Raw genomic sequence first — 172,826 nt, 5'->3', positions numbered from 1 at the left:
GCGTGCCGGCGCGGCCGACGCGCTGGCGCCTTGGGGGTGTGTGCCTCCGGCGGGGCGGCGAGACACAGGGGGCCGCGAACACGCCGCGGCGGAGCCGCGGCCATCTAACACAGCTATGTGTCAGCGGTATGAACACAACTTCGCAGGCCTGCTAGGACTGGTTGTGAAGATTCCTGCGAAAGTGACTTCCCTGTCAGTCCACGATTCCGGGACGGGTACCTTAGTTCAATGTTCTCGAAAGTCTTGGTTGCCAACCGTGGCGAGATCGCCATCCGCGCCTTCCGAGCGGCCTACGAACTCGGCATCGGGACGGTTGCGGTCTTCCCGTACGAGGATCGCAACTCGGTCCACCGGTTGAAGGCCGCGGAGTCCTACCAGATTGGCGAACAGGGGCATCCCGTCCGGGCGTACCTGTCGATCGAGGCGATCATCGAGGCGGCCAAGTCCGCGGGTGCCGACGCCATTTACCCCGGTTATGGCTTCCTATCGGAGAACCCGGACCTCGCCGCGGCCTGCGCCCGCGCGGGCATCACTTTCATCGGTCCATCGGCCGAAGTGCTCGAACTGGCTGGTAACAAGGCCCGCGCGATCGAGGCGGCACGAGCGGCGGGGCTGCCGGTGCTGAAATCCAGCGCCCCTTCCGCCGATGTGGACGAACTGCTGGCCGCATCCGAGGACCTGGAATATCCGATCTTCGTGAAGGCTGTCGCGGGCGGCGGTGGGCGCGGTATGCGCCGGGTCGCCGATCCGGCACAGCTGCGCGAATCGATCGAGGCCGCGTCCCGCGAGGCGGAGTCGGCCTTCGGTGACCCGACCGTCTTTCTGGAACAGGCCGTGGTCAACCCCCGCCACATCGAGGTGCAGATCCTGGCCGATCAGCACGGCAATGTCATGCACCTGTTCGAGCGTGACTGTTCGGTGCAGCGCCGCCATCAGAAGGTAATCGAGCTCGCGCCCGCCCCGAATCTGGATCCCGCACTGCGCGAGCGCATTTGCAACGATGCGGTGGCCTTCGCTCGCCAGATCGGCTACAGCTGTGCCGGCACCGTCGAATTCCTGCTCGACGAGCGCGGCAACCACGTCTTCATCGAGATGAACCCGCGTATCCAGGTCGAGCACACGGTGACCGAGGAGATCACCGATGTCGATCTGGTGCAGTCCCAGCTGCGCATCGCTGCGGGGGAGAGCCTCGAGCAGCTCGGCCTGAGCCAGGACAAGGTCGCCATTCGCGGTGCGGCCCTGCAGTGCCGGATCACCACCGAGGATCCGGCCAATGGGTTCCGTCCCGATACCGGCCGCATCACCGCTTACCGCACCCCCGGCGGCGCGGGTATTCGTCTCGATGGCGGCGCGAACCTGGGCGCGGAAATCGGCGCCTACTTCGACTCGATGCTCGTCAAGCTCACCTGCCGCGGCCGCGATCTACCCGCCGCGGTGGCGCGCGCCAGCCGTGCACTCGCGGAATTCCGCATCCGCGGCGTTACCACCAATATCGGGTTCCTGCTCGCGGTGCTGGATGATCCGGACTTCAGGGCGGGCCGGGTCACTACCTCGTTCATCGATGAACGCCCGCAGTTGCTGACCCTGCGCGGTTCGGCCGACCGCGGCACCAAGATCCTCAACTACCTCGCCGATATCACCGTCAACAAGCCGCACGGTGAGCGTCCGACGACGGTGTATCCGCACGACAAGCTGCCCGCCATCGATCTGAGCGTGCCGCCGCCGGACGGTTCCCGTCAGCGGCTGCTGCGCCTGGGCCCAGAAGGCTTCGCGCAGGCGCTGCGTGAGCAAAAGGCCGTCGGGGTCACCGATACCACCTTCCGTGATGCGCATCAGTCGCTGCTGGCCACTCGGGTGCGCACCAATGGTCTGCTCGGTGTCGCCGGACATGTCGCGCGTCTGACACCGGAGCTGCTGTCCATCGAGGCTTGGGGTGGCGCGACTTACGATGTGGCGCTGCGCTTCCTGTTCGAGGACCCGTGGGAGCGGCTGGCGGCGCTGCGCGAGGCGGTACCGAATATCTGTCTGCAGATGCTGCTGCGCGGACGGAATACGGTCGGTTACACGCCGTATCCGGAGCAGGTGACGCGCGCGTTCGTGCAGGAGGCGACCGACACCGGTATCGACATCTTCCGTATCTTCGACGCGCTCAACAATGTCGATCAGATGCGCCCGGCCATCGATGCGGTGCGCGAAACCGGTACGGCCATCGCGGAAGTCGCGATGAGCTACACCGGCGATCTGTCCAACCCGGACGAAAACCTCTACACCCTCGACTACTACCTCAAGCTCGCCGAGCAGATCGTCGATGCGGGTGCGCACGTGCTGGCCATCAAGGATATGGCGGGTCTGTTGCGCGCCCCGGCTGCCGCGACCCTGGTTTCCGCGCTGCGCAGCAACTTCGACCTGCCGGTGCACGTGCACACCCACGACACTCCAGGCGGTCAGCTGGCCACCTACCTCGCCGCCTGGCAGGCCGGTGCCGACGCGGTCGACGGCGCGAGTGCCGCCATGGCCGGAACTACTTCTCAGCCAGCGCTTTCCGCGATCGTGGCGGCCGCGGCGCACAGCGAATACGACACCGGTCTCAACCTGCAGAACGTCTGTGATCTGGAGCCGTACTGGGAGGCGCTGCGAAAGGTGTACGCGCCCTTCGAATCCGGGCTGCCGGCCCCGACCGGCCGGGTCTACACCCACGAGATTCCGGGCGGTCAGCTGTCGAATCTGCGTCAGCAAGCCATCGCGCTCGGTCTCGGTGACCGCTTCGAAGAGGTCGAGGCGAAATACGCTGCGGCAGACCGACTGCTGGGCCGTCTGGTCAAGGTCACTCCGTCCTCGAAGGTGGTCGGCGACCTCGCGCTCGCACTGGTCGGCACCGGTGTCGACATCGAAAGTTTCGCCGCCGATCCGGGCCGCTACGACATTCCGGATTCGGTAATCGGTTTCCTGCGTGGCGAACTCGGTAATCCGGCGGGCGGCTGGCCCGAGCCGTTCCGCAGTCGGGCGCTGGCCGGGCGCGGCGCGGCCAAGCCGGAGACCGCGCTGACCCCGGCGGACGAAGCCGGACTCGCCGGTTCCTCCGAAGAGCGCCGCGCCACGCTCAACCGGCTGCTGTTCCCCGGCCCGACCGCCGAATTCCTCGCGCACCGGGAAAAGTACGGCGACACCATGGGCCTGTCGGCAAACCAGTTCTTCTACGGATTGCGCCGCGGTGAGGAACACCGTGTGCAATTGGAGAAGGGCGTCACCCTGCTCATCGGACTGGAGGCCATCTCCGAACCCGATGAGCGCGGTATGCGCACGGTCATGTGCATCATGAACGGCCAACTGCGCCCGGTGGCCGTGCGCGACCGATCCATCGCCAGCGATATCCCGGCCGCCGAGAAGGCTGATAAGAACAACCAGGGCCATATCGCTGCCCCGTTCGCCGGTGTGGTGACACTCGCCGTGTCCGAAGGCGATTCGATCGCGGCGGGCGATACCGTCGGCACCATCGAGGCGATGAAGATGGAGGCGGCGATCACCGCACCGCGCGCTGGCGTCGTGGGCCGCGTCGCGATCGGCAAGGTGCAGCAGGTCGAGGGCGGTGACCTGCTGGTCGAACTCACGGTGCGCGAGTCCGCGGCCGAATGACCCGTATTGTCGCGGGTACCGCGGGCGGGCGGCGGCTACGCGTCCCGCCCGCGGGCACCCGCCCCACGTCCGATCGGGTGCGCGAGGCCCTTTTCAGCGCCCTCGACGCCCGCATCGATTTCGACGGCCTCCGTGTACTCGACCTCTACGCCGGATCCGGTGCGCTGGGCCTGGAGGCCCTCTCCCGCGGCGCCACCCACGCCCTACTCATCGAATCCGACCGCAAGGCGGCGGCCATCGTGCGTGGCAATATCGCCGATCTCGCCCTCCCCGGCGCCGAACTCCGCATCGCCTCCGTCGCCACCGTCCTCGCGGGCGGCGGCGCGGGTAAATACGATGTCGTCTTCTCCGACCCGCCCTACGACATCGAGACCACAACAGTCACCGCCGACCTACGCGCCCTGGCCGAACACAACTGGCTGGCACCGGACGCCGTCGTCGTGGTCGAGCGTTCCATTCGCTCGCCCGAGATCGCCTGGCCCGCAGGATATATCCCAGCCAAGCCGCGCAAGTACGGCGAAACCCGCCTCGAACTAGCCGAATTCGCCCCGGAGTAACTTCGCCATCGCGGCGTTCGGGGTGGCGATCCGGCCTCCTGATACCGTCTGTCCATGGCAGGAGCGTTGTGCCCGGGCTCGTTCGACCCGGTGACCAATGGACATATCGACGTCTTCGCGCGGGCCGCGGCCCAGTTCGACGAGGTTGTGGTGACCGTCATGGTCAATCCCAAGAAGCAGGGCATGTTCAGCGTGCAGGAGCGCATGGAGATGCTGCGCGAGGCGACCGCGCACCTGCCCAATGTGCGGGTGGCCTCCTGGCAGGGGCTGCTGGTGGATTTCGCGAAGCAGGAGGGGATCGGCGCGATCGTCAAGGGGCTGCGCGATGCCACCGATTTCGGCTACGAACTGCAGATGGCGCAGATGAACAAGAAGCTCAGCGGCGTCGACACCTTCTTCATCGCCACCAACCCGACCTTCAGCTTCCTGTCCAGCTCACTGGTCAAGGAAGTGGCGACCTACGGCGGCGATGTCACCGATATGCTTCCGGCCGCCGTCCACAAGCGCCTGCTCGATCGCCTCGCGGAACGCAAAGGCTGAACGCCCCAACGAAATCCGCCCCGGTTCGGAAGAACCGGGGCGGACTCGTGATAAAAGCTCAGAAGACCAACCCGCGCAGGGCGAGGAAGCGCATACCGCCCACCGCAGCGGTGATGGCCAGAATGGCCGCGGCCTGGAACGTACCGCCCATACCTGGCATCCACACCTCGAGCGCGGCAAGTGCGGCGGTGGTGATCCCGAGTCCGACCAGCGCGAGCCCACCGCCCTCCCACTGTGCGGTGAACCAGCCGACCCGCCCCGCTGCGTGGAAGGTGAGTTGACGGTGCATTTCGTTGGCGATCACGGTGCTCACGACCGAGCCCGCGATATTGGCGACCAGGGGGCCGACGCCGTGCATCGCGAAGAACAGCAGGACATAGGCGACATTGCTGGAACCGCCGACCAAGGCGAAGCGGATCAGCTGAGCGAGCGCGCGGTCGCCACGCAGATACTGCATCAACTGGGCGAACCGAGCTGCAGTCGCCGACTGCAGCACCGGGTACGGTCCCACCCACGGCGTGTACAGGCTGCTTGTCGGCAGAACCGCCGTCCGCGGTAGTTCCAGTACGGTCATTGTCTTTCCGATCCCACACGAGCCTTCGGTACGGACAATCGCGATGGTTACCGCAATCCGCCCGGTCGGCCTCCTCTATCTCCACAGTCCCGGTCAGGGCCTGCGATCCGCTTAAGAAGATCTTGTTTTTGACCTTCCTGGATAAATGTAGCACCAAGTGGAGGCATATCCTCCACTTGTTTTTGTGGCGTACGAGACACCTACACGACACACCGGTGGGTGACTCGGCAGGAGCCGTGACGAGGGGCACACTGGGCTGACGGCGGAGAGTTTCGCCGTAGGTCTGCAGGAGAGTGGGGTAGGAGCATGTATCGCGTATTCGAAGCCCTCGACGAGTTGGTCGCCATCGTCGAAGAAGCGCGCGGCATCCCGCCGACCCGCAGCTGCATCGTGCCGCGCGGTGACGTGCTCGAACTGCTCGACGACGTGCGCGATGCGTTGCCCGGCGAACTCGACGATGCCCAGGATGTGCTCGATCATCGCGACAAGATCGTCTCCGACGCTCGCGCCGCCGCCGAGAAGACCGTGACCACCGCCAATGACCAGGCGGACCAGACCATCGGATCGGCCCGCGAGGAAGCCGACCGCATTCTCGCCGACGCCAAGGCCCACGCCGATCGCATGGTCGCCGAGGCCAGCGCACATGCCGAGCACCTGATGAATACCGCGCAGGCCGAGGCCGACCGCATCGTCGCCGACGGCAATGCCGAATTCGAGGCCGTCACCGGTCGCGCCCGTATCGAATCCGAGCGGATGATCGAGGCGGGTAAGGACTCCTATGACCGTTCGGTCGCCGAGGGCGTGGTCGAGCGCGACCGCTTGGTCGCGCAGACCGAAGTGGTGCGTGCCGCACATGCCGAATCGGCCAGATTGATCGACCGCGCGAACGAAGAGGCCGACCGGATGCGCGACGAATGCGACCACTATGTCGATAGCAGGCTCGCCGACTTCGAGGAGACTCTCAATTCCACCCTCCGGACCGTGCGCGGCGGACGTCACCAACTGCGCTCCGGTGCGGGCGCTCCCGACTACACGGCCGACTACCGCCGCTGACGGTTTGGGCGCTGGCCTTGCCCTCGCGTATTGTGGAGTGGTTGCCCATTTCCCCTCGAATGTGAAGTGAGTTCGTGATGTCCGCCCGTTCCGGTCCCGATTCGCGCCATCGTTCGGCCTCGCGCCGCGCGCCGGACGCGGGATTCGTGCTGGATGTCATCAGCCTGGGCCGTCGCCCCGGCACGATGAAGGAACTGCATCGCGTCGTCACCGCCGACGAGCGGATCGGGCTCGACCTGATCGCCATTCCGGTGGGCGCCGAAGTGAACCTCGATCTGCGACTGCAGGCGGTGTCCGAGGGTGTGCTCGTCACCGGAACGGTCTCCGCGCCGACGGCGGGGGAGTGCGCGCGCTGCCTCGAACCGTTCACCGACACGGTGGAAATTCAGCTCACCGAACTGTTCGCCTACCCGGACAGTGCGACCGAGCAGACCACCGAGGACGACGAGATCTACCGCATCGTCGACGACAAGATCGACCTGGAACTGGTGATCACCGACGCGATCGGACTCGAACTCCCGCTGCAGCCGCTGTGCACTCCGGACTGCGCGGGCCTGTGCCCGGAATGCGGTGTCCGGATGGCGATTGCGGGTTCCGGCCATGGGCATGAGATACTTGACCCTCGCTGGGCCGGATTGGCGAAGTTCGCCGCCGAGTCGCCCGGCAATGGCAGCCCCGATTCGGGTGCAACCAACACAGACCATTAAGACCGAGACAGTGCTGCCGTACCGGCAAGCAATAGGACAAGAGGAGAAGTAGTCGTGGCCGTTCCCAAGCGCCGGATGTCCCGTTCCAACACCAGGTCGCGGCGCAGCCAGTGGAAGGCCACCGCGCCGACCCTGATCACGTGCCCGAACCGCGCCTGCGGCGAGAAGACGCTGCCGCATATCGCGTGCCCCTCCTGCGGCACCTACAAGGGCCGCCAGGTCACCGCTGCTGTCTGATCGTTCGACCTGTCGTATAGACGTGACCGCCAGCAAGGACGAACCCGGCGCGTCCGGAGAACATGCGAGCCTGCTCGCGGCGCTCGGCGTCGACGTGCGGGCCGATCTGCTGCGACTGGCGCTGACGCACCGGTCTTATGCGTATGAGAACGGCGGGCTGCCGACCAACGAGCGTCTGGAATTCCTCGGCGACTCGGTCCTCGGCCTGAGTATCACCGAGCGGCTCTACCATGAGCACCCGGACAAGTCCGAGGGCGAACTGGCCAAGCTGCGGGCGAGCGTGGTGAATATGCACGCGCTCGCCGAGGTGGCGCGCGGGCTCGGCGAGGGCGGCCTCGGCGTGCACCTGCTGCTCGGTAAGGGCGAAGAGCTCACCGGCGGCCGGGATAAGCCGAGCATTCTCGCCGATGGCATGGAGTCGCTGCTCGGCGCGGTCCATCTCGAGCACGGTATCGACACCGCGCGCGAGGTGGTGCTGCGCCTGTTCGCCGACCTGCTCGAGCGCGGCCCCCGGATGGGCGCCGGACTCGACTGGAAGACCAGCCTGCAGGAGCTCACTGCCGAACGTGGCCTCGGGGTGCCCAGCTATGAGATCACCTCGACGGGCCCCGACCACGATAAGGAATTCACCGCGACCACCGTGATCGGCGGTCGTCCGTACGGTCAGGGCGTCGGCCGCTCCAAGAAGGAAGCCGAGCAGAAGGCCGCGGGCGCCGCCTATCAGGCGCTGACCGACAGCATCTGATTTGTGCGGTGCCTGCGGCGCTGCATGTGCACGGCCCCCTGGTGTCTCGCGTGCGAACGGCCGAGACTCGCGACTTCGTCGCATGCGCTTCGGGCACTCGGACGCGAGACGGGCCGCGAACGGTGCTGGTAAGGCTCGCGGCGCAGTGGTTGGCAGTGCGGTCCACCTCCTCATGTCGATTAGGAGCCCTCATGCCAGAGCTACCCGAGGTCGAGGTGGTCCGGCGCGGACTGGCCGCACATGTTGTCGGGCGGGTCGTCGAATCCGTGGCAGTGACCCATCCCAGGTCGGTGCGCCGTCATCTCGAAGGTGCGGACGATCTGACGGCCCGGCTGAAGGGACTGCGGGTTGTCGCGGCCGAGCGACGTGGCAAATATCTGTGGCTCACCTTCGACGATCCGGATACCTCGCTGGTCGTCCATCTCGGCATGAGCGGGCAGATGCTGATTCGGCCCGCCGATGCTCCGGTGGAGAAGCACGCGCATATTCTCGCGACCCTCGACGACGGCACGCAATTGCGCTTCGTCGATCAACGCACCTTCGGCGGCTGGGCACTCGCGCCGCTGGTCGAGGTCGACGGCACGTTGGTGCCAGAGCCCGTCGCGCATATCGCCCGGGATCCGCTCGATCCGCGCTACGACCCCGAGGCCGTGGTGGCCGTGGTGCGCGCCAAACAAACCGAGATCAAGCGGGTGCTGTTGGATCAGACCGTGATCTCCGGCATCGGCAATATTTATGCCGACGAATCTCTGTGGCGGGCCGAGATCCACGGCAACCGGCTCGCGTCCAGTCTGACCAGACCCGCCGTGCGCACGCTGCTCACCGCGGTCGGTGTGGTGATGGAAGAGGCGCTCGCGGCCGGTGGCACCTCGTTCGACGCGCTATATGTCAATGTCAACGGCGAATCCGGCTACTTCGAACGTTCGCTCGCGGTCTACGGTCGTGAGGACGAACCCTGCCGTCGCTGCGGTGCACCCATCCTGCGGGAAAAGTTCATGAATCGTTCTTCCTACTCCTGCCCGCGCTGCCAACCGAAGCCCCGTCGCCGTTAGAGTTGGCGAGCTACCGTTCTTTTAGGCGGTTCCGCCGAAGCCGACCGGCCGTGGAGGAAGGACTTATGCGCAAGCTCACCTACTACGTCGCTTCGACTATCGACGGGTTCATCGCCACCGAGGAGGGGTCGGTCGACTTCTTCCCGGTAGGTGGCGATCACGGCCCCGCGATCACCGCGCAGTACCCCGAGACCCTGCCGACGAAGGTGCGCGAGGCCCTCGGCATCGATCAGCGCAACCGTTACTTCGACACCGTGCTGATGGGTCGCAAGACCCACGATTTCGGCGTGCGGACCGGAACCTCCAGCCCGTATTCGCATCTGCGTCAATTCGTCGTATCGACGACGCTGCCCGAGAGCCCGGATCCGTCGGTTGAGCTCATCTCGGGCGATCCGCTCGCCACCGTGCGACAGTTGAAGCGGGACAACGGACTCGGGATCTGGCTGTGCGGCGGCGGGGAATTGGCGCAGGTGTTGCTGCCGGAGATCGACCAGATCTTCCTGAAGCTGTATCCCGTAGTGCTCGGTCGTGGCCGTTCGCTGTTCGGTTCCGGTCCGCGCCTGCCTGAGGCGGCCCGCTTCCGGGTGATCACCAGCCGGGTGTTCGAGGACGGCGTCGCCTTCGTGAAGTACAGCCGGATTCGATAACCGCTGTGGCGGAAGGTGATTCGCGTGTCGCTACGGATCCGGGGAATGCGCCGGGTCCGGTGGAGGCGCTGCGCGAGATCGGCTTCTGGCTGGAACGCGCACGGGCGCAAACGCATCGGGTGAAGGCGTATCGTCGGGCTGCCGATATCGTTGCGCAGCTGTCCGAGGACGAGCGGGCGACCCATCGCGCGGCGCATACTTGGCAAGAACTCGCGGGGATCGGGCCGAAGACCGCCGCCGTGATCGAGCAGGCGTATTCCGGTGCGGTACCGGACTATTTGAGCGAACTGCGCAACGCCGCGCAGCCGATCGGGGCGCCGGGCCGGCCAATGCGGTCCCAGTTGCGCGGTGATCTGCACACCCACTCCGACTGGTCCGACGGCGGCAGTCCGATCGCGGAGATGATGGGCGTCGCGGCCGCGCTCGGGCACGAATACTGTGCGCTGACCGATCATTCGCCGCGGTTGACCGTCGCCAATGGACTTTCGGCCGACCGGTTGCGGCGGCAGTTGGATGTGGTCGCGGAGCTGAACGAACGAGTCGCGCCATTCCGAATTCTTACCGGCATCGAGGTGGACATCCTCGATGACGGGACCTTGGATCAGCAGAGCGATCTGCTCGCCGAACTCGATATAGTGGTCGCCAGCGTACATTCGCATCTGCGTGCCGACAGCGAGACCATGACCAAGCGCATGGTGTACGCGGTCGCGAATCCGAATGTGGATGTGCTCGGCCACTGCACCGGCAGACTGATCGCGGGGCAGCGCGGTTTGCGGCCGGAGTCGAGTTTCGATGCCGAACTCGTCTTCGAAGCGTGCCGGAGTTACGGGACGGCGGTGGAGATCAACAGCCGTCCCGAACGGCTCGACCCGCCGTCGCGACTGTTGCGGATGGCGGTCGAGATGGGGTGCTATTTTTCGATCGATACCGATGCGCATGCCCCTGGTCAGTTGGACTGGCTGGGTTATGGCTGCGAGCGCGCCGTCGCGAACGATGTTGCGGCGGAACGGGTTATCAATACTTGGCCAGCGGAGAAGCTGCTCGCCTGGACGCGATCGGCAGCAGGGGACGTGGTTTGAGCGTCGCTTCGGCGCGAGCGGGCCGAACTGTCCAGAGGTGATTTCGACGGCCGCGTCTGAGCATCGGGTTAACTGTTGCCGAACACTCGTGCCGGGATCTGGGAGGATGCCCGATGACGTTCGAGAATTGGTTTGATACAGAGATCTTTTGGGGGGTGGCGGTGGGTGGCTTTCCGATCGAAATCGTGCTCGGACTCATCGGTATCGCGGTGCCGATCATCGCGTTTCTGTGGGAGTTCGTCTTCGTCGGACGTAAGGAACTCGGCTATCGGGTCCAGATGGATACGCCGGTCACCGGTGAGATCGAATCGGTTTTTCCCGGTGTGCTGCCGCAGTTGCGCCCGGCGCAAGACGGTGTGAGTCCGCCGCTGAAGGATCTGTCGGTGGTGCTGGTCCGCATCGAAAACAGCGGCGCGACACCGATCGACACGCATGACTACCAAGCGCCGGAGGCGGGCCGAATCGGCCTGCACCTGAACTTTCCACAGCGGCGGGTCATCGGTATGGCGGTGACCGAGTTGAGCGAACAGGGCCTGGCTGATTCGCTGGGCCGTGATTCGGGCATCGCGGTTCGCGAGGATACGGTCGGACATATCGGTGCCATCGACCTGCCGAGAGTGCCGCTCAATCGCGGCGATCACTACAAGATCCTGGCCATCCTGCAACGTTCGGAGGGTACGGGGGAGTATCCGGATCCGGTGCTGAGCGGCGGTATCAAGGGTGGACGGATCATCGAAACCCAGAGTCGCACCGGCATTTCGCGAGTGATGGTGGCGCTCACGGCCTTCCTGGTCGCGGTGATCATCGTCCAGCTCCTGGTCTCCGTGCTCGCTCCCGATCCGACGCCATTGGATTGTGCCGCAGGAAAACTCACCGTAGTTGGCTCCTCGGCTTTCGAACCGGTCATTCGCGATGCGGCCGCTCAGTATGGGAAGCGTTGCACCGGCGCGGAATTCATCTTCGGTTTCGAGGGCACCGAACGTGGTCTCGACCGGCTCGCCGAGGAGGGTAAGGACGAATCCGATCTGATCACGATCAGCGACGGGCCGAAAGGTGATGGCTACCAACCGCTGCTGCACCGCCCGTTGGCGCTGTCGCTGTTCACCATGATCGTGCACAGAGATGTCGGTGTCACCAACCTGTCGGTCGGCCAGATCCAGGATCTGTATCAGGGCCGGATCACCAACTGGCGCGATGTCGGCGGCGCCGATCTGCCGGTCGTGCTTGTCAATCGGATCCCGGGATCGGGCACTCGAAATACGCTGGAGCGCAGGGTACTCGGCGGTCCGCAGCCAGATCGGCCGCATGTCAGCTGCGTCGCGATCAAGGATGGCGCACCCGCGACGGCCAGATATTGTGATGTGCAGGTCACCAAAGACATGCACAGGGCAGTCAGCGATATCCCGGGTGCGATCGGCTACAGCGAGTTCTCCGAGGCGGTGAAGGCGGGAGCCACGTCCCTGACCATCGATGGCGTAACGCCGGGTCGTGACGCTGCCGTGAACCGCAGCTATCCCTTCTGGGGCGTCGAATACGCCTACAGTTACGGCGAACTCCCCGGCGACTCGCTCGGCGCGAGCTTCCTGCACTTCTTGACCGATCTGACCGGCAAGGATGTGCTGCGCGAGCACGGCAACGAGCCGTGCGGTGAGCTTCCCGATCGGGCCCGCTGCCTGCCGTCTTCGTGACGTTGTCACAAATGTCGCGGCTATCTCGTCCCACTCGGGTAAGCGATTTCGAGAGAGGACGACCCATGTCACGTATGAAGCTCGCCGAGGCGGCGCCGGAGATCTACCAGGCCTGGTACGCCGCCGAGCAGGCAATCCGGCGCGGACCACTGGATTCGACGGTGCGGGAACTGGTGAAGATCCGCGTTTCCCAGATGAACGGCTGCCTGTTCTGCATCGATATGCACACCACCGACGCGCGGATGGCGGGCGAGACCGAACAGCGGATCTACTACCTCAATGCCTGGCGTGAGTCGGTGAAGTTCACCGAGGCCGAACGAGCCGCCCTCGCCTACGCGGAGGCGGTCACCAGACTCGGTGAAAACGGTGTCAGCGATGAGATCTGGGCCGAGGTGGAGAAGAACTTCGACGAGGGCGCGCGGGCCGGTCTGGTCGCGGTCACCGCGATGATCAACCTATGGAACCGGATCGGGGTGCCGCTGCGCATGCAGCCCGCCTCGGCGGCCGAGTCGTGAGTCATTCGGACGAGGGCATGATCGGTCTGCTGAAGTAGTCCTCGACCGGGACCGGACCGGTGTAGCGTCGGCAACCGCACTGCACCCATACGGGCCCGCCGTACGTCTTGCGGACCAGCTCGGCATGGCAGGTGCCCGCCTCCGGATCGTGCAGCGCCAGGTCGTGGCCACAGCCGCACCGGGCTACCGCGGGTCCAGCGGGCGAGCGCCTGCCGAACCGACCGACAGCCCAGCCGACACCGGCGATTGCGGCCCCGACAGCAAGTGTGATGGGATCGAACATGCGCATATTATATGTATGCGTATAACTAGTCGGAAGGGTAATCTAGTACCGGATTCTTTCGCTAGCCGGTATCAATAGTCTGGTAAGCCCGCTTGGCAAGGCCGGATAATGGCCTATTTCATCCCAAAGACTGAGATTTCAGACCGACTGCGTGGTTTGAGCAACCAGAAATAAGGTACGTCTATTGGCGGCCCCCCTGTTTACGCCAAACGGCGTGACCAGGCCAACCAAGCCTTCATGGACGGCGGTGCAGGCTCCAGTCTCCACCTCCGCCGCGGCGGCCAACACGTTCGGCGCCCAGTGCACCGAAGTGCTGGGTGGATGTGCACAAGGTTGTCCCTGGAAGGATGGTCATGAGCGCAGGTCTAATCGCGCCGAATTCGGCGCCCATTGCCGCTTCGGATTTGCTGTCTACCGATCACGTCGGTGAACGATTCCGCATTGCGATGGTTGTTCCGCCATACTTCGACGTACCGCCGAAGGCCTATGGCGGAGTCGAGGCCGTAGTCGCCGATTTGGTCGACGCATTGGTCGCACGCGGGCACGACGTGACATTGTTCGGCGCCGGTGAACCCGGTACCACGGCGAAATTCGTTCCGGTGTGGGATCGCGCATTACCCGAACGGCTCGGTGAGCCGTTTCCCGAGGTCGTGCACGCTCTGAAGGTGCGAAGGGCGATCGAACAGGTCGCCGCCACCTCCGGCGTGGATCTGGTGCACGACCACACCTTTGCCGGACCACTGAATGCCCCGGCGTATATGGGACTGGGCTTGCCCACCGTGGTGACCGTGCACGGCCCGGTCGACGAGGGCGACTGCTACCACTACTACCGTGAATTGGGCCAGGAAGTATCGCTGGTCGCCATCAGTGACCGGCAGCGCGAATTGGCGCCCGATCTGAATTGGGTCGGTCGCGTGCACAATGCACTGCAGGTCGACCAGTGGCCGTATCAAACCGAAAAAGGCGACTACGCACTGTTTCTCGGCCGATTCACCGCAACCAAGGGCACGCATCTGGCATTGGAGGCCGCGCACGCGGCCGGTATTCCGCTGGTGCTCGCGGGCAAATGCAGTGAGGCCGCCGAGCGGGCGTATTTCGAGAAAAAAGTGCGCCCGCTGATCACCGAGCGCGATCACCTTTTCGGACTCGCGGATGCGCAGGCCAAGCGCAAACTGCTCGCGAATGCGCGCTGCCTGCTGTTCCCGATCGACTGGGAAGAGCCGTTCGGCATGGTGATGATCGAGGCGATGGTCTGCGGCACACCGGTTGTCGCGCTCCGCGGCGGCGCCGTTGCCGAGGTCGTCGTCGATGGCGTGACCGGCCGGATCTGTGATGATCCGTCCGAACTGCCCGCGGCGATTGCCGAAGCGAGCCAGCTGGATCCGGCCGCGTGCCGTGCGCACGTCGAGGCCAACTTCGGCGCTGGCACGCTTGGGCGCGGCTACGAGCAGGTCTATCACCAGCTCCTGCGTTCGCGGCGTCATGCGCGCGCGGCACTGCTACTCGATGAGACGGTGCCGGTTCGTATTCCCGCCAGCGAACGCGTATGACCGAAGACGCAGGCGTCGCGTCGAATCCCGCACCGCTGAATTCCGGTGAGCCGACCGGTCTCGGCGGTTGCGGCAGTTCGGTGACCTTGGTCGAGGGCGGAACCTTCTGCCTGTCGAATCGGCTCGGTGATGTCGAACCGGGGCACCCGCACGGATTGTTCTTCCGCGACGCCCGCGTCATCTCCCGCTGGGAACTGCTGGTGGACGGCAAACCCGCCGAATCACTGTCGGTACTCAGCCCGGAGGCGTTCGCCGCCAGATTCGTGCTGCGCCGGCCACCGCAGGCCGGACAGGCCGACAGCACCCTGCTCGTGGTGCGCGAACGTCTCATCGCCGATGGCATGCACGAGATTCTGACCCTGGAGAATATGGGCCGCGAGGCCACCGCGGCCACCTTGGAACTGCATGTCGACGCGGATTTCGTTGATCTGTTCGCGGTCAAGGAGGGCCGCGTGGCGCACGGTCGCGCCGAAGTGACTGTGGCCGAAGGCGAGTTACTACTGCACGACCGCACCGATCGGATGCGCGGGCTCACGGTCTCGGCGACCGTCGAGCCCGCTGTGCTGCCCGGCACCCTGCTCTGGCGGGTGGTCGTGCTACCCGGCGAACGCTGGCAGACCGAGATCGTGGCCCAGCCGACCGTCGGCAATCAGCGTGTCCAGGCGCCATTGGCGCCGGGCGAACACCACGGGCTCAGCGCACCGAGCCGCAAGATGGCGGCATGGCGACACACCGCGACGAAAATTACTTCCGCGGATCCGGTGCTCACCCAGGTGCTCCGCCGCTCGGAAAGCGACCTGGGCGCCTTGCAGATTCACGACGAATCCGGCGAGGGTCGTCCGTTCGTTGCCGCGGGTGCGCCCTGGTTCATGACCCTGTTCGGCCGCGACAGTTTGCTCACCGCGTGGATGGCGCTGCCTTTGGAAGTGGATCTCGCGTTGGGCACACTGCAGCAGTTGGCCGAGGCGCAAGGTCAGTGCGTCGATCCGCTCACCGAGGAGGAGCCCGGACGGATCATGCACGAGATGCGGCGTGGCCCGGCCAGCGGGCATGTGCTCGGTGGCTATACCTATTACGGAACCGCGGACGCCACACCGCTTTTCATCATGTTGCTCGCGGAATGTCATCGGTGGGGCGCGGATCCGGAGGTGATCGAGGACCTGCTGCCCGCCGCCGACGCCGCGGTACGGTGGATCACCGATTACGGCGATCGCGACGGCGACGGTTTCATCGAATATCGCCGCGCCACCGATCGCGGCCTGGTCAACCAGGGTTGGAAGGACAGTTTCGACGGAATCAACGATGCCGCAGGGCATCTCGCGGAGGCGCCGATCGCGCTATGCGAAGTGCAGGGTTATGCGTATGCCGCACTGCTGTCCCGCGCGGAGTTGGCTGAGGCCTTCGACGATCAGCGCGCCGCGACCCGGCTGCGCGAGCGTGCCGCCGAACTACGCGGCAAATTCGCCGAACAGTTCTGGCTGCCGCAACAGGGGTGGTACGCCGTCGCACTCGACGGCCGCAAACGGCAGGTCGATGCGTTGACAAGCAATGTGACGCATTGTCTTTGGACCGGCATCGCCAATGACGAGCACGCCGCCGAATTGGTTCAGCGTCTGTCCGGACCCGAAATGGATACCGGCTTCGGGCTGCGCACACTCGCCTCATCGATGGGCGCCTACAACCCGATGAGCTATCACTGTGGATCGGTCTGGCCGCACGATACCGCGATCGCCGTCGCGGGCTTGCTGCGCTACCGGCAGGTGCCTGGCGCGGTCGAGCTCGCTACCCGGCTGGCGGGCGGATTATTGGATGCCGCAACATCTTTCGGTGGTCGGCTGCCCGAGCTGTTCTGCGGATTCCCGCGCGATCAGTTCGCGGCACCGGTCCCGTATCCCACCTCCTGCTCACCGCAGGCGTGGGCCAGCGCGGCACCGCTATTGCTGGTGCGCTCCTTCCTCGGACTCGAGCCAGTCGCGCCGTCGCGCAGCCTCACTGTCCGACCGCAGCTGCCGCCGCAGTGGGGCACGGTCACACTGAGTGAGCTGCGATTGGGTTCGGCGACGGTGGATCTCGAGGCCGAGGGAGATCGGGTCACCACGGCGCGGCTGCCCGATGATTGGCAGATCACGCGATGAACGGCGCTGAATCGGGTAATCCACCACCGCAAGGACATTGGTTTGCTTCTCCACTGAATACCAACAGGCTGGAGGTGCACAATGCAGACATCACTGGATCGCCGGGATCTGTGGAGCACTCAGCACCGTGATTGCAGTGCCGAGCCCATGGATCTCGATCTCGACCTTGCGCGTTTCATCTGCAGTACGCATGCGGGCCATGGTCCGGACTGCCATCAGTATCTCGCCGCATCGGCGTATTGCTTCGCCCGCGTCGAGGACAACTGAACGAGAAACGACCGAGCGCCCATTCCTGTGGCATTCCGCGGACGCCGGTCGGGAATGAGCGCTCGGGTCAGTAGCCTCGGAAGGGGTACTGCCTGTCGAGATCGAGGTTCAGCTCGACCACATTGACGCGCGGTTCACCGAGGAAGCCGAGGGTGCGGCCGTCGGTGTGCGCATCGACACGACCGCGTACCTGCTTTTCGGAGATATTGCGGGCCTTCGCGATTCGCGCCACCTGGATGGCCGCGTACTCCGGCGATATGTGCGGGTCCAGACCACTGCCGCTGGCGGTGACCGCATCGGTCGGCACCGGAGTGTCTTTTGAGGCATCGCCCATGATCGGGACGATCCGGCCGATCGAATAGTCCTCACCTGGCTTGGCGCATTCAACCGTTACGCCCTTGTAGGTGGACTGGAACGGTTCGGCCGGGCACGCCTGGTTGACGCTTACCACCTGCACCGGATGCGAGACCTCACCGTCGGCGTCACGCGGCCCGATCACCGAAAGCACCGCGCCGACGCCATCCTTCGTGCAGAACGGACGGCTGCCGTCGACCCCCTCACGGTCGCCGACCGCCTTGCTGCGCGCGCATACGGTGGACAGCAGACTCAACGTCACATTCGCCGGATCCGTGTCGAGCATGTCGACGATGCTCTCCGGGCCCAGATTGGAAGCAGCGGTGGCCAGCGGGTCATAGCCGTCGCCCGCTGCCGACGGACGGCTCTGGAAGTACTGCACCAGCGCATTGCCGTCCTTATCGGTGAATGATTGCCCGATGATGCCGCTGCCGACGACCTTGCCGTCGGACTCGATCAGCGAACCTTCCGCCTTATCGTGCAGACCGGGCAGTTGCGCAACCGCGAACACCGCCAGCGGATAGACGATTCCGGTGATCGCGGTAAGCACAAGCAGCGCACGCAGCGCGGCCAGATGCTGCCGGGACCAAGTTGACATACGCATATCAGGACATCCCGGGGAGGAGTTGGACGAGCAGGTCGATGAGCTTGATGCCGATGAACGGCGCGACAATGCCGCCGAGACCGTAGATCGTCAGGTTGCGGCTCAACAGTTTCGACGCATTGGTAGGCGTGTAGTTCACGCCCCGCAGTGCCAACGGGATCAACGCGATGATCACCAGTGCGTTGAAGATGACCGCCGATAGGATCGCTGACTGCGGGCTGGCCAGCCGCATGATGTTGAGGGCGTCGAGGCCGGGGAACAGTGCGATGAACAACGCGGGCAGGATCGCGAAGTATTTGGCGATGTCGTTGGCGATCGAGAAGGTGGTCAGGGCGCCGCGGGTGATGAGCAGTTGCTTGCCGATTTCGACGATCTCGATGAGCTTGGTCGGATCCGAGTCCAGATCGACCATATTCCCGGCTTCCTTGGCCGCTGAGGTGCCGGTGTTCATCGCGACCCCCACGTCGGCCTGGGCGAGTGCGGGAGCGTCGTTTGTGCCGTCACCGGTCATCGCGACCAGTCGACCGCCGTCCTGCTCCTTCTTGATCAGGGCGAGCTTGTCCTCCGGCGTCGCCTCTGCGAGGAAGTCGTCCACACCGGCCTCATCGGCGATCGCCTTGGCGGTCAACGGGTTGTCGCCGGTGATCATGACGGTCCGGATGCCCATGCGGCGCATCTCGTCGAAGCGTTCCCGCATGCCTTGCTTCACAACGTCTTTCAGGTGGATGACGCCGAGTAGCCGGGCCTCGCCGTCGTTGACCTCACCGACGACCAGTGGCGTGCCACCGGATGCGGAGACGCCGTCCACGATCACGCCGATCTCGTTCGGTACATCGCCACCTTGTGCGCGGACCCATTCGACGACGGCGCTGGCGGCGCCTTTGCGCAGCTGATGACCCCTGGCCAAGTCCACGCCCGACATCCGGGTCTGCGCGGTGAACTCCACCCAGGTCGCGCCGGTCAGCTCGCCCGGTGTGCGCTCGCGCTTGTTGAACGCCTGCTTGGCGTACACGACGATGGAGCGGCCCTCGGGGGTCTCGTCGGCCAAGCTGGACAGCTGTGCGACATCGGCCAATTCGTCGGCCGCAACGTCGGGCACCGGAACGAATTCCGCGGCTTGGCGGTTACCGAGGGTGATGGTGCCGGTCTTGTCCAGCAGCAGGGTGTTGACATCGCCTGCGGCCTCGACGGCGCGGCCGGACATGGCAAGCACATTGCGCTGCACCAGGCGGTCCATACCCGCGATACCGATTGCCGAGAGCAAGGCGCCGATGGTGGTCGGGATCAGGCAGACCAGCAGCGAAACCATCACGATTCCGGTCACCCCGTGCAGGTCGAGTGCCGAAGTATCGGCCACGCCGGGGTTATTGGATTTGGCGAAGATCGCCAGCGGCTGCAGGGTGACCACCGCGAACACGAAGATGATCGTGAGCGAGGCGAGCAGGATGTTCAGCGCGATCTCGTTCGGCGTCTTCTGCCGACTCGCGCCTTCGACGAGGGCGATCATCTTGTCTATGAAGCTCGCGCCCGGTTCCTGGGTGATCTTGACGACGATCCGGTCCGAGAGCACGGTGGTGCCACCGGTCACGGCCGATCGGTCACCGCCGGATTCCCTGATGACCGGGGCGGATTCACCGGTGATGGCCGACTCGTCCACCGATGCGATGCCTTCCACGACATCACCGTCGCCGGGAATGATCTGCCCTGCCTCTACGACGACATAGTCGCCGCGCTGGAGCGCGGGCGCGCCGACACTCTCCTCGACGACCCGCGCGCCGGGTGACCATTCGACCAGTCGACGAGCCATTGTGTCGGTCTTGGCTTTGCGCAGCGTATCGGCCTGAGCCTTACCGCGGCCCTCGGCGACCGCCTCGGCGAGGTTGGCGAAGATCACGGTGAGCCACAGCCACACCACGATCGCCCACGCGAAGAACGAGGGATCGGCGATCGCGAGGATCGAAGACCAGACGGCCCCGATCTCGACGATGAACATCACCGGGTTGCGCCACATGGTGCGCGGGTCGAGCTTGCGTGCGGCATCGGGTAGGGAGGTCAAGAGCATCTTCGGGTCGAGTGCGCCACGCGGGACGCGGCCACCTATGTGCTCGGCCTGTTTCCTCGCCGCGTCGGAGATGTCGGCAGTGGTCACTTCGGTAGTGGGACTGGTCATTTCAGTGGATTCCTTCAGCGAGCGGCCCGAGTGCGAGTGCGGGCAGGAAGGTCAACGCGACCAGGATCACGGTGACGCCGACGACCATGCCGACGAACTGCGGCCGGTGTGTCGGCAACGTGCCGATCGACTCGGGGGTCTGCCCCTGCTGGGCGAGCGAACCGGCCAGCGCGAGCACGAAGATCATCGGCAGGAAGCGGCCGAACACCATAGCCAGGCCGAGGGCGGTGTTGTACCACTCGGTATTGCCGCTCAGACCCGCGAATGCGGAGCCGTTGTTGTTGGCGGCGGAGGTGAAGGCATACAACACTTCCGAGAGCCCGTGTGGCCCGGAGTTGAGCATGCCCGCGCGTTGTCCGGGCATCGCCATCGCGGCCGCTGTACCTACGAGCACGATGAGCGGGCTGATCAGGAAGTACGAAGCGGCGAGCTTGATTTCGCGCGGCGTGATCTTCTTGCCGAGGTATTCCGGTGTGCGGCCGACCATGAGACCCGCGACGAAGACGGTGATCACCGCGAGAATGAGCATGCCGTAAAGACCCGACCCGGTACCGCCTGGAGCCACCTCACCGAGTTGCATGTTGAACATCGTCATCATGCCGCCGAGGCTGGTATAGGAGTCGTGGAACGAGTCCACCGCGCCCGTCGAGGTCAGCGTGGTCGCGGTCGCGAAGGTCGCGGAATCCGCAACGCCGAAACGGGTTTCGACTCCCTCGAGCGATGCGCCGATGCCGGTCGGGACGGTGCCGTGGTGCTGCAATTGGAAGTAGTTCTGCAGGGTGACGCTGATCAGTGCGATCGTGCCCATCACCGCCACGATCGCGTAACCCTGCTTCTTACTGCCGACCATGCGACCGAAAGTGCGCGGCAGTGCGAAGCTGATCACCAGCAGCAGGAAGATCTCGAGCCAGTTCGTCCAGGTGGTCGGGTTCTCGAAGGGGTGTGCGGAGTTCGCGTTGTAGAAACCGCCGCCGTTGGTGCCGAGTTCCTTGATGACTTCCTGGCTGGCCACCGGTCCGCCGGTGATGGTCTGCTCGGAGCCGTTCAGCGTGTGCGCGAGTTGATCGTGCAGGTGGAAGTTCTGGATCACGCCGCCGGCAATGAGGATGATCGCGAACACGAATGCGAACGGCAGCAGAATGCGAATGGTGCCGCGGACCAGATCCACCCAGAAGTTGCCGAGATCGCCGGTATGCCTGCGCGCGAAGCCGCGCACAAGTGCGACTGCCACCGCGATACCGACGGCTGCCGAGACGAAGTTCTGCACCGCGAGCCCGGCCATCTGCACCAGGTGGCCCTGGGTGGATTCGCCGGAGTAGTTCTGCCAGTTCGTGTTCGTCACGAAACTGACCGCGGTATTCCAGGCCAGTGCGGGGGTCATCTCGGTCGCCGGATTATGCAAATGCAGCGGCAACCGGCCCTGGATCAGCTGAAGGAAGAACAGGAACAGAATGCTGACCGCGGAAAACGCCAGCACGCTGCGGGCGTAGACGGCCCAGGTCTGTTCGACCTCGGGCTGCACGCCGATGGCTTTGTAGACGACCCGCTCCGCACGGGAGTGCTTCTCGGCGTTGTACACCCGGAACATGTAGTCGCCGAGCGGCACATGCACCAGGGCCAACGCGATGATCAGCGATGCGAGGAATGCGACCCCCGCTGTTGTCGTGTTCACCTAGAACCTCTCGGGGAAGAGCAGCGCCACCACCATGTAGACGGCGACCAGTACGGCGAGAATCAAACCGATCAGGTTCGCGATCACAGCTTTTCCACCCCTCGCTGGATCAGGCCCAGCAGCGCGAAGATCGCCACGGTGAGTACCGTGAACACCACGACAGACATCTACCCAACCTCCATTGGCGCTTCCTGCATGGAGCGCGACAGGGTGAGTCAAGCGGTCATTCGAACTGGTGCGGAGCTCGTTTACGGCTCCTTATCGCCCCATTGACGAGCATTGACGCTTCGTTTACGGGGGTGGTGCGTACGCACGGTGAAAGGATGCCGTCAAGGTAGGCGGCCAACCCGTCAATACACCGTAAAGATCCAGATGGGCCGCCGATACGGGGGTAGAAATTCATCGACCGGGTGCGGGGGATTCCAGCGCGACCGGGTGCCTATTGGTTTCGGTGAAAGGATCGTCATGTCGGCTGTCACCGTCGCGGTGATCATCGGATTCATTTGTTGCGCGCTGATCATCCGCGCACTGGCGACGATGGGGCGGGATTCGGATATCGCGACAGAACAGATACGGATCTTCGGCGACACGCCGTATCGAGCGATGATGGACGAGTGAAACGCGGTCAACTGCGCATCTACCTCGGTGCGGCACCGGGGGTCGGGAAGACCTACGCCATGTTGGGCGAGGCCCATCGCCGACTCGAACGCGGCCGCGACGTGGTAGCGGCGGTAGTGGAGACACACGGCCGAGCCAAGACCGCGCAACTACTGGCGGGCATCGAGCGGATTCCACCGCGCATGGTGGCCTATCGCGGCACGACGCTGCCCGAACTCGATGTCGAAGCGGTGCTGCGCCGCGCACCGGCGGTGGTGCTGGTCGACGAACTCGCCCACACCAACGCGCCCGGTAGCGCACACGCCAAGCGCTGGCAGGACGTCGAGGATTTGCTGGCCGCGGGCATCGACGTGATCTCGACGGTCAATGTGCAGCATCTGGAGAGCCTCAATGATGTCGTCGAGCAGATCACCGGCATCCAGCAGAAGGAAACCGTGCCCGACGCCGTGGTGCGCAGCGCCGACCAGATCGAACTGGTCGATATCACGCCGGAGGCCTTGCGGCGCAGGCTTTCTCACGGCAACGTGTACGCCGCCGACAAGGTCGACGCGGCGCTGCGCAACTACTTCCGCCCCGGCAACCTCACCGCCCTGCGCGAATTGGCGCTGCTGTGGCTGGCCGACCAGGTCGACGCCGCATTGGCGAAATACCGGGCCGACCACAAGATCACGGAGCTGTGGGAGGCGCGCGAACGTGTCGTTGTCGCGGTGACCGGCGGCCCCGAATCGGAGACCGTGGTGCGCCGGGCCAGTCGCATCGCCAGCAAATCCAGTGCCGACCTGGTCCTGTTGCATGTGGTGCGAGGCGACGGACTTGCCGGGGTGTCGACGGAACGGCTGACGCGGCTGCGGGAATTCGCGGCGAGTCTGGATGCCTCGCTGCATACGGTCACCGGTGACGATGTGCCGAATACGCTGCTGGAATTCGCCCGCGAGGTGAACGCGACCCAGCTGGTGCTCGGCACGTCCCGGCGCTCGCGCTGGGCGCGCGTGCTCGACGAGGGAATCGGCTCCGCCGTCGTGCAGGCATCCGGCAAGATCGATGTGCACATGGTCACCCACGAGGAGGCCAACCGTGGGCTGCGCCGCCATTCGCTGGTGCCGCGCCAGCCGATCCGCGCATGGCTCGCGGCGGTGCTCGTGCCGGTGGCGGTCTCGGCCGTCTGTTCCGCCTTTCTGGACGGGTATCTGCAGCTCGGCGGGCTGAGCGCGGTGTTCTTCATCGGCGTCGTCGCGGTCGCGCTGCTGGGTGGCGTTGTGCCGGCGGCACTTTCGGCGCTGCTGTCGGGGATGTTGTTGAACTGGTTCTTCGTCGATCCGCGCCACAGCCTGACCATCGCCGAACCGGACAGCTTCGTCACGGTGGTGGTATTGCTGATCGTCGCGGTGGCGGTCGCCGCGCTGGTGGACATGGCCGCCAAACAGACCAGGCAGGCGCGTCGGGCCTCACAGCAGGCCGAATTGCTGACCCTGTTCGCCGGTGCCGTGCTCCACGGTGCGGATCTGCCCAAGCTGCTGGAACAGGTACGCGAGACCTACGGGCTGCGCGCGGTCAGCATGCAGTGCGGTGACGAGGTGATCGCGGCGGTCGGCACAAGTCCGCCGCAGCGGGCATCGGAGGCCGAAACCGCGATTCAGGCGGGCGATGCGACGAGTTGGCTGCTGTTGGCCGGACGACCGCTGGCCGCGACCGACCGCCCGGTTCTCAACGCGGTCGCCAACCAGGCGGCCGGGCTGGTTCGCCAGTCCCGATTGGCCGAGGAGGCCAGCGCCGCCGCGGCACTGCTCGAGGCCGACCGGTTGCGCCGGGCGCTGCTGTCCGCGGTGAGTCACGATCTGCGCACACCGTTGGCCGGAGCCAAGGCCGCGGTTTCCAGCCTGCGCAGTGACGACATCGAGTTCTCGCCCGAGGACACCGTCGAATTGCTGGAAACCATCGAGGAATCGGTGGATCAGCTGACCGCGCTGGTCGGCAATCTGCTCGACTCGTCGCGGCTGGCAGTCGGTGTGGTGCAGCCGCAGTTCCGACGGGTGTACATGGACGAGGTGGTGCACCAGGCGCTGGTGAGCGTCGGGATGGGTGCGCGCGGACTCCGGCGTGCGGCAATGGATCGGGTGAAGGTGGAGGTCGGCGAGGTTTCGGTGCGCGCGGACAGTGGCCTGCTCGAGCGAGTGCTGGCCAATCTGATCGACAATGCGCTGCGGCATTCGACGCGTGATACACCCGTTCGGGTCACCGCGGAACGCGGTGGCGACTGGGTGTCGATTGCCGTGGTCGATGTCGGTCCCGGGGTCCCACCGGGCACCGAGGAGCAACTATTCGAGCCGTTCCAGCGGCTCGGCGATCGCGACAACACTACGGGCGTTGGGCTCGGCCTGTCAGTGGTGCGCGGCTTCGTCGAGGCGATGGGCGGCTCCGTGCACGCCGAACCGACACCGGGCGGAGGATTGACGATGATCGTTGACCTGCCCGCGGATGAAACCGGGGTGAGCAGCTGATGATGAGCACAACGACACCGCGGACCGCACAGGAAGTCGTGATGACCGACAAGAAGCAGGAAGCACCGTCGACCAAGGTCCTTGTGGTCGATGACGAACCGCAGATCGTGCGCGCACTGCGCATCAATTTGTCGGTGCGCGGCTATGAGGTGATCACCGCGGGCACTGGTGCGGCGGCCTTGCGCGCGGCGGCCGATAAGCATCCCGACGTGGTCATCCTGGATCTTGGCCTGCCTGATATGGACGGCATCGAGGTATTGGCCGGACTGCGCGGCTGGTCCGTGGCCCCGGTGATCGTGCTCTCGGCGCGTACCGATTCGACCGACAAGGTAGAGGCGCTGGATGCGGGCGCGGACGACTATGTCACCAAGCCGTTCGGCATGGATGAGCTGCTCGCTCGGCTGCGGGCCGCGGTACGGCGCGGCGCGACCGATACCGATACCGTCGATCCGGTGGTGGTGACGTCCTCGTTCACCGTGGACCTGAGCGCGAAGCAGGTCACCAGGAACGGTGATCCGGTGCACCTGACCCCGACGGAGTGGGGCATGCTCGAGATGTTGGTGCGCAATCGCGGCAAACTCGTCGGGCGGCGCGAGCTGCTGCGTGAGGTGTGGGGGCCGTCGTACGCCACCGAAACGCATTATCTGCGGGTGTATCTCGCACAATTGCGGCGCAAACTCGAGGTCGACCCGTCGAATCCGAAGCATCTGCTGACCGAGGCCGGAATGGGGTACCGCTTCCAGGAGTGATGTCTCGCAGATCACCGGCTCGAGTGGCCATTCGCGGAAGGGCTCGCGCTCGCGTGGCGTTGGCGGGGGTGAGTGTTCCGTTTCGAGAATGGCAGGATCAGACCATGGCTGACCAGACCCCCGCATCCGTGACGACGACCGAGCCGACCACCCTGTGGGTCGAGCGCACAGGGACGAGGGCGTACACCGGTCGCAGCTCGCGCGGTGCCGAGGTACTGATCGCATCGCAGGGCGTGCCCGGGGCGTTCACCCCGGGTGAACTGCTGAAAATCGCGCTGGCGGGCTGCTCCGGATTGAGCGCGGACTTCCCGCTCTCGCGCAAGCTCGGCGATACCTTCGACGCGACAATTCGAGTCTCCGGCGACGCCGACCGTGAGAACGAGGTGTACCCGCAGCTCGACGAGGTGTTCGAGCTGGACCTCAGCGAATTGGACGAGCAGGCACGCGAGCGACTGCTGGTCACCGTGCAGCGCGCCATCGACAAGGTCTGCACCGTCGGCCGGACGCTCAAGGCCGGTGCGAAGGTCACCCTGACATTCGATATCGACGCCACCGACGCGTGATGCCGGAATCGGTTCGGCTCAGCGCATGGGTGCACGGCTACGTGCAGGGCGTCGGCTTCCGCTGGTGGACGCGCTCGCGGGCATTGGCCCTCGGCCTGGTCGGACACGCCACCAACGCCCGCGACGGTCGGGTGCATGTGGTGGCAGAAGGGCCGCGACCCGCATGCGAAATGTTGCTGGATCTTCTGCGTTCCGGAGATACTCCTGGTCGGGTCGACGTCGTTGTGGAAAGCTGGGAGCCCGCGCGGGGAGATTTGTCCGGATTCGAGGAGCGGTAGTGGTTTCGACGACCGAGCGATGTGATCGTTGAGTACGGCAGGTCCGGGAGCGGGAGACGACGCGGAGCGGACTCAGCCCGATCCGGAGCCGGGGTCGTCGACGCCCGACGTGCCCGAGTCCGGCGGGTATGCGGGGTTTGAAAGCACGCCATCGCAACCGTTTTCACCGGGGAGTGGGGCCCGCTCGGAAGGTGCCGAGTCTGGTTCTGCAAGTCCTGGGTCCGACGCGGCGGGCGGCGGCTCTGGTTCGCAGGGCGGTGGGGCTGGTTCGCCGGGCGACGGGCCGGTTCAGCCTGGCGCCGAGCCGCGGCGGTTCAGTAGCCCGCCGCAAAGGGGCAGTATCCAGCGGCAAGAGCCCGGTATCACCCAGCCGCGTCCGCCGACGGTGGCGGAGGCGCGGGCGCGTGACAAGGCACGTAAGCACGCCGAGGAGGCACAGCGGGCCGCGACGGCCGCCGCCGAGCAAAAGAAGCGCACTCGCAAGCGCGTGCTCATCGGCGGTGTCGCCATTGTCGGTGTCGCGGGTTTGGTCGGGGGCGGTTATCTCGCATATCGCGCGCTCACCAAACCCGATCAGGTGACCGCCTATTGCACCGTGATCGATCAAAACGGTCAGGAGGTCACCGCGCCCGACGACGACTGCGAGGTCGCCTCGACCGCCGTCGGCTCCGGGACGACCGGCGCGTACACCGGCAGCAACGGGATCTTCATCTACAACGGGCACCAGTACCGCTACTACTACGGCGGCAACAACACCGTCGGCAAACCGCCGTCCGGTGGAACCACCGTGCAGCCCAAGGGTGCTCAGATCTCGACCAAGAGCGGCAGCACCGTCACCCGCGGCGGTCTCGGGACCAGCAGCAAGAGCGGCGGAGGTTCGTAATGCGACGCGTGCGCGCTACACCGCGGGCCGGCTGGCAGCAGATCATCGAAGGCCAAGGGCTGGTCTACGGCTCGCCTGGCCGGGATGCGAGCGGTATGCCCCGGCCGTACTGGGATGAATCGGTGCACTACGAGTTCGAGATGTCGGAAATCCTCGCGTTGGAGGCCGACGTCGAACTGCTGCATTCGATGTGTCTGAAAGCCGTCGAGCATGTCGTGCTCACCGAGCGGTACAAGGATTTTGGTCTGCCCGAATGGAGTTGGGGACCGATCGCGGAATCCTGGAAGCGCAACGACCCGTATGTCTATGGACGCTTCGATCTGCGCTATGACGCGCGCCGTCCGGCGAAGCTGTTGGAGTACAACGCCGATACACCGACCTCGCTGTTGGAGGCGGCAATTGTGCAGTGGCACTGGCTCACCGCGCTCTATCCCGACGGCGATCAGTGGAATTCCCTGCACGAGAAGCTGGTCGAGCGCTGGACCGAGCTGCGCGACATCCTGCCCTCTGCACAACTGCATTTCACCTGGTCCGGTGCGGACGCCACCGGTGAGGACAATGTCACCACCGCGTATATGCAGGAGACTGCGGCCGAGGCCGGATTCGACACCATCGCTTTACCGATCGAGGAGGTCGGATTCGATAGCGAGCTGGAGCGTTTCGTTGATCTGGCCGAGGGGTCGATCGATGCGATTTTCAAGCTCTATCCGTGGGAATGGGTGCTCGACGACGATTTCGGTAAGCGCGTGGTCGCGAGTCTGCCGCAGACCATGTGGGTCGAGCCGCTGTGGAAGACCCTGCTGAGCAATAAGGCGATACTCGCGATCCTGTGGGAGATGTATCCAGGGCACCCGAATCTATTGCCGGCCTATCTCGATCAGCCAAATGAGCTCACCGAGTACATTCGCAAGCCGAAGCTCGGGCGCGAGGGCGCGAATATGACCATTGTCGGCGCGGGCTTGGAGACGGCCACCGGCGGCGTATACGGCGAAGAGGGCTTCGTCTATCAATTGCTCGACCCGCTACCGGAATTCGACGATATGCGCCCGGTCCTGGGCGCCTGGATCGTCGGCGACAACGCGGCCGGACTCGGGATCCGCGAAACCGCCGGATTGATCACCGACGACGGCTCGGCCTTTGTCCCGCACCGCATTACGCAGTAACTACGCGACCTCACCTCGGAAGGATCACGATGATCGCAGTTGCCCTCGAATCGGGTTACTGGAACTCGCTCGGCACCGGCGTTGGAGCCATCGTCTGCTACGCCATTGTCGGCTTGGCCCTCATGCTCGTCGGCTTCTACGCCATCGATCTGACCACCCCCGGCAAGCTGCGCGCGCTGGTCGCCGCTGGTAAGCCCAATGCCATCATCGTCACGGCCGCGGGCATGGTCAGCATGGCCTTGATCGTGGTCCTGGCGACCTACGCTTCGGCGGGCAAGCTTTCCGAGGGGCTCATCGCGGCCAGTGTCTATGGGCTGGTTGGCATTATCGCGCAGGTGGTTTCGGTGCGGGTCATCGAGCGCGCACTCGGCATCGATATCGGCGCGGCGTTGGCATCCGATGTCTACACCACCGAGGTTCTCGTGGTGGCCGCCGCGCATTTCGCGCTCGGCCTGGTTGTCGCCTTCGCCATTCTGTAGATCCTCGGGGGCGGTCCCGGAGGTCAGTTGTCGTAGGAGGCGACTCCTACCGGCCCGACCCCGAGACAGAGGTCGAGTCCTGTGGTGCGAGGACTGATTCGGAGCATGGAACCGCTCCCGATCACTCGAACGTAGACCGTGTTCAACCCTTCGCGAACCGGCACGCCCACGGGCTCGCCGTGTTCGAAAGAGACGGTAATCCGTCCATCTTCATTTGCCAGATAGTTGAGCTGCACAGTCCATTCATGTTCGAGCATCGGCCCGTCCAGCGGAATATCGCTCGGCTGCGGGCCCCGAATCCGATACCCACAGCCACCCTCGGGTCCAGGCAGAGCACTGCGATTCCACCAAACCGCCGCCGCCACGATCTCCCCACTATCGGTAATCATCCGCAGCCGCGGTGTCGAATCAGCAAACGTATTCGGCTCAGCGATCGGCGCGAGCACCCGACTGACCAGATTCTGCGGATAGGCCGTCGGATTCAACACATCCCACGGCACCTCCTGCTCCAGCAGCGGCACCCCATCCGCCCCCGCCAACGCCGCCTTCACATTCGTCACATACGTCTTGGTCGGATTAATCCGCCAAGACTTCACAAACGCCGTAGTAGACCAGAGACTGCTCACCAGAAACACCGCCCCCAATACCGCAGTGACCCGCGGACCAGGCACGAATACCGGTATGCGACTACCCATTCCGGGAATCCACCTGGTCATCCGGCCGCCGACCGCGAACAGCGCACGAGCACGGCCGTGTATCGCGGGGAGCTGTCGACGCGAATCTGCGAGCCGCCCAGGAGTGTGGTCCTTCGGGGTGGTCGCATCGCATTGTGAGTCGGGAAGCGCCGCGGCAGCGTGGCCGCGTGTACCCGCAAACAGCGCACGAACGCGGCCTTGTCCAACGGGGGCGCGGCGACGCGAATCAGCATCACGATCTCTGGGGCGCTGCCCGCGCGCGAGATCGCGAAGGCCGGGAAGCATTTCAGCGGCGTGCGTACCAGGAAGCGAATCCGGAGCATGGTCGCGCGGTTGAGCACGCAATATCAGGGCACCCGCTGCGGTCGAAATCACTGCGATATCGGCGAAATAGCGCAGGGACTGCATCAATTCGCCTGCGGTATTCGGTCCGCTGCGGGCCAAGGCGACCGGCAGTTGTGCGACGAGTACATATACCGCCGCTGTCAGCCATACCGGCCCCACACGAAGCCGGGCACGCATCGAAAGCAATACGAGCGCACACAACGCGACCCACGCCGACACCACCGCCCAACCCGGCGGATCCGCCCATGGCGTCGACGGGAGCCAGCGCTCCCAACTCCACGGTCCGCCGAACAGCGTTGGCACAATCCCCAATGACGTTGCGTCGGGCAATAAGTCACGCAACTCCGCCGGGCTGGTCTGCACCGCCGAAACGTCCACCACCGTCAGATATCCGGCAAGCCAACAGGCGATCACCACACCGGAGCCAGCCCACAGCGCCACCCCACGCCGCGCCACCACGCGCAGCGCGGATCCGAGACCGTCGACGTGCCGAACGAGCACGACTACGGCGAATGCCGCAAACGGAACGATCACCGACTTCTCGAAAAATAGCAGCGCCACCCCAAGCACCACGACCGCCGATACCGCATATCGCCGCCGCCCTGTCTCGAGCAGCCGCACCGCATCACCGATCACCCAAGCGAGCGCGAATTGCAGCGGCAGCGCATTGAGCGCGGCGGCCCACCATGCGTACGCGGGCAGCGTCAGCGGACAGAACAGATAGAACCCCAACGGCACGAGAATCGCCCAGCGGACCCCGGCGAGCACGACCAGCATCCGTACCACCGCCACCGACGCCACCAACTGCAGCACCACCAGCGATACCACCGGCCCGGCCCACGTCAACGGGGCAACCCTGGTAACCACCCAAGCTGTGGCAAACGCCAACGGCATGAAATGCCCGTCATGGTTGTACAACAGCAAATCCGCGGACCACAGCGAATAACTCCCCGCCCGCCCCACCAGAATCAGATCATCCCAATAGAAAAACCCGCTCCCCGCCACCCACCCGCGAACCACCAACTGCACCACCACGAGACACGCGGCTACCCCGAGCACAACCCGCCCTGCCTCAACCCTGCGCGCAGGCGCTACGTCGACCAAGTCCGGCACGGCGACGGTATCCATGTCACCCCACCGTAGTGTCACGCCCTGGCCGCGCGACAACTTCGCGCCGTGGACAGCGTGCCCTCTCGCGCCCGCGGTCGCGTTCTCCCGCGCCACGTACCGATTCACCGGGCGAAATGTGCGCGAGAGGTGAATCCGTGCGCGGAGCAATTCTCGAGATTGCGGGCGGGAACAGCAGCCGCCGAGCATGCGCGCGTCGGCGGCTTCGGACTATCGGCGCGACGGGTCCGGCACGGTCATGCGCCGAGGGCTCGGGCCAGGTGTGGCCAGGAATCGTGGAGGTCGGTTTCGAACTGGCCCCAGGTGTGTGAGCCCTCGGGGCGGTTGACATGGATGGCGGGGAGTCCGAGCTCGCTGAGCCGGTCCGCGAACGCATCCGTGCAGGAGCTGGCGATGGCCTCGATGGGCGGGAATCCGAGTCCGCCTTCATCGATCGCGCCTGGGGTGCCGGTGGCGGCCGAAAGGTAGATCGTCTTGCCCGCCAACGCACTCGCATTGGCGAACGCGTCGTGCGTTCGCCAAACCCCTTGGCCCAGCTCACCCCACATATTCACCGGATTAGCGCCGCCGCGGATCACCTGCGCGCTGACCATCGCCACCCCGAGCGCATCCGACGTCCACGGACATCCGCTGTAGGCCGCCACCGCGCTGTACACATCGCGCGCCTGGATCGCCAGATCCACTGCTGACCCCGCACTCATCGACACACCTGCGATCGCATTGCGTCCGGTGCTGCCGAGCCGGGTATCCATAACGGCAGGGAGTTCTCGCGAGAGATAGCTCTGCCAGCGGTTTCGGCCGACTGCCGGATCGTCGCTGATCCAGTCGGTGTACATGCTGTAGGCGCCGCCGATCGGCAGCACCACGTTGACATGTTTATCAGCGAAGAACTGCCGGACATCGGTATCGTCCCACCACGAGATGCCATCGGTGCCGCCACCGATCCCGGTGAGTAGATACAGCGTCGGCGCGGGACCACCCGCGGCTCGAATCACCCTGTTGCTCACCACCCGGTCCATCGCGGGGGAGTACACGTCGACTTGCGAGACCGAACTGTCCAGCGGTGTCTCGCCAACCACGTGCGGCGCCGCCACCGCAGGGGGAACGGATATGACAGAAATTGCGAAACCGGCCACCAGCACACTCACGAGCGAGGCCAAATACCTTGAAGCCCTCACGATTCCGTAGTACCACCAAAGATCACTACGCAAACCCAATGCGTGCCAACACCTTCGAGATGCTCGCCGCGACCCGACCGTGGTTGTCAGTGGGTGTGGCGTCCGAAGCGGCCCGATTCGAAACCGGTCAGCATGCGGAAGGCGAGGACGGCGCCCCACGGGCCGATGACCCACATCGGCCATGGGTAGGTGAATTCGCCGACACTGATCGAGATCGCGGCCCAGATGGTGAGCACCAGGACACTCACTCCGAGCCATGAAGTACCCTCGATCTGCTGCCAGATCGGGAAGCGGCTCATCGAATTCTTTTGCGCGGCAGACTCTTTCGGCAATTTCGGCAGATCCGAGAGCACGAGCTGCAGATCGTCGCGAACGCCGGTCTCATAGACGCGGGCGACGCGCTGATCGTATTCGGCGAGGTCGATTCGTCCGTCGGCCATATGTCGTCCGAGCAGCCGCACAACCTTCTCGCGCTCCGCATCGGAGGCCCGAGTACCAGGCGAGATTTCCATGTCCAGTTCCTAACGACTAGATCCATATTCCACATTGGAATGTGAAATCAGAATGCACCCTCCAATGTGGAATGTCAACCCTTGTGTGGAGGAAGCGGTCGTGCTCGGCGGAGTTCGTACGGTGCCACCTCAGTGCGCTCGGCTACGCGGTGTCAGGCCTATGACTTGCGGTGACGCCGACCGGATTGCTCGTTTCGCCGCTGCGCCTGTTGTTCTCCCCGGTTCGGCTGATGTGGTTCGCCGGGGTGCGTGCCGGATAGCAGGTGGCGGTGTGCACCGGAACTTTCCTCCCGGAGCATGCCGGTCGGTTGGCGGTAGTTCTGTTGTTCGCCGTACCGAGTGGCGGGTGGTTCTTCCCAGCGATCGCTAGACGGCTCCGACCGGCGCGGGTCCGCCGAGTTGCCGCGGCGGCCCTGTGTTGGTTCGTCCCGGTGCGACTCGCTGCGGCGTCGGTTGGGTATGCCCCGACTTGGGGACGGTTCGTCCCAGCCCTCACTCGAAGGCTCGGACTGACGGGAATCCACACCGGCTCCATGGTGGGAGTGCGTGGGTATGTGTGGTTCGTAAGGTGGCTGACCGTGGTGTTGGGTCGGTGCTGCGCTACGGCGGGCGGATGATGGCTCCACCCTGTCATCGGCCGATGATTCGTATCGGGATGCACGCGATCGCCTGATACGGCGTGCCGGTGGATCGTCCCACTGGTCACTTGGCGGTGTGTTCCACTGATCGCTCGATGCGTCGCCCCGATGGTCGTTCAGTGATGTGTTCCAGTGATTACTCGGTGTTGTGCCGTGTTGGGGGCTTTGGTGGTTGTCCCACTGGCTGCTCGGTGGTGTGTCCCAACGATCGCCCGCTGGTGCGTCCCAGCCGTCACTCGGTCTTATGCCCGCATGAGCCTGCGACTGTGCCTCCCACCGATCGTTCGTTCTTCGGCGGGTATTCGACGGCTGGTCGCGGCGTCGGGTTGATGGTTCGTCGGAGCGTTCGGCTGAGTTCCGAGGATCTTGGGAGCGTTGGGATGCGGCGGCCCTGCGGCGGGTGGGCGGTGGAGGGTCTAGGTCGGGTGATGGGTCGCGGCGGCTTGATCGGCTCGGCCGAGGCGGGTCCACGGGGTCGGGTGTATTGCGACGCTTACTCGATAGCTGGTGTGCCCCAGTGGATTCGCGGGACGACGCGGTCGGATGATCGCGTTGGAGGGTCTCGGGATCGACCACCGGCAGCTCCCGGGTAATGCGGTCGGAGGTCTCGCCGCGTTCCCGGAAGGCGGCGACGATGCCTTGGTTGTGCAGCCAGGCGCCCGGGTCGTACCGGTCTCGGGGATCCAGCTCTGGAACCGCGTGTTCCAGGAGGTTGAGCAGGTCACCGCGGCCACCGCCGAGGGCGGCGCGAATGGCGGGGAAGGTGGTGGCGCGGAAGGCCCAGTCCCATTCGTAGGCCGGGTGGGTACCGCTGGAGTCGTGGCCGTGGAAGACCAGATCACCGGAGCGGGTGATCCGGGCTCGCACCGATATGGCGTCGGATTCGATGAGGAAACCGCGGATGTCGGTGCGGGCGCGGGTGGCGGCGTGATCGGCGGCCTTTATCTCGAACCAGGCCGTCGTGAGACCGGTAAGCGCGAGTACGGCGGCGAAGGCGACTTGCCCCCAGACATCGGACAGATCGTTTTTCCGACTGACCTCACACGCGTACAGAAACACCAGGCTCCCCGCGACCAACGTCGCGATGCGCGTCAGCCGCAGCGTCGTCGGATGACGGATCAGACCGAGCGCGGTGCTGGTCTTGGCCGATGACATGCTGTGCACTCCAACTAACGGTCCGCTGGCGAATCAGACAGGATCGTATGCGCCCCGGCACGCCGGCGATACCGCAAGGACAAACCGGTCAGTCCGGGGAGTCGGGGTGCGCGCCGAGTCGAGGAAGACGAGTGATATCGCGCGGCTCGCATCGGCTGCTCCGCCACCATCCCCAGCCGCGTGGCCAGGAAGAACACCGGGCTCAGCACCAAGGGCTCATCGATGTGAATCATCTTGGAAGCCAAGCGGTTGCTGATGCTCGTACCGGACTCGCTCGCCGAGATCGCTGCACGCCCGCCGCCCGCGCCACACGCGGAACGCCCGAGGTGCGAAGGCCGACAAGAGGTGCGAAACTGACACGCGGCCAGCAAATGTGGAGCACACCGAAATGCGGGACATCGGATGCGGAGTCGATAACCTACGCAGGGTGTCCGCCCGCTTACGCGGTAACCGATGCCAGACGGATACCATGGCTGGTCGCCCCGACGGGACGACCAATTGTCCGACAACCGCGCAGGGAAGGGTCGTCGAACTTGCACCTGAAGAGTCTGACGTTGAAGGGGTTCAAGTCCTTCGCGTCCGCGACGACCTTGCGTTTCGAGCCGGGCATCACCTGTGTGGTCGGCCCGAACGGTTCCGGTAAATCCAATGTCGTCGACGCACTCACCTGGGTGATGGGCGAGCAGGGTGCGAAGGCGCTGCGCGGCGGCAAGATGCAGGATGTCATTTTCGCCGGTACCTCCGGACGCGCGCCGCTCGGCCGCGCTGAGGTCACGCTGACCATCGACAACTCCGACGGTGCGCTGCCGATCGACTACGCCGAGGTTTCCATCACCCGGCGCATGTTCCGTGACGGCGCGGGCGAATACGAGATAAACGGCAGCTCCTGCCGCTTGATGGATGTGCAGGAACTGCTCAGCGACTCCGGCATCGGTCGGGAAATGCACGTCATCGTTGGACAGGGGCAACTCTCGGCGATTCTGGAATCGCGTCCCGAGGACCGCCGCGCCTTCGTCGAAGAGGCCGCCGGTGTGCTCAAGCACCGCAAGCGCAAGGAGAAGGCGGTCCGCAAGCTGGAGGCGATGCAGGCCAATCTGGCCCGCCTCACCGACCTCACCACCGAGCTGCGCCGCCAGCTCAAACCGCTCGGCAGACAGGCCGAGGTTGCCCGGCGCGCCCAGACGGTACAGGCCGATCTGCGCGACGCGCGACTGCGGCTGGCCGCCGACGACCTGGTCACCCGGCGCAACGAGCTGGAAAGTCAGCAGAGCAAAGAAGCGTACGCACGCGAACAGCAGATCACGGTGCAGACCGAACTCGATGCCGCCAATGCCGCACTCGCACAGCAGGAATTCCAGCTGTCCCGGCTGACCCCGAGCGCCGAGGCCGCCGCGCAGATCTGGTTCCAGCTGTCCGCGCTGGCCGAGCGGGTCAACGCCACCATCCGCATCGCGGGCGACCGAGCCCGCAACCTGCACACCGAAATACCCGTCGGCAGCGGTCGCGATCCGGAGCAGCTCGAGGCCGAGGCCGAACGCGTGGAGGCCGAGGAGGCCGAACTGCGCGAGGCCGTCGAAATCGCCGCCGAAACCCTGGAGGCCGCGCGCGAGGCACTCGCCGAACGCGAGCAGGCCGCCAAGGCTGCCGAGCAGGCCCATCTGGCCGCGGTGCGCGCTATCGCGGACCGTCGTGAGGGTCTGGCGCGGTTGTCCGGCCAGGTCGAAAATCTGCGCACCCGATCGCAGTCGGTGGATGCCGAGATCACCCGGCTCACTGCCGCGATCGGCGAGGCCCGCCAGCGCGGTGCGGCGGCCCAGGCCGAATTCGAAACGGTCCAGGGCGAACTCGGGGAACTCGAGGCCGGTGAAGCCGGTCTGGACGCACAGCACGAGCACGCGGTGCAGGCCCTCGAACTCGCCGATCAGCGCGTCACTGAACTGCGCGAACAGGATCGCGACGCCAGCAAGCGGGTGGCCTCGCTGAGCGCCCGCATCGAAGCGTTGGGCATGGGTTTGGCGCGCAGGGACGGCGCGGCCTGGCTGGTCGAGAATCGGGCACAGGGCCTGCTCGGGCCGCTCTCCGGGCTGATTCGGGTGCACGGCGGTTTCGAGGCCGCGGTCGCCGCGACCCTCGGCCCGCTCGCCGACGCCGTGGCCGCCGATACCGGAGATTCCGCACACGCCGCGGTCCGGGCGCTGAAGCAGGCCGATGGCGGCCGCGCCGCGCTCGTCTTCGATGCCGCGGCTGCGCCGATCACGTCCGATGGCGTACCGCCCGGCGGGGCGCGCTGGCTGGCCGACGTGGTCGACGCACCCGACAACGTGCGCGGTGCCATTACCGCGCTGACCGCCGGTGTCGCCGTGGTCGACGATCTCGCCGCCGCCACCGAATTGGTCCGCGCTCGGCCGGAACTGCGCGTGGTCACCCGCGACGGTGATCTCACCGGAACCGGGTGGGTGCTCGGCGGATCCGATCGCGCACCGAGTCAGCTGGAAATCCAGGCCGATATCGATACCGCCAAGGCCGATCTGGTCGCAGCCCAACGCCGGGCCGAGGAGCTGGAGGCGGCCCTGTCCGGTGCATTGGCGGAACAAACCGACCGCAAGGATGCCGTCGACCAGGCACTGCTCGCACTGCATGAATCCGATCAGGCCCTGGTCGTGATCTACGACCGTCTGGGGAGGCTCGGCGAGGTGGCGCGCACCGCCCAAGCCGATATCGACCGGCTCACCGGCCAGCGCGCGGAAACCGAGTCGGGTAGGGAAGAAGCGTTGTCGGCGCTGGCCGATCTCGAAGAACGGCTGCGTCGTACCGAACTCGAATCCGAGGTCGACGACGACGGCATGGGCGCGGCGGGCACCGAATCCGCCGGACGCGACCGGGAGGAAGCCGCCGCCGCATTGGCCGAGGCACGATCCATGGAAGTGGAGGCTCGCCTGACCGTGCGCACCGCCGAGGAACGCGCGGAATCGGTTCGCGGCAAAGCGGATTCGTTGCGCCGGGCGGCACGTGCCGAACGTGAGACCAGAGCGCGCGCCGAACGTGCACAGGCCGCGCGCAAGCAAGCCGCCGAAGTCGCCGCCGCGGTTGCCGAATCCGGTGCCAAGGTCGCCGCCGAACTGGAATCCGTTGTGGCGCAGGCCGGTGCGCGCCGCGACGAACTGGTGCGCCGTCGCACCGAATGTGCCACCCAGGTCGAACAGATCAAGGAGCGGGTCCGCGCGCTGACCACCCAACTGGCCCAACTCACCGACGCCGTGCACCGCGACGAGGTCGCCAAAGCCCAAGCGGCGCTGCGCATCGAGCAGATCGAGGCGACCATCGCCGAACAGTTCGGCATCGCACTGGCCGACTTGATCGCCGAATACGGTCCGGATGTGCCGATGCCGCCATCGGATCTGGAATGGCAGGAGTACGAACAGGCCAAGGAGCGCGGCGAACAGGTGACCGCGCCCGCACCGATGCCGTTCGACCGCAAGTCCCAGGAGCGCCGCGCCAAGCGTGCCGAGAAGGACCTTGCCACCCTCGGCAAGGTGAATCCTCTTGCGCTGGAAGAATTCGCGGCGCTCGAGGAGCGCTACAACTTCCTCGCCACCCAGCTGGAGGATGTCAAGAGTGCGCGCAAGGATCTGCTGGATGTGGTCGCGGAAGTCGATGCGCGCATCCTGCAGGTGTTCACCGAGGCGTACGAGGATGTCGAGCGCGAATTCGTCGGCGTCTTCGCGAAACTGTTTCCGGGCGGCGAGGGCAGGCTGGTACTCACCGATCCATCGGACATGCTGACCACCGGTATCGAGGTGGAGGCGCGTCCGCCCGGCAAGAAGGTCAAACGACTGTCGCTGCTGTCCGGTGGCGAAAAGTCGCTTACCGCGGTTGCCCTGCTGGTGGCCATCTTCCGCGCCCGCCCCTCACCGTTCTACGTGATGGACGAGGTCGAGGCCGCGCTGGACGACACCAATCTGCGCCGCCTCATCGGTCTGTTCGAGCAGCTGCGCGAGAAGAGTCAGCTGATCGTCATCACCCACCAGAAGCCGACGATGGAGATCGCCGACGCCCTCTACGGCGTCAGCATGCGCGGTGACGGCATCACGCAGGTGATCAGTCAGCGACTGCGCGGGGAGAACCTGACTCCGGTCGGCGCGGCCGGCTGACCAAACCCTTGTGATCTCCTTTTCGACCTAACTGCCATAGCGCACACTTCCTCGGGATCCGCATCTGCGCGCCCAGTGCGGATCCCGATGACGTGGGTCAGTGTGCGGCGGGGAGCCGGTCGCGGTCCTGTTGCGCCTTGATCTGGGCGGCACCGGTGGTGTCGAGCCAGGATTCGAGGGTATTGAGGGCGGGGTAGATCTCCCGGAGCGCGGGGATGTCCGCGCGCCAGCCGCCGCCGGATTCGTGCAGCAGCCGCCAGGTGTTGCCGATCTGTTCGCCGAGGGCATCGGCTTCGGCCTCGGTGACCTCGTGGTAGCGCACCGGATATCCAGTGGCCCGGGTGATCGCGGCCAGGGCTGCGACGGGAGTGAGTGCGTCACCGGCCAATTCGAGGGTTCGGCCCTGGAAACGATCCGGGTCGGCGAAGGCGAGTGCGGCGAAGGCCGCGATATCGTCGATCGCGATCATCTGCACCGGCTTGTCCGCCGGGAACAGATGCTTTTGCACGCCGTCGACAATGCCGTCCACCGGACTGCCACGCAGGACATAGTTCTCCATGAAGCGCACCGGACGCAACAAGGTATAGCGCAGACCGCTGGCCGCGGTGGCCTGCTCGATGCTGCCCTTTCCGGCCTGGCCCCACGCGGCGTCATCGGTCATCGAAGCGACACCGGTGAATACGATCTGGTCGACGCTCGCACGTTTGGCCGCGTCGATCACCGCGAGGCCCCGGGTAGCTTCCAACTCCGCATTCCAACCATTCGGACCGAAAGCGGCAGGGGGCACCAGGAATACGCCCCGCGCTCCGGCAACGGCCGCGTCGAGTGTGGCGGGAGTGTCGAAGTCACCGGTCACCACTTCGGCGCCGGCATCGGCCAATGCGCGGGCCGCGGGGGCCTGTGGATCCCGGACCAGCGCACGCACCGCGATACCGTCGGCCAGCAGTCGGCGCGCGGTCGCGCCGCCCTGCTTGCCGGTCGCGCCGGTGACCAGGATTGGGTTCTGCTGAAGGGACATGCTCGCCTTCTCTGCTCGATACAATCGGGTCGGATAACCCGTATTCGGACGATATGGGTGCGATCGCCCGCTTGGCCAGGTCCAGGAAACGGAAGGCCGTAACGAAATGTCTGCTTCGCTGTCCGCTCCGGCGCCCGCCGCGGGCGCCGCACGGGCCGATGCCCGCCGCAATCGCGCGCTGGTGCTGGCCGCCGCGCAGCGTGCCTTCGCCGAACAGGGCATCTCGGTCTCACTGGCCGAGGTCGCCCGCAGGGCGGGGGTGGGCGCGGGCACCGTCTATCGGCATTTCCCCACGAAAACCGATCTGCTGGAAGCGGTTATGCAACAGCGCGTCGACCGGCTCGCGACACTGGCCGCCGAATATCTCGACGCGCCGGATCCCGGTGCCGCATTCTTCGCGATCTGCACCGAGGTAGTCATCTCGTCCCCACGCAGCCAGGCGCTCTGCGATATGGTCCAGTCCGATGACGGCTGGCCGAAGGCGCTGCTACGCAGCGCGGGCGACCGCTTCCATCATGCGCTCGGCGCGCTGCTGACCGCCGCGCAGCGCCAGGGTGCGGTCCGTGCCGATATCGAAATCGGCGATGTACTGGACCTTTTCACGGGATGCGTCGCGATCCAACGACGTCAGCGCCCCGGCGGCCCGATGATCAAAGCTGTCGCGATCATGCTCGAAGCGATGCGCGCGAACCCCGTAACGAAACCTGATTCCGAGCCCAAGCCTCGTAACGAAACGGATCTTCGTAACGAAACTCCGCACTGTCCGATATGCGGTACCGAAATCCGTCCCACCGGCACCGGCCGCCCGGCCCGATACTGCTCGGCGGCCTGCCGTCAGAAGGCGCACCGTCAACGAACTACCCGCGCGGCGCTCACCGAGACAGCCTCGCGGCGATAACACCACCGAATCGGCCCAGCGACCGACTGCCCGGGGCAGGACGTGGCTATTGGCATCGTTCGGCGACGGGGCTAGAGCAGATCGCTCACATCATCCGGTACGTCGACGGCGTATTTGCGCAAGATGTCCATCGAGATCACTTCCAGGGCGTTTTCATGGGTGGCTGCCAGCACCACGGGCGCGGCAACACCGTCCTCGTGGGCGTGCAACCAGCGCACGGCCACCACACACCACCGGTCTCCCGGCTGCAGGCCCGGGAAGTTGTTCTCCGGGCGCGGCGTACTCAGATCGTTGCCTATGGACGCCTGGTGTTCGAGAAATTCAGCCGTGACGACGGTGCACACGGTATGGCTGCCCAGATCCTCCGGCCCGGTACTGCAGCAGCCATCCCGGTAGAAGCCGGTGAGAGGATCGGTGCCGCACTCTTCCAGCGGCCCCCCAAGCACGTTTCGATCGGTCACGTCGCCGATACTATTGTCCCTTCGCGAGAAGTTCCGCAGGACAAGAAATCTCGGGGGTTGTGTGTCGGGTCCAGGACGCTGTGGTAAGGCGAAGGATCCGGTTCTGCAAGGATGGTCGGCGTGAGTTCCGAAGCCTGGATCCTGATCGCCGTTGTCGCCGCCCTGCTGGTGGTGGCGTTTGTCGCTGGATTCGTCCTGTACAAGCGCCGTCGCGTCACTCTGACGCCACCCGTCGCCGACAAAGAAGTGACCGACCGGTCGGGTGGATACGCGGCCTCCGGTGGCTTCAACTTCAGTCAGGGTGGCACGGCCACCGCGACACGCCCGGAGCCCGCACCGATCGAACGAACCGATACCGAGGGGCAACCCCATATCGGCGACGACGCGGCGATTCCGCGTGACGCGCCGAAGCGTGGCATTACCAATGTGCCGCTGCCCGAGGGCGATGTCGAAACCGCGGAGTCCGCACCGGTCGAAACCGATAGCGCGGGCACGCCGGCCGAATCCGCAACGGCCACGGTCGATTCGGACACTGCGGTCGATTCGGACGAGGTAACCGCCGAACCCGGAACCGCCCCGCCCACCAGCACCGATGGCGCCGCGCCCGCAGACACCGCCACCTCGGTGGACCCAGGAACCGCCGCGCCGACCGACACCGCTGCGCCGACGGAGACTGCCGCGCCGACGGAGACTGCCGCGCCGAGCGACGCCGCCGCGTCGAGCGACGCCGCTGCGCCGTCGGAGACTGCCGCGCCGAGCGACACCGCCGCGCCGAGCGACACCGCCGCGCCGACGGAGACCGCCGCGCCAACGGAGACCGCCGCGCCAACGGACACAAAACCGGCCCCTCCTGCGGACACCACCCCGCCCACTCCCGATAAAACCTCCGTAGAAACGGCCCGCGAACCTCGCGCCGCCGACGCGGCGACCACGCCCGCCCTCGAGGAAATCGAGCCGACGGCGGGCCGCCTGGTTCGCCTGCGCGGCCGCCTGTCCCGCTCGCAGAACGCCGTCGGCAAAAGCCTGCTCGGTCTGCTCGGCGGCGGCGACCTCGACGACGATTCCTGGGAAGAGGTAGAGGACACCCTGGTCCTCGCCGATCTGGGCACCGCGAGCACCACGGCGGTGGTGGAGCGGTTGCGCGAGGAGATGGCCGCACGCAGCGTCCGCAATACCGAACAGGCCCGCGCCGTACTGCGCGAGGTATTGATCGAGGCGCTACGTCCCGAACTCAACCGCTCGGTACGTGCGCTCCCGCACGACGATCACCCGTCGATCCTGCTGGTCGTCGGCGTCAACGGCACCGGCAAGACCACCACGACCGGCAAACTCGCCCGCGTACTGGTCGCCGACGGCCGCCGGGTCCTGCTCGGCGCCGCCGACACCTTCCGGGCCGCCGCCGCCGACCAGTTACAGACCTGGGGTGAGCGGGTCGGTGCGGATACGGTTCGCGGCAAGGAGGGCGCGGATCCGGCTGCGGTCGCGTTCGATGCGGTCAGTGCGGGTATCGAGCGCGGCGTCGATGTCGTCATGATCGATACAGCCGGCCGGCTGCACACCAAGACCGGGCTGATGGACGAGCTCGGCAAGGTCAAGCGCGTTGTAGAGAAGAAGGCCGCCGTCGACGAGGTCCTGCTCGTCCTGGATGCCACCGTCGGGCAGAACGGCCTCATGCAGGCGCGGGTCTTCGCGGACGTCGTCGATATCACCGGCGTCGTGCTCACCAAGCTGGACGGAACTGCCAAGGGCGGCATCGTCTTCCAGGTGCAGCACGAACTCGGTGTTCCGGTGAAACTGGTCGGCCTCGGCGAGGGTGCCGACGACCTGGCGCCCTTCGAACCCGGCGCCTTCGTGGACGCGTTGCTCGGCTAGTTTCGCGCCTCGATCCTGCCTTTCGGAAACAGCTGTCGGTTTGCTCCGACATAGATCGCGCACCGGCGATGAAACGTCTGTGTACGCCAGGAAACGTCATAGCAACACAACTGCCCCACGCGTTCACTTAGGCGAAACACCGCATCATCACGGATGAAACACCGAATGAGGACCCTTCTGTGCAGGTCCAATTGCCGGAGTCGGCTGGGCCCGAGATGAGGAGGACATTAAGGTGGCTTTTCCCCTTACCGGTGCACCGGACACCGGTGACACCGCCTGGATGCTGGCCAGTTCAGCGCTCGTGTTGTTGATGACGCCCGGCCTGGCGTTTTTCTATGGCGGCATGGTCCGTTCCAAGAACGTGCTCAACATGATCATGATGAGCATCAGTGCCATGGGCCTGGTCGGCGTGCTGTGGTCGCTATACGGATACTCGACCGCGTTCGGTGACAACAAGTTCGGCGTGATCGGCGATCCGGCGCAGTTCTTCGGACTCAAGGGTCTGATCGGCGGCAATTCGGTTGCCGAGGTCAAGGACGCGAGCGGCGCTGTCACCACTGCGGCAGTGAACATCCCGCTCGCGGGCACGATCCCCGCGACCGTGTTCGTCGCGTTCCAGCTGATGTTCGCGATCATCACGGTTGCCCTCATCTCGGGTGCGGTCGCCGACCGCCTGAAGTTCGGCTCCTGGCTGCTGTTCGCCGGTATCTGGGCGACTGTCGTGTACTTCCCGGTCGCGCACTGGGTCTTCGACTTCGACGTCAAGGACACCGACGGCAACGTCGTGCACGAAGGCGGCTGGATCGCGAACAAACTGCTCGCGGTCGACTTCGCCGGTGGTACCGCGGTCCATATCAACGCCGGTGCGGCGGGCCTGGCCCTGGTGCTGGTGCTCGGCAAGCGCAAGGGCTGGCCGAAGACCCCGTTCCGTCCGCACAATCTGCCGTTCGTGATGCTGGGCGCGGGTCTGCTGTGGTTCGGCTGGTTCGGCTTCAACGCCGGTTCCGCGGTTTCCTCCGGTGGTCTGGCCGGTTCGACCTTCATCACCACCACCCTCGCGACCTGCGCGGCGATGCTGGCCTGGCTGCTGGTGGAGAAGATCCGCGATGGCAAGCCCACCTCGCTGGGTGCGGCCTCGGGTGTGGTGGCCGGTCTGGTCGCGATCACCCCGTCGTGTTCCTCGGTCAACGTTGTCGGCGCCCTGGTGATCGGCTTCGTGGCAGGTGCGCTCTGTGCGCTGGCGGTCGGCCTGAAGTTCAAGTTCGGCTTCGACGACTCACTCGATGTGGTGGGCGTGCACCTCGTCGGCGGCGTCATCGGCACCCTGATGGTGGGTCTGGTCGCCGCTCCGGAGGCGGGCGCTGGCAAGACCGGCCTGTTCTACGGCGGCGGGTTCGACCAACTGTGGCGTCAGGCCATCGGTGCCGGTGCGGTACTTGCGTTCTCCTTCATCGCGAGCCTGATCATTGCCTATATCGTGAAGTTCACCATTGGGCTGCGCGCCAGCGAGGAAGCCGAGTCGGTGGGCATGGACGAGTCCGAGCACGCTGAAACGGCATACGATTTCGCTGCTGTGGGTGGCACGGCACGTACCGCCGTCAAGGAGGCATGACGACATGAAACTGATCACCGCAATCGTCAAACCGTTCACTCTCGAGGACGTCAAATCCGGGCTCGAGCAGGCTGGTGTGCTGGGCATGACCGTCAGCGAGGTACAGGGCTACGGCCGCCAGAAGGGGCACACCGAGGTCTACCGCGGCGCGGAGTACTCGGTGGATTTCGTGCCGAAGGTTCGGGTCGAGGTTGTCGTGGACGATGCCTCCGTCGACAAGGTCGTCGAGGTGATCGTCGAGGCTTCCCGCACCGGCAAGATCGGTGACGGCAAGGTCTGGGTGACCCCGGTGGAGTCGATCATCCGAGTACGGACGGGCGAACGCGGTACCGACGCTCTCTGATCGGAAAATCGAAATCGAGCGGCGGCCCCGCTCCCACCGGATAGCCCGGTCGGGGCGGGGCCGTACGCATTTGGATGGACGGGTGAGTTTGTGGGTAGTCACGAGCAAGACGGCAGACAGGTATCCGGGGATGCCGGCACGAACGTCTCCAATGGCGCGACCGACCTGGTCCGGGCACGCAATCAATTGCTCGAGGGCGGACTGCCCCGTAATCCGCGGCTGGACGCGGAATCCCTGCGTTCGGCGCTGGTCGATCTGTTCGAACTCTGGCTGAGCACCAAGGGCGCCGAGCTCGGCATCGGCCACGACAGCGGTCTGGCCGTGGTCGCCGTCGGCGGACTCGGTCGCAAGGAGATGCTGCCGTACTCCGATCTGGATCTGGTGCTGCTGCACGATGACGTCGATCCCACGCGGGTGGCCGAGGTGGCCGATCAGCTCTGGTATCCCCTGTGGGATGCGCATATCAAGCTGGACCACAGCGTGCGCACCGTGCCGCAGGCATTGCGGGTGGCCTCCGACGATCTCATCGCGGCCCTCGGCATGCTCGAGGCCAGGCACATCGTCGGCGATATGGAGTTGAGCAATCTGCTGATCGGCGGGGTCCGGCGGGAGTGGCGGACCGGAATCCGATCGCGCTTCGACGAATTGATCGAACAGGCCGAGACCAGATGGCAGCGCAGCGGTGCGATCGCCCATCGCGCTGAACCCGATCTGAAGAACGGGCGCGGCGGGTTGCGCGATATCCAACTGCTCGACGCACTGGCCATCGCCCAGCTGACCGATGCCATGCCGGGGCTGGGACCGGATGTGCCCGGCGGTGGTCTGAAGCAGGCGCGGCGCCGTTTGCTGGATGTTCGCACAGAGCTGCATCGGGTGGCGGGCCGGGCCCGCGATCAACTGCGAGCCCAGGATGCCGACGAGATCGGCGCGGCCCTGCGCATCGGTGACCGTTTCGATCTGGCTCGCACACTGAGCGATTCGGCGCGGACGGTGAGTTATTCCGTCGATGTCGGTCTTCGTACCGCCGCCAATGCGCTACCGCGTCGTGGCCTCGCGCGACTGCGGCGCATGCCGGTTCGTCGACCACTCGATGAGGGGGTGGTCGAACACGCGGGGGAGGTCGTTTTGGCGCGGGATGCGCGGCCGCAGCGCGATCCCGGGCTGATCCTGCGGGTGGCCGCGGCGTCGGCGCAGACCGGGCTGCCGATGTCCGCGACCACGCTGAATCGACTCTCCGAGGATGCGCCGGAACTGCGCGAACCCTGGCCCAAGGATGCGGTCAACGACCTGTTGATCCTGCTCGGAGCGGGTCGCGGCGTCATTGATGCGGTCGAGGCGCTGGACCGAACGGGCTTGTGGGGCAGGCTGCTTCCCGAATGGGGGGCCGTGCGCGACCTGCCGCCACGCGATGCCCTGCACACCTGGACCGTGGACCGGCACCTGATGGAGGCGGTCGCATATGCGAGCGCGTTGAGCACTCGCGTCGCCCGTCCCGACCTGCTGATGCTGGGTGCGCTGCTGCACGATATCGGCAAGGGCCGCGCCGGTGACCACAGCATTGTCGGCGCCGAACTGGCCACCCATATCGGACGGCGGCTCGGCCTGTGGCCATCGGACGTGCGGACGCTCAGCGCCATCGTGCGTCACCATCTGTTATTGCCCGACACCGCGACTCGGCGAGATCTGGCCGATCCCGATACCGTGCAATTCGTCGTCGATGCACTCGGCGGCGATGTGCAACTACTCGAATTGCTGCATACCTTGGCCGAGGCCGATTCGCTGGCCACCGGCCCCGGCGTGTGGGGCGATTGGAAGGCATCGCTGATCGGGGAACTCGTGCGCCGCTGCCGCCTGGTCATGGCGGGAGATCAGTTGCCCGAGCCGGCACCGATCGCACCGGAACTGCTGGCGAAGGCCGCCGCGGGCGGCGTGCACGTCGATCTGCGGCCCGGCGAGGGCAAGTACACCTACACGGTCACTGTGATCGCACCGGATACGCCGGGACTGCTGTCGGATGCCGCCGGGGTGTTGGCGCTGCATTCGCTGCGGGTGCTCTCGGCGATCGTTGGCGGCGAAGGTTCCTCGGCCATCAATACTTTCGTGGTCTCCCCGAAGTTCGGCGATCCGCCGGACGGCGGATTGCTGCGACAGGAACTGATCCGCGCGACCGCGGGCGATCTGGATCTGTCCGCGTTGCTGGCGAAGCGGGAGCGCGAGGCGACCGGGGCTGGCCCGAGTCAGTATGCGCAGGCGCAGCCCCGGGTGATCTGGTCGGCGACATCGACCCCGGGCCAGGTTGTCCTCGAATTGCGTGCCGAGGACCGGATCGGCCTGCTCAGCCGGTTGGCCGCGGCGTTTGCCGAATGCGGTGCCGATGTGCGCTGGGCCAAGGTGGTGACCATGGGTTCCGCGGTGGTCGACGCCTTCGGCCTCGACCTCGGCGTCGACATTCCGGAGCGGCGCGAAACCATCGAAAAGGCGGTTCTGGGCGTGGTTCCGCGACCCGCCCCCAAACCCCCGGAGGGAGTTGGCCCACCGGGTGACAATTCGGTCTCCTGACCAGGATGATTGACATTTGCGCATGATTTGCTGAAAGCGTATGCAGCGGGCCTGCCGCACCCTACGATCAGAGCGTCCGGCTATCGCGAGCATGAGGGGAGCAGGTCGGTGGCAATTGAAGTCGTTTCCGCGTCGATGATGACGAGTGACGAAACCACGCATATGGCGCGCTGCGTCGGCGGTGATCGGTGGGTGGTCTCATGGCTGCCCGGCCGGACACTGTCCGGACGGCAGGCTGTGACCGCTATGACGATTGCCACCACCGTTGCCGCCCGCGATGTGCCGACGGGTCCGGACTGGGTCATGCTCGACGACCTGGCCCTCGAGCTCGGTCTCACCGGTCGAGAGGCGGTTTTCATGGTTGCTCAGGAGAACCACGACTACCGCAAGACCGCCAAACCGCGCCGCCGCGCGTTGGATTAACCGAGCACCGCTTGCGCACACATGTGGGCAGTCCCATTACCCTGGGGTATCAAGTGACGTCCCACGAGATCAGGAGCGCGATCGGTGTTCGAATCCCTGTCCGACCGGCTTACCGGTGCCCTCAAGGATCTTCGCGGTAAGGGGCGTCTGTCACCGGCCGACATCGACGCTACCTGCCGTGAGATCCGCCTCGCCCTGCTCGAAGCCGACGTCGCGCTGCCTGTGGTGCGCGGTTTCATCGCGAAGATCAAAGAGCGGGCCAAGGGTGCGGAGGTTTCCGCCGCTCTCAATCCGGCCCAGCAGGTAGTCAAGATCGTCAACGAGGAGCTCGTCGGCATCCTCGGCGGCGAAACCCGCAGGCTGACCCTCGCCAAGAATCCGCCGACGGTGATCATGCTCGCCGGTCTGCAGGGTTCCGGTAAGACCACCCTGGCGGGCAAGCTCGCGAAATGGCTGAAGGGGCAGGGTCATCAGCCGCTGCTGGTGGCCTGTGACCTGCAGCGCCCCGGCGCGGTCACCCAGCTCCAGGTGGTCGGTGAGCGCGCGGGTGCGCCCGTTTTCGCCCCGCATCCCGGCACCTCCATCGGCGGCGGCCAGAATCCGCTCGGCATTTCGGCGGCTGACCCGGTCGCGGTGGCCGAGGCCGGTGTCGAGGAGGCGCGCAGCAAGCAATACGACGTCGTTATCGTCGACACCGCCGGTCGCCTCGGTATCGACGCCGAGCTGATGGCGCAAGCCGCTGGCATTCGCGATGCGGTCAAGCCGGACGAGACGCTGTTCGTGCTCGACGCGATGATCGGGCAGGACGCGGTCAATACCGCGGAGGCCTTCCGCGACGGCGTCGGCTTCACCGGTGTCGTTCTCACCAAGCTCGACGGTGACGCTCGCGGTGGTGCGGCGCTGTCGGTCCGGAATGTGACCGGCTCACCGATCATGTTCGCCTCCACCGGTGAGAAGCTCGAGGACTTCGACGTCTTCCATCCCGACCGGATGGCCTCGCGCATCCTCGGCATGGGTGACGTACTGAGCCTCATCGAGCAGGCCGAACAGGTCTACGACCAGCAACAGGCCGAGGAAGCCGCCCGCAAGATCGGCAGCGGCGAGATGACGCTCGAGGACTTCCTCGACCAGATGCTCGCCATCCGCAAGATGGGACCCATCGGCAACCTGCTCGGCATGCTGCCCGGTGCGGGCCAGATGAAGGATGTGCTGGCCCAGGTCGACGATAAACAGCTCGACCGGGTGCAGGCGATCATCCGCGGTATGACCCCGGCCGAACGCGCGAACCCGAAGATCATCAACGCATCTCGGCGGCTGCGCATCGCCAACGGCTCCGGCGTACAGGTCTCCGAGGTCAACCAACTCGTCGACCGCTTCTTCGAGGCGAAGAAGATGATGGCGATGATGGGCCGCCAGATGGGCCTGCCAGGTTCGCGCCGCGGCAATACGAAGAAGGGCAAGAAGGGCAAGAAGGGTGGGCGCGGACCGACGCCGCCCAAGATGCGCGGAGGGTTCCCCGGTATGCCCGGTATGCCCGCGGGAATGCCGGATCTGTCCGGTATGCCCGCCGGACTGGACCAGTTGCCCCCCGGCCTCGAGGGTTTCGACCTGTCCAAGCTGAACTTCCCCAAGAAGTAGGCATCGCCAACTTTCGCGGTGCCGTTGCAGCGCAAGGCAACCAACCGTCCGCCGTGCCGTGCTGATTCGTGCACCCCATGCTTTGAACCGGGCGCTCTCCGCGCGTGGGGTACCCGGCTGACTAACGCCAGTCGGGAGCGGTTGCTGGTGTGCGTGGGGCTATGTGCGCTCGAACTGGCACCCGGTCTTGGAATCGGGCACCGTCTACAACGGGTGCCGGGTTCGAACGCGGCAGGCCCGGATTGACATCGGCTGGGAGCCGTTGCCGGAGTGTGCGGGCCCGGTGACCGTCAAGGGGCGTGGGCAGTAGGTTGGACGGTGCCGATGAGGGTCGAGGAGGTTGCTGTGCATCTGCGGGGTGTGGTTCTCCCTGATGACGAGGTGCGTGACCTGTGGGTGCACGATGGGCTGGTGTCCTTCGAGCCCGTCGTGGGGGCCGAAACACTATGCGGCACAGGGTGGATCGTGCCCGGCCTCGTCGATGCGCACTGTCACGTCGGGATCCGGTACGGCGGGGGACACGAGGAGCGCGCGGGGGCTATTGCCCAGGCCGAGACGGAGCGGGACGCGGGGGCGTTGCTGCTGCGCGATGCGGGCTCACCCATCGATACGCGCTTCATCGACGAGCATGAGGAGCTGCCCCGGATCATCCGTGCGGGCCGCCATATCGCCCGGCCACGGCGGTATATCCGGGAACTCGGTATCGAACTCGACGATGAGCGTGATCTGCCGGAGATCGTCGCCGAACAGGCGCGATTCGGCGACGGCTGGGTGAAGATCGTCGGGGACTGGATCGACCGATCGGTGGGCGATCTGCGACCGCTGTGGAGCGATGCGATCCTGAAGGAGGCGATCGACGCCGCGCACGCCAATGGCGCACGGGTGACGGCGCACGTTTTCGGCGAGGACGCGCTGCCCGGCCTGATCAACGCGGGCATCGATTGCCTCGAACACGGCACCGGTCTCGCCGACGACACCATCGAATTGATGGTCGAACACGGCACCGCGCTGGTCCCGACGCTGATCAATATCGACACCTTCCCCGAAATCGCCGACAGCGCAGGCAAATTTCCCATCTATGCCGCACATATGCGCGATCTGCACGCACGCGTCCGGCGCACGGTCGCCAATGCGCACGATGCGGGCGTTCCGATTTTCGCGGGCACCGATGCGGGCGGCTCCATCCGGCACGGTCGCATTGCCGACGAAATCGCCGCGCTGTCCGGAGCGGGGTTGTCGAAACACGACGCACTCGGCGCGGCATCCTGGAATGCCCGCACCTGGCTCGGCCGACCCGGCATCGAGGCCGGTGCGCCGGCGGATTTCGTTGTCTACCAGGAAGATCCGCGCATCAATCCGGCCGCGCTCGCCGAGCCGCAGTACGTCATCCTGCGCGGGCGCCTCGTCAAAACCCACAATCCCGTGACCGGCCACCGCTGACCAATCGCAGTGCGCGCAGGCTCGCGCTCGTGCGAGGTCGGTGTGCGACCGACTCCCAGGTCAGGGCATTGATGTGGCCAAGATCGGGAGGGCGGGGCGGGGCGCGCGTAGGGTCGAGTTATGACCATTCGCCTCGGCTACCAGATGCCCAACTTCAGTTACGGCCAGCCCGTCAGCGAACTCTTTCCGACCGTGGTCGCGCAGGCCAGGGAGGCCGAATCCGCCGGTTTCGACACGGTCTTCGTGATGGATCACTTCTATCAGCTGCCCGGTCTCGGTGAGCCGAGTGAGCCGATGCTGGAGGCGTACACCACGCTGTCCGGAATCGCCGCGTCTACCGAACGAATTCAGTTGTCGGCGTTGGTAACCGGCAACACCTATCGCAATCCCGCACTGCTCGCCAAGACCGTCACCACCATGGATCTGGTGAGCGGCGGACGGGCCGTGCTCGGCATCGGCGCCGGTTGGTTCGAGCTCGAACATCAGTCCTACGGGTTCGAATTCGGCACCTTCACCGAACGCTTCCAGCGGCTCGACGAGGCGCTGCGGATCATTACGCCCATGCTGCGTGGTGAGCACTCGACCTTCGACGGCAAGTGGTACCACACCGAAAACGCCATGAACGAGCCGCGGCTGCGCAATGACTTGCCGATCCTGCTCGGTGGTGGCGGCGAGAAGAAGACCTTCGCACTGGCCGCCCGCTTCGCCGACCACATAAACATCATCTGCAACGCCTCCGAGCTGCCCCGCAAGATCGAGGCACTGCACCAGCGCTGTGCCGAAAACGACCGTGATCCGAGCACTTTGGAGATCAGCTACCTCTGTTTCCTGATGATCGACGAAGACGGCGACCGTGCACGCAAACAACAGCAGGATCTGCTGCGCGGCATCGGCGTCGACCTGTCCACGCTCTCGGAGGACGAGCGCAAGCAGACCATCGCCGACCGCCAGTTCGTCGGCAGCCCGGCCGACGTCGCCGAGCAACTGCAGACCAGGGTCCTCGACCAAGGTGTGCAGGGCCTCATCGTCAACATGGTGACAAACGGCCACGAGCCGGGTGCGGTGGATCTCGCCGGTCGCACCCTCGCCCCGTTGGTCCGCTGAGCGGTTGACCTGAACGCCCATTTCCTGGCCGAATCCCGGGCATCCCACGAATCGTGCTCGGGAATGGGCGCTCACGCTAAAGCGATGCTCAGGTTAAAGTTGACTGATAACGGTCGCGGGCGACGGAGATCGGACGGATATGACGATGAGCGCCGAGGTTGCGATGATTCATCCCCTGGGGCCAATGACTGTGGAAGACTGGCTGGCCGAAGAGCAGCCGTCCGATAGATCTCGACTCGAACTCATTCTGGGGTACCTCCACATGACGCCAGCGCCCGGCGGTCCGCATCAGTATGCGTCGTTGGAATTGGCGATTGTGTTGCGCGACGCGCTACGGGCTGCGGGACGTACGGATTTGAATGTACTGCCAGCGGTGGCTGTGCGGATCAGCACGGCTTTCCGTACGGGGATCATTCCCGATATCGCTGTGGTGAATGTCGATTTCAACCACTCCAGCTTCGCGCCCGAGGACCTAGTGCTTGCCGTCGAGGTGTGGTCTCCGGGTAATACCCGTGAGGAGCGGGATACAAAGATCGCCGGATACGCGGCCGCACGTGTTCCGTATCTTTGGGTTGTGGAGTTGCCCGAGGACAAGCCAGCACGCTTCTGGGGCTATCGGCTCGGTGAGAGCGGATACCGTCAGGAGGTATACGCCGCGGCGGGCGAGACGGTCGTGGCTCCCGGACCCGTTTCGATCACCGTCGAAACGGCAGATCTGCGCTAGGGTGCGCCGGGTCGAAGCCGTACATTCCGGGCCGGGGTCGTGCTGCTGCGCTACGAACCACGTGATCGTCAGCTCAGCAGGTTCGCGATCACCCCGATCACGCCGCGGATACCGCCGACAGTGGCGCGCGCGAGACCAGGCGCCAGCAATTCCATGGCCGCGTCACCGCCGACTTCGGTGGCTGACTCGGCAACCACGCCGCGCTTGCGCCGACGGCGACTCCTGAAGATCCCCATGTTGTGATTATCCGAGGCAGGCCGTCGATCGTTTCCCGACGACGCGATTTCAGGAGCGGGGGATCGGTCTGGCAGAATGGACCATCGTCCTTCCTGGACAAGTGTCAGCCCGTCTCCGGTTACGCACCGCGCGGCGGTCACACACTCCAAGCGCAAAACCGGGCTCGCAGACCGTGCGGGTCGCTGAATTGCGTCGTGACCAACCACTGAAAGGCAGATCAGCACATGGCTGTTCGCATCAAGCTCACCCGTCTCGGCAAGATCCGCAACCCGCAGTACCGCGTGGTCATCGCCGATGCTCGCACCCGTCGTGACGGCCGTGCCATCGAGAACGTCGGCAAGTACCACCCGAAGGAAGAGCCGTCGCTGATCGAGATCAACTCCGAGCGCGTGCAGTACTGGCTGGGTGTCGGCGCGCAGCCGACCGAGGCCGTGCAGCGGCTGCTGGAGATCACCGGCGACTGGCAGAAGTTCAAGGGCCTGCCGGGCGCCGAGGGCACCCTGAAGGTGAAGCCGGCGAAGACGTCCAAGCTGGACCTGTTCAACGCCGCGCTGGCCGCCGCCGATAACGAGCCGGTCGCCGAGGCCGTCACCCCCAAGAAGAAGGCCGCCAAGAAGGATGAGGCCGCCGAGACCGAGGCTGCCGAATAATGTCGGCAGTCGTCGCCGATGCCGTGGAACATCTGGTTCGCGGCATTGTCGCCAATCCGGATGACGTCCGGGTCGAGCTGATCACCGGCCGCCGCGGACGCACCGTCGAGGTGCACGTCAACCCCGATGATCTGGGCAAGGTGATCGGTCGCGGCGGTCGTACCGCGACCGCGCTGCGCACCCTGGTCGCCGGCATCGGCGGCCGGGGCATCCGGGTCGACGTGGTCGATACCGACGCTTAATGGAACTCGTCGTGGGCCGGGTCGCCAAATCGCACGGTGTGCACGGCGAACTGGTCGTCGAGGTACGCACCGACGATCCCGACGCGCGTTTCGCACCCGGTGTGCGGCTGCGCGGGCGAGCGCGATCCAACGAAGTCCGTGAGTTCACCGTGGAGTCGGCCCGAGAACATTCGGGCCGACTCCTCGTGCAACTCGTCGGGATCTCCGACCGCACCGCCGCCGATGCGCTGCGCGGCACGCTGTTCATCGTGGACAGCGCGGAGCTGCCGCCCTCGCAGGATCCGGACGAGTTCTACGACCACGAGTTGGAAGGCCTGACCGTCCAGCTCACCGATGGCACCGTTGTCGGCAGGGTTACCGAAGTGCTGCATTCGGCTGCGGGAGAACTGCTTTCAGTGCGGGCCGCCGATGACGGCAGGGAAATCCTCATCCCGTTCGTCACCGCGATCGTGCCGACGGTGTCGCTTGCGGATCAGCTGGTCGTCATCGATCCGCCCGAGGGTCTGCTCGATCCGGAGTAGCGAATCGCCGGACAAGAGGACAGCATGAAACTCGATGTCGTCACGATATTTCCGGAGTATCTGGAGCCGCTGCGAACGGCATTGCTGGGCAAGGCCATCGACAAGGGCCTGATCTCGGTGGCCGTGCACGATCTGCGGCGCTGGACCCACGACGTGCACAAGTCCGTCGACGATTCGCCCTACGGCGGCGGCCCTGGAATGGTCATGAAGCCGACGGTCTGGGGCGATGCCCTCGACGAGGTATGTCCCGACGATGCCCTGCTCGTGGTGCCGACGCCCGCTGGCGTGCCCTTCACCCAGGCCACCGCGCAACGCTGGGCAACCGAAAAACACCTCGTATTCGCTTGCGGTCGTTATGAAGGCATCGATCAACGCGTCTTCGACGATGCCGCCCGCCGGGTACGCGTCGAAGAGGTCAGCATCGGCGATTACGTCCTCATAGGCGGTGAAGCCGCAGTCCTTGTCATGGCTGAAGCCGTAGTCCGCCTACTTCCTGGCGTACTCGGCAATCAGCAATCCCACCAAGAGGATTCGTTCTCCGACGGACTGCTCGAGGGGCCGAGCTATACGCGTCCCGTCTCCTGGCGCGGCCTCGAAGTGCCGCCCATCTTGTTGTCCGGTGATCATGCCAAGGTCGCCGCGTGGCGGCGTGAACAGTCGCTTGCACGGACCCGCGAACGGCGCCCAGATCTGCTCGAGGAATAAAACTACAGACTCGACGCCCTATCGAATGTATCGTTAATTAACGGCACATTAATTAACGGCGAACGGTAGGTGGCTATGGTGACAGCGGCTCGCTTCGGGACGGTGCGTCGAGCGGTGGTCTCGACTCTGATCGGTGGCGCGATGATCGGCCTATCGGACCTAGCCGCGCCCGAAATCGTCGAAGTCAGAGTCGCCGCAGATCGGGACACACATGAGCCCGATGCTGGCCGTAGCCGCAACAGTGCAGGTCAGCGCGGCCGCAGCAGCAACCACGGGCAATACAAAGGCCGCAACGAGCGCCCATGCCAGTACACCCCAGAAGGCGTCTGCACCGGCGGGCGCTGACGGGGCTCGGTCATCATGTCGCGCACAGATTCGCACGCCGCGCATCGAATCGCCCGAGATTCCGCGCGCGGCGTGCGAATTCGTGCGCGGGAGGTCGCTGGTCAGGGCAGCAGGCCGAGGCGGCGGGCGGTGACGACAGCCTCGTGGCGGGAGTGCGCGTCGAGTTTGGTCATCGCGTTGCGCAGATAGCTCTTGACTGTTTCCGGAGAGAGCGAAAGGCGCTGGGCGGCTTCGTGATTGGTGCAACCGAGCGCGATCTGGGACAGCACGTCTAGTTCCCGACGGGACAGGCGCGGGGCATCCTCGGGCGGGTCGCCGACCAGGAGTCGGGTGAGGCGTTCGCACACCGAGTGCAGGCGCTCCCGTAGGCGCGCGTCCTCGGCCGAGCGGGCCGCACCGCGCAGTTCGGCATTGATCTCACGCAGCTCCTCGGCGACGGCGGGTGCGGTCTCGGGCGCGGGAGTGGTCATTTCCAGCAGGCGCAGGCGACGGTCCACCTCGTCACGGATGGTGATCTCGGTGGCCAGGCGTCGGCTGGCCGCGACGACCAGGTCGGCGGTGCGATCGCCGAGCGGGGTACCGCCGCGGTTTGCGGCATACAGCACCGCGCGGGAGCGATCGTCGACTACCACGGGCACCGCAAGCACCGAGCGGATGCGTTCGCCGGAGACCGGGCCGTCGTAGTGGTGGGTGATATCGGAGGCGCTGCGGTAGTCGGCGACCGAGGCGGGACGGCGCATATCCATGACCCGTCCGCCCAGCCCGGAGGTGCGCAGCACGGTCAGTCCGCGCAGGCCATTGGTGACGGTGCCGACAAATTCGGTGAGCAGCAGCGCGTCGTCGTGCACTTCGCCGCCGAAAACCACCGGCACGCCCGCCTTATTCGCCACCCAGCGGATCTCGGCGCGCAGCGCATCGCCGTCGCGCGGGCGCAGCAGCGCGGTGGTGTGGGTCAAAAGACTCACCCCTTTTCGGGGGTAGTGCCGAACGTGATGTGACCCACATCCTATTGGAGATCGAGGTGGCGTGGATCACCGATGAGGAGAGGCGAGATGACCGTGGACCTGAACGCGCGCGTGCGCGAGCTACTGCAGACCTACGATGGACCCGATATCAGCGCGGCGGATCTGCTGTGCGACCGGCACCCGGCCGATCGGGTCGCGTTCACCATTGTCGACCCCGACCTGACCGCGACGGACCTGACCTACGGTGAGCTTCGCGAACGCTCCCAGCGCTGCGCCGTCGCCCTGGCCGACCTCGGCGTCCAACCCGGCGACCGTGTCGCCACGCTCATGTCGAAATCCGCCGACCTGGTGGTCGCGCTGCTCGGTATCTGGCGGCGCGGCGCGGTCCATGTCCCGCTGTTCACCGCCTTCGCCGCACCCGCCATCGCCTTCCGACTGGCCGCGAGCGGCGCGACGATCGTCATCGCCGACGTCGATCAGGCGACAAAGCTGGTACCGAGTGACGACATCCCGGCTGATCCGCCGTGGCGCGTCGTCATTGCCGGGGACGGTCCGGAACCCGCTCACGTGCAGGTGCCCGATGCGAGTTCCACTCAGGCGACCCCTGCGCGGATGCCCCCACTACGTTTCGCGGATCTGCTTGCCACGCACTCCGCGGACGACCCGCGAGCGGCTGCCGTGGCGGTCGGCGGGGACGGGCTGTTGGTGCAGTTGTTCACCAGTGGCACGACGGGTACGCCGAAGGGGGTGCCGATTCCGGTGCGAGCGCTCGCGGCATTTCATGCCTATCAAGAGTTTTCACTGGACGTGCGCCCGGACGACGTCTATTGGAATGCGGCGGATCCGGGTTGGGCGTACGGACTGTACTGGGCGATTCTGAGTCCGCTGGCCTCCGGTATCCGCAGCCTGCTGCTGCATGCCGCCTTCTCCGCGCCACTGACCTGGCAAGTTCTCGAGCGATTCGGCGTCACCAACTTCACCGCCGCACCGACGGTCTACCGTGCGCTGCGGGCCGACAGCGCCTGCGCCCCTACCGATCTTCAGTTGCGGCGGGCCTCGTCCGCGGGCGAACCGCTGACTCCGGATGTGGTGACTTGGTCGATCGAAACCCTCGGCGTGGCGGTGCGCGACCACTACGGGCAGACCGAGCACGGCATGCTCATCTGCAATTCCTGGCACGACGCGCTGCGAGTAGAGGCTCCCGCGGGCTCGATGGGGCGGACAATGCCGGGTTGGCATTGCGCGGTGCTCGCCGACGATGCAGACGTCGAAGCGCCAATCGGGGAACTGGGCCGAGTCGCGATCGATACCGAACACAGCCCGCTGCTGTGGTTCCTCGGCTACCTCGACGCTCCGGAGCGCACCGCGCAGCGCTACACCGCCGACGGGCGCTGGTATCTGACCGGGGATGCCGGATCCCAGGATGCGGACGGTTTCTTCCACTTCTCCGCCCGCGACGACGATGTCATCATCATGGCCGGGTACCGCATCGGTCCGTTCGAGGTAGAAAGCGTGCTGGTGCTGGATGAGCGGGTGGTCGAGGCCGCGGTGGTCGGCATGCCCGACGAATTACGTGGTGAGGTGCTCGAAGCATTTGTGGTGTTGCGCAACGGTTTCGAAGGTAGCGCCGAACTCGAGACGGAATTGCAGACTCTGGTGAAACGCAAATTCGCCGCACACGCGTATCCACGAAAGGTGCATTTCGTGGACGCTCTACCCAAGACGCCCAGCGGCAAGGTGCAGCGTTTCATTCTGCGACAGCAGGGGGTTCGGTGATGTCCGCACTCGCAAGTTACGCATCCGGCAGCGCGGAAACCCCGCTGCTCGGCGACACCATCGGCGATGACTTCGACCGCATGGCCGCCGCCTATGCGGACCGGGAAGCGTTGGTGGACTGCTCATCCGGCCGCCGCTGGACCTATCGCGAACTCGCGGCCGCGGTCGACCAACTTGCCACCGGATTGGCCGAGCGCGGTATCGTCAAGGGGGATCGGGTCGGTATTTGGGCTCCGAACTGCGCCGAATGGTTCCTGACCCAGTATGCGACCGCGAAACTCGGTGCGATTCTGGTCAACATCAATCCGGCCTACCGCACCAGCGAACTGGAATACGTGCTGCGCCAAGCCGGTGTGCGCACGCTGATCGCCGCGCCGGAATTCAAGACATCGAACTACGTCGCCATGATCGAGCAGGTCCGCCCGAATTGCCCTGGCCTGGAGCAAGTTCTGGTACTCGGCTCCCCTGAATGGGATGCGGTGGCGCAGACCGCTATCGATGCCGAGCGACTGACGGCGATCGCCGCGACACTGTCGATGGACGACCCGATCAATATCCAATACACCTCCGGCACAACGGGTTTTCCCAAGGGCGCGACGTTGAGCCACCACAACATCCTGAACAACGGCTACTTTGTCGGCGAACTCTGCGGCTATACCGAACAGGACCGGATCTGCGTACCCGTCCCGTTCTACCATTGCTTCGGCATGGTTATGGGCAACCTGGCGAGCACCAGTCACGGTGCGGCCGTGGTGATTCCGGCTCCCGCATTCGATCCGATCGCAACCCTGGATGCGGTCGCGGCGGAGCAGTGTACCTCACTCTACGGCGTACCGACGATGTTCATCGCCGTACTCGCGGAACTGGATTCGGGTAAGAACGTCGACCTGTCCAGCCTGCGCACCGGCATCATGGCCGGATCACCCTGCCCGGTCGAGGTGATGAAGCGGGTGATCGATCGCATGGGCATGCGCGAGGTGTGCATCTGCTATGGCATGACCGAAACCTCCCCGGTATCGACCCAGACCCGCCGCGATGACGGCATCGACCGCCGCACCGCGACGGTCGGCCGGGTCGGCCCCCACCTCGAGGTCAAAATCGTCGACCCCGCAACTGGTTTGACCGTGCCGCGCGGTGAACCCGGGGAACTGTGCACCCGCGGCTACTCGGTCATGCTCGGCTACTGGTCCGACCCCGAGAAGACCGCCGAGGCCATAGATGCCGCCCGCTGGATGCACACCGGCGATATCGGCGTCATGGACGACGACGGATACCTCGCCCTCACCGGCCGGATCAAGGACATGGTGATCCGCGGCGGTGAGAACATCTACCCGCGCGAGATCGAAGAATTCCTCTACACCCATCCGGACATCCTCGACGCCCAGGTGATCGGCGTCCCCGACCCGAAGTACGGCGAGGAGCTGATGGCCTGGATTCGAATGAAGGACGGCACAACACCATTGAACGCCGACGCGGTCCGCGCCTTCTGCGCCGGCAAGCTCGCACACTTCAAGATCCCGCGCTATGTGCATATCGTCGACGAGTTTCCGATGACCGTGACCGGGAAGATCCGCAAAGCCGAAATGCGCGACCTGGCTGCGGAACTGCTCGCATCTTCGGACCGCGACGACATCTTGTGAGCACGTGTCGGGGACGTCCGGAACCAGTTCGACTGCCGGTTCGCACGGAGTCTTCGGGCACCGCACGACCGGCAGCAGTTCCCGGGGGCGGGAAGAATGAGTCCGGGTCTCACCCGATGCTCCGGACCAGTGCTGACACCGCGCAATTCGGTCATCCGCAACCCGGTTTACCTGGGCGTGGGCCGCTTGTCAGGCGACAACGGTAGTGTCTCGGGCGTGACGACAGCGCCCGAGATCGCCAGTTCAGCGACGAACACCGACACGACCGCCGCCACACCGGCCGCGACCACAGCTCTGGCCAGCGTGGGCCGGCGCATCGCCGATGAGCTCGGCGTGCGCGAGACCCAGGTCCGGGCCGCCGTCGAGCTGCTGGATGCGGGTTCCACGGTGCCCTTCATCGCGCGGTACCGAAAAGAGGTCACCGGTGGCCTCGATGACGCCCAGCTCCGCCAGCTCGACGAGCGCCTGACCTACCTGCGCGAACTCGACGAGCGCCGCGGCGCGATCATCGAATCCATCAAGGGCCAGGGCAAACTCGATGACGCGCTGCTCGGGCAGCTGATGACCGCCGAGACCAAGGCCCGCCTCGAAGACATCTACCTGCCGTACAAGCCGAAGCGGCGCACCAAGGCGCAGATCGCCCGCGAGGCCGGTCACGAACCCGTCGCCGATGCGCTGATCGGCGATCCGACCACCGATCCCGCCCAGTACACCGCCGAACAGCTCGACGGTGCCCGCGCCATTCTGGTCGAGCGTTTCGCCGAGGACGCCGATCTGGTCGGCGAACTGCGTGAGCTGATGTGGAACCGCGGCCAGGTCAGCTCGAGCGTGCGGCCGGGCAAGGAGGAGGCGGGCGCTAAGTTCGCCGACTACTTCGAGTTCAGCGAGCCGTTCACCAAGCTGCCCTCGCACCGGATCCTCGCGCTGCTGCGCGGAGAGAAGGAAGAGATCCTGCAGCTGCAGCTCGAGCCCGACACCGAGGAGTTGCAGCCCGGCGAGCGCTCAGTCTACGAGGGCCGCATCGCGGTGAAGTTCGATATCGCCGATCGGGGCCGGGCCGCCGATACCTGGTTGCTGGATACGGTGCGCTGGGCGTGGCGCACGAAACTGCAAGTGAGCCTTGGTATCGACACCCGCATGCGGTTGCGTCAGGCCGCCGAGAAGGACGCCGTCGACGTTTTCGCCGCGAACCTGCGCGACCTGCTGCTGGCCGCTCCCGCGGGTACCCGCACCACCATGGGGCTGGACCCGGGCTACCGTACCGGCGTGAAGGTCGCCGTCGTCGACGCCACCGGCAAGGTGGTCGCGACCGAGGTCATCTACCCGCACAAGCCGCAGGGCCAGACCGAGAAATCCCTCGCAGTACTCGGCGCGCTGGTCGCCCGCTTCGGCGTCGAACTCATCGCCATCGGCAACGGCACCGCCTCGCGCGAGACCGATGCCCTTGCCGCCGAACTTATTTCCCGGATTCCGGAGCACAAGCCGACCAAGATCGTGGTCTCCGAGGCAGGCGCATCGGTGTACTCCGCATCGGCGTATGCCTCGCAGGAACTACCGGATATGGACGTCTCGCTGCGCGGCGCGGTTTCCATCGCCCGTCGTCTGCAGGACCCGCTGGCCGAGCTGGTGAAGATCGACCCGAAGTCCATCGGCGTCGGTCAGTACCAGCACGATGTCTCCGAAACCCTGCTGGCCCGCTCGCTGGGCGCGGTGGTCGAGGATGCGGTGAACGCGGTCGGTGTCGATGTGAACACCGCATCGGTGCCGCTGCTGTCGCGGGTTTCCGGTATCGCCAATTCGATCGCCGAAAGCATTGTGTCGCACCGTGATCAGCACGGCCCGTTCCGCAGCCGCACCGCACTGCTCGACGTGCCGCGCCTGGGTCCCAAGGCCTTCGAACAGTGCGCGGGCTTCCTGCGCATCCGCGGCGGCGACGATCCGCTCGATACCTCCGCCGTGCACCCCGAGGCCTATCCGGTGGTGCGGCGCATCCTGGAATCGACCGGGCGCGGCATGTCGGAACTGATCGGCAACACCACCACCTTGCGCGCGCTGCGGCCCGCCGATTTCACCGATGAGAAGTTCGGTATCCCCACCGTTACCGACATCATCTCCGAACTCGAGAAGCCGGGTCGCGACCCGCGTCCGGAATTCAAGACGGCCGAATTCGCGGCGGGTGTGGAGAAGGTCGCGGATCTGCGGCCGGGCATGGTGCTCGAGGGGGTAGTCACCAATGTGGCCGCATTCGGTGCCTTTGTCGATGTCGGTGTGCACCAGGACGGCCTCGTGCACGTCTCGGCCATGTCGCACAACTTCGTCAAGGATCCGCGCGAGGTCGTGAAGTCCGGTGATGTCGTCAAGGTGAAGGTGCTCGAGGTCGATGTCGCACGTCAGCGCATCGGGCTGTCGCTGCGGTTGGACGATGAGCCGGGCGTAGCGGCCAAGGGCGACGGTGGTCGCGGTCGTGGCCAAGGCGGTCGGGGAGGGCAGGATCGCGGCGGACAGCGGCAGAATGGTCAGGGTAGGCAGCAGGCCCAGGGCAGGCAGCAGAACCAGGGCCGCAACCAGGGCAACCAGCGGCGCAACGCCCCCGCACCGAGCGGTTCGATGGCGGATGCGCTGCGGCGGGCCGGTTTCGGGCAGTAAGGGCGATACGGGCGGAGGTTTGTAGGAGGCCATGCGACGGTGGCTCGAAGACGATGTGATCGGGCACGGCCGCCTTCCGCTGCTGTGTTTCCTCCTCGGGTTCATCGTCGGCTTCCTGCTGATCCGGCTCAGCGTGCGGTTGATCCGCAAGCAGGTCCGCTGGTGGCCCGGTAATCTGCGCTCCGGTGGTGTGCACATCCACCACATGGTGTTCGGGGTCATCCTCGTACTGCTGTCCGGCATCGGGATGGTCACCACGTACGCGAATGCCACCACGCTCACCGCGAGCCTGCTCGCCGCCGTCTTCGGTGTCGGCGCGGCCCTGACCCTCGACGAATTCGCGCTGATCTTCTATCTGCGCGATGTGTACTGGGAGGAGCAGGGCCGCACCTCGGTGGACGCGGTCTTCGTCGCGCTCGCGGTGACCGGACTACTGCTGCTCGGATTCCATCCGCTGTGGCTACTGGATATCAACGACTTCCGTCGCGATGCCAGCACCGGAGTCCGTATCTTCATCGTTCTGTTCGCCGTGGTGAATCTCGGGCTGGCGGCAATCGTCATCGCGAAGGGCAAGATCTGGACCGGGCTGTTCGGCATGTTCTTCCTGCCCCTACTCGTAGTCGGCGCATTCCGCCTGAGCCGACCGGGAGCACCGTGGGCTCGTTGGCGTTATCCAGGCAGGCGGCGGCTCATGTATCGGGCGATCGTCCGCGAACGTCGGTACCGACGCCCAATGATCCGCGCGAAGATCTTCGTACAAGACCTCGTTGCCGGAAAACCCGACGTCGTCCACGTCCGCGAGGCCGCCGAAGCCGAATTGGCCCGTACCGTCGTCCCCGCACCCCCGGCCCCCGCCCATTGGCACCTGCCCGCCGTGTCCGACCACTCCCATCGCGACTGATCGTTGCGCCTTCCCAGCGCAACTGCACCGTGTCTCGCGTTCACGAGAATGCGCTGGTGCATGGACCGAATCCGCCAGCACCGCTTGCTGTTCCGGCTGCGCTGCCGCCTCCCATATCGTTCGTCGGCGACGAGCCGAAGGCCTGGTTCGCGCCGCTGGGTTTCGCGGGTCCTCCTCCCATCAAGGGCCCTGCGCCCGACCAGACCACTTGTGGTCTGATGGGAGAGGAATCGATCACGGAAATCCGCCATGCCGTCTCGCGGCCGCGGTGCACCGCGCGGCCATCGGGTGAACGGGGCCCGATTTTTCCCGCGACCCGCCGATCTGGCACAATGCACAGGTTGCCCTGGGTGCATTCGACCCACGGAGCACCCCTTATTCGGAGTATGAACCGGTCGAGCACGCCAGTGCCGCCAGGGTCCTCTGCTCGCGCAAACATCAGAAGGATGAAATGAACACCCTTGACTTCGTCGACGAAAAGTCGCTGCGCAGCGACGTCCCCGACTTCCGTCCGGGCGACACGCTCAACGTGCACGTGAAGGTCATCGAAGGCTCGAAGGAGCGCATCCAGGTCTTCAAGGGCGTCGTGATCCGGCGTCAGGGTGGCGGCATCCGCGAGACCTTCACCGTCCGCAAGGTGTCGTTCGGTGTCGGCGTGGAGCGCACCTTCCCGGTGCACAGCCCCAACATCGACCACATCGATGTCGTGACCCGCGGTGACGTCCGCCGTGCCAAGCTGTACTACCTGCGCGATCTGCGCGGCAAGGCCGCCAAGATCAAGGAAAAGCGCTGACCTACTAGCGGCACCGCTCGGCACGAAAGTTCTTCAGCTAGCCCGGCATCGGACGTCCGTTCCGGTGCCGGGCTAATCTGTTCGGCGTGGCAGACGAAAGTGGGTCGATGACGGTGTCCGATTCGGACGACGAGGGCGTGAGCCGCCGCTCACGACGCTCCAAGCGCAAGCAGCGCCCCTTCTGGCAAGAACTGCCGGTCCTCATTGTCATCGCCGCGGTAATCGCGGCACTCATGGTCAGTTTCGTTGGGCGCCCGTACGTCATTCCGTCCCAGTCGATGGAAGAGACGTTGCTCATCGGCGACCGCATCTACGTGGAGAAGCCGAGCTACTACTGGGGCGAGCCGCAGCCCGGTGATGTCGTGGTGTTCGTCGGGCCGCCCTCCTGGAACACCCGCTACCAGTCGATCCGGTCCAGCAATGTCGTCGTGCGCGGCGTGCAGAACTTCTTCTCTTTCTTCGGACTCGTGCCGCCGGATGAGAACGATCTGGTGAAGCGGGTGATCGCCGTCGGTGGCCAGACCGTGCAGTGCTGTGACGCGCAGGGGCGGGTCATGGTGGACGGCAAGCCGTTGGACGAGCCGTACGTCCTGAACGACTACCCGTGGTACCCGGGTCAGCAGAACGCGACCTACCCTGCAGGGCGGGTATTCGGCCCGGTCAAGGTGCCCGAGGGCAACCTGTGGGTGATGGGCGACAACCGCAACCAGTCCGCCGATTCACGCGCCCACGTCAGCGATAACCTGCAGGGCACCGTCCCGATCGACAATGTGCGTGGCAAGACGGTCTTCAAGATCTGGCCGCCCACCCGGATCGGTCCGGTGAAAGCACAGGATCCCCAGACGAACTGATCAGTGCGAGCCGCAGGATAATTGGATGGTGGGGCACGATCGAGTGGCTAGGGCTAATGGCGCGACTCCGGGCAACGGGTGGCCGCCGCGTGTCGTGATGCGTCGAGCCGGTGGATTGCGCACGCTGGAGGCCGCGCTGATCCGCAGCGGGCTCGGCCCGGTCGCCGGTGTCGATGAGGCCGGGCGCGGCCCCTGTGCGGGACCACTGGTCGTTGCCGCCTGTCTGCTTGCTCCCAAGGCCTACGACCGGCTGGCCGGACTCGACGATTCCAAGAAGCTCACCGAATCCGTGCGCGAGGAGCTGTACCCGGTTATCACCCGGTTGGCGCTGGCCTGGAAGGTCGTCGTCATCCCGGCCTGGGAGATCGATTCGATCGGCATCCATGTCGCCAATATCGAGGGCATGCGCCGCGCGGTCGCCGGACTCGGGCAGGCACCGGGGTATGTGCTGACCGACGGATTCCGGGTGCCCGGAATTCCGGTGCCGTCGCTGCCGGTCATCGGCGGAGACGCGACCGCGGCTTGTATCGCGGCGGCTAGCATCCTGGCCAAGGTGACCAGGGATCGAATGATGGTCGAGCTGGACGAACGGTTCCCGGGCTATGGGTTCGCCGCGCACAAGGGCTACAACACGCCCGAGCACACGGCCGCGCTCGAGCGGCTCGGACCGAGCAGTGAGCATCGCCGATCCTGGCGCAATGTGCGGCTGGCAGCGGGGTTGCGACCGGTAGCCGCGGCGGAGTACGCCGACGCGGAACTGGCCGATGAGGTTTTGCTGGAGGGCGTCGAACCGGATAGCCGAGTGGCTACCGACGCGGCGCATGCGCGATGATGATGTCAGCAGACGCAGTGCGGCGAGAAGGAGGACGTCCCACCCGATGAGTGCCGAGGACCTGGAGAAATACGAAACCGAGATGGAGCTCTCGCTATACCGGGAGTACAAGGACATCGTCGGTCAGTTCTCGTACGTGGTGGAGACCGAGCGCCGCTTCTATCTGGCCAACTCCGTCGAATTGCGGCCGCAGAACGCCGACGGTGAGGTCTACTTCGAGGTGCGCATGAGTGATGCGTGGGTGTGGGATATGTACCGGCCCGCGCGCTTCGTGAAGCATGTTCGGGTGATCACGTTCAAGGACGTGAATATCGAGGAGCTGGAGAAGCCGGATCTGCGGTTGCCCGAGTAGGCGCTCCGACCCGCCGGTGGGTGCTCGCCCCAATAGCATTGGGCACCGACAAGTAGGTGGAGTACGGGTGCTGGATGCCCGGGTTGTCCACAGCTGAGCCGGTATCCACAGGTTTTCTGTTCGCGCAGGTCGCCGTCGTCGGCCGTGGGCGCGGTCCGGGCACGCTGAGCCGGTGGCAGAAAACCAGGCGCTCGGCGCACAAGGGGAAGAACTGGCGGCCCGATTCCTGCAGGCCGCCGGGATGGAGATCATCTGCAGGAATTGGCGGTGCAAGTACGGCGAACTGGATCTGATCGCCCGGGACGGGCGCGTGACTGCCTTCGTCGAGGTCAAAACGCGAAGCGGAACGAGGTTCGGCACGCCCGCCGAGGCGGTCACCTTCGATAAGCAGCAGCGGATCAGGCGGCTTGCGCTGGTGTGGCTCTCCGAACAGGACGGTCGGTGGCGCGATATCCGCTTCGACGTGATTTCGGTGCTGCTGCACCGCGGCCACCGACCGGTGATCGATCATCTGAAAGCGGTGTTCTGATGGCGCTGGGGGTGGCGTATTCGGTCGCGGTGAACGGGGTGGACGGCCAGCTGGTCGAAATCGAGGCGGATATCGGGCAGGGCCTGCCCTCGGTGCACCTGGTCGGCCTGCCCGATACCGCACTGCAGGAATCCCGTGACCGGGTGCGCTCCGCAGTGGCGAATATCGGGGAGAAGTGGCCGGATGGGCGCGTGATCCTGGCACTGTCCCCGGCGACACTGCCCAAAATCGGCAGCGTTTACGATCTTGCGCTCGCGATCGCGGTGCTGGACGCGGCCGGCGCAGTCCCCTCCGATCGGCTCGGAAAGACCGTGCTGCTAGGGGAATTGGCACTGGACGGGCGTGTCCGCCGGGTGCGCGGCATCCTGCCCGCGGTGCTCGCGGCACGCAAGGCGGGTTGGACGCGGGTGATCGTGCCGGAATCCGCACTGGCCGAAGCCGGTCTCGTCGATGGCATCGAGGTTTTCGGTGCCACGAGCTTGCGCACCGTCGTCGCGTGGCTGCGCGGTGAGGGCGGTCTGGTCGAGCCCAATGGCATGCTGCCCGACACGGTGCGCTGCGGCGGCGATCTGAGCGAGGTGGTCGGTCAGGATGAGGCCAGGTGGGCATTGGAGGTCGCCGCGGCCGGCGGACACCACCTGCTGCTCACGGGGCCGCCCGGAATCGGTAAAACCATGCTGGCGCAACGTCTTCCGGGCCTGCTGCCGCCACTAACCGAATCCGAAGCGCTCGAGGTGACGGCCATCCATTCGGTCGCGGGTGCGCTCTCCGACGACGCTCCGCTGATCACTATGCCGCCCTTCGTCGCTCCGCATCACTCGACCTCGGCCAGCGCCATGGTCGGCGGTGGATCGGGGACCGCACGCCCGGGTGCCGTCAGCCGTGCTCATCGCGGGGTTCTGTTCCTCGATGAATGTGCGGAGATAGGGACCAAGGTCCTGGAAGCGATGCGAACTCCCCTGGAAGAGGGCGAAGTTCGCATCGCACGCCGTGACGGTGTGGCTCGCTATCCGGCCCGTTTCCAACTGGTCTTGGCCGCGAATCCCTGCCCATGTGCCCCCGCCCGCGATGTCGACTGCATCTGCGCCCCGCTCGCGCGCCGCCGATACCTCGGCAAGTTGTCCGGGCCGTTGATGGATCGCATAGACATTTGGGTTCAAATGCACGGCCACTCCGGAGCGTCGTTCGCCGCCGAGGAAGCCGAAAGCAGCGAGGTCGTGCGCCGTCGAGTCGCGGCCGCACGGCAAACCGCAGTACAGCGTTGGAAGGACTACGGCTGGTCAACCAACGCCGAAGTCCCCGGCCACATTCTGCGCCAACGTTTCCGACTTCCCCACGAAGCAACCGCCCCCATCGAAGCCGCCCTCCGTCTAGGCCGTCTCTCTGCCCGCGGCGCCGACCGCGCGCTCCGCGTCGCCTGGACCATCTGCGACCTCCGCAACGCCGACCAACCCAGCGCCCAAGACGTACTGGCCGCCTTGAACTTCCGTCAACGGGGTTCCCAATGAGCGGGGCAACTGGAGCCGAGCGCCCGATCGACGGTGAGGTTATGAGGTCTGTTGCGCCAGACATCCGCGGCGGTGCAAACGCCTCGGGGTGCGCAGGCGCAGCGCACATCGGCGCGACCGCTTCGGATCTCGCGGCGACGGCAGCGAGTTGCCCTGCTGCCGCTGGGTGTCCGAGCGAGCCGACGGGCGATGTCTCCGATTGTGCGGCATCGACGGCGTGTGGTGACCGTCCTGCGGGCGGTACCACCCGCACCTCGGTGGGCAGCGGGTCTTGTGCGACGCGAGCGGTCGTTGCGCCCGAAAGCCCAGAGACTGCGGCGGGCGGTGCATCCGACACCGCCAGGTGTGCGATTGAGTCGATGGTCACCTCGGATTGCCGAGCTGCCGTTACCTGTGGCGGTGCTCTTACCGCAGGTCCGCTGGGGGGCGACAGCCCGTATGCCCCAGGCGATTCGGACGTTGCCTCGGATCACGTAGCGGACGACAGATCTATTGCCTCAGCGAATGACGCTGCGGCAACGAGAACCGCGCATGCCTCGCTGGAAAGTGATACGTATCCGGTCGCATTGGTGGTCAGCAGGGTGGATGCGCCGGGCTGTGGCCGGGCTGGCAGCACGCCTCGTCCGGGGCATGGGGTAGTGGATCTCGATGGTTGGGTTTCGAGCGGATCGGAGTTGGCGGTTCCCCGTGGGGATGTTGATGAGCGGCGGTTGGCTTGGGCGTATTTGTCTCGGGTGGTTCAGGGGCCGTGTGCGGCGCTGTCATCGTTGATCGAATCGGTGGGGGTGGTGGAGGCGGCGCGGGCGGTACGGGAGTGTGAGCTGCCGGAGTCGTTGCTCGGTGCGACCGTTAAACGAAGGGAGATCGATTGTGCGGCAAGGGATCTCGAGCGGATAGAGCACTTGGGTGGTCGGTTGGTGACTCCGGACGATCCGGAGTGGCCGGCCTGGCGAATGCTCGGACTCCGACAACTAGAGCCCGGACGCGATCGTGACGGGGCGGTGCCGTTGGCGCTATGGGTGCGTGGGCCGCGCTCGTTGTTGGAGTCGAGCGAGCAGGCGATCGCCGTAGTCGGGGCGCGCTGCAGCAGCGGATACGGCGAGCATGTCACCGGCGAGATCGTCGGGGACCTGGCCGCACAGGGCTGGACAATCGTGTCCGGAGCCGCCTTCGGTATCGACGGTATGGCACATCGCTGCGCGCTAGCCATCGGCGCTCCGACGATCGCCGTCCTTGCCTGCGGCGTCGATCGCCCCTATCCCGCCCAGCACGAGCGACTCTTGGCCGAGATCGCCGAAACAGGTTTGGTAATCAGCGAATATCCGCCGGGTACGGTTGCCCACAAGAACCAGTTCCTGGCCCGCAATCGCCTGATCGCCGCGCTGGCGGACGGCGTCCTCGTCGTAGAAGCGGGACTACGCAGCGGCGCTCGAAATACCGTCAAATGGGCCCGCCGCCTCGGTCGTCCCGCCCTCGCCATCCCCGGTCCGGTCACCGCCGCGTCATCGGCAGGCTGCCACCGCATGATCCGCGAAGGTGAGGCCCTGCTGGTCACCCGCGCCGAAGAGGTCATCGATGAAGCAGGCCCACTACGTCTATCACTTCCAACCACCCAGTCGTCCGACCCCAGCGACCGATTGCAAGGCGAGGAAGCCTCGGTCTATGCCGCCCTCCCCGGAATCGGCTCCCGCCAACCCCGCGCCATCGCCGAAAACTCCGGCCTGGACCTCTCCATCGTCCGTGCCATCCTCCCCGCCCTCGAACTCGCCGGCCTAGTAGGTATAGACGACAACGGCTGGCACCGAACCGCAAATCGTCAGAGCCGATGAAGGATTCAGGCGCCGACCCGATCGCTGCGCGCGCTACTTCCGGGAGTGCCTGCACCTGCGCGGCGAGGTGCTCGTGCCGCGCGGCACGAGGTGTGTGCTCGCCCTCGAGGAGTAACTGTGCTCGCCCGGGAGGCGGATCGTACGTCGGGCACCGAACCTCGAATCCAGCGAACGGGCGCTAGATGACCGCCCTGGCTCCGCAGCGCGCAGACCCACGTCCATGCCGTGTGGGAAATGGTCCTTTCACGGCGAGGAACATTGCGTCTGGAAACCCGTGCTTCGCCACGATGGGGCGAGGCGGTGACGTGGCAGACCGTGTCTACGGCAGTAAACCTACGGTGTTGCGGCGTGCTTACTTGCCAAGTCGGGTTGGGGGCGGTGACGGTAGGGAGATGGAGCTGCCGGAGGATCTCGAGGCGTTGCTGGCGGAGTATGAGCGGCATTTGCGGCTCGGGCGGAATCGGTCGGTGCATACGGCACGGGCGTATGTGGGGGATGCGCGGTCGTTGTTGGGGCATTTGGTCGCGCGATCGGCGGATTCGGCGGTGCGGGAAGTGGATTTGGCATTGTTGCGGTCGTGGTTGGCGGCGCAGTCGGCCGGTGGGGCGGCGCGGACGACCATGGCGCGGCGGGCATCCTCGGCGAGGACGTTCACCGCGTGGCTGACCAGCATTGGGCGGCTAGCGATCGATCCGGGGTTGCGGCTCGGGTCGCCGAAGGCGCATCGGGCGTTGCCCGCGGTACTCGGTACGCAGCAGGCGGTCGCGGCTATGGATGCTGCGGAATCGGGTGCGGCGCAACGCGATCCGATGGCATTGCGGGATCGGCTGATTGTGGAGTTGCTGTACTCGACAGGAATTCGGGTCAGCGAGTTGTGCGGTCTGGATCTCGACGATATCGATCGGGAACGGCGGCTGGTCCGCGTTATCGGTAAGGGCAATAAGGAGCGCTCGGTGCCCTTTGGAGTACCAGCCGACGAGGCGATCGCGAATTGGCTTCAGTACGGTCGCCCCGCACTCGTGACAGCGGACTCCGGGCGCGCCCTACTGCTCGGCCGTCGCGGTAAACGGCTCGACCAGCGACAGGCCAGAACGGTTGTCCACGAGGTCGTTTCGGCAATTCCCGGCGCACCGGATTTGGGACCGCACGGCCTGCGGCATTCGGCCGCAACCCATCTGCTCGAGGGGGGTGCGGACCTGCGCGTAGTACAAGAACTTCTCGGCCACGCCAGTATGGCGACCACCCAGCTCTACACTCATGTCTCCATCGAGCGCCTGAAGAAGGTCCATGATCAAGCTCACCCGCGCGCCTGACGGGCCGCAGAAGCGCGGACGAGGATCGGCGCCCGGTCGGGGCGAGGCGCGCTGTTCAGGCCGGAATCATCGGCCGAGCCGTGCGTGGCTGCCGATACTATCGGTGGACGACCACCGGACTGGAGCCTCGGGTTGGTGCGTTGGCCTTATTGCGCGGGCAGAAACGCGACCAAGCTTGCTCCGGTTCCTGAGTGCCCACCGGAGCGGCGGACGGGAATGCGTACGACCGCCATGATCGGGGCGAAGGTGTCTCCTGGCGCCATCGGCTGAAGTCGCTCCTCCGCTTGCTGCGGCCGCACCTCGCTGTGCGTGTGTGTGCAGCCCACCAGTGGTATGCGAACTCGATGCGGCTCTCCCGTGGGCGCGGTGAAATTGTGAAACGCGTTCTCATGGCGATAAGTGGTGTAGCAATGACGAAATGGCAGCTATTCTGACACGAGTTCTAGTTTGGAGGGATTCGTGAACACCGCACGATTTGTCGACAGGTTCGGTGCATGCCGCACTGCTGTCTCGGGGTCGGGCCGATGAGTACACATACCGTGCTGGGCAAGGAAGTGCGGATGCCGGTGCGGATTCGGCTTGCACGTGCCTTCATGGCGACCTACGCGGTATCGGCGGCCGCCGCCCAGCGACTCATCGACTATTCCGGCCTGCAGATCCTCCGGCTGCCGGGCGGTCGCGCGATGTGCACGCTCGTTTTCGTCGATTACGTCGACGGCGACCTCGGGCCGTACAACGAGTTCGGTGTGTCGTTCATGGTCCGGCACCACACCGCTGGGCACACCAGCGCGCTCGGTGATCTGCGCGCGCTTTCCACCGGTGGCGCGGGTGTCTTCATCCATCGCCTTCCCGTCGACGGGGAATTCACCTTGGCCGCGGGCCGAGGTATCTGGGGTTTCCCGAAGGAAATCGCCGATTTCGGCGCACAGCACGAGGGCAGCGTGCGACGTGGGGTACTGCGTCAGAACGGAGTGTTGATCGTCGACCTCACCATCCGCCCTGGGCTCGCGGTCCCCCAGCGCCGCAGCGGCTCCTCCTTCGATGCGTACTCCCATATCGACGGGATCACCCGCTGCACGCCGTGGCAGATGGAGCCGTCCGGCATGCGCGCGCGGCCCGGTGGCGCCGAACTGTCCCTCGGCGAGCACGCCTGGGCCGACGAATTGCGCTCCCTCGGATTACCCAAGCGTGCACTCATGGCCTCCACTGTTGATCGGCTCGCGATGACCTTTCAGGACGCCGTACCCGTCTGACCGGGGGCGCTGCACCCGCGGGGGTGATCTTCGTGGACGATGACCATGCCGGTAGTTAACCTGACGTAGCGGAGCGTTCGTATGCGGCAGGAAACCGACCAGCGATGGAGAGGTGCCCGTGAATTCCGACGACGACCATGGCGCAGTCCGAGCCGAGGCGGCATGACCCTCCCCAACCCCGCCGAGGAATCCGAGGACGGGGAAGACGAGATCGACTATCGCTTCACCCTCGCAAATGAACGCACCTTTCTGGCCTGGATGCGCACCTCGCTCGGTCTGCTTGCGGGCGGTGTCGCGGTGCACACACTGGTGCAGCCGTTGCGGATGTCGGGATTGCGCCGCACGCTCGCGATGAGCTGCATCGTGCTCGCCGTGATCATCGCGGTCGGTGCGTACGCGCATTGGCGGCGCGTCGGTCGGGCCATGCGAAGCGGTGAACCGCTACCCGACACGATCATGGTGCCGATTCTGTCGGCGGGTATCGCCGTGGTGTCGGTATTCGCGTGCGTGGTGGTGTTGTTCCGATGAATGCCAGGACTTTGGCCGCCGAACGCACCGCATTGGCGTGGCGGCGCACCGCCGTTGCCGCGATGGTCGTCGCGGCGCTTTTCCTCAATCATTCCGCGATGCACGGGTGGCGCGCGGTCGCCCTCGCACCGACCGGCGCGGCGATCACCATGGCGGCCGTTGCTGTCCTGTCTTTTTCACGCAATCGCGCCTTGCATCAGGGGCGTTACGGCCGTGGCGGGGGCGCCATTGCCGCGACAGCGCTGGCGGTGCTGGCCGTCGCATGCGTCGCGGCCGCAATAGGTTTTTCGGATTCACGGCCCTAATGCGTTGCGGGCTGGACATCTTCGGCGGACAACCACAGGAGGATGGATATGAGCACTGCGACCGAGCCGAGCGAATTCATCGTCGCCGAGCAGCAACGAGCGCGTGGCGCACTGCCCACTGATACGGCCGATCTCGCGGATGCGGACCGCGGCTTCAAAGCGGCACTCGAGCCCGGAGAGGTTCGCGCGTCGGATGGGAAGTTGGTGTGGGACAACGACTCCTACGGTTTTTTGCAGGGAAGCTGCCCTGCGTCGGTCAATCCGAGCCTGTGGCGGCAGTCCGGTCTGGTTGTCAAGCAGGGGCTGTACGAGGTCGCGGCCGGTATCTACCAGATCCGCGGGCTCGACCTGTCGAATATGACGCTGATCGAGGGCGACACCGGCGTGCTCGTGATCGATCCACTGATCTCGGCGGAGACCGCTGCGGCGGGCTTGGCGCTGTATCGCGCGCACCGGGGCGATCGACCGGTGACGGCATTGATCTACACCCATTCGCACGCCGACCATTTCGGCGGTGCGATGGGTGTGACGACGGTCGACGACGTCGCGGCGGGCCGCTGCCCGGTGCTCGCACCGGCCGGATTCCTCGAACACGCGGTTGCCGAAAACATCTATGTGGGAACGGCGATGGGACGTCGATCTGCCTATATGTACGGCGCCGCGCTGCCACGCGGGCCGAAGGGCCAAGTCGGCGCGGGTCTCGGACAGACCACCTCGCTCGGCACGATCACCTTGATTCCGCCGACGGTGGATATCACCAGCACTGGTCAGGAAGAAACGATCGACGGGATCCGGATCGTCTTCCAGCTCACCCCGGGCACCGAGGCGCCCGCCGAGATGAACTTCTACTTCCCCGATATGCGCGCGCTGTGCATGGCCGAAAACGCCACGCACACAATGCACAACCTGCTGACACTGCGTGGCGCGCTGGTGCGTGACCCGCGCGTGTGGGCCAAATATTTGACCGAGTCGATCAATCTGTTCGCCCGTAATTCTGACGTGGTCTTCGCCTCACATCACTGGCCGACCTGGGGAACCGATCGGCTGGTGGAATACCTTTCGCTGCAACGAGACCTGTACGGCTATCTGCACGATCAGACGGTGCGCAGGCTCAATCAGGGCAATCTGGGTGCTGAGATCGCCGAGATGACGGAGCTGCCACCGGCCATCGCCGATGCGTGGCATACGCACGGGTATTACGGCTCGGTCAGCCACAATGTCAAGGCCATCTACCAGCGGTACATGGGGTGGTTCGACGGTAATCCGGCGCATCTGTGGGAGCATCCGCCGGTCGAATCCGCGCGGCGCCATGTGGAATTCATGGGCGGTGCCGAGGAGGTGCTGCGCAAGGCGCAAACCGCTTACGACGCGGGTGACTACCGGTGGGTCGCGCAGGTCGTCAACTACGTCATCTTCGCCGACCCGGCCAACGAGGCGGCGAAAACATTGCAGGCCAACACCTTCGAGCAACTCGGCTATGGCGCGGAGAACGCCACCTGGCGCAACTTCTACCTCAGCGGAGCATATGAGCTGCGCAACGGCTCGTTCGGCACGCCGACGACGAATGCGCCCACGATGGTCGAGGCGCTGACCGTCGAGCAGATCTTCGACGCGATCGCGCTGCGCATCGACGGACCGAAGGCGTGGAATCTGCGCGTGGTGATCGACTGGCACATTACCGACGAAAAACGCACCTACCGCCTCGAACTGCGCAACGGCCTGATGGTCCACTACGACAAGCCCGACGGCGCCGACTTACCCGATCCGGACGCGTCTTTCACCTTGACGCGGGCGATTCTGATTCGGGCCTTGTTGATAGGCGGAAATCTCGGCGCACTGGTCGCCGCGGGCGATATCGCCGTTGCCGGGAATCCCAGCGGGCTGAACGTGCTGGTCGGTGTGATCGACGCGCCGGATCCGAACTTCGCCATCGTCACCCCGTGAGATTGTGCCGCGACTTCGTGTGCTGATCGACTAAACCGCTCGACCTGCGAGGTCCCGGCACGTATGGTCGGCGACCATGTCCACGGATGCCATCGACAATTCCGTACCTCTGCGTGAGCGCCTCCGCATCGCCCTGTCCGCTGCGATGAAGACCCGCGACCGCACCGCGATCTCCGGACTGCGCTCAGCCCTCGGCGCCATCGATAATGCCGAAGCCATCGATACCGCGGACATCGCGGCCGGTGCCATCGAGAACAGTGCGGTCGGACTCGGTGCCGCCGAAGCTCGCCGCCGCGATCTCACTGAGGCCGATATCGAACAGATCGTCCGTGCCGAAATCGCCGACCGGCAGCAAGCCGCCGCCGAATACGACACTCTCGGACGCTCCGATCACGGCGACCTGTTGCGCGCCGAAGCTGCCGCACTCGAGGCACAGCTCTAGTACCCGACGAGGCCCTCTCGACCGTGCCGACATATGGGAGTGAGGGGTTGGGTGGCGCCCGAGCAATTCGTCGTCGCATGCGGTATCTGACGTCGAGTGTTGTTGTGCGTGTGGGGATGGGGGGCGGACGTGTGGTGGTGGCTGAGCGTTCGTCGTCGTCGGATGCGCTACCTGACGCCGAACGCTGTTGTGCATGCGGGGATGGAGCGTGACGCTTGGGTGGTGGCTGAACGTTCGTCGTCGCATGCGGTATCTGACGTCGAGTGTTGTTGTGCGTGTGGGGATTGGGGGGTGACGTCTGGGTGGTGGCTGAGCGTTCATCGCCGCACGCGGTAGCCGACGCCACACGCTCTTGCACATGCGGGGGTCGGAACGCGACGCCTGGATGGCGGCCGAGTGATTCATCGTCGCTCCGCTTTCGTGCTGCTGCCCATCGAGGCAATCGCGCTGCCCGGCGTGGATCTCGCGCATCGGCATGCCGGGGTGCGCTGGGCCAGGTGCGCAGTGGAATTGCGTGCGGCGAATTCGGTCATGCTGCAGTGGAATCCGCTGTCCTGAGCCGGTCGTTTGCGGATCCTCAGGCGGAGGTCGGGAGCGTATCGATGTACTTTCCGGCGATGATCCGCTGGATGGCTCGTACCACGGGTCCGCCGAGCCGGACGTACCAGGCCCCGGGCCGGGAGAAGGCCGTCACCAGGCCATAGACGACATCGTCGGTCGGGTCGTATTCGACAGCGAATAGTTCCTCGCCGATCTCCGGATGTCCGGGCAGCGTGCCGTAGGCAAAGCCGCGCCGGTCGGGTTCGTCGAGGACGTACACGACCCGGCACGGTGCCGTGATACCGACCGGTCCAAGGCCCAACCGCACCGTCAGCCGCGTCCCCGGCTCCGCGGTCGGCGTGTCTGCCTCCCGAAAGATGCCGGTGCCCTTCTGCATTCGATACGTCAGGATCTCCGCACCCGCGCGCTCGAACAGCGCCCGCCCGGATCCGATGCGGCGGCGCAGCCGAAACCGGTGATAGCCCGCAGGAAGCACCTCCTTCGTCGCGCCGACCTCGGTATAGGTGAACGGCGGATCTCCGAGCGCATATCCCATAACCCGATCCTCGTCCGGGAACCGCCACGACGGAAGTGCGCCCGCCGAACCTGCTACTCGGCCGGGTGCATCAGATGTCCGTAGCGTGGAGATCTCTAGCTGGGGCGGTTCCTCGACTGCGGGGGGAGGAAGTCAAGTCACCGGCTTGAGTCGCAGGGGAGTGGAGTGCAGGAGTCCGAGTGGATCGATGTACTCACGGCGGCTGTGCCCACTCTCGTCTCGTCTCGCACCCCAATGCAGGCACGCCGCCGCCCCGCAACCTTCGTGTCCTGCCTCCACGGTGCCGATTCGCGCTCCACGTGCAACTCGTAGGCCCACCGAGACCTCGGCTTGTACCGGCTCGTACGTCGTTCGAAGACCACCGGGGTGGTCGATCGACACAACTGGTTTGCCCGCGACCCTTCCCGCGAAGACCACGATTCCCGCACCGGCCGCGAAAACCGCCTGCCCCGGTGTACCCGCAAGATCGACCCCGCGATGCCCGGGTAGCCAGTCCTGCGCGGGTCTGTCGAATTGCCGCTCGACCGCAGGTCGCGGTTGCATCGGCCAGCCGAACTCTTCGTGCGGAGCAGCCGAAACAGACTGCTCCGCAACGAGTCCGAGCAGAGCGATGATCCCGAGAACGATCGAAATCAGTCGCCGATGATAGATACCGCCGACCCTGCCGAGGCGATTCATCCGAGATCAGCGCGTCAGCGGGAGCGGAGCCTGCTTAACCGAACTCAGCAGCCGCGACAGCAGATCGCAGAGAACCCGCGGCAAGGAACTCGCCGACCCGGTACCGCCCCCACGCGCGATATCGATGGTGAGCGGCGTAGCACCGTCGTCGAAGATCTGCGTCTGCGCCCCGCCTCCCGAACGCATGTCGAATGCACTACCCACATCGAGCATGTCGGGTGTGTGGTCCACGCGGAGTGCGTCGGGTGCGATGTTGCCCCGGGCTGCATCCGGCGCGACGTTTACCGGCTGCGAGTCAGGCGTGACATTTACGCCAAGCGCACCGGGCGCGATGTCCACCCGGGCTGGACCCGGCGTGATTCTCGAACCCAGCACGCTAGGCGCGACATTCACAACGAGCGGCGCAACCCGAAGCGGATCCGGCACCCGAGCCAGTCCGCGACCCGCCGGACATGCCGAACCCGTGCACTCCCCGATCACGACCTCCATCCCCGGGAAACCGCCATCAAGCCCATCGGTTGCCAGAGAACCCCAAGGCAGCACCGCAGTAGCAGCGCCGTTCGATGGTGCTGCCGAAACCGGCTGCGCCAGAACCAGTGACAGCAGGAACAGCGGTGGGATGAGCATGGTTATCGAGATTGCTATGCGATTCATGCTTCAAGCGTCGGCCGCACACGGCGCCCGCGGGCCCCGGCTTCGGCGAGTGTGGACAATTTGCTCGGTTGTGGAGATGACTCGTTTCGATCCATGACAGGGCGATTTAGAAACTGACCCCCTCAGCCCGTAGACTGGTCGAGCGGTCTGTGCCTGCACGGACCGACTTCGCGCGCCACCCTGTGCTTGTTCGTAACGGCGCTGTTCGAACCGGAGTTCGACTTCGTGACTCGGCAGTGCATGCGGAGCAGGGAATCATCGGCTGGTCCTGATCCTCGCGATCGGGTCCGATGATTCGGAGGCGCCAGGGCGGCGGATCACCGATTCGCCGCGGCAACCGGCAACGAAAGAGAGATACGCACACCATGGCTGTCGTAACAATGAAGCAGCTGCTCGACAGCGGCGCACACTTCGGACACCAGACCCGGCGCTGGAACCCGAAGATGAAGCGGTTCATCTTCACCGACCGCAACGGCATCTACATCATCGACCTGCAGCAGACGCTGACCTACATCGACAAGGCCTACGAGTTCGTCAAGGAGACCGTCGCCCACGGTGGCACCGTCCTCTTCGTCGGCACCAAGAAGCAGGCGCAGGAGTCGATCGCGGCCGAGGCGACTCGCGTCGGAATGCCCTACGTCAACCAGCGTTGGCTGGGTGGCATGCTCACCAACTTCTCCACCGTGCACAAGCGCCTGCAGCGCCTCAAGGAACTCGAGGCGATGGAGCAGACCGGTGGCTTCGAGGGTCGCACCAAGAAGGAAATCCTCATGCTCACGCGTGAGATGAACAAGCTGGAGCGCACCCTCGGCGGTATCCGCGATATGGCCAAGGTGCCCTCGGCCATCTGGGTCGTCGACACCAACAAGGAGCACATCGCCGTCGGCGAGGCGCGCAAGCTGAACATCCCGGTCATCGCGATCCTGGACACCAACTGCGATCCCGACCTGGTCGACTACCCGATCCCGGGTAACGACGACGCGATCCGTTCCGCCGCTCTGCTGACCAAGGTCGTCGCCTCCGCGGTGGCCGAGGGCGTGCAGGCGCGGGCCGGTATCTCCTCCGGTGACGAGAAGCCGGAAGCCGGTGCGGGCGAGCCGCTCGCCGAGTGGGAGCAGGAGCTGCTCGCGCAGGCCGCCCCCGCCGCGAGCGAGGCCGAGGCTGCCGCCGAGGCCCCCGCCACCCCGGCCGACGCCTGATCGTCGCAGTGCTTGATGGCGATGGCGGCGGGGCCTGCGTGGTTACGCAAGCCACCGCCTCCAGCCCGTCGCCATCATCGCCGAGCGTCTGTTCACCTTGCCGACCTCTCCTGAACAGGAGCGGTCGGCAAGGTGGTGTTACCACCCGAAACAACACACAGGAGGATCGCCACCCATGGCGACATACACCGCCGCTGACGTGAAGCGGCTGCGGGAGCTCACCGGCTCCGGGATGATGGACTGCAAGAATGCGCTGGTCGAGACCGACGGCGATTTCGACAAGGCCGTCGAGGTGCTGCGCATCAAGGGTGCCAAGGATGTCGGCAAGCGTGCCGAGCGCGCCACTGCTGAGGGTCTCGTCGCCGCCAAGGACGGCGTGCTGATCGAGATCAACTCCGAGACCGACTTCGTCGCCAAGAACGCCGAATTCCAGGGTCTGGCGGACAAGATCGTGACCGCCGCCGCGGCCGCCAAGCCGGCCGACCTGGACGCCCTCAAGGCGCTGGACCTGGGCGGCCAGACCGCCGACGATGCACTGCAGGCGCTGGCCGCCAAGATCGGCGAGAAGCTCGAGCTGCGTCGGGTCGCGTCCTTCGACGGCCCCGTCGCCGTCTACCTGCACAAGCGGGCCACCGATCTGCCGCCGGCCGTCGGCGTGCTGGTCGAGTACCAGGGCGAGGGTGACGCCGCCGCCGAGGCCGCGCGTGCGGTCGGCATGCAGGTCGCCGCGCTCAAGGCCAAGTACCTGACCCGCGAGGATGTACCGGCCGACGTGGTGGAGAACGAGCGCCGCATCGCCGAACAGACCGCCAAGGAAGAGGGCAAGCCCGAGGCCGCGCTGCCGAAGATCACCGAGGGCCGCGTCAACGGCTTCTTCAAGGATGTCGTTCTGCTGGAGCAGGCGTCGGTCACCGATTCGAAGAAGACCGTGAAGGCGCTGCTGGACGAGGCCGGTGTCACCGTGACCCGCTTCGCCCGCTTCGAGGTCGGCCAGGCCTGATAACGCCCGTGAACCCCTCGTGCTCCGGATACGGTGTACGGGGGGTTTCGGCTGTCCGGACGTTATCCGTTCATCCGCAATTCCTCAGCCTGACCGGGCGAGTTCGTTGCGTCCGAGGGGGTCTTCTACCCACATCGAATCCGAGTAGGGCAGGATAAGGGCGCTCCGTATTGAGCTTCCGCGTTGCCATCCGGCCCACGTGCTGTGTCGACAGACCGAAACTATCGCCGAAGGAGACGAACACCCATGACCGACCCCGGGACGGACCGCCCAGGATATCGCCGGGTGCTCCTCAAATTGGGTGGGGAGATGTTCGGCGGCGGCAAGGTCGGGCTCGACCCCGATGTGGTGCAGACGGTCGCCGAGCAGATCGCCGAGGTCGTCTCCAGCGGTGTTCAGGTGGCCGTGGTGATCGGCGGCGGTAACTTCTTCCGCGGCGCCGAACTCGAGGAGCGCGGTATGGAACGCGCCCGTTCGGACTATATGGGCATGCTCGGCACCGTGATGAACAGCCTTGCGCTGCAAGACTTTCTGCAACAGCAGGGCGTCGACACCCGCGTGCAGACCGCGATCACCATGGGCCAGGTGGCCGAACCTTATCTGCCGCTGCGCGCCAAGCGGCATTTGGAAAAGGGCCGCGTTGTCATCTTCGGCGCGGGCATGGGCATGCCCTACTTCTCCACCGACACCACCGCCGCCCAGCGCGCACTGGAGATCGACGCCGATGTAGTGCTGATGGCAAAGGCCGTCGACGGGGTCTTCACCGCGGATCCCCGGGTCGACGAGAGCGCGACCATGTACACCGAAATCACGCATAAAGAGGTCATCGAGCGTGACCTGAAGGTCGCCGACGCGACGGCCTTCAGCCTGTGTATGGACAACCAGATGCCCATGCTGGTGTTCAATTTGTTGACGAAGGGCAATATCGCCCGTGCGGTCGCCGGTGAGAAGATCGGCACATTGGTTCGGTCCTGACCCCGCGCCCGCGGATCATGACGATGACGACGCTGTGGAGGAAACGGTCGTGATTGAAGAAGCGCTCTTCGACGCCGAGGAGAAGATGGAGAAGGCCGTCTCGGTGGCGAAGGACGACCTCGGTTCCATCCGTACCGGTCGGGCGAATCCGGGGATGTTCCAACGGATTGTCATCGACTACTACGGTTCGCCGACCCCGATTACCCAGGTGTCCAGCATTTCCGTGCCCGAGCCGCGGATGGTGGTGATCAAGCCGTACGAGCAGTCGACGCTCGGCGCGATCGAAACCGCGATCCGCAATTCCGATCTCGGTGTCAACCCGACCAACAACGGTGACATCATTCGGATCTCGGTCCCGCAGCTCACCGAGGAGCGGCGCCGTGAACTGGCCAAGCAGGCCAAGGGTAAGGGCGAGGACGCCAAGGTCTCGATTCGAAATGTCCGCCGCAAGGCCATGGACGAACTGTCGCGGATCCAGAAGGATGGCGAGGCGGGTGAGGACGAGGTCGGGCGCGCCGAAAAGGAGCTCGACAAGACCACCGCGAAATATGTCGGCCAGGTCGATGAACTGGTCAAGCACAAGGAAGCTGAACTGCTCGAGGTCTGAGGTCCGAGGCCGGATCTTGCGGGCCCGCCCGGGCGGGGGACGAACGGAACGACGAGTTGAGCGACGGGACAATCGTGGCCGAGAACGCCGCCGCGACCGGTGCGGCCGAGGAGCCGAGGCCGGGCAACGGCACAGTTGATGCGACGGACGGGCGCGCGGTCGACGCCGCGATTCCCGAAGCCGCACCTCCCGAACCCGTGCGCACCGACTCCGCGTCGTCCGAGGCTGAGAGCTGGGGATCCTCGACGCCTGTGGCCTCGACCGGTCGGCCCGCGACTCCGGGAGACGCGACTGCCGTACCATCGGGACCGACGACTCCCGGCCTCGCGGCCGTTGGGCCTGTGACATGTGGACGTGCGGCCGATGGGCCCGCGGCCCCTGGGCGTGCGGCCGGTGGGCCCGCGGCCCTTGGGCGTGCGGCCGATGGGTCTGCCACTTCTGAATCAGCTGCCGATGGGCCCGCGACACCCGGATCCGCGGCTAACAGTTCCGCGACGCCCGGATCCGCGGCTAACAGTTCCGCGACGCCCGGATCCGCGGCTAACAGCCCCGCGACTCCAGGAACCGCCACCGATGGCCCCTCGACCTGGGAACCGGCGACGCCCGGCTCCGAAAGCGACGCATCCGCGATCTCCGAATATTCGACCGCCTCAGTGAATCCCGCTGTCCAACAAGAGAACTCGGCGGAACCACCAGCCCCCGCCTCGCGCGCCGGCCGCAATCTGCCCGCCGCTTTGGCCGTCGGCTTCGGTCTCGGTCTGTCGCTCATCGCGATTCTGCTGTTCGTACCGAAGGTATTCATCGGCGTCGCGGCCGCGGGAGTCGGTGTGGCCACCTGGGAGGTCGCCAAGCGGCTGCGGGAGGCGGATGTCCTGGTCCCGCGGATTCCGCTCATCGTTGGTGGTCAAGCGGTGTTCTGGCTCGGCTGGCCGTGGGGTGCCAGCGGTGTGGCGGGCGCCTTCGCCGCGACCACGCTGATCTGTATGGTGTGGCGTCTTTTCGATCACGGCTTGCAGACGGCGCCGCGAAACTTCTTGCGCGATACCGCGATCACGATCTTCACCCTGGCCTGGATCCCGCTGCTCGCGTCGTTCGCGACGCTGCTGCTGCTCGAGCCCGACGGCAATCTGCGGGTGCTGACCTTCATGATTCTGGTGGTTTGCTCCGATGTGGGCGGCTACGTCGCGGGTGTGCTGTTCGGGAGGCATCCGATGGTGCCCGCGATCAGTCCGAAGAAGTCCTGGGAGGGCTTCTGCGGTTCGCTGGTGTTCAGCGTAATCGGCGGCCTGCTCACGGTCACCCTGCTGTTGGAAGCCAATTCGATGATCGGCGTGGTGCTCGGCGTCGGCCTGGTATTGGTCGCGACCGTGGGTGATCTGATCGAATCCCAGGTCAAGCGGGAATTGGGCATCAAGGATATGGGCACCTTGCTGCCCGGCCACGGCGGCATCATGGACCGCCTCGATTCGATGCTGCCCTCGGCCTTCGTGTCCTGGTTGGTGCTGTCCACTTTGATCTGAGTCAGCGTCCATTCTCGAGCTGAATCCGCGGGATCCCGCGGAATCGACGAATGGGCGGTGCGTGCGAACCGCGTACTATCGCTTGGCCGCCCGCCGAAGCTGAATGATCCGCACCCCGCCGACCAGTGCCATCACCAGCGCGCCCGCGATCACCGACAGCAGCACCAGGATGCCGACCGGTAGGGAGAAGCTCCAGAAGAACAGATCCACCCGTTGTTGTTCGAGGTTCTGCAGGATGAAGATCAGCAGCACGATCCCGATCAGCGTCGCGGCGACCAGGGCGACCCAGGTGTCACCGGTCCGGCTCTTTCCCAGCGACTTGCGACCGGTCGGCTCCACCGTCCGACGGTCGGTCGGCTCGACCGTTTCACGCCCGGTCGACGCAGGTGCGACATCTCCGGTGCGCTCCGGCTCGGACGACTCGGCGTGACTGGTCATACTTCGATCATTACCGATCGCTATCGCTGGTGCACGCATTTCTACGCGGTGACCGGTATGTCGTTATGTCGATGCACGCGGCCGCTCACCGAGTTGATCGGACGTGACCTTCGTCGCGTCGGGCGTCGTGATGGTCACCTTCGGTCCGGTCCGCACACCCAGGATGGGACACTGGAAGGACTATGACCGTTTCGCTGCCCCTCGTCTTCGATGCTCCGCGCCGTGGCATGCCGCCGCGGCACCTCGCCGACCTCGATGCCGACGGGCGCAAGGTCGCGGTCGAGGAACTCGGTCTGCCGAAGTTCCGTGCCGATCAGATCGCGCGCCAGTATTACGGCCGTCTGCAAGCCGATCCGGAGCAGATGACCGACCTGCCCGCCGCGGTGCGCGAAAAGATCGGCGCGGCGCTGTTTCCGCCGCTGATGTCGGTGGTCAAGCATGTCGCGTGCGATGGCGGCGAGACACGAAAGACCCTGTGGCGCGCGGGCGATGGCACCCTGCTCGAGAGCGTGCTGATGCGTTACCCGGACCGCGCCACGTTGTGTATTTCCAGCCAGGCAGGCTGCGGTATGGCGTGCCCGTTCTGTGCCACCGGCCAGGGCGGCCTTAATCGCAATCTTTCTACCGCAGAAATTGTCGACCAGGTCCGTGCCGCTGCCGCGGCCATGCGCGATGGCGAGGTGTCGGGCGGTCCGGGCCGCCTGTCCAATATCGTCTTCATGGGTATGGGCGAGCCGCTGGCCAACTACAAGCGAGTGGTCGCCGCGGTTCGCCGCATTACTTCACCCGCGCCCGATGGCTTCGGTATTTCTCAACGCAACGTGGTCGTGTCCACCGTCGGCTTGGCTCCGGCCATTCGCAAGCTCGCCGACGAGGACCTCTCGGTCACTCTCGCGGTGTCGCTGCATACGCCCGATGACGAACTGCGCGACACCCTGGTGCCGGTGAACAACCGCTGGGCCGTCGCCGAGGTCCTCGATGCCGCCCGCTACTACGCCGACAAGAGCGGCCGTCGGGTGTCCATCGAATACGCGCTGATCCGCGATATCAATGACCAGCCGTGGCGCGCGGATATGCTCGGCGCCAAGCTGCACAAGGCCCTTGGCTCCCGTGTGCACGTCAATGTCATCCCGCTGAACCCAACGCCGGGCAGCAAGTGGGATGCCAGCCCGAAACCCGTTGAGCAGGAATTCGTTCGGCGCGTCAACGCCCAGGGCGTCCCGTGTACAGTGCGCGATACGCGGGGCCAGGAAATCGCCGCCGCCTGTGGGCAACTCGCTGCCGAAGGTTAGATCGTCCGGGGCGAGGACCCCGGGATGAGGGCACTTGGTCGCTGCGGTCGGTCGAATTGGCCGACATCGTGATCCAGCTGCGCGCGTTGCCGGGCTGGCGTAGGGGTCCGGCGGCCGCTGCCAGCTGGGGGTCGCAATTACTCGAGCCGATCGTCGCAGCTGAGCGGTCACGGCCGCCAACCAGCTTGTCGTCGGCGGCGCCTACGCCCTGGTAGCCGAGGCTATCCTGCTGATGGAGAACCTGGGCGCGGATGCCGAAAAGGGCTTGGACGTGCTGGCGGGCGGACTCGCGGGCAGCAAGATCCGCGAACTCGAGCGTGCGTCCATGCGGTGCGGGTCAGTGGCCGCCCGGCTCGAGCAGTTCGCGGCCCTCGTCGGCCTTGACTCGGCGGTGTTCGGCAACGATGAGTCCGCCGCCGCAGATCAGGCAGACGACCGCGGCGATGCCTGCGATGATGGCCCAACCGGCGAATCCGTAGCCTGCGGCGGTGAGGGTAAGGGCGGCGGCGACTACGCCGAGCAGTACCAGGATGACGCCGGGCCAGTTGTGGGTGTCGGCGATCAATTCGCCCGCGTGGTTTCTGGTGTTGCGTGCGCGGTCCGGGAAGTCGGAGCGCAGCCGGTCGGATTCGGGCTGGTCGGATCCAGGAAACATGGCGTCCTCTCCGTTCGGATGGATCGTCGTGTTCAAGCGGATACCCCGGATGTTGAGGATCAATCAGGGGTGTATCGGGCATCTCGACGGGTACCGCGAATCCGAGTCTGCTTGCGATGAATAGGAGGATAACCATGACAACCGCGCGTGAACTCATGACCGAGGGCGTGCAGTGTGTGCGATCCAGCGATTCGGTGCTGGAGGCCGCCAAGCTGATGAAACAGCTGAGTGTGGGCGCGCTGCCGATCTGCGGTGAGGACAATCGGCTCAAGGGCATGCTCACCGACCGCGACATCGTGGTGAAGGTGCTCGCCGAGAACAAGGATCCACTCGGCGTCAAGGCCGGAGAACTGGCCGAGGGCACACCGATCACGGTGCAGGCGAGTACCGATGCCGATGAGGTGCTCAATGTGATGTCGGTGCATCAGATCCGCCGGGTGCCGGTGCTCGACGGCGACCAGTTGGTGGGCATTGTGGCGCAGGCCGATGTGGCCGTCGCGCTCGGCAATGCCGATACCGGCGGCGTGGTAGAGGCGGTGTCGACGGACTGACCCGACCTGCGAATCGACTCGGCTCCAACTCGTCCGCACGGCCCTGGCCTCAGGTGTGACTGTGCGGCTTGCGGGTATGCGCGGACGAGAGGAGCCGCGGTGGCTCCGTCCCCGATCGAGGAGGTACGCAATGGCCACCGGTCAGAAGGAAGACGTCGTCACGCTCTTGCTGGCACAGCACGAACTGATCAAGGGCCTGATCGAAAAAGTACAGCTTGCGCAGGGTGCGGCCAAGCGCGAGCCGTTCGAGGAGTTGGTCCGCGCGCTGGCCGTGCACGAGAGCGCCGAAGAGGAAGTGGTGCATCCGGCATCACGGCGCGCATCGGTGCCCGCCAGCGTTGTCGATGACAGGTTGCACGAAGAGCAAGAGGCCAAGCGCGTGCTGGCCGAGCTCTACGACCTGGGCGTGCAGCACAAGGACTTCGATACGAAGTTCCGCTCCTTCGCCGAATCGGTAATCGAACACGCCGAGCTGGAGGAGAAGGAGGAATTCGACCAGCTGCGCCAAGAGCTCTCAGCCAGTGAGAGCGCGGTGCTCGCCGATGTCGTGCGGGTCGCGGAGGCTGTCGCCCCGACCCGGCCGCATCCGGAGGCGGGCGAGTCGGCACTGGTGAATATCGTTGCCGGACCGCCACTTGCGCTCTTCGACCGGATTCGCGACGCGGTGCGCGATTGGCGCCGCAAGACCGAGGGGTGAGCGGCGTGACCGACGCGACGAACAAAAACGGCGCATCGAATGAGAAGCAGCGCCAGCTGGATCGATACCGGGTGGATCGCGAACAAGGGAAGCTGACCACACAGCAGGGCGTACGGGTGGACAGCACCGATGACGCCCTGAAAGTGGGGGAGCGCGGATCGACGCTGCTCGCCGATTTCCATGCCAGAGAGAAGATCACCCACTTCGATCACGAGCGGATTCCAGAGCGGGTGGTCCATGCCAGAGGTGCGGGTGCCTACGGACACTTCCGGCCCTACGACGGCTGGCTCGGCCAATTCACCACCGCCCGCTTCCTCACTGATTCGAGCGTGGAAACACCGGTGTTCGTGCGATTTTCGACCGTCGCTGGTTCGCGCGGATCCGCCGATACCGTGCGCGATGTGCGTGGCTTCGCGACGAAATTCTATACCGCCCAGGGCAATTACGATCTGGTCGGCAATAACTTCCCGGTGTTCTTCATCCAGGATGGAATCAAATTCCCGGACTTCGTACATGCGGTGAAACCCGAGCCACACAACGAGATTCCGCAGGCCGCCTCCGCGCACGACACCCTGTGGGACTTCGTCGGGCAGCAACCGGAGACGCTGCATGCGATCATGTGGCTGATGTCGGACCGAGCACTGCCGCGCAGCTATCGCATGATGCAGGGCTTCGGCGTGCACACCTTCCGGCTCGTCAACAGCGAAGGTCGAGGTACCTTCGTGAAGTTCCACTGGACACCGAAACTGGGCGTGCACTCGCTGGTGTGGGACGAATGTCAGCAGATCGCCGGACGTGATCCCGACTTCAACCGACGCGATCTGTGGGACTGCATCGCGGCAGGCCAGTATCCGGAGTGGGAGCTGGGCGTGCAGCTGGTCTCGGACGAGAATGAATTCGGCTTCGACTTCGACCTCCTCGATGCGACGAAGATCATTCCGGAGGAGCAGGTTCCGGTGCAGCCGGTGGGGCGTATGGTGCTGGATCGCAATCCGGACAACTTCTTCGCCGAGACCGAGCAGGTGGCCTTCCACACGGCCAATCTGGTGCCCGGCATCGATTTCACCGATGATCCGCTGCTGCAGTTGCGCAACTTCTCCTACCTCGACACCCAGCTGATCCGTTTGGGCGGGCCGAATTTCGCCCAGTTGCCGATCAATCAGCCGGTCGCGGATGTGCGCAATCACCAGCAGGACGGCTTCGGCCAACACGCCATCCCGCAGGGCGAGGCCGCGTATACCAAGAACACCATCGGTGGGGGTTGTCCGGCATTGGCGGACACCGAGATGTTCCGGCACTACGCCGAGCCGCTCACCGGTTCAGCTATTCGGCAGCGCGCCAGCAGTTTTCGGGAGTACTACCGCCAGCCACGAATGTTCTGGCGCAGCATGTCACCGCCGGAGGCCGATCATATTGTCGCCGCCTTCGCCTTCGAACTCGGCAAGGTGGAGCGGGTGGCCATCCGGGCCAGGGTGCTCGAACATCTGGTGCAGATCGAACCGGAGCTGGCCGAGCGGGTCGCGGGTGAGCTGGGTATGCCGGTACCGCAACCGGACTCGAATGATCGGGACGCGGTGGTATCTCCCGCACTGTCGCAACTGAATACGGTCACCGACACCATCGCGACCCGTAAGATCGCGATCCTGGCCGCCGACGGTGTGGACACACTCGGTGTACGCCGCATCAAATCGTGGTTGACCGAGCGTGGTGCGATCCCCGAAGTGCTTGCGCCGCATGCCGGTACGTTGGGCGGTGACGGCAGTGACGGCGAAACCCTGGCGGTGGACCGTTCGCTGGCGACCGTTGCTTCGGTGCTCTATGACGCGGTGCTCGTCGCGGGTGGAAAACGATCCGCCGACACGCTGGCGGGCAATGGCGCGGCGGTGCACTTCGTCCTGGAGGCGTTCAAACACGTCAAAGCGATCGGCGGCTTCGGCGATGGTGTCACGCTGCTGCGAGTCGCCGGTGTCGTATCCGACACCGATCATGACGCGCTAGCGGGTGTCTTCACCACGAACGCGAGCGGTGCGGGCGTGACCGAGGACTTCATCGAGGCTTTCGCGAATGCGGTTGCCCGGCATCGCGTCTGGAACCGGGCGACCGTCGCGGTACCGGCCTAGCGATCTCGGTTCAGCTCAGGGCGGGCTGGATCTCCTTCTCCCAAGCGGTGAAGAAGCCGTCCAGATCGGGCCCGATCTGTTGGACGTACAGTTCGTCGACACCGGCATCGAGATACTGCCGAAGTTGGCGGATATGGCGTTCCGGATCGGGCCCGGTGGCGAAGTGGTCGCGGGTGGACTCGCGATCGATCAGGCTCATCGCGTCCTCGAAATCGCGTGGCCGCGGCAGCGTTTGGGAAAGCTGGCCCGGCAGTAGCTCATTGGCCCAGAGGCGGTGTGCGGCGTCCAGGCCCGACTCCTCGTCGCGGGACCAGCTGACCTTGGCGCCCGCCTGTACCGGTTTCGCGCCGCCGCTCGCGGTGCGGAAGGTGTCGACCGCATCGGCATCGGGCAGTACGGTGCAGAAGCCGTCGCCGATGCGCGCCGCCAATTGCGTTGCCTGCGGGCCGAATCCGGAGATGTAGATCGGCACCGGAGCATCGGGCAGCGTATAGATTCTGGCGTCCTGCACGGTGTAGTACTCGCCGCGGTGGTTGACGTTACCGCCGCGGTGCAGTCGCCGAATCAGCTGGACCGCTTCCTCCAGCATTTCGAGCCGGACCGTGGGCGATGGCCACGGATCGCCGAGAATGTGCTCGTTGAGCGCCTCCCCGCTGCCGACGCCGAGAACGAAGTTGCCGCCGAGTTGGACGGCGGCGGTCGCGGCGGCCTGCGCGATGATTACGGGATGGATGCGGACGGTGGGGCAGGTGACCGCCGTGGTAATCGGCAGGTCGGTTGCCTCCGAGAGCGCCCCGATGGTGCCCCACACGAAGGGACTGTGGCCCTCGGCGTCATTCCAGGGATGGAAATGGTCGGAGATCCACAGCCGTTCGAACCCCGCCTGTTCGGCGCGTTTGGCCTGCTCGACGAGTTCTTTCGGCCCGAACTGTTCGCTGGCTAAGAAATATCCGAAGGTGACCATGTCGGGCGCTTACCCAGGTTCGCCAATGATATTCGACGCATGCGAACGGGCCCCGGCTCGCGATGACCGAGGCCCGTTCGACCGTTGGAGCTAGCTGCCGCTGTGGCTGTGCTGGCCGCCCTTCTGCTTGGCCGCCGTCGGCTGCGCCTGTGCGCCCTTACGACCGGCCTCGTGCGGGTCTGCGGCGTTTTCCTGGCCGAAGCTGCCGGTGCTGGCCTTTCCGCCCTTGCTGGCCTGCTCCTGGGTGTCCTTGCGATTACCGAACTGCCCGGGGTTCTTCGGATCTGCCATGATCGGCACTCCTTTTCGGTAGTTGGAACTATCTGCGGCCCCGGTTCGGACCACATCTGCGACCTACCCCGGATCGAGCCGACTAATCGGGTTGATGTGTGGCGTTTTCGCGTCCCGAAAAGCGGTGTTTGCCAGTGGCATTCGCGGGTAGGCCGAATGCGGGGGTATCGCCGATCCCGACCTCGCGGAGGCTACGATGAGCAGCGTTATCGATCCGACCTCGGTATGGCTGACAGGTACGGTGGCCTGGTTCGACGAACAGCGTGGGTTCGGCTTCATCGAACCCGATGGTGTCCGGCAGTGGCCGGTGTTCGTCGAATACAGCCATATCGATGTGCCGGGCTATCGCGCACTCACCGAAGGTCAGCTGGTGCGTTACCGGTGCGATCCCGAGGCGCAAGGTCGCGCGGCCGCGGTCGTGCGTCCATACCTGCCGCAGGACAGCCTCTTGTGATCGCGGCACGTCGACCACCGCGAGCGGGTCGAGTTATCCGACGACCGACTTCATCCAGTCGATGACGGCGGTCTGATACTGCGCGGTGTTGCGTGCGAGATTCACCGAATGTCCACTGCCGGGCAGCACGAATGTGCGCAACCGCGCGGCCGGACTGAAAAACGCCGCCTCCGCGGCCTGCAGGGTCGCGCTGTCGGCGCAGATCGAATAGGCGGGTCCGCACGACAGCCGGTCCAAACTGCCATTGACCAGCATGACCGGAGCGGTGATCGAACTCGACATTCCGGGCAGCGTGGAGGTGAGCCCGTCGGGATATTCGGTGAGCGAGAAGGTTTCCTTGGTCGCTTCATCGATCGCGAGCACCTGTGGATCGACATTATCCGGACCGAAGAAATCAGCGGCCCGGGTGCCCGGCCGAGTCACCAGATAGCCCGAATCGTATCCCCGGCTGGCGAATACGGGATCCTGCACCGCTTGGTAGTAGGTGCTGATCACGCCGAGAACGTCCGGCACGCTCAGGGTGTGCGAATATCCGGTGAGCAGCACACCGTCGACATCGTGATAAGTGGTGGCCTCTATCACCGAGGTGCCCGAACTCAGCGAATGACCAGCGGTGACGACCTTGCCGAACGGTTGTGCGCCCGCGAGTCCGTGGCGCAGGCCCTGCACGATGTTGTGCAGGGCTTCCGCCGTCGCGGTCGCGCTCAGTGACATGCTCGGCGGGCGGGTGCTCGAGCCGTTACCGAGTCGATCGGCTACCAGCGTCGCGTAGCCCGCGGCGTTCATCGCGCGCCGGAAGTTGTAAGTCTCTGGTGCGTAAGGGAAGTCCCAGTAGGTGTGGTTGTAATTGGAGCCCGCCATCAACACCATGACGGTGTCGGTCGGCCGATCCGGCAGGCACAGCGTCGCGCCCAAACTCCCCTGCGGTACCGGGAAGGAGATCTCCTGACAACGGTCGGGTGCGGCCGCCGGATCGGCACCGGCAGCCCCCGGTACCACGCCGAGCATTGACGCCACCGCGGTAGCGGCCACCAGCATTCGGGCGTAGAGCTTGTTCGTCACCGCGTTCCCTCCGAATGGGAAATATCTTGCGCCGCGCCATCTTCTGGCGAATCACCATACCGCACACGAAGATCCGTAGCTATGGGGTTGCGTGGCGGAGACGCGATCTACGATGCACAGCATGGGTTCGCGCGGTGTGCATTTCGTTGGCAGCTTTCCGGGGACGAGTACGGAGGACGCTATGCGTGCGATGCTCGATGCCGCGGGACCGCGATTACGCACGCTCCCTACTGGGGAAACGCGCCGCTATGAGTTCTACATTCAGCCGATCATCGAGGATCTGGTGGCGCAGGGCGCGTTGGAAGTGAAGAAGTTGGGCACGTGGCGGTCGAGTAGAGAACGGACCATCCACCGTGTCCCGTCCGGTCGCGAACTGACGGGCGACATGATGGATCTCGGATATCTCGGCGAGGCCGAGGAGGCGCTGGCGGTATTCCGCGATTTGCGCGCGGCGCGCGAGCTGCCCGAGCTGACTCTCCAGATCGGGATGCCGACCGATTTCACCCTGGCCTTCATCGCCATGGGCATTCCCGGTGTCCGGTCGCACCGCAAGGCATTTCGTGACGCGACCGTGCGCGATATCACGGCCATCCACGAACTGGTCGGTACCGACGTGGTCGTGCAATTGGAGGCCACCGCGGAAATGGTGCTCATGGCGAAGACGCAACCATTGCACCGACGCTTGGAGGCGGCGTTGCGTCTCGGGGAGGGGATTGCGGCGCTGGCCGAATCCGCGCCTGCTGGAACGAAATTCGGTGTGCACCTGTGCGTCGGCAGTATGCGCAACAAGTCCAGGGTTCGCATGCGTGATCTACGCCCGTTCGTCGAGCTGGCCAATTCCGTTGTCCGGCAGTGGCCTTCGGATCGTCCGCTGACCTTTGTGCACGCTCCGCTCGCGGCGGGAGATATCCCGCCGTCCGCGGATCCCGGGTTCTACGCACCTCTTGCCGACCTGGCACTCGACACGGGCACCAATTTCTATGCGGGATTCGTCCACGACAGTCCCACGGTGGCAGAGCAGGTCGAGACCTTAGGGCTGATCGAGAACGCCCTGGGTAGACCGGTGGACGGCGTCGCGAGTGCGTGCGGACTCGGTCGCCGTCCGCGTCCGATCGCCGACGCACTCGCGGCACGCGCAGAAGCGCTCGCCGCGACCTAGGGCTTACGGCCCATGCCGCCCAACAGCACCAACTTTGTGCGCGGTAGATCGTCGTCGAGCCAATCTTGTACCGGCACCAGACCGGGTTCGACCACCTCGAAGCCGTCCAGGTATGCGGCCACCATCTCCGGGGTCCGGTATTGGACCTGCGCCGAGCTGCCGTCGGTATCGCCGATCGACTGCGCGACGAACTCCGCGTGTGTATCGACCGATCCGTGAGTGAAGGCCAGGATACTTCCCGGTGCCATCACATCGCGCAGTCGCGCGATGATCCCAGCCGGGTCTTCGTCGTCCATCACGAAGTGCAGTACGCCGACGATCAGAATCGCTACCGGCTGGTCGAAGTCGATCTGTCCTTCGGTCCGCGCCATTTCGATGATCTCGTCCGTTCGGCGAATATCACCGAGTATCGATGTGACACCGGATGTACCGGACAGCAGTGCGTTGGTGTGCACGTACACGACCGGGTCGTAGTCGATCATCACGACGCGTGCCGAGGGATCGACCTTCTGCGCGACCTCGTGCACATTGGGCGAGATGGGGATTCCGGCACCGATATCGATGAACTGCCGAATCCCCTGCTGAGCCGCGTCTTCCACGGCGTTGAGGAGGAATTTACGACTGAACCAGGCCGTCGTCTTGGTGTCCGGCGCGACCGCGAGCATTCGCTCGGCGACCCGCTGGTCCACCTCGTAGTTGTCCTTACCGCCGAGCAGGTAGTTGTACACCCGAGCAGCGTTGGGCTTGGATGGATCGACGCGCACTGGCGCCCGATCGGCCTCGGCCACCGCACCTCCTAGATGTCCTTCGACACATCGTAACAACGTCTGGTCGTTTGTCCGTGTGGATCGAACTGCGCCGCTGGATCGCGGTGAATCCTTTGTGTGGGTTTACACCTCTCATACTTGTGTCGGCAACACGGCCGGCACGAGATCGGGAGGTATGTCGTGATCATTGCCGCGATTGTTGTTGGGGCACTGCTCATTTGCGCGTGCAGTATCACCGTGCTGCGACGGTGGAGCCGGTCGCGATGACCGAAGTGTGCTGGCCCGACGAACATCTCGTCGCCGCGGCGCGGGCGGGCGATATCGACTCGATCACCACGCTGGTGTCCGGATCGCATCCGCATGTGCGTCGATTCGCGTACTCGCTGTGCGCGTCGCCGGAGGATGCCGAGGATGCGGCGCAGGAAGCATTGATCATTCTGTATCGCAAGATCGGCACATTGCGGGCATCGGGTGCGTTGGCCTCGTGGATGTTTCGGATTGTGCGCAATGAATGTCTGCGTCAACTGCGGTGGCATGTGCGTCGGGCCGAGCCGACTCCCGAATCGACCATCGCGTCGGCGGAGGAGGAGGCGATCAATCGCCTGGAGGCCGAGCGGGTGGCCGCGGCGATCGCGGCACTGCCCGGCGATCAGCGGCGGGTGCTGATCATGCGGGATGTGCAGGGGTACAGCGGTCGAATGGTCGCGGATCTGCTGGGCCTGAGCACCGCGGCGATGAAGTCACGGCTGCATCGGGCGCGTGCGGCGGTGCAGCAGAGTTTGGAGGTCGGTAATGCGGAAAGTATCGCGTAGCGATTCCATGCGGGGTGATGGTCGGGCGACCGGCGGGCATGAGTTCGCCAGTGCGTCGCTATCACGCCATTTGGCCCGTGGCGCAATTGGATTCGGCGCTGTAATCGGTTCCTTCGCCCTGATGCCAGCGGTCGGCCTCGTTAGCCTGCTGCTGCTACCGGTCGGCCTCGTCGCATTGCGCGGCTGCCCGACCTGCTGGGCGATCGGCCTGCTCCAGACTCTCTCCCGCGGCCGATTGCAGCGCTCGTGCACCGATGGAAGCTGTCAACTTGTCACCGCGAAACCCGGTGCGACATAACCACTTCCGCCGAAATGCAGCCGCACCCCGCCGGGTGCGGCTGCTCCAATGGTCGGGTTCGGCGCCATCCCGTCGGGCGCAGTCGAATTGCGGTGTCGGACGGCGTGCCGGGTCATCTTTCGACTGCGCTCGGCGCGCAGCCGGGCCTGCACTATGTGCGGTTCTTGGCGGGCCGGTTGGCCGCGGCGCGGCGTTCGGCCTGTTGGGTTTTGATGCGCTCGTTTTCCTCACGCACCGCGGCGTAGTTCTCGCGCTCGCGGATCAGCCATTCTGGTGGGTCGGCGAGTAGCGCGGCGATTTCCTCGGCGTTCATCGCATCGGAGACTTCGGCGCGGGCTAGGCCGGTATTGGAAACTCCGAGTTTGCGGGCGACGATATCGCGGGGGAAGGGCCCGGTCTTGCGCAGTTCGGTCAGCCAGGCCGGAGGGTTGGTGCGCAACTGTTCGAGTTCGGCGCGTGAGATCGGGGAGTTGCGGAATTCCTCGGGCGTCGCCGGAAGGTAGATGCCGAGCTTGTTCGCCGCGGTCAGCGGCTTCATGGTCTGCGGTTTCTTATCCGGGCTCACCGGTACAGACTATCCGGCCCGGTGCCACCCCCGGACCACCCGCCTCGCTGGTCGACAGCCCCCATGGCAATACCCTGATACGAATGAACCCCGAGTCCATCGACGTGACCCGCTTGCGCTGGTTTGTCGCGGTTGCCGAGGAACTGCATTTCGCCCGCGCGGCGAAATCGCTGCACATTTCGCGGCAGAAGTTGAGTCACACGGTGATCGACTTGGAGCAGGAACTCGGGACCAAACTTTTTGTGCCCGGTGCGCAACCGACGCAGTTGACCGAGGCCGGACAGCAGTTGCTGCACGATGCCAGGGAGATCATCACGCGCGCCGAAGAAGAGCCCGAACCGGTGGCCCCGGAGGATGTGGCACTGCGGGTCGGCTTCGTACCTGGCGTAACGGTGTCCAAATGGACGCGGATCTGGGCTGAGCGGTTTCCGGACACCCCGCTCGAGGTGATCGCGGTCCCGATGGCCGAACAACTCGCCGCGCTGCGCGACGGGCGCGTCGACGCTTGCTTCGTCCGGCTACCCATCGATCGCGAAGGTCTCAACGCGATTCCGCTCTACCGGGAGCTTCCTGTCGTCGTGCTGCCCAAGGAGCACACCTTGTCGCTGTTCGAACAGGTGGGCATGGGCGATCTGGATGGCGAACGAATCCAGGACTCGAGCGATATCGATGCGATCGCGAGCACCATCGAATTGGTCGCGGCCGGTGTCGGCGTCGCCATCGTCCCGCATTCCATTGCCCGTCTTTACGCCCGCCGCGACCTCGTCTACCGGACGATGATGGGCGTCCCTGATACCGAAATCGCCCTGGCCTGGCCAGCCGCGCAGACCACCGACCTGGTCGAGGACTTCGTCGGTATCGTGCGTGGTCGCTCGGAACGCAGCTCACGCAGCCAGGCTCAGCGCAAGAAGGCCGAGCCGAAGAAGAGCACCGCAAAACGCTCGACAAAACACGTGGTCAAGAACACCGGAGCCAAGAAAAAGCCCGCCAAGCGACGAGGGCGTTAGGCGGGCGGATCCCCAAGCGAGTCGATATCTTTCGGTGCGGACTACCGAGGCTTGCGGCGCAGGATCGAGTCGCGGATCAAGATGCCCGCGATCGCGGCCGCGAAACCGACCAGGAACACGTCCTCGATGTGGCCCTTGTGGTTGCCGATCGTCATGGCCACCAGGATTACGCAGACGATCCAGCCCGCGACGCGGAAGGTGCGGCGCGATTCCCCGCTCCAGCCCCATTCGGCGGACGGAACCTCGGCGGTATCCACGTGGGTGACGATTGCGCGGTCACTGGTGGGTTCGAGTTCCGTGGCGGCCACGATCGCTCCTTAGCTCGGTGTGGGCGTTGCTGTCGATATCGTGGCATACGACCGCTCGTCGTAGCCAGCAGGGCCGTGTTCGATCGGCAGGCGGTGCCCTCCGTCGTTACGCGGGCTACCGCCTGCGGGCGCGTCGCCAGGCCCGCTGCCACAATGGGGCCGTGTCCGACATCGTGAGAGTCCTTCTGCTCGGCAGCACCGGTTCCATCGGTACCCAGGCGCTCGAGGTGATTGCCGCCAACCCCGATAAGTTCGAGGTGGTCGGCTTGGCCGCGCGCGGCGGCAATACCGAGCTGCTCGCGGCGCAGATGGCCGCCACCGGGACCCGCAATGTCGCGGTCGCCGATCCGGCCGCGGGCACCCGACTCGACCTGGCACTGAGCGGTCCCGGCGCGGTCACCGAACTGGTGCGCCGTACCGAGGCTGATGTCGTACTCAACGCCTTGGTCGGTTCGCTCGGCCTGGAGCCGACACTTGCCACGCTGCAATCGGGCACGCGGCTGGCGCTGGCGAATAAGGAATCCCTCGTCGCGGGCGGCTCGCTGGTGACGCGCGCCGCCGCACCCGGCCAGATTGTGCCGGTCGACTCCGAACATTCCGCGCTCGCCCAGTGCCTGCGTGGCGGGCGGGCCGATGAGGTGGACCGGCTGGTGCTGACCGCGTCCGGCGGTCCGTTCCGTGGCTGGAGCACCGAAATGCTGGAATCGGTGAATCCATCCGAGGCGAAGGCGCATCCGACCTGGTCGATGGGTCTGATGAATACGCTGAATTCGGCCTCGCTGGTGAACAAGGGCCTCGAACTGATCGAGACGCATCTGCTGTTCGGGGTGCCCTACGACCGGATCGATGTCACGGTGCATCCGCAGTCGATCGTGCACTCGATGGTTACCTTCAAAGACGGCTCCACGTTGGCCCAGGCCAGCCCGCCGGATATGAAGCTGCCGATCGCACTGGCCCTCGGCTGGCCCGATCGTGTGCCCGGCGCGGCCGCCGCCTGCGACTTCAGCACCGCGTCGACCTGGGATTTCGAGCCGGTGGACAATGCGGTATTCCCGGCGGTCGAGCTGGCCAGGCAGGCTGGCACCGCTGGCGGCAGCGTCACCGCGGTCTACAACGCGGCGAATGAGATTGCGGTGCAAGCCTTCCTGGACGGGTCGATTCGTTTCCCGGCGATCGTGCGCACGGTCGCCCGCGCGGTCGAGGCAGCCGATCGGTGGCGCGCCGAACCGGAGACTTTGCAAGACGTACTCGCCGCCGACACCTGGGCCCGCGACTACGCGCGGACGCTCGTCACCGCCGATCGAACCGTATAGGGCGCGCCGTAGGACGGCGGCCTGGCAGACTTACCGGAGAGGGTTCGTCGGCGTCCGGTTACTGTGGTCGGGGTGCTCGCGGCGCGGACGGACGCGCCTGTGCGGGTAATCGCGGCCGCTGCGGGCGGCCGCACTTCATTTGAGGCGAGCTGCGCAACGCAGGAGGGCTGTACAGCAAATGGTGTTCGCGTTGGGGTTCGTTCTGTTCGCCCTCGGCATCACGATATCGATCGCACTGCACGAATGCGGGCATATGTGGGCCGCCCAGTCCACCGGCATGAAGGTGCGACGTTATTTCATCGGCTTCGGTCCGAAGATTTTCTCGTTCCAGCGCGGTGAAACCGAATACGGCCTCAAGGCGCTCCCGCTCGGTGGCTTCTGCGATATCGCGGGCATGACCGCATTGGACGAACTCGCACCCGAGGATCTCGACCGCGCCATGTACCGCCAGGACACCTGGAAGCGCCTGGTCGTGATGTTCGGCGGGATCGCGATGAACTTCGTGCTCGGCTTCCTGCTGCTGGTCGTGCTCGCGATCGGCTGGGGCCTGCCGCGCTTCGACCAGCCGCCGGCTACCACCATCGGCGCGATGAAATGTGTCGCGCAGCAGAATCCGGACAAGTCGCTTGCCGACTGCCAGGGCACCGGTCCGGCGCAGCGGGCCGGTATGCAGCGTGGTGACGTGGTCAAGGCCGTCAACGGCGTCAAGGTGACGAGCTGGCAGCAGTTCACCGCCGAAACCCAGAAGCAGACCGGTCCGTTCACCTACACCATCGAGCGCGACGGTAAGACCGAGACCATCGAGGTCACTCCGGAACGCGTCACGCGCTATCCCGAGGATGGCGGTCCGGGCCGCGAGGTCAGTGCGGTCGGCGTCGGTTCGGAGTACTACGAACCGCTGAAGTACAACGCGCTGGCCGCGATTCCGGCCGCGGGTGCGTACACCGGGCAGATGTTCGTGCGCACGGTGGAGTCGCTGGCTCAGATGCCGCAGAAGGTTTCCGCGCTGTGGACCGCGGTGACCGGCGGTGAGCGCGATCCGGAGACTCCGGTCAGTGTCTACGGCGCGAGCAAGATCGGTGGTGAGACCGCGGAGCGCGGCCTGTGGGGCGTGTTCATCCTGGTTCTGGCCAGCCTGAACTTCTTCCTCGGCGCCTTCAACCTGTTGCCGCTGCTGCCGCTGGACGGCGGGCATATCGCGGTGGTGCTCTACGAGAAGATCCGCAATACCGTCCGCGGCTGGAAGGGGCTGGCGCCGGGCGGTCCGGTCGACTATCTGAAACTGCTTCCGGTGACCTACGTCGCAGTGGTGATCGGCGGTGCGTATATGGTGCTGACGCTGGTCGCCGACATTGTGAATCCGATCCAGTTGTTCCGCTGACGCGCTAACCTGTCGCAGTTGTGCCGCGATAACTACCGCGAACGCCGGAGTGCTGGCAATTCGGGACATCTGTGTGTCATGACTCATGTCACGGCCCTCACAGGGTGAGCAGCTGCGGCACGCGGCTAAGCTCGGTAGGCGAACGGCCCGAAAAAGTACGCACGAAAGTAGGCAGCCGAAAGTGACCAGCACAATCGGATTGGGGATGCCGACCGCACCCGCGGCCGTTCTCGCGCCTCGCCGCAAGACCCGCCAATTGATGGTGGGCAATGTGGGCGTCGGCAGCGATCACCCGATTTCCGTGCAGTCGATGACCACCACCAAGACCCATGACGTCAACGCCACCCTGCAGCAGATCGCCGAACTGACGGCCTCGGGCTGCGATATCGTGCGCGTCGCCTGCCCGCGCCAGGAGGACGCCGACGCATTGGCGACCATCGCGCGCAAGAGCCAGATCCCGGTGATCGCGGATATCCATTTTCAGCCGCGTTATATCTTCGCCGCCATCGATGCGGGTTGTGCCGCGGTGCGCGTAAACCCGGGCAATATCAAGGAATTCGACGGTCGGGTCGGCGAAGTGGCCAAGGCCGCTGGTGCGGCTGGCATCCCGATTCGCATCGGCGTGAATGCCGGTTCGCTGGACAAGCGGATGTTGGAGAAGTACGGCAAGGCGACCCCGGAGGCGCTGGTCGAATCGGCGCTGTGGGAGGCGAGCCTGTTCGAGGAGCACGGTTTCGGCGATATCAAGATCTCGGTCAAGCACAACGATCCGGTGGTTATGGTCGAGGCCTACCGCCAATTGGCCGCACAGTCGGATTACCCGCTGCATCTGGGTGTGACGGAGGCCGGTCCGGCGTTCCAGGGCACCATCAAGTCCGCCGTCGCATTCGGTGCGCTGCTGTCCGAGGGCATCGGTGACACGATTCGGGTGTCGCTGTCCGCGCCGCCAGCCGAGGAGGTCAAGGTCGGCGGGCAGATCCTGCAGTCGCTGAACCTGCGCCCGCGCAAGCTCGAGATCGTTTCCTGTCCGTCTTGCGGTCGCGCCCAGGTCGATGTGTACACCTTGGCCAATGCGGTGAGCGCAGGTCTGGAGGGCATGGCAGTGCCGCTGCGCGTTGCGGTGATGGGCTGTGTGGTGAACGGTCCGGGTGAGGCACGCGAGGCCGACCTCGGTGTCGCCTCGGGCAACGGCAAGGGCCAGATCTTCGTGAAGGGGCAGGTCATCAAGACCGTGCCGGAGGCGCAGATCGTGGAGACCTTGATCGAAGAGGCCATGCGCATTGCCGAGGAGATGGGCGAGACGGCCGACGCGGGCGAACCCGTCGTCACTGTCGGGTAGCAGCAGTTCCCGAGTAGCCGTACCAGAGTCGCCCGATTCGTGGCAGGCTGTCGATGTGCGGAGTCTGCTGGAGCCGGCGCGACGGGCCAAGGATGCCCCCGCGCGTCAGCTCGCGAACCGGGATCTGGCACAGGTGTTGCGGGTGCTGGATAGTGATCCGATCGCCTCGTGCATGGTGGCGGCGCGGTTACAGGAATTCGGTTTGGATACCGGCGTCGGGCACAGCGAACTGTGGAGTCGGGGTGGTCCGTTGGACTCATTGTGCTTCTCCGGTGCGAATCTGGTGCCCCTGCGCGGTGATGAGGATGCGTTGCGCGCCTTCGCCGCGCGGGCGGTGCGGTGGCCGCGGGTGTGTTCGTCGGTGGTCGGGCGTCAGGAACTGACGCTGCCGCTGTGGGAGATGTTGTCCGCGCATTGGGGACCAGAACGCGAGCTGCGCGGTGCACAGCCGCTACTAGCCCTCGGCCAGCCCGCGCTGGCCACCGCCGACACCCAGGTCCGCCGAGTCCGGCCGGATGAGTTGGAGCGTTATCTCATCGCGGCCATCGCCATGTTCATCGAGGAGGTCGGCATCGATCCGCGCGCGGGCGACGGTGGCCGCGGCTATCGGCGCCGGATCCAGAGCCTGATCGAATCCGGCCGCGCTTGGGCGCGTTTCGAGGACGGCGAAGTGGTGTTCAAGGCCGAGGTCGGATCGCTGTCCCGGCGTACCGGACAGATCCAGGGCGTATGGGTACATCCCGAACGGCGCGGCGCTGGTCTCGGCACCCGCGGTACGGCTGCTGTGGCGAATGCGGTGGTGGCCTCGGGCCGCACCGCCAGTTTGTATGTGAACGACTACAACAACATCGCCCGCCGGGCCTACAGCCGAGTCGGGTTCCGGCAGATCGCCACCTTCGCGACCGTTCTGCTCGACTGAACGCTGCGCCGAACATCGGTGTGCCACAGCCGTTTGCCCGGCGTTGACTATACGATCGGTCCCGATGTCGACTCGCATGCTCATTACGCTGGCCGTCGCGGCATTCGCGGCGGTGGGATCCGGCTGCTCGGCCAGCCCGCAGGGACCGGTGCCCGCGGCCGATACCTTCTTGGCCGCCTTCGCCGCCCACGACATCGATGCCGCGGCCGAACTCACCAGTCAACCCGAGAAGGCAACCGCCGCACTGCGTTCGACATGGGTCGAGTTGCAGGCCGAGAAGCTGACCGCGCATACCGGGGCGGCCAGGGTCACCGGCGATACCGCGACCGTCGACTACACCTACGAGTGGCATCTGCCCAAGGACCGGATCTGGAAATACACCGGCCAATTGCAGATGGGCCGCAGTGACGGCCGCTGGATGGTGCGCTGGAGCTCCTCCGATATCCATCCCAAACTCGGCGATACCCAGACCATGGCACTGCGCGCAAACCCCGCCCCGCGCGCCAGAGTGAACGAGCAGTCCGGCAGCGATGTACTGGTTCCGGGCAAGGTATCTCGGGTCGCGTTCACCGTGGCCTCCGCCCCGGATCCGGGTTACACCGCGAACTCGCTCGCGGCGGCGCTGAACCGCTTCGACCAGCGGCTCACCCCCGAGTCGATCCTGAATGCGGCGCGCGCCGCCAAGGGCGAGTACACCGTCGCGCTGTTGAGCGAGTACGAGTACGACCAGGTCGATGCCGATCTCATCGGCCTGCCCGGGGTCACGCTGACCCAACAGTGGGATTTGGTCGCTACCGACCGGGATTTCGCACCCGATCTGCTCGCCCAGGTTCGCAAGACGGTCATCGCGGAGGTGGACGGCAAGGCGGGTTGGAGCGTGGTCACCATGAACGCCAACGGCGCCGATACCGACGTACTCACCGAAGTACCCTCACAACCCGCACCGTCGTTCTCGCTCAGTATCGATCGCAATGTGCAGAACTCGGCACAGCGGGCCGTCAACGGCGGTGAGGAACAGACCATGATGGTGGTGCTGCGGCCCTCGACCGGCGCGATTCTGGCTGTCGCACAGAACAGGGCGGCCGACCGCGACGGTCCGGTGGCCACCATTGGCCAGTACCCGCCGGGCTCGGTCTTCAAGACGGTGACCGCGGCAGCGGCCATGTCACTCGGAAAGGCGACGCCCGAAACGGTTTTGCCATGCCCGAGCCGAATTGTCGTCGGGGAGAGGACAATTCCGAACTACAACCTCTTCCAACTCGGTGACGTTCCGATGGCCACGGCCTATGAGCGATCCTGCAATACCGCGTTCGCGAAATTGGCCAGTGAACTGCCCGGCGACGCACTGCACGATACTGCCGCGAAACTCGGTGTGGGACAGTCGTATACAGTTCCGGGCCTGCCGACCGAGTCGGGTTCGGTGCCACCGTCCGACGATATGATCCAGCGCACCGAGGACGGTATCGGCCAGGGCAAGGTGGTGGTGAGTCCGTTCGCAATGGCGGTGCTCGCCGCGACCGTCGCGCACGGGTCCGCTCCGGTACCGTATCTGATCGCCGGACGGACCACCGAGATCAAGGGCGACCGTCCGGCCATCGGTGCGGAGGTAATCGATGGCTTGCGCATGATGATGCGCAAGGTGGTCACCGGCGGAACCGCCGAACGCATTGCCGACCAGGGCGAGGTGTACGGCAAGACCGGAGAGGCCGAGGTCGACGGCGGCTCGCATTCATGGTTCGTCGGCTATCGCGGGGATCTGGCCTTCGCGACATTGCTGGTCAAGGGCGGCAGTTCGGATCATGCGGTCGCGGTGACGCGGGATATGCTCGCCGCCCTGCCCGCGGGCTACTGAACCCGCCTGGAGTTGGTGCGACTGGTCGCCTCCGGCGGGGTGCCCCGATCGGGCATCTCGTAACGCAGTGTGGTGGAACCGATTCGGATGACATCACCGTCCGCGAGTGCGGTATCGGCGCCGATCGGCACACCGTTGACGTAGACGCCATTGGCCGAATCCCGATCCCGAATGAAGATCCGGTTATCGCGCGGCACGATGCGCGCGTGCTTGCGGCTGACCCGGGCATCGTCGAGCACGATGTCGTTATCCCATTCGCGGCCGATCCGCAGCCCGGTCGCCGGTATGGCGATCGCCTCGCCATCACCAACCCGCAGCCAGGCCTGCCGCAGCAGATCGGGCAGATCCCGCTTGGTCGCCCCGGGTGAGGAGGAGACCGTCGGCAGTGCCTGCTGGCTGCGGATCGCCTGCTCCAGCGCCAGGGTGCGCGGATCCGGATCGATGCCCTGCTCGTCGGCGAGGTTGCGGCGGATGCGCAAACAGGCGGCGAGTGCGTCGGCCTGGCGGCCCGCGCGGTAGAGCGCGGAGATGAACAGTCGCCAGAGTCGTTCGTTCACAGCATGTTCGGCGGTCAATGCGGTCAGTTCGCCAAGGACCGCGCCCTCGCGACCACACGCGATATCCGCATCGAGGCGGTCGGCAATCGCATTCAACCGGCGTTCGTCCATGTCGGTGGCGAAATTGTCGGCGAATCGCAGGCCACGCAATCCGGCGACCGCCTCACCGCTCCACTGCGCGAGCGCGTCGGCGAAACATTCGGCCGCAGTTTCCAGATCGCCGGTGGTGAAGGCCAGCGAGCCCTGGGTCCTGGCCCGCTCGAACCGGCCGACATCACATTGGTCCTCGGCGATATCGAGGAGGTATCCGGCGTGCACGGTGCGCAGGACGGACCTGTCGTCCACCCCGGCCGAACGCAGAATCGTGCGCAGATTCGAGACGTAGGCGTAGAGGCCGTCGACGGAGCGATTCGGCATCTCCTCTTCCCAGATGCTGTTCGCCAGTGTGGTTTTCGCAACGGCATTGCGGCGGTTGATGACGAGCATGGCCAGCAGCGCGCGGAGTTTGGCGCCGGGCAACGCTATCGCCTGATCGTCGACCAGCAGGCGCACCGGTCCGAGCACTCGAAGGTCGAGCGCCGGTCGATTCGAGCCCGCAGAGGCCACGAGATTCCCTCCGAACGCAATCCGCTTCCGGGCCGCCGCTGCCCCACGGCTGTTTCACCGACGGAAGGTCACGCGATGGGATTCAGCATACGCACTGATGGCGCGCCGTGCCCGCAACGACTACGCCGTCGGCGAAATGACTGGGCGCCGTATCGAATTCGGATCGATAATGGGAGCATCCGCCGCCGCGGTGGATAACGTCGGCGATCTTGTTGGAGTTGACCGGATGGATGATGTACTGCTGACCCCGCCCGATGCGGCTGAAGTGGCGCTGCTGGCCAGCGGTGTGGTCGCCGCGGCGTCCGATGCGGACGGGCTGACTCCGCTGCAGCAGTTGCTGATCCCGTCGCTGTTCCTGTCGATGACCGGACATCGAGTCGAGCTCGACACGCTGCCGCCCGTCGATGCCGAGACCTTCGCGGTCGGGCTGGCCCGGCGCAACCGGATCTTCCGGGAGCGAATCGTGCAGACCATGCTGCTGTCCGCGCTGGTGGTGCGGCCGTTGCCGCCCGCCGTCGCGACCAAGCTGCGCGAGTTCGCCGACGCGCTCGAGGTCGACGACGACATGATCGCGGTGGCACAGAAGTACGCCGAGGGCGCGATCGAACTCGCGGCGGTCGATTTCGACCGCAACGGTTATCTCGGCGGGTTGGACCCGAGCCGGTTGACCGCACTGCATACCGAAAGTCTGGATTCCTCCTGGGGACAGGTCAGCGACGATCCGGCCTTGGCTGCGCGCTGGGCCACCCTGCGTGAGTTGCCCGTCGGCACGCTTGGGCGCGGCGTCGCGGATTTCTATGCCGACCGCGGTTTCGTCACCCCGGGCCTGCCGGGTTCCGCGCCGCCGCTGCTCGCCCAGCACGACTGGGTGCATGTGCTCGCTGGATATGGCACCACGCTGGAGAACGAGATCGAGGTATTCGCCTTCATGGCGCGCGCCAATGACGATCCGCGCGCGTTCAGCCTGCTCGCCATGGTGATTTCGCTCTTCGAGACCGGCTACCTGCATGCCGGAGCCGGATTATTCGAAGCCAACCAAGGACATCTGAGCACCGCCGGCATGGCGACGCGTCTGGGCGATGCCATGCGCCGCGGCGCGCTCACCCACGGCAGCCATGATTTTCTGGACCTGGACTGGTTCACGTTGGCCGATCGCCCGATCGCGGTGGTGCGCAACGAGATCGGTTTGACCGCGAAGGCACCCGAGGCCGTCGCCGCGGGCTCTGTTGGGGCTTGGGAGGCGGGCGGTATCACGCCATATCAGCTGCACTCGGCTGCGGTTGCCGCGGAGGCCGAAGGGCGAATCTACGTCCCTTGGCACCCGGACCCGACGCGCGACTGACCCGACGCGAATACTTGCGCGGATATGTCACCACATCCATGCGGTTGAGCCGGTATGACGAGGTAACCCGGCAACCGATGCGATTCGTCAGGCGCGGTTCAGGGTCGCCGCTAAGTGGTGGGTCAGTGGTTCGCCTACCGCAGCCATGCGCAAGGTGTATTCGATGGTGTCACCGGTCAACACGATTGAACGGCCGAGGGCGGTTACCACTTTCGCGGTGCTGCTGCGGCCGATGCTGGTCGATTCGAATTCCATCCGCAGTTCGCCGTCGACAATGGTGAGGCTGCCCTCGCAGATCTCGGTGATGCCGGTCGGGTGGGCCAGAATCAGCTCGACGTGATCCGGGCGCGGACAACGCAGATACCCGGTTTCCGCATGCATCGGCCGGCTGTCGTCGGCGGCACGGGTGCGCTGCCGGTAGGTCAGGAACGGTCGGCCGAGGTGGCCGAACTTGATTTCCTCGACATAGTCGAATGACTCGATGGTCGGGTACTCACCGTGCCCTGGTCCGCGCCATATGCCGAGCAATGGAGCGAGCGGAGCGATATCCGGATGGGGAGCGACGGAAGGTTGGGGGGCGACCACGCGCGACAGCTTAAACCTGTCGGATCCGGGGTGTTCCGATACCGGCGAAATTCCATCAAGCTAAGGTTAGCGTCGCCTAATCGCCAAATGAGGGTTGCGAGTGGCTGGAAAGGACGAAGAAGTTGAACGCACGCCTTAGTGAATCGCGCCGCAATGGTGCCCGGCGGTCGCGGACCCGCAACGGTCTGCTGCGCGCATCGGTGCTCGGCGCTGCCCTGGTCGTGGCCGCGGCATGCTCGGATTCGAAGTCGTCGAACGATGAAGTGCCCGCCCTCGACGGCAATCATTACGCGCAGACCAACCTCGCCGCCAACAATGCCGAATACAAGGCGCAGTACACCTTTCCTGACATGGTGAACGCGTGGGGACTAGCCGATCGCCCCAAGGGGGCGGGCGGGCATTTCTGGGTCGGCGCGGGCGGCAAGTCCTTTCAATTCGTCGGCGATGTCAGCGCGTCCGCGGATCCCAAGGTGCAGAAGCTGTTCCAGGATCCGCTGAAGATCGTCACGATTCCGGGCGCGGATGCCGACACTTCGGATAAGAGCATCGGCAAGACCACCGGTGTCGTCTTCAACGGCGCTCCCATCACCTCCGATCTGTTCGTGGTGCGTGACCAGCCGGTGGATGTCGACGGTGCGCCGGTACCGCTGACCGGTTCCTCGCGGTTCATCTTCGCCACCGACTCCGGCAAGATTTCGGCCTGGACCGAGCAGGGGCCAGAGGGTGCGATCATCCGGCACGACGGTCCGGCGAATCTGGTCTTCGACGGCGAATCCCAGGGCATGGCGTTCTTCGGCATCGCACTCACCCCGTCCGGTGACAAACTGCTCGCCGCCGACTTCGGCGAGAACCCGCAGATCCGCACGTTCGACAAGGACTGGCAGCTGATCCCGACCGTCGGCTTCGCCAACCCCTTCGCCACCGGCGATCAGATCGATGCGGCCGCACCGGAGAAGGGCAAGAAGGCCAAGCCGGGCGATCCCGCTCCGTTCAATGTGACCACCATCGGCAGCCGCGTATTCGTCTCCTACGCCGACACCAAGCCCGATGAGCAGGACGCGTCGAAGTTCGACAAGGCCGAAGAGGATTCGCTCGACAAGGACCAGGAGAGGGACGCCAAGGGCAAGCCAGCCAAGGGCAAGGTCGCGGAATTCGACGGCAACGGCAAGTTGGTCCGCGTCCTCGACGATAACGGTCGCCTCAATGCGCCGTGGGGTGTCGCGGTGGCTCCGGCGAACTTCGGTCCGCTCAGCGGCAAGTTGCTGGTCGGCAACTTCGGTGGCCTCGGCCATGTGCTCGCCTACGACGACGCCACCGGCAAGTTCGTCGACTACCTGCGCGATGAGAAGGGCCAGCCGGTCGAGATCGAAGGTCTGTGGGCACTGATGTTCGGCAATGGCGAGAGCCTCGGCGACGCCGATTCGCTGTACTTCACCGCGGGACCGGATGACGAGAAGGAAGGTCTGTTCGGCAAGCTCCGCTTGAAGTAATCCTTACGTAGGCGAAGGCGGTTCCCGGTCGGGGACCGCCTTCGCCGTATGCGCTACACGGCATCCGGGGATGGCGGGCTCCAACGTTCGGACCAGCTCCAGAGTGGTTGCAGCGCTGCGGTGAGTTCGAGGCCCGCCGGGGTGAGTTCGTAGGTTTTGTCCGCGTTCTTGATGATCACGCCTGCGGTCTGTAGGTGTTGCAGGCGGGTCGAGAGCATGCTCGACGAGCAGTTGCCCATGCGGCGGCGCAGTTCGAGGAAGCCGAGGCAGCCCGGTTCCAATTCCCACAGGACACGCAGGATCCAGCGTTGGCCGATGAGCTCCATGGTGGCCAGCACGGGCGCGTGCGCCGGGTCGTTTCGCCCGCGCGACGGCTTGGCTCCATTTGCGCTTCTCATTTCGAACTACCATAGTGATTCTAAATTAGAAGCGTTGCTGTGGGTGAGCGAAAGGTAGCTGGTGGGCGACTCGACGGAACGACGGATTGTGCTGATCACCGGCGCGTCGCGGGGGATAGGGGCCGAGACGGCGAAAGTGCTGGCGGCCGGTGGTGATCACGTGATCATCAACTATCGGGAGAAGCGCAAGCGTGCCCAGATGATCGCCGATGAGATCGGTGCGGTCGGTGGCAGTGCCTCGATCGCCGGCGCGGATATCGCGGACGCGGATGCCGCCGCAGCGCTTATCGCCGATGTGGTGGCGGAATTCGGTCGGCTGGATGTGTTGGTGCTCAATGCATCCGGCGGTCTCGAGCGCAATGCCGCGCCGGATTACGCAATGGCATTGAACCGTGACGCGCAGGTCCGGTTGGTGCGAGCAGCCTTGCCACACCTGCCATCCGGCGGCCGGATCGTCTTCGTGACCAGTCATCAAGCCCACTTCCACGGCCGCAAACCCGTGCCAGCGGACTATGAGCCGATCGCCGCGAGCAAGCGTGCGGGTGAAGATGCCTTGCTCGCAATGATTCCGGAGCTGGCCGAACGCGGCATCGGGCTGAATGTGGTGTCCGGCGATATGATCGATGGCACGATCATTGTCCGCCTACTGGAACGCCGTAATCCCGAGGCGGTTTCGGCTCGCCGTGATCACGGTGCGCTGCCGACCATCGAGGAGTTCGCCGCCGTCGTCGGCGAGGCCGCGAGTGCCGCAATCGAATCCGGTCGCACGCTCTATGTCGGCGGCGCGGACTATCTCGCGGACGGCCTGACCCCCGGACATACTGGCCTAGTCGAGGCGTTCCCGTCCGGACCATAGCCTGGGTTACTGCGTATTTGCCGCGAACGCTCGTCTCTGTAACAAATTGATATCGCCGATTCGGCTCGCGAGCGCGGATCTGGGTCGATAATCGAAGGCGTCGCGTGTGGTCGTGCGGGGCGGAAGCGGCGTTGCTGGTCGGGAGGTTCGCCGACGGTGGCGCGTTCCGACGTCAGCGGGAGGCCCAGATGAGGAATGTCGAAAACAACCGGATCGTTCCGGAGCGGGATATGTTGCTGGCCGCATGCCGGGGACTACCGCACGATGATCATCCGATCTTGGAGGCGGCCGGGGAATTGGCGCAGCTACACGAAATTCGCGAGCGGACGCCGGTGTGCGAGATGGCCAAGCTGGATCGGCGGCGCGACCAACTGGTGCGGTCGATAGATCTGTGGGTGGCGCTGGTGATACCGGTGCCGAGCTCGCAGGCACAGTTGCACTCCGAAACCGTCGGACAGCTGGTGGATCGGCTGGCCAGGCTGGCCACGCAGGCCTTCGTACCGCTGTCCGCGGCGCCGGAGGCCGTCTTCTATGAGGCGTGGGTGCAGCTCAACGAACTGGCCGATAGCTATCAGGATCTCGTCGATGGACTATGTGATGGCGCCCGTCGACTGCCCGGGGGCTAGCGGCCGCGCCCGAAGAGTCGGAACGAACGTGCGGGCCGACGCGGCAGGGTGGCGTAGACCATCGTCATATCGGCGAAGACCTCCGCTTCCCGTTCGCGGTCGGCGCCGAAATGCTCGCGGCCGAGTACGTGCTTGATGGACGACGGTGAGATGGACGACAGCAGTGCGGCCAGCGATGGTGTGATCGGCTCGCCTGCCTCCCTACCTTCCTTGCCGTGCCCGAACAGCATGTGGCCGATCTCGTGCAGGATGATGTGATCCGCATTGCGCTCGGTGGCGGAGGCGTCGTAGACGATGATGTCATCGTGACCGCGCGCCACCCAGAGTCCGCTGCCACGACACCCGACATCCGCGAGCGCGGCCGCGGGGATCGCCTGCAGTGAGATGGAACGACCACGGTGCGCGGCGACACTTGCGAGGTAGGCGGACAGATTCCAAGGACTGGGGAGGGGTACGGTCCGCGCTGCTTCACGGAATCGGGCTTCCATGCTGGTCATCGGGGCATACATTACTCACCCCGTGCGTGGTAGTCACCTCGCGAATCGGACATTCCGTCGAAACCGATAGCCACGCTACCTAATTCGCGCACCTCAGCGACGCTGTTCTCGAGCTGGCAGACACCTTGGTGGGATTCGGTGCCCCCTCGGAGTCGCCGTGGCGACACGCAGGGGTGGTATCGAAATCTCGACGGTGCGGCGAGATTGGATGGCGACTGAATCGCCGGTACGACGGCGATGCGCCCGATTTCGGTGGGCAGGGGACGAGAGCGAGCGAGATCGACCATGCGGTACGTAGGCGAAGTGTGCGGAAAGCAGTACCGGCTCCGGTTGTGTGCGACATGCTGAGAACAGCCGGTTCCCCACCGACGAGCACAGTTGACGCGCAGGATGGGAGCGTGCAGATGAGCATCGGTAGCGACGCGGTATCGAGCACCGTCCAGCAGGAACGTGGCGCCGGGGAAACCCGCCGCCTGAGCAGCGAGAGATTGGTGGACGCGCCACCGCCGCGTACGGCGACGGTGGCGCAATGGTGGGCATTGACCTGGCGCCTGATCCGGCCGTCCTGGCGCAATGGCGAGCTGATCACCGCGGTGGTCGCGCCAGCGGTCTTCACCGTCGGCTTCTATGTCCCGCTGAACTTCGTGATGTCGCTGAGCGCCGCCCGGCGGGGTGGGCTGAGCAGCTACGCGCAATTCCTCATGCCCATGATCGTCATGCAGGCGATCGCCTTCTGTGCTATCACGGCCGCATTCCGGGCGGCCGCCGATGCCAAGGATGGGCTGAATGTGCGGTTCGGATCGATGCCGATGTTTTCGACGGTACCACTGGCCGCGCGAGTCACGACCTCGCTGTATCGCGCGGCGGTCGCACTGACCGCGGCCCTGGTGTGCGGCCATGTGATCGGCTTCCGCTTCTATGGAAGCTGGTGGGAAACAATCGGTTTCATCGGGTTCGCGTTGCTGATCGGGCTGGCGTTGTGCCTGGGTGCCGATCTGCTCGGCAGTCTGACCAAGAGCCCGGAGGCGACCACCCAGGCGCTGATCCTGCCGCAGCTGATCCTCGGCATGGTGTCCAGCGGATTCTCCCCGGTCAACCAATTTCCACACTGGATCCAAGGGTTCGCACGCAACCAGCCGGTCTCGCATTTCGTGTACGGACTGCGAGCGCTGGCCGGTGATCCATCGGGCCGCGCGGGTGCGGTCGGCTGGTCGATCTTCGGGCCCGCGCTGGCCTGGACGCTCGGGATCGCCATTGTCTTCGGTGCGGGTGCGGTATATGTCTCGATCCGGAGGTCGGAATGACCGAGGTACTGACTCCCACGGAGGAATTGCCCAAGGTCCACGGTCGGACCGAGACCTGGCGTCTGCTGATCCCGCAGACGCTGATCCAGACCAAGCGGCTGTTGGTGCGTTGGTGGCGTGATCCGCTGACTGTGGTGCAGTCGCTCGTCTTTCCCGCGCTACTGCTGATCGTATTGAATACCGTCCTGGGACATCAGATTTCGTCTGCCCTGGGGGTGAGCGCACTCGTCGGTTTCGTGCCGATGGCGGCGCTGGTCGGTGTGATGTCCGGTTCGGTGGCGGGTGCCATCACGCTCGGCCGCGAGCGTGACGAGGGTCTGCTGGCCCGCTTCTGGGTGCTACCGGTGCACCGCGCGTCCGGACTGGCCGCGCGCATTGTCGCCGAGGGGATCCGGATTGTGCTGTGCACCGCAGTGATGTTCGCGGTGGGTGTGGCGATCGGCCTTCGATTCCAACAGGGGCCGCTCGCCGCGATCGCGCTGTTCGGTGTGCCGCTGCTGTTCGGCCTCGCCTTCGCCACCGTGGTCACCGCGGTAGCCGTGTTCAGCGCGAAAGCCGCACTGGTGGAGGCGGTTTCGCTTGCATCATCGCTGCTGATGTTCTTCAGCACCGGATTCGTGACACTGGAATTCTATCCACGGTGGGCCCAGCCGATCGTGCAGCATCAGCCGATGTCCTATGCCATCGATGCCATGAAGGGGCTATCGGTCGGCGGTCCGGTGCGCAACCCGCTGCTGGCAACCATCGCCTGGTGTATCGGCGCGCTCGTAGTCTTCGCGATTCCCGCGGCGCTCGGCTATCGGCGGGCCAGCCGCCGCTGATCAGCCCATCTCCTTGGAGGCCTTGTCGATCAGCGCCATGGAGTCGCGCGGGCTCAGCGCCATGGCGCGCAACTGGTCGAAAATAATGCCGAAGCGGCGGATCTGGGGATGGCCCTCGATCAGTTGATCGCCTGCGATGCCCTCGACGTACACCAGCTCCGGATCGGCCGGATCCTTGAAGTCCAGCAGCGTGAAGGATCCGGCCATACCCGGATGCACCCCCGCGCTGAACGGAAGTATCTGCAGGATGACGTTTTTCATCTGCGAATCGTCGAGCAGGCGCTTCAGCTGCGCCTTCATGACATCGGGGCCACCGACCATCCGCCGGATCGCCGCCTCGTCGAGTACCACCCACAGCTCTAGTGGATCCGGTTTGGTGAGGTGCATGGCCCGATCCATCCGCGCCCGCACATTGTGCGACACCGTATCGCTGTCCAGCTTGGGCATATTGGTGTCTATGACCGCCTCGGCGTACTCCGAGGTCTGCAATAGCCCTGGGATATAGGAGGTTTGGTAGTGCCGAGCCGAGAGCGCCTCGGACTCGAAGTTGATATAGGCCGCGTGTACCTCGGTCAGCGTGGCCTCGTACGGGCGGGACATGCCGGGTTTGAGCGCGTCCGAGAGGAGCTCGAGCGCATCGGTGCGCTGCTGTTCGGTGACGTTGTAGAGATCCAGCAGCGCCATCAGCGTGCGCCGCTGCGGGCGCGCCTGCGCTGTCTCGATGCGGTAAAGCGTGGTGATATTGATGCCGGTCTTGCCGCTGACATCCTCTTTGCTGAGCCCTGCGTGTTCGCGCATCTCGGTCAGTAGTACCGATAGCCGCCGCAAACCTGCGGTGAGGACTGTGCGCTTGCCTGCCATGACAACCCTTTCGCCCGGCGCACCCGATAGCACTCTTGCGTACATGTCTGTAGTAAGTGCCCGCCACACACCGCAAATATGCAATCGCAGCGTGGTGAGAGACTACCGCCATTTGCAGTAATAAAGTTCGGAGTTTTCGGTGCGATATGCCTCCTAGCGGCAGATCGCGGTCGATGACCGGATCTGTGGGGTGCTCGTCCTTGGAGTCGCGGCGGCCGCCTACTCGAGACTGGGTGCATGGGTTCGGCGGAGCGCGGCGACATCGTGGTGGGTGGTTTCGGATGGTGTGTTGCTGCTCGATGTGGCCGGTGCAGGTACCGCACTGGGCCGGACATCGGACGGACGCGCGGTGCGCACGGATGTTGGGCGAGCCGCTCGGGAGGACCACCCCGTCGCCGAGTTGGCGCGCGCACTTGCCGAACATTTGGTGCTGTTCCTGCGCAGACCCGGTGGGCAATCCCAGTTCGGCGTCCGCAACAGCATCGGAACGCCGGCCGCCCCCGGACTGCGTCGAGGGGGTGACGCGGTGGTCGCGGATCCAGGGGGCGACCACAGTCTGGCGCCATGGCCGAACGTGGCGCACTCAGTGAACGTCATCTGACGCGGTTGTTCGCCAAGGAAATCGGGATATCGCCGGGCGGTATGTCGAGCAGGTGCGGGTGGATGCTGCCCAGGCATTGCTCGAATCCTCAACCGATGGGGTGGCCACCATTGCGCGCCACTGCGGCTGTGGTTCCGAGGAGACGATGCGTCGCATCGTCTCGAAATTACTCGGCATAACGCCCACCGATTATCGACACCGCTTTCACGCGCTGTGGCGAATTTTTCCGAATTCAGCACTGCGCGAATGTATCAGGAGTGACCCATGGCCATTTCACGCCGCACTGTCCTCGGAGTCGGGTTGCCGGTACCGCGCTGCTGTGGTCCGGGACCCGCTGCGGCGCAATCAGATTCGCTGTCCTTACCCACGACTGCGTTGGCTCGTGCTGCGCCGGAATTGGTCACTCGGGAGCTGGCGACACCGCTACGCAATACAGTGTGCGCGGTTTTCTTTTCGGGCGCGCCCTCGCCGAGCAGGCCGGTATGCGCCCCGGCGCGGACTACGACGAAGAACTGATGTTCCTGATTTGTGCTGCTGCACGATATCGGCCTTGCCGAAATAGCCAACGGTGCGCAGCGATTCGAAATGGACGGGGCGGATTTCGCCGCGAAGTTCCTCGAGGACCGCCGCCTCACCAATGGGCGAGTGGATATCGTGTGGGACGGGATCGCCGCGCATACGACCGGGCTCAGCGAGTCGCCGGTCTACCGGCGTCGGCGTCCGGCGGAACTCTGGATCGCGGTGTCGGGCACCGGGATCGACATCGCGGCCGGCCCGGCCGACCTGCCGCCGGGATACGCCGGTCGGGTGCACCGTGCGTATCCGCGACTGGGTTATGCGCGCGCACTGCGGCCATCGAGGCGCAGACCGTCGCCGATCCGAACAAGGCGCCCCTGGGCACAGTGCCCCGCGAGATCCTGCGGCTGCGCAACCCGGAGCTGGCGCAACCAACATGGGAGACGATCCTCGTGTCCAGCGGGTGGGATGACTAGTTATCTCGCGACTCTCGGGCCGTAGGCGGCGATCGCATACTGCCCACGCACCACGCGATGATGTGGCAAACTCTTGGCCACCGGTTCAGCGCCCGGCGAGTATCGAGCGTGAAAGTCGTTGTCAGCAGCTCGGTGTGGACTCGCTACTCGGTGATCGGGTCGTGACCGCAGCAATGAGAACGCACTCTTGCGTTCTTGCATTTGTAAGAGCATGATCCAGCTACGCTAGTTGTGAAGAACCGATCCGATGACCGGGATTACCGAATCGAGAGCCAATCATGTTGGTACAAAGCGCGTTGGTGTCGGGTGAATTCGGAGTACGGCGATGAGCGCGCCTACGGTGGGGGTGCTGCCGACCGCTCCGCAGATATTGTGTGCATTCCAGGGACGACGTTTTCAAGATCGTGAATTACTGCGTTCCGCACACGCTCTCGCCGAACTGCACGCACGCCGTGCCGAGATTCAGGATATGAACCTCGTGGCCGAAATCGATTGCCGTCGCAGTGAGCTCGTCGACGATATCAATGAGTGGATTGCGCAGGAGATCCCGCAGCACCGCAATGGTGCCTCGCTACATACCGAGAGCCTCGGCGCGGTGGTGGATCGGATGGCGCGCAGCTGGGTAGACGCCAACACCGCCATCGATGTCGATGGCGCGCGTAGCGACAATACCCATAAACACTGGTACCACTTGGCGGAACTCGTTGACGGCTACACTGATCTGGTAACCGACGTGGCCGGTGGCCGCCGCCGTTTGCCTGAACAATGAAGTCCTGACGGCGACCATCGTCTGCAATAGTGACACTGCTCCGACAGCGTTACTGCTCAATTGGCGACGTCCCGGGTCTTCGTTATCCGACCAATGGCCCGGCCCGGAAGCTCACGTCGCCGGCACAGTGACGGCGGGCGCAACGGGGCGCCCTGCCCGGCGTGCCGCGTGGTCGACTGGCGCGGCACGCCCGCCGCGAATTCGCCTCCGCTGGCGAATTCAACAGTCTGCGAACTCATTCGGTAACCATCCAGACCGCTGCCGCCGCAACGCGAATATCGATCGTGTCGTGTGCGCGCAGTGCGGCGAGCAGATCGACCCACGGTGTCGACCACCCGAAGCGATTCCCGCACTGCTGGGTCAGCGTCACCGCGGCAAGCAGGCTGGCCAATTCGTCGCTACGGGATAGCGCGCCCGCGATGGCGAGCATTGTCTCCGGCCGCGCGGTGCGCAGAGCGCTCGGCAAGGTCGCCTTCAGTCGTTGCGCGGGATGGTCGACCAGCGCGCCGGTCGCGAGTGCGCCCGCTTGCTGAATCAACCGCGCGGTCGGTTTGCTTTCCGCCCAGCGGATTTGGGCCAAGTACAGATCGATGGCCGCTGCGCGCCAGAACGGCTCGATCGACAACCGATCGGCGAGCGTGCCGGCCGCGGACCTGGCCGCATCGGAGCGTTTGGCGGCCGCGCCGAGGGTGGTGGTCAGCCCGACCAGGCGCTGAAGGGCGGGTAGGTCACGTCCGGGAATGACGTGATCGCCCGCTGCGAGTAGCCGATCGACGACGGTCGTCAGCGCCGAATCATCTGCGGCGGTAGCGATGGTGTCGACGAGCGCTTGCGCGGCAGGTAGCCACAGCCCGAGTTCATCGAGGTCACAGATGCGGTGCGCCAACATTATCGCCGTATCGGGCGGACTCCAGCGGCTCCAGCGGTGCAGTACCGCGATTGCCCGGGTGGCGAGTCGACTGTCGGTGCCGCCCGCTATCCGCCGGATAAGCTCGGCCGTGCGGTGGCGCTGGGCGATTGGTAGCAGTTCCGGTCGCAAGTTCAAGATTTCATCCGCGACCGTCGGATCGGCTGCGGCATCGGCGAATATCCGCCAGGCGGGGTCGGTGTCCAATAGCCAGCGGCAGGCGAAGACTACGGCGCGACGAACATCGCGGTGCTGATCCGGCTGCGTCCACAGCGTCTGGATCACATCCATCGCATCGGGGGCGTGCAGTTCGGCGAGCAGCCGGACGCCTTCCTTGCGAGCGGTGATCTTGGGGGAGTCGATGAGTGGTGCGACAGCGCTTGCGACCTGATGGGGGCCGAGGCTTTTGGCGCAGGTCGCGATGCTGCTCACCGCGACACGCGCACGATCGGTATCGACATGGCGGGCGAGCAGCTCGATCGCCGCCTCTGGTTGGTCACTGCGTCCCAACGCGGTGAGTGCCGCCTCGACGATCGGTAGATCGGGGTGCTCGGTGTATTCCGCGAGGCGGTCCGCGCTGCCCGGCAGCCGACCCAGAATCCTTACCGCCCGTACCCGCTCGTATTGCGATGACTTCTTCGACTCGAAGTGGCTGGTCAGCAGTCGGGCATACGATTCGACCTGCTGTGGGGTCCAGCGGTCGAATCCGGAGTAGAAATCGGGCACCAAGCGCACTTTCGGCGATGCGAAGCGTCCGGGCGTCGCGGAGCCGAGGAGCGAATCGAGCAGATCGGTGCGGCGGGTCGCGATCAACCGCTGCACGATGTCGAGCGTGATCAGTGAGCGGTCCCGGTTCAGCAGGGTGATGAGGGTCCGGTCGCGAGTGATCGGATTGCTCAGTGCCAGCCGTACCGCCCGCCGGACCACCTGGTCGTCGCGAGCTCCGCATGCGCGGATCAGCAGCTGTTGCAGGGCAGGAATCTTCCAAGCGCGCTTGTTCAGACCATCGGCCAGCTCGAGGGTCAGGCGCCATTCGTCGCGGGCGGCGTCATTGTCGATTCGTCGGCGCAGCGCCGCGAAGACCCGGTGTTCCGTGCCATGCGGCAGTGATCGGTCCAGGTCGTCGAGATCGGGAAAATCGCGTGGGTCGCAAGGCTTTCGATCAGGCGCAGTGCGGAGTCGGTGAACGACGGGTCATCGATTTCGACGCCGCGTCGGAGCAGAGTTCGTGCCAGTCCGGAGATGGTGGTCCTGGTCGGGTACGAGCAGTCGCGCGCCTGCAGTGCATCGGTGCCGAGTTGTTCCAGGGCAGTGAGGTGTTCGGTACGCAGCAGTGAGGGCGGAAGGTGGTTGATCGCCTGGAGCGCGGTGTAGCGCACCGGGTCCTGCTCATTGCGCAGGCGGCGCAGGGATTCGAGCATGGTGGCGATGGTCGCTGGATCGCGGGTGCCCGCGGCCGCCGTGATGAACAGCGGGTATGCCTGCGCCCGCTCATCCGCGGTCGGGCGTCGAATCGCCTCGGCCAGTACCGGTTCGGCTTCGTCCCAGGGCAGACGAGCCGTCAACCGTTCGCGGACCGCGCGCACATCGGACCCGCCGGGCCGGTCCAGGAGCTCGCGCGCGAGGGTCGTACCTTCCCCGCGTGGTAGGGCATCGAGCGCGGTCATCGGGACTTGGTCCGGATCGACACCGGGCCGGGCGAAGACTTGTCGCACCACGACGGCGCGGCGGGGCAGCGCAAGGGCGCGCAGAAACCGATCGCGCTGGTATTCGGAGTAGACCGTGCCCAGTGCCACCAGCCGATCGTCGGGAAGTCCGCTCAGCGCCCGCCACAGGGCGGTGCCACTCAGGCCGGTGCCGTTCCCGGTTGGATCGAGAATCAGCTCGACGACCCGGAGCGCGTCGTGCCGGGCGAGTTGTCCGGCCGCCGAACTCAGCTCATGGATCGAGGTGTACCGGACTGCTCGGGTAGCAAGGGCGAGCAGCCGATCCGGGTGGCGCTGTGCGGCCCGTACGGTTCCGGCCGCAATCCACCGCCACAGATTCGGCCAATCCGACTCGCCCGCTTCCGCGGCCAATCCTTCGACATGGTCGAGGACCGCGTCGATATGCCTGCGGCCCAACGCTGCCCAGTTCACGACCGCGTAATCGAGTTCGGGCAAATACTTGGCGACCACCGGAGCTGAGCAATTCGGCAGTACCCGCGCGGCCTCGGCATCGCCGAACCGGCGTCGCACCTCCGGAAGCAGGGGATCGGCCAGTCCGGACCGCTGACCGTAGCCGAGGGCCCGATACATGGCTCGCCGTATCCGCCCTGACATCCGCGGCAGCCGCTCGATCAGCACCTCGGGCTCGACACCCGTCCGCACCAGCCCGACGATCGCTCGCGTGCCGAATTCCGGTCCGTCCGAATCGAGTTCGACCAGCAGATGCGCATGGTCGGCGATGATCGCGGCCATGCGAATCGCGATGACCCGCTCGTAGTACCCACGCGCCGACAGGTCGGCGAGCAGCTGCCCGAGACCGGGCGTCCCCACCAAACGCAATGCCCCCGCCGCGATCGCACGCTGTCGCTCGGGCGCCGGCAACGCCTCGATATCCCGCAACAGCTTCGTCGCCTGGACCACCTCGATTACCCCCTCTATCGCGCCACTGTTCGGAGCCGTGCTGTGAGAATAGGTCCGATGCATCGGATAGCGCCGAAGGGGCGGGACCGAGGTTACACTCCGCGCTTCGAACGCACATTCGAATATATGTGTAGCGCCCATGGAACGGAACCCTTTTCACATTGCCGGTAGAGACAGCTCGACCGAGCACATCCGCACCGACCCGAACGCTCGGTATGCGGCTATCGTGGCTCGCAGACGATTGCAGGCCGTTCTCGGGGATTTCGTGAGTGAGGGTTACCGATGTCGTACAGTCCGCCGCCGGAACCGACCACCCCCGCCTGGCATCCGGACGCGACGAATCCCGGCCCGAACGCCGGATACTCCGCGCCCATTCCGCCGCCGGGGCCGAATCCGTATCAGCAGCAACAATTGCAGGTGCATACCAGCGATCCCGGATGGCGAGGCGGCGCACCGACGGATGATCGGCGGCAGGGGCCATGGTTCGCGCTAGCGTCGGTGGCACTCGGCATAGTTGGTTGCGTACTCCCGTTCCTGCCGATCGACCTGACCGGCGTGCGACCGCTGATCGGCCTCCCGTTCGCGATACCCGGACTCGTCCTCGGGATCGTCGGCTGCACTGGGCGCCACCGCGCCAAGGGCTTGGCGGTTACCGGAATCATCTTGTCCGTCCTTGCGCTCACCGCCGAGTTCCTCATGCTGCCACAGCTGTTTTGAGCAGGCTTCCGTATCGAGACCTGTGGTCACTATCAGGAAGTGGCGATGACAGTGCTGGCGATCAATGCGGCCGTCAGGCCGATGATCTGGCTTGCGCGCAGTCGCTCCCGCAGCGCGGACACACCCAGAATTACCGGGACTACGGGATAGAGCGAAGACAGCACGACTGCCACGGCAAGATATTGGGTCCGGGTCGCGAAGAGATAGGACACCAGCGCTACGGCGGCAAGGATGCCTGAACATGCGGCCAAGAGGTCGTCCCGATGTCGTTGGGCTGGTGCGGTATCCGCGAATTCGGATGTCAGCTGCCATGCGAGCAGGGCGACGAGGACGACGGCCGCGGCCCGGCCCGCCGTCACCGGCCAGATCCCGGCCGCGGGCGCGGCTTGCGCCAGCGCCAGATACTGCACGGCGATGCCGAGACCGGCGATCAGTCCGTCACCGATGGCCGCACCGGCAATCGGACCGCTGCCGGTGCTGCCGCCCGCGACGAGCCAGAGGGCGGGCAGCGCGAGCACGATCCCGGCCCACGCCAATGCTGTCGGATGTTCACCGAGCATGACCGTTCCGATGAGAACCGGCAGCGCGACACCGCCGACGGCGCTGACCGGGACGACCACCGACATTGCCCCGCGGCTGATTCCGCGGAACAGGAAGGTCATCGCGATACCGGTACCCACGCCGGACAGCGCTCCCCAGCCCAGATCCGTCGGCTGCGGCACCCCGTGGGAGACAAACGGCGCAACGATCGCCGTCCCGACGAACCCGCCGAGCTGGCCGAACAAGGCAACACGTCCGAATCCGACGCGCCGTGATACCACCCCACCCACGAAATCCGACAGCCCGTAGCTCAACGCGGAAACCAACGCCAGGAGCGTGCCCACGATCAGATTCGCCGGTCGTTGTGCATGACTCATGCGTAGTCGGGAGGCCGGACCGATGTCAACGTGGCGCGGCGCCTGCGGTCCGATCACTACCGTCGGCGAACTCTGATTCGGTGCCGATTATGTTTCGGGGCAGAGAACTTGTGTTTTGCGGTGTGCCGTGAATACGCGACTTCGCCTGTCAGGCATGATATTCGCTGCATCGATCGAGCGACAGGCGGACGGCATGGCAGCGGAATTTCCTTTCGCGCAACTGACTCCCAATCAGCTGAGCTATTCCGAACGTGACGAGAGGTACCGGCGGCTGCATGCGTGGCCCGAACCCAGCTATCACCATGATTCCGGGCTGCGCATCGTGTGGCGCTACGACGATGTACGAGAACTGCTGGAAGCCAGCGCCCCGGAAATCTCGAATGCGCGATCATTACAACCGCTGGTGGGTTTCGGGCGCATTGCCATGAATCCGCGTGCCGTTGGTCATCTTTGTCGGCACCTGCTCCCGCTGCCCGCGAAGGCTACGGCGGACCTGACCGACGATGCCCTGCACCAGCGGGTGTGGGCCGCCATGGCTGGTCCGACCGGATACTTCACGGTGCCTGCGCACACGCGATCCGAGCGGGCCGATTCGCTCGCCGAGCATTTCCGGCAGTCGCTCCCGGCGGCGGCAACCGAACCGCTCGACGTGACCGCGATGTCGATCACGTACGCCAGCCGCATCATCGGCGAAACTGTCGGTCTGCCACCACGGGATTGGCCCGCGGTGGCGGATTGGAGCGGTGCGCAGTCGGGGCTGCTCGGTCGGTGGATGCGCGGACGCGAGTTGGCCGACGCGGTCGGCGCACTCGGCCGGTTGTTCACGGTCAGCGGCATGGCGGTGGCGCACAGCCGACAGCACGTCACGGGGTTTCCCTGGCACCTACGTGCGGCTGGTATTCCGCCCAGAGTGGCCGTCTCCGCGGTCGCGAATTCGCTGGCGGCTGGTGTGCATACCATCAGCGGCACCATCCAGCAGGGCCTGCTGCGGCTGCTCGGCGAACCGGATCGGCAGTGGTGGAAGCTGCTCGGCGAACCAGCTGGTGTCACCCGCGTCGCGGCCAAGATACTGCAGCTCGACCCCGGGCTGGTGGGATGGAAACGGTATGTCGTGCGTCCCATCGCTTTGCGAAGCGGTACAACGCTCCCGCGTGGACCGGTGCTGGTACTGATGGCCGCCGCCAATCGCGATCCCATGGCCTTCGCTGATCCATTGGGCATGGACAGCACCGGAAAAGCTCCACTCACCTTCGGATTCGGTAGGCACGTCTGTCCTGGAAGGCAATTGGCCCAGCTAGCGGTGGAAGTCTTTCTGCGCGAACTGCACAGCCGGGCACCGCACGCACAACTGGCGGCGCCGGGACAGTCGCCTCGAATCCGTCCCGCCGACCTTTTGTTCAGCGGAGCGGATATCGTTATTCGTTGAGGTGATCGGAGTGTCGATATGAGATGCGACGAACTGCACGTGACCGGCGTCGATGAATGGACCGCCGTGGCCAACAGCATCGTTCCGATGGACCACCGGTACCGAGATCGCAACCAGTGGCAGGTCACGCTGATCACGCAGCACACGACGAGCTACAGCCTGCTGCGCTGGGATCAGCCGGGGGACCGACAGGCCTTCCGCACGCCGTCACACATCCGCCGGATGCCTGCCGAGGATTTCTACTGGCTGGTGATCCCGGAGCGCGGCTCGTTCAGTGTCGCCGATGATCGCGAAATAACTTGTGTCGCACCGGGACAGGCTGTACTGACGGGATTGGACCAGCTGCTGCGATTGTGGGTGCCCAGCTCGGTGGCATTCGGCTTCCAGATCCCACGCGCCGACATCGACCACGCGATAGCACCGCTGGGTACCCGCCGACCGGTGTTCGACCTCGAATCCGGACTCGGCCGCATCGCCCGGACCATGATCCGCGAAACCCACGCCGAACGATCCCGGCTCACCGGTCGGCAATTCAATGCGGTCTGCGACCGGACCACCGAACTGCTGTGCATGATGGCCGTTGGCGATCGCAGCCCGCAGCGGGCGCATCTGGCCGAGACGGCCGAGGCGGTGCGCCGGTATGTGCGCGACAATATCGGGGTCGCCGATCTGCGGCTGGCCGCGGTGGCGCGGGCATTGAGCTGGTCGCCACGGCAGTTGCGCACCGCGCTCGAGCACGCCGGAACCACCTATCGTGAAGTGCGCCAGGATGAATCATTGCGTGCGGCGCGCGCCATGCTCGAAAACCCGAGCGCGACACTGACAATCGGCGAGATCGCCGCGCGCAGCGGATTCACCGTTACCTGGTTTTCCGCCGCGTTCAAGACGCGATACGGCGAAACTCCGAGGGAATTCCGCAAACGCCGGCTGGCCGAGACCCTCGACCAGCCGACACCGGCGGTCATTCGGATGGATACAACCGCACCGGCAGCGTCAGCGGGCCCGCGGTAAGGATTTGCGGGCTGACCGGAAGTGACGCCGAGTCCTGCGTCAGATGTAACAGCGGGAAGCGGTTGAACAGCGTGGACAGCGCGATACGCGCTTCCAACCGGGCCAGCGGAGCGCCGAGGCAGATATGCGGACCGCGCCCGAAGGCCAGCTGACCGCGGTGATCATGATCGATGTCGAAGACATCGGCATTCGGGTAGTGCTGCGGATCCCGCCCCACACCGCCGTACCAGATGACGATTGCCCCCTTCGGCAGGTCGACGCCCGCGATGGTGACATCCTGCTGGGCATAACGGAGATTGGCGCTGTACACCGGCGACCGATATCGCAGTGCCTCCTCGACCACATCCGCCCAGCGGTCCTGGGTGAGAGCCTTGTCCAGTTGCCTGGGGTTCTCAGTGAGCGCGATGATCGCGTTGGCCAGCAGGTGCACGGTTGTCTCGTGTCCGGCCACGATCACCAGCCACAGCATGTTGACCAGCTCGTCGGTGGTCAGATTGTCGGTGTTGGCCGCAATCAAGGCGGAGGTGAGGTCGTCGCCCGGCTCGCGCCGTTTACCCTCGATGAGCTCGGTGAAGAATGCGATCATCTCCCCCATCGCCGTCTGCATCTGCTCGATGGTGCTGGTGTGCGACACGATCGTGGTGGACCAGTCCCGGATTCGGCCCCGGTCCGCCTTCTCCACACCGAACAGTTCACAGATCACCCGCACGGGGAACGGGGTGGTGAATCGCGGGACGAGGTCGAATTCGCCCTGTTCGTCGGCGAAGTCATCGATGATTTCGTTGACGATCTGATGAATCCGGGGCTCTAGCCCGGCCACCCGAGCTGGTGTGAATGCGGCGCTGATCGTCTTGCGCAACCGCCGATGGTCCTCGCCGTCCTTGTTCAGCATATGGTCGATATCGGTCAATGCGCGCATCGGCCAATCCGCCGGAATGGTGCCGTCGTGCAGCGCCGGGCACTTCTGGGCGTTCTTGCTGAAGATCGTGCCGTCACCCGCGAGGACCTCGCTCACCGCCTGGTAGCTCACGGCGCTCCAGGCCGCGACGCCGCCGGTCAACTCGATCGGAACAAGTGGCCCCCGTCGAGCGATTCGCTCATAGGTTTCGAGAACCGTTTCTCCAGCGGTGGGCAGCTGGATGACCGACTCGGTCATACTGTCTCCAATGGTGTGATCGAAGAATGGCACCCGGACCATCCGAGTTCGTGCCAGGTCAGTGTCGATCACCCGCCGCGCGATAGCGGGCCGATCGATATCCTCCGCCCTGCAACGCAATTCCGCCGCGATCGGAACATAACTTCGGCGCGGAGGACCTTTCGGCACACGCGTGGCAAGGTGTTCTCGATGAGCAAGCTCAATTGGAGCCATAACGCCTACTACCAACGGTTTCTGATGCGGCAGCTGCCCGCCCCGTGTACTCGGGTGTTGGACGTTGGTTGTGGGGCTGGGGCATTCGCGGGAGAACTTGCGCGGCGGGTCGAGCACGTCGATGCGATCGATCGGTCACCGGTGATGATCGATGCCGCGAAGCAGGCGACGCCGGACAATGTCCGCTGCATTCTCGGGGATGTGCTGACGGAGCCGCTGGCCGGTGATGCCTATGACGCGATCGTCTCGATCAGCACGCTGCACCATTTGCCGCTCGACGAGGTGCTGCCGGTGTTGGCGCGCGCAGTGCGGCCGGGCGGCGTGCTCGCCGCTGTGGCATTGCCCCGGCCCGATCTGCTTCGGGAATTGCCCGTCGAGTTGGCGGCGGTGATCGGGCATCGATTGTTCGGCATCGTGTTTCGGATTCTTCGGGCGCGCGGGCGGGGCAGTTGGTATGCGGTCGAGGCGACCCATGATGTCATGCCGGTTGTGCTCGATCCGCCGCTGACGACGCGGCAGGTGCGGGCGCGGATCGCGACGATTCTGCCCGGTGCGCGGGTGCGGCGGTTGGTCTTTTGGCGCTACTCGCTGGTGTGGCGCAAACCCGCCTAGACGGCGGCCGCGCGCTTGGCCTCGCGGCGCTGTCTGCGGCGAATGCGGTAGCGACGGATCCGGCTCGCCAGTAGATACACCAGGACCACGCCGATCACCAGCAGTGTGCCCGCGCAGATGGCCGCCACGACAGGGTGGAAGATCGCGATGGTGACGATGCCGCCGACGGTCAGATCCTCGACGAGACTCATCACGATATTGCTAGCGGGCTCCGGTGAGGTATTGATCGCCATCCGTGTCCCAGCCTTCACGAGATGGCTTGCCAGGGCGGTGGTTCCGCCGACCGCACCGGCCGCCAGTTGGGGCAGCGATCCGTCCTGGCCTGCGAGCAGCGCGGCGACGACCGCACCCGATGCCGGGCGCACGATGGTGTGCACCGCATCCCAGAAGCTGTCGAGATAGGGGATCTTATCCGCGACGGCTTCGATGAGGAACAACACACCGGCCGCGATCAGCACATCGGTGCGCTGCAGCGCCTCGGGCACGTCATCGGATAGACCGGTCACGCCGAATAGCCCGAGCAGCAGGACCACCGCATAGGCATTGACCCCGCTCGCCCAGCCCGCGGTAAAGATCAGGGGCAGTGCTGACATGCGGTCATCGTATGGCGCTCAGCGCAGTACGGCGCGAGCCCGCAGCCGACCGAGCACGACCAGTGTCACCGCCGACAGCGGACAAGTACTCGCGGGGAATCGAATACGGCATCCGCCGAGACCGTTGCACTCGCACTCGCGCAGGCGTCGGAAGCCAGGGACCACTGCTACGCCTGCGCGGGAGCCGATTCGGGAATTCTCACCGCGCTGCCGACACCGCAACCCCGGCACCAGCAGAACGGGCTCACCTCGTAATGGTGCGTCAGCGCACCTGGGGTGCGACCTTCGCGCCGAGCAATTCGATATTGTGCAGCACCTTTTCGTGCGGCAGCGTGCCGACGCTGGTGTGCAGCATGAAGCGGTCCAAGCCGAGGGTGTCGCGGATATCGGTGATCTTTTCGGCGACGTAGTCCGGCGTGCCGACGAAGAGAGAACCGCTCTGGGAGCGCAGTGCGTCGAACTGCGCGCGGGTCATCGGACCCCAGCCGCGTTCGCGCCCAATGGTGCTCATCGCCGCGGCATACGGCTCATAGAAATCGGCGACGGCCTGTTCGTCGGTATCGGCGATATAGCCGTGCGCGTGCACCGCCACCGGCTGCTTCTCGTGGCCGCCCTCTTCGAGCGCGCGGTGGTACAGGTCCACCAGCGGCTTGAAGCGTGCGGGCTGACCGCCGATGATCGCGATCGCCAACGGTAAGCCCAGCAGTCCGGCGCGAACCACGGATTCCGGACTGCCACCCACCGCGATCCAGACCGGCAGCGGCCGGTTGTCGGTGCGCGGGTAGATCACCGCATCGCGCAGCGGGGCACGGAATCTGCCGTTCCAGGTCACCGGCTCGTCCGCGCGAATGTGCAGTAGTAGCGCCAGCTTCTCCTCGAACAGCTCGTCGTAGTCGCTCAGGTCGTAGCCGAACAGCGGAAAGCTCTCGGTGAACGAACCGCGTCCGGCCATCAGCTCGGCACGACCGTTCGAGAGTCCGTCCAGCGTGGCGAAATCCTGGTACACCCGTACCGGATCATCGGAGCTCAGCACGCTTACCGCGCTGGTCAGCTGAATGCGCTCGGTCCGAGCCGCGATCGCCGCCAGCACCACCGCGGGCGCGGATGCCGCGAAATCTTTGCGGTGATGTTCGCCGACACCATAGACATCGAGTCCGGCGCGCTCGGTGGCGACCGCCTCGTCGACCACCTCGCGCAGCCGTTCGGCCGCGGTTGGCGCCGGTCGGTCGCCGACCGGGTACAGCTCCGCGAAAGTCGTGAGTCCCAGTTCCACAGCTCGAGTCCTGTTCATGTGTAGTTTCTACGTCAACCACTAGACTAAACGGACCGTGGTCCGCAACTATTCCGGCTGTTGACCGCGCGTTCGCGCGCGGGCACGGACAGTGCACGCTGACCGGTGCGGATAGTCTTGTTCCATGTCAGTGCGTACCCGCCAGCCGCTTGTTCCCGGCACGCTCTCGCCCACCCGTGAGGTTCCGCGCTCGATCGTGCGTCCGGAGTATGCGTGGAAGAAGACCGTGAACGAGGGCAGCGAACCCTGGGTGCAGACGGCCGAGACCATCGATAAGATGCGGATCGCGGGCAAGATCGCGGCGCAGGCACTCGAAGAGGCGGGCAAGGCTGTCGCGCCCGGTGTCACCACCGATGAGCTGGACCGGATCGCGCACGAGTACATGTGCGACCACGGCGCATACCCATCGACCTTGGGCTACAAGGGTTTTCCGAAGTCGTGCTGCACCTCGCTGAACGAGGTGATCTGCCACGGCATTCCGGACTCGACGGTGATCCAGGACGGTGACATCGTCAATATCGATGTGACCGCGTATATCGACGGCGTGCACGGCGACACCAATAAGACCTTCCTGGCCGGTGATGTCGACGAAGAGGTGCGGCTACTCGTCGAGCGCACGCATGAGGCGACCATGCGGGCGATCAAGGCAGTCCGGCCGGGCCGGGCACTCAATGTGATCGGGCGCGTCATCGAGTCCTACGCCAACCGATTCGGTTACGGCGTCGTACGCGATTTCACCGGGCACGGCGTCGGCCCGACCTTCCACAGTGGTCTGGTCATCCTGCACTACGACCAGCCCGCCATCGAATCGGTCATCGAGCCCGGCATGACCTTCACCATCGAGCCGATGATCAACCTCGGCGGTATCGACTACGAGATCTGGGACGACGGCTGGACCGTCGTCACCAAGGACCGCAAGTGGACCGCGCAATTCGAGCACACACTGGTCGTGACGGAAACAGGCGCCGAAATTCTCACTTTGCCGTGAGGGGTGGGTCGTGCGGTTCGAGGCTCGCGTTGTTGGGTCGTGACGGACGCGGGCGCCGAAATTCTGACTTTGCCGTGAGGGGTGGGCCGTGCGGTTCGAGGCTCGCGTTGTTGGGTCGTGACGGACACGGACCTCCGCTGACGGAGCCGGCACGTTGAAGGGCGCATTGCTGATCGCTGGGACCACCTCCGACGCCGGGAAAAGCGTTGTGGTGTCCGGACTTTGCCGGATGTTGGCCCGGCGGGGAATTCGAGTCGCGCCGTTCAAGGCGCAGAACATGTCGAACAACTCGGTGGTCACCCTCGACGGCGGCGAGATCGGTCGCGCGCAGGCACTGCAGGCGGTGGCGTGTGGGCTCGAGCCGAGTGTGCGGTTCAACCCGGTCCTGCTCAAACCCGGCAGCGACCGACGCTCCCAACTCGTGGTGCGCGGCAAGGCAATCGGCACCGTCGGCGCGCGCGACTACTTCCAGCATCGCCAGGATCTACGGGAAGTCGTTGCCGCCGAACTGGATTCGCTGCGCACCGAATTCGATGTGGTGATCTGCGAGGGCGCCGGTTCACCCGCCGAAATCAACTTGCGCGCCACCGATCTGGCGAATATGGGTCTTGCGCGGGCGGCACGACTACCGGTGCTCGTGGTCGGTGATATCGACCGCGGCGGCGTGCTCGCGCACCTGTTCGGCACCGTTGCGGTACTGGAACCCGAAGACCAGCAACTGATCTGCGGCTTCATTGTCAACAAGTTCCGCGGCGACGTCGAGTTGCTGCGTCCCGGCCTCGACCGGCTCACCGAGCTCACCGGACGCCCGACCCTCGGTGTCATCCCCTACGCGGACGAACTGTGGATCGACGCGGAGGACTCGCTCGGCACCATCGCCGACGCACCGGTCGGTCGCCCCAGTCCGCCGCGCGGCACCGAATGGCTCACGGTCGCCGCCATCCGTCTGCCGCGCATCTCCAATTCCACCGATGTCGAAGCGCTGGCCTGTGAGCCCGGTGTAGCGGTGCGCTGGGTGAGCGACCCGTCTCGGCTTGCCGATGCCGATCTGGTAGTCCTGCCGGGCAGCAAGGCGACCGTCTCGGATCTGGAGTGGTTGCGGCGCACCGGAATTGCTGATGCGCTGCAGGCAAGGTCCGCGGCAGGTCGGCCGATCCTCGGCATCTGCGGCGGATATCAGATGCTCGGCAGTCGCATCGTCGACCGAGTGGAATCGGAAGCGGGGACGGTCGCGGGGTTGGGTCTGCTCGATCTGGAGATCGAATTCGCCGATCCGAAGGTGCTGCGGCGCAGCGCCGGACGAGGTAATGGAATTCCCGTGCGCGGCTATGAGATCCACCATGGTCGTGTCGAGCGCAGCGGCGATCCGACCTGGCTCGAGCTGGACAGCAAACCCGAGGGCACGGTGCGCGGTGCGGTCTGGGGCACTCACCTGCACGGCCTATTGGAATCGGATGAGTTCCGTCGCTCCTGGCTCCGCGATGTCGCCGACCACGCCGGGCGGCACGGTTTCGTCGTCGCCGACAATACCTCGGTAGCCGCGATCCGCTCGTCCCAACTGGACCTACTCGCCGACTTGATCGAACGGCACCTCGATATCGCCACCATCGAACGTCTGCTCAACGACGGCGCACCTGCCGATCTGCCCGCCATCGTCTCCGGTCTGGGAATCGGCAGCATCCCGCTCTGACCAGCGCGGACAACAATCGAAATGCTTATATTCCTGACTCGCGGGTAACTGACACGCGGTCCCGTTCAAGTCGGGCGTGTACCGTACTCCGGCATGAAATCTCGGCGGATCACGGTCGGTGACCGGTCATGGACCGTACGGGTCGACGGCCCGGAGTCTCGGCACAGCGTGCTGCTGTTGCCCGATGCCGGTGATCCGGTCGACGTCTACGATCAGGTGTGCGCGCGTCTGCACACCTCGGACCTGCGCACCATCGCGGTGGAATCGGTAGCGGACCTGGATCCGGCGGGTGTGCACGCCATCCTCGACGAACTCGGCATCCCCTGGGTGAATGTCGCCGGACGCGGCGCGGGCGCGCAGCTTGGCTGGCAGGTCTGCGCGGGTGGTTTCGGCCGGTTCATCAGCCTTGTGGTCGCCGATCGTGGGCATCCAGCGATACCGGCAGCCGATGGCACCGTCGCGGACCCGACGTGTCGGCCGGTAGAGGTCGCCGCCACCGTGCTGGTCACCAAGAACATGCCGCGGTCGGTCGCCGATGCCTCCGGTCGTTACGTCTACGGCGAGTTCCGGGTGGTGGAGATCGACGTCGACAATGTGGCGACCGAGGCCGACCACGAATTGGCCACCGAGATCGTGCTACGCACCAGCCTCTGGTGAACCGGCGGTCTTCTTGCGGAAGACCGCCAACCAGTCCAGCCAGCTGTCGAGTTCGGCGAAGGCCTTGGCCAGCGGTTCGGCCGAGGACAGGAAGACATCGTGGCGCGCGCCGTCGATCGGGACGATATTGGTCCGATCACCCAGGCAGCCCGACCAGCGCTGAATCTGGCGCACATCGAGCACCGCATCCGCCACATCGACGGCCGGACCGTATTTGCGCGCGAATTTCGTGATGCGCGAACGCAGAATCAGCGCGGGCACGCCGACCGACAGACCCGCCTGCAGCTTGGCATGCCCATTGCGAATCGCACGCAACCAGCCCAACCGGACCGGGAAGCCCGCCAGCGGTTTCCAATCCAGGTTGTAATGCCATTCGCCCGCGACGCTGTAGTGCAGGCTGTCGCCGTAGGAGCTGATCTTGGCGCCGGGTAGTTCGAACATCGACCGGAACCGGCCGAGCAACTTGATCACCGGGGTGCCGATGGTCCGGTAGTACGTGGGGCCCTGCAGGTCGAACCAGGGACTGTTGAGCACCAGACCGACGATTCCCGATTCGGCCGTGCCCTTGGTCTTGTTGAGCCGGTCCAGCCAGAGCGGCACGATGAGTCCGCCGGTCGAATGCGCGACCAGCAGCACGTTATCGCCCGCCTCTTCCTGGACGATGCGCAGCGACTCGTTCAGTTCGGCGTCGTAGAGCGCCAGATCGGTGACGTAGTGCGGCGTCTGGCCGTCGCGCAGCGAACGACCGCACTTGCGCAGATCCAGCGCGTAGAAGCGATGCCCGCGCCCGGCGAAGTGTTCGGCCAGATGCTGCTGGAAGAAGTAGTCGGTGAAACCGTGTACGTACAGCACCGCGGGCTCGGTCGCGGCGGCACCGGTGTCGGGGGTGTAGCGAACGAGGGTCGCCACGGCCTCACCCTCACCATCGGGGTCCGGGCCGAGCGGCAGCGTGCGCTGTTCGTAGCCCGCGCCGAGGACATCGGGGTGCCACCGCTCGGCCGCCAGAGCGGTGATATCGGACACGCTGAGCGAGGCTTCATTCGTCACAACGATCAATGTAGGCGACGTCAGCGCCGTTTCGAAGATCGAAGCCCGGAAGGAATCTATGTCACATTCGTCAGGTTCGTTGCCGGACTTCGAACAGGTGAGGTGCACAATTGGGCTAGGTGAACGGCGGGTAACCTACACCCCGCCGAGTCACGCAGGACTCGCAACAACCACATAGCGCCCGTGCCCAGCAGGCCCACCGTGGGGGTGGGCGTGCGCAGAAGGACAAGGAAGTCGATCTACCCGTGCCGAACGCTGCCATGACTGAAAAGACCGATGTAGTACTCATCGGTGCCGGCATCATGAGTGCCACTCTCGGCGCACTGCTTCGGCAGCTGCAGCCGGAATGGTCGATCTCCCTATTCGAGCGGCTGGACGCGGCCGCCGCTGAGAGCAGCGATCCGTGGAACAACGCGGGCACCGGACACTCCGCACTGTGCGAGCTGAACTACAGCCCGCAGAATCCGGACGGTTCGGTCGATATCAGCAAGGCCATCGATATCAATGAGCGGTTCCAGGTCTCGCGCCAGTTCTGGTCCTACGGCGTGGAGAACGGCATCCTCGGCGATCCCTCCGCCTTCATCAACCCCATCCCGCACGTCAGCTTCGTGCACGGCGCGGACAACGTCGACTACCTGCGAAAGCGGTACGAGGCGTTGTCGCGGCATCCGCTGTTCTCGACGATGGAATACATCGACAGCCCCGACGAATTCGCCAAGCGGCTGCCGCTGATGGCCCGGGGTCGCGACTTCTCCGATCCGATCGCGCTGAACTGGACCAACGAGGGTACCGATATCGACTTCGGTTCGCTCACCAGCGAACTGCTGGCCTACCTCGGCCGCTCCGGTGTCGATCTGGCCTTCGGTAACGAGGTGCGCAATCTGACCAAGCAGTCCGACGGTTCCTGGCTGGTCAGGGTGCGCAACCTGCGTACTCGCCAAACCCGAACGCTCATCAGCAAATTCGTCTTCGTCGGCGCCGGTGGCGGTGCGCTGCCGCTGCTGCAGAAGGCGGGCATCAAGGAGGCCAAGGGTTTCGGTGGCTTCCCGATCAGTGGTCAGTTCATCCGCTGCACCAACCCGGATCTGATCTACAAGCACGAGGCCAAGGTCTACGGCAAGGCGGCTGTCGGCGCGCCGCCGATGTCGGTGCCGCACTTGGACACTCGCATCATCAAGGGTCGTCCCGGCCTGCTGTTCGGCCCGTATGCCGGATGGACGCCGAAGTTCCTCAAGGATGGTAAGAACACCGATCTGTTCAAGTCGGTCAAGCCGAACAATATCTTCTCCCTGCTCGGCGTCGGCGTCACCGAACTCGGCCTGACCAAGTACCTGATCAGCGAGCTGCTCAAGTCCGAGGCGGGCAAGGTGGCCACACTGGAGGAGTTCATTCCGCGCGCGGATGGGCACGACTGGGAGCTGATCACCGCGGGGCAGCGCGTACAGGTCATCCGGCGCAAGGGCGCGGGCGGTGTGCTCGAGTTCGGCACGGCGGTTATCGCCGCCGAGGACGGCACCATTGCGGGTCTGCTCGGCGCGTCGCCCGGCGCGTCGACGTGTGTGAGCGCCATGATCGACGTGCTGCAGCGCTGCTTCCCGAGCGAGTACGCCGATTGGTCGCCCAAGCTGAAGGAAATGGTGCCTTCGCTCGGCGTGAAGCTCTCGGAGAACCAGGCGCTGTTCCAGGAAGTCTGGGATTGGTCGACTAAAACGCTGAACCTGAACGGTGTGTCGGACAACACGCGAAAGCACACCGCGGTGTGAGCGACGGGGTCCGGAGGCGGTAGTTCGCGTAACCACGCAGGGCCCGTCAACATCGCGAATCGGGCACTGCGCGGTGTTGAGCGACGGGCCGGGAAGTGGTGGTTCGCGTGAATACACAGGGCCCCGCGACATCGCAAATTGGACACAGCGGTCGCGCCGAACGCGCAGTTGTGATAGCAAGACGCGATGATGTCAACGGTTGCACTCAAACGGTCCTGGGCGCTCGATCTCGACACCGCCACCCTTTATCAGCTGTTGAAGCTTCGCGTGGAAGTCTTTGTCGTCGAGCAGAAGTGCGCGTACCCGGAGTTGGACGGCCTCGACCTGCTGCCGGAGACGCGCCATTTCTGGCTCGATGACGAGGGCGAGATCATCTCGACGCTGCGGCTGACCGAGGAGCACGAGAACGGTGTGAAGTCCTTCCGTATCGGCCGGTTGTGCACCTCGCCTCCGGCGCGCGGGCACGGCTACACCACCCGGCTGGTGCAGGCCGCGCTCGCCGAGGCGGGTTCGGCGACCGTGCGCCTGAGTGCCCAGACCTACCTGGTCGACATGTACGCCAAATTCGGCTTCAAGCCCGATGGCGACGAGTTCGAAGAAGACGGCATCATGCACCTGCCCATGCGTAAGGGCTGAGCACCGGCGGTCTTCGAGCGGTCGCACAGGTCGTGGCTGGCTAAGGCGTGGCTTGTGCGAGGTTGTCGCTGGGGATGCGAGACCTTGCCCAGTGGCGGGGCGGTGCAGGGCGCTGTTCGGCGGCGCGAATAGAGTTTGGGGCGTGTCATTGCCCCGAACCGAAAACGCGCCGCATACCCCTTCGTTGACCGGGACGCGTCCCGGTGCCGATGGTGATGCGGGCTTTCCGTTCTCGGCGGTGGTGGGGCAGGAGCGGTTGCAGCTGGCATTGATCCTGTGTGCGGTGCATCCCGGGATCGGCGGCGTATTGGTGCGCGGGGAGAAGGGGACCGCGAAATCGACCGTGGTGCGGGCGCTTGCGCAATTGCTGCCGCCCATTGTCGATGAGACGGGTGCGCGGCCCGCTCGGCTGGTCGAGTTGCCGGTGGGGGCCACTGAAGACCGGGTGGTCGGTTCTTTGGATCTGGAACGAGTGTTGCGCGATGGCGAGCATGCGTTCCGGCCCGGACTGTTGGCGGCCGCGCATCACGGCGTGCTCTATGTCGACGAGGTGAATCTGCTGCACGACCACCTGGTGGACGTGCTGCTCGATGCCGCCGCGATGGGTCGGGTGCATATCGAGCGTGATGGGGTTTCGCATTCGCATCCGGCACGGTTCGTGCTGGTCGGCACCATGAATCCGGAGGAGGGTGAGCTGCGCCCGCAGCTACTCGACCGATTCGGGCTCACCGTCGATGTCGCGGCCTCACGGAATGTGGACGTGCGGATGTCGGTGGTGCGGCGTCGGCTGGACTACGAGGCGGACCCGGCCGGATTCGCCGCGCGCTATGCCGCGGCCGACCGGGAGGTGGCCGAACGGATTCTGACCGCCCGCGAGCGGGTCGCATCCGTCGCCCTCGATGATGTGGAGTTGCGGCGAATCGCCGCGCTGTGTGCGTCATTCGATGTGGACGGGATGCGAGCCGATCTGGTGGTGGCCAGGACCGCGACTGCTCATGCGGCCTGGCGTGGGGCGGATGCCGTGGCCGAGGCGGATGTGCGGGTTGCGGCCGAGTTGGCGCTGCCGCATCGACGGCGGCGGGATCCGTTCGATGAGCCGGGGATCAGTGAAGAGCAGCTGGACGAGGCGATGCGTGCCGCGAGGGAAGAGGCGGAAAAGCCCAGTGCTCGTGCGGAATTGGAGCAGGGCGGGGATCTGGACGGCGGTCGTTCGGACGATGGTGGTTCGCGTGGTCTGGACAGTGGCCCCAGCGGTGCCGATGACGCCAGGGCCGATGGCGGTTCGGATAGTGCGTTGAACAGGGCGGACGATCCGGACGGTGGTCCCAGCAATGGTGGCCCGGATGATCGAGGCCCAGAAGATGATCCAGACGGCGGTCCCGACAACGGCGGTTCAGGCGCTCCTGACCCCGACGGCGGCGGTCCGGATGCACCGGGCGGCGGGCAGTCACCGTCCGCGCGCGAGGGTCGTATCGGCGCACCGGCGACATCCGTTGTGACACCGCCTCGTTGGGAAGTGCCGGGCGTCGGCGAGGGCGCGGCGGGCCGCCGCTCGCGCGCGCAGACCAGGCAGGGACGCATGGTGCGCTCCAGTACCGATACTTCCGGCGGCCTGCATCTGCTCGGCACCGTGTTCGCCGCCGCACCGTACCAGCATGCCCGCGGCCGAGCCGAAGGACCGTTGAAGTTGGCCGCCGATGATCTGCGCGGTGCGTATCGCGAAGGGCGCGAAGGCAACCTGGTGGTGTTCGTGGTCGATGCCTCGGGATCCATGGCAGCACGCGATCGTCTCTCGGCGGTTACCGGCGCGGTCGTGGCTTTGCTGCGTGATGCCTACCAGCGGCGGGACAAGGTCGCCGTGATCACTGTGCGCGGTCGAGAAGCCGAACTCGTCTTGCCACCGACCTCTTCGGTGGATATCGCGGTGCGACGCCTGTCCGGCATCCGCACCGGCGGCAAAACCCCGCTCGCCGCAGGTCTTTTGAAGGCCCGCGAGGTCGTGCACCGCGAGCGCGTCCGCGATCCGCGCCGCCGCCCGATGCTGGTCCTGCTCACCGACGGCCGCGCCACCGGCGGCGTCGATCCGGTGCCGCGCGCCCGCGCCGCCGCGAATCTGCTTGCCGCCGAGGCCATCACCTCGATGGTCGTGGACTGTGAACGCGGCATGATCCGCCTCGGCCTCGCCGCCGACCTGGCCCGTACCCTTCGTGCCGGCTACCTGCAACTGGCCGAACTGACCGGTGACTCGGTCGCCGCCGTCGTCCGCGCCGGGTCCGGCCGCCCCGGCCCGACGCGAGCCGCATGATCGTGGCGGGCGTTGTGACCGATGTGGACGTTCTGATCAATGGGCTATCAAGGAGTTTCGATGCCTAAGGGTGTGCCGGAGACGGTTCCGGATGATGGGCTGACGACGCGGCAGCGGCGGAATCTGCCGGTGCTTGCGGTGCATACCGGGCCGGGCAAGGGGAAGTCGACGGCTGCGTTCGGGATGGCGTTGCGCGCGTGGAATCAGGGCTTCGATATTGCGGTATTCCAGTTCGTCAAGAGTGCGAAGTGGAAGGTGGGGGAGGAGGCGGCTTTTCGTACGCTCGGTCGTCTGCACGAGGAGACCGGTGTCGGCGGGCCGGTTGAATGGCACAAGATGGGCGAGGGATGGTCGTGGACCCGTAAACAGGGCACCGATGAGGACCACGCTGCCGCTGCACTGGCCGGGTGGCGCGAGATCGCGCGCAGGCTTCAGACCGAACAGCACCGCTTCTACGTCCTCGACGAATTCACTTACCCGCTCAAATGGGGTTGGGTCGATGTCGACGAAGTCGTCGAAACCCTTCGCGACCGCCCCGGCAACCAACACGTGGTTATCACCGGCCGCGATGCCCCCCCAACACTCCTGAATGCCGCCGACCTCGTCACCGAAATGACGAAAGTCAAACACCCCATGGACGCGGGCCGCAAAGGCCAACGGGGCATCGAATGGTGACCTCACCGCTCGGGAATGCGTTGGTAGGGGGCGGCACTCGACGTTTGCCTGCACCAGTGCATCACTCGATCTACCGGAACCTGTCGTGAGCACAGGACAGGTTCCGGCGGTGGTGATCGCCGCGCCCGCTTCGGGCAGTGGGAAGACGACCTTGGCGACCGGTTTGATCGGGGCGCTGCGGCGGGCGGGACATCGGGTGGCGCCGTTCAAGGTGGGCCCGGACTACATCGATCCGGGATATCACGGGCTGGCGGCTGGGCGGCCCGGTCGCAATCTCGATCCGGTGCTCGTCGGTGCGGAACGTGTTGTCCCGCTGTACCGCCACGGTGCCGAAGGGTGTGATCTGGCTGTGGTCGAGGGCGTGATGGGCCTGTTCGACGGCCGCATCGATGCGAACCATGCCGCACCGATCGCCGAGGGCTCCACCGCACAAGTAGCTGGAATACTAGGTGCCCCAGTGATTTTGGTGGTCGATGCGCGCGGCCACAGTCAGAGCCTTGCCGCCCTCCTGCACGGTTTCGCTACCTTCGATACCGCGATCCGCCTGGGCGGCGTCATCCTGAACCGAGTCGGCAGCGAACGCCACGACCAGGTACTACGTGCCGCCTGCGACCGAGTCGGCCTCCCGGTCCTCGGATCACTACCACGAATGGCCGAACTCGAGGTCCCGTCCCGCCATCTCGGCCTCATCCCCGCCGTCGAACACGGCCACGCCGCCACCGCCGCCGTCGAAGCGATGACCGACCTCGTGGCCGCCCACGTCGACCTTCCCACCGTCGCCCGCCTCGCCCGCTCGACCACAACCGCCCCAGCTTGGGATCCGGTAACCGCGATCCGCGAATCCGAAGACTCGAACGCCGCGGCCGGGCCGAGCGTAGACGAAACGACCGCCGTAGACGTGACCAGCGCGCTTGCCGCGAGTCATTCGAATGCCCAGGCTCCCAATGGCACTGCCGTCGGGCCTGCTGCGCGAGGCGGTGCGGCGGCGACGTCCACACGCGGCCAGGGTGCGGCCACCGGGGCTTGGCTCGATCCCGTGATCGCGATGGCTGGCGGACCTGCGTTCACGTTCGGGTATGCCGAGCATAGGGAGCTGTTGGAGGCCGCGGGCGCACGGGTTGTGGTCTTCGACCCGATGCGCGACGAACTTCCCACGGGGACAGCCGGTTTGGTACTACCCGGTGGGTTTCCAGAGGAGCATGCGGCGGCATTGGCGGCCAATGATCGGCTGTTGGCGCAGGTCGCCGAGCAGGCCGGAATGGGCCTTCCGGTGCATGCCGAATGTGCCGGACTGCTGTATCTCTGCCGCTCGCTGGACGGCCATCCGATGGCCGGTGTGGTCGATGCGACAGCTGAATTCGGCCCCCGCTTGACCCTCGGCTATCGAGATGCCGTGGCACTGGCCGATTCCGCCCTGTGGCGCACGGGAGAACGGGTACGCGGCCACGAATTCCACCGCACCCGCATCGTCACAACCGGCACTGACACTCCCGCCTGGGGTTGGCATACCGCAGGTGAACGCATCCGCGAGGGCGCTCTCATCCACCACGTCCACGCCTCCTACCTGCACACCCATCCGGCCGGAAACCCCAGAGCAACATGTCGTTTCGTTGCGGCAGCGGCCGACTACGCCCGTATCCGTGCAACCGCCTGAGAGCCCTGGGTCGCGGCCCGCGGCACCGGTGTTACGGCCTGACTCGTTTGCGGCTCAGCTCGACCGGGGAGCAGATCCGCACGGCCCGGTGGCGCCGCCGTTCGATGCCAAGGCAGCGACAGCGGGATATCCGCGTGCCCCCGAACTGGCAGTTGGCCTCGGATTTCGACCCGGCACATCGAGCGGACGAATTCTCGATGCGCTGCGAGAAGTAATGGGCGACAGGTGTATTGCCTGTCTCGCGACCATCGATCGACGTGCCGAGGAACTCTTTGCTGCCGCCGACCGCCTTGGCGTCTCGATCCGCACCTTCACCGCAGCCGAACTCGCGCGGGTCGAGGTACCGAATCCCTCCTCACGCACCCAGGACGCTCTCGGCACCGCCAGCGTCGCCGAGGCCGCCGCGCTACTGGCGGCCGACGGTCCGCTCGTAGTACCCAAGCGGACCGTCGACGGAATAGTGATCGCAGCCGCTGATCACCACTGCCGTAACGAGAGTCAGGACACCTTTCCCAATTCGATCGGCAGCGACAACGGGCCGACGGTGAAGAACGACGGCGAGTAGGGAATCTCGTCCGGGGCGATGGTCAGCCGCAGGTCAGGCAGTCGTCCGTAGAGCGAGGCGAGGGCGAGTCGGCTCTCCAGTCGGGCCAGCGGTGCACCGATGCAGTAGCGGGGTCCGTGCCCGAAGCCGAGATGTCCGGTCTGCTCGCGGGTGAGGTCGAATTGGTTCGCGGTCTCGCCGTACTGCTCCGGATCGATTCCGGTCGCCTGATAGACCACTCCGACCGCGCTCCCCTTGGGAATGGGCACCCCCGCGATCGTCACATCGGTCAGTGTGAACCGGTAGCTGGTCATCATGACCGAGTGGCGGTACCGCAACGTCTCCTCGACCACATCGGCCCAACGATCTTCGGCCTTGGCCAAGGCGAGCTGATCGGGATTCCGATGCAGTGCGACAACGGCGTGACCGAGCAAATGCACTGTGGTCTCGTGACCGGCGATCAGCATCAGCCAGAGCACGCCGACCAATTCATCGGTGGTGAGCCGATCGCCCGCATCGCGTGCCTGCACCAGATCCGAGGTCAGGTCGTCGCCAGGTTCCTGCTGCTTGCGCTGCACGAGTTCGTGCAGGAATGCCCCGAGTTCGTTCTGGGTCGCGAATGCCACCTCGGGCGGGGTGGTGTGCGCCAACAGGGTGGAGGTCCATTTCCGCAGCCGTGGCCGGTCCGCGTCGGCAACGCCGAACAATTCGGCGATGACCGCCATCGGCAGTGCGTCGGTGAAGTTGGGCACCAGGTCCACCCCGTCGCCCGCCGCGATCACCTCGTCCAGCAGTCCATCGATGATCTCCTGGATGCGTGGCTCCATCGCCTGCACGCGCCGAGGTGTGAACCCCTTGCTGACCAGACCACGCAACCGACGGTGATCCTCGCCATCCTTCGTCGCCAGGTGGTCGCCTTGGACGATGGCGCGCAGCGGCCAGTCCTCGGGGATCGAGCCGTCATAGAGCGCGGGCCAATGCTTCGGGTCTCTGGCGAAGGTCTTGTTGTCACCGGCGAGGATCTCCGCAACGGCTTTGTGTGACAAGGCCAAATATGCGGGCACACCGCCCGGGAATTCCACTTCGACCACCGGAGCGGTCTGCTGTAGCCGGATGCAGGTGTCGAGCGGGCTTTCGTCGGCTGCGGGGAATGCGGGAAGACTTGTCATGATGACCCCTCGGGCGGTGCCGACCCGTTGGCACGGGTATGGACAATCGGTCGCGTCCGCGACCAGACAAAGCTTCCGGCGAATCAGCCTGCTCAGCAGGATGTTTCGCCGGTTGCGGCATCGTGCCAGGCATCCGGCGCGCCCGCCAGCATGACAGTTCTCAACGGGGGGAAGCCGATCGAATCCGCGCCGATCCCGTGCACCGGCGTGGTTTAGTGGGCTGATGGAGATCCGAGGTATCGACAATGTGCTGGTTCCGGTCGGTGACCTGGATGCCGCGGTGTCGTTCTACGGTGCCGTGCTGGGGCTGGCGGTGAAGTTCACGCTGCCGGAGCAGGGGATTGCGGTATTCGATATCGGGGGTGAGGTGGCCGGTGTGATGGCTCGCGTGGATCCGCGGGCGGGGGAGGCCGGGCTGTCCGGAATGCGGCTGTGGTTGGAAGTGCCGGATACGTTGGTGGCGACGGCCGAGCTCGAAGGGCGCGGCGTGCAGGTGGTCAGCGCGCCGTTCGAGGTCGGAACCGGTTGGAGCGTAGAGGTTTGCGATCCGTGGGGGAATGTGATCGGGCTGACCGATTACCTGAAACGTCCCGAACTGGCTCGCCCGACGAGCTGAAACCGTTGTGCCCTCGGCCCGCAGGCTGTGTCATGTGTCGCGACGGGCGCGGGTGGGCACGTACGAGCACGCGCCCACCGAAAACCCTACGGCGCGACCGAACCCCAGTCTGCGAACCCGGTTGGATCGTGGCGCCCCAGACTCCCGTGTTCGAACAGGCCCCACCCCTCGGAATCCCCGCAACGCGCGTGCGCGACATGGTCGATGACCCCGAACGGAATGCGCCCCGCGATGGCCGGATCGTTGAGGTCGTAACTGCTGCTCGAGGTCCAGTCGCGCCCCATCCATCGACCGTGCAACCAGTCCGGATCCCCGCCGTAGCCGCAGCCGACGTGCAGCGGGATATTGGTGACGGTCCGGACCTCGACCTCGAGCGGCTTACCGTCGGGGGTGGTCAGTTCCAGCCGGGCTCCGATGGGATGTCGTGTGCCGGACCGGTATTCGATGTGATAGCGCGGCCAGCCAAGCTGTTCGGTGCGGCCGTCGGGGAAGATGCGCACGGCGTCGTTGAGGGTGCGCTTGCCGTCGGGCTCCTCCTGCAAGATCAGCACGATGGCGAAATCGTCGAAGCGCAGCGGCACGTACATCCACCAGAATCCGCCGGACGGTTCGGCGGCGGCCCGGCCCGGCGGCTCGGGTTCGCCGACCGGGCGGATGCCCCAGGAGCGATCCCTTGTGCCCATCCAGGCGGCCGGGTCGACGGTGAGGTCCGCGCCGTCGACGTGCAGCGTCCCCTCCCAGGAGCCGACCTGTGCGAACCGGGTCGCCTGGATGATCGGGCGGTTGCCGTTGAGGATCAGATGCGGTTGTTCCTCGACGGCGGGGAACGATCCGTGCCAGGTGAGGTCGAAGCCGAGGTCATCGTGCTCACAGATCACTCGGATCCGCTGCAAGGGCTCCTGCACCTCGATGCGGTAGCCGCCGACGCGCAGGTCGACGCCGCGATCGCCGAGCGCGTCGGAGAAGCGGACCGCGCGCTGGATATCACCGCGCCGAACGCAGGCATATGCGTCGATCACCCCGAGGTTTGGATACACCCCGCCGCCGGTGACGAAGAAGGTGCCGCCGTCGCGGTCGTGACCATTGAAATAGTTTCTGTCGTAGAAGTTCCGGTCGCTGCTGGCGACTCGGGACATGGACAGGTGGGTTTGGTGGATCGGGTACTCGTCAAGGGGGGAAGGCATCGTCAATCCCATTCGTAGGTTCCGTCGAGCAGCGCCTCGAGGCTTGCTCGGTGCATCACGTAGTCGTCGCGGTCTGGGGTGTCGGTGTCCTCGCCGAAGTGGATCATCCGGCGCTTGACCCTGGCCATCACGATCGCGTGCCGCAGCGCGGCGTACACGATGTAGAAGTCGAGGTCGCGAACCGTATACCCGGTGAGCTCTTCGTATTTCGCGACGACATCGGCGCGGCGCAGGAAGTCCGGCAGTCCGGGCTGATCGAAGCGGGTGGCAAGGTCCTGGAAGAAGCGGTGAATGAAGATCACCCAGGCGATATCCAGTTCGCGCGGGCCGAGCCCGGCCATCTCCCAATCGAGTACACCGACCGGGGTGAAGCCGTCGTACAGGATGTTGCCCGGTCGCGAATCGCCCCAACTCAGCACGTCCGGACCGGGATCGGCGGGCCAGTGCGCGTCGAGCCAGTCGAAGGTCCGCTCGATCAGGGGAATCGAATAGCCGTCATCGGCCAAAGCCCAGCGGTACCAGTTGCGATGCCACTCGACATGTCGGCGCAGCGCTTGCCCCGGACCGTCCAGCATCGGGAATCGCTTTGCCGGATCCGGGATTTCGTGCACTTTCGCAATGACCTCGACGGTCTTCGCGGTCAGTTCGGCCCGCTGCTCGGGACTCGCGTCGAATAGCCAGCCGATGAACACATACGGCGGATTGTCCGAAGGCACCCGACCCTCGATCCGACGCATCACGAAAAACTTTGTGCCGAGCGGCTTGTCGTCGGTTTCCAGCCAGCACAGTTCGGGGACGGGCACCGCAGAGGCGGCCGCGACCCCGGCCATGATCTGGTACTGCAGCTCCAGGTCGTAGTTTTCGAAGACCGGGAAGGAATCGGCCTCCGGTGTCATCCTGGCCACGAACGAACCGCCGTCGGCGCGCCCGTCCACACTCCATTGCGCATCGAACAGCACCGTCGGACTCGACATACCCGCCCCCTGCGGCCGCGACAGCGCCGAAATCCTGGGCGGGTGGTCCGCGTGAACCTTGCCGCCCAGCCACCGGGACAGGTCCTCGGCGAGGGTGTCGAGGTCCCGCGCGCTGACGGTCAGCTGCCGTCGCGCGGTGGGATCGGGATCGTCGGCCATTCTTTGTCCTCCTGACGGATGTGCCTGCGGAAACTGTAACGCGTTCTAGTCGGTGCTTACCGCAGAAATTCGAAGAAATCGAGCGACCCTCACTAGGTGATATTCGGTATTGACAATCCGCTGTACCAAGTGGAGGTCATACTTCGGGCGGAGTTTGCGTACGCCGATGGGTGGGGTGGGAATCGGGGTTTTCCTGGAAGCGGTCGAGCTCCCGCGCCGATACCGTCGGTTGACCTGGAGTCGTGAGAGGGAGGGACTGGTGTGAGCGAGCGCCAGCGAGTGAACCATCGGCGCAGGGCGTCTTCGCGCACAACGGAATCGAGCGTCGACGAGGCGCAGTCGTGAGCGCGGCCGGTACAGCGGTTCTCGATCGGGAAGACAGCGTCATACCGACCGAGCCGACCGCCCGGTGGAATCCCTTGACCAGGATCGCATTTCGGTTCTCCTTCGGCTATTTCGGCCTGTTCTGTCTACTGTTCACCCAGATTCCGTTCGCCTTCGCCGGGTTGCTCGCCGAATCGCTGCCCGACGATGCGGTGCTCTGGGAATTTCGCGCCTTGCGTCCGATAATCGAACCGGCCGGACGACTGTTCTTCGATACCGATGTCGTGCTGCGCGAGGATTCGGGCAGCGGCGATCAATACTTCATCTGGACATTCGTCTTCTGCGTGCTGATCGCCGCCGCAGTGGCGACCCTCGCCTGGACGGCACTGGACCGGCGCAGACCGAACTATCGGCGGCTACAGGCCTGGTTCCTGCTCTTCATCCGGATGTGCCTGGGCGGGCAGATGCTGCTCTACGGATTCGCCAAGGCGATTCCGACGCAGATGCCGGAGCCGACGCTGGCCGAACTGCTGCAGCCCTACGGTGCATTCAGCCCCGCTTCGGTGCTGTGGAATCAGGTCGGAAGTTCACCCACCTACGAAATTCTGCTCGGCTGTGCTGAAGTGCTCGGCGGAGTGCTGCTGTTCCTGCCGAGGACCGCGACGGTCGGCGCCATGCTGAGCCTGGTGAGCCTGGCGCAGGTGTTCGTGCTCAATATGACCTTCGACGTGCCGGTCAAGATCCTGGCCTTCCACCTCATGCTGCTGAGCATGGTGCTGCTCGCACCGCAGGCGCGGCGGTTGGCGAATGTGCTGGTGCTGAATCGGCCGTCCGAACCCGCTATGCAGCCGGATCCATTCCGCGGCAACCGAACTCGCCGGATCGCGATCGTTCTGCAAGTCGTCCTGGCGGTGTGGATGGCATCGGGTTTCGTGCACACCGGCATGAAGTACTGGAACGAGGGCGGCGGTGGCAGCCCGAAGCCGCCGCTCTACGGGATCTGGACGGTATCGGAATTCACCCAGGACGGTGTACCGGTGCCGCCGCTGACCACTGATCAAACTCGTTGGCAGCGTGTAGTTTTCGATGTGCCGGGAATGACCTACCAGAAGATGGACGGCACCCTTGTACCCGCCGTTCCCACTGTGGATACCGCCGCCCACAAGATCTCGATATCCGCACCGCCGGAGCGGCCGGACGCGCAACCCACCCACATCGCCGACTTCACCTTCGAACAGCCAGCGCCCGACCGTCTGACGCTCAGCGGGCAGCTGAACGGTCGGCCGGTGACCATCACCTTGCTGCATGTCGATCCGAACAGCTTCCCGCTGCGCGGCCGTGGGTTCAACTGGGTGCAGGACTATCCGTACTTCCGCTGAAATCCCTTGTCCGACATCAATCCCCGGCTACCCCGATATCTTCGTTCCAGAGCAGCGGTTCATCCGCGATGAATTCGGTCATCAGGTCGATGCAGCGCCGGTCGTCGAGCACGGTCACCACGACGCCGTGCTCGGCCAGCCAGTCCTGTCCGCCGCGGAAGGTCTGCGCTTCCCCGATGATCACCGCGCCGATCCGGAACTGGCGCACCAGACCGCTGCAATACCAGCACGGTGACAGCGTGGTCACCATGATGGTCGAGCCGTAGTCGCGGCGGCGACCCGCATTGCGGAACGCATCGGTTTCGGCGTGCATGCTGGGATCACCGGACTGCACCCGCCGATTGTGCCCGCGCCCGAGCAGGGTGCCGTCGGCCGCGAACAGGGCCGCGCCGATCGGAATCCCGCCTTCGGCCCGGCCGCGCAGTGCCTCTGCGTAAGCCACCTCGAGCAGTTGCTCCGCCTGTGTCATGGCTCCACCCTGCCGGTCTGGTTGCTCCAGCGCGTGTCGGTGTAAGTGGGTTCGGCCGAAGCCGTCCCGAGCCATCCGATCACGCCGCCCGACCCCCAGCGATTCATGGGCCGAAGTATAGGGAGGCCGACCGAGGCGGGTGATTGCCGGGCGCGCGCATGCAGGACGTAGGCTCGAACATTGTGCCGAACACGTCAGTACCTACCGATGACCAGCCGGAAATCAATCCGGCCGACCGTCCCGCGAGTGATCCGAACTACCTGGTCGGGCTCGATCTCAATGGACGACGCGTCGTCGTGGTCGGCGGCGGGACGGTGGCGCAGCGCAGGCTCGGGTTGTTGATCGCCTCCGGAGCGGACGTGCACGTCATCAGTCGCGAAGTCACCCCGGCCGTGGAGGGGATGGCTACATCGGGGCAACTCACACTGACATTGCGCGCCTACGCAGACGGCGATCTGGACGGTGCCTGGTATGCGATCGCATGCACCAATGAACCCGAGACCAATGCGGCCGTCGTCGAGGAGGCTACCCAGCGACGGATCTTCTGCGTGCGCGCCGATGTGGCCCGACTGGGCACGGCGGTAACTCCGGCGACCGCGCGCCACGACGGCCTGACGCTCGGCGTGCTGGCCGGTGGACAGCATCGGCGATCCGCGGCGGTGCGCAATGCACTGCTCGAGGCGCTGCAATCAGGTGTGGTGAACGATGATTCGACGCCGATCACTCCGGGTGTCGCGCTGGTCGGCGGCGGTCCCGGCGATCCGGATCTGATCACGGTGCGCGGCCGCCGCCTGCTGGCCCGCGCGAATCTCGTTGTCGCCGACCGGCTCGCACCACCGGAACTACTCGCCGAACTCGGTCCGGACGTCGAGGTGATCGATGCGGCCAAGATTCCCTACGGACGGGCGATGGCGCAGGAGGCGATCAATTCCGCGCTGATCGAGGGCGCCAAGTCGGGCAAATTCGTGGTGCGGCTCAAGGGCGGCGACCCGTATGTATTCGGGCGGGGCTATGAGGAACTCGAGGCCTGCGTCGAGGCGGGCATCCCGGTGACCGTGGTCCCCGGCATCACCAGTCCGATCTCCGTGCCCGCCGCCGCGGGCATTCCGGTGACCCATCGCGGCGTTACCCATGAATTCGTGGTGGTCAGCGGCCACGTCGCACCCGATCATCCGGACTCCCTCGTCGACTGGCCCGCGCTGGCCCGCCTGCGCGGCACCATCGTGCTCATGATGGCCGTCGAGCGCATCGAACAATTCGCGACGGCCCTCATCGAGGGCGGCCGACCCGCCGACACCCCGGCGACGGTGATCCAGGAGGGTACCCTGCGCACCCAACGTATCCTGCGCGCCGACCTCGGCACTGTCGCCGCTCGCGTTCGCGACGAAGCTATCCGCCCACCCGCGATCGTTGTGATCGGGCCCACTGCGGGCTTCTCCGCCGATGCCGCCGAACCGCAGGCCAACTCCGCTGCCGGATAACGCATCCTCGGATCGACGAATCATCGCGTCGATGCTGTTCGATGAGCTCCCCTCGGTCCGTTCCGGCTTTATCGTTGCAGCATCCGGGCCGCGATATTCGATGGCACAGCCGATCGGCTACCGCAACTGGCGGGTTTCACAACCGTCCAGTGACTTTAGCTATGACTAGATGAATCGCGGCCGCGGGAGCGGAGACCTGGGTTCCGGATCAATTACAGTGGCTCACCGTGCTCGATAATCCCCCTGCGAAGACGCAGTACCCGGTGACGCAGCGGGCCTTCGGGCTCGCCATTCTCGTGCTGAGCGGGCTGCAGCTGATGGTTGTTCTCGACGGCACCGTGGTCATCTTCGCGCTGCCTCGACTGCAAGAGGAAATGGGCATGACCAGCGCGGGCGGCGCGTGGACGGTCACCTCCTACGGTCTGACTTTCGCGGGGCTGATGCTGCTCGGCGGGCGACTCGGGGATGCGTTCGGTCGCAAACGCATGCTGATCGTGGGCGTCGGCATGTTCACGATCGCCTCGCTGATGTGCGGATTGGCGCAGAGTCAGGCCATGTTGATCGCGGCCCGCGCCGTGCAGGGTGCAGGCGCGGCGATTGCGGCGCCGACGGCATTCGCACTGGTGGCGACCACTTTTGCGCCAGGTAGGGCGCGCAATCAGGCCATTGCGATCGTCGGCTCGATGGTCGGTATCGGCTCGGTCGGCGGTCTGGTGGTCGGCGGTGCGCTGACCCAGCTGTCCTGGCGGTGGATCTTCCTGATCAATGTGCCCATAGGCGTGTTGATCATCCTCGGTGCGCTGTCCCAACTCGCCGATACCGAACACCACCGATCCGCACTCGATATCAAGGGCGCGGTCCTCGGCACCCTGGCCTGCGCGTCGATAGTGTTCGGCGCGACCGAGGGGCCGGAGTTGGGGTGGGGTAGTCCGGCCGTAATAGGTGCGCTGGTGGCGGGCGCGGCGCTGCTGATCGTTTTCGTGGTCGTGGAGCGCACTGTTGATGATCCGCTGCTGCCGTGGTCGCTGTTCGACAGCCGCGATCGGGTCACCACCTTCCTACTGATCTTCCTGGCCGGTGGCGTACTCGGCGCGATGACCTTCTTCGTCGCGCAGTTCCTGCAGAATGTGCTCGGCTACGGACCGCTGGTGGCGGGTATCGCATCGATCCCGTTCACCATCGGCATCGGCATCGGCGGCGCGGTGGCCTCCAAGGCTGCGCTGTTCGTCGCACCGCGCTGGTTGGTATGCGGCGCGGCATTCGTGCTGTCCGCCGGACTGCTGGTCGGCTCGCAGCTCGACGGAGGCGTGAATTACCTGACCACTCTGCTGCCGCTGTTGATCGTGATCGGCTTCGGTGTCGGCGTGGCAATGGTGCTGGCGCCGCTGTGCGTGCTCGTCGGCGTGCCAGCCTCCGATATCGGCCCACTGTCCGCGGTGGGGCAGATGTTCATGAACCTGGCGACTCCGGTCTTCATCGGTCTGCTCACTCCCATAGCGGCATCACGCACCATGTCGATGGGCGGGCGCACCGGCAAGGCGGCCGATATGAACGAGGCCGAGATTTTCGCTCTCGGCAGCGGATACACGCTGGTGCTCGCGGTCTGCTCGCTGGCCGCGGTGCTGGCTGGCTTCATCGCGCTGACACTGCGCTATACACCGAGACAACTGGCCGAGGCACAGCACGCGCAAGAGGAGTCGCAGCGTACCGGCTCCATGCCGGTGGTGCCGCGAACGGGGCCGCTACCTGTCATCCGTCGCTCTGACTACAGTGGCTGACTGTGCCAGACAATCCCGCTACGACGCCGTATCCGGTGACGCGGCGGGCCTTCGGCCTGGCGATTCTGGTGCTGAGCGGGCTGCAACTGATGGTCGTGCTCGACGGCACCGTGGTGATTTTGGCCCTGCCCCGTCTACAGGACGAACTGGCGTTATCGAGTTCCGGTAGTGCCTGGATGGTCACCGCATACGGTCTGCCGTTCGCGGGTTTGATGTTGCTCGGCGGCCGGATCGGCGACTCGTTCGGGCGCAAACGCATGTTCATCGTTGGCGTCGCGCTGTTCACACTGGCGTCGCTGCTGTGCGGTCTCGCGCAGAACGCGGGCATGCTGATCGCGGCGCGCGCGATCCAGGGCACCGGCGCCGCACTCGCGGCCCCGACCGCACTCGCCCTGGTCGCGACCACGTTCGCGCCCGGCCGGGTACGCAATCAGGCGATCGCGATTTTCGGATCGATGATGGCGATCGGCTCGGTCGGCGGACTGGTGGTCGGCGGGGCGCTCACCGAGGCGAGCTGGCGCTGGATCTTCCTCATCAATGTGCCGATCGGTGCGCTGATTCTCTCGGGTGCGGTGCTGCGGCTGCGCGACACCACCCACCACCGACTATCCCTGGACGTGCGCGGCGCCGTACTCGGCACCCTCGCGTGTGCGTCCCTGGTCTTCGGTGCGACCGAAGGGCCAGAATTCGGCTGGGACAGTCCGGTCATCATCGGTTCCATTGCCGTCGGTCTGGTGTTGTTGATCGTCTTCGTCCTCGCCGAACGGTGGGTGGAGAACCCGCTGCTCCCCTGGTCGCTCTTCGATAAGCGCGATCGGGTCGCCACCTTCGGCGCCATCTTCCTAGCCAGCGGAGTATTGGCCGCGACAACCTATTTCGCGGGTCTGTTCGTGCAGAACGTCGTCGGATACAGCCCGCTGGTCGCCGGGGTCGCGTTCGTCCCATTCACCATCGGTGCTGGTATGGGCACCGCCACGGCTTCGCAGCTGGCGATGACGGTCGCGCCGCGTTGGTTGTTGAGCGGTGCCGCGGCGCTGCTCGTCGTCGGACTGCTGTTCGGCTCGACGCTCGAACGGGGCGTGCCGTACTGGCCGACGCTGTTGGGGCTGTTCATCATGATCGGCTTCGGCATCGGGGTAGCCGTGGTGATCGTCCCGCTGTGCGTATTGGTCGGTGTCGGGCCGAAGAATATCGGCCCGCTCTCGGCGGTCGGCCAGATGTTCATGAACCTCGGCACACCTTTCGCGATCGGTCTGCTCGCGCCGGTCGCGGCCTCCCGCACAGTGTCGCATGGCGGGCGGATGGGTAAGCCCACCGATATGACGCCCGCCGAGCTGGATGCCCTCGGAAGTGGTTACACGCTGGTACTTTTCGTCACCGCCATCGGCGCACTGCTGGTCGGTCTGGTGGCACTGACGCTGCGCTATACGGCGGCCGAGGTCGGCCAGGCGCAGCATGCGCGCGAAGAGGCCGGGCAGGGCTGAACCCCGCCCGGCGAGCTCATAGGCGACCGGCGACCTTGCGTGGGGTCACCCGGACGATCACGCGGGGTCCGTCGTTGACAGAGGCGGGGTTGAATTCGGCGTACGGCACCCCGTTGTAGCGGTGCGACAGCTTGTCCGGCAGTGCCCTGTCGGGATCGGGGGTGATCGTGGCGGTGCCGCGAATCTCCGCGTACACGTAAGGGTTGTCCGGCGGATTGATCATCACCGTGATCCGCGGATCACGGGCCAGATTCTTGCCCTGCTGTCGATCCACCGTCGTGGAGAACAGCAGCTCGTCGCCATCGCGCTCGAGCCAGATGACGGTCAGGTGCGGTTGTCCGTTCGGTCCGATCGTGGCCGCGGTCGCGAAGACCTTCGACTCGTCCAGGTACTTCTTCAATTCCTCGGAGAGCACAGCTGTCATGGGCTGGTGAAACGTTCGCCGAGGCGGGAACATTCCCGATCCGATCGAAATCACTTGTCGGTCCTGGAGTTCGAGTCGGCGGTCAGATCGCGGATGAGTAGTGCGGTATGTAGTGAGGTGCGCGATTCGCCGTCCTCGAGGTCGACATCGAGAATCCGCTCGATGCGGGCGAGCCGGTCATAAAGGGTCGGTCGGCTGATATTGAGCCGTTTGGCGAGCTCGGTCTTATTGCCAGCGACGTCGAGGAATTGTCGCAATGTGCGCGTCAGATCGGTGGCATGCCGAATGTCGTAGCGCAGCAACGCACTCAGTTCCGTTTCGGCGAAGCTCTGCACACCCGGTTCATCACGGATCAGCGAGAGCAGCCCGCGCAGGCGGATATCGCCGCTGCGATAGAACAGTCGCGGGCGATCCGACGCCGATGACTCCAGCGATAACGCGACCTCGGCGATGTGCGCCGCATGCGCCAATTCGCGCGCGGTGTCCAGTAGCGAACCTGCTTGCGCGCCAACGCCTATGACCGCCCGGCGCACCCCATCCACGCGTCGCACTTCGGCAATGATCGCCGAGCAGACGGTACGGAGCGTGTCGTCGAGGTCGGCGCTGCGCGCAATCGCGAGCAGCATGGCGACCCGGTCGCCGTGTCCGGGCGCGGTCAAGGCGGTCGCCTTCGACAGTCCGAGGCCGTGGGTGACCGCGTCGAGCACGCCCGCGCTGCGGCGTTGCCTGGCGACCTGATCGGATTCGGCAAGAACGGCAACGTCGATCGCCAGCGGAACATACTGCACGCGCCGGGTCAACAGCCCCAGCGCCGCGGCCCTGGCCTGCGCATCGCGTTCGTCGAGGACGCGGCCGTTGACCATATCGTCGATGAGTCCGGTCTGCGCCTGACGATACAAGCCGAAGCGATCCTTCTCGATCATCCGGTGCAGCGTCAATGTTTGTGCGGCACGCTCGAGCACCATGCGGGCGCGCGGCGTCGCGACCCGGCTCGAACGCAGGATCAGCCGACCCCAGCGCTGGGTATGCGGGCCGACCTGCACCACATCCCAGCCCTGCGGCAGCAGTCGCGAGGTGGTCTCCCAGTCCTGCAGAATCGCCGAGGTGCTGGTGTGCCGGGCGGTCATGGCCAGCACCCGGTGCGCCAGATCCTCCAGTACGACCGAGGAATCGAGCATGTCCGCCGCCGTTTCGACGATTTCGGCCAGCGCGGCGCGGCGCACACTGAGCTCGGTGAACGTCTCGTGTACGGTGCGCGCGAATTCGAGTTCGGCGTATTGGTCGGCCACGATCACCCGGTGCACGGCCTCGGTGATTTCGACGAAGCGAGTGACACGATGTAGTGCTATGACCGGGAGTCCCAGTGCATCGGATGTCTCGGTGACGATCGGCGGCACCTGCGGCACGGCCGCGCCGAGTTCGATGACCAGTCCGGCCACCCCAGCGCTGGCCAACGAATTCAGATACGCGACCGTCGACTCGTCACTGCCGGTCAATGCCAAGCCGGTGGTCAGCATCAGCTCCCCGCCGACCAGCAATTCGGCGACATCCGGCAGGTCGCTGACGTGCACCCACCGCACCGGCCGATCCAGAGCGGCCGCACCGACGACCTCCGGTTCGCCCGCGCGCACGACCGGCATCGTCAGCACATCGGCGACAGACAGCAGCATCCGACGAATCGTAATAGGAAATCCGATATCGAATACAGAACGTCGGGCCGAAATCCGGTCTCGATGGTGCAGAGTCGGAACCACGACCCCATCGGAGCGAATCGAGGAGATATGCAGACAATCGCGCACTGGCTCGACGGCAAACCCTTCGCGGGCACGAACTCCGCGACCGCGCCGGTGACGAATCCGGCGACCGGGGTGGTGACCGGGCAGGTCGCATTGGCCGGTGTGGAGGATGCCAGGGCGGTGATCGCGTCGGCCAAGGCGGCATTCCCGGACTGGCGTGACACCTCGCTGGCGCGTCGTACGCAGATCCTGTTCCGCTTCCGCGAACTGCTCAACGAGCGCAAAGAAGAACTCGCCGAGCTCATCACCGCCGAACACGGCAAGGTGCACTCCGATGCGCTCGGCGAGGTGAACCGCGGCTTGGAGGTGGTCGAATTCGCCTGCGGTATCCCACATTTGCTCAAAGGCGGATTCACCGAAAACGCCTCGACGAAAGTGGATATCTTCTCGATTCGCCAGCCGTTGGGACCGGTCGCGGTGATATCGCCGTTCAATTTTCCGGCAATGGTGCCGATGTGGTTCTTCCCGATCGCGATCGCGGCCGGGAATACCGTGGTGCTCAAGCCGAGTGAGAAGGATCCGTCGTCATCGCTGTGGATCGCCGAGCTGTGGCACGAAGCCGGTTTGCCCGCAGGGGTTTTCAATGTGCTGCAGGGCGATAAGGTCGCCGTCGACGAACTGCTCGACAATTCTTATATCAAGGCCGTGTCGTTCGTCGGCTCCACACCCATCGCGAAGTACGTCTACCAGCGCGGCACCGCCAGCGGTAAGCGCGTGCAGGCGCTCGGCGGGGCCAAGAACCACATGGTGGTGCTGCCCGATGCCGATCTGGATCTGGCCGCCGATGCCGCGGTGAACGCCGGATTCGGCTCCGCGGGGGAGCGTTGCATGGCCATCAGTGTGGTGTTGGCGGTCGGTGCGGTCGGAGACGAACTCGTCACCAAGATCATCGAGCGGGCCGAGACCATCAGGACCGGTGACGGCTCCCGCGATACCGATATGGGCCCGTTGGTGACCCGTGAGCATCGCGATCGAGTCGCTGCCTACATCGATGCGGGCGAAACCGCCGGTGCCAGTGTCGTTCTCGACGGCCGCGGCGTGCAGGCCGATGGCGAAGCGGATGGATTCTGGCTCGGGCCAACGGTTCTCGATCATGTGGGCACCGATATGAGCGTCTATACCGACGAAATCTTCGGGCCGGTCCTATCGGTCGTACGCGTCGACAGCTATGACGACGCGCTGGAACTCGTCAATGCCAATCCCTATGGCAACGGAACCGCCATCTTCACCAATGACGGCGGCGCGGCCCGGCGCTTCCACAATGAGGTGGAGGTCGGCATGGTCGGCATCAATGTGCCGATTCCGGTTCCGATGGCCTACTACAGCTTCGGTGGCTGGAAGAACTCGCTGTTCGGCGATTCGCATGCGCACGGCATCGAGGGCGTGCACTTTTTCACGCGGGGCAAGGCCGTCACGACGCGTTGGCTCGATCCCAGCCACGGCGGACTCGAACTCGGATTCCCCCAGAACAAGTAGCTCGCAGGAGAATTCGATGACCTTACCGAATGGATCGGCGCCCGAACTCACCCGGCAGGCCGTCGACCGCGCCTACGAACTCGACCGCCGCCACGTATTCCACTCGTGGTCCGCGCAGGCGCAGCGCACGCCCATGGCCATCACCGCGGCTCAGGGATGCTACGTATGGGACGGCGACGGCAATCGTCTGCTCGATTTCTCCTCACAGTTGGTGAACACCAATATCGGCCACCAACATCGGAAAGTCGTTGCCGCGGTGCAGGAGCAGGCCGCCAAGTTGTGCACCATCGCACCGCAGCACGTCAACGATGCCCGCTCCGAGGCCGCCCGGCTGATCGCCGAGCGGACACCGGGCGAGCTCGACAAGATCTTCTTCACCAATGGCGGCGCCGATGCCGTCGAACATGCGGTTCGGCTGGCGCGCTTGCATACCGGCCGCTACAAGGTGCTTTCGCGCTACCGCTCATATCACGGCGGCACCGATACTGCGATCAATCTCACCGGCGATCCGCGGCGGTGGCCCAACGATCACGGCAATAGCGGCGTAGTCCACTTCTTCGGTCCATTTCTGTACCGCTCGCAATTCCATGCGAGCACCGAAAACGAGGAAGCCGAACGGGCTTTGGCGCACCTCGAACAGACCATTGTGTTCGAGGGGCCGGAAACTATCGCGGCAATCGTGCTCGAATCCATTCCTGGCACAGCGGGAATCATGGTTTCACCGCCCGGGTATATGGCCGGTGTCCGGGCGCTATGCGATAAATACGGCATCGTCTTCATTGCCGATGAAGTGATGTCGGGGTTCGGACGCGCCGGAAAGTGGTTCGCCATAGCGCACTTCGAGAGTGTTGTCCCCGATCTGTTGACCTTCGCCAAGGGTGTGAATTCCGGTTATGTTCCGCTCGGCGGTGTCGCGATCAGCCCGGCCATCGCGGCGACCTTCGCCGATCGTCCGTATCCGGGCGGACTGACCTACTCGGGTCATCCGCTCGCGACGGCAGCCGCGGTCGCGACCATTACTGCGATGCGGGATGAGCGAATCGTGGAGAACGCCGCCGATATCGGTACCCGCGTCCTCGGACCCGGCCTGCGCGAGCTCGCCGAACGCCATCCCAGCATTGGTGATGTGCGCGGAACCGGAGTCTTCTGGGCGCTGGAACTAGTGCGCGACAAGCGAACTCGCGAACCGCTCGCACCCTACGGCGGCACCAGCACGGCCATGAACGAAACGGTCGCCGCGGCCAAAGCGGCGGGCTTGCTGCTCTTCGTCAACTTCAACCGAATCCACGTCGTTCCACCGTGCGTCATCGACGAGGCCGAAGCCAAAGAGGGACTGGACATCCTCGATCGCGCATTGGCTGTCGCCGACGGGCACACCATCTAGCGATCCTGCGCGCTATGCCGAGAGCGCCGACTGGTTTCGGGACGACACGGGTAATTCGTGGAGTACGTCCAAGCCACGCACTGACGCAGGACGGGTACGGGCTGTCGGACGCTCTGACTGGTTTGCCCCGAATATTCGGGGAGGCAAGGGAACCCGAGGGCCTAGCCTGCCCTCGGGTTCCTTGGTGCCACCCAAATTCGCGCACCGGGTCGGTGGGATCGGATCAAACTCATTACGACGTGTCATACGATTAGACCATCTTCCATTGTGGCTGGAAGAACGGGATTTGAACCCGTATCTCGTCGCGATTATGTCCTCTCCTCGTGATGGGGTGTTCGGCGGCGAATGCTCAATCTGGAGCGAGAGTCTGAGATTCGGGCTGCCTCTACCGAATTGGGCTATCCGGACCTGTGCCCGGAGCGGGATTCGAACCCGCACTGTCACCGTGTCTTCAGGCTTATCTTCAGTTTGAGTTTGCGCTCTTGCGCTTCCCCCGCACGCGGCGGGGGAGTCTGTGGGGTCGGGGGTGGTTGTGCGCCCCCGACCGGTTCAGCCGAAGAGGTAGCGGAAGATCACATCACCGGTCTTGCGGTCGGTGACCTGGCTCCCATTGGCCTCCTCGCGGGCGAATTTCACTGCCTGCTGCAGCTTTTCGATGCGCTCGGCCAACTCGTTGACCCGGCGAGCCGGCAGCGCACCGGAGAACTTCACCGTGGTCCAGTAGCCGATCGCGATGTCCTCGTAGTACACCTCGACTTGCGCCGGATGCTTCTCGGTCGCCTCGGCCTTGACGTGGTTGCGCGGCACCTTCTTGGTGCGGATGGTGCGCACGGCGTCGGTGCGCCAGGTGTCGGACGAATCGTCGAACGCCCAGGCCTCGGCGGCGTCGAGCACCGGCAGCTTCTTGACGAAGGTGTGCAGGTCGGCGAGCTGCTTCTCCAGGAACAGCAGGTATGACACCGGTACGGCGGCCAGCAGGGTCTCCTCGTCGACGCGTACATCGGCCTTGGCCTCGCAGTTGGCCCAGTCCTTGGTCGCCGTCACATCGAACAGTCGGGTGAGCGTCGCGGCCGTCTGACGCAACACCTCCTCGGACTTCAGCTGTACCCGTGTCGACTCCGGTGGAAGCTGTTCGCCCTCTTCATCTTTCGGCTGATAGGTGCGTGCGATACCGGACAGCAGCCCCGGCTTCTGCAGTTGACTCTGGGTCTGCGCCAATTCGCGCAGCGCACCGCTCTTGACGCCCTTCTCGACTGCGATGATCTGATTCAACTTCGTCATCGATTACCTCCCCGTGCGCCCGTCGACGCCGTCACATTCCTTGTGCGGCCCTGCATTTCGGACTTCCCCCGCCGCTCGCCATACACTACAGACCGAACATTTACCGCGCATCCGAGTTTTCGCGCGTGAGCCCGGATCGTCCGTGCCCGACTCCGTCATTCGCGGCAGCGCGCTCAACCTCGACGGGCGGACCGCGCCGAACGGCTCTCGAAGCAGCAGGTCATCCGGGCGGCACTCGCGACATCGACACTGCGAGGCACATGGCACCGGCACGCTGAGCCGGTGTCCGTAGGCGGCCGCGACGCCACCGCCGACGGACCCGTCGCCCGACAAGGTCGAGCGTCCCGGTGAAGAGTCGGCGGCGCGGCCGCGGCAGCCACTCGATCAGCACTGCGGGCTCGGCATCCGCCCCCGCCAGTGCCTGAGCGTGCCGCCGACGACCGGCAGAAGGGGCGGGTCGGGAAATCGGGCAGTGGCCACGTGGATTTCGGCCGGCGGGAACGGTCGTGGTGTCGCCTTGGTGTTCGCCCCTGCCGGTGTCCGAGTGCGTCGCTGACGGCGGGTAGAGCAGGTCTGGGTCCGGAATGTGGTGGCCACATGGATTTCAGTGAGCGGAACGGTCGTGGTGTCGCCTAGGGTGCTCGCCCCTGTCAGGGCCCGAGCGTGTCGCCGGCGGCCGGTAGAGCAGGTCTGGGTAGGGAAGTGTGGCCAGTGGCCACGTGGATTTCAGTGATCGGGAGCGGTTGTGGTGTCGCCTTGGTGTTCGCCCCTGTCAGGGCCCGAGCGTGTCGCCGGCGGCCGGTAGAGCAGGTCTGGGTAGGGAAGTGTGGCCAGTGGCCACGTGGATTTCGGCGGGCGGGAACGGTTGTGGTGTCGCCTTGGTGTTCGCCCCCGCCAGGGCCCGAGCGTGCCGCCGACGACCGGCAGAACAGGTCCGGGTCGGAAAACTGGCAGCGACCACATGGATTTCAGCGAGCGGGTGTGGGAACAATCGGGGTGGCGCCTCGGTTGGGACCGGGCATGACAACGCTTGGATTGATCGGTAGCGGGAATATCGGCGGCACACTGGCCCGGTTGGCCGTCGCGGCCGGACTCGATGTCGTCGTCAGTAACTCACGCGGGCCGGAGACGCTGGCGGGGTTGGTGGCCGAGCTCGGGCCACGGGCACGTGCCGCCACCGCCGCGGAGGCGGCCGCAGCGGGTGACATAGTCGTGGTCACCGTGCCGTTGAAGAACTATCGGCAGGTCCCGGTGGAGCCGCTGGCGGGCAAGGTCGTCATCGACACCAACAACTACTACCCGGACCGCGACGGCACCTTTCCCGAACTAGAGGACGGCACCACCACCAGCAGCGAACTGCTGCAGCGCCATTTGCCGACATCGAAGGTCGTCAAGGCCTTCAACAACATCTTCTATCCCCATTTGGCCGCCCTCGCCCGCCCTTCCGGCGCCCCCGACCGCTCGGCCCTCCCCATCGCAGGCGATGACGCGGACGCGAAAAAGGCCGCCACCGAACTACTCGACACCCTCGGCTACGACACGGTCGACGCTGGCTCCCTGGCCGACAGCTGGCGCTCGCAGGTGAACACCCCGGTCTACGGCAACCCCTACGCCGAAGCCCTCCCCTTCTGGGACCACCCCGCCGCCCCCGCCCCCGCCGAAAAGATCCGCACCGCGTTGGCCGCCGCGCAGCGCTGAGCGCCACGACGGCACCGCGCCGAACTTCCGTCGCCCGGCGCGGGTGGTGTCGCATATCCAGTGAACGTCGCGCATAGGTCGCACCTTATGTGCGACGCTCATCGGGTCTGCGCGAACTGCTGTCATTTGGGCTCGCTTGGGCTCGCGCCCAGTGTGTGCGCCTTGGGGGTTCGGTTATGCACAGGGCGCGAGTTGTCCACAATCCGTAGATTGGGGCTTTCGGCTGGGTGGAGATGGTCGAGAACATCGTGGGGTGGACGTACCTCGAACAACTTCTCGGCGCAATGCGCTGAAAGCCGGATTCACCGGACGTGAGCTGGGCAGGCGACCTTGGCAGCGGGTGTGTCGGGGGCAGTACCTGAGTGCCGCCGATATCGGTGAACTGACTACTGAACAAAGGCATCTGGTGCTCACCGGTGCTGTCGCCGCGGGCTCCAGTTCAGCTGCCGTTGTCAGCCATGTCTCCGCGGCTGTCATGCATGGTCTGCCCATGTGGTCGATTCCGTTGGCGCGGGTTCATTTGACCCGCGATCGAAGAACCGGGGCACGTAAGGGTAGTCGGGTCGTGATGCACGCCGCGTCCATCGAGCCGGACGAGGTCGTGCAGATCGGCGATCTGCGAGTGACGACGGTGGCGCGCACGATCGTCGACCTGGCCAGAACCGTGCCGTTCGAACAGGCTGTCGTGGTGGGGGACGGCGCACTGCGTCTCGGGCGCACCAGCCGTGCCGAACTAGCGGAACAACTGCTGCGGGCGAACGGACGCCCGGGGTGCCCGGCAGCGCGCCGCGTCATCGATTTCCTCGACGGCCGCGCCGAGAGCCCCGGCGAATCGCGAAGCCGGGTCGTCTTGTGCACCGCTGGACTGCCGACACCGGAACTCCAGCCGACCATTCTGGATATCAACGGCGGATTCGTCGCCCGAGTCGACTTCCTGTTCCCGGCACTGGGTGTGATCGGCGAATTCGATGGAATGATCAAGTACCGCAACAACTCCCGCCCGGGCTCGCCCGAATCCATCGTGATCGCCGAAAAGCTCCGCGAGGACGCCCTGCGTGCCCTCGGTTGGGCCGTCGTCCGCTGGACCTGGCCCGACCTGGACACCCCGGACCGTTGGCTGACCCGACTGGCCCAGGCCGCTGCCTTCGCCCACCGAATCCGCCGCGCCGGCACCTGGCGCCCCACCGAGCGCGGATGACCGATATCCGTGAGCACCCACGCATCGCCAGCGCACTTTGCACACACGTCGCGGAGCCTGTTGCGCGAACTGTGCGGATCAAGTCTCAAACGCCGTCCCGGACGAACACACCGATTTCCCGCCCCGACGGTATCCACGCATCGGACTCCTGTTGCCGAATTGTCGCGGATTCAACCGTGCCACAGGTCATGCCCCTATATCGACGGCCTGTCGCGCAGTCATGCCCAGCCGGAAGTGATTTTATCCCCCGAGTGTCGCGTGGATGTGATGAACAGCCGCCCCTGGGCGCATTCGGCAATGCCGGGTTGTCCGGGCGGCACATCGAAGAAGTCGAGTCGGGAGCCGGGCCAGGGTATGAACGGCATTGCCTCGCGGCGGGCACCAGCAGCGCGCGGTAGACCGCCTTCTCGTAATCACGCAGTCGGTCATCGGGCGTCATGCTGCGCCAGTGACTTTCGGCGCTGTTCGTCGATGGTGATCTGGAGCAGCTGGTCCGCTATCCGCATAACAGGCTCTGCGGAGCCTGTTGCCGGATGGTCGCGGCGTCGATGTGATGGAACAGCCGCCGGGGGCACATTCGGCAACAGGCTTCGCGACAGGTGTGCGACGTGCACTGGTCCTGTGCCAGCGACGGTCATCTGTGTCGCAAGGCGTATGTCAGCTGGTGATGATGAGGAGTTCGGTGGCGGAGGCGATTTCGGTGCGCAGGCCGGACTTGGTGGCGACGCGGGCTACGGCGCGGATATCGGTGGGGTCGGCGCGAGTGAGGACTAGCGCACGGGCGAGGAGGCCCTTGTGGTGTTTGTTGAAGTGGCTCACCACGGTTCGGGAACCGTCCGGGTGTTCGGTGAGAACATTGGCTGTGATGGCATCCGGAACGCGGCCGAGCTGCTGGTAGGTGCCCGAGCGCAGGTCGATGACGAGTTCACCAGCAGCCTCGGCGACCAGGGCGTCGGGCAGGACATCGCGCCAGATGGCGGAAAGCGTCGGTAGGCCGGGAAGTTTGGAACCGCCGGAGAGCCGGTAGGCGGGAATGAGGTCATCGGCGCGGACAGCCCCGAACAGTGCGGAGCCGATGCCGAGGCGGGCGTAGGCCTTGGCGCGTTGGACCTTGGTGAAGGACCGGGCATTCAGGGCGTCGTAGAGCACGCCGGTGTAGCGCTCCAGTGCGGGCCGGGTGGCGGAGGTACGTAGCGTCGCATTGCGCACTATCTCGGTATCAGCCCCCTTGCCGAGCCCGAGCACCGCACGCGAGGCGTCCGGGTCGGCGGCCAGCTTGACGACCTCGTCGATGAGGCGGTCGCGCACCACCGTGAGCTGCGGCATCGCCAGCGACTCCAGCTCCAGCGGCGCGTCGGATCCGCCATCGGACTTGGTTTCGGAAGGAGGCAGCAGCACCAGCACGAGCGGATACGGTAATGCCTTGCAGACATTGTCCGGCCAGCGACTACCCTGTCGTTCCGTGATCACCCGCCTCTCCCACCTGTTCCTGCGTACCCTGCGCGACGATCCCGCCGACGCCGAGGTGCCCAGTCACAAACTCCTCGTCCGTGCCGGATATGTGCGACGCATCGCACCTGGCGTGTACTCGTGGCTGCCGCTGGGCCTGCGGGTGCTGCGGCGGGTCGAACAGGTCGTGCGGGAAGAGATGAACGCCATCGGCGCGCAGGAGATCTCGCTGCCCGCGCTGCTGCCGCGCGAGCCGTACGAGACCACCAAACGGTGGACCGAATACGGCGACGGCCTGTTTCGGCTGCAGGACCGCAAGGGTGCGGACTATCTGCTCGGGCCCACGCACGAGGAGCTGTTCGCGCTCACCGTGAAGGGTGAATACAACTCGTACAAGGATCTCCCGGTCACGCTGTATCAGATCCAGACCAAGTACCGCGATGAGGAGCGCCCTCGCGCGGGCATCCTGCGCGGGCGCGAATTCATCATGAAGGACTCCTATTCCTTCGATCTCGACGAGGACGGACTCGCGGCCAGCTACAACGCGCACCGCGAGGCCTATCAGCGCATCTTCAACCGGCTCGATGTCAAGTACGTCATCGTCGCGGCCACCTCCGGTGCGATGGGCGGCAGCGCGTCGGAGGAATTCCTCGCGGACAGTCCGGTCGGCGAGGACACCTACGTGGTGTGCCGGGAGTCCGGCTATGCGGCGAATGTAGAAGCGGTGGTCACGCCCGCTGCCGAGCCGCAACCCATCGATGGCCTGCCCGCGGCCGTCGTACACGACACCCCGAACACCCCGACCATCGCGACGCTGGTGGACTGGGCAAACAATGCGGGCATCTCCGCGAGCCCCGTCACCGCGGCCGACACCCTGAAGAACATCATGGTCAAGCTGCGCCACCCGGACGGTAAGACCGAACTGCTCGGCATCGGCGTTCCGGGCGACCGTGAGGTCGACGACAAGCGCCTCGCCGCCGCGGTCGAACCCGCCGAGGTGGAACTGCTCACCGAGGCCGATTTCGCCGCCAACCCGTTTCTGGTCAAGGGCTACATCGGCCCGAAGGCATTGCAGGCCAATGGTGTTCGCTACCTGGTCGACCCACGCATCGGCACCGGAACCAGCTGGATCACCGGCGCCGACGAGCCGGGCAAGCATGTCGTCGGCTTGGTCGCGGGCCGCGATTTCACCCCCGACGGCACCATCGAGGCCGCCGAGGTGCGTGACGGTGACCCCTCACCCGACGGGCGCGGAGTCCTGGTGTCCGCGCGCGGCATCGAGATCGGCCACATCTTCCAGCTGGGGAATAAGTACACCGACGCGTTCGAGGTCGATGTGCTCGGCGAGAACGGCAAGCCGGTGCGGCTCACCATGGGCTCCTACGGCATCGGCGTCTCCCGCATGGTCGCGGTGATCGCCGAACAGCAGCACGACGAGAAGGGTCTGCGCTGGCCGCGTGAGGTCGCACCGTTCGACGTGCATGTGGTGATCGCGAATAAGGACGACTCCTCGCGTGCGGGCGGCGAACAGGTTGCGGCGCTGCTGGATTCAGCCGGACTCGAAGTCGTCCTCGACGACCGCAAGGCCTCGCCCGGTGTGAAGTTCAAGGATTCCGAGCTGATCGGCGTCCCGCTGGTCGTGGTCGTCGGCCGCGGCTGGGCCGAGGGCAAGGTCGAAATCCGCGACCGCTTCACCGGTGAATCCAACGAGGTCCCGGCCGATTCGGTGGTCGAATCGGTGCTCGCGCAGGTCCGCGGCGGACAGTAGCTTCACTTCGATAAGCGATAGGGAAGCCCGGTCGACCGAGTCCGGTCGACCGGGCTTCCCATCTACGTGCGGACCTACGGTTCCGTAGGCACGATTCGTGTCGCGTATTAATCCCGGACCCCCTCCTGGCTGCTGTTACCCGCTGGTAAGTTAGCGGCATGACGAGCACCGACGCGTTGTTGTTCAACCCCACCAGCTATGACCCGAAGCAGTTCGATGCCGAGACGCGGCGGCTGCTCAGGGCAACCATCGAGTGGTTCGAGTCGCGGGGCAAACGGCAGCTGCTGGCCGATGACGCGGATGCGGTGTGGGTGTCGGATTTCCTCGAGTTCGTCAAGAAGGAGCGCCTGTTCGCGACCTTCCTGACTCCGGCCGCCTACGCCGACGGTGATGCGAACAGGCGGTGGGACGGTGCGCGCAATGCGGCGCTGTCGGAGATCTTCGGCTTCTACGGTTTGGCGTACTGGTACGCCGAGCAGGTCACCATCCTGGGGCTCGGTCCGATCTGGCAGAGCGGGAACGAGGATGCCAAGAAGCGCGCGGCCGCCGATCTCGCCGATGGTCAGGTGATGGCATTCGGTCTGTCCGAGCGCGACCACGGCGCCGACATCTACAACACCGATCTGATCCTGACGCCGACCGAACCGGGGAGCGCGGATGCCGAGGCCGGAATCCTATTCCGCGCCAACGGCGTCAAGTACTACATCGGCAACGGCAATGTCGCATCCATGGTGTCGGTGTTCTCCCGCCGCGCTGATGTCGAGGGCGCGGATGGATACGTGTGGTTCGCCGCTGACAGCCGCCACGACAACTACGAGCTCATCGACAATGTCATCCACGGTCAGCTCTATGTCAGCACCTTCGCGCTACACGACTATCCGGTGACCGCCGCCGACCTTCTGTCCACCGGGCCCGAGGCCTTCTCCGCGGCGCTGAACACCGTCAATGTCGGTAAGTTCAACCTGTGCCACGGCAGCATCGGCATGGTCGAGCACTCGTTCTACGAGGCCATCACGCACTCCAACAACCGTATCCTCTACGGCCAGCCCGTCACCGAATTCCCGCATGTGCGTACTAACTTCGTGGATGCGTATGCGCGAATCGTCGCGATGAAGCTGTTCAGCGACCGCGCTGTCGACTATTTCCGCAGCGCCAGCCTCGAGGACCGCCGCTATCTGCTGTTCAACCCGATGACCAAGTCCAAGGTGACCTCCGAGGGCGAGACCGTCATGACGCTGCTGCTCGATGTGCTGGCTGCCAAGGGATTCGAGAAGAACACCTACTTCGCGCAGGTCGCGCGCTATATCGGCACGCTGCCCCGGCTCGAGGGCACGGTGCACGTCAATGTCGGGCAGATCTTGAAGTTCATGCCGAACTACCTGTTCAATCCGAAGGACTACCCGGAGATCGGCACCCGCCTCGATGCGGCCGACGACGAGTTCTTCTTCCGGCAGGGACCGGCCCGTGGCGCGGGCAAGGTGCAGTTCGCCGACTGGACCCCGGTATACGAAAAGCACGCCGACCTGCCGAATGTCGCACGCTTCTACGAACAGGCCCAAGCGTTGCGCACCCTGCTGACCACGGCTGCTCCCGATGCCGACCAGCAGAAGGACCTGGACTTCATGCTGACCATCGGCCACCTGTTCTCCCTTGTCGTCTACGGCCAGCTGATCCTGGAGCAGGCCGCCATCATCGGCCTGGACCGCGACATCGTCGAGCAGATCTTCGACTTCCAGATCCGCGACTTCAACGGCCACGCCACCACGCTCTACGGCAAGCCGTCGGCCACTCCCGACCAACAGGCCTGGGCCGCCTCCGCCCTCCGCCCTCCGGTCACCGACCGGCCCCGCTTCGACCGCGTCTGGACCGAAGTCGCCGCCTATGACGGCGCTTACGAAATGCGGGCGTAGTCACTCGTACCAGCCGCCGTCTCGCACAGTTGGCACATCGCTCGACGTTTGGTGCGTCGTGCAGGTTGGCCGCCGCAGCGCATGGGTTGGCGTGCCGCGCGAGCCTGCGTGCCGCGCATGAACCGGTGTGCTGCGCACGAGCCGGCGCGTTTCGCGCGAGCTGTTGTGCTGGGCGCGAGCTGTTGCGCCGCTCCACGTGCGCCGCGCATGAACTGGTGTGCTGGGTGCGAACTGGTGTGCTGGGTGCGAGCCGGCGCGTTTCGCACGAGCCGGCGCGTTTCCCGCGAGCTGTTGTGCTGGGCGCGAGCTGTTGCGCCGCTCCACGCACTGGTGCGCCGCTCCACGTGCGCCGCGCATGAACTGGTGCGCTGGGTGCGAACTGGTGCGCTGGGTGCGAACTGGTGTACTGGGTGCGAACCGGCGCGTTTCGCACGAACCGGCGCGTTTCGCACGAACCGGCGCATTTCGCACGAGCCGGCGCGTTTGCGCGAGCTGTTGTGCTGGGAGCGAACTGGCGTGCCGCTCCACGCACTGGTGCGCCGCGCATGAACTGGTCTGCCGCGCACGAACCGGCGCGCCGCGCACGAATTCGCTGACGAATCCGTGCGCGGCGCGCGAAAGAGTGCGTGGGGGCGGTTTTAGGCCTTGCCTGGGAAGGCGACTGTGGGGGGGTTGGCGCCGAGGATGGCTTGCCAAGTGGCCAGGCGCAGGGCGCATTCGGTGAGGGCGTCAACCCCTGTCCGGCGCAGCGATTCGGAACTTCCGTTCTCGACGACCGCGCGCCAGGCGACGGCGGTGTCGGTTTCCACCGTGACGGCCAACTTCGCAGCCGGAATCGGATCGTTCACCGGGAACGGTGTGGTGTAGGCCGCGTCCGGCGCCGGCACCGTGACTCCGGCTGCCTTCAATGCATCGATGGTGGCATCGCGGCGGGCACGGTGGGCGGCGGTGTCTTGTGCCACCAAGCGGGTTCGCTCGGGGGAGGCGTAGGCCGCGATCAAGCCGAAGGCGTACACCGCGGCGTATTCGGCGCGCAGCGCATCGAGCAGGGCTTGGCGTTCGGCTTCGGTCATGCCCGCATCCCTGTCTGGGTATGGTCGGCCGCGCGCATGGAAGGTGCCACCGCTCGGCATGCGGGGTCGGTTGTCTTCGCGCCCCTATAGTCGAGCAGGGCTTGGCGTCCGGCTTCGGTCATGCGCTCATCTCTGGCTGGGGGAGTTGTATCGTGCGCGCTGTGCGGCGTGCGGAGTCGGTCGTATTCGCGTGCCCGGCTTTGAACCGAGCAGGGTGCTCGGCACGAATCATGCCAGCAACACCCCCGCCTGCGCCGCGCATGACGCGCTGATCGAGGCCAATAGCCCTGCACGATAACCGGATTGGGTGCGGGCGAGATCACCAGCGGACTGCTGCGACTTGGCCAGCCGAGTGCGCAACTCGTCGATACTCGGCGGTGTGGTGGACGATGCGGATCCGCCCGATGCGGCAGGGGAAGTGCCGGAAGGGGGCGGGGTGACGCCGCGGGTTCGGTGCGTCGGCGTGGTGCCGTCACCGTAAACGCCGATCACACGGTTGATTTCGGCACGTAGCGCATCCGCGTGTGCGGTGCGCTGGTCCGCGATCACGGTCAATTCCGCATGTCGCTGCGGCGTCACCGCGATTGCCGCCGTCGCGGCCGCGGCGTCCGCACGCGCCAGGATCTCTTGTGCGGCAAGCGGATCGGGCTGATATACCGTTTTATTCGTACATCCGGCCACCGCACCGACTGCTAGCACACCCGCGGTCGTGCCGCCGGCAAGCCGCAATGCGGTGCGGCGGTCGACGACGCCGGCGCTGCCGTGCTGGGATTGTTGCCGGTCGTCGGGGATGCCGGAAGTGCACCCGGCGCGCGGCGGGGCGGGGAGGCGGATTGGCACGGCACTATCGTGCCAGATTCGCCTGGCACGGCCGACCGAGCGTCTGCCGTGCGGTCGGCGTGACCCCCGGCGCCGTGTCGCGGGCGCGTGGCCAGGAAACTTGCTCGAGGCCGTTGGTCCTTTACACTCTCGAGGCGCGTTACGCTAGATCTTCGGTAGAGAATTTTCCCGCCGTCTGACAACTGAACCAGGAGCCGCCCCACATGCCCATGCCGACTGAGGAAAGGGTGAGCCAGCTCGTTGCTGGACTCGTCGAGCGCCGAGGATTCGACCTCGAGGGTGTCGAGATCTCGACGGTGGGCAAGCATGTGGATGCCCAGGCTCGGGTGAAGGTGATCGTCGACAGCGATGCCGTTTCCGATCTCGACACCATTGCCGGACTGAGCACCGAACTCTCCGAGGCCCTCGACAATGCCGGCGATTTCGGCGAGACGCCTTATCTGCTCGAGGTGACCAGCCCTGGCATCGACCGCCCGCTCACCGCCGACCGCCACTGGCGTCGCGCCCAGGGCCGCAAGGTGCGGATCAAACTACGCACCGGCGCCCCGTCGCCGGATCCGAAGTCATCGGACAAGTTCGAGGCCAGGGTTGGCGTCCTCACCGATGACTCGGTGGCGCTAGTGCTCGGCGGGAAGAACAAGCCGCACCGGGTGACGATTCCGCTGGCCGATATCGCCGAGGCCGTCGTCCAAGTGGAATTCAATCCGCCCGGCGTGCGGGAACTGGAACTCGCGGGCGGAGTCGCGCCCGGTCGTCCGCGGCCGGGCCAAGAGGAAGCGGTGGATCCCACCGCTGATGTCCAAGGAACAACCGATGTACCAACCGAATCAGTAGAAGCGTCCGATTCGCCGACCGAAGGGATCGTGGAATGAACATCGAAATCGAAGCCCTGCGCGCGATTGTCGCCGATAAAGGGATCTCGATCGAGACCGTGATCTCCGCGATCGAGTCGGCACTGCTCACGGCCTACCGCCATACCGAGGGCCACCAGCCCAACGCGCGCATCGATATCAACCAGAAGACCGGCGTGGTCCGAGTGATGGCGCGCGAACTCGACGTCGACGGCAATGTCATCTCCGAATGGGACGACACCCCAGAGGGTTTCGGCCGGATCGCGGCGACCACCGCGCGCCAGGTGGTGCTGCAGCGGTTGCGCGATGCCGAGAACGAGAAATCCTTCGGCGAATTCTCTACCCACGAGGGCGACATCGTCGGCGGTGTGGTGCAGCGCGATGCCCGCGCCAATGCCCGCGGCACCGTCGTGGTGCGCATCGGCAGCGAACTGCACGGCACCGAGGGACTGATCCCGCCCGCCGAGCAGGTGCCCGGCGAAACCTATGAGCACGGCGACCGCATCAAGTGCTACGTCGTCGGTGTCTCCCGCGGCCCGCGCGGCCCGCAGATCACCCTGTCGCGCACCCATCCGAATCTGGTACGCCGACTGTTCGCACTCGAGGTGCCCGAGATCGCCGATGGTTCGGTGGAGATCGTCGCGGTCGCCCGCGAGGCCGGACACCGCTCCAAGATCGCGGTGCGCACCACCGTGCCCGGCGTCAATGCCAAGGGCGCGTGCATCGGCCCGATGGGTCAGCGCGTGCGCAACGTGATGAGCGAATTGGCGGGGGAGAAGATCGACATCATCGATTACGCGGATGATCCGGCGACCTTCGTCGGGAATGCGCTCTCGCCTTCGAAAGTTGTATCGGTCACGATCGTGGATCCCGAAGCCCGCGCCGCCCGCGTGGTCGTCCCCGACTTCCAGCTTTCGCTCGCGATCGGCAAGGAAGGGCAGAACGCCAGGTTGGCGGCCCGCCTGACCGGTTGGCGGATCGATATTCGCAGCGATGCCACCCCGGATGCGGGCAGTGGCAGTGTGCGGACGGAGGCGCATCGGAGTTGATCGATCCCCGCCGATCGAGCCCGCCGGATGACAGGTTCGTAACTTCGACGGGGGCGGGGTTCGGTGTTCCGAGCGGGACAGCGGTAGAGTGGTGTCAGGTTCAGCCCGAGCCTTCGGTTTCTTTGTTCGAACGCACCACCGAGCAAGTCCCGGCGCACCGACGTCGAGCGGCTCCGGTGCGGACGTGTATCGGATGCCGAAAGCGCGAGTTGGCCGTCGATCTGTTGCGGATCGTGGCGCAAGACTGTGAGACCGGTGACGGTTCCGAAGTTGTTGCGATAGTCCCCGATCCGTGGCGCAGACTTCCCGGACGGGGTGCCTGGCTGCACCCCGTTTCGGTTTGTTTACGCACCGCAGAACGACGCCGAGCATTCGGCAGAGCACTACGAGTGTCCGGACATCTGGATATCTCAGCCCTGGAGAAGTACCTCGAGAACAGGCACGAGCACTCATGAGCACACCGTGAAGCACCAACGATGAACGTCCATCGGAGATAACCCGAGGTCGTGCGGGCCCGCCTTCCCTAGGCGGAGGCACTGCTCGACCTCTCAGTGAGGAGAGCAGTGGCAGGCAAGGCCCGCGTGCACGAGTTGGCCAAAGAACTCGGTGTCACGAGCAAAGAACTACTCGCAACGCTCAAGGAGCAGGGCGAGTTCGTGAAGTCGGCGTCCTCGACGGTGGAAGCACCCGTCGCACGTCGGCTGCGCGAGTCGGTCGCGGGGAAGTCCGCCCCGTCGAACGGCACCGCGAAGTCCGGGGCTCGTCCCGGCCCGGCATCCACTCCGGCCGCGAAGCCCGCCGCAGGTGGCGGTCCGCGTCCGGGTCCACGTACCCCGTCCCCCGCGCAGGCGGCATCCCCGGCGGCTCCGGCCGCTCGTGAGACCGCGGCTCCGGCCGCGCGTGAGACCGCGGCTCCGGCCGCGCGTCCGTCCGACGGTGCCCGGCCCGGTCCGGCCGCGCGTCCCGGTCCGGCCAAGCCGCCCGCCCGGGAAACCGCTCCGGTCCAGGAGACCCCGGCGGCTCCGGCCGCGAAGGCCACCCCCGCACCGAGCGCTTCGACACCCAGCGCTCCGGCGCCGAGCGGACCGCGCCCGACCCCGGGTGGCGCACGTCCCGGTCAGCAGCAGCGTTCCGGTGCTCCGGCGCACGGTGGTCCGCGTCCCGGCGGTCCGGGTCCGAAGCCGGGGCCGAAGACCCCGCGCGTCGGCAACAACCCCTTCTCTTCCGCGCCCGATCGGGAGCGTCCCGCGCCGCGTCCTGCCTCCAGCCAGGGTGGACCGCGTCCAGGTCCCGGCCAGGGTCCGCGTCCGGGTCCGGCCCAGGCCGGTCCGCGTCCGGGTGGTGGCGCTCAGGGCGGTACCCGTCCGGCTCCGGGCCAGGGCGGTCCGCGTCCCGGTGGGCCGCGTCCGAGCCCCGGCTCGATGCCGCCGCGCCCGAATCCGGGTGCGATGCCCGCGCGTTCGGCCCGTCCGGGTCCGGGCGGTGCCGGTGCGGGTCGTCCGGGTCGTCCGGGCGGTGGCCCAGGTGGTGGCGGCGGTCGTCCCGGTGGCGGCGGTGGCGGTGGCTACCGCGGCGGCGGTGGTGGCGGCGGCGGCACGGGTGCGCCCGGTGCAGGTGCCGGTGCTCCCGCGGCCGGTGGTTTCCGCGGTCGTCCCGGTGGCGGTGGCGGCGGTCGTCCGGGTGGTCCCGGTGGTCGTGGCGGTGCGGCCGGTGCGTTCGGTCGTCCCGGCGGCGCCCCGCGTCGTGGCCGTAAGTCGAAGCGGGCGAAGCGCGCCGAGTACGAAAGCATGCAAGCCCCCGCCATCGGTGGCGTGCGGCTGCCGCGCGGTAACGGCGAGATCATCCGTCTTGCCCGCGGTGCCTCGCTGTCGGACTTCGCGGAGAAGATCGACGCGAACCCGGCCGCCTTGGTGCAAGCCCTGTTCAACCTCGGTGAGATGGTCACCGCGACCCAGTCGGTGAACGACGAGACCCTCGAGCTGCTCGGCAGCGAGATGAATTACGTCGTGCACGTGGTCAGCCCCGAGGACGAGGACCGCGAGCTGCTGGAATCGTTCGACCTGACCTACGGTGAGGACGAGGGCGGCGAGGAAGACCTCGAACAGCGTCCGCCGGTGGTGACCGTCATGGGTCACGTCGACCACGGTAAAACCCGACTGCTCGACACCATCCGTAAGGCCAACGTCCGTGAGGGCGAGGCCGGTGGTATCACCCAGCACATCGGCGCCTACCAGGTGCTCACCCATCTGGGCGATAACGACCGGCTCATCACCTTCATCGACACCCCGGGTCACGAGGCGTTCACCGCCATGCGTGCCCGTGGTGCCAAGGCCACCGATATCGCGATCCTGGTGGTCGCCGCCGACGACGGCGTCATGCCGCAGACGGTGGAGGCCATCAACCACGCCCAGGCGGCCGACGTGCCGATCGTGGTCGCGGTCAACAAGATCGACAAGGAAGGCGCGAACCCGGACAAGATCCGGCAGCAGCTGACCGAATACAACCTGGTTGCCGAGGAATACGGTGGCGACACCATGTTCGTCGACATCTCCGCCAAGCAGGGGACCAATATCGAGCAACTGCTCGAGGCGGTCCTGCTGACCGCGGACGCGGCGCTGGATCTGCGGGCCAACCCGGACATGGACGCACAGGGTGTCGCCATCGAAGCGCACCTCGACCGTGGCCGAGGCCCGGTGGCGACCGTGCTCATCCAGCGCGGCACGCTGCGCGTCGGTGATTCGATCGTGGCGGGTGACGCCTACGGTCGCGTCCGCCGCATGGTCGACGAGCACGGCGACGATGTCGTCGCGGCGCTGCCGTCGCGGCCGGTCCAGGTCATCGGCTTCACGTCGGTGCCGGGTGCCGGTGACAACCTGCTCGTCGTCGACGAGGACCGGATCGCTCGCCAGATCGCCGACCGTCGCAATGCGCGCAAGCGCAACGCACTGGCCGCGCGCAGCCGCAAGCGGATCAGCCTGGAAGATCTGGATGCAGCGCTGAAGGAGACTTCGGAGCTCAACCTGATCCTCAAGGGCGACAACTCCGGTACCGTCGAGGCCCTTGAGGAGGCGCTGCTCGGTATCGAGATCGACGACGAGGTGCGCTTGCGGGTCATCGACCGCGGTGTCGGTGGCGTCACCGAGACCAACGTCAACCTGGCGTCGGCGTCGAACGCGATCATCATCGGGTTCAACGTCCGGGCCGAGGGCAAGGCGACCGAGCTGGCCAACCGCGAAGGTGTGGACATCCGGTACTACTCGGTGATCTACCAGGCCATCGACGAAATCGAGAAGGCCCTCAAGGGCATGCTCAAGCCGATCTACGAAGAGGTCGAGCTGGGCCGGGCGGAGATCCGCGCGATCTTCCGTTCGTCCAAGGTCGGCAATATCGCCGGCTGCATGGTCACCTCGGGTTCGGTCAAGCGCAATGCCAAGGCGCGCCTGCTCCGCGACAACATGGTAGTCGCCGAGACGGTCACGATCTCCACCTTGAAGCGGGAGAAGGACGACGTCACCGAGGTCCGCGAGGGCTTCGAATGCGGTATGACGTTGACCTACAACGACATCAAGGAAGGCGACGTGATCGAGGCCTACGAGCTGCGCGAGAAGCCG

The 172,826-nt window shown here is 65.5% G+C and carries 158 protein-coding genes, 1 tRNA gene and 1 pseudogene (1 of these 160 running past the window's edge); 113 read left to right on the top strand and 47 right to left on the bottom strand.

The genetic code is table 11. The annotated features are described in order from the left end of the window. The first annotated feature begins 228 nt into the window (after positions 1 to 228). Genes ACIBG0_RS14015 through coaD form a run of 3 tightly spaced genes read left to right on the top strand, consistent with a single transcriptional unit; the run spans position 229 to position 4,730 of the window. The gene (locus ACIBG0_RS14015) at positions 229 to 3,633 is read left to right on the top strand and encodes a pyruvate carboxylase (protein ID WP_397032401.1); all 3,405 of its coding nucleotides are present in this window, start codon (positions 229 to 231) and stop codon (positions 3,631 to 3,633) included. Further along, positions 3,630 to 4,190 (top strand): 16S rRNA (guanine(966)-N(2))-methyltransferase RsmD, encoded by a 561-nt coding sequence (gene rsmD, locus ACIBG0_RS14010; RefSeq protein ID WP_397032399.1) that lies wholly within the window; start codon positions 3,630 to 3,632, stop codon positions 4,188 to 4,190. Before ACIBG0_RS14015 ends, rsmD begins: the two co-directional genes overlap by 4 nt. A gap of 54 nt (positions 4,191 to 4,244) precedes the next feature. Further along, positions 4,245 to 4,730 (top strand): pantetheine-phosphate adenylyltransferase, encoded by a 486-nt coding sequence (gene coaD / locus ACIBG0_RS14005; protein WP_397032397.1) that lies wholly within the window; start codon positions 4,245 to 4,247, stop codon positions 4,728 to 4,730. Between the two features lie 58 nt (positions 4,731 to 4,788). Here the strand turns inward: coaD and ACIBG0_RS14000 are convergent, their stop codons facing one another. Further along, entirely contained in the window at positions 4,789 to 5,304 is a 516-nt protein-coding gene (locus ACIBG0_RS14000) for a GtrA family protein (RefSeq protein WP_397032395.1), read from the bottom strand. Positions 5,305 to 5,610: 306 nt separating this feature from the next. On the opposite strand from ACIBG0_RS14000, the gene ACIBG0_RS13995 reads away from it, so the two are divergent. From ACIBG0_RS13995 to ACIBG0_RS13955, 9 genes are all read left to right on the top strand, one after another. Continuing rightward, positions 5,611 to 6,357: a DivIVA domain-containing protein gene (locus tag ACIBG0_RS13995; protein ID WP_397032393.1), complete on the top strand. Its 747-nt coding sequence runs from the start codon at positions 5,611 to 5,613 to the stop codon at positions 6,355 to 6,357. Between the two features lie 77 nt (positions 6,358 to 6,434). Beyond that, on the top strand, positions 6,435 to 7,064 hold the full coding sequence (locus ACIBG0_RS13990; RefSeq protein ID WP_397032392.1) for a YceD family protein: 630 nt from the start codon (positions 6,435 to 6,437) through the stop codon (positions 7,062 to 7,064). A gap of 54 nt (positions 7,065 to 7,118) precedes the next feature. Then, positions 7,119 to 7,301, top strand: a complete 183-nt coding sequence (gene rpmF / locus ACIBG0_RS13985; RefSeq protein ID WP_014987105.1) for a 50S ribosomal protein L32 — start codon at positions 7,119 to 7,121, stop codon at positions 7,299 to 7,301. Positions 7,302 to 7,323: 22 nt separating this feature from the next. Continuing rightward, positions 7,324 to 8,046, top strand: a complete 723-nt coding sequence (rnc, locus tag ACIBG0_RS13980) for a ribonuclease III (protein WP_397032390.1) — start codon at positions 7,324 to 7,326, stop codon at positions 8,044 to 8,046. 191 nt (positions 8,047 to 8,237) lie between these two features. Continuing rightward, complete coding sequence (gene mutM / locus ACIBG0_RS13975; RefSeq protein ID WP_397032388.1) at positions 8,238 to 9,098, top strand: bifunctional DNA-formamidopyrimidine glycosylase/DNA-(apurinic or apyrimidinic site) lyase; 861 nt, start codon at positions 8,238 to 8,240, stop codon at positions 9,096 to 9,098. 65 nt (positions 9,099 to 9,163) lie between these two features. Continuing rightward, complete coding sequence (locus ACIBG0_RS13970; RefSeq protein WP_397032386.1) at positions 9,164 to 9,745, top strand: dihydrofolate reductase family protein; 582 nt, start codon at positions 9,164 to 9,166, stop codon at positions 9,743 to 9,745. 5 nt (positions 9,746 to 9,750) lie between these two features. Continuing rightward, positions 9,751 to 10,824 carry a PHP domain-containing protein gene (locus tag ACIBG0_RS13965; RefSeq protein ID WP_397032385.1) on the top strand — a complete coding sequence of 358 codons (1,074 nt, stop codon included), beginning with the start codon at positions 9,751 to 9,753 and terminating at the stop codon, positions 10,822 to 10,824. Positions 10,825 to 10,937: 113 nt separating this feature from the next. Further along, on the top strand, positions 10,938 to 12,512 hold the full coding sequence (locus ACIBG0_RS13960) for a PstS family phosphate ABC transporter substrate-binding protein (RefSeq protein ID WP_397032383.1): 1,575 nt from the start codon (positions 10,938 to 10,940) through the stop codon (positions 12,510 to 12,512). A 65-nt stretch (positions 12,513 to 12,577) separates the two neighbouring features. Further along, entirely contained in the window at positions 12,578 to 13,027 is a 450-nt protein-coding gene (locus ACIBG0_RS13955; protein WP_397032382.1) for a carboxymuconolactone decarboxylase family protein, read from the top strand. Position 13,028: 1 nt separating this feature from the next. Here ACIBG0_RS13955 and ACIBG0_RS13950 read toward each other — a convergent pair whose 3' ends face one another. Further along, on the bottom strand, positions 13,029 to 13,310 hold the full coding sequence (locus ACIBG0_RS13950) for a hypothetical protein (protein WP_397032380.1): 282 nt from the start codon (positions 13,308 to 13,310) through the stop codon (positions 13,029 to 13,031). Positions 13,311 to 13,663: 353 nt separating this feature from the next. On the opposite strand from ACIBG0_RS13950, the gene ACIBG0_RS13945 reads away from it, so the two are divergent. From ACIBG0_RS13945 to ACIBG0_RS13935, 3 genes are all read left to right on the top strand, one after another. Then, positions 13,664 to 14,860, top strand: coding sequence for a glycosyltransferase family 4 protein (locus ACIBG0_RS13945; protein ID WP_397032378.1), 1,197 nt, complete (start codon positions 13,664 to 13,666; stop codon positions 14,858 to 14,860). Then, complete coding sequence (locus tag ACIBG0_RS13940) at positions 14,857 to 16,995, top strand: glycogen debranching N-terminal domain-containing protein (protein ID WP_397032376.1); 2,139 nt, start codon at positions 14,857 to 14,859, stop codon at positions 16,993 to 16,995. The genes ACIBG0_RS13945 and ACIBG0_RS13940 overlap by 4 nt, the downstream gene beginning before the upstream one ends. Before the next feature lie 81 nt (positions 16,996 to 17,076). Continuing rightward, positions 17,077 to 17,262: a hypothetical protein gene (locus tag ACIBG0_RS13935; protein ID WP_397032374.1), complete on the top strand. Its 186-nt coding sequence runs from the start codon at positions 17,077 to 17,079 to the stop codon at positions 17,260 to 17,262. Between the two features lie 67 nt (positions 17,263 to 17,329). Here the strand turns inward: ACIBG0_RS13935 and ACIBG0_RS13930 are convergent, their stop codons facing one another. Genes ACIBG0_RS13930 through ACIBG0_RS13915 form a run of 4 tightly spaced genes read right to left on the bottom strand, consistent with a single transcriptional unit; the run spans position 17,330 to position 22,149 of the window. Next, positions 17,330 to 18,220, bottom strand: a complete 891-nt coding sequence (locus ACIBG0_RS13930; RefSeq protein WP_397032373.1) for a potassium-transporting ATPase subunit C — start codon at positions 18,218 to 18,220, stop codon at positions 17,330 to 17,332. A gap of 1 nt (position 18,221) precedes the next feature. Next, positions 18,222 to 20,390: a potassium-transporting ATPase subunit KdpB gene (kdpB, locus tag ACIBG0_RS13925; RefSeq protein ID WP_397032371.1), complete on the bottom strand. Its 2,169-nt coding sequence runs from the start codon at positions 20,388 to 20,390 to the stop codon at positions 18,222 to 18,224. A 1-nt stretch (position 20,391) separates the two neighbouring features. Then, on the bottom strand, positions 20,392 to 22,062 hold the full coding sequence (gene kdpA / locus ACIBG0_RS13920) for a potassium-transporting ATPase subunit KdpA (RefSeq protein ID WP_397032369.1): 1,671 nt from the start codon (positions 22,060 to 22,062) through the stop codon (positions 20,392 to 20,394). Continuing rightward, a complete protein-coding gene (locus ACIBG0_RS13915; RefSeq protein WP_397032692.1) occupies positions 22,063 to 22,149 on the bottom strand; it encodes a potassium-transporting ATPase subunit F in 87 nt (28 codons plus the stop codon). Positions 22,150 to 22,527: 378 nt separating this feature from the next. Between ACIBG0_RS13915 and ACIBG0_RS13910 the strand changes: the two genes are divergently transcribed. The 8 genes from ACIBG0_RS13910 (at position 22,528) to ACIBG0_RS13875 (ending at position 29,293) form a co-directional block, all read left to right on the top strand. Then, the gene (locus ACIBG0_RS13910) at positions 22,528 to 22,680 is read left to right on the top strand and encodes a hypothetical protein (RefSeq protein ID WP_397032367.1); all 153 of its coding nucleotides are present in this window, start codon (positions 22,528 to 22,530) and stop codon (positions 22,678 to 22,680) included. Further along, the gene (locus ACIBG0_RS13905) at positions 22,677 to 25,178 is read left to right on the top strand and encodes an ATP-binding protein (RefSeq protein ID WP_397032366.1); all 2,502 of its coding nucleotides are present in this window, start codon (positions 22,677 to 22,679) and stop codon (positions 25,176 to 25,178) included. Before ACIBG0_RS13910 ends, ACIBG0_RS13905 begins: the two co-directional genes overlap by 4 nt. Before the next feature lie 41 nt (positions 25,179 to 25,219). Next, a complete protein-coding gene (locus tag ACIBG0_RS13900) occupies positions 25,220 to 25,927 on the top strand; it encodes a response regulator (RefSeq protein ID WP_397032364.1) in 708 nt (235 codons plus the stop codon). 104 nt (positions 25,928 to 26,031) lie between these two features. Next, positions 26,032 to 26,490, top strand: a complete 459-nt coding sequence (locus ACIBG0_RS13895; protein ID WP_397032363.1) for an OsmC family protein — start codon at positions 26,032 to 26,034, stop codon at positions 26,488 to 26,490. Beyond that, the gene (locus tag ACIBG0_RS13890) at positions 26,490 to 26,768 is read left to right on the top strand and encodes an acylphosphatase (protein WP_397032362.1); all 279 of its coding nucleotides are present in this window, start codon (positions 26,490 to 26,492) and stop codon (positions 26,766 to 26,768) included. Before ACIBG0_RS13895 ends, ACIBG0_RS13890 begins: the two co-directional genes overlap by 1 nt. Before the next feature lie 385 nt (positions 26,769 to 27,153). Next, positions 27,154 to 27,651, top strand: a complete 498-nt coding sequence (locus ACIBG0_RS13885; protein WP_397032360.1) for a hypothetical protein — start codon at positions 27,154 to 27,156, stop codon at positions 27,649 to 27,651. Continuing rightward, positions 27,651 to 28,814: a glutathionylspermidine synthase family protein gene (locus ACIBG0_RS13880; RefSeq protein WP_397032358.1), complete on the top strand. Its 1,164-nt coding sequence runs from the start codon at positions 27,651 to 27,653 to the stop codon at positions 28,812 to 28,814. The genes ACIBG0_RS13885 and ACIBG0_RS13880 overlap by 1 nt, the downstream gene beginning before the upstream one ends. A gap of 29 nt (positions 28,815 to 28,843) precedes the next feature. Beyond that, on the top strand, positions 28,844 to 29,293 hold the full coding sequence (locus ACIBG0_RS13875) for a DUF350 domain-containing protein (RefSeq protein WP_397032356.1): 450 nt from the start codon (positions 28,844 to 28,846) through the stop codon (positions 29,291 to 29,293). A gap of 23 nt (positions 29,294 to 29,316) precedes the next feature. On the opposite strand, the gene ACIBG0_RS13870 is transcribed toward ACIBG0_RS13875, so the two are convergent. The 3 genes from ACIBG0_RS13870 to ACIBG0_RS13860 all read right to left on the bottom strand — a co-directional run bounded on the left by ACIBG0_RS13870 (position 29,317) and on the right by ACIBG0_RS13860 (position 33,151). Further along, positions 29,317 to 31,461: a hypothetical protein gene (locus ACIBG0_RS13870; RefSeq protein ID WP_397032355.1), complete on the bottom strand. Its 2,145-nt coding sequence runs from the start codon at positions 31,459 to 31,461 to the stop codon at positions 29,317 to 29,319. Between the two features lie 236 nt (positions 31,462 to 31,697). Next, positions 31,698 to 32,639, bottom strand: coding sequence for an alpha/beta hydrolase (locus ACIBG0_RS13865; RefSeq protein ID WP_397032354.1), 942 nt, complete (start codon positions 32,637 to 32,639; stop codon positions 31,698 to 31,700). A gap of 86 nt (positions 32,640 to 32,725) precedes the next feature. Beyond that, positions 32,726 to 33,151 carry a DUF1707 domain-containing protein gene (locus ACIBG0_RS13860; RefSeq protein WP_397032352.1) on the bottom strand — a complete coding sequence of 142 codons (426 nt, stop codon included), beginning with the start codon at positions 33,149 to 33,151 and terminating at the stop codon, positions 32,726 to 32,728. A 1,181-nt stretch (positions 33,152 to 34,332) separates the two neighbouring features. Here ACIBG0_RS13860 and ACIBG0_RS13855 point away from each other — a divergent pair. After that, entirely contained in the window at positions 34,333 to 34,941 is a 609-nt protein-coding gene (locus ACIBG0_RS13855; RefSeq protein WP_397032350.1) for a hypothetical protein, read from the top strand. 536 nt (positions 34,942 to 35,477) lie between these two features. Further along, positions 35,478 to 39,095: a chromosome segregation protein SMC gene (smc, locus tag ACIBG0_RS13850; RefSeq protein WP_397032348.1), complete on the top strand. Its 3,618-nt coding sequence runs from the start codon at positions 35,478 to 35,480 to the stop codon at positions 39,093 to 39,095. 97 nt (positions 39,096 to 39,192) lie between these two features. Here smc and ACIBG0_RS13845 read toward each other — a convergent pair whose 3' ends face one another. Further along, positions 39,193 to 40,113, bottom strand: coding sequence for an NmrA family NAD(P)-binding protein (locus ACIBG0_RS13845; protein ID WP_397032346.1), 921 nt, complete (start codon positions 40,111 to 40,113; stop codon positions 39,193 to 39,195). A 106-nt stretch (positions 40,114 to 40,219) separates the two neighbouring features. Between ACIBG0_RS13845 and ACIBG0_RS13840 the strand changes: the two genes are divergently transcribed. Next, positions 40,220 to 41,011, top strand: coding sequence for a TetR/AcrR family transcriptional regulator (locus ACIBG0_RS13840; protein ID WP_397032344.1), 792 nt, complete (start codon positions 40,220 to 40,222; stop codon positions 41,009 to 41,011). Positions 41,012 to 41,082: 71 nt separating this feature from the next. Here ACIBG0_RS13840 and ACIBG0_RS13835 read toward each other — a convergent pair whose 3' ends face one another. Then, a complete protein-coding gene (locus ACIBG0_RS13835) occupies positions 41,083 to 41,472 on the bottom strand; it encodes a DUF2237 family protein (RefSeq protein ID WP_019048221.1) in 390 nt (129 codons plus the stop codon). 111 nt (positions 41,473 to 41,583) lie between these two features. Here ACIBG0_RS13835 and ftsY point away from each other — a divergent pair, with 111 nt between their 5' ends. The 9 genes from ftsY (at position 41,584) to ACIBG0_RS13790 (ending at position 53,187) form a co-directional block, all read left to right on the top strand. Then, positions 41,584 to 43,344, top strand: coding sequence for a signal recognition particle-docking protein FtsY (ftsY, locus tag ACIBG0_RS13830; protein WP_397032342.1), 1,761 nt, complete (start codon positions 41,584 to 41,586; stop codon positions 43,342 to 43,344). Positions 43,345 to 43,576: 232 nt separating this feature from the next. Continuing rightward, the gene (locus tag ACIBG0_RS13825) at positions 43,577 to 44,956 is read left to right on the top strand and encodes an ammonium transporter (RefSeq protein ID WP_397032340.1); all 1,380 of its coding nucleotides are present in this window, start codon (positions 43,577 to 43,579) and stop codon (positions 44,954 to 44,956) included. 4 nt (positions 44,957 to 44,960) lie between these two features. Continuing rightward, positions 44,961 to 45,299, top strand: a complete 339-nt coding sequence (locus ACIBG0_RS13820; RefSeq protein ID WP_040868325.1) for a P-II family nitrogen regulator — start codon at positions 44,961 to 44,963, stop codon at positions 45,297 to 45,299. A 90-nt stretch (positions 45,300 to 45,389) separates the two neighbouring features. Further along, positions 45,390 to 47,858 (top strand): [protein-PII] uridylyltransferase, encoded by a 2,469-nt coding sequence (locus ACIBG0_RS13815; RefSeq protein ID WP_397032338.1) that lies wholly within the window; start codon positions 45,390 to 45,392, stop codon positions 47,856 to 47,858. Positions 47,859 to 47,966: 108 nt separating this feature from the next. Next, a complete protein-coding gene (locus ACIBG0_RS13810) occupies positions 47,967 to 48,281 on the top strand; it encodes a hypothetical protein (RefSeq protein ID WP_397032336.1) in 315 nt (104 codons plus the stop codon). 84 nt (positions 48,282 to 48,365) lie between these two features. Further along, positions 48,366 to 49,919, top strand: coding sequence for a signal recognition particle protein (ffh, locus tag ACIBG0_RS13805; protein ID WP_397032334.1), 1,554 nt, complete (start codon positions 48,366 to 48,368; stop codon positions 49,917 to 49,919). 324 nt (positions 49,920 to 50,243) lie between these two features. Further along, positions 50,244 to 51,359 carry an amidohydrolase family protein gene (locus tag ACIBG0_RS13800; RefSeq protein WP_397032332.1) on the top strand — a complete coding sequence of 372 codons (1,116 nt, stop codon included), beginning with the start codon at positions 50,244 to 50,246 and terminating at the stop codon, positions 51,357 to 51,359. Between the two features lie 120 nt (positions 51,360 to 51,479). Then, the gene (locus ACIBG0_RS13795; protein WP_397032330.1) at positions 51,480 to 52,463 is read left to right on the top strand and encodes an LLM class F420-dependent oxidoreductase; all 984 of its coding nucleotides are present in this window, start codon (positions 51,480 to 51,482) and stop codon (positions 52,461 to 52,463) included. A gap of 184 nt (positions 52,464 to 52,647) precedes the next feature. Continuing rightward, positions 52,648 to 53,187 carry a Uma2 family endonuclease gene (locus ACIBG0_RS13790; RefSeq protein WP_397032328.1) on the top strand — a complete coding sequence of 180 codons (540 nt, stop codon included), beginning with the start codon at positions 52,648 to 52,650 and terminating at the stop codon, positions 53,185 to 53,187. 68 nt (positions 53,188 to 53,255) lie between these two features. Here ACIBG0_RS13790 and ACIBG0_RS13785 read toward each other — a convergent pair whose 3' ends face one another. Next, complete coding sequence (locus ACIBG0_RS13785; protein WP_397032326.1) at positions 53,256 to 53,423, bottom strand: hypothetical protein; 168 nt, start codon at positions 53,421 to 53,423, stop codon at positions 53,256 to 53,258. Between the two features lie 225 nt (positions 53,424 to 53,648). Here ACIBG0_RS13785 and rpsP point away from each other — a divergent pair, with 225 nt between their 5' ends. The 4 genes from rpsP to trmD are packed head-to-tail and all read left to right on the top strand — an operon-like array spanning position 53,649 to position 55,542. Further along, positions 53,649 to 54,074 (top strand): 30S ribosomal protein S16, encoded by a 426-nt coding sequence (gene rpsP, locus ACIBG0_RS13780; protein WP_364341737.1) that lies wholly within the window; start codon positions 53,649 to 53,651, stop codon positions 54,072 to 54,074. Continuing rightward, a complete protein-coding gene (locus ACIBG0_RS13775) occupies positions 54,074 to 54,316 on the top strand; it encodes an RNA-binding protein (protein ID WP_040693288.1) in 243 nt (80 codons plus the stop codon). The genes rpsP and ACIBG0_RS13775 overlap by 1 nt, the downstream gene beginning before the upstream one ends. Beyond that, positions 54,316 to 54,837 (top strand): ribosome maturation factor RimM, encoded by a 522-nt coding sequence (gene rimM, locus ACIBG0_RS13770; RefSeq protein WP_397032324.1) that lies wholly within the window; start codon positions 54,316 to 54,318, stop codon positions 54,835 to 54,837. Before ACIBG0_RS13775 ends, rimM begins: the two co-directional genes overlap by 1 nt. Before the next feature lie 24 nt (positions 54,838 to 54,861). Beyond that, positions 54,862 to 55,542 carry a tRNA (guanosine(37)-N1)-methyltransferase TrmD gene (trmD, locus tag ACIBG0_RS13765; RefSeq protein WP_397032322.1) on the top strand — a complete coding sequence of 227 codons (681 nt, stop codon included), beginning with the start codon at positions 54,862 to 54,864 and terminating at the stop codon, positions 55,540 to 55,542. Positions 55,543 to 55,988: 446 nt separating this feature from the next. On the opposite strand, the gene ACIBG0_RS13760 is transcribed toward trmD, so the two are convergent. Then, positions 55,989 to 56,843 carry a LuxR C-terminal-related transcriptional regulator gene (locus ACIBG0_RS13760; RefSeq protein WP_397032321.1) on the bottom strand — a complete coding sequence of 285 codons (855 nt, stop codon included), beginning with the start codon at positions 56,841 to 56,843 and terminating at the stop codon, positions 55,989 to 55,991. Between the two features lie 96 nt (positions 56,844 to 56,939). Here ACIBG0_RS13760 and ACIBG0_RS13755 point away from each other — a divergent pair, with 96 nt between their 5' ends. From ACIBG0_RS13755 to ACIBG0_RS13670, 18 genes are all read left to right on the top strand, one after another. After that, positions 56,940 to 58,628 (top strand): AMP-binding protein, encoded by a 1,689-nt coding sequence (locus ACIBG0_RS13755; protein WP_397032319.1) that lies wholly within the window; start codon positions 56,940 to 56,942, stop codon positions 58,626 to 58,628. Further along, positions 58,628 to 60,268 carry an AMP-binding protein gene (locus tag ACIBG0_RS13750; RefSeq protein WP_397032317.1) on the top strand — a complete coding sequence of 547 codons (1,641 nt, stop codon included), beginning with the start codon at positions 58,628 to 58,630 and terminating at the stop codon, positions 60,266 to 60,268. Before ACIBG0_RS13755 ends, ACIBG0_RS13750 begins: the two co-directional genes overlap by 1 nt. 216 nt (positions 60,269 to 60,484) lie before the next feature. After that, positions 60,485 to 62,914: a Tex family protein gene (locus ACIBG0_RS13745; protein ID WP_397032316.1), complete on the top strand. Its 2,430-nt coding sequence runs from the start codon at positions 60,485 to 60,487 to the stop codon at positions 62,912 to 62,914. 31 nt (positions 62,915 to 62,945) lie between these two features. Continuing rightward, the gene (locus ACIBG0_RS13740; RefSeq protein ID WP_397032314.1) at positions 62,946 to 63,815 is read left to right on the top strand and encodes a hypothetical protein; all 870 of its coding nucleotides are present in this window, start codon (positions 62,946 to 62,948) and stop codon (positions 63,813 to 63,815) included. 451 nt (positions 63,816 to 64,266) lie between these two features. After that, entirely contained in the window at positions 64,267 to 64,608 is a 342-nt protein-coding gene (gene rplS / locus ACIBG0_RS13735) for a 50S ribosomal protein L19 (protein ID WP_011210681.1), read from the top strand. Between the two features lie 107 nt (positions 64,609 to 64,715). Further along, positions 64,716 to 65,459: a signal peptidase I gene (gene lepB / locus ACIBG0_RS13730; protein ID WP_397032691.1), complete on the top strand. Its 744-nt coding sequence runs from the start codon at positions 64,716 to 64,718 to the stop codon at positions 65,457 to 65,459. A gap of 25 nt (positions 65,460 to 65,484) precedes the next feature. Beyond that, positions 65,485 to 66,291 carry a ribonuclease HII gene (locus tag ACIBG0_RS13725; RefSeq protein ID WP_397032312.1) on the top strand — a complete coding sequence of 269 codons (807 nt, stop codon included), beginning with the start codon at positions 65,485 to 65,487 and terminating at the stop codon, positions 66,289 to 66,291. Between the two features lie 46 nt (positions 66,292 to 66,337). After that, a complete protein-coding gene (locus ACIBG0_RS13720) occupies positions 66,338 to 66,643 on the top strand; it encodes a DUF2469 domain-containing protein (RefSeq protein ID WP_011210678.1) in 306 nt (101 codons plus the stop codon). 172 nt (positions 66,644 to 66,815) lie between these two features. Beyond that, on the top strand, positions 66,816 to 67,172 hold the full coding sequence (locus tag ACIBG0_RS13715; RefSeq protein WP_397032311.1) for a YraN family protein: 357 nt from the start codon (positions 66,816 to 66,818) through the stop codon (positions 67,170 to 67,172). Next, positions 67,172 to 68,680 carry a YifB family Mg chelatase-like AAA ATPase gene (locus tag ACIBG0_RS13710; RefSeq protein ID WP_397032309.1) on the top strand — a complete coding sequence of 503 codons (1,509 nt, stop codon included), beginning with the start codon at positions 67,172 to 67,174 and terminating at the stop codon, positions 68,678 to 68,680. Before ACIBG0_RS13715 ends, ACIBG0_RS13710 begins: the two co-directional genes overlap by 1 nt. 710 nt (positions 68,681 to 69,390) lie before the next feature. Beyond that, positions 69,391 to 70,509: a DNA-processing protein DprA gene (gene dprA / locus ACIBG0_RS13705; RefSeq protein ID WP_397032307.1), complete on the top strand. Its 1,119-nt coding sequence runs from the start codon at positions 69,391 to 69,393 to the stop codon at positions 70,507 to 70,509. Between the two features lie 392 nt (positions 70,510 to 70,901). Beyond that, the gene (locus tag ACIBG0_RS13700; protein ID WP_397032305.1) at positions 70,902 to 71,822 is read left to right on the top strand and encodes a tyrosine recombinase XerC; all 921 of its coding nucleotides are present in this window, start codon (positions 70,902 to 70,904) and stop codon (positions 71,820 to 71,822) included. Between the two features lie 524 nt (positions 71,823 to 72,346). Next, positions 72,347 to 73,075, top strand: coding sequence for an acetoacetate decarboxylase family protein (locus tag ACIBG0_RS13695; protein WP_397032303.1), 729 nt, complete (start codon positions 72,347 to 72,349; stop codon positions 73,073 to 73,075). Between the two features lie 162 nt (positions 73,076 to 73,237). Beyond that, a complete protein-coding gene (locus ACIBG0_RS13690) occupies positions 73,238 to 73,603 on the top strand; it encodes a YidH family protein (RefSeq protein ID WP_397032301.1) in 366 nt (121 codons plus the stop codon). Then, complete coding sequence (locus ACIBG0_RS13685) at positions 73,600 to 73,908, top strand: DUF202 domain-containing protein (protein ID WP_397032299.1); 309 nt, start codon at positions 73,600 to 73,602, stop codon at positions 73,906 to 73,908. The genes ACIBG0_RS13690 and ACIBG0_RS13685 overlap by 4 nt, the downstream gene beginning before the upstream one ends. A 48-nt stretch (positions 73,909 to 73,956) precedes the next feature. After that, the gene (locus ACIBG0_RS13680) at positions 73,957 to 75,852 is read left to right on the top strand and encodes an alkyl/aryl-sulfatase (protein WP_397032297.1); all 1,896 of its coding nucleotides are present in this window, start codon (positions 73,957 to 73,959) and stop codon (positions 75,850 to 75,852) included. Positions 75,853 to 75,928: 76 nt separating this feature from the next. Beyond that, a complete protein-coding gene (locus ACIBG0_RS13675; RefSeq protein WP_397032295.1) occupies positions 75,929 to 76,294 on the top strand; it encodes a hypothetical protein in 366 nt (121 codons plus the stop codon). Between the two features lie 396 nt (positions 76,295 to 76,690). Continuing rightward, a complete protein-coding gene (locus ACIBG0_RS13670) occupies positions 76,691 to 76,852 on the top strand; it encodes a hypothetical protein (RefSeq protein WP_397032293.1) in 162 nt (53 codons plus the stop codon). 19 nt (positions 76,853 to 76,871) lie between these two features. Here the strand turns inward: ACIBG0_RS13670 and ACIBG0_RS13665 are convergent, their stop codons facing one another. From ACIBG0_RS13665 to ACIBG0_RS13655, 3 genes are all read right to left on the bottom strand, one after another. Continuing rightward, entirely contained in the window at positions 76,872 to 77,390 is a 519-nt protein-coding gene (locus ACIBG0_RS13665; RefSeq protein ID WP_397032292.1) for a DUF1990 family protein, read from the bottom strand. 132 nt (positions 77,391 to 77,522) lie between these two features. Next, complete coding sequence (locus tag ACIBG0_RS13660) at positions 77,523 to 78,068, bottom strand: M23 family metallopeptidase (RefSeq protein WP_397032290.1); 546 nt, start codon at positions 78,066 to 78,068, stop codon at positions 77,523 to 77,525. 6 nt (positions 78,069 to 78,074) lie between these two features. Then, entirely contained in the window at positions 78,075 to 78,722 is a 648-nt protein-coding gene (locus tag ACIBG0_RS13655; RefSeq protein WP_397032288.1) for a hypothetical protein, read from the bottom strand. Positions 78,723 to 79,087: 365 nt separating this feature from the next. Here ACIBG0_RS13655 and rpsB point away from each other — a divergent pair, with 365 nt between their 5' ends. From rpsB to ACIBG0_RS13630, 5 genes are all read left to right on the top strand, one after another. Then, positions 79,088 to 79,921 carry a 30S ribosomal protein S2 gene (gene rpsB, locus ACIBG0_RS13650; protein ID WP_364341686.1) on the top strand — a complete coding sequence of 278 codons (834 nt, stop codon included), beginning with the start codon at positions 79,088 to 79,090 and terminating at the stop codon, positions 79,919 to 79,921. 175 nt (positions 79,922 to 80,096) lie between these two features. After that, positions 80,097 to 80,921: a translation elongation factor Ts gene (gene tsf / locus ACIBG0_RS13645; RefSeq protein WP_062993452.1), complete on the top strand. Its 825-nt coding sequence runs from the start codon at positions 80,097 to 80,099 to the stop codon at positions 80,919 to 80,921. 246 nt (positions 80,922 to 81,167) lie between these two features. Next, a complete protein-coding gene (pyrH, locus tag ACIBG0_RS13640; protein WP_364341682.1) occupies positions 81,168 to 81,896 on the top strand; it encodes a UMP kinase in 729 nt (242 codons plus the stop codon). 49 nt (positions 81,897 to 81,945) lie between these two features. Next, positions 81,946 to 82,503, top strand: coding sequence for a ribosome recycling factor (frr, locus tag ACIBG0_RS13635; protein ID WP_397032287.1), 558 nt, complete (start codon positions 81,946 to 81,948; stop codon positions 82,501 to 82,503). Positions 82,504 to 83,156: 653 nt separating this feature from the next. Next, the gene (locus ACIBG0_RS13630; protein WP_397032285.1) at positions 83,157 to 84,023 is read left to right on the top strand and encodes a phosphatidate cytidylyltransferase; all 867 of its coding nucleotides are present in this window, start codon (positions 83,157 to 83,159) and stop codon (positions 84,021 to 84,023) included. 75 nt (positions 84,024 to 84,098) lie between these two features. Here the strand turns inward: ACIBG0_RS13630 and ACIBG0_RS13625 are convergent, their stop codons facing one another. Beyond that, positions 84,099 to 84,461: a lipopolysaccharide assembly LapA domain-containing protein gene (locus tag ACIBG0_RS13625; protein WP_397032283.1), complete on the bottom strand. Its 363-nt coding sequence runs from the start codon at positions 84,459 to 84,461 to the stop codon at positions 84,099 to 84,101. Positions 84,462 to 84,643: 182 nt separating this feature from the next. On the opposite strand from ACIBG0_RS13625, the gene rlmN reads away from it, so the two are divergent. Then, positions 84,644 to 85,753, top strand: a complete 1,110-nt coding sequence (gene rlmN / locus ACIBG0_RS13620; protein ID WP_397032282.1) for a 23S rRNA (adenine(2503)-C(2))-methyltransferase RlmN — start codon at positions 84,644 to 84,646, stop codon at positions 85,751 to 85,753. A gap of 181 nt (positions 85,754 to 85,934) precedes the next feature. Further along, a pseudogene (locus ACIBG0_RS13615) lies at positions 85,935 to 86,051 on the top strand (2-hydroxy-3-oxopropionate reductase); the annotation flags it as partial. Positions 86,052 to 86,090: 39 nt separating this feature from the next. Here the strand turns inward: ACIBG0_RS13615 and ACIBG0_RS13610 are convergent. Then, the gene (locus ACIBG0_RS13610; protein WP_397032281.1) at positions 86,091 to 86,408 is read right to left on the bottom strand and encodes a hypothetical protein; all 318 of its coding nucleotides are present in this window, start codon (positions 86,406 to 86,408) and stop codon (positions 86,091 to 86,093) included. A 134-nt stretch (positions 86,409 to 86,542) separates the two neighbouring features. On the opposite strand from ACIBG0_RS13610, the gene ACIBG0_RS13605 reads away from it, so the two are divergent. The 3 genes from ACIBG0_RS13605 to ACIBG0_RS13595 all read left to right on the top strand — a co-directional run bounded on the left by ACIBG0_RS13605 (position 86,543) and on the right by ACIBG0_RS13595 (position 89,776). Next, positions 86,543 to 86,959: a CBS domain-containing protein gene (locus ACIBG0_RS13605; protein WP_397032279.1), complete on the top strand. Its 417-nt coding sequence runs from the start codon at positions 86,543 to 86,545 to the stop codon at positions 86,957 to 86,959. Positions 86,960 to 87,089: 130 nt separating this feature from the next. Beyond that, positions 87,090 to 87,656, top strand: a complete 567-nt coding sequence (locus tag ACIBG0_RS13600; RefSeq protein WP_397032277.1) for a hemerythrin domain-containing protein — start codon at positions 87,090 to 87,092, stop codon at positions 87,654 to 87,656. Between the two features lie 5 nt (positions 87,657 to 87,661). Beyond that, positions 87,662 to 89,776, top strand: coding sequence for a catalase (locus ACIBG0_RS13595; protein ID WP_397032275.1), 2,115 nt, complete (start codon positions 87,662 to 87,664; stop codon positions 89,774 to 89,776). A 10-nt stretch (positions 89,777 to 89,786) separates the two neighbouring features. Here the strand turns inward: ACIBG0_RS13595 and ACIBG0_RS13590 are convergent, their stop codons facing one another. Further along, positions 89,787 to 90,740: a TIGR03557 family F420-dependent LLM class oxidoreductase gene (locus ACIBG0_RS13590; RefSeq protein WP_397032273.1), complete on the bottom strand. Its 954-nt coding sequence runs from the start codon at positions 90,738 to 90,740 to the stop codon at positions 89,787 to 89,789. A gap of 90 nt (positions 90,741 to 90,830) precedes the next feature. Continuing rightward, entirely contained in the window at positions 90,831 to 91,031 is a 201-nt protein-coding gene (locus ACIBG0_RS13585; RefSeq protein ID WP_397032271.1) for a hypothetical protein, read from the bottom strand. 196 nt (positions 91,032 to 91,227) lie between these two features. Here ACIBG0_RS13585 and ACIBG0_RS13580 point away from each other — a divergent pair, with 196 nt between their 5' ends. Next, the gene (locus ACIBG0_RS13580; RefSeq protein ID WP_397032269.1) at positions 91,228 to 91,485 is read left to right on the top strand and encodes a cold shock domain-containing protein; all 258 of its coding nucleotides are present in this window, start codon (positions 91,228 to 91,230) and stop codon (positions 91,483 to 91,485) included. A 33-nt stretch (positions 91,486 to 91,518) separates the two neighbouring features. On the opposite strand, the gene ACIBG0_RS13575 is transcribed toward ACIBG0_RS13580, so the two are convergent. Next, entirely contained in the window at positions 91,519 to 92,547 is a 1,029-nt protein-coding gene (locus tag ACIBG0_RS13575; protein ID WP_397032268.1) for an alpha/beta hydrolase, read from the bottom strand. A 121-nt stretch (positions 92,548 to 92,668) separates the two neighbouring features. Here ACIBG0_RS13575 and ACIBG0_RS13570 point away from each other — a divergent pair, with 121 nt between their 5' ends. Then, a complete protein-coding gene (locus ACIBG0_RS13570; RefSeq protein WP_397032266.1) occupies positions 92,669 to 93,706 on the top strand; it encodes a hypothetical protein in 1,038 nt (345 codons plus the stop codon). On the opposite strand, the gene ACIBG0_RS13565 is transcribed toward ACIBG0_RS13570, so the two are convergent. After that, positions 93,703 to 94,494 carry an SAM-dependent methyltransferase gene (locus ACIBG0_RS13565; RefSeq protein ID WP_397032264.1) on the bottom strand — a complete coding sequence of 264 codons (792 nt, stop codon included), beginning with the start codon at positions 94,492 to 94,494 and terminating at the stop codon, positions 93,703 to 93,705. The two genes, ACIBG0_RS13570 and ACIBG0_RS13565, sit on opposite strands and share 4 nt — an antisense overlap. Positions 94,495 to 94,736: 242 nt before the next feature. On the opposite strand from ACIBG0_RS13565, the gene ACIBG0_RS13560 reads away from it, so the two are divergent. Continuing rightward, positions 94,737 to 95,285, top strand: coding sequence for an RNA polymerase sigma factor (locus ACIBG0_RS13560; protein WP_397032263.1), 549 nt, complete (start codon positions 94,737 to 94,739; stop codon positions 95,283 to 95,285). Between the two features lie 449 nt (positions 95,286 to 95,734). Here the strand turns inward: ACIBG0_RS13560 and ACIBG0_RS13555 are convergent, their stop codons facing one another. Beyond that, positions 95,735 to 96,148: a DUF5997 family protein gene (locus ACIBG0_RS13555; protein ID WP_397032261.1), complete on the bottom strand. Its 414-nt coding sequence runs from the start codon at positions 96,146 to 96,148 to the stop codon at positions 95,735 to 95,737. An 83-nt stretch (positions 96,149 to 96,231) separates the two neighbouring features. Here ACIBG0_RS13555 and ACIBG0_RS13550 point away from each other — a divergent pair, with 83 nt between their 5' ends. After that, entirely contained in the window at positions 96,232 to 97,155 is a 924-nt protein-coding gene (locus tag ACIBG0_RS13550; protein ID WP_397032259.1) for a LysR family transcriptional regulator, read from the top strand. Positions 97,156 to 97,196: 41 nt separating this feature from the next. Here ACIBG0_RS13550 and ACIBG0_RS13545 read toward each other — a convergent pair whose 3' ends face one another. Continuing rightward, complete coding sequence (locus ACIBG0_RS13545; protein ID WP_397032257.1) at positions 97,197 to 97,463, bottom strand: DUF2631 domain-containing protein; 267 nt, start codon at positions 97,461 to 97,463, stop codon at positions 97,197 to 97,199. Between the two features lie 161 nt (positions 97,464 to 97,624). Here ACIBG0_RS13545 and dxr point away from each other — a divergent pair, with 161 nt between their 5' ends. From dxr to ACIBG0_RS13520, 5 genes are all read left to right on the top strand, one after another. Beyond that, on the top strand, positions 97,625 to 98,776 hold the full coding sequence (dxr, locus tag ACIBG0_RS13540) for a 1-deoxy-D-xylulose-5-phosphate reductoisomerase (protein ID WP_397032255.1): 1,152 nt from the start codon (positions 97,625 to 97,627) through the stop codon (positions 98,774 to 98,776). A gap of 178 nt (positions 98,777 to 98,954) precedes the next feature. Then, a complete protein-coding gene (locus ACIBG0_RS13535) occupies positions 98,955 to 100,157 on the top strand; it encodes a M50 family metallopeptidase (RefSeq protein WP_397032253.1) in 1,203 nt (400 codons plus the stop codon). Between the two features lie 181 nt (positions 100,158 to 100,338). Further along, positions 100,339 to 101,496, top strand: coding sequence for a flavodoxin-dependent (E)-4-hydroxy-3-methylbut-2-enyl-diphosphate synthase (ispG, locus tag ACIBG0_RS13530; RefSeq protein ID WP_397032251.1), 1,158 nt, complete (start codon positions 100,339 to 100,341; stop codon positions 101,494 to 101,496). Between the two features lie 55 nt (positions 101,497 to 101,551). Beyond that, positions 101,552 to 102,415 carry a GNAT family N-acetyltransferase gene (locus ACIBG0_RS13525; RefSeq protein WP_397032249.1) on the top strand — a complete coding sequence of 288 codons (864 nt, stop codon included), beginning with the start codon at positions 101,552 to 101,554 and terminating at the stop codon, positions 102,413 to 102,415. Positions 102,416 to 102,479: 64 nt separating this feature from the next. Further along, positions 102,480 to 104,267 (top strand): penicillin-binding transpeptidase domain-containing protein, encoded by a 1,788-nt coding sequence (locus ACIBG0_RS13520; protein WP_397032247.1) that lies wholly within the window; start codon positions 102,480 to 102,482, stop codon positions 104,265 to 104,267. Here ACIBG0_RS13520 and ACIBG0_RS13515 read toward each other — a convergent pair. Beyond that, on the bottom strand, positions 104,261 to 105,430 hold the full coding sequence (locus tag ACIBG0_RS13515; RefSeq protein ID WP_397032245.1) for a BTAD domain-containing putative transcriptional regulator: 1,170 nt from the start codon (positions 105,428 to 105,430) through the stop codon (positions 104,261 to 104,263). The two genes, ACIBG0_RS13520 and ACIBG0_RS13515, sit on opposite strands and share 7 nt — an antisense overlap. A 97-nt stretch (positions 105,431 to 105,527) precedes the next feature. On the opposite strand from ACIBG0_RS13515, the gene ACIBG0_RS13510 reads away from it, so the two are divergent. Further along, positions 105,528 to 106,772 (top strand): hypothetical protein, encoded by a 1,245-nt coding sequence (locus ACIBG0_RS13510; protein WP_397032243.1) that lies wholly within the window; start codon positions 105,528 to 105,530, stop codon positions 106,770 to 106,772. A gap of 87 nt (positions 106,773 to 106,859) precedes the next feature. Here the strand turns inward: ACIBG0_RS13510 and ACIBG0_RS13505 are convergent, their stop codons facing one another. Beyond that, entirely contained in the window at positions 106,860 to 107,366 is a 507-nt protein-coding gene (locus ACIBG0_RS13505; protein ID WP_397032689.1) for a peroxynitrite isomerase, read from the bottom strand. Positions 107,367 to 107,542: 176 nt separating this feature from the next. On the opposite strand from ACIBG0_RS13505, the gene ACIBG0_RS13500 reads away from it, so the two are divergent. Continuing rightward, positions 107,543 to 108,847, top strand: a complete 1,305-nt coding sequence (locus tag ACIBG0_RS13500) for a TIGR03118 family protein (RefSeq protein ID WP_397032688.1) — start codon at positions 107,543 to 107,545, stop codon at positions 108,845 to 108,847. Between the two features lie 53 nt (positions 108,848 to 108,900). On the opposite strand, the gene ACIBG0_RS13495 is transcribed toward ACIBG0_RS13500, so the two are convergent. Then, positions 108,901 to 109,245 (bottom strand): winged helix-turn-helix transcriptional regulator, encoded by a 345-nt coding sequence (locus ACIBG0_RS13495; RefSeq protein ID WP_397032241.1) that lies wholly within the window; start codon positions 109,243 to 109,245, stop codon positions 108,901 to 108,903. A 61-nt stretch (positions 109,246 to 109,306) separates the two neighbouring features. On the opposite strand from ACIBG0_RS13495, the gene ACIBG0_RS13490 reads away from it, so the two are divergent. Further along, positions 109,307 to 110,101 (top strand): SDR family oxidoreductase, encoded by a 795-nt coding sequence (locus tag ACIBG0_RS13490; protein ID WP_397032239.1) that lies wholly within the window; start codon positions 109,307 to 109,309, stop codon positions 110,099 to 110,101. A 188-nt stretch (positions 110,102 to 110,289) separates the two neighbouring features. Further along, on the top strand, positions 110,290 to 110,727 hold the full coding sequence (locus ACIBG0_RS13485; protein ID WP_397032238.1) for a DUF4254 domain-containing protein: 438 nt from the start codon (positions 110,290 to 110,292) through the stop codon (positions 110,725 to 110,727). Here ACIBG0_RS13485 and ACIBG0_RS13480 read toward each other — a convergent pair. Further along, positions 110,724 to 111,224, bottom strand: coding sequence for a hypothetical protein (locus ACIBG0_RS13480; protein ID WP_397032237.1), 501 nt, complete (start codon positions 111,222 to 111,224; stop codon positions 110,724 to 110,726). The genes ACIBG0_RS13485 and ACIBG0_RS13480 overlap by 4 nt on opposite strands. Before the next feature lie 404 nt (positions 111,225 to 111,628). On the opposite strand from ACIBG0_RS13480, the gene ACIBG0_RS13475 reads away from it, so the two are divergent. Then, complete coding sequence (locus ACIBG0_RS13475; RefSeq protein ID WP_397032236.1) at positions 111,629 to 112,528, top strand: ABC transporter permease; 900 nt, start codon at positions 111,629 to 111,631, stop codon at positions 112,526 to 112,528. Further along, complete coding sequence (locus ACIBG0_RS13470; RefSeq protein WP_397032235.1) at positions 112,525 to 113,349, top strand: ABC transporter permease; 825 nt, start codon at positions 112,525 to 112,527, stop codon at positions 113,347 to 113,349. Before ACIBG0_RS13475 ends, ACIBG0_RS13470 begins: the two co-directional genes overlap by 4 nt. Here ACIBG0_RS13470 and ACIBG0_RS13465 read toward each other — a convergent pair whose 3' ends face one another. Next, positions 113,350 to 114,255: a helix-turn-helix domain-containing protein gene (locus ACIBG0_RS13465; protein WP_397032233.1), complete on the bottom strand. Its 906-nt coding sequence runs from the start codon at positions 114,253 to 114,255 to the stop codon at positions 113,350 to 113,352. Positions 114,256 to 114,481: 226 nt separating this feature from the next. Here ACIBG0_RS13465 and ACIBG0_RS13460 point away from each other — a divergent pair, with 226 nt between their 5' ends. The 3 genes from ACIBG0_RS13460 to ACIBG0_RS13450 all read left to right on the top strand — a co-directional run bounded on the left by ACIBG0_RS13460 (position 114,482) and on the right by ACIBG0_RS13450 (position 116,572). Then, positions 114,482 to 114,811: a hypothetical protein gene (locus tag ACIBG0_RS13460; protein WP_397032231.1), complete on the top strand. Its 330-nt coding sequence runs from the start codon at positions 114,482 to 114,484 to the stop codon at positions 114,809 to 114,811. A gap of 28 nt (positions 114,812 to 114,839) precedes the next feature. Beyond that, positions 114,840 to 115,373 (top strand): helix-turn-helix domain-containing protein, encoded by a 534-nt coding sequence (locus ACIBG0_RS13455; RefSeq protein WP_397032686.1) that lies wholly within the window; start codon positions 114,840 to 114,842, stop codon positions 115,371 to 115,373. A 755-nt stretch (positions 115,374 to 116,128) separates the two neighbouring features. After that, the gene (locus tag ACIBG0_RS13450; RefSeq protein ID WP_327101072.1) at positions 116,129 to 116,572 is read left to right on the top strand and encodes a DUF4254 domain-containing protein; all 444 of its coding nucleotides are present in this window, start codon (positions 116,129 to 116,131) and stop codon (positions 116,570 to 116,572) included. A 235-nt stretch (positions 116,573 to 116,807) separates the two neighbouring features. On the opposite strand, the gene ACIBG0_RS13445 is transcribed toward ACIBG0_RS13450, so the two are convergent. Together ACIBG0_RS13445 and ACIBG0_RS13440 are read right to left on the bottom strand one after the other, a co-directional pair. After that, on the bottom strand, positions 116,808 to 118,406 hold the full coding sequence (locus tag ACIBG0_RS13445; RefSeq protein WP_397032230.1) for a HEAT repeat domain-containing protein: 1,599 nt from the start codon (positions 118,404 to 118,406) through the stop codon (positions 116,808 to 116,810). Between the two features lie 95 nt (positions 118,407 to 118,501). After that, entirely contained in the window at positions 118,502 to 120,106 is a 1,605-nt protein-coding gene (locus ACIBG0_RS13440) for a hypothetical protein (RefSeq protein WP_397032229.1), read from the bottom strand. 282 nt (positions 120,107 to 120,388) lie between these two features. Here ACIBG0_RS13440 and ACIBG0_RS13435 point away from each other — a divergent pair, with 282 nt between their 5' ends. Continuing rightward, on the top strand, positions 120,389 to 120,823 hold the full coding sequence (locus tag ACIBG0_RS13435; RefSeq protein WP_397032227.1) for a DUF4190 domain-containing protein: 435 nt from the start codon (positions 120,389 to 120,391) through the stop codon (positions 120,821 to 120,823). A gap of 32 nt (positions 120,824 to 120,855) precedes the next feature. Here ACIBG0_RS13435 and ACIBG0_RS13430 read toward each other — a convergent pair whose 3' ends face one another. After that, positions 120,856 to 121,740: an EamA family transporter gene (locus tag ACIBG0_RS13430; protein ID WP_397032225.1), complete on the bottom strand. Its 885-nt coding sequence runs from the start codon at positions 121,738 to 121,740 to the stop codon at positions 120,856 to 120,858. 193 nt (positions 121,741 to 121,933) lie between these two features. On the opposite strand from ACIBG0_RS13430, the gene ACIBG0_RS13425 reads away from it, so the two are divergent. Both ACIBG0_RS13425 and ACIBG0_RS13420 read left to right on the top strand, forming a co-directional pair. Then, positions 121,934 to 123,166, top strand: coding sequence for a hypothetical protein (locus ACIBG0_RS13425; RefSeq protein WP_397032223.1), 1,233 nt, complete (start codon positions 121,934 to 121,936; stop codon positions 123,164 to 123,166). A gap of 18 nt (positions 123,167 to 123,184) precedes the next feature. After that, positions 123,185 to 124,177 (top strand): AraC family transcriptional regulator, encoded by a 993-nt coding sequence (locus tag ACIBG0_RS13420; RefSeq protein WP_397032221.1) that lies wholly within the window; start codon positions 123,185 to 123,187, stop codon positions 124,175 to 124,177. Here the strand turns inward: ACIBG0_RS13420 and ACIBG0_RS13415 are convergent. After that, on the bottom strand, positions 124,128 to 125,333 hold the full coding sequence (locus ACIBG0_RS13415) for a cytochrome P450 (protein ID WP_397032219.1): 1,206 nt from the start codon (positions 125,331 to 125,333) through the stop codon (positions 124,128 to 124,130). The genes ACIBG0_RS13420 and ACIBG0_RS13415 overlap by 50 nt on opposite strands. Before the next feature lie 189 nt (positions 125,334 to 125,522). Here ACIBG0_RS13415 and ACIBG0_RS13410 point away from each other — a divergent pair, with 189 nt between their 5' ends. Next, the gene (locus tag ACIBG0_RS13410; RefSeq protein WP_397032217.1) at positions 125,523 to 126,158 is read left to right on the top strand and encodes a class I SAM-dependent methyltransferase; all 636 of its coding nucleotides are present in this window, start codon (positions 125,523 to 125,525) and stop codon (positions 126,156 to 126,158) included. Here ACIBG0_RS13410 and ACIBG0_RS13405 read toward each other — a convergent pair. Together ACIBG0_RS13405 and ACIBG0_RS13400 are read right to left on the bottom strand one after the other, a co-directional pair. Beyond that, on the bottom strand, positions 126,155 to 126,751 hold the full coding sequence (locus ACIBG0_RS13405) for a DUF4126 domain-containing protein (RefSeq protein WP_397032215.1): 597 nt from the start codon (positions 126,749 to 126,751) through the stop codon (positions 126,155 to 126,157). The genes ACIBG0_RS13410 and ACIBG0_RS13405 overlap by 4 nt on opposite strands. A 262-nt stretch (positions 126,752 to 127,013) precedes the next feature. After that, positions 127,014 to 128,024 (bottom strand): LLM class flavin-dependent oxidoreductase, encoded by a 1,011-nt coding sequence (locus ACIBG0_RS13400; protein WP_397032684.1) that lies wholly within the window; start codon positions 128,022 to 128,024, stop codon positions 127,014 to 127,016. A 142-nt stretch (positions 128,025 to 128,166) separates the two neighbouring features. Between ACIBG0_RS13400 and map the strand changes: the two genes are divergently transcribed. From map to ACIBG0_RS13385, 3 genes are all read left to right on the top strand, one after another. After that, positions 128,167 to 129,030, top strand: a complete 864-nt coding sequence (gene map / locus ACIBG0_RS13395) for a type I methionyl aminopeptidase (RefSeq protein ID WP_397032213.1) — start codon at positions 128,167 to 128,169, stop codon at positions 129,028 to 129,030. 154 nt (positions 129,031 to 129,184) lie between these two features. Beyond that, positions 129,185 to 130,720 (top strand): cobyric acid synthase, encoded by a 1,536-nt coding sequence (locus ACIBG0_RS13390; protein WP_397032211.1) that lies wholly within the window; start codon positions 129,185 to 129,187, stop codon positions 130,718 to 130,720. A 93-nt stretch (positions 130,721 to 130,813) separates the two neighbouring features. Further along, the gene (locus tag ACIBG0_RS13385; RefSeq protein ID WP_397032209.1) at positions 130,814 to 131,377 is read left to right on the top strand and encodes an alpha/beta hydrolase; all 564 of its coding nucleotides are present in this window, start codon (positions 130,814 to 130,816) and stop codon (positions 131,375 to 131,377) included. On the opposite strand, the gene ACIBG0_RS13380 is transcribed toward ACIBG0_RS13385, so the two are convergent. Continuing rightward, positions 131,357 to 132,424: an alpha/beta hydrolase gene (locus tag ACIBG0_RS13380; protein ID WP_397032207.1), complete on the bottom strand. Its 1,068-nt coding sequence runs from the start codon at positions 132,422 to 132,424 to the stop codon at positions 131,357 to 131,359. The two genes, ACIBG0_RS13385 and ACIBG0_RS13380, sit on opposite strands and share 21 nt — an antisense overlap. 260 nt (positions 132,425 to 132,684) lie before the next feature. Between ACIBG0_RS13380 and mqo the strand changes: the two genes are divergently transcribed. The 6 genes from mqo (at position 132,685) to ACIBG0_RS13350 (ending at position 140,022) form a co-directional block, all read left to right on the top strand. Beyond that, entirely contained in the window at positions 132,685 to 134,187 is a 1,503-nt protein-coding gene (gene mqo, locus ACIBG0_RS13375; protein ID WP_397032205.1) for a malate dehydrogenase (quinone), read from the top strand. Between the two features lie 186 nt (positions 134,188 to 134,373). Further along, a complete protein-coding gene (locus ACIBG0_RS13370; RefSeq protein WP_397032203.1) occupies positions 134,374 to 134,823 on the top strand; it encodes a GNAT family N-acetyltransferase in 450 nt (149 codons plus the stop codon). Between the two features lie 184 nt (positions 134,824 to 135,007). Further along, the gene (locus ACIBG0_RS13365) at positions 135,008 to 137,128 is read left to right on the top strand and encodes a VWA domain-containing protein (RefSeq protein WP_397032682.1); all 2,121 of its coding nucleotides are present in this window, start codon (positions 135,008 to 135,010) and stop codon (positions 137,126 to 137,128) included. 60 nt (positions 137,129 to 137,188) lie between these two features. After that, complete coding sequence (gene cobO, locus ACIBG0_RS13360) at positions 137,189 to 137,803, top strand: cob(I)yrinic acid a,c-diamide adenosyltransferase (protein ID WP_397032201.1); 615 nt, start codon at positions 137,189 to 137,191, stop codon at positions 137,801 to 137,803. An 85-nt stretch (positions 137,804 to 137,888) separates the two neighbouring features. Continuing rightward, entirely contained in the window at positions 137,889 to 139,457 is a 1,569-nt protein-coding gene (locus ACIBG0_RS13355; protein WP_397032199.1) for a cobyrinate a,c-diamide synthase, read from the top strand. 88 nt (positions 139,458 to 139,545) lie between these two features. Beyond that, positions 139,546 to 140,022 carry a cobalamin biosynthesis protein gene (locus ACIBG0_RS13350; protein ID WP_397032197.1) on the top strand — a complete coding sequence of 159 codons (477 nt, stop codon included), beginning with the start codon at positions 139,546 to 139,548 and terminating at the stop codon, positions 140,020 to 140,022. Here ACIBG0_RS13350 and ACIBG0_RS13345 read toward each other — a convergent pair. Then, positions 139,956 to 141,170, bottom strand: a complete 1,215-nt coding sequence (locus ACIBG0_RS13345; RefSeq protein ID WP_397032195.1) for a cytochrome P450 — start codon at positions 141,168 to 141,170, stop codon at positions 139,956 to 139,958. The two genes, ACIBG0_RS13350 and ACIBG0_RS13345, sit on opposite strands and share 67 nt — an antisense overlap. Before the next feature lie 223 nt (positions 141,171 to 141,393). Here ACIBG0_RS13345 and ACIBG0_RS13340 point away from each other — a divergent pair, with 223 nt between their 5' ends. Beyond that, the gene (locus tag ACIBG0_RS13340) at positions 141,394 to 141,786 is read left to right on the top strand and encodes a VOC family protein (RefSeq protein WP_397032193.1); all 393 of its coding nucleotides are present in this window, start codon (positions 141,394 to 141,396) and stop codon (positions 141,784 to 141,786) included. 86 nt (positions 141,787 to 141,872) lie between these two features. On the opposite strand, the gene ACIBG0_RS13335 is transcribed toward ACIBG0_RS13340, so the two are convergent. Then, positions 141,873 to 142,970 carry a hypothetical protein gene (locus ACIBG0_RS13335; RefSeq protein WP_397032191.1) on the bottom strand — a complete coding sequence of 366 codons (1,098 nt, stop codon included), beginning with the start codon at positions 142,968 to 142,970 and terminating at the stop codon, positions 141,873 to 141,875. 2 nt (positions 142,971 to 142,972) lie between these two features. Beyond that, positions 142,973 to 144,103: a phosphotransferase family protein gene (locus ACIBG0_RS13330; RefSeq protein ID WP_397032190.1), complete on the bottom strand. Its 1,131-nt coding sequence runs from the start codon at positions 144,101 to 144,103 to the stop codon at positions 142,973 to 142,975. Between the two features lie 341 nt (positions 144,104 to 144,444). Here ACIBG0_RS13330 and ACIBG0_RS13325 point away from each other — a divergent pair, with 341 nt between their 5' ends. Beyond that, a complete protein-coding gene (locus ACIBG0_RS13325; protein WP_397032188.1) occupies positions 144,445 to 145,806 on the top strand; it encodes a DoxX family protein in 1,362 nt (453 codons plus the stop codon). A 16-nt stretch (positions 145,807 to 145,822) separates the two neighbouring features. On the opposite strand, the gene ACIBG0_RS13320 is transcribed toward ACIBG0_RS13325, so the two are convergent. After that, entirely contained in the window at positions 145,823 to 146,275 is a 453-nt protein-coding gene (locus ACIBG0_RS13320; protein ID WP_397032186.1) for a nucleoside deaminase, read from the bottom strand. Between the two features lie 221 nt (positions 146,276 to 146,496). On the opposite strand from ACIBG0_RS13320, the gene cobA reads away from it, so the two are divergent. The 3 genes from cobA to ACIBG0_RS13305 all read left to right on the top strand — a co-directional run bounded on the left by cobA (position 146,497) and on the right by ACIBG0_RS13305 (position 151,018). Beyond that, positions 146,497 to 147,756: a uroporphyrinogen-III C-methyltransferase gene (cobA, locus tag ACIBG0_RS13315; RefSeq protein ID WP_397032681.1), complete on the top strand. Its 1,260-nt coding sequence runs from the start codon at positions 146,497 to 146,499 to the stop codon at positions 147,754 to 147,756. A gap of 227 nt (positions 147,757 to 147,983) precedes the next feature. After that, on the top strand, positions 147,984 to 149,534 hold the full coding sequence (locus ACIBG0_RS13310; RefSeq protein WP_397032184.1) for an MFS transporter: 1,551 nt from the start codon (positions 147,984 to 147,986) through the stop codon (positions 149,532 to 149,534). 2 nt (positions 149,535 to 149,536) lie between these two features. After that, entirely contained in the window at positions 149,537 to 151,018 is a 1,482-nt protein-coding gene (locus ACIBG0_RS13305) for an MFS transporter (RefSeq protein ID WP_397032183.1), read from the top strand. A gap of 16 nt (positions 151,019 to 151,034) precedes the next feature. Here the strand turns inward: ACIBG0_RS13305 and ACIBG0_RS13300 are convergent, their stop codons facing one another. Together ACIBG0_RS13300 and ACIBG0_RS13295 are read right to left on the bottom strand one after the other, a co-directional pair. After that, complete coding sequence (locus ACIBG0_RS13300) at positions 151,035 to 151,442, bottom strand: PPOX class F420-dependent oxidoreductase (protein WP_397032181.1); 408 nt, start codon at positions 151,440 to 151,442, stop codon at positions 151,035 to 151,037. 50 nt (positions 151,443 to 151,492) lie between these two features. Further along, a complete protein-coding gene (locus ACIBG0_RS13295) occupies positions 151,493 to 153,112 on the bottom strand; it encodes a PucR family transcriptional regulator (protein WP_397032179.1) in 1,620 nt (539 codons plus the stop codon). A gap of 111 nt (positions 153,113 to 153,223) precedes the next feature. Here ACIBG0_RS13295 and ACIBG0_RS13290 point away from each other — a divergent pair, with 111 nt between their 5' ends. Both ACIBG0_RS13290 and ACIBG0_RS13285 read left to right on the top strand, forming a co-directional pair. Continuing rightward, entirely contained in the window at positions 153,224 to 154,714 is a 1,491-nt protein-coding gene (locus ACIBG0_RS13290; protein ID WP_397032177.1) for a CoA-acylating methylmalonate-semialdehyde dehydrogenase, read from the top strand. 16 nt (positions 154,715 to 154,730) lie between these two features. After that, positions 154,731 to 156,098, top strand: a complete 1,368-nt coding sequence (locus ACIBG0_RS13285; RefSeq protein ID WP_397032175.1) for an aspartate aminotransferase family protein — start codon at positions 154,731 to 154,733, stop codon at positions 156,096 to 156,098. 268 nt (positions 156,099 to 156,366) lie between these two features. Here the strand turns inward: ACIBG0_RS13285 and ACIBG0_RS13280 are convergent. Both ACIBG0_RS13280 and ACIBG0_RS13275 read right to left on the bottom strand, forming a co-directional pair. Then, positions 156,367 to 156,503, bottom strand: a tRNA-OTHER gene (locus ACIBG0_RS13280). A 144-nt stretch (positions 156,504 to 156,647) separates the two neighbouring features. Continuing rightward, the gene (locus ACIBG0_RS13275) at positions 156,648 to 157,379 is read right to left on the bottom strand and encodes a hypothetical protein (RefSeq protein WP_397032173.1); all 732 of its coding nucleotides are present in this window, start codon (positions 157,377 to 157,379) and stop codon (positions 156,648 to 156,650) included. Positions 157,380 to 158,399: 1,020 nt separating this feature from the next. Here ACIBG0_RS13275 and ACIBG0_RS13270 point away from each other — a divergent pair. Together ACIBG0_RS13270 and ACIBG0_RS13265 are read left to right on the top strand one after the other, a co-directional pair. Beyond that, complete coding sequence (locus tag ACIBG0_RS13270) at positions 158,400 to 159,077, top strand: NADPH-dependent F420 reductase (RefSeq protein WP_397032171.1); 678 nt, start codon at positions 158,400 to 158,402, stop codon at positions 159,075 to 159,077. Between the two features lie 253 nt (positions 159,078 to 159,330). After that, entirely contained in the window at positions 159,331 to 160,275 is a 945-nt protein-coding gene (locus tag ACIBG0_RS13265; RefSeq protein WP_397032169.1) for a hypothetical protein, read from the top strand. Positions 160,276 to 160,932: 657 nt separating this feature from the next. Here ACIBG0_RS13265 and yaaA read toward each other — a convergent pair. After that, positions 160,933 to 161,679 (bottom strand): peroxide stress protein YaaA, encoded by a 747-nt coding sequence (yaaA, locus tag ACIBG0_RS13260; protein WP_397032679.1) that lies wholly within the window; start codon positions 161,677 to 161,679, stop codon positions 160,933 to 160,935. A gap of 58 nt (positions 161,680 to 161,737) precedes the next feature. Between yaaA and ACIBG0_RS13255 the strand changes: the two genes are divergently transcribed. Both ACIBG0_RS13255 and ACIBG0_RS13250 read left to right on the top strand, forming a co-directional pair. Then, positions 161,738 to 163,492 (top strand): proline--tRNA ligase, encoded by a 1,755-nt coding sequence (locus ACIBG0_RS13255; RefSeq protein ID WP_397032167.1) that lies wholly within the window; start codon positions 161,738 to 161,740, stop codon positions 163,490 to 163,492. 158 nt (positions 163,493 to 163,650) lie between these two features. Continuing rightward, complete coding sequence (locus tag ACIBG0_RS13250; RefSeq protein WP_397032165.1) at positions 163,651 to 165,402, top strand: acyl-CoA dehydrogenase; 1,752 nt, start codon at positions 163,651 to 163,653, stop codon at positions 165,400 to 165,402. Between the two features lie 638 nt (positions 165,403 to 166,040). Here ACIBG0_RS13250 and ACIBG0_RS13245 read toward each other — a convergent pair. After that, entirely contained in the window at positions 166,041 to 166,475 is a 435-nt protein-coding gene (locus ACIBG0_RS13245) for a ferritin-like domain-containing protein (RefSeq protein ID WP_397032164.1), read from the bottom strand. 228 nt (positions 166,476 to 166,703) lie between these two features. After that, the gene (locus ACIBG0_RS13240) at positions 166,704 to 167,315 is read right to left on the bottom strand and encodes a hypothetical protein (protein ID WP_397032162.1); all 612 of its coding nucleotides are present in this window, start codon (positions 167,313 to 167,315) and stop codon (positions 166,704 to 166,706) included. A 203-nt stretch (positions 167,316 to 167,518) separates the two neighbouring features. On the opposite strand from ACIBG0_RS13240, the gene rimP reads away from it, so the two are divergent. From rimP to infB, 4 genes are all read left to right on the top strand, one after another. Then, positions 167,519 to 168,187 (top strand): ribosome maturation factor RimP, encoded by a 669-nt coding sequence (gene rimP, locus ACIBG0_RS13235; RefSeq protein WP_397032160.1) that lies wholly within the window; start codon positions 167,519 to 167,521, stop codon positions 168,185 to 168,187. Then, complete coding sequence (nusA, locus tag ACIBG0_RS13230) at positions 168,184 to 169,215, top strand: transcription termination factor NusA (RefSeq protein ID WP_397032158.1); 1,032 nt, start codon at positions 168,184 to 168,186, stop codon at positions 169,213 to 169,215. Before rimP ends, nusA begins: the two co-directional genes overlap by 4 nt. 122 nt (positions 169,216 to 169,337) lie before the next feature. Further along, positions 169,338 to 169,670 carry a YlxR family protein gene (locus tag ACIBG0_RS13225; RefSeq protein ID WP_397032156.1) on the top strand — a complete coding sequence of 111 codons (333 nt, stop codon included), beginning with the start codon at positions 169,338 to 169,340 and terminating at the stop codon, positions 169,668 to 169,670. Between the two features lie 108 nt (positions 169,671 to 169,778). Continuing rightward, positions 169,779 to 172,826, top strand: the 5' portion of a protein-coding gene (gene infB / locus ACIBG0_RS13220) for a translation initiation factor IF-2 (protein WP_397032154.1). The gene runs 9 nt beyond the window's last position; 3,048 of the gene's 3,057 nt are visible here — the first part of the coding sequence; the start codon lies at positions 169,779 to 169,781; its stop codon lies off the right edge, out of view.

The sequence above is a fragment of the Nocardia sp. NPDC050630 genome (assembly GCF_044457245.1).
Classification (GTDB): Bacteria; Actinomycetota; Actinomycetes; order Mycobacteriales; family Mycobacteriaceae; genus Nocardia.
The sequence above is the reverse complement of the archived record's forward strand: the minus strand, read 5'-3'. Positions and strand labels throughout refer to the sequence as shown.

Coding starts and splice junctions, on each gene's coding strand:
- ACIBG0_RS14015 (WP_397032401.1), top strand. CDS start 229: ATGTTCTCGAAAGTCTTGGTTGCCAACCGTGGCGAGATCGCCATCCGC.
- rsmD (WP_397032399.1), top strand. CDS start 3,630: ATGACCCGTATTGTCGCGGGTACCGCGGGCGGGCGGCGGCTACGCGTC.
- coaD (WP_397032397.1), top strand. CDS start 4,245: ATGGCAGGAGCGTTGTGCCCGGGCTCGTTCGACCCGGTGACCAATGGA.
- ACIBG0_RS14000 (WP_397032395.1), bottom strand. CDS start 5,304: ATGACCGTACTGGAACTACCGCGGACGGCGGTTCTGCCGACAAGCAGC.
- ACIBG0_RS13995 (WP_397032393.1), top strand. CDS start 5,611: ATGTATCGCGTATTCGAAGCCCTCGACGAGTTGGTCGCCATCGTCGAA.
- ACIBG0_RS13990 (WP_397032392.1), top strand. CDS start 6,435: ATGTCCGCCCGTTCCGGTCCCGATTCGCGCCATCGTTCGGCCTCGCGC.
- mutM (WP_397032388.1), top strand. CDS start 8,238: ATGCCAGAGCTACCCGAGGTCGAGGTGGTCCGGCGCGGACTGGCCGCA.
- ACIBG0_RS13970 (WP_397032386.1), top strand. CDS start 9,164: ATGCGCAAGCTCACCTACTACGTCGCTTCGACTATCGACGGGTTCATC.
- ACIBG0_RS13960 (WP_397032383.1), top strand. CDS start 10,938: ATGACGTTCGAGAATTGGTTTGATACAGAGATCTTTTGGGGGGTGGCG.
- ACIBG0_RS13955 (WP_397032382.1), top strand. CDS start 12,578: ATGTCACGTATGAAGCTCGCCGAGGCGGCGCCGGAGATCTACCAGGCC.
- ACIBG0_RS13950 (WP_397032380.1), bottom strand. CDS start 13,310: ATGTTCGATCCCATCACACTTGCTGTCGGGGCCGCAATCGCCGGTGTC.
- ACIBG0_RS13945 (WP_397032378.1), top strand. CDS start 13,664: ATGAGCGCAGGTCTAATCGCGCCGAATTCGGCGCCCATTGCCGCTTCG.
- ACIBG0_RS13940 (WP_397032376.1), top strand. CDS start 14,857: ATGACCGAAGACGCAGGCGTCGCGTCGAATCCCGCACCGCTGAATTCC.
- ACIBG0_RS13935 (WP_397032374.1), top strand. CDS start 17,077: ATGCAGACATCACTGGATCGCCGGGATCTGTGGAGCACTCAGCACCGT.
- ACIBG0_RS13930 (WP_397032373.1), bottom strand. CDS start 18,220: ATGCGTATGTCAACTTGGTCCCGGCAGCATCTGGCCGCGCTGCGTGCG.
- kdpB (WP_397032371.1), bottom strand. CDS start 20,390: ATGACCAGTCCCACTACCGAAGTGACCACTGCCGACATCTCCGACGCG.
- ACIBG0_RS13910 (WP_397032367.1), top strand. CDS start 22,528: ATGTCGGCTGTCACCGTCGCGGTGATCATCGGATTCATTTGTTGCGCG.
- ACIBG0_RS13900 (WP_397032364.1), top strand. CDS start 25,220: ATGACCGACAAGAAGCAGGAAGCACCGTCGACCAAGGTCCTTGTGGTC.
- ACIBG0_RS13895 (WP_397032363.1), top strand. CDS start 26,032: ATGGCTGACCAGACCCCCGCATCCGTGACGACGACCGAGCCGACCACC.
- ACIBG0_RS13890 (WP_397032362.1), top strand. CDS start 26,490: ATGCCGGAATCGGTTCGGCTCAGCGCATGGGTGCACGGCTACGTGCAG.
- ACIBG0_RS13880 (WP_397032358.1), top strand. CDS start 27,651: ATGCGACGCGTGCGCGCTACACCGCGGGCCGGCTGGCAGCAGATCATC.
- ACIBG0_RS13875 (WP_397032356.1), top strand. CDS start 28,844: ATGATCGCAGTTGCCCTCGAATCGGGTTACTGGAACTCGCTCGGCACC.
- ACIBG0_RS13870 (WP_397032355.1), bottom strand. CDS start 31,461: ATGGATACCGTCGCCGTGCCGGACTTGGTCGACGTAGCGCCTGCGCGC.
- ACIBG0_RS13860 (WP_397032352.1), bottom strand. CDS start 33,151: ATGGAAATCTCGCCTGGTACTCGGGCCTCCGATGCGGAGCGCGAGAAG.
- ACIBG0_RS13855 (WP_397032350.1), top strand. CDS start 34,333: ATGATCGCGTTGGAGGGTCTCGGGATCGACCACCGGCAGCTCCCGGGT.
- ACIBG0_RS13845 (WP_397032346.1), bottom strand. CDS start 40,113: ATGTCCCTTCAGCAGAACCCAATCCTGGTCACCGGCGCGACCGGCAAG.
- ACIBG0_RS13840 (WP_397032344.1), top strand. CDS start 40,220: ATGTCTGCTTCGCTGTCCGCTCCGGCGCCCGCCGCGGGCGCCGCACGG.
- ftsY (WP_397032342.1), top strand. CDS start 41,584: ATGGTCGGCGTGAGTTCCGAAGCCTGGATCCTGATCGCCGTTGTCGCC.
- ACIBG0_RS13820 (WP_040868325.1), top strand. CDS start 44,961: ATGAAACTGATCACCGCAATCGTCAAACCGTTCACTCTCGAGGACGTC.
- ACIBG0_RS13800 (WP_397032332.1), top strand. CDS start 50,244: ATGAGGGTCGAGGAGGTTGCTGTGCATCTGCGGGGTGTGGTTCTCCCT.
- ACIBG0_RS13795 (WP_397032330.1), top strand. CDS start 51,480: ATGACCATTCGCCTCGGCTACCAGATGCCCAACTTCAGTTACGGCCAG.
- ACIBG0_RS13790 (WP_397032328.1), top strand. CDS start 52,648: ATGACTGTGGAAGACTGGCTGGCCGAAGAGCAGCCGTCCGATAGATCT.
- ACIBG0_RS13785 (WP_397032326.1), bottom strand. CDS start 53,423: ATGGGGATCTTCAGGAGTCGCCGTCGGCGCAAGCGCGGCGTGGTTGCC.
- rpsP (WP_364341737.1), top strand. CDS start 53,649: ATGGCTGTTCGCATCAAGCTCACCCGTCTCGGCAAGATCCGCAACCCG.
- ACIBG0_RS13775 (WP_040693288.1), top strand. CDS start 54,074: ATGTCGGCAGTCGTCGCCGATGCCGTGGAACATCTGGTTCGCGGCATT.
- rimM (WP_397032324.1), top strand. CDS start 54,316: ATGGAACTCGTCGTGGGCCGGGTCGCCAAATCGCACGGTGTGCACGGC.
- trmD (WP_397032322.1), top strand. CDS start 54,862: ATGAAACTCGATGTCGTCACGATATTTCCGGAGTATCTGGAGCCGCTG.
- ACIBG0_RS13755 (WP_397032319.1), top strand. CDS start 56,940: ATGACCGTGGACCTGAACGCGCGCGTGCGCGAGCTACTGCAGACCTAC.
- ACIBG0_RS13750 (WP_397032317.1), top strand. CDS start 58,628: ATGTCCGCACTCGCAAGTTACGCATCCGGCAGCGCGGAAACCCCGCTG.
- ACIBG0_RS13740 (WP_397032314.1), top strand. CDS start 62,946: ATGCGACGGTGGCTCGAAGACGATGTGATCGGGCACGGCCGCCTTCCG.
- rplS (WP_011210681.1), top strand. CDS start 64,267: ATGAACACCCTTGACTTCGTCGACGAAAAGTCGCTGCGCAGCGACGTC.
- lepB (WP_397032691.1), top strand. CDS start 64,716: ATGACGGTGTCCGATTCGGACGACGAGGGCGTGAGCCGCCGCTCACGA.
- ACIBG0_RS13725 (WP_397032312.1), top strand. CDS start 65,485: ATGGTGGGGCACGATCGAGTGGCTAGGGCTAATGGCGCGACTCCGGGC.
- ACIBG0_RS13720 (WP_011210678.1), top strand. CDS start 66,338: ATGAGTGCCGAGGACCTGGAGAAATACGAAACCGAGATGGAGCTCTCG.
- ACIBG0_RS13710 (WP_397032309.1), top strand. CDS start 67,172: ATGGCGCTGGGGGTGGCGTATTCGGTCGCGGTGAACGGGGTGGACGGC.
- ACIBG0_RS13700 (WP_397032305.1), top strand. CDS start 70,902: ATGGAGCTGCCGGAGGATCTCGAGGCGTTGCTGGCGGAGTATGAGCGG.
- ACIBG0_RS13695 (WP_397032303.1), top strand. CDS start 72,347: ATGAGTACACATACCGTGCTGGGCAAGGAAGTGCGGATGCCGGTGCGG.
- ACIBG0_RS13690 (WP_397032301.1), top strand. CDS start 73,238: ATGACCCTCCCCAACCCCGCCGAGGAATCCGAGGACGGGGAAGACGAG.
- ACIBG0_RS13685 (WP_397032299.1), top strand. CDS start 73,600: ATGAATGCCAGGACTTTGGCCGCCGAACGCACCGCATTGGCGTGGCGG.
- ACIBG0_RS13680 (WP_397032297.1), top strand. CDS start 73,957: ATGAGCACTGCGACCGAGCCGAGCGAATTCATCGTCGCCGAGCAGCAA.
- ACIBG0_RS13675 (WP_397032295.1), top strand. CDS start 75,929: ATGTCCACGGATGCCATCGACAATTCCGTACCTCTGCGTGAGCGCCTC.
- ACIBG0_RS13665 (WP_397032292.1), bottom strand. CDS start 77,390: ATGGGATATGCGCTCGGAGATCCGCCGTTCACCTATACCGAGGTCGGC.
- ACIBG0_RS13660 (WP_397032290.1), bottom strand. CDS start 78,068: ATGAATCGCCTCGGCAGGGTCGGCGGTATCTATCATCGGCGACTGATT.
- ACIBG0_RS13655 (WP_397032288.1), bottom strand. CDS start 78,722: ATGAATCGCATAGCAATCTCGATAACCATGCTCATCCCACCGCTGTTC.
- rpsB (WP_364341686.1), top strand. CDS start 79,088: ATGGCTGTCGTAACAATGAAGCAGCTGCTCGACAGCGGCGCACACTTC.
- tsf (WP_062993452.1), top strand. CDS start 80,097: ATGGCGACATACACCGCCGCTGACGTGAAGCGGCTGCGGGAGCTCACC.
- pyrH (WP_364341682.1), top strand. CDS start 81,168: ATGACCGACCCCGGGACGGACCGCCCAGGATATCGCCGGGTGCTCCTC.
- ACIBG0_RS13625 (WP_397032283.1), bottom strand. CDS start 84,461: ATGACCAGTCACGCCGAGTCGTCCGAGCCGGAGCGCACCGGAGATGTC.
- rlmN (WP_397032282.1), top strand. CDS start 84,644: ATGACCGTTTCGCTGCCCCTCGTCTTCGATGCTCCGCGCCGTGGCATG.
- ACIBG0_RS13610 (WP_397032281.1), bottom strand. CDS start 86,408: ATGTTTCCTGGATCCGACCAGCCCGAATCCGACCGGCTGCGCTCCGAC.
- ACIBG0_RS13605 (WP_397032279.1), top strand. CDS start 86,543: ATGACAACCGCGCGTGAACTCATGACCGAGGGCGTGCAGTGTGTGCGA.
- ACIBG0_RS13600 (WP_397032277.1), top strand. CDS start 87,090: ATGGCCACCGGTCAGAAGGAAGACGTCGTCACGCTCTTGCTGGCACAG.
- ACIBG0_RS13590 (WP_397032273.1), bottom strand. CDS start 90,740: ATGGTCACCTTCGGATATTTCTTAGCCAGCGAACAGTTCGGGCCGAAA.
- ACIBG0_RS13585 (WP_397032271.1), bottom strand. CDS start 91,031: ATGGCAGATCCGAAGAACCCCGGGCAGTTCGGTAATCGCAAGGACACC.
- ACIBG0_RS13580 (WP_397032269.1), top strand. CDS start 91,228: ATGAGCAGCGTTATCGATCCGACCTCGGTATGGCTGACAGGTACGGTG.
- ACIBG0_RS13570 (WP_397032266.1), top strand. CDS start 92,669: ATGGGTTCGCGCGGTGTGCATTTCGTTGGCAGCTTTCCGGGGACGAGT.
- ACIBG0_RS13560 (WP_397032263.1), top strand. CDS start 94,737: ATGACCGAAGTGTGCTGGCCCGACGAACATCTCGTCGCCGCGGCGCGG.
- ACIBG0_RS13550 (WP_397032259.1), top strand. CDS start 96,232: ATGAACCCCGAGTCCATCGACGTGACCCGCTTGCGCTGGTTTGTCGCG.
- ACIBG0_RS13535 (WP_397032253.1), top strand. CDS start 98,955: ATGGTGTTCGCGTTGGGGTTCGTTCTGTTCGCCCTCGGCATCACGATA.
- ACIBG0_RS13520 (WP_397032247.1), top strand. CDS start 102,480: ATGTCGACTCGCATGCTCATTACGCTGGCCGTCGCGGCATTCGCGGCG.
- ACIBG0_RS13510 (WP_397032243.1), top strand. CDS start 105,528: ATGGCGCGCCGTGCCCGCAACGACTACGCCGTCGGCGAAATGACTGGG.
- ACIBG0_RS13495 (WP_397032241.1), bottom strand. CDS start 109,245: ATGAGAAGCGCAAATGGAGCCAAGCCGTCGCGCGGGCGAAACGACCCG.
- ACIBG0_RS13485 (WP_397032238.1), top strand. CDS start 110,290: ATGAGGAATGTCGAAAACAACCGGATCGTTCCGGAGCGGGATATGTTG.
- ACIBG0_RS13480 (WP_397032237.1), bottom strand. CDS start 111,224: ATGACCAGCATGGAAGCCCGATTCCGTGAAGCAGCGCGGACCGTACCC.
- ACIBG0_RS13475 (WP_397032236.1), top strand. CDS start 111,629: ATGAGCATCGGTAGCGACGCGGTATCGAGCACCGTCCAGCAGGAACGT.
- ACIBG0_RS13470 (WP_397032235.1), top strand. CDS start 112,525: ATGACCGAGGTACTGACTCCCACGGAGGAATTGCCCAAGGTCCACGGT.
- ACIBG0_RS13465 (WP_397032233.1), bottom strand. CDS start 114,255: ATGTACGCAAGAGTGCTATCGGGTGCGCCGGGCGAAAGGGTTGTCATG.
- ACIBG0_RS13450 (WP_327101072.1), top strand. CDS start 116,129: ATGAGCGCGCCTACGGTGGGGGTGCTGCCGACCGCTCCGCAGATATTG.
- ACIBG0_RS13435 (WP_397032227.1), top strand. CDS start 120,389: ATGTCGTACAGTCCGCCGCCGGAACCGACCACCCCCGCCTGGCATCCG.
- ACIBG0_RS13430 (WP_397032225.1), bottom strand. CDS start 121,740: ATGAGTCATGCACAACGACCGGCGAATCTGATCGTGGGCACGCTCCTG.
- ACIBG0_RS13425 (WP_397032223.1), top strand. CDS start 121,934: ATGGCAGCGGAATTTCCTTTCGCGCAACTGACTCCCAATCAGCTGAGC.
- ACIBG0_RS13420 (WP_397032221.1), top strand. CDS start 123,185: ATGAGATGCGACGAACTGCACGTGACCGGCGTCGATGAATGGACCGCC.
- ACIBG0_RS13415 (WP_397032219.1), bottom strand. CDS start 125,333: ATGACCGAGTCGGTCATCCAGCTGCCCACCGCTGGAGAAACGGTTCTC.
- ACIBG0_RS13410 (WP_397032217.1), top strand. CDS start 125,523: ATGAGCAAGCTCAATTGGAGCCATAACGCCTACTACCAACGGTTTCTG.
- ACIBG0_RS13405 (WP_397032215.1), bottom strand. CDS start 126,751: ATGTCAGCACTGCCCCTGATCTTTACCGCGGGCTGGGCGAGCGGGGTC.
- map (WP_397032213.1), top strand. CDS start 128,167: ATGTCAGTGCGTACCCGCCAGCCGCTTGTTCCCGGCACGCTCTCGCCC.
- ACIBG0_RS13385 (WP_397032209.1), top strand. CDS start 130,814: ATGAAATCTCGGCGGATCACGGTCGGTGACCGGTCATGGACCGTACGG.
- mqo (WP_397032205.1), top strand. CDS start 132,685: ATGACTGAAAAGACCGATGTAGTACTCATCGGTGCCGGCATCATGAGT.
- ACIBG0_RS13370 (WP_397032203.1), top strand. CDS start 134,374: ATGATGTCAACGGTTGCACTCAAACGGTCCTGGGCGCTCGATCTCGAC.
- cobO (WP_397032201.1), top strand. CDS start 137,189: ATGCCTAAGGGTGTGCCGGAGACGGTTCCGGATGATGGGCTGACGACG.
- ACIBG0_RS13345 (WP_397032195.1), bottom strand. CDS start 141,170: ATGACAAGTCTTCCCGCATTCCCCGCAGCCGACGAAAGCCCGCTCGAC.
- ACIBG0_RS13340 (WP_397032193.1), top strand. CDS start 141,394: ATGGAGATCCGAGGTATCGACAATGTGCTGGTTCCGGTCGGTGACCTG.
- ACIBG0_RS13335 (WP_397032191.1), bottom strand. CDS start 142,970: ATGCCTTCCCCCCTTGACGAGTACCCGATCCACCAAACCCACCTGTCC.
- ACIBG0_RS13330 (WP_397032190.1), bottom strand. CDS start 144,103: ATGGCCGACGATCCCGATCCCACCGCGCGACGGCAGCTGACCGTCAGC.
- ACIBG0_RS13320 (WP_397032186.1), bottom strand. CDS start 146,275: ATGACACAGGCGGAGCAACTGCTCGAGGTGGCTTACGCAGAGGCACTG.
- ACIBG0_RS13300 (WP_397032181.1), bottom strand. CDS start 151,442: ATGACAGCTGTGCTCTCCGAGGAATTGAAGAAGTACCTGGACGAGTCG.
- ACIBG0_RS13295 (WP_397032179.1), bottom strand. CDS start 153,112: ATGCTGCTGTCTGTCGCCGATGTGCTGACGATGCCGGTCGTGCGCGCG.
- ACIBG0_RS13290 (WP_397032177.1), top strand. CDS start 153,224: ATGCAGACAATCGCGCACTGGCTCGACGGCAAACCCTTCGCGGGCACG.
- ACIBG0_RS13285 (WP_397032175.1), top strand. CDS start 154,731: ATGACCTTACCGAATGGATCGGCGCCCGAACTCACCCGGCAGGCCGTC.
- ACIBG0_RS13275 (WP_397032173.1), bottom strand. CDS start 157,379: ATGACGAAGTTGAATCAGATCATCGCAGTCGAGAAGGGCGTCAAGAGC.
- ACIBG0_RS13270 (WP_397032171.1), top strand. CDS start 158,400: ATGACAACGCTTGGATTGATCGGTAGCGGGAATATCGGCGGCACACTG.
- ACIBG0_RS13250 (WP_397032165.1), top strand. CDS start 163,651: ATGACGAGCACCGACGCGTTGTTGTTCAACCCCACCAGCTATGACCCG.
- ACIBG0_RS13245 (WP_397032164.1), bottom strand. CDS start 166,475: ATGACCGAAGCCGAACGCCAAGCCCTGCTCGATGCGCTGCGCGCCGAA.
- rimP (WP_397032160.1), top strand. CDS start 167,519: ATGCCCATGCCGACTGAGGAAAGGGTGAGCCAGCTCGTTGCTGGACTC.
- nusA (WP_397032158.1), top strand. CDS start 168,184: ATGAACATCGAAATCGAAGCCCTGCGCGCGATTGTCGCCGATAAAGGG.